Genomic DNA, 181,835 nt, shown 5'->3' with positions numbered 1-181,835 from the left:
CTTAGATGACCTGCTTCCATGGTCGAAAAAGTTGCCGGACGTTGTCAGAAAACTGAAAAAGCAATGAAGTAGCGCCGCGGAAGCGGCTTTTAGCTTATAGGGTACTTGGTATGGAGCGTTTACTATCATTCCGTATATGCTTGCTGGAAGAAATTCAAGAAACGAAGAAAAATGAAGGAAAATGCGTGATTTTTTTAATTTCCACTTGCATGTATACCTTGCCTGTGATATAGTATAAAGGCTGAAAATTCACGCCGGTCGGATTTGCGCAGGACGGTGCTCATTATGAGTCCCCGCGGAAAGCATGAGAAGACGGCGGAAGAAAAACCAAAATTGGAGGAAAGAAACATGAGCGTTATTTCAATGAAGCAGTTACTTGAAGCAGGTGTACATTTTGGACACCAGACCAGAAGATGGAACCCGAAAATGGCTCCGTACATCTACACCGAGAGAAATGGTATCCACATCATCGACCTTCAGAAATCTGTAGGTAAAGTAGATGAGGCTTACAAGGCAGTATCCGATATCGCAGCAGACGGCGGCACAATCCTGTTCGTTGGTACAAAGAAGCAGGCTCAGGACGCTATCAAGACCGAGGCTGAGAGATGTGGTATGTTCTATGTAAACGAGAGATGGTTAGGCGGTATGCTGACAAACTTCAAGACCATCCAGAGCCGTATCGCTAGATTAAAACAGATCGAGGCTATGTCTGAGGACGGAACTTTCGACGTTCTGCCGAAGAAAGAAGTTATCGAGCTGAAAAAAGAGTGGGAGAAGCTGGAGAAGAACCTGGGCGGTATCAAAGATATGAAGAAGATCCCGGATGCTATCTTCGTAGTAGATCCGAAGAAGGAAAGAATCTGCGTACAGGAGGCTCATACTCTGGGTATTCCGCTGATCGGTATCATCGATACCAACTGTGATCCGGAAGAGCTGGATTATGTAATCCCGGGTAACGATGATGCTATCCGTGCCGTAAAACTGATCGTTTCCAGAATGGCAGACGCTGTTATCGAAGCTAAGCAGGGCGAGGCTGAGGCAGCTGCAGCAGAGGGCGAAGCAGAGGCTACAGAGGCTTAATTAACCCCAAAATTAAAAACTGAAACCAAAAGACCAGGAGCACGCCGCGGTTTTCCGCATAAAAGCGTGCTCCGCGCGGGTATACGAACGTGTACCTGAATTTATATACACGGAGGGATTTAAGATGGCAGTTACAGCCGCAATGGTAAAAGAGTTACGTGAAATGACAGGCGCTGGTATGATGGACTGTAAGAAAGCTCTTGCAGCTACAGATGGCGACATGGACAAAGCTGTTGAGTTCCTGAGAGAAAAAGGACTTGCAGGCGCTACTAAGAAAGCTGGCCGTATTGCAGCAGAGGGTATCGTTATGACTAAGGTTACCGCTGATGAAAAGAAGGCAGTTGTAGTAGAAGTAAACGCAGAGACAGACTTCGTAGCTAAGAACGAGAAGTTCCAGAACTATGTATCTGATGTTGCTGAGCAGGCGCTGAACACAAGCGCAGCAGATATTGACGCATTCCTGGCTGAAAAATGGGCAAAGGATCCGTCCCTGACAGTTGCAGAGGCTCTGTCTTCCCAGATCTCCATCATCGGCGAGAACATGAAGATCCGTCGTTTTGCTCAGTTAGCTGAGGAGAACGGTTTCGTTGCTTCCTACATCCATGCAGGCGGCAAGATCGGCGTTCTGGTAGACGTTGAAACTGACGTTGTAAACGATGCAATCAAAGAGATGGCTAAGAACGTAGCTATGCAGGCTGCAGCTCTGAAACCGCTGTACACCAACGACAGCGAAGTAGATGCAGATTACATCGCAAAAGAGAAAGAGATCCTGACTGTAGCAGCTAAGAACGAGAAGCCGGACGCAAACGACAAGATCATCAGCGGCATGGTTATGGGTCGTATCAAGAAAGAGCTCAAAGAGATCTGTCTTCTGGATCAGGTATATGTTAAGGCTGAGGATGGCAAGCAGAGCGTAGCTCAGTATGTAGCTCAGGTTGCTAAAGAGAATGGCGCGAAGATCACTGTTAAGAAGTTCGTTCGTTTCGAGACTGGTGAAGGTATCGAAAAGAAGGAAGAGAACTTTGCAGAGGAAGTTGCAAAGCAGATGGCACAGTAAGCGAACTACTTGTTGTAACTTCATATAACTTATTAGAAAGTGCTGAAACCCAGTATTTATGTAGGGTTTCAGCACTTTTTTGTGTACTGTTTTTTGATACTTTTTTATATAACTTGTTGCAATTTATTATATCTTCTTATGCGAATTGTGTAAAAAAGTGTGTAGTGAGTTGTGTAGAGGTTTTGGGGGATTTGTGTAATAACACGAATGGAACGCCTCAGCTGATTGCAGACGCGCCTTTGCAGTCTGCTCAGCATTACATTTACCGGTCTCAGGATCCCATTAGCGATTCTTTTGGGTGGCATTATGGGACTCACCGGAATCTGGCGGGCGCTTACGCTGACCTTGATCGTGAAAGGATAGGGGATAAAAGTGTACCAGAAAGTCATACTTGAAAATTCCGCCAGATGCGCTATAATAAGTCTGGCGATGGTTCAGCAGGGAAACATTGCAAATTTGATAAAAACAGGGGAGCTCGTTGGCGGGCTGAGAGGAAGTAATCGAACTTCGACCCTTTAACCTGATGCGGATAATGCCGTCGTAGGAAGTCATGAGATGAATTTTTACAGGAGATATCCGCAGGGGTATCTCCTGTTTTTTCATATAACAGGAAAATCCGTTGAAATTTCCTGTTATATAAAAAGCCCTACCGGGCGGGATCGCACTGCGGCGGAAGGGAATCATGTCGCAAGCAACCGCGCTCGGCGCGGGAATGTGCCAGGGCACATTCTTTTAAAATTAAATTCTTTGAAAGGGGGAACGTATTCCGCATGTGTGCGGCGAGCTGAGGGGGAGCGCCCTGGGCTTTGTAGGCAGCGATGGGAAGCCGTGTTCCGGCGTGAGAGGATACCAGAGAGTATCGACCGAATTTCATGCAGAAAACGTAAATTGTTCGTAACTGTTCAAGAATATCAAAGAAACAGAACAGTTGCAAATTTTCAAAGAAGGAGAAGAAAAATGAATAAGACAAACACGAAAAAACTGGCGATTGCGGCTGTATTCTGTGCCGTTGCCGTCGTAGGAAGTTTATTTTCCGTTCCGGTGTTCGGAAGTAAGTGTTCCCCGGTACAGCATATGGTAAATATCCTGTGTGCCGTTCTTCTGGGACCGGGCTATGGACTGGGAGCGGCCTTTGCAGCGGCGCTGATCCGAAATCTGTTAGGACTTGGAAGTCTGATGGCATTTCCGGGCAGTATGTTTGGCGCCCTGATCTGCGGACTGGTTTACAAGAAAACGCAGAGTGTGTTTGCAACTTTGATCGGTGAGGTGCTTGGAACGTCCATTCTGGGCGGATTTGCGGCATATCCGGTGGCGGTTTTCCTGATGGGAAAGAGCGCGGCGGGACTGGCTGTCTATGCCTATGTGGTTCCGTTTTTGATCTCGACCGCGGGAGGCGCGATCATAAGCGCGGTTCTGATTTTAAGTTTAAAGAAAGCCAATATTTTAGCAGGAATGCAGGAAGCACTGAGAGAGGAGAAGCCAGCACATGTTTAAAGAAATATTTGATAATGTAAGAGAAAAATGTCCGTTAATCCATAACATCACGAACTACGTGACTGTCAATGACTGTGCCAACGTGGTACTCGCATGCGGCGCGTCCCCGATCATGGCGGATGATAAGGACGAAGTTTCGGATATCCAGACCATCTGCGGCGGACTGAATATCAATATCGGCACATTAAACAGCCGGACCATCGAATCCATGCTGCTTGCCGGAAAGCGGGCAAATGAGCTGGGTCATCCGGTAGTTTTAGACCCGGTAGGCGCCGGTGCGTCGAAACTCAGAACAGAGACCGCCAATCAGCTTTTAAAGGAAGTCAGGTTTACCGTGATCCGCGGGAACATTTCGGAGATCAAGACACTGGCACTTGGAAATGGAACGACGAAGGGTGTGGATGCCGATCTGGCAGACCGGGTGACGAAGGAAAACCTGGACGAGGCGGCAGCTTTTGCGAAGGCATTTGCTGGAAAGATGAACGCGGTCGTTGCGATTACCGGTGCGATCGACATTGTGGCGGATGCGGAGAAGGCATACTGCATTTACAACGGTCGTCCGGAGATGTCTTCCATCACGGGAACCGGCTGTCAGCTCTCGGCTCTGACGGCGGCCTTTGTGACAGCCAACCAGGAACAGCCGCTTGAGGCAGCTGCTGCGGCAGTCTGCGCGATGGGACTGGCCGGGGAGACGGCATACGCCCGTTTAAGTGAACTGGACGGCAATGCGACTTATCGGAATTATATCATTGATGCTATTTATCGCATGAACGGAGAAGCGCTGGAGGCTGGAGCAAAATTTGAAGTAAGATAATAGAGCTTTAGTGTCCGTTTTTATAAGAACAGCTGAGAGAAGGAGGAAATGCAGATGAACTGCAGACCGGAAGATATGCTGCTTTACGCGGTGACAGACCGCGCATGGCTGAAGGGGGAAACTCTGGAGAGTCAGGTTGAGAAAGCTTTGAAGGGCGGGGCGACGTTTGTCCAGCTGAGAGAAAAGGAGCTTGACGAGGCGGAGTTTCTGGAGGAGGCAAAGAAGCTTAAAATGCTTTGCAGAAAGTATCAGGTTCCGTTTGTGATCAATGACAACGTGGAGATTGCCCTGGCGGTGGATGCGGACGGCGTCCATGTGGGACAGAGCGATATGGAAGCGGGAAAGGTCCGGGAAAAGCTGGGACCAGATAAGATCATCGGCGTTTCCTGCAAAAATGTAGAACAGGCGCTTCTTGCGAAAAAGCATGGGGCGGATTATCTGGGAGTCGGAGCCATCTATCCGACGGGAACCAAAAAGGACGCCGATGCCGTGACGCCGGGGATGCTTGCCAAGATCTGTCAGGCAGTCGATATTCCGGTTGTTGCGATCGGCGGACTGAATAAAGAACATCTGGAACTGTTAAAAGGAACAGGTGTGGACGGCATTGCAGTGGTCAGCGCCTTGTTTGCGGCCGATGATATTGAAAAGGCAGCAGAGGAACTGAAGGAAGCTGTAAAAAAGGTTCTGTAAAGATGAAAACGTTGTCATTTTGTCAAAAAAATGGCATGAAAAAGTTTATGAGAAAAAGCTTGTGAAAAAAGCTTCATTAAAAAATGGTAAGAAACTTTGCAAAAAGTTTTTTATGGCGGCACATTGGGGGCACCACCTTGTGTCGCCTTATAAAAGTTATTGATGCCTGAAAGGAGTTAATTATGAAGACAGCATTAACAATCGCTGGAAGTGATTGCAGCGGAGGCGCCGGTATCCAGGCCGATTTAAAGACGATGATCGCCAATGGAGTATATGGAATGAGTGCGATCACGGCGCTGACGGCCCAGAACACAACCGGCGTCCAGGGGATTTTTGAGGTAACCCCGGAATTTCTGGAACAGCAGATTGACAGCGTATTTACGGATATTCGTCCGGATGCGGTAAAGATCGGTATGGTTTCTTCAACCGGACTGATCAAGTCGATTGCGAAGAAGCTTTGTGAGTACCAGGCAGAAAACATTGTTGTGGACCCGGTTATGGTGGCGACGAGCGGAGCAAAGTTAATCGGCGACGACGCTATCGACACCTTGAAAGAATCGCTTTTTCCATTAGCGGCGGTTCTGACACCGAACATTCCGGAGGCAGAGGTCTTATCGGGAATGAAAATTAAGTCTGCCGACGATATGATTGCGGCAGCAAAATGGATCAGTGAAACGTACCATTGTGAGGTTCTCTGCAAGGGCGGACATCAGTTAAATGATGCCAACGATCTTTTATACCGGGACGGCGGATACCGTTGGTTTAACGGAAAACGCATCCACAATTCCAACACCCATGGGACGGGCTGTACCCTGTCCAGCGCGATTGCATCCAATCTGGCGAAGGGCTATGATCTCGACACCGCGGTGGAGCGTGCCAAAGCATATATTTCCGGCGCACTGGGAGCGATGCTGGATCTCGGCAAAGGATCCGGTCCGATGGATCATGGATTTGATTTCCGGGGAAAAGGATTTGCGGAGGAACGCGTATGACAATGACAGAGAGGCTTTTGGAAGCCACAAAGGAGATCTGGGCTGGTTACAATGAAAAACCGTTCGTAAAAGGCATTGCGGACGGCAGTCTGGATCATGATAAATTCAAATATTATATGATACAGGATTATCTGTATCTGATTGATTACACAAAGGTGTTTTCCATCGGGGCGGCAAAATCAACGGATCTCGCATTTATGCGCCTGTTTGCCGGATATACCCACTCGATTCTGGATGGGGAGATGGATATTCACCGTGCTTACATGGAACGTTTGGGGATAACCAGAGAAGAGGCGGAACAGACGCCGGTCGCTCTGGATAACCTTTCTTATACTTCTTATATGCTTCGCATCGCTTATGAGGGGGGCGCGCCGGAGGCGGCAGCAGCGATATTGTCCTGCGCCCTCAGCTATGAATGGATTGCGAAGAAAATCGCAGCAGACAGACCGGATGCCGACAAACATCCATTTTATGGGGAGTGGATCCGGGGATACGCTTCCGAGTCTTACCACAAGGAAAATGAAGTCCTTGTAGAGTGGATGAACCATCTGGCAGAGGATCTGTCTGAGAAACAAAAGAAACATCTGGTGGATATTTTTGTGGCCTGCTCCCGCTATGAAGCGGCATTCTGGGATATGGCGTGGGAAATGAGGCGGTAAATATGCTTACATTTGACAACGTGCGTTTCCAATATGCGGTAGAGAATTTTTCGATCATTGACCATCTGTCGTTTGAAGTCCAGGATGGGGAGTTTGTGTCCATCATCGGCGCTTCCGGCTGTGGAAAAAGTACGATCTTCCGGCTGGTAAATAAGCTTCTTACCCCGGCTTCCGGTGTGATCCGGGTGGATGGGGAATCGATCGAAACGAAGAAAAATTACTGCGGATATATGCCGCAGCAGGATCTGCTGTTTCCATGGCGCACCGTGCGGGAGAATCTGATGCTTCCGATGGAGATTCAGGGCGGATATTCGAAGGAACAGATGCAGAAAAAAGCGGATGATGCGCTTCAATCGGTTGGACTTGCAGACTGGGGAGATAAGACTCCGAAAGAGCTTTCCGGCGGTATGCGCCAGAGAGCCGCCTTTGCGAGAACGGTTCTGACGGGTTCAGACCTTCTGCTTTTGGATGAGCCGTTTTCAGCCCTGGATTATCTGACAAGACTGTCTATGCGGGAGTGGCTTCTGGAACAGTGGGAGAAGGAGAAAAAGACGGTTCTTTTCATCACGCATGATGTGGAAGAAGCGGTGTTTCTGTCCAGCCGGATTCTCGTGGTGGAACAGTCACCGATCACACATCTGCGCTCCATCGAGGTCCCGGCGGGATATCCGCGATCCCGGGAAGAGCTTCGCAGACCGGAGATTCTGTCCTTAAAGGAAGAACTGATCGGAATGCTTAAGAAGGAGAAGGCGTGATGGAACAGAAAAAAATAAATAAAATGGGAAGCCGGATGAATGCGAATCTTCCAGCCCTGATTCTGGTGGCGGTGCTTCTGTTTACATGGCAGGCAGCGGCTATGGGGATTGATGCGGCCTATATTCTCCCGTCTCCGGTTCAGGTGGTTGTACGGCTGTGGGAACTTCGGGGTCCATTATTTACGGCACATCTGCCGGCGACGATGTCGGTAGTCGTGATTGGACTTTTGATCTCGATCGTGCTGGGCGTGGGACTGGCTGTGCTGATGGATGCCAGTGAGACGGCAAGAAAGGCGCTGTATCCGCTGATCATCGCCTCGCAGACAATCCCGACGACGGCGCTGGCACCGCTGTTTGTCCTCTGGTTTGGCTACACGATCTGGAGCAAGGTGCTGGTAACGGTACTAATTACGTTTTTCCCGATCACGATCACGGTATTTGACGGGTTCCGGTCGGTGAAGACGGAAATGGAAGAACTTTTGTTTACATTTGGAGCGGATAAACGTCAGATCTTTTTGAAATTAAAGATTCCGGCGACGCTTCCGTACTTTTTTTCAGCGATCAAGATGGCGGTACCGCTGTCGATCATCGGAGCGGCGATTGGAGAATGGCTGGGCGCTCAAAGCGGACTCGGATATTTCAGCCGGAGAATGATGACCCAGTTAGATGGAGCTGGTGTATTTGCACCGATTCTGCTCTTATCGGTAGTGGCGATGGCGGCAACGTGGGTTGTCTCGCTGCTTGAAAAGCGGATGATTTTCTGGAGGAATGAGTAGGAAATTGTGATATAGGATGAAATTTTGAAGTATGTGTGCGGATATTGAAAAGTCTGTATTTTTGAAATGTGTGCTGCAGACCGAAAAAAGTGTATTCACAAAAAAGCTACTCGTGAAGAAGTGCAGATCTTTGAGATTGGTATGTGAATCCAGCAAGTCATATGCAAAAAAAACTGGAAAACAGATAAGTGATAGGGAAATATAGACGGAAATTTGTAAAACTGAAAGGATATGAGATGAAAAAACGAATGAGAATGGCTGCCGCAGTGATGGCAGCAGTGATGGGAATGATGACACTTGGCGGATGTGGAACGGCCAGCGAAAAGAGTGAGACAGCTGCTCAGGCAGAGGGCACGGATGCGAAACAGACCTCGGAAGATGGAAAAAGTCAGGATCTTAAGGAGATCAATGTGGTTCTTGACTGGTATCCGAATGCGATCCATACTTTTATTTATACGGCGATCGAGCGCGGTTATTATGCGGAAGAAGGACTGGATGTGAAAGTGCGTTTTCCGGCCAATGCGAACGATGCGTTATCACTGGTAGCGGCTGGAAAGGCGGGGATCGGCATGTACTATCAGCAGGATGTGATCCAGGCGGTTGCCAATCAGGGAACGAAGATCAAATCCATCGGTGCGATCGTGCAGTCCCCGTTAAGTGTCGTTCTTTCTTTAAAGGATAAGAATATCACAGGACCGGAAAATCTGGTTGGAAAGACCGTTGGTTACGGCGGAACAGCACTCAGCGAGGCGGTTGTCAAGAGCATGATGGAATATGTGGGAGCGGATGCATCGGATGTAAACCTGATCGATGTCGGATTTGAACTGATGAGTTCTATGACGACCGGCAATGTGGATGCGACGATCGGATGCCTTGTCAACCATGAGGTTCCGCAGATGGAGGAAGAGGGCTTTGATGTCAACTACTTCATGGCAGATGGATATGGAATCCCGAATTATTATGAGGAAGTATTCCTTGCCAACAACGAAATGATCCAGCAGGAGCCGGAAGTTCTGGAAGGATTCTTACGCGCATCGAAGAAGGGCTTTGAAGACTTTAAGAACGATCCGAATGGCTGCCTGGCAATCCTGATGAATAATCAGAATGAGGAAAACTTCCCTCTGACCCAGAGCGTGGAGGAAAAGTCCTGTGAGACACTTCTGCCGCTCATGGAGAGCGATGAGGTTCCGTTTTTGACCCAGACCGAAGAGTGCTGGCAGGAAAACATCGACTGGATGAGCGAGAGCGGGCTGATCGATAAGAAAGTGGATGTTTCGGATGTGATGGTAAACCTGCAGGAGTAAGAGCCAGAAGCAGTCAGAGACTGGCTGTTTGTGCAGAGCAAGTAAATTTCCGGAACTGGAAATTCTGGTGTTTAACATATATATGCAAGACAAGAATGGTAACAGAGTTACTGTTCACGGGTAGGCACTTTTGGAACCGAAAGTGCCGTGAGAAAACGTGGTGGCAGCAGGAATTTGCCGTATTTAAATGCGAAGCCACGGCAAATTCCGTTACTGGGCACGTATGCGTGTACAGTAAACAACAGGGCGTTACTGGGGAAGATGGAGTCTCAGAATGTTGACAGTCTGCCAGCCAGGATATATAATATTTTCGTAACTGTTCAGTACCTTAACAGTCACGCGCAAAAATCCATTAAAGAAAAAACACCAGAATGGAAGGGGAAACAAATAGATGAAGAAAATTATTTTAACCGGCGATCGTCCTACCGGGCGCTTACATGTCGGACATTATGTTGGCTCTCTGAGCGAGAGAGTGAGACTTCAGAACTCCGGCAAGTTCGATGAGATCTATATTATGATTGCCGATGCACAGGCGCTGACAGATAACGCAGATCATCCGGAAAAGGTGCGTAAAAATATTCTGCAGGTTGCCCTGGACTATCTGGCTTGTGGAATTGACCCGGAGAAATCCACCATCTTTATCCAGTCGATGGTGCCGGAGCTGACAGAGCTTACTTTTTACTATATGAACCTGGTTACGGTATCCCGTGTACAGCGAAATCCTACCGTAAAAGCAGAGATTCAGATGCGTAATTTTGAGGCAAGCATCCCGGTTGGATTCTTTACTTATCCGATTAGCCAGGCGGCGGATATCACTGCATTCCGCGCGACGACCGTTCCGGTTGGAGAGGATCAGATGCCGATGTTAGAGCAGTGCAAGGAGATCGTCCATAAATTCAACAGCGTGTACGGCGAGACCCTGACGGAACCGGAGATCCTGCTTCCGTCCAACAAGGCGTGTCTGCGTCTGCCGGGTATCGATGGAAAGGCAAAGATGAGCAAATCGCTTGGAAACTGCATCTACCTCTCTGATTCGGAAGCAGATGTGAAGAAGAAGATCATGTCCATGTTTACAGATCCAAATCACCTGCGTGTCGAGGATCCGGGTAAAGTCGAGGGCAATCCGGTCTTCATCTATCTGGATGCATTCTGCCGTCCGGAGTATTTTGCAGAGTTCCTGCCGGATTACCAGAACCTGGACGAGCTGAAAGCACATTACCAGAGAGGCGGTCTGGGCGATGTGAAGGTGAAGAAATTCTTAAATAACGTTATGCAGGCTGAATTGTCTCCGATCCGTGCGAGACGCCAGGAATGGGAGAAGAGAATCCCGGATGTATTTGACATCCTGAAAGAGGGAAGCAAGGCAGCAGAGGCGAAGGCTGCTGAGACGCTTCGCGATGTGAAGGCTTCAATGCGGATCAATTACTTTGATGATGACAGTCTGATCGATACGATCGAGGACTAAGAGAAAAAGTGGAAATTCAGCGCGGCTTTCTGAAATGCCGGGAGTGTGCTGCCGGAAATGAATTGAATTAAGAAATAGAGAAAAGTCTGTCTTTTGGCATGGGAAAGGTGTCGGGGGACAGACTTTTTTGCGTGATTCCCACTTAAAAACGGTTTACATAGTCCCTAAAATTCGATATAATAATCTGTATTGCGTTATAACGCAAGGCTATATCAAATATGAAATGAAAGAATACTAAGAGGGCTACACATGAGTAAAAACAAACAATGGGCGAGTAAGCTGGGCTTTATTATGGCGACGGCTGGGGCGGCGATTGGATTGGGAAATCTGTGGAAATTTCCATATCTGATGGGAAAGAACGGTGGATTTCCATTTCTGGTTGCGTATCTGTTTTTTATCGTCGTTCTCGGACTTCCGGTTATGATCACGGAAATGTCCCTGGGACGGAAGACGCGGCATGATCCGGTGCAGGCGTATGCGGACATTCATCCGCACGCACGGATTGTCGGTATATTCGGCGTACTGGCGGCGTTTATTATTTTGAGTTATTACAGCGTCATCGGCGGCTGGATTTTAAAGTATATTGCCAGCTATGTGACGACGGCGGCAGCGCCGGATTTTAACGCCTTTATCGGCAGCAGCGAGCCGGTGATCTGGCATATTGTATTTATGGCAGCGACTATAGCTGTCTGCTATTTTGGCATCAATGGCATTGAGAAAGCGAGCAAATTGATGATGCCGATGCTTCTGGTTCTGTTATTTGTCATCATTTTCAGAAGCGTGACGCTTCCGGGAGCTTCGAAAGGACTGTTATTTATCTTCCAGCCGGATTTTTCGGCGTTCACGCTTTCTTCTGTCAGCGCGGCACTGGGACAGGTGTTTTATTCCCTGAGTCTCTGTATGGGTATCACGATCACCTACGGAAGCTATCTGAGTGGAAAGGAAAATATTCCAAAAAGCTGTATGATCGTCGGTGGTCTGGACACCGTGATTGCGGTTCTCGCGGGTATCGCGATCTTTCCGGCAGTATTTGCCTTCGGTCTGGAGCCGGGACAGGGACCGGGACTGATTTTCGGCACACTGCCGATGGTATTTGCGAATATTGCGGGGGGAACTTTCTTTGCAATCCTGTTTTTTGCGCTGGTTTTTTTCGCAGCCGTTACGAGTGCGATCGCACTTCTGGAAGTCTGTGCCTCTTTTGCGATTGATTCGCTGGGCTGGGAACGCAAGCATGCGGCGCTTGTGATTGGTACGGCGATCACGCTGCTTGGCATTCCGAGTGCGCTGTCCTTCGGCGTCCTGAGTGATGTCACAATCCTGAATCAGTCGGTCTTTGATTTCGCCGGACTGGTAACGGATAATATTCTGATGCCGCTCGGTGGACTCACGATGTGCTACTATGTAGGCTGGAAATGGAAACCGGAGTATCTACTTGCGGAGATCGAGGCGGACGGTACGAAATTCCGTCTGGGAAAACTCTGGGTGTTCTGCATCCGATTCCTGACGCCGATTATGGTGGGAATCGTCAGTGTAACTGGATTTTATAATTTGTACTTGGCGATTCGGTAGGAAGAGCGGTTTTGTTGACAAAAACAGGAAATTGCCGTATAATTTGTTAAAGTTCAGACAAGGTCATGGAAATAGGGATAGGATGTGCTTGACGGTGGATCAAGGGCGGAAAAAGACCATTTGTGTGATAATCTGAATGGACAGACAACTTGGGGAAACTTGAATATAAGACAATTAAATTATGGGGATACCGCAGAATGACAAGGATGTGATTAGGCGGTGTCCCTACTTCGACTGTCGGGAATGAATCGGATATGAGGCATTGCCGCAGGCGGAAAAGCTGCGCCGTGTGAGTGAGCACAGAATCACAAGCCGGAAGACGTTGCGGAGAAAGCAGAGAAGGAGGATGAGATATATGGTTCAGAGAAAGAAAACATTAGCCAAGACAGCGGCAAAGAAATCTGTTTCAACGGAAGAGAAAAAGGTTCCGTCTGTTGTGGAGAAAAAAGAGACAGCCGTAGCTGAAGTAGCGAAGAAAGAAACGGCAGTGGCAGCAGTCGCAAAGAAAGAGACAGCGGTAGCGGAAGTAGCAAAGAAGGAAACAGCTGTGGCAGCCGTGGAGAAAAAAGAGACGGCAGTAGCATCCGTTCCGAAAAAGGAAACTGCACTGGCACACGTAGAGAAGAAAGAGACAGCCGTAGCGCCGGTACAGAAGAAGGAGACCGCCCTCGCAGAGAAGAAAGAGATGGCAGCAGCCGCAGGGAAAAAGGAGACAGATGTGACCGTAAAGAAAACAACTGCAAAGAGAACTACAAAGACAACCACAAAGACAACCACTGCAGCAAAGAAGACAGCTGAGAAAAAGGAAGTAAAGACAGTTGCATACGTACAGTACGCAGGTGCTGAGATTTCTATCGAGAAGCTGGAGGCAGAAGCAAAGAAAGCATATGCAGCTCTGGGACATAAAGAGGACGAGATTGAGACTCTGACCCTGTATGTTAAACCGGAAGAGCGTGCCGTTTACTATGTGGTAAATGGAGAAGGTTCCAGCGAGTACAAGATTGTGTACTAAGGTGGGCGTTCGGTGAAGTTTCCGGCTCTGTATGACGGGAAGTTTACATACCATATCTGCTTAAAATGAGGGAGCAGGTATAAAAATCTAAGAATGGTAAAAAGCCAGTTTTTATATCTTTGGTGTATTAAGAGAGATATAGAACTGGCTTTTTTTGTTGATAGGGAGATGTTTTAAAAACGCTTTGCAAGAATTACAACAGGGAATGCGGATGATTCGATGCCAGGCGTAGTGAAGGAAAAAACAGCCAGAACAGTACTCCAGCGGTTAAGGTCAGGCAAATTTCCATGGCACTGTTGATGATTCCCGATAAAATCCAGCTGTCCAGACAGAAAACACAAGAAGTCCAGAGAAGCAGGAGGCAGAGGCGCCCACGGGCAGCAGGAGAATCCAGAGAGTGAGTCAATTTGCTGAAAAAGGCAGTATTGGAGGGTGTTTGGGAATAACGGGCAGGAGCTGGGGACGAAAGATAGAGCTGCAAGCTTAAATAAAACAGATTATAAAGAAATAACAGTGCAGCCGCCAGTGCCAGAAGCGTGTGAAGGATAGCACAGACTGGGAGGTGCTCCGGGGTATAGGGCAGCAGGGCAGCGGCAGTGAGGAGAAGCAGGCAGCATTTTGCCTGGCGGGGGCGGTACAGGGAGAGTTGGGAGTAGAAAAAGCCGCCGCAGAGCAGGCACCAGAGAAAAAATTCTCCGCGTCGGTGCAGTGCGATGCTGATACTGGAAAAATTGGAAGAAAACAGATTGCATCCGCGTGTGAGTGAGAAACTAAAAAATGGGAGGAGAACGAACGTAAATATCCATCGAATCATGAGGATAGTGTGGGAAAATGGGGCGGAAAAGATACTGGAAAGAAGAGGCAGAAATAGTTGACGGAATTGCTGTTTATGTAATAGTATTATTATTTAGGAAAGATGAATTATATGTTTGATTAAGAAGGATAATACAAAACCATGATAAATTTACCAGCAGCATTTACTGAACGAATGAAACAGATGCTCGGCAGGGAGTACGATGCGTTTATCGCCAGTTACGACAAGGAGCGCTCACAGGGACTGCGCGTGAACGGACTGAAAACGGATCCGGCGGAATTTGCTAAGACGGCTCCATTTTCTCTGAATCCGGTTGCGTGGGCGGCGGAGGGATTCGCTTATGGGGCGGAGGATCGTCCGGGGCGTCATCCGTACCACGATGCGGGCGTTTACTATATTCAGGAGCCGAGCGCGATGATTGCGGCTTCGCTTTTAAACCCGCAGCCGGGGGAAATGATTCTGGATCTGTGTGCGGCACCGGGAGGAAAATCGACGCAGGCGGCGGCGAGACTTAAAGGAGAAGGTCTTCTGGTGAGCAATGAGATCCATCCGGCGCGTGCAAAGATTCTCTCGCAGAATATCGAGCGCATGGGAATCCGGAATGCGGTTGTGACAAATGAAGATTCCGGGCGGCTGACGAAGTATTTTCCGGCATTTTTTGATGGGATCATCGTGGATGCACCGTGTTCCGGCGAGGGAATGTTCCGCAAGGATGAGACGGCGGTCACGGAATGGAGCCCGGAGAATGTGCGTCGCTGTGCTGGGCGGCAGCAGGAGATTCTTGAAAATGCGGCGATGATGCTGAAACCGGGCGGACGGCTGGTGTACTCCACCTGTACTTTTGCGCCGGAGGAGGACGAGCAGGCGATCGGACGTTTCTTAGAGGCACATCCAGAGTTTGCGCTAGAGGAAACGCCGGACTATCCGGGACTTTCGCACGGCGTTCCAGCCTGGGGGGCGGGTGTGACGGATGGAATCGAGAAAACGGTCCGTATCTGGCCGCACCGGACCGAGGGAGAAGGCCATTATGCGGCACTTCTTCGAAAAACGGGCGAGCCGGAGAGCGTGAAGCGTAAATATCCGGCTTCGATGAAGGACAAGAAGCTTCTGGCAGTCTATGAGGATTTCTGCAAAGAGATATTTATTGAGCTGAAGAAATGGACAGCGGACAGTACGATGACGATGTTTGGCGATCAGCTTTACCGGACGCCGGAGGAGATGGTCGATTTTAAGGGGCTGCGGGTGCTTCGCCCGGGGCTTCAGATGGGAGAATTTAAGAAAAATCGTTTTGAGCCGTCCCACGCGCTGGCACTTGCCCTGCATCCATCGGAGGTAAAACAGAACGTGAACCTGTCTGCCGACGCGCCAGAGACGGCGGCATACCTGCGCGGCGAGACGATCCAGCTTTCTGAGGAAGACGCCGGAAAAGGCTGGTGCCTTGTGAGTGTGGACGGGTATTCGCTCGGATGGGGCAAGAAGAGCGGCGGGACGCTGAAAAACCATTATCCGAAGGGACTGCGGAAGCAGTATTAATAGAAGAAGGAAAAATCCTCCGGCATCGGAGCCGTAAACTCCATTGCTTCCCCTGTGATCGGATGCCGGAATGCCACCGTATAGGAGTGAAGCGCCTGCCGTTCGATGAAGCGGTAATCCGGGTTGTATAGAAAATCCCCTAAAAGCGGGTGCCCGATGGCTTTCATGTGGACCCGGATCTGGTGGGTGCGCCCCGTTTCCAGGCGAAGCCGGACGAGGGAGCAGCCGAGATCGTCCCGGTAATCGAGACACCGGTAATGGGTGACGGCGTGTTCCCCATGATTCATATCGATGCAGCGTTCGATGGTGGAACTATCTTTTCGGGCGATCGGCAGATCGATGGTGCCGGATTTTTCTGGTTTACCGGCAACAATCGCGAGATATTCGCGGCGTATCTCTTTTTTTGCAGTCATGGCGGAGAGAAATGCGCCGCTTATTTTATGTTTGGCGATCAGCAGAAGACCGGTGGTGTCGCGGTCTAAGCGGTTCACGGCACGGAACACGAAATGTTCGCCCCGCGAGGCAAAACGGTACGCGAGGGCGTTTGCCAGCGTATTTTCATGGTGTCCCTGGGATGGGTGGACAGGCATTCCGGCGGCTTTGTTGAGTATTATGAGATCTTCGTCTTCATATACTATATCGATCGGAAGATTGACCGGAAGAATATCTGAGGAAACGGGTTCGTCCGGGAGAAAGAGTGTCAGGGTGTCTCCGATCTGAAGCGGTGTGTTCAGCCAGGATGGAGTCCCATTCAGGCAGATCTGCTCAGGGTTCTGTTTGAGCTCGATGAGGATGCGGCGGGAATATCCGGCATCGCGGAGGAAGGCGCCGATGGTGTCAGCTTTGTTTTTATTTGTAATAGTGTATGATAATGTCCGTTTCATTTAGGGAACCTCTTTGGGGTGAAAATGGGTTATTTGTTGTCATTCCAATAAGGATAACATAAAAGCAGGATGGGCTGCAATGTCAGAGTGAAATTTGTTCTTGATTACGGCTACATTATTTTGGAACAGGAAGCGCCACATGAGAACGTATGACGAAATTTTGAAGGATTCTCGAAACACTATTGACTTGCCATGAAAAACCTAGTATCATTACTAATAAGTAAGGCTGTTTTTATTCAAATTACTTATAAGTAGAACTAATAAATACAATGCAGAGAAAAGGAGAATGAACGATGGCAAAAGTAGGAATTGTAATGGGAAGCGATTCGGACATGCCGATCATGGCACAGGCAGCAGATTTTCTGGACAAGATGGGGATTGATTATGAAATGACAATCATTTCTGCACACCGTGAGCCAGACATCTTTTTTAACTATGCAAAATCCGCTGAGGAGAAAGGCTTTAAGGTTATCATTGCAGGTGCTGGTAAGGCAGCGCATCTGCCGGGTATGTGCGCGGCACTGTTTCCGATGCCGGTAATCGGTATTCCGATGAAAACCTCGGATTTAGGCGGAGTTGATTCTCTGTATTCGATCGTACAGATGCCGTCCGGTATTCCGGTTGCGACGGTAGCGATCAACGGCGGCAAGAATGCGGGTATTCTGGCAGCCAAGATTCTGGCAACTTCCGATCCGGAGCTTTTAGCAAAATTAAAAGCATACTCTGAGGAGATGAAGAACGAAGTGGCCGGTAAGGATGAGAAATTACAGAAACTGGGACATAAAGAGTATCTGGCACAGAAATAAATATTAAAAATATAAACAAGGACATACGGAGGAAAACCATGGATTACAAGAATTCCGGAGTAGATATTGAGGCTGGTTATAAGTCGGTAGAACTGATGAAAGAGCATGTAAAGAAAACGATGCGTGAGGAAGTGCTGGGAGGTCTGGGCGGCTTTGCCGGTGCATTCTCCCTGGCAAAGATTAAAGAGATGGAAGATCCGGTTCTCTTATCTGGTACGGACGGCTGTGGTACCAAGGTAAAACTGGCGATCATCATGGACAAGCATGACACGATCGGTATCGACGCGGTTGCGATGTGTGTCAACGACATTGCATGTGCAGGCGGCGAGCCGCTGTTTTTCCTGGACTATATTGCCTGCGGCAAGAACTATCCGGAAAAGATCGCGGATATCGTAAAAGGCGTTGCAGAAGGCTGCTTACAGTCGGAGGCAGCTCTGATCGGCGGCGAGACAGCTGAGCATCCGGGGCTGATGCCGGAGGAAGATTATGATCTGGCTGGTTTTGCTGTCGGCGTGGTTGATAAAAAAGACATGATTACCGGCGAAAACCTGAAACCGGGTGATGTACTGATCGGTATGGCATCCACCGGCGTTCACAGCAATGGTTTCTCCCTGGTCCGCAAGGTATTTGAGAAGGAACTCAACAAAGAGGGACTGGAGACCTACTATGAGGAGTTGGGAACCACGCTTGGCGAGGCACTTCTGGCACCGACCCGTATCTATGTAAAGGCGCTGAAAGCAGTGAAGAATGCAGGCGTGACTGTGAAAGCGTGCAGCCATATCACAGGCGGCGGCTTCTATGAGAATGTTCCGCGTATGCTGAAAGACGGTGTTCGCGCAGTCATCAAGAAAGACAGCTATCAGATTCCGCCGATCTTCGGTATGTTGGCGAAGAAAGGCGATATTGAGGAGCATATGATGTACAATACCTACAACATGGGTATCGGCATGGTTGTAGCAGTCGATGCGGCTGATGCAGAGCGAACGATGGAGGCAATGAAGTCCGCTGGCGATACACCGTACATCATCGGTTCCATTGAGGCAGGAGAAAAGGGAGTAACATTATGCTAAGAGTCGTTGTAATGGTGTCTGGCGGCGGTACAAATCTGCAGGCAATCCTGGATGCGGTTGATAACGGCAAGATCACGAACGCAGAAGTTGTGGCGGTTATCAGCAACAATGAGGGCGTTTATGCGATTGAGCGCGCGAAAAAACACGGTGTCCCGGCGTTTGTTGTGACTCCGAAGGCGTATGAGACGCGAGATGCATTCGATGAGGCGCTTTTAGAGACCGTCAAGGCGTGTAAGCCGGATCTCATCGTTCTGGCTGGATTTCTTGTGAAGATTCCGGCGGCGATGATCGAGGCATACAGAAATAAAATTATCAATATCCACCCGTCCCTGATTCCGTCCTTCTGTGGCGTCGGCTATTATGGACTGAAGGTGCATGAGGCGGCACTGGCGCGCGGCGTCAAGGTAACGGGCGCGACGGTTCACTATGTGGATGAGGGAACCGATACCGGTCCGATCCTCTTCCAGAAAGCCGTAGAGGTGCAGCCGGATGATACGCCGAAGACGCTGCAGCAGCGCGTGATGGAACAGGCAGAGTGGGTACTGCTTCCGCAGGCGATCGATGCGATTGCAAACGGAAGAATATAAGGAGAAGAACATGAAAGTTTTAATCGTTGGCAGCGGCGGACGTGAGCATGCGATCGCATGGAAAGTGGCTCAGAGTCCGAAGGTAGATAAAATTTATTGTGCACCGGGCAATGCAGGAATCGCAGAGTATGCAGAGTGTGTGCCGATCAGTGCAATGGAATTTGATAAGCTGGCGGCATTTGCGAAAGAGCATGAGGTTGATCTGACCGTGATTGGCATGGACGATCCGCTGGTCGGCGGTATCGTGGATGTGTTCGAGGCACAGGGACTGCGTGTATTTGGACCGAGAAAAAATGCGGCGATTCTGGAAGGATCGAAGGCATTTTCCAAGGATCTGATGAAGAAATACAACATTCCGACCGCAGCCTATGAGACTTTTACCGATCCGCACAAGGCGCTGGAATACTTACAGACCGCTAAGATGCCGATCGTTTTGAAAGCAGATGGTCTGGCACTTGGAAAAGGTGTTCTGATCTGCAATACTTTAGAGGAAGCAGAGGCAGGCGTCAAGGAGATCATGGAGGACAAGAAGTTTGGTTCTGCCGGCAATCAGATGGTCATCGAGGAGTTCATGACAGGACGCGAGGTTTCTGTCCTTTCCTTCGTCGATGGCGATACGATCCGCATTATGACCTCCTCCCAGGACCACAAGCGGGCGCTGGACGGCGATCAGGGCTTAAATACAGGCGGTATGGGAACCTTCTCACCAAGCCCGTTCTACACAAAAGAAGTAGATGAATTCTGCAAAAAGTACATCTATCAGCCGTCGGTTGACGCGATGAAGAAGGAAGGACGTATCTTCAAGGGAATCATTTTTTTCGGTCTGATGCTGACCGAAGATGGTCCGAAGGTGCTGGAATACAATGCTCGTTTCGGCGATCCGGAGACACAGGTTGTCCTGCCGCGCATGAAGAACGATATCGTGGAAGTCTTTGAGGCATGTATCGACGGAACCCTGGATCAGATCCAGCTGGAATTTGAGGACAATGCGGCAGTCTGTGTTGTTCTGGCGTCGGATGGTTATCCGGTGAAATATGAAAAAGGTTTCAAGATTCACGGTCTGGAGAAATTCAAAGACACGGACGGTTACTATGTATTCCACGCGGGCACGAAGTTTGATGAGGACGGCGACATCGTGACAAACGGCGGTCGAGTGCTGGGCGTTACTGCAAAGGGCAAAGACCTGAAAGAGGCGCGCGCCAATGCATACAAGGCGACCGAGTGGATCGATTTTGCTAACAAATATATGCGCCATGATATCGGGCATGCGATTGATGAGGCGTAGGGGAAGCGGTAGGTAGTAGATTCCTATTTAGAAAAGAAACGGGGATATCAGATTTGAACGTCTGATATCCCTGTTTTTGTCTGGATGTTGGAAAAAAATGCTTTTGAAAAACATATTAAAAACATTCAAGCGTGCTATAATAGAAAGAAAAGACGAACTGTTTTCATGCAATTAAAAGGAGGACAATGCAATGGCTAACAAATATGCAGGAACCCAGACGGAAAAGAACCTGAGGGAGGCTTTTTCTGGTGAATCACAGGCAAGAAATAAATATACCTATTTTGCATCCAAGGCAAAAAAAGAGGGATTTGAGCAGATTTCCGCCCTTTTTTTAAAGACCGCAGACAATGAGAAAGAACACGCAAAGATGTGGTTTAAGGAATTAGACGGTCTGGGAAATACCGCAGAGAATCTGGCATCTGCTGCAGACGGCGAGAACTATGAGTGGACAGATATGTATGATGGATTTGCCAAGACGGCTGAGGAAGAAGGATTCCCGGAACTGGCAGCGAAATTCCGTATGGTAGCGGAGATTGAAAAGCACCATGAAGAGCGCTACCGTGCCCTGCTTCACAATGTGGAAGCACAGGAAGTATTTAAGAAGAGCGAAGTGAAGGTATGGGAATGCCGCAACTGCGGTCATATCGTAGTAGGCGAGAAAGCACCGGAAGTCTGTCCGGTATGCGCACATCCGCAGGCTTATTTCGAGGTTCATGCGGAGAATTACTAAATCTGGGGACTCAATCGTGGAAGCAGATGCCTTTTGTGGGAATGTGAGACGCAAGAGGTAGTTCTGGATTTGGTATGTGATTGAGTATCAGTAATGTGAGTTAGAGTGGATATGCCATGGACGGCGAGGATCTGATGGATTTGCTGGTCAGTCAGCTGGGGGCACTTTCGGAAACGACGAGACGCCAGCTGGGGGGCTGCCGATTCCTTATTGTGTATAAAAAAGGAAGATGCATCATATAAAAGATACGAAAATTAAGCAGGCTGTTTTGGAACAGTTCATATGAGATCGTCTTTTTTATCATTCGCACCAGATGTTTCGAAGGAACAATGCCGGGTAGAACATTGGATTGACACAGGAAATGCGCCAGGAACAGTAAAAATGACGCCGGAAGAAATTGAAAATTTGAATGCACGGATTTTACGGACATCTGGAACGGAAATGCATGATTTGAAAAATGAAGCCTTTGCCAAAGAAGAGAGAGTTGTTTATGATAAATGGTGTGGAAATTTCTTATCATTTGGGATACAGGGGATAAATTGGACTGTGCGTGATGCTCAAAATTCCGTGGATAAAAATGTTCATATCAAATATGGAATCGCGATTTCACAGGGGTTGATCAAACAGTTTCCGATGGAGACTTTTTTAGCCGATGAGGAGGATCCATCCGATCCGGAGTGGGATGAGGCAGCACTTTGTCTCTGTATGGTCGGGGAACCGCTTTTGATTTTGGGTTCGGTGCAGGAGGAGAGTTATCTGTATGTCCGGAATGAATGCAGCGAGGGCTGGATATCGGCAGAGTCGGTGGCAGTCTGTCGGAACCGGGCGGAATGGCTGATGGCGGCATTTCCGATCCATCCGTTAGTAGTGACAGGGGACATGGTCTGGCTGGAAGCAAGTGCGGTCTATCCGGGAACCAGTGCATACCGGCTTCGGATGGGTACGGTGTTGGAATTGTGCGTGGAAGAAGGAATTCCAGAGATAAAAGAAACAATAGAAACAAACAGAATAAAAGGGACAGGAGCGCTAATAGAGACAACAGAAGCACAGGCAGAACAGAGGGTACAGAACAGACTGTCTTGGAATAATTACATCGTCTGGCTTCCATGCCGCGCCCCGGATGGCAGTTTCTTCCGGCAAAAAGGACTGATTCCGATGAGCCGGGATGTATCAGTGGGGTATTTGAATCTGACAACCGGTGGGATTCTTAAACAGGCATTCAAGTGCCTGGGAGATCGTTACGGCTGGGGCGGGATGCTGGAAAGCCGGGATTGTTCTTCCTATATCCGGGAAGTGTACCGCTGTTTTGGATGGATCCTGCCTCGCAATACGACCGGTCAGCTGCAGATGCCAGTTAGAAAAATAGAGCTGGCGGGGCGGTGCTGCTCAGAAAAAGAGCAGATTTTAAGAGCATTAGAACCGGGCACACTTCTATATTTTCCGGGACATGTGATGATGTATCTGGGATATGAGAATGACAATTTTTATGTCATAAACGATGTGAGCAGGCTGGTAAAAGAAGGAGAAACGATGCCAGTGCGTGTACGATCGGTGATTGTCAATACGCTGGCAGTCAGACGTCCCAATCTGCGGACTTGGATGGAGGAGCTGACGCTTGCTTTGATTCCTTGGGAAACATGAAGCGTACAGCAGACAGAAAAAGGGAGAAAAAGAGAGATGAAGATAATTGTATGTGTGGATAATCAGAACGGCATGATGTTCAATCACAGACGGCAGAGCCAGGACCGCGTGCTTAGAAAGCGTATTCTAGAGCTGACAGGTGGGAAAAAACTGTGGATGAATGCATACAGCCAGAAACAGTTTTTACAGGTGAATGGAAATATGTCAAAAGAACAGGAACAATCCGGGCAGATTCAGGCAGATGAAGCGTTTTTGGAAAAGGCGGGGCCGGGAGAGTACTGTTTTGTCGAGAACAAGGATGTTGTTCCGTATGAGAGCCGGATCGAAGAAGTGATTCTTTGTCATTGGAACCGGGATTATCCGGCAGATATGTATTTTAAGATGGATCTGGGCAGCTGGAAGCTGGCAGAAACGCAGGAATATGCGGGTTCCTCGCATGAGAAAATCACAGAAGAGCGGTATGTGCGCAGGTAAAAAATATACATAAAAAGTAAGTACAATATAAAAGAGTAAGAAAAACATAAAAAACAAGTCAAATATAAAAAAGAGCCGGTTCTGCACCTGAAAATCAGGCGCCAGAACGCGCAAATCTACATGGCTCTGAAAGGGATAGGCTTAAACGGAAAGGCAGAAATTCATATGAGAAAATTGAAAATGTGGCTTCTGGGGCTGGCTGCAGCGGCGATGCTGTCTGTTTCAGCGTGCGCGCAGGAGATTCCAGAGGAAAGTCTGAATGGAAACGGAAGTGTCAGCGCGGAGGAAAATCAGGCGGAAAGTGCGGACGGAGATTCGCAGGCGGTGTCATCGTCAGAAAATGGTGGAAACCGTGTATCTTCTGCTTCGGGAACGTCATTTAATCTGGCGGATGTACCGGCATATTCCGGTCAGCCGTATGTGGCGGTCAATGGAAATGTGCCGTATTTTACCGATGCGGACCTGACGGATGTATCATTTGAGAGTTACAGTGATCTGGACAGCCTGGGGCGCTGCGGCGTGGCATATGCTTCGGTCTCGCAGGACACGATGCCGACGGAGAAGCGCGGCTCGATCGGGGAAGTCAAGCCGACGGGCTGGCATACGGCGAAGTATGACAATGTGGATGGAAAGTATCTCTATAACCGCTGTCATCTGATCGGCTACCAGCTTACGGCGGAGAATGCCAATGTCGAAAACCTGATTACCGGAACCCGCTATCTGAACGTACAGGGAATGCTGCCATTTGAAAATCTGACAGCCGATTACGTGAAAGAAACCGGAAACCATGTCATGTACCGCGTGACACCGGTTTTTGAGGGCAATAATCTGGTTGTCTCCGGCGTCCTGATGGAGGCGGAATCCGTCGAGGATCAGGGCGAGGGAGTGCTGTTCTGCGTGTACGTCTATAATGTCCAGCCGGGTATTGCGATCGATTATGCGACAGGAGAAAGCTGGGCGGACGGTTCTGGAAGTGCGGGAAGCACAGCCGGACAGGGAACGGCTGGAAATGGCAGCAGCCAGAATCAATCGGCTGGATCGGGAGCAGCTGGTTCGTCGGGAGGCGGCGCTGGATCCTCTGGAAGCAGCGCGACGGTTCAGACCTACATTCTCAATACCAACTCGAAAAAATTTCATCTTCCAAGCTGCACATCTGTCACCCAGATGAAGGCGGCAAACCGGCAGGAATTTACCGGTACGCGCAATGAAGTGATTGCAGAGGGATATGAACCATGTAAGAACTGCAATCCCTGATAAAACAGGGATGCAAAGTGTCTCGTTTGTGCTGTGTATGGAAAGAATCGGATGAGAACACGGTTAAGGAAGTTTCAAGAAGAAGCAATTCCTTAAAGAAAAGTTATAAGAGAAATTTTCCGCTTACGATACGCCCCCGGTGTACATCCGGTCAGGCGTTTGAAACAGGAAGAATAGTAGCTTTGTGTTGTAAAGCCGGAGCTTTGGGCAATTTCCGCGATAGATAGGCGGGAGTTGTTCAAAAGCTCCTGGCTTTTTTTGATCCGGTATTCAAGGAGATACTGGAAAATCGTGATGCCAGTCATCCGTTTGAAAAAACGTTCACATTCTTCCGGACAGAGGCAGACTGCGTCAGAGATCTCGCGCAGGGTGATTTTCTGCGAGTAATGCGCCTGCAAGTAGTGAAAAATCTCTTTCAGGCGGCTGTTGGCGGCAGAAGTATCACCGCGTTTATTGAACGTGGATTCGTCTTGACGGAGAAAGCGCCAGGCGATGATCCAGAGGGAAAACAGGATACCATATACCTGAAACGAGCTTTCAGGTGTGTGATTCTCTGAAAGCTGTAAAATACGGCAGATGGAGTCCGCCAGCAGAGAGCCGTCGGGGGTGAGGGCGTCAAACTGGAAAAAAGACAAGGTTTCCTCATTCAAAAGGGGCAGAACCATCGCATCCGACAAAGCAGCCCCGCTGGCAGCAGTCAGAAGCGCCGGGGAAAAATTGATGCAGTAGTAGGAGGAATCCGTCGTCAATGGCAAAGCGCTGTGGACGAGCCGCCGGTTTAAAAAAATACCGCAGCCGGACGAAATCGGGAATCTGGAACCAGGCGTCTGAAAACAGACCTCGCCGCGCTCGACCAGGCAGAACTGGAAATCTTCATGCCAGTGCCAGCTCACAAGCTGATAAGACGGATCGGAAAAGTCGGTTCGGTACACCGAAACCGGAAAATCCGGGAAAATACGAATCAGGTTTTCCTCCCGGTCAGAATTTATGGAAAGATAGTTTGTAATCATAATAACCTCAATATAATGAAAAAATAAGCCGATATTTTTATATATAAATAAAGATAATACCGATATAATGATAAAGTCAATGAAAAAGAACGAAACTCATAAAAGAATAGTGGAGAAATGAAAGATGTTAAAAAGAAATAGAGATGGAAAGAATCAAATGAACATCAAGGAGTCGAATCATGCCACAGAAAAACAGGCATCAAATTCCACAGAAGTTCCTTCTTCGTCTGCCCGCCTCGGCGCTCTCTGCTGCATGATCGGTGCGACTAGCTGGGGATTTTCGGGAACATGCGGGGAGGCACTGTTTTCATCCTACCCGATCGATGCGGCGTGGGTGACGGCGCTTAGAATGCTGGGGGCGGGGACGATTCTTCTGCTTGCTGCCGCTGCGAAGGGAAAATTGCCGGTGCGGGCACTGGTTCAGGATAAGAAAGCGATGGCTCAGATGGTGCTGTTTTCGTTTCTGGGATTGGTGCTGTCCCAGTATGCGTACTTAAATGCAATCAAATGGACCAATTCGGGAACGGCGACGGTGCTGCAGAATTTATCGATTATCTTCGTGGCGGTCTTTGTATGCGCGGCAGAACGTACATTGCCCACGAAACGGACGTTTTTCTGTATCTGTCTGGCATTCTTTGGAGTCTGGCTGATCGCGACGGGAGGAAGACTGGACGGCATGGAACTGACGGCGAAGGGACTTTTCTGGGGAATCATGGGAGGTGTCGGCGCAGCTGCGTATTTCCTGCTTTCAAAAAATCCGGTGAAGCAGTGGGGAAGTATTCCTGCAACCGGGATGGGAATGTTTATCGGCGGCGTGTTTCTATCGGGAGCCGTCCGCATCTGGGAAGTTCCGGCGGGGCTGGACGGTCATGCCGCATTTTATCTGGGTGTGCTTGTGATACTGGGAAGTGCGGTTGCGTATACTCTTTTTTTAAAGGGAGTTTCTTTGACGGGACCGGTGCGCGCTTCGGTGCTTGCCTGCCTGGAACCGCTGACGGCGGCGTGCCTGTCAGCGGTCTGGCTGAATTCCGTTTTTACACCGGCAGAGTTGATTGGATTCGTCTGTATTCTGGCGACGGTTTTGATTATGAAATAGTATAAAAAAAGTTGTGAATGATGCCATTATTTCTCTTAATTGGGGAATTGGAAAAAGACTTAGTGTGGAGTTAACTGGAAATAATAAGCCTGAGTATGGAAAAAAGGTTGTTGCAGAAGTCAGTAAACGGCTGGAACAGGAGTATGGTTCGGGATTTGATAAAACATCAATTTCAAGAATGATTAAGTTTTATCAGGAATTTCCTGACTTCGAAAAAGTTGCGACATTGTCGCAACAATTGACCTGGTCGCATTTTGTAGAGATTCTGCCAATACAAGATGAGTTAAAAAGAGATTTTTATGCTGCAATGTGTATGCAGGAAAACTGGTCAGTGCGAACACTGCGTGAAAGAAAAAAATCCATGCTTTATGAACGAACTGCAATATCGAAGAAACCAGAAGAAACGATTAAAAATGAAATTGCGGAATTACGAGATGATGGAAAAATGAGTCTGGATCTTTTTTACAGAGATCCATATATGCTTGATTTTCTCGGTTTACGTGATACTTATAGTGAAAAAGATTTAGAAAATGCTATTCTTGCAGAATTAGAAAAATTTATTCTGGAAATGGGATCGGATTTTGCATTTTTAGCAAGACAGAAACATTTTGTACTGGATGGCAAGGACTACTATATGGATTTATTATTCTATCATAGAGGCTTGAGAAGGTTGGTTCTTGTTGAACTAAAGCTTGGGGAATTTGAACCGCAGGATAAAGGACAAGTCGAGCTGTATTTGCGATGGCTGGAAAAGAATGAAAGAGTGGAAGGTGAAGAAAGTCCGGTTGCACTTATATTATGTGCAGAAAAATCACAGGAAACTATAGAATTAATGCAATTGGATCATGGAAATATTCATGTGGGACAGTATATGACCAAAATGCCTCCAAAAGAACTTTTAGAACAGAAGCTATCCCTTGCTATTGCAAATGCGAGAGAATTGTTAGAACAAAGGAAAGAAGAATAGAAATTTTCAATTTAATAATGAAGTGCAGAGAAAGGCGTGAGTCATAGAAATGTGGCTTGCGTCTTTTTCTGTCTGGAAAGGAAGTGGGATAGAATGGCACAGATTTTTCGTGTAGAGAGAACTAAGAATTTTACGGTAATGAGTAATCACCATTTCAAGAATAAGAAGCCAGATTGAAAAAGGGGAAGTCATTGCATGGAGCAAAGATAAATATAACCTGTTCCATCAGCAGGTGAAAGACAGCTTAGTAGCGGATTGTGCAATGGCAGTGTTAAAAGCACTGGAAAATTGTATCAGCAAAGAAAAGTTTAAGGAAAAAATGAAACAGTTTGGATGGAATGTAAATTGGACAGAGAAACGGAAGCACATTATTTTTCAGAACCAGAATGGGAAGAAGGTGAGAGACAGCAATCTGTCAAAAACATTTCATCTGGATATCAGCAAGGAGGGACTAGAGAATGAATTTGATAGAAATAGGAAAAAATCCAGAGATATTGAAATCAGAGAAAGCAGAGCAGCCGAAGAACTTAGAAATTATTACAGAGAACTTGACACAGCCATCGCAGCTGCCGGAGGAATCACCGATCAAGCTCAAAGTAGAAAAAGATCTTCTAATGCAGAGTTTCGAGAGAGCGAAAGAGTTCATGCGGACACAGAAAAAGCAGATACAGATGCTGGAAGAAGAGAAACAGACGATCTTGTCCGACAGGCAGAGATTGCGAGAAGAAGTTCGGAAATCAACCGTAGGAATTCAGTGTCTGACAACCGAATTGTCCGAAACGCAGAAGCTGAATCAATCGCTTCAGCAGAGCAACGACGATCTGAGGAACAGAAAATCTGTCTGAATAGAACAGACTTGTAAAACTGCAGAAAGCATCTGCGGAGTGGAAACTGAATACACGAGGAAAATAAAAAATTGAAACACCAAGACTTGACAAATTCCTGTAAGGAGTTAAAATATAACAGTGTTATATAGCACTGTTATATTTTGAAAAGAAGTTTAGAGGATACGAAAAGAATGTCGACGAAAGCAGAAGATACACAGAAAAACATATTAGATACAGCCAGAAAACATTTTCTGAAAGATGGTTTGACAGGAGCATCTTTAAGAAATATTGTAAAAGATGCAGGACTTACTACTGGCGCATTTTACAAATATTATCCGACGAAAGAGGCACTTTTTGATGCACTGACGGATCCTTATATGGAACATATTTATCAGATTTATGACCAGATCGTTGAGGAGTTTGAAAAGCTTTCTGCCAGTGATCAGACAAGGAATATGTCGGATACATCCAGTGATGGGATGGAGCAGATGGTTGATTATATCTATGATCATTATGATAATTTCAGATTATTGTTGAAATGCGGAGACAGTGGAAAATTTGAATTATTCATACACAATATGGTAGAGCGGGAAATGAAGTCCAGCCTGAATTATATGGAAAAGATGAAAGAGAACGGTGTAAAAATACCGATTGTAGAGGAAAGCCTTATGCATATGATCTATACGGGATTTTTTTCATCAGTATTTCAGATCATTGAGCATGATATAGACAGGGAGACTGCAAAGAAAAATGTACATCAACTGAAAGAATTTAATACAGGTGGCTGGGAACGATTGTGGAATATTGAATTTCCAGTATAACTGATGCAGGAATTCTGAATAGGTTATGTGTGTTGCAGGTTCTGGATTTCTGAATAAAGTTCAGACAGGATAATAATATCAGGTGGTTGATGCCAGTAGACCACCTATTTTATTATATGTTGGTTAGCTCGAACTAACAGAAGGTAAAATAATAAAACGAAACAATAAAACGAACGTAAGGAGTGAAAAGATGTGAAAGAAAAAAAGAAGTCGGCAGTCAGCTGGATCCTGACGTGGGCCGGACAAAAAAGAATTGCCTATGTGTGGAGTGTGTTACTTGCAATAGGAAATGTGATTTTTAAGATTTTGCCGTATTTTATTATTGCAGATGTAGTAAAGCTGTTTTTAAATGGTGAAAAGGAGTTTGAAATATATCTTGCAAAAGCGGTTCTGATTGTATTATCGTTTATCATTGCAGAACTGCTTCATTCACTTTCGACAGCATTGTCACATAAAGCAACGTTTGCAGTACTTGCAAATATAAGAAAATCCTGCTGTGACAAGCTGGCGCGGGTACCTCTTGGCTATGTGAAAGACACACCTTCCGGTACATTTAAAAATATTATGGTGGAAAGAATCGACAGTATCGAGACAACACTGGCGCATATTGTCCCGGAATTCACGTCCAATCTGCTGGCACCGATTGTGATTTTGATTTATTTCTTCCTGACAGACTGGAGACTGGCACTCTGGTCATTGGTGCCGGTTATAGTGGGATTTCTTTCCTATTTTGGAATGATGCTGGATTATAAACCAAGCTTCGAGAGAACGGTTCAGACAACAAAAGATCTGAATGATGCGGCAGTGGAATATATTGACGGAATCGAAGTGATCAAGGCATTTGGAAAGACAGAAAGTTCTTATGCAAAATTTACAAAGGCGGCTATGGCTTATGCAGATTCCTTTATTTCCTGGATGAAACGGTGCTCGATCTTTCATGGACTGATGATGGTGGTCACACCTTATACGCTTCTTACGGTATTGCCGTTTGGGGCACATTATGTAGCTAATGGAACACTTGCGATTTCAGATTTTGTCATCTGCATTATTTTATCACTTGGAGTCGTTGGACCGTTGATCACAGTGGGTTCCTATACAGATGATCTTGGCAAGATCGGAGTGATTGTTGGTGAAGTGGCAGGAATTCTGGAACAGCCGGAGCTTGAACGTCCAGAGAAAAGTAAAAGTGTTCCAAAAGATAACTCCGTTACTCTTGAAGATGTCAGATTTGGTTATCACGACAAAGAAATCCTGCACGGAGTAACTATGGAGCTGAAAGCAGGAACGGTAAATGCAATCGTAGGACCTTCCGGAAGCGGCAAGTCGACCATCGCAAAGCTGATTGCGTCCCTGTGGGATGTGGATTCCGGAAGCATCAAAATCGGTGGAGTTGATGTCAAAGAACTGGCATTTGCAGATTTTAATCGGAAAATTGCATATGTTGCACAGGACAATTATCTGTTTAATGAAACAGTCCGTGAAAATATCAGACAGGGAAATCCGGATGCTGCAGATGAACAGATCATCGAGGTGACAAAGAAAAGTGGATGCTATGAATTTATCATGCAGTTGGAGAATGGATTTGATACGGTTGTAGGAGGTGCAGGAGGACATCTGTCAGGTGGTGAGAGGCAGCGTATCTCCATTGCAAGAGCAATGTTAAAGGATGCTCCGATCGTGATCCTTGATGAGGCAACTGCCTACACAGATCCGGAAAATGAGGCAATTCTGCAGAATTCTATCGCAAAACTGGTAGCAGGGAAGACCCTGATCGTAATAGCACACAGACTTTCTACTGTTAAGGACAGTGACCAGATCTTTGTTGTAAATGATGGAAATGTAACAGCACATGGCACACATGAGGAACTTCTGGTGTCATGCCCGCTTTATAAGGAAATGTGGAATGCCCATATTTCTGTAAAAGATACGGTGAAGGAGGGAGAATGATATGTTTGGGATTCTGGCAAAATTCTTTCGTTTTTCAGGCAGGGAAAATGGCAATAAATTTAAACTGTCGATAGTGATCGGACTCATAGAGGCTCTTGCCTCAGCAATGAAGATTCCGGCTATTATGTACATACTGATTGGTCTGCTGAGTGGGAAACCGACAGGAAAATATATTGGAGGCTCCGTTGCGATTATGGTTCTTGCAATTGTAGTCGACGTAATCTGCAAGAGATACTCTACAGTGCTTCAGACAGAGGGAGGATATAATGCAAGTGCTTTTATGAGAATCAAGATTGCAGAACATCTGCGATATCTGCCGATGGGGTATTTCAATTCCAATAGTATCGGGGAAATTTCTTCCATTACAACCAATACAATGGAAATACTTGGCGATGTGGCTGCGAGAGTGGTTATGCTGACAATGCAGGGAATTCTGGAAACATCAATGATCATTCTTATGCTGTTTATTTTTGACTGGAGAATTGGACTGATAGCTGCAGCAGGAGTACTTATTTTCTTTGGGGTCAATTCTGTGATGCAGAATGCGGGTAAAAAAGATTCAGAGCAAAAAGTGGTATGCGATATGGAGCTTGTAAACCAGATCATGGAGTATCTGCAGGGAATATCAGAAGTTAAATCATATAACTTGCTTGGGAAACAGGCGAAAAGATTAAATGATGCAAATGAAGCATGTGAAAAGATCAATACAAAGATGGAAATGGTGTTTGTGCCCTATCATTTTCTGCAAAGTGTGATAACCAAAATTACAGGTGCTGTGATCGTGGCTTGCAGTGCATATTTTTATATTAATGGAACTATGAGTGCGGTCTATGCGATCGGTATGACAATTTCAGCATTTATGCTTTATGCCAGTCTGGAATGTGCAGGAAATTATTCATCTCTTTTACATGTGGTAAGCGTATGTGTAGATAAAGCAAATGCAATATTGGAGCTGGATACCATGGATATCGACGGTAAAGAAATACAGCCGGAAAATTACGATATCAGACTTTCTAATGTTTCGTTTTCTTATGACAAACGGAAGATCATTGATGATATATCGCTCTCTATTCCGCAGAAAACGACGACAGCAATCGTTGGACCATCTGGTGGAGGAAAATCAACACTTTGCAATCTGATTGCCAGGTTCTGGGATGTGGATTCCGGGGAAGTGACACTTGGAGGTGTGAATGTAAAAGACTACAGCATGAACAGTCTGATGAGTAATTTCTCATTTGTGTTTCAGTCGGTGTATTTGTTTGCAGACACCATTGAGAATAATATTAAATTCGGACGCCAGGATGCAAGTCATGAGGAAGTGGTGGAAGCGGCGAAGAAAGCATGTTGTCATGATTTCATCAGCAAACTTCCGAATGGATATGACACAGTGATCGGAGAAGGAGGAGCCACACTTTCCGGTGGTGAGAAGCAGCGTATTTCGATAGCCAGAGCGATTATGAAGGATGCGCCAATCGTCATATTGGATGAAGCAACGGCAAATGTTGATCCGGAGAATGAAAAGGATCTGATGGATGCAGTAGATGCACTTACAAAGGAAAAAACGATTATTATGATTGCCCACAGATTAAAAACAGTCAGACATGCAGACCAGATTGTGGTTGTTGAAAAAGGAAGAATTGCACAGCAGGGAACACATGAGCAATTAATGAAACAGGAAGGTATTTATAAGAGATTTGTGGATGCAAGGCAGCAGGCGGTAAGTTGGAAACTGGTGCACTGAGAAATAATCCACAGTCGGTGAATATCCAAATTGAATTGTCTGAAAGAGATTTAATTTAAGTTTCGCTAAGTTTCACTTATATAGGCAGAATGAGGGATATTCAATAATGTAATATGAAAAAAGCACTGAAAACCGTTGGATTATGGGTTTTACAGTGCTTTTCCTTTTGCCAAAGAGGAAAAATGCAGTGAATTTAAGTTTTGCTACGTGTTGTGGATTTTAAGACATCTCACGTAAGGACGTTCTTTTCTGCATTGTCAGATGAAGGACTGGCACACAGTACGATCAAAGGTCTTTATGGCTTATTGAATCCCAGTTTTGAACTGGCAGTGGAAGATGGGATTATCCGCAAGAATCCAGTAACAGGAACACTTGGAGATTATGGGGCTCCGGCAAAGGAGAAAGAAGCATTGACACTGGAACAGCAGGAAAAACTTTTGAAGTTTGTTGAACAGAGTAATGTGTATAAGCCTCATCTTCCAATGATGCAGGTTATGTTTGGGGCTTGCCTGAGAGTGAGTGAAACCATCGGCTTAACCTGGTCAGATGTGGACATGAAGAACCGGGAGATCCATGTAGGTGGACGCAGTGGATTCATCTTTAATACAAAGCATGGACGTCCGATTATGCCAGCGGGAGTGAACAGCTTTCTGAAAAATATTGTTAATGCCTATAATAAAAAAGAAAGCAAATTGGCAGAAGAAGAGAAGCGAGAGCCGGAGTTGATGCCTCCTATTTCATCGCATACCCTTCGTCATACGGGATGTACCAGATTGGGTGAGAACAATGTCAATCCCAAAGTTATGCAGTATGTGATGGGCCATTCAGATGCACAGATCACAATGAATGTCTATAATCATATTTCAGATAAGTCTCATGTGGAGAATGAGATGTCTAAAATGAACCTGCCAGAAACCGTACCTGCTGTGGTATAAACCATAAGTTGTTGTCGTAAAATGTGGTAAGAAAATCAGACGAATATATTTTTCCAAGAATTTGTCGTAAAAATGTGGTCAAACCAAGAAAATTGAGTGCGAAAGTAAGTGAAAAATCCCTGTGAAGTAGTGGCATACGCCATGCACAGCTCGGGAAAGACTTCCCTCGCTGTAGGGCTGTCGCCCTATAGATTTCCATGAAAGAGCCATCTTTATCAAGCAAGCTTGAAAGATGGCTCTTTCACGTAAATGTGCATGGCTCGTAGCGTTCACAAATTCTTCACAAAAAAATTAGCACTCGCCTCTTGACAGTGCTAATAAGAAGTGCTATAACATAGCCAGAACGAAGGAAGAGGAAGAAAAGAAAAGTTCCCAGACCGTCCCGGTTCCGAAAATGTTGGTAAATAAACATAATGAAATGAAGTTAGAAAAGGAGAGATGACTTATGTTAATGCCGAGTATTTTTGGAGAAAATTTGTTTGATGATTTCTTTAATGATTTTCCGTTTTATGATGATAAAGCCGGACAGAAGATAGAGAAAAAGCTGTATGGACGCCATGGACAGAACCTGATGAAGACCGATATCAAGGAAATGGAAGATGGCTATGAGCTGGAGATGGATCTGCCGGGATTTAAGAAAGAAGAGATTTCGATTTCCCTGGAAGATGGTAATCTGACGATTCAGGCTGCGAAGGGACTGGATGAGGACGAGAAGGAGAAAAAGTCCGGTCGTTACATCCGCAGAGAGCGTTACGCAGGTTCCTGTGCGAGAAGCTTCTATGTCGGTGATGATATAACAGAGGAAGATATCAAGGCGGAATTTAAGCATGGTATTTTGAAAATTTTTGTTCCGAAGAAAGAAGCAAAACCGGAAGTCGAGCAGAAAAAATATATTGCGATTGAAGGATAATGTAGAAGAAGCAGTCAGCCGGATTGATGGATGCAGTTGTCTGGCTGTAACATAGAAAAGAGCGCTGCGGCACTCATGGAGCAGTTTTACCAGAAATGGAAAGCCGGTTTGTGAGTGTTGCGGCGCTCTTTTTCACTATTTTATCTCTGATTAGTAGTTAATAGCTGTGATACCGATAGATCCCTCTTTGTCCAGACCAAAGGTAACTGCCGGTTTACCGGATGGATCGCCTACGATGAAACCTGCATTGGTCAGTTCGGTGGAAGAAACATCGGCTGTCTTGACTGCCTCAATCAGCGCGTCGGTAAATACCTTGTCTGCGTCGAGAGCCATAAATTCAGTTCTGTTATTTACGACAATCCCGTCATCGATGCCGATGTAGGACGGATAGAAAAGCAGCTCGGCTAAATCGTTCATATTTTTATTGGCGATGATGCTTTGAAGGGATCTGGCAAAACCACGGTAAAGTTCTGTGATTTCTTTTTCGCTCAGAGTCTCGTCTTCTGCATGATCTGCATCCGTTGTCTGGGCGGTTTCTTTTTCTCCGGCAGTAGTTGTTTTGCTGGCATCGCTGCTTTCTGCTGATGTATCGTTTTCCTGTGTGGATTCAGCGGCAGTTGTTTCAGCCGTGGTTGTTTCAGACGGCTGGCTGGAGCAGGCGGTCATGCTGGCGGCTGCGATGAGAGTGGAAACCATCAAGGTATAAATTGATTTTCTCATATTTCCTCCATTTGTAATCAATGGACTCCCGGAAGCTTTCTGTGCTTAATTTTGTGAGATGATTTGCAGGAAAGAATCCGAGAGTACCTATCAATAAGGTATGGACAGTAGGTGTCCTCTGCCTGTATGTTTTGCTGATATGATTATCATATCATAAGGCGATGGGAATGTATATGAGGTTTAATGTAATGCGTTTAAATCCGCCTTTTTTAGCCTTTTATTTTTTATAGAAACAATTCCCACCAACCACCTGATAGCTGGAGTAGCTGTCGTAGTTTGCTGATTTGGTCGAGGTAAAATAAAGGTAGTCGCCTATCTGATTCTCCCCGGCGAGCGCTGCCTTTGCCGCCTTGGTGGCAGTAGAGGACGGTCCTCTATCGAGATATTTGTCAAGCAGGCCGGAGGTCGCGCCTGGGAACTGTCCGTCCGCGTAGATGACGCTGGAGATGGATTTGCCCCATTTGCCAGATTTGACGCGGTTGACGATCAGACTTCCGACTGCCAGATAGCTTTCATAGGATCCGCCGTTGGCTTCCATCGTGAGGCAGGCGGAGAGCAGATAAACGTCGCTCTCGGAGGCGGAGATCACGTAGGATGATTTAGCGGCTGGTGCAGCCGTGCTCTTTTTCGAAGAGCTTCCAGAATTTCCAGATTTTCCCGAAGTCTGGGAGGAACCTTTAGCCGCGTTTGCTTTTGCCTGCGATTTTGCGGCTGCAATCTGGGCCTCCTCGGCGGCTCTGGATGCCTGCTCAGCTTCTTCAGCAGCCTGCCGTGCCGCCTCCAGCGCTGCCATCTCAGCCTCAATGCTGATTGCGCGTCCTGGCTTAACGCTGATTGTGACATAATCAGAAGAAACGTAACCGGAGGTGTCAACAGAAAGCTGGATTTTGACCCATCCAGTTTCCTGACTCAGTACAGGATAGTAGTCCTCCGCGGCAGCCAGACCGACGATGGCAGAATCCGTGCTGGCTTCCTCACGTACATGGAGTGTCTGTGTGCTGACGGTAGCGATATAGAGACCGAGCTCTTTGGCGAGCGGCTTGATATCATCGCCAAATACAAGATAATCGTCCTTGAGCCATCCCTCCAGCCCACCGGAGCGGATTTTTGTCCAGCCATTTTTGCGTTTTAAAATGGTACCGCCGCCTCCGCGGAAGCAGGTGCCGAGTACTTTGGCATCTGTATCTGGTTTTTCTCTCAGGTTCAGCGCATCATCCACATTGGCGACCGCGAGATTTTCATACGGATCGACCGGCTTTTCTTCTTTGATTTTGGCTTTCGCCGTACTTTTAGCATCGGTGCCGGTCTGATGACTGTTTTTTAAGGTGCTGGAAGAAGCGATGGAAGGATCAGAGCCTGCTTTGTTCTTCTTATCAGAAGGTTTAGAGAGGCATAGAAATGCCAGCAGAGCCGCCCCGGCTACAATAAAAAGGATCAGGAAATAGATCGCCATCATTGTTTTATCCATTTTTTTGCGCCTGGAAGAAGCAGGTTTCAAAGGGGAATCGTTCATATCGTATATCCTTTCTGATATAAAAACATCTTGGAAATATTACAAAGATATTACAAAATTCTTCATTTACTATAGCAAATAGGAAAATCCTTGTCAACAAAGGGGGATTTTACGATTAGAAGAGGAGATGAAACTGAGTAAAAATGATGTTTTTGGAAACACTATTCCATCAGTGACAGCAATCGTTTCGCCGGAATTCACACGAAACAATCAATCAAAAACAATCATAAAAAATCAAAATTGTGCAATATAACCCAAAAAGAGGCAGCATGTTTGTGAATAAGTTTGATTGATTTTGAATGAAAATGATTTTATAATACAGTCAGAATCAATCAAGATAAGAAAGGAATGAAGGCTTATGATTTATACGGTAACCTTTAATCCATCGTTAGATTATATTGTGTCAGTGAGCGATTTTAAGCTCGGACTGACCAACCGGACGGATTCGGAGCTTTTGCTTCCGGGCGGAAAGGGAATCAATGTTTCGACGGTCCTTCAAAACCTTGGAATTGCCAATACGGCGCTTGGCTTTACTGCCGGGTTTGTCGGCGAGGAGGTTCGGAAGGAAGTGGAGCAGCTGGGCGTGAAAGCCGAGTTTATTTCCCTGGATGAGGGAGTCTCCCGCATCAACCTGAAGCTGAAATCCATCGACGGGACTGAGATCAACGGTCGGGGACCGAAGATTCCGCGGGAAGCGGTGGATGCGCTGATGACCCAGCTTGACCGGCTGGGGGCGGATGATACGTTGGTGCTGGCTGGAAGTATTCCAGCGTCGATGCCGGATGATATTTATCAGAAGATTATGGAGCGCCTGGATGGCAGGGACGTCCGGATTGTTGTGGACGCGACCAAGGATCTGCTGCTCAATGTGCTGGGACACCATCCATTTTTAATCAAACCGAACAATCATGAACTGGGAGACATTTTCGGCGTGAAGCTCTCGGAGCGGGAGGAAGTTGTTCCGTATGCGAAGAAGCTGCAGGAAAAAGGTGCGGTCAACGTGCTGGTTTCGATGGCAGGCAAGGGCGCGGTTCTTCTGGCGGAGGATGGAAGCGTCTATGCGGCGGAAGCACCGAAGGGAACCTTGAAAAATGGTGTCGGAGCCGGAGATTCGATGGTAGCCGGTTTCCTGGCCGGATACGGGGAGAGCGGAGATTATGAACACGCTTTCCGCATGGGACTGGCAGCTGGAAGCGCGAGCGCCTTTTCGGAGCAGCTGGCGACGAAGGATGAGATAAAGAAAGTGTATGAGAACTGTAGAATCACAAAAATCGGATGAGGTTGTATGCAGACATTTTTGAAGCTGGCAAAATGTACTGCCGGATATGCAATGCATACCTGACATTCGGGCATAAATAGGGAGGCAACAGATATGAAGATTACTGATTTACTGGATCCGAGAAGTATATCGCTGGATGCGGCACCCACCAGCAAATCGGAGACACTGGACAAGGCGGTAGAGCTGATGGCGGCGAGCGGAAAGCTGTCGGATGTCGAGGCATTCCGCAAGCAGGTTTATGCGAGAGAAGAAGAGAGCACGACCGGTATCGGCGAGGGGATTGCAATTCCTCATGGAAAATGTGATGCGGTCAAAAAGCCGGGGCTGGCGGCGATGGTCATCAAAAATGGCGTGGATTTCGACTCCCTGGACGGCGAACCGGTCACTCTGCTGTTCTTGATTGCAGCGCCAAATACAAAAGATAACGTACATCTGGATGTGTTAAGCAAGCTTTCCGTTCTCATGATGGACGAGAATTTCTCAGATTCCCTGCGAAATGCCTCTTCGGTGGAAGACTTTCTTTCCATTATTGATAAGGCAGATGCAGAACAGGCCGGCATCGATGAGAGACTGGCGGCTGATTCCGGCGAAGGAGCGGTAGATACAAATGGAGAGAATGCCGCACAAGCAGGTGGTCAGGAGATTCAGGCGCAAAAAGCGGGTGCAGAGACGGAAAAGACAGCCGGACCGAAGATCTTAGCGGTTACTTCCTGTCCGACCGGTATCGCGCACACCTACATGGCAGCCGAAGGCCTGGAAAAAGCGGCACGCGCGAAGGGCTGGAAGATCAAAGTTGAGACGCGCGGTTCAGCCGGAGCAAAAAATGTGCTGACGGCACAGGAGATCGAGGCGGCGGACTGCATCATCGTGGCAGCGGACGCACAGGTGCCGATGGATCGGTTTGACGGAAAACGAGTGATCGAATGTCAGGTTTCGGACGGTATCAGCAAGGCACCGGAGCTTTTGGAGCGCGCGGCGTCCGGGGAGGTACCGGTTTACCACGCAGCATCATCTGGAAGCAGCAGCCCGGCAAAGGCAGCCTCTGGCGGCAAATCGGGCAGTGTCGGACACCAGATTTACACGCAGCTGATGAATGGTGTCTCCCACATGCTTCCGTTTGTAGTCGGCGGCGGCATCCTGATTGCGATTGCGTTTCTGATTGATGGTTTTAGTGTGGATATGAATGCACTCCCGCTCGACCAGCGTGTAAACTTTGGTACGATTACCCCGCTGGCGGCATGGTTTAAAAATGTCGGCGGTGTGGCATTTGGCTTTATGCTCCCGATTCTGGCTGGTTTCATCGCGATGGCGATCGGAGACCGCCCGGCGCTGGCAGTCGGTTTTGTCGGCGGCATGATTGCTTCTCAGGGAAAATCAGGTTTCCTTGGTGCCCTGGCGGCAGGTTTTATTGCCGGATATCTGATTCTGGCGCTTCGGAAAGCGTGCGAGAATCTTCCAGAGGCACTGGAAAAGATTGCTCCGGTCCTGATTTACCCGGTTGTGGGCGTCCTGCTCATCGGACTGGTTATGAGCTTCGTCGTAGAGCCGGTCATGGGCGCGATCAATATGGCGTTAAACAATGGTCTGAGCAGCATGGGTGGTTCGAGTAAGCTGATTCTTGGTTTTGTGCTGGCGGCGATGATGGCGATCGACATGGGCGGTCCATTCAACAAGGCGGCATATGTATTTGGTACGGCGGCAATCGCCTCCGGCAACTACGATGTGATGGCAGCTGTTATGATTGGCGGTATGACACCGCCGTGTGCGATTGCGCTGGCAACAATGCTGTTTAAGAAGAAATTTACAAAGGAAGAGCGCGAGGCAGGACCGACCAACTTCATCATGGGTCTGGCATTCATCACGGAGGGCGCGATTCCATTTGCAGCGTCCGATCCGGTACACGTGCTTCCAGCCTGCATCGTCGGTTCGGGTGTTGCGGGAGCGATGAGCATGTTATTTAACTGTACGCTGATGGCGCCGCATGGCGGAATCTTCGTATTCCCAGTCATGGGAAATCCGCTGTTCTATCTGCTGGCACTGGTGGTTGGCATGGCGATCTCGACGGTACTCTTAGGAGTTCTCAAGAAGAATGTAGAAGAATAGATAAATAATTTTTTTTGACGGAATGTGAATCTTTATTAGAAATTTTTTGGTCAAATCAATCAAAATAGGTTATAATGAGAAGGAGAACATCATCATGAAAGAGTTTAAATATACCATTACAGACCCGGAAGGAATCCACGCACGCCCGGCAGGTGAACTGGTAAAGGCGGCAAAACAGTTTACGAGTACGATCAAGCTGGCGAAAGATGGAAAGAGCGGCGACTGCAAAAAGATTTTCGGTATCATGGGACTGGCGGTAAAGAACGGACAGGAAGTAACCCTGACCTTTGAGGGCGAGGACGAAGAAGCAGCTTATGAGGCAGTCAGCCAGTTTATGAAGGAAAATATGTAGTTTAACAAAGATGCCGCGATGTAAGGGATTATTACATGGCGGCATTTTTCGATAATGGATCAATGGAAAGGGGAATGGTCATGCAGACGTATCGTGGAAAAAGTGTATTTGGCGGTGTCGCAGTTGGAAAAATATGTGTGTATCAGAAAGGCGAGCAGACCGTAAAACGGACGAAAATAGAGAATGCAGAGCAGGAAAAAGCGCGGTTTAATGCGGCAGTTCAGGAGTCCATCCGCCAGCTCGGCGAGTTGTATGAAAAGGCGGTAAAAGAAGTTGGCGAGGCGAATGCGGCGATTTTTGAGATTCACCAGATCATGCTGGAGGACGAGGACTATCTGGACGCGGTTCAGAATATCATCGATACGCAGAAGGTCAATGCCGAGTATGCGGTTGCGGTGACCGGTGACAATTTCGCCCAGATGTTTGCGGCGATGGAGGACGAATATATGCGCGGGCGCGCGGCGGATGTCAAAGATATTTCGGAGCGGATTGTGCGCGTTCTGTCCGGAGGCGCAGGTCAGGGCATCCATACGGACGAGCCGGTGATTATTCTGGCAGATGATTTAGCACCGTCAGAGACGGTACAGCTTGAAAAGGACAAGGTGCTATCCTTTGTGACGGTACACGGTTCCGTCAATTCCCACACGGCGATCCTGGCGCGTACGATGAGCATTCCGGCGCTGATCGGAACGGACGTGGCGCTCGATGAGACGGTAGATGGGAAATTTGCGGTTGTGGATGGTACGAACGGAGTCCTGTATGTGGAACCGGATGAGGAGACATTGGAAACAATGCGCCGCCGGCAGCGGGAGGAACAGGAGAAGAAAGAACTGCTGCAAACACTGAAAGGGCGCGAAACAGTCACTCTGGATGGCAAGGAGATCCGCCTGTATGCGAACATTGGCAATAGCAAGGATCTGGCATCGGTCATTCAGAACGATGCGGCGGGCATCGGACTGTTCCGCAGCGAATTTTTGTATCTGGAAAAAGAAACATTTCCGACGGAGGAGGAGCAGTTCCAGGTATATAAACAGGTAGCGGAAACGATGGCGGGCAAACCGGTCATTATCCGTACGCTGGACATCGGCGCGGACAAGCAGTGCGATTATTTTGAACTGAAAAAAGAGGAAAATCCGGCGATGGGCTGCCGGGCGATCCGTATCTGCCTGACAAGACCGGAGATTTTCAAGACACAGCTTCGCGCGCTGTTTCGGGCAAGTGCCTATGGCAATCTCCAGATCATGTATCCGATGATCACAAGTGTCTGGGAGGTCGAGGCGATTGCGAAGATTGTCGAGGAGGTCAAGACGGAGCTGACCGCACAGAATCTCCAGTTTGGCGACCCGAAGCAGGGCATTATGATTGAAACCCCGGCGGCAGTCATGGTAAGCCGGGAACTGGCGAAAAAAGTGGACTTTTTCAGCATCGGAACGAACGACCTGACCCAGTATACGCTGGCAGTTGACCGTCAGAATCCGGAGCTGGATGCATTTTACGATCCGCACCATCCGGCGGTGCTGGCGATGATCCGCATGGTTGTTGAAAATGCGCACGCCGAGGGCATCTGGGCAGGTATTTGCGGCGAATTGGGCGCGGATCTGAGTTTGACAAAAGAATTCCTGAAAATGGGTGTGGATGAGCTTTCCGTATCGCCGGGGCGTGTGCTGCCGATTCGGAAGGTCATTGTCGAAAGCAGCTGCAGTTGATAAGAATATTAAGACAGAGAGAAGTGAAAAATTGAGCTAAAAAAAGTTCAACCACAGCAGAAGATGAAAGGAAAAGAGTCATGCTGACAGAAAAAAGATACGAACTGATTTTGGAACTTCTGGATAAAAAGAGGAGTGTGACAGTTCCTGAGATTAAAGAGGTGCTGGGAGTTTCGGAATCGACGATCCGGCGGGATCTGAATGCGCTTGACAAGGCGGGGCGCCTGACCAAGGTGTTTGGCGGCGCGGTGTCCTCGGACGGGACATTTACGGGAACCGAGCCGTCAGTGGCACAGAAGATGGAATTGCAGCAGGAGGAGAAAAGGAGAATCGCCCAGTTTGCGGCGGGACTTATCCAGCCGGATGATTTTGTCTATCTGGACGCGGGCACGACGACCGGGTATATCTTAGACTATCTTCCGGCGCGCAGCGCCACGTTTGTGACGAATGCGGTATCACATGCCAAACGGCTGGCAGCCGCCGGAAACCGCGTAATTCTGATTGGCGGTGAGTTAAAGGGCACGACGGAGGCGGTCATCGGAAGTCAGGCGATCCTGATGATCCAGAGCTATCATTTTACAAAGGGATTTTTTGGAACCAACGGCGTCAGCAAGCGCCACGGTTTCACGACGCCGGATCCGAATGAGGCATTAGTCAAGCAAGAGGCGATGCGCCAGACAGAGCGCTGCTATGTGCTGGCGGACAGCCAGAAATTCGGCATGGTAAGTTCGGTGACGTTCGGGGGGTTTGAAGAAGCGACGATCCTCACGGAGACAGAGCCGCCGGAAGGATTTAGCGGCAGCAAGAATATCCGGGTGGCAAAGTAGAATAGTGAGCAGTAACAATCGTGTTTTTCTAATGAAATCCTAACATATATACGATTTGACAAACTATTAGAATATTGCTATATTTATAGAAAATCAATAGGGCGGCAAACGGGCAGGATTATGTATGACGATCGGGAGGAACGATGGATCCGAACCGATCGCAGTCAGCATGGATCCTGAATCGTTATGCTGCCCTTGTTAGTGTTTACAGTTATGTAAAAGGAGAACTTTCTAAAAGGAGAATTTACCATGCAGCAATTTCACGGCAGTGACGAATACATCGCTTCGGATGAACTGATCCGCAGCGTTAACATTGCGGCGGCGCTCAAAAAGCCGCTCTTAATCAAGGGAGAACCGGGCACTGGAAAGACGATGCTCGCGGAGGCGATTGCCAGATCCCTCGATATGGAACTTTTGATCTGGAATATTAAATCGACGACCCGCGCACAAGACGGTCTTTACGTGTACGATACGGTACAGCGTCTTTACGACAGCCAGTTTGGTGCGGATGGCGTTGATGATATTGCCAGATATATCCGCCTCGGAAAGATGGGAGAGGCATTTGAGAAGGAAAAGCAGACGGTTCTTTTGATCGATGAGATCGATAAAGCGGATTTGGAATTCCCGAACGACCTGCTCTGGGAACTTGACAAGATGGAATTTTACATTCCGGAGACGGGAAAGACTGTCAAAGCGAAGCACCGTCCGATTGTGATTATTACCTCCAATGCGGAGAAGGAGCTGCCGGATGCGTTCCTGCGCCGCTGTATCTTCCATTATATTGCATTCCCGGAGCAGCCGATGATGGAGAAGATCATCAAGGCACATTACCCGGATCTCGACCAGAAGCTGATCGACGGCGTGCTGGACGCCTTCTACCGGGTGCGCGATCTGCGCGGCCTGCAGAAGAAGCCGAGTACCTCCGAGGTGTTGGACTGGATTCAGGCGCTTGTGATCGGCGGCGTGCCGGTGGGGAAGCTGGAAAAGGAGATCCCGTTTGCGGGGGTACTCTTAAAAAAGACAGAGGATTTAAAGCTGGTGGAGAATAACCGATATGTTTACTGATTTTCTGTATCTACTCCGTTCTTACGGGATGAAGACGAGCCTCAATGAGTGGAACAGCCTGATGGATGCGCTGGAAATGAACCTGAACGACGCGAGCCTGACGGAGTTTTACTATATGGCGAGGGCGGTTCTGGTCAAAAAAGAGTCCGAATATGACAAATTTGACCAGGCATTTCTGGCATATTTTAAAAATGTGCAGACGTTTGAGGAACTTCCGAAGGAGGTCTTAGACTGGCTTGCCAAGGCGCACGCGCAGACGCCGTATGATAAGGATGAGGTCGATGCGCGGTTTGCGGGACTTGATCTGGACGATATCCGTAAAATGATGGCGGAACGACTGAAAGAGCAGCATGAGCAGCACCACGGCGGCAATAAGTGGATTGGAACCGGCGGTACGTCGGCATTTGGACATTCCGGTTACAGCCCGAAGGGCATCCGCGTGGGCGGACCGGGCAAAAACCGGAGCGCGCTGCAGGTGGCGGAACAGCGGAATTACCGCGATTTCCGCGACGATGCGGTTATCCAGATCCGGCAGTTCCAGGTGGCGCTCAAAAAGCTGCGTCTTTTATCCTGCCGTGAGGATGGACCGAAAACGGAACTCAATGTGGAGAAAACGATCGAGAAGACCTGTGACGAAGGCGGACGTCTGGAGCTCGTCATGGAGCGCCCGAGAAAGAACCAGACGAAGCTCCTTCTTCTGATGGATAGCGGCGGGTCGATGTGGGCATATGCGGATCTGTGCAACCGGCTGTTCCAGGCGGTCAATCAATCGTCCCATTTTAAGGATTTGAAGATTTATTATTTCCACAACTGTTTCTACGATCAGCTGTTTACGACGCCGTCCTGCTCCTGGAGGGATAAGATCTCGACCGAGTGGGTCTTTCACAACCTGAAACCGGAATACAAGGTAATTCTGGTTGGGGATGCGTCGATGGCGCCGTCGGAACTTCTGTACCGCGGCGGCAGTCTCGACTATTTTCACAGCAACGAGCGGACGGGCATTTACTGGCTGCAGGAGATGCACCGGCGTTTTCCGTCAGCGATCTGGCTGAACCCGATGCGGGAAAATAACTGGGCATATGCCTACGGTGCGTACACGATCAGTCTGATCCGCGAGGAGATTCCGATGTTTCCGCTGACGGCGGCAGGACTTGAGGCTGGAATTAAGGAATTGAAAAAATAAATATGGAAAAAGGGGCGGTTCCCGATATTGACAATAAAGTAAATTTGTGCTATTATTCATCATAAACTCTTTGCACTGCATATCAAACTACAGTACAAACTGAGCAGACCGTGAATATCATGGGGTCGGGTCGCAGAAGCGACAGTGGAAGTTAGTTTCATCCACGGGACAGTAGTTACTCATACTGGTTCGTGGGTGTTTTTTTATACTTTTTTATGGATTTGCAGCACCCACCTATCGTTAGTGCCATGAGATATTTTTTGGAGGTAACGAATATGAAACAGAATGATTTTCAGAAGGTGGCAAATCAAGTGTCTTTTGTAACGATAGTAGTGAACATCCTTTTGGCGTTTATGAAGCTGTTAGCCGGCGTGTTCGCACATTCGAATGCGATGATCAGTGACAGTATCCATTCGGCGTCCGATGTGTTCAGCACGATGATCGTGGTGATTGGAATTAAGCTGTCGTCCAAACAGCCGGACAAGGAGCACCCGTATGGACATGAGCGGATGGAGTGTGTGGCTGCGATTGTCCTCTCGATGGTTCTTTTTATGACAGGTCTGGGGATTGGCGTGGAGGCGCTTACGGACGTGCTCAAGGGAGAATACAGTCACCTGCAGGTTCCGGGAATGCTGGCGCTGGCAGCGGCTGTTATATCTATTGTCAGTAAAGAAGCGATGTACTGGTACACCCGATATTATGCGAAAAAGATTGATTCCAGCGCACTGATGGCAGATGCATGGCATCACCGTTCGGATGCGTTTTCCTCGATCGGTGCGCTGGTCGGAATCGTGGGCGCGAGAATGGGATTTCCGGTCATGGATCCGATCGCGAGCCTGGTTATTTTCGTCTTTATCGTGAAAGCGGCGTATGAGATTTTTAAAGATGCGATGGATAAAATGGTCGATCATTCCTGTGATGAGAAGACCGAAGAACAGCTGCGCGCCTGCGTTCTTCAGAATCCAGATGTGGCGCGGATTGACCTGCTTCAGACGCGGATCTTTGGCAATAAAATTTATGCGGACATTGAGATTGAGGTAGATGGTTCCATGCCGCTGCGGGAGGCGCACAAGATTGCCGAGGTGGTGCATAACAGCATTGAAAAGACATTTCCGAAGGTAAAACACATTATGGTGCATGTCAATCCGGAAATTGACCGGAAATAGAAAGAAGGACTGCCGCAGACTGGCATATTTCCTTTTAAGCAGACCAAGATAACAATAAAAATCTTGTTTACTTAGAAGAGGGCATGCCAGATGCGGCGGTCCTTTTGGCGCTTTTGGGAACATGAAAATTTTAAACATTTTTAAGGACGTTCTGAAAGTTATACTTCCCATTTGCAATGAATACCATCATACTGCAAAATGGAAAAACTGCAATCATGAATATGGAAAAAATGAAAGAAAAAGGAAAGAAAAAAGGAACCGTTAAGAAATTCTTACGAATCGGATCTTTTGACGATCTTTTTTAGAATCGGTCTGGACTTTTTTTCCGACTCTGCTATAATAAGGATTCAGAATCCATATATACAGGCCGCAGCCATATGGCGCGGCAGAGAGGTTTGTGAAAAAATGAAAAATAAAAGTATGAGTATACTTAAAATGACTGGTGCAGCAGCTGCACTGGTGCTGATGTTTGCACAGCCAGTACTGGCAGATGGCAGTTTTGCAAATGGAACAAGTGTAAATGGCGTCGCAGTCGGCGGAATGAGCAATGAGGAAGCGAAGGCAAAGCTGGAGCAGAATTACGGTTCTTATAAATTAACGATCAAAGAACGCGGAGGCAAGACAGAAGAGATCACCGCAGCGGAGATCGGCTATAAAGTAGTGATTACAAATGAGCTGCAGGCAGCGATTGACCAGCAGGCAGCAGGGGTAGCTGGAGCAGGAGCGCTGACGATCGCGATGCCGCTTTCCTGCGATCAGACGATGCTTGCAAACCGCATTGCTTCCTTAAATTGTATGTCAGATAGTGTAGCACCGACGGTAGATGCCCATATATCCGCCTGGGAAGAAGGAAAAGATTTCACGATTGTTCCGGAAGTAAAGGGAGAATCTGTGGATAAGGCAAAGGTACAGACGGCGATCAATGCGGCGATCGCCTCCGGCATGACAGAGATCGATCTGGAAGCATTGGGATGTTACACACCGATCCAGGTGACTTCCGGCGATGCATCCTTAAAAGCACTCTGCGCCCAGATGAACCAGGCTAAAAATGCGACCATCACCTTCCATATCGGTGATGCGACCGAGACACTGTCCGGTACTGAATATGTCAGCTGGTATACAGGCGGCGAGAATGGTGTCATTACTGTAGACCGCGATAAGGCAGCTGCTTACATCAAGGCGCTGGCAGCGAAATACGACACAGCTGGAACTACCCGTACTTTCCATACCACTTCCGGAAAAGAGGTAGCCTTGACAGGCCCTTATGGATGGAAGATTGACCAGACTGCAGAGACAGACAACCTGGTTCTGATGGCGCAGACAGGTATCAATCAGGAACGTGAAGTCCAGTTCTCCCAGCAGGCAGCCAGCCATTCAGACGCAGACTGGGGCAATACCTACGCAGAAGTTGATTTCGGCGCCCAGCATGTATATATGTATGAAAACGGCGCCCTGACCTGGGATGCTCCGTGCGTAACCGGAAACGTATCCAAAAACTACACAACCCCGGAAGGTATTTACAGCCTGACCTACAAGCAGGCCGACCGCGTTCTGCGCGGCGCCAAACAGGCAGATGGCACCTATGAATATGAAAGTCATGTAGACTATTGGATGCCATTCAACGGCGGCATCGGTTTCCATGACGCAAGCTGGAGAAGTAAATTCGGCGGAACCATCTACCAGTATTCCGGCAGCCACGGTTGCATCAATCTGCCGGTTGATAAAGCAAAACTTCTCTACGAGAAAGTATACAAGGGAATGCCAGTTCTCTGCCATAACTAAACATTTCTTCTAAGCGCACATTCGGTATTTAGAAGAAAGACATGGGGGACTTTCTTGAATATAATTAGATAAGAAAGTAGATGGTGGACAAAGTAATTTATCATACGGAACGAAAAAAGATCCTACGCCGTCATCCAGCCGCATTCATGCGCTGGATGACACCAGGATCTTAAATTTTACCAAGTTATCATCCAATAAACAGGAGAAAAAGCCGCCCGGGCAAAAATGGAATTTTCGAGACTGTGGATTTACTTGGCAGATTCGGATTTGATGTTGAAAGAAACCGCAACAAACTTGCTTTGTGAGGATTTCTTTCTGTTTTTAATCAAACCGAAGATGCCTAGAAAATCCCAGTCTTCGAAACCTGATCATTTTTGCCCGGGCGGCTTTTTCTCCGTCCCTCTCACGAAAATCAAACTAATTATCTATTTTCCTTCCCCAATAATCAATTCTTCCCCATACGGCAAGGTCTTGATCCAGTCACAGAATGTATGCCACTCCGCCAGCTTATGATCCTTTCTGGCATAATAAATATTAATCAGTGTCTCATAATTAAACGAACAAGTCCGCATCTGATTATAACTGCTCGGCAGTAGCTGGATCATATCATACCAGTCATCCTTATTCTTTGTCTCCAGATAACGCAGGCGGATTTCCTCCAGCTTGGCGATAACTGTTTCCATAAATGCGCGTGTTCCGGCTGTCATGTGGTCGCAGCTGAAATCGTCCATCGAAAACGGTTTGCTGGCGATTTTGTGCATCGTGCTGGTTGAATTGGCGACGGTCGCTACTTTATAAGTATCATATTCTTTCCACCAGTAGAGAGGTGCGGTCACATCGACTGAGACAAATACCTGGCGCAGAAACTTGCGGTGGTCGCTGCCTGCTTTGCGGAGACGTTTCGCAAGGTCGAGATCGTTTGGTCCCAGTTTATATTCGCCATTCTCATCATAAAAGCTGTCCATCCGTCCCCAGCTGTTCATCGGATTGCGGGCACCGCGCATGGCATTTTCCAGATTCATGACGCTGGTACGTTCTAATTTAAGCATAATCAAACTCCTTTTTCATATAAGTGAATTATTTTCAGGATAAACTCACTTTTGTGAGTTGTTTCGGGCGGGATCAGTATACCACAAAAACCATGACCCGTAAACAAAGCATAAAAAAACATACAGAATTACAAGAATCGATAGTTACTGTTCCCGGGTGGGCACTTTTGGAAGCAAAAGTGCCGTAAGAAAACGTGGTGGCAGCAGGAATTTACCGTATTTAAATGCGAAGTCACGGCAAATTCCGTTACTGGGCACGTATGCGTGAACAGTAAGATCGATAAAAATTACAATCCAAAACAGAATACAGGAAAAAGCAAAGAGATTATGCGATATGCACAGAAAAATATAATGAAAACATGTATTTTTAAATATGAAATAGTATTGACATAAAATGAAAAACATGCTAATATTTAGCCATAAAAATTCATTGATATGAAAATTAAAAAGAAAAAGTTAGATTTTACGAAAATAAAGTGAGAAAAATTTTCATATCATAATCACAAATGAGACAAGATATAAAAAAGGAGAGATGAGCAATGAGCAATGGATATTTCAAAGTAGAGATGCCGAAAAATGAGCCGGTAAAAGCATATCTTCCGGGAAGCCCGGAGAGAGCCAGCTTAAAGAAAGAGCTGGAGCGCCAGTCCGCACAGGTTGTTCAGGTTCCGATGATCATCGGTGGTAAGGAAGTTTGGACAGGGAGAAAGACCAAAGCAGTTATGCCGCATGACCATGCTCATGTAATCGCAGAAGCAGCTTCCGGCGGTGAGAAAGAGTTAAAGGATGCAATTGCAGCAGCTCTGGCAGCCAGAAAAGCATGGACCGAGATGCCGATGGAACACCGCGTATCTATCTTCTTAAAAGCAGCTGATTTAATCGCTGGTCCGATGAGAGATAAAGTAAATGCAGCTACCATGTTAGGACAGAGCAAGACCGCATATCAGGCTGAGATTGATACCTGCGAGCTGATCGATTTCCTTCGTTTCAATGTATATTACTTACAGCAGATTTATGACAGACAGCCGAACAACACGCCAAATGTTTGGAACCGCATCGAGTACCGTCCACTGGAAGGTTTCGTAACCGCGATTTCTCCATTCAACTTCACATCCATCGGTGCTAACCTTCCGACCGCTCCGGCGATTGCAGGTAACGTAGTTCTCTGGAAACCGGCTACCACAGCAGTTCTTTCCAATTACTATGTAATGCAGGCCCTGATGGCAGCAGGACTTCCGGCAGGCGTTATCAACTTCGTACCGAGCCGTGGTTCTGACATGAGCAAGTACGTATTAAGCGATCCAAACCTGGCAGGATTCCATTTCACAGGTTCTACCGAAGTGTTCAGCGGTGTTTACTCCTTAGTAGGCGAGAACATCAAGAAATACAAAACATATCCGCGTCTGGTTGGCGAGACTGGTGGAAAGGACTTCATCTTTGCTCACAATTCCGCAGACGTACCGGGTCTGGTAGCAGCTCTGACAAGAGCATCCTACGAGTATCAGGGACAGAAGTGCTCCGCAGCTTCCCGTGCATTTGTTCCGGCAAGCATCTGGCCGCAGGTTAAAGAGGGTATGCTGGCAGAGATTGAGAAGATTAAAATTGGCGATATAACCGATTTCAGAAACCTGATGGGCGCTGTTATCGATGCATCCGCATTCAAGACCAACAAAGAGTACATCGACTATGCAAAAGCATCCGAGGATGCAGACGTTATCTGCGGCGGATACGATGATTCCAAGGGATATTTCATATATCCGACCCTGATTGAGGCTAAGAAGCCAGATTTCAAGACTATGGTAGAGGAAATTTTTGGACCGGTTATGACCGTATATGTATATCCGGATGACAAACTGGATGAGACTCTGGCAAGCTGCGATACCGCAACTTCCTATGGCCTGTCCGGAGCAATCTTTGCAGATGACCGCGAAGCTATCGTTAAGATGGAAGATGCACTCAAAGGAACAGCCGGAAACTTCTACATCAACGACAAGCCAACTGGTGCAGTTATCGGTCAGCAGCCGTTCGGTGGTGCAAGAGCATCCGGAACCAACGACAAAGCCGGCAGCGAGATCAACATGTATCGCTGGTTAAGCCCGAGAACCATCAAAGAACTCAGAGTCCCGTGCCTGGATGTAACATATCCGTACATGGTTGAGGCATAAGCAGTGCAAAGCAGGGCAGTAAGACAGGAACGTTGTGCTTGCACATAAGGAACTGTCTTGCTGGACTGATTTATAGGGCGCAGCCCGTCCAGCGAAGAAAAGCGCAGCTTTTTTTAGCTGGGGCACTGAGCACGCTGAAGCCACTGAGCATGCTGGGGTGCAGCTCTTCCCCATAATTTACTAAATTAAAACCAACCACCCAGAGGATCGGCGCTGATCCGGAATCTGTGTAACGAAACACACGATTTCATATCGGTGCCGATCCTTTTTATAATTTAGAAAATCTGTCCGAGTATCCCAGCCACACCCGCTCAGATATTGTTCCGTTTGTTTGGAATGAAATTGCGGCATTCTGTTATTAAAAATCCCATTATGTTACTGCTCACACATGTGTGCCCAGCAACGGGATTTTGCCGATGCTGCGCATTCCAAATCGGCAAAATCTGCTGCGAGAACTGTATCGTACAGAATTTTCAGTTCAGAAAATTCCTATTTGTGAACAGTTACCCTATTATTCCTTACATTCATCTGATTTGAACCAGTCCTTGTATTTCTCATAAAGATCCAGTAAAATAAAATCAAATACGAAATAGGGATTTGAGGATTTGTTTTTGTTCAAATTTTCTTAGTTCGATTTTAAATTCAAACAAAAAGGATGAGAAAGCAATGACGGTGATCGATGTATCTGGCTGCGGAAGCGGTGCGGTGTTTTTGATAAAGGGAAAAGCCAATCTTCTGTTCGAGGCGGGGATGGCGTATGCTGCCGACCAGATGGTGGAAAATATAAAAAGAGAACTGGGCGATGCAGAGTTAGACGCGGTTCTTTTATCCCATTCCCATTATGATCATGTAGCGGGGCTTCCGGCGGTGCGGAAAGCATGGCCAGGGGTGAAAACATATGCTTCCGAGCGCGCAAAAGAAATTTTAGTGAAACCGGGCGCTTTGAAGACGATCCGGCGTCTAAGCGGCGAGGCGGCAGAAGCGGCGGGGCTTCCATGGGATTCGGAATATGACGATGCAGATTTACAGATTAATGTATCGCTGGAGGACGGCGAGACGATCGAACTGGGCGACCATACGATCTACGCGTTTGCGACGATCGGCCACACGAAATGTTCCATGTCTTACCTGATTGACGATGAGTTGATGCTGTGCAGTGAGACGGTAGGCGTCATGGGGCATGATGGGAGTTATATGCCGTCGTTTCTGGTAGACTATAAGGCGGCAGAAGAATCGATCGAGTATTCATCGGAATTGGATGCAAAAGAGATTATTTTAAACCACTATGGCTTTGTCAGTGAAGCGGATAAGGCGACGATCTGGGATGTCCTGATGCAGAAGCTTCGTGACAGCCGTGATGCCATGATTGATATTATGAACCGGTTCCCGGAAGAAGAGACGGCGCTTCGGGAGATGGAGCGCGTGTTCCATTCTCATGTAGATAAGAAAGAACAGCCAGACGAGGCATTCTATATCAATGCGGCGAGCATGATGAAGACACTCAAAAGACAGTTTCCGGAACGGTTTCCGAGACATTTTCAGCTGATTGCAGCAGTGGATCGGAACTGGGGTATCGGCAATAAAGGGCAGATGCTGACGGTGATCCCGGCGGATCAGAAATTATTCCGGCAGGAAACGATGGGAAAAATCATCGTGATGGGCTATAAAACGTTTCTAACTTTCCCGGCTCAGCGACCGCTGGATGGCAGAATCAACCTGATTTTGACAAAAAAGAAGGCTCTGAGCGTAAAGGGGGCAGAGATCTGCCACAGTGTCGAGGAGGCGCTGGTGCGGATTGACGAGCTGAAGCAGGAAAAACATCTGACAGATGTAGATGTCGTCATCATCGGCGGCGAGTCGGTTTACCGGCAGTTCCTTCCGTTCTGCGACACAGCGCAGATCACCTGGATTGATTTTTCCTATGTGGCAGACACACACATGGTTGATCTGGAGAAAGAAGGCTGGGAACTGGTAAGACGAAGCGGCGAGCAGACATTTTTCAATTTGTGCTATGAATTCAGGGAATATCGGAAGCTGGAAAAGGAATCGCTCTAAGGTTGTCAAAAATAGGACAAAGTGGTAAAATAATCGAGAATTCTGAAAAGTCAAACAATAAAATGTTCATATAACAGTAAGGAGGAATAGAATGTACCCGATTTTAAAAGCTGAAAAACTGGCAGATAAGATTTATCTGATGGTTGTAGAAGCACCGCGTGTAGCGCGTGCATGTGAGCCGGGCGAATTTGTCATCGTCAAGATGGGCGAAGAGGGCGAGAGAATCCCACTGACTATCTGTGATTTTGACCGTCAGGCAGGAACGATCACGATCGTATTCCAGACCGTGGGAGCTTCTACCGAGAAGATGAGCACCCTCAAGGCTGGGGATGCATTCCATGATTTCGTAGGACCGCTTGGAAATCCGTCCGAGTTTATCCATGAGGATGTAGAAGAGCTGAAAAAGAAGAAATACCTCTTCGTAGCCGGCGGTGTCGGTGCGGCTCCGGTTTATCCGCAGGTAAAATGGATGCATGAGCACGGCATTGATGTAGATGTTATCGTAGGTTCTAAGACCAAAGATCTGCTGATCCTGACCGAGGAGATGGAGAAGGCAGCCGGAAACCTTTACATCACAACCGATGATGGCAGCTTTGGCATTAAAGGTATGGTTACAGGTGTCATCGAGGATTTAGTTGAAAAACAGGGACGCAAGTACGATGTCTGTGTTGCAATCGGACCGATGATCATGATGAAATTTGTCTGCCTGCTGACGAAAAAACTGGAGATTCCGACGATTGTCAGCCTGAACCCGATCATGGTAGATGGAACCGGTATGTGTGGTGCCTGTCGTGTCACCGTAGGCGACCAGGTCAAATTTGCCTGCGTAGACGGACCGGAGTTTGATGGACATCTTGTTAATTTTGACGAGGCGATGGAACGTCAGAGAATTTATAAGACTCAGGAAGGCAGAGCGATGCTGCGCCTGAAAGAGGGCGATACTCATCACGGCGGATGCGGACAGTGCGGAGGTGACAAATAATGGAAGCAAAGAGAGATATGATGAAAAAGGTGCCGGTCAGAGAGCAGGATCCGAAGGTACGTGCGACTAATTTTAAAGAGGTATGTCTCGGCTATAATATGGAAGAAGCAGTTGCGGAGTCTGAGAGATGTCTGAACTGTAAAAATGCAAAATGTATCGCTGGATGCCCGGTTTCCATCAATATTCCGGCGTTTATCCAGGAAGTAAAAGCGGGAAATATTGAGGAGGCAGCGAAAGTCATCGCACTTTCTTCGGCACTTCCGGCAGTCTGTGGACGTGTCTGCCCACAGGAATCCCAGTGTGAGGGACAGTGTGTGCGCGGTATCAAGGGCGAGGCGGTTTCCATTGGTAAACTTGAGCGCTTCGTGGCAGACTGGTCCCGTGAGCATGGTTTTGTACCGGCAGCGCCGGAGAAGACAAACGGAAAGAAAGTAGCAGTCATCGGTTCCGGTCCTGCAGGTCTGACCTGTGCAGGCGATCTGGCAAAACTGGGCTATGCAGTAACCATTTTCGAGGCACTTCATGAGCCGGGCGGAGTATTGACCTACGGCATTCCGGAGTTCCGTCTTCCGAAGAGCGGCGTTGTACAGCCGGAGATCGAGAATGTCCGCAAGCTGGGCGTTAAGATTGAGACAAACGTAGTTATCGGAAAATCTATCACAATCGACGAACTGATGGATGAAGAAGGTTTCCAGGCAGTCTTCATCGGTTCTGGTGCCGGACTTCCGAAGTTCATGGGTATTCCGGGTGAAAATGCCAACGGCGTATTTTCTGCAAATGAGTACCTGACCAGAAATAACCTGATGAAGGCATTCCGCGATGATTATGACACACCGATCATGGAATCGAAGAAGGTAGTTGTAGTCGGCGGCGGAAACGTAGCGATGGATGCGGCAAGAACGGCTCTGCGTCTCGGTGCAGAAGTTCATATTGTATATAGAAGAAGTGAGAAAGAGCTTCCGGCACGTGTGGAGGAAGTACATCACGCAAAAGAGGAGGGCATCCATTTTGACCTTCTGACCAACCCGGTTGAGATTCTCGAGGATGAGAACGGATGGGTCAAAGGCATCGTATGCCGCCGTATGGAGCTTGGCGAGCCGGATGAATCTGGAAGAAGACGTCCGGTTGAGGTGGTCGGTTCTGATTTCACGATCGATGCAGATACCGTTATCATGGCGCTGGGTACTTCCCCGAACCCGCTGATTTCCAATACGACCAAAGGTCTTGAGATCAACCGCTGGAGATGTATCGTGGCGGATGAGAGCAATGGAAAGACAACGAAAGAGGGCGTTTACGCCGGAGGCGACGCAGTGACTGGCGCGGCTACGGTTATTCTCGCGATGGAAGCCGGACGAGCAGGTGCAAGAGGCATCGATGAGTATCTTTCTGCAAAATAATGAAATCTCATCATGTAGATTTGCTGAATGAAGCAATCGCCCCGGCACTGACCCGGCTGGCGCTTCCGATCATGGCGACCTCTCTGGTTCAGATGCTTTACAATCTGACTGATATGGCGTGGATCGGACGCCTCGGGGCAGGCGCCGTCACGGCGGTGGGATCGGCAGGTATGTATACCTGGTTTTCACAGGGATTTGCGATTTTGGCGAGGACGGGCGGTCAGGTAAAGACCGCCCATTGTCTTGGTGCGGGAGAAAATGACAGTGCGGCGCAGTATGCGAGAGGTGCGCTGCAGTTGGGAATTTTGTTTGCCGTGCTGTATGGGCTGGTTTCGCTCTTTGGAGCCAGTCGGTTAATTGGATTTTTTAAATTAAACAGCCCGGAGGTGATTGCACAGGCAGAATGGTATGTGCGGATCGCCTGTGGGCTTGTGATCTTTTCTTATCTAAATGCGATCTTGACAGGACTTTTGACGGCGGCGGGAAATAGCCGGACACCGTTTATCGTCAATGTGGCGGGGCTTGTCTTCAATGTTGTGCTGGATCCGGTGCTGATCTTTGGAATCGGACCATTTCCGGAACTGGGAGTCAGCGGAGCAGCGGCTGCGACGGTCACGGCACAGGCGCTCGTAAGCCTCCTGTTTTTCAAGGCAGTCCTGCGGGAAAAGGTGCTGTTTCCGCATCTGCGTCTCTGGGTGCTGGTTCCGGTGAAGGTTTGGAGGGAGATCGTGCGGATCGGTGTGCCGTCGGCGGTGCAGAACCTGATTTACGCTGGAATTTCGATGATTCTGACCCGCCTTATCACCGGATGGGGTGATCTGGCAGTGGCGGCACAGCGTGTTGGCAGTCAGATTGAATCCGTTTCCTGGATGGTCGGAGATGGCTTTTCGGCGGCAGTCAATGCATTCCTCGGACAGAATTATGGGGCGAAGCGGTATGACCGTGTGCGCCGCGGCTATTTCTGTGCGATCGCGATGACGGCGGCGTGGGGACTCTGCACGACATTTTTGCTGATCGGAATGGCGCGTCCGCTGTTCTCGATCTTTTTGCAGGAAGAAGAGGTCATGGCGATCGGCGTCAATTACCTGCGGATCGTGGGACTGAGCCAGATGTTTATGATGGTGGAACAGACCTCGATCGGTGCGTTTTCCGGTCTGGGGCGAACGCTGTATCCGTCGATCGTCAGCGTGACCTTTACCTCCGCGCGCATCCCAGTGGCGGTGTTGTTGTCCTCTGTGATGGGACTTAGCGGTATCTGGTGGGCGTTAAGTATTTCCAGCATGGTAAAGGGATGCATTCTGTTCGTTAGTTTTGTCCTGTTTTTGTATGTTTTTTTGGAGAGAAAGAAAGATGAGAAAACCGTCTGAAAAGTTACAAAAAACATATGGACGAATTGAGAATTTCGTGAGATAATAGGGACAGGATTGATGTGATAAAATTAACAAAGTACAAAATCCAATCATTTCGAAAGGAGTCTTACAATGATTTATTCACAAGAAGTAGAAAATATGTGTCCAGTAGCCCAGGGCGTAAATCACGGCGCTGCTCCGATCCCGGAGGAAGCAAAGTGGGTTAAGTCCAAAGAAGTAAAGGATATTTCCGGTTTAACACACGGTGTTGGCTGGTGTGCGCCGCAGCAGGGGGCTTGTAAGCTGACCCTGAATGTTAAGGAAGGTATCATTCAGGAAGCTCTGGTAGAGACGATCGGATGTTCTGGTATGACCCATTCTGCAGCGATGGCAGCAGAGATTCTTCCGGGAAGAACCGTACTGGAAGCATTAAATACAGACCTTGTCTGTGATGCAATCAACACCGCCATGCGTGAGCTGTTCCTCCAGATCGCATATGGCAGAACGCAGAGTGCGTTTTCTGAAGAGGGGCTTCCGATTGGTGCCGGCCTTGAAGACCTTGGAAAAGGACTCCGCTCTCAGGTAGGTACGATGTACGGAACTCTGAAAAAAGGTCCGCGTTACCTTGAGATGGCAGAAGGCTATGTAACAGGAATTGCACTGGATGAAGAAGATCAGATCATTGGTTATCAGTTTGTAAACTTAGGTAAGATGACCGACTTCATCAAGAAGGGCGACGATCCGACCACTGCATATGAGAAGGCAAAAGGTCAGTACGGCCGTGTAGACGATGCAGTTAAGATTATCGATCCGAGACAGGAATAATTGTTATTGTACATAGATAGGAATTTTCTGAACTGAAAATTCCGTACGATACATTTCTGACATCGGAGTTTGCCGATTTGGAATGCGAAGCATCGGCAAAATTGCGTTGCTGGGCACGTATGCGTGAACAGTAACAAATAATCACAGGGTACATAGTTAAGGAGGAACATCACAATGGCATTATTTGAATCATACGAGAGACGAATTGACAAGATCAATTCCGTATTAAATAGCTATGGCATTGCTTCGATCGAGGAAGCTGAGAAGATCACGAAGGATGCCGGACTGGATGTATACGATCAGGTAAAGAAGATCCAGCCAATCTGTTTTGAAAATGCGTGCTGGGCTTACACGGTAGGCGCGGCAATCGCAATCAAGAAAGGCTGCCGCAGAGCTGCCGATGCGGCGGCAGCGATCGGCGAGGGACTGCAGGCATTCTGTATTCCGGGTTCCGTAGCAGATCAGCGTAAAGTAGGTCTGGGACATGGAAACTTAGGTAAGATGCTTCTGGAAGAAGAGACCGACTGCTTCTGCTTTCTGGCAGGTCATGAGTCCTTTGCAGCCGCAGAGGGTGCGATCGGTATCGCAGAGAAAGCAAACAAAGTTCGTAAAAAACCGCTTCGCGTTATCTTAAACGGTCTTGGCAAAGATGCGGCTCAGATCATTTCCCGTATCAACGGCTTTACATATGTAGAGACAGAGATGGATTATTACACAGGCGAAGTGAAAGAACTGTGGAGAAAATCTTACTCCAAGGGACTTCGTGCGAAAGTAAACTGTTATGGTGCAAATGACGTTACCGAGGGTGTAGCGATCATGTGGAAAGAGGGCGTAGACGTTTCCATCACCGGTAACTCCACCAACCCGACCCGTTTCCAGCATCCGGTAGCAGGTACATATAAGAAGGAATGCATCGAGAAAGGCAAGAAATACTTCTCCGTAGCATCTGGCGGCGGTACAGGACGTACCCTTCACCCGGATAACATGGCAGCAGGTCCGGCTTCCTACGGCATGACCGATACCATGGGACGTATGCACTCCGATGCACAGTTCGCAGGTTCTTCCTCTGTACCGGCTCATGTAGAGATGATGGGTCTGATCGGTATGGGTAATAACCCGATGGTCGGCGCTACTGTGGCGGTTGCGGTAGGCATCGAGGAAGCTGCGAAGGCTGGGAAATTCTAAAAAATATTGATTTTTCAAGATCAGTCCGCAGCCATTCGGCATCCGTAAAAATAATGTGAGAGCGTTTAGTTTCTTCTGTTCCTTTTACGATGTATTGTAATCCTACATATTTTATATGGTTCCGAGGAAGCGTAGCTTGTACCTTTCCTAAGAACATGGTATCATAAAACCAGTATATGGATGAAACTGCTTTTATCAAGGTAGTTCCGAAGAAAAGGGGAAACGATATAATGTATAAGGATGATACCATTCTGGTGGTCGGTCAGGCGAAACCGAGCAAGGAGGACGCGATTTACAGCCTGCACGGCGAGTTTTATGTGAGTTTTGTGGTAGAACGGACGACGGGAAAGATTCTTGATCTGGAGTGTAATACGATTTTGTCGGTGACGCGCAATTTTGTTGTGTCGATGCTGCTTGGAAAGAGCTTGAAAACAGATTTGGACGAGATGCAGCAGAGCATCCGGGAAAGGTATTTTGCACTGACTCAGAAGCCGCTCATTGCCTGTCTGAAGGACGCACATAACCGTTATATGATGGTGACAGGGCAGAAGTGATGTGGGTATTGGCGGTGTGCTTGTATATACCATAAAGGCACGGTGCTGATAAAACGATGTTACTGTACACGGGTAGGCACTTTTGGAACCGAAAGTGCCGTAAGAAAACGTGGTGGCAGCAGGAATTTGCCGTATTTAAATGCGAAGCCACGGCAAATTCCGTTACTGGGCACGTATGCGTGTACAGTAACAAAACGATTGGCAGAGAATTAACAGAATAAAGATGGCAGCTCATCAGCAGAAATTGATGGGCTGCCATTTTGGTTATCATAGAAACGTATTCTACAACATTATTCTTTTCCGTTCCAGCAATACGTACACAGCTTGCACGGTTCCAGACCAATCGATTCGATTAAATCGTCGAGGCGGTGGAATTGCAGGGAGGTAAAGTTTAAGCGTTTACGGATTTCTTCGACCATTTCCTTATAATTCTGGCTGTCTGGGTTTGCATAATCATCCAGAAGCTCCGGGGAAACATTGTCGCCCTCACGGTCGCGGATGATGCGGCGTGTGATGAGGTCCAGCTCGGAATTGGAGCGGGAGAAGTTCAGATATTTACATCCAAACAGCAGCGGCGGACAAGCCGGACGGATATGTACTGCTTTGGCACCGCTCTGATACAGGAATTCGGTTGTTTCGCCGAGCTGGGTGCCGCGGACGATGGAATCGTCGATTAAGAGCAGGCTCTTGTCGCGGATCAGGGCGTCTACCGGGATCAGCTTCATACGTGCGATCAGGTTTCTCTGGCTCTGGGTGGTCGGCATGAAGGAACGCGGCCAGGTTGGGGTATATTTAATGAATGGACGGGCAAATGGAATGCCGGATTCATTGGCGTAGCCGACTGCATGCGCGATACCGGAATCTGGGATGCCGGCTACCAGATCGGCGTCGGACTGATCGCGTTTGGCAAGCATACGACCGCAGTGGTACCGCATTTCCTCGACGTTGATTCCTTCGTAGCAGGAGGTCGGATAACCGTAGTAAACCCACAAGAAAGAACAGATTTTCATTTCCTTGCGAGCCGGGCTGAGTACCTCTACGCCATCGGCGTTCATGCGGACGATCTCGCCCGGCCCCAGTTCTTTGTAGTCCGTGTATCCAAGGTTGATGTATGCAAAGCTTTCAAAGGAAACACAGAACGCACCATCTTTGCGTCCGATGATCGCCGGGGTACGTCCGAGGCGGTCACGGGAGATATAGATGCCCTCCGGGGTCAGCAGGAGAATGGTCATGGAACCCTTGATTTTTTCCTGTGCCAGTTTCAGACCTTCAACAAGGGAATCTGCCTGACTGATGATGGCGCCGACCAGCTCGGTTGCATTGATCTTGCCGCCGCTCATTTCCATGAAATGAATATGCCCGTTCTTAAATGCTTCCTGAATCAGCTCTTTTTCATTATTGATCTTGCCGACTGTGGTGATGGCATAGCTTCCTAAGTGCGACTGAATTAACAGAGGCTGCGGTTCCATATCTGAGATACAGCCGATGCCCATGTTACCCTGCATTTCATCGACATCGTGCTCAAATTTTGTACGGAACGGGGAATTCTCGATATTGTGGATAGAACGGCTGAAACCGTTTTCTCCATAAACCGCCATACCACCGCGTCGTGTTCCCAGATGGGAATGATAGTCCGTACCAAAAAAAAGATCCAGTGTACAGTTTGTTTTTGATGTGACACCAAAAAATCCGCCCATTTGTTACTTCCTTTCAACTCTTTTGTCAATAAACTCCATGTGTTACGTTGCACGCGTTGTGATGCGTAACGACATCATTTTTATCATAGCATATATTAGGTGTATTACACAATATGAAATATTTATTAAAAATACTTATGAATATTCTTTGGAGCTGTTTACAGGCAGGCACATTTGGGATCGAAAGCGTCATAAGAGAACGTGGAGGCAGCAGGAATTTGCCGTATTTAAATGCGAAACCACGGCAAATTCCGTTACCGGGCACGTATGCGTGAACACTAACCTTGTCAGAAAAATGTAAGAAGTAAAATGGGGACGAAGTGTTCTTAATAAAGGACGAGTGTGATATAATAAAACCATTATACGTGAGCATTTAACATGGTCAGCTGTTCCAAATTGCATCGGAATGGCAGAAGAAAAAGAAAACAATTTGGAGGGTTTGGAGCGGTATGAGAAAAACATGGAAAATGAGAGCAGCAGCACTGTTACTTACGGCGGTCTGTACGGTAGGGGCGTCGTTTGCGGCGTATGCGGATGATGTGCCGTCCGGACCGGCATCGGATATGGAGCTGATTCAGAGGCGGGAGCAGGCGTCCGGTTCCCAGAATGAGGCGGGGGATGCACAGACGGCTGCTGGCAGCGAGAATCATGCTGGCGCAGCGGAAGGACAGCAGACAACAGAGAACCAGGAGACAGGAAATAACGGACAGACTGCTTCTGAGACACAGGGAACGGAGCAGGGGGACAGCCAGGTTCCGGATGGAATGGTAGCCAGCGGCGGTCGTTATATCGATCCGAATGCACCGATGGTGGCACTGACCTTTGATGATGGTCCGTATGCCCCGGTTGGAAACCGCATCATGGACTGCGCGGAGCAGTACGGCGGCCGTGTGACCTTTTATGTGGTCGGAAACCGTGTGAATTCCTATAAGAGTGAGATTCAGCGGATGTATGCCAATGGGCATGAGATTGGAAATCACACGCAGGATCACAAGTATCTCCAGAAGTTAGGCGCACAGGAGATTCGTCAGCAGGTGGAGGCCTGCAATCAGGCGGTTGCCGCGATCACAGGCGAGGCACCGAAAACAGTCCGTCTTCCGGGCGGTGGAAAAAACAGCACTGTGCTTGCCAATATCAGCCAGCCGATCGTACTCTGGAATGTGGATACGCTGGACTGGAAGACGCGCAATGCGGCTTCATCGGTGCAGACCGTGTTAAACCAGGTAAAAGATGGCTCGGTGGTTCTGATGCATGAGCTTTACAATGCTTCCGGTGACGCGGCAGTCACGATCATTCCGGCGCTTGTGGAGCGTGGCTATCAGCTGGTGACGGTCAGTGAGCTGGCGCAGTTCCGCGGTGGACTGGCAGGCGGAACCGTCTATTACAGCTTCCACAAATAAGAGGCTGCATTCACATACGGCGAAAGCCCCCATATTCTAACAGTAAGGGAAGAATATGGGGGCTTTTTCCTGTGAACCGGGCGAGAGAATGGATTCATTGCAATGAGGCGTACAGACGAGGACTGACAGGAAAAGGCGTCGGGGTGGCGATCCTGGACACAGGGGTATTTCTGCATCCGGATTTGGAAAATTGCGTTTACGGATTTCGGGATTTCCTTAAGAAAAAACAGCAGCCGTATGATGACAATGGGCATGGAACGCATGTGGCAGGGATGATTGCCGGCAGCGGCACGGCGTCGGCGGGACGCTATCAGGGTGTGGCGCCGGGGGCGCAGCTGGTCTGCCTGAAAGTGCTGGATCAGAGGGGAAATGGGTATGTATCGGATGTGCTGGCAGGGCTTCGCTGGGTGCGCCAGAATGGCAGCCAGTACGGGATCCGGATTATCAATATATCGGTTGGCTCCTTTACACCGAAGGGAATGAGCGAAGATTCGGCGCTGGTGCGCGGTGTCGATGCGGCGTGGGATGCCGGGTATGTGGTCGTGGTGGCAGCGGGAAATAATGGTCCAGCCGCGCACACGATCACAACGCCGGGGATTAGCCGGAAGGTCATCACGGTGGGATGTGCGGATGATGACCGGGAGGTAGAGGTGGCAGGCAGCCGGATGGTGGACTATTCGGGGCGGGGTCCGACGGACGCCTGTATCTGCAAGCCGGACATTGTGGCGCCTGGATCACGGATTGTGAGCTGTAACCTGCGGCGGAACGGGTACCGTTTTAAAAGCGGGACGTCCATGTCTACGCCGCTTGTCGCGGGGGCGGCGGCGCTTCTGCTGGAGCAGAACCCGGACATGACGAACCGGGATGTGAAGCTTCGCTTTAAAGAGCGGGCAGTGGATCTGGGGTTGCCGCGCAACCAACAGGGCTGGGGGGCGCTGGATATCGGGCGGCTGTTAGAGTAGAAGCGGGGCGGTGCCAGATGGCGTGTACAGGCAGGCATTTTTGCAACGGAAGGTTTTGTGTGAACAGTAATGGCGGCTAACTGTTCACAGGTAGGAATTTTCTGAACTGAAAATTCCGTACGATACAGTTCTGGCAGCAGCTTTTCTCGTCAAAATAATAGACAGAACCAGCCGGAAAATGATATAATTGTAGATACTTTGAATCGCAGAATCAGGTTATAGATCCGGCAGCATCCTGCAGTGCGTCCGGGGGAAAACCAAAAGAAAACAGTTGACATTTACAGCCGGATCCGCTATGATAGAGCTAAGTTTAGAACATTTGTTCGTGATTGGCCGCGGAGCGGCGCTTTGGAGGGAAAGATGAATAAAGAAGACAAGCTGAAAGCATTGGATGCTGCGTTGACACAGATTGAGAAAGCATACGGAAAAGGCTCAGTGATGAAGCTGGGTGATTCTGGTGCGAATATGAATATAGAGACGATTCCGACCGGCTCCTTGAGCCTGGATATTGCACTGGGACTGGGCGGTGTTCCGAAGGGACGAATCATCGAGGTATACGGACCTGAGTCCAGTGGTAAGACGACGGTTGCCCTGCATATGGTGGCAGAAGTACAGAAGAGAGGCGGTATCGCTGGATTTATCGATGCAGAGCACGCACTCGATCCGGCATATGCGAAGAAGATCGGTGTTGATATCGATAATCTGTATATCTCCCAGCCGGACAACGGCGAGCAGGCGCTTGAGATTACCGAGACGATGGTGCGCTCCGGTGCGATCGATATCGTGATTGTGGACTCGGTTGCCGCACTGGTTCCGAAGGCAGAGATTGACGGCGAGATGGGTGATTCCCACGTAGGTCTGCAGGCACGTCTGATGTCGCAGGCACTCAGAAAGCTGACCGCAGCAATCAGCCGTTCAAATTGTATCGTTATCTTTATCAACCAGTTGCGTGAGAAGGTTGGTATCATGTTCGGAAATCCGGAGGTTACGACCGGTGGACGGGCACTCAAGTTCTATTCTTCTGTCCGCATGGATGTCCGCCGAATTGAGTCTCTGAAGCAGGGCGGCGAAGTGATTGGAAACCGTGTCCGCATCAAGGTTGTGAAGAACAAGATTGCTCCGCCATTCCGTGAGGCAGAGTTTGATATCATGTTCGGAAAAGGTATTTCCCGTGAGGGCGATATCCTGGATCTGGCGGCGAAGGAGAACATCGTGGAGAAGAGCGGCGCCTGGTATGCTTATGAGGGCAGCAAGATCGGTCAGGGACGCGAGAACGCGAAGAATTTCCTGGCAGCAAATCCGGAAATCTGCCTTGAGATTGAGAACAAGGTACGTGTCAAATACGGACTTTCCGAAGACACGATGATGCCGGAGGCGTCCAAGGAAGCACCGACGGAGCTTCCGCCGGTAGGAGTGGACGCAGAGGACGAAAAATAGAGCAAAATCTTGTTACAGGGCACATATGTGTGAACAGTAACAGGAAAAGTTACAGCTGGCAGCGTGTGAACTGTAGCTATGAAAAGGGGCTGTATATGCGGATTGAACGCGTAGAATCCCTGGATAAGAGAAAGTGCAAAGTTTTCACGGATGAGGACTTTGCCTTTCTTTTATATAATGGGGAATTAGAAAAATACGGTGTCTGTGAGGGCGCGGTTTTGGAAAAAAGAACGGAGAGGGAGCTTTTGGATCTTTTAAGCCGCCGGGCACATGAGCGGGCGCTGAATCTTTTGAAGGTGCAGGACCGGACGGAAGGAGAAATGTGCCGCCGCCTTTTCCAGGACGGGTATCCGGATTCGATCGTGCAGGAGACGATTGGATTTTTGCAGGAATATCATTTTGTGGACGATGCCAGATATGCGGCGAATTACCTGCAGGTTCATGGAAAGCGGAAAAGCCAGGCGGAATTGAAGCTTTACCTGCAGCGAAAAGGCATATCGCGCGAGATCATCCGGGAGCAGCTGGAAGAGACAGAACATGATTCGGGCGAGGCAATCCGCGTCTTGCTTGAGAAGAAGCATTACAGGGCGGGAGAGACAGCGCCGGAGGAGAAAAAAAAGATCATTGCCTATCTGATGAGGCGGGGATTTTCATGGGAAGATATCCGGAGAGAGATGAAGGAGCAGGAGGATGCACTTGGTTGACTTTCAGGCGCAGAGTCATTTACCAAAGATAATTTTGAATGGATTCTGTTTCATGATTGTGAACGTGCAAATGTATTATAAAACAGAACAGAACGCTGTCTAAAGGTGTCCCAGGAAGCTGGTTAGGAAGCGCTTATTCTGCTTGACATACTGTATAAAACCGTTTAAAATTATAGTATTGTATTTTCGTACAATGAAAACTAAATAAGGAGGTGCTCCTGTGTCACAAGTAATAATTGCGGTTATCGTTACAGGTGTTATTGTAGCAGCTATTACTTGGGTCGTTGCGAACCAGCATCGCCAGAAGACATATGAGGCGAAGATTGGAAGCGCAGAAGAACGATCCAGGGAAATAATAGATGAAGCATTGAAAATTGCTGAGACAAAGAAGCGAGAAGCTCTCCTTGAAGCGAAGGAAGAGTCGTTAAAGACAAAGAATGAGCTTGAGAAAGAAACAAAGGAAAGAAGAGCTGAGCTTCAGCGCTATGAAAGACGTGTACTGAGCAAAGAAGAAAACCTGGACAAAAAAGCAGAAGCGATGGAAAAGCGTGAAGCGGGTATGAATGTCAAGGAGGAGGCACTCAAGAGAAAGACTGCGGAGGCAGAGGCTCTCTATGAGAAAGGTATGCTGGAACTGGAGAAGATCTCCGGTTTAACCTCTGAACAGGCAAAGGAATATCTGCTGCGTTCCGTGGAAGAAGATGTAAAGCATGATACGGCGAAGCTGATCAAAGATCTCGAGGCGAAAGCGAAAGAGGAAGCAGAGAAGAAAGCCAAGGATTATGTGGTGACAGCGATTCAGCGCTGTGCTGCGGATCATGTGGCTGAGACAACCGTATCAGTCGTACAGCTTCCGAATGATGAGATGAAGGGACGAATTATCGGACGTGAGGGAAGAAATATTCGTACACTGGAGACTCTGACGGGCGTGGAACTGATCATCGACGATACGCCGGAGGCAGTTGTCCTGTCTGGCTTCGATCCAATCCGGAGAGAGGTAGCGCGTATTGCACTGGAACGTCTGATTGTGGATGGACGGATTCATCCAGCCAGAATCGAAGAGATGGTAGAGAAGGCACAGAAAGAAGTGGAAAACATGATGCGCGAGGAGGGCGAAGCGGCTCTTCTGGAAGTTGGCATTCATGGTATCCATCCGGAACTTGTCAAGCTGCTTGGTAAGATGAAATTCCGGACAAGCTACGGTCAGAATGCATTGAAGCATTCGATTGAGGTTGCACAGTTAGCCGGACTTCTGGCGGCTGAGGTGGGCGTCGATGTACGGACCGCCAAACGTGCAGGTTTATTACATGATATTGGAAAGGCAGTCGATCACGAGCAGGAGGGAACCCACGTAGAACTGGGTGTGGCGCTCTGTAAGAAGTACAAAGAGTCCGCAACCGTTATCAATGCAGTGGAAGCCCATCACGGCGATGTAGAGCCACAGAGCTTGATTGCATGTCTGGTACAGGCAGCTGATACGATTTCAGCGGCACGTCCAGGTGCGAGACGAGAGACTCTGGAAACATATACCAACCGTCTGAAACAGCTGGAGGATATCACGAACTCCTATAAGGGTGTTGATAAATCCTACGCAATTCAGGCAGGTCGCGAGGTGCGTATCATGGTTGTACCGGAACAGGTCAGCGACGATGATATGGTTCTGATGGCGAGAGAGATTTCAAAGCGGATTCAGGAAGAGTTACAGTATCCGGGACAGATCAAGGTCAATGTAATCCGTGAATCGAGAGTTACCGAGTACGCCAAATAAAACCCGGCAGCAGGGCTGCATGGAGTAAACTTGAGCATGAAAATAAAAGTCTTATGGATGAAGATACATTACATTCATAAGACTTTTTTGTTTCATGGGAAATTGCGTCCTATGAAACAAAAAAACGCTCCGCGAGGATGCGCGCTCGCGCGAAGCAGAAACATGTCGCAAGCGACCGCGCGAGACGCCAGAATGTGCCAAGGCACATTCTTTACATCTTTTTTGAGAGAGAAAGAAATACAGAAAAATACAGGTTTTTTTCATGAAGCGGAAAACGGAAACTCTGTTTTTTGGACAGACTGAAAATTTGCATGAGCAGGGTAAAATAAAGGGTCGTGAGCGTGAAGGCAGGCGGAGAAATTTTGCTTGCAAACTGTCCAAAAGACGAGTATTATAGCATGATAGAGTTGAAAATAGTGATTATTTAGCAGCTTCATGCATTTATTGTGGCGTAATGGTAAGAAGATTGAACCGTTACCAAGATGCTGAATAGAAAGCCAGATGTGGCTGTTGGAAAGAGCAGCTGCAGTCAGACAACAAATGGAGGATCATCCGGCAGGGAAGTGCCGGATGGCAGATGGAGGGAGACAAAGATTATGGCGAAAATTGGTTTTATCGGAATGGGAAATATCGGCTATGCGATCATGCGAAGCCTGCTGAACAAATATAAAACGGAAGACATCACTTTTACGGATCTGAACCGCCGGAGAGTGGCACAGATAGAGAAAGAGACAGGTGTCAAGGCGGTTGACACAAACCAGGATTGTGCGGAAAATGCAAAATATATCGTATTAGCTATAAAACCGCAGTTTTATGACAATGTACTGGCAGATATCAAGGACCATGTAACGAAAGAAAATATTATTATTTCGATTGCACCGGGTATCACGATTGACAGTGTCAACGAGAAGCTGGGCGGTGACCGCCGTATCGTGCGTGCGATGCCGAACACGCCGGCGCTGATCGGCGAGGGTATGACAGGTGTCTGCTACGACAAGAAGCTGTTTGAAGAGACAGAAAAGCAGATGATCAGCAATTTCTTTGAATCTTTTGGTATGATGGAGATCGTTCCGGAATATATGATGAATGCGGTTGTATGTATCAGTTCCAGTGCACCGGCATACATCTATATGTTCATTGAGGCGCTGGCAGATGCGGGCGTTAAGTACGGCATGCCGCGAGATGTGGCTTACCGGATGGCGGCGCAGGGCGTTGTCGGCAGTGCGAAGATGGTACTCGAGACCGGCAAGCATCCGGGCGCACTCAAAGATGATGTCTGCTCGCCGGGCGGCACGACGATCTATGCGGTCAGCGTCCTGGAGGAGTATGGTTTGCGGAATGCGGTTATCAAGGCATGTGACGCATGCTATGAGAAGTGCATCGACCTGAAATAGTGAAAAAATGTTGAAAAAGAACCCAGAAGGAACCTGGATATAAGGGTGAGGAAATATGGAACAGAAAGTAGAAAATCAGGCATCGCTGGAGTCCGTGCCGGTCAAACGCCTGAAACGAGAGTTAAAATATCAGGGAACCATCTTGAAAATGTACGAAGATACCGTCGAGGTAAACGGACATCAGGCAAAATGGGATTTTATCCATCATGACGGCGCGGCAGCGGTGCTTCCGGTTACGGAGGATGGAAAGATTCTCATGGTGCGTCAGTATCGCAATGCGCTGGACCGCTATACACTGGAGATTCCGGCTGGTAAGCTGGATTCGCCGGATGAGGCGAAGATTGACTGCGCGTACCGCGAGCTGGAGGAGGAGACGGGCTACCGTTGTGACCATCTGGAATATCTGATGAGCGTCAACACAACGATCGCGTTCTGTGATGAGGCGCTGGATATTTTTCTGGCACGCGATCTCAAGAAAACCCATCAGCATCTTGACCCGGACGAGGAGATTGAGGTAGAGGCGTGGGAACTTTCCGACCTTTTGAAACGGATCTACGCAGGAGAACTGACGGATGGAAAGACTGTGTCCGCGATTCTGGCGTATGCCTGCAAAGCAGGACAGAAGTAAAAATAAGGATCAGCGAAGCACTGTAAGCATCTGTGATGAAATAAATATATGGATTAAACGCTGAAAGACGCATGAAGCTAACAGCATATAGAGGCAGATATAAAGGCATATTATAAAAAACACTGAATACAGATAAGGTAACAAAGGAATAGGCAGGGATTGCATGTGAAAAGGAGATTCCGGCTTCCGGCTTTAAGTACCTGGGATGTATCAGTGTTTTTTTGGATCCTTGGGATTGTATTGGGGACGATAGCAGCCGTTTGTTTTCAAATTTCGTCCGGGAGAGGACATGCCGGGCTGGAAAGTGTTCTGGCAGCGAGGCTTGGACAAGAAATTGGAGATCCATCGGGTGCCGGGTGGCATCTAAACGCCGGAATGAAGGCAGCCAGCCGGGGAACTTTGTTTTTTCAGGTCTGGCTGCAGCGGTCAGGGATGGCGCTGATGCTGTGGCTGGCAGGTATGACGCCGGTCGCATGCCTGGCTGCGTGGGGTGCTTGTCTCGTCTTAGGTCTGGAGCAGGCATGGCTGCTGGCAGGATTTACTGGCTGGGGCGGTTTTTGGGGACTGCCTGTATTTGTGGCGACGTTATTTCCACAGGTGGTGTTTTATATTCCTGTGTTCTGGCTGCTTCTTTCTTGGGCGCTTGCAAAGGAGAGGCGGATACGGACGGCTGGATTTTTAATCCTTTTATTGGTGCTGGGGATGGGAACTGCGCTGGAAGTGTGGCTGAATCCTGGTTTTGTATCATTACTGGTCTCACACTGCCCATTTTAATGGGGCTGTCCGAATAAAAATATAATTCAAAATTTACAACATATGGGGGTAAAAAAAGTGGACGCACCATATGTTGTATTTTTATGTAAATCAGTCGAAAAATGTAGGAAAAGTGGGGAAAATTATGTTTGATTTTATGGGAAAATGTAGATATAATGATACCTGCGGACGATAAAAGCCCTGTTTGTGGAGAAGAAGGTAAGTTGCAGATAGGGTGAGAAAACCTCAGGAGAATGGATGGTTTGGATGGAGAAATCGATAGGATTGTCGCGGAACGATATTTGCCCTGTAGGCTGGGGCTTTGGCAGAAAATGCCGTGAATAAAAGAATGGCGGAAATGGTTACGAGAATAGATTGGGGAAGTATGAGAGGGGAAGTAGACAGATTTGAACAGTACCTGCGGGAGGTAAAACAGGCATCGGAAAATACCGTACAGTCATATCGGAGAGATCTGATGCAGATGATTACTTATCTGGAGGAGAAAGAGATCCGGGAGGCGGCGAAGGTGACAAAGACCAGCCTGCATGGATATATTCTTCATATGGAAGAGCAGGGAAAGGCGGCTACCACCATTTCGCGGATGATGGCGGCGATGAAAGCGTTTTTTAATTATGAATGTATGCAGGCATGCATCCGGCGGAACCCGGCGGAAAGTCTGCATGCGCCGAAAGTGGAGAAAAAGGCGCCGGTGGTCCTGAGTGTCGATCAGGTATCAGCGCTTCTGGCACAGCCATCCGGGCAGACACCGAAGGAGATTCGGGACAAGGCGATGCTGGCTCTTTTATATGCGACCGGAATCCGGGTGTCAGAGCTTATAGGGATCCAGATGGAAGATATCAATATGAACATTGGATTTCTGGTCTGTCGCGACGGGGAGAGGGAGCGGACGATCCCATTTGGACGTTCGGCGAAAGCAGCGCTGGAGGAGTATTTGGAACATGCGAGAAACGAGCTGCTGCGTGGAAAGGGATCGGACTATTTCTTTGTCAACTGTACAGGCGGCGCGATGAGCCGGCAGGGATTCTGGAAGATTATCAAATATTACGGTGAGAAAGCCGGGATTGAGGAAGATATCACGCCGCACACGCTGCGCCATTCCTTTGCGGCGCACCTGATTGCGAGAGGTGCAGACATGCGGGCGGTTCAGACGATTCTTGGACATTCGGATATGGCGACGACGCAGATGTATGCGGCGTACCGGGAAGATTGAAAAATATCATATAAATTATAAAAATAAAGCACCTGTTTTGTGAAAGACTTGACAAAACAGGTGCTTTATTATGCGCTTTAGTGGTTTAAAGTGCAAACGTTTAACGCAGATGAGGAAATGTGAAGGAGAAAGACAATGGAGCAAGTACATTTAAAGTACGGAACGTCGGCGGTCGATTTTGAGGTTGACGGAGCGAAGAGTGTAAAATACCTGTATGAAAATAAGATGCGGGTCATTGAAGATATAAAAGCAGAATTTCTGCATTGTGTGACGGATGGTGTGATTGGCACGAAGCCGTTAAAGGAATTGATTGCACCGACCGATCCGGTTACGATCGTGATCAGTGATATGACGCGTTTCTGGATGCGTCAGGACGTGATCTGCGAGCTTCTGGTAAAATATCTGCACGATGAGATGGGCGTGGGATATGACCAGATTGCGGTTGTGGTTGCACTGGGAACACACCGCAAGAATACGGCGGAGGACCGCAGAAAACTTGCAAGCGAGTTTGTCTACGACCATGTAGCGAGCGTGACTGACCATGACTGTGATGCGTCGGATCTGGTATACATCGGTACGACGTCCTTCGGAACGCGTGTATCGGTCAATCCGCTGGCAGTCGGCAGAAAGGTCATCTGCATCGGCGGTACGGTGCACCATCTGATGGCAGGCTACGGCGGCGGAAGAAAGAGCATCGTTCCAGGTATTGCTTCCCGTGAGACGATCCGCATGAACCATGAGCGTGCGTTGGATCCGGAGAAACCGATGACGGATGTGCGTGTCGGCAGCGGTTTGGTGGAGAACAACCCGATCAATCTGGATATGCGCGAGGCAGGTGCCATGGTGCATGTTACGTTCGGTATCAATATCGTGGTAGATACGTCTTCCCGCCACAGCGGTTTATTCTGTGGTGAGTTTGACAAGGCATGGCAGGCAAGCTGCAGTTATGTACAGAAGGGATACGGACTGCCGATCGACTATCAGGCAGATGTCGTAATTGCAAGCTGCGGCGGTTTCCCGAAGGATCTGAATTTTTATCAGTCCACCAAGACGCTGTTTAACGCATCGAGAGCGGTCAAAGAGGGCGGTACACTCATTATGCTGGCGGAATGCCCGGAGGGAAGCGGTTCCAAGGATTTCTTCGACTGGATTAAGCCTTTCTCTAAGGGATGCCTGGATGAGGCACTGCGTGCGTCTTTCACCATCGGTGGCTATATTTTCTACGTAGCCTGCGAGTCCATCCGTCGTTCGAAGACGCTGCTTCTGTCTTCCATGGAGCCGGAGCTGGTTCGGGATATGGGCGTAAGATCGTTTAAAGATATGAAGGATCTGCTGGCAGAGGTAGACTTTAACGGAAAAGATGTATATGTAATTCCGTACGGCGGAAGCGTGCTCCCGCAGACAAAGGAAGCCTACGAGCGTATTTGCCGCGAGGCAGAGGAAAATGGAGGCGCGAAGTAATGAATATTCCGCTGCTAATTGTTATTTTATAGGTGCTTCTGCTGTTTGGCATCAGTATCTATGTGTCTTACAGCCAGAAAAAGGATTCAGAGAACTTCCTTTTATATAAAGGAAAAAATAATGCGTTTGTCGTGGCAGCTAGTATCGCGGGTCTGGCGATCGGCGGCGCTTCGACGATCGGTATCGCGGAGAACGCTTTTACCGTGGGGCTGTCGGCAGGCTGGTATGATACAGCATGGGCGATCGGCGCGGTTGTTTCTTCTATGCTGGCAGTCCGTTACCTGCGTAGAAGCCAGTACACGACCATCAGCGGTCTTGTAAGGGACCTCTATGGCACAAAGACGAAAATAGAAGAGCCAAAAATAGAAGAGTTTAAAGTAAAAAAGAACGTCAAACCCAAGCGAAAAACTTAGAATTTGACGTTCTTTTTGCATATTTATATTCGATTCGATGCTACTCAACCGTCCCGGCGTCTTTGATATAGGAAATGAAACTCTTCTTGATCGAGGTCACGATTTCTTTGCATTGTGTATATTCTTCGCTGTCGCTGGCATACTGCTCGTCGTAGTGCGGATCCAGAATGAAGATCTTGTTGCCGCAGAAGCCTAAGATGGTGCAGCCGTTTAAATCGCGGTAATGCGTGTCCTCAAATGCGAGAATGCGGAAGAGAAGTCCGCCTCCGTTGGCTTCATAGGCTGTTTTTTCATATACCTCGTAGGAATCCCCGCTCGGAACCATGATGAGTCTCGAAAATGCCTGGGATGGAAGTTTGAATGAAAAATCGTCGGTAATTACTTTGGAGCCGGTCAGCTCGATGGAGAGGTTGTCCGGGTCCTCCTGAGAAAAACTCACAACCTGTGCGGAATAATCAGCTGCATAAGACGGCGTCACGTAGAGAGCCGCAGCCAGAGCCGCGCAGAGGAATAATTTTGATTTCATCCTGAGATCTCCTTTTAGTCTGTCTTTTTGTTCCCCTATATAGAAGATAGGCTATGGAATCCATAGCCTATCTTAAACTCCATATAAATTTATTATAGCACAGACGTCTTTAAAAGTCAGCTGGAAATTTTATCCAAAATCATCCAATTCTCGAATCTTTTTTCCCTTCTGACAGGTTCTTCTGTGCGGTGGAAAGCATCAGTTTGATACGATTCAACTGATTGACTTCACTGGCACCCGGATCGTAGTCTACGGCGATGATATTCGCCTCTGGATGGCTGGCGCGCAGTTCCTTGATGACGCCTTTTCCGACGATGTGGTTCGGCAGGCAGCCGAACGGCTGGGTGCAGATGATGTTCGTCGTGCCGCTGTGAATCAGTTCCAGCATCTCGCCGGTCAGGAACCATCCCTCGCCGGTCTGATTGCCGAGGGAAACGTAATGCTTCGCCATCGACGCCAGATCCTGAATCCGTGCAGGCGGAAGGAAATGTGTGCTGCGTTCCAGTTCGCGGCGGCAGGTGCGGCGGAAATACTCCAGCAGGGAGATTCCCATGTTGCACAGGTGTGCGGTGGAACGTTTGCCGCCCAGATTGTCGGCTTTGAAGTTGCTGTTGTAGAAGCAGTAAAGCAGGAAATCAAGCAGATCCGGCATTACAGCCTCGGCACCCTCGGCTTCCAGAAGCTCTACCACGTGGTTGTTTGCTAACGGGGAGAATTTTACCAGGATCTCGCCGACAATGCCAACCCTCGGTTTTTGGACATTGCGTCTTGGAAGTTCGTCGAAGTCATGAACAATACCGCGGATGTTGCGGTTAAACTCTGCCATGGATAAAGAACGTTTCTGCAGTGATTTGATGCAGATTGCTTTCCATTTCTCATGCAGGGCGTTGGCGGAGCCGGCTTTTGCTTCGTATGGGCGGGTCGCATAGAGAACACGCATGAAGAGGTCGCCGTAGACAACCGCCTGCATTGCTTTGGTAAGAAGCGGCAGGGTGATTTTAAAGCCCGGATTCGTCTCCATGCCGTTGGCATTTAACGAGATAACCGGAATCTGCGGCATACCGGCGCGCTCTAAGGCACGGCGGATAAAGCCGATATAGTTGGAAGCACGGCAGCCGCCGCCGGTCTGGCTCATGATAACGGCTGTGTGCTCTAAGTCGTATTTGCCGGAGAGCAGCGCATCCATGATCTGACCAACCACGATCAGGGACGGGTAGCAGGCGTCGTTGTTGACGTACTTAAGTCCTGTGTCGACAGCGGTACGGTCGGAGTTCTGCAGTACCTCCAGGTTGTAACCACAGCTTCGGACTGCCGGTTCGATGAGGTCGAAATGGATCGGCGACATCTGCGGGCAGAGGATTGTGTAGTTTTTCTTCATTTCCTTCGTGAAATAAACACGGCTGTATGCGCTGGAAACGATCGGTTTATGGTAGTGGCGCATCTCGCGCACACGGATTGCGGCGATCAGGGAGCGCACACGGATACGTGCGGCGCCGAGGTTGTTGACCTCGTCGATCTTGAGCAGCGTATAAATTTTGCCGGAGCGGGTCAGAATATCATTGACCTGATCAGTAGTAACTGCGTCCAGACCGCATCCGAAGGAGTTGAGCTGGATCAGATCCAGGTTTGGCTGTGTCTTCACATAGGAAGCTGCCTCGTAGAGGCGGGAGTGGTACATCCACTGGTCGGTGACGATCAGCGGACGGTCAACGCGTCCTAAATGGGAGACGGAGTCCTCGGTCAGCACGGCAAAACCGTAGGAAGTGATGAGTTCCGGAATGCCATGGTTGATCTCCGGATCTACATGGTACGGTCTGCCTGCCAGCACGATGCCGTGGTGTCCGGTTTCTTTTAACCAGGCGATGACTTCCTCGCCCTTCTTTTCCATATCCTGACGGGAGGCGATGAGTTCCTGCCATGCCTTGTGAGCGGCGGCGCGGATCTCTTTCTCCGGGATCGACTGATCCCTGGTAAATTCTTCGACCAGACGTTTTGTCAGGATTTCCTCATTTGTAAATGCCATAAACGGATTCCGGAAATGTACCTTGTGATCCGTCAGGGATTCTACGTTGTTTTTGATGTTTTCCGCGTAGGATGTGACCATCGGGCAGTTGTAGTGATTTCCCGCTTCCGGGGTTTCGTTGCGCTCGTAAGGAACGCACGGATAGAAAATGTAGGTCAGTCCCTGGCGGATCAGCCATTCGATATGACCGTGCGCGAGTTTTGCCGGGTAGCACTCGGATTCGCTCGGGATTGATTCAATACCAAGTTCGTAGATCTGTCTTGTCGATTTCGGGGACAGAACGGTGCGGTACCCCAGTTCCCTGAAGAAGACTGCCCAGAACGGATAGTTTTCATACATATTCAGGACACGTGGGATGCCGACGGTACCGCGCGGCGCCAGATCGGCGGTCAGCGGTTCATAATCGAACATACGGTGGTATTTATAGTCGAATAAGTTCGGAATGTCTTTTTTCTGTTTGTTGCCGCCCAGTCCGCGCTCACAGCGGTTTCCGGTCACGAACTGACGTCCGCCATCGAAACGGTTGATCGTCAGGACGCAGTGGTTTGTACAACCCTGGCAGCGTGCCATCGTCGTCTTGTAGGTCAGGCTTAAGATCTTGTCGATCGGCAGCATCGTGGTCGTCTTGGAAGCATCGTAGCGCTCACGGGCAATCAGAGCCGCGCCGTAGGCACCCATGATACCGGCAATGTCCGGGCGGACTGCCTCACAGCCGGAGATCTTCTCAAAACTGCGGAGAACCGCATCGTTATAGAAGGTACCGCCCTGTACGACCACGTGTTTTCCGAGATCGGAGGCGTTGGTAATCTTGATAACCTTAAACAGGGCGTTTTTGATGACGGAGTAAGCCAGTCCGGCAGAAATATCTGCGACGGAAGCGCCCTCTTTCTGCGCCTGTTTGACGTTAGAGTTCATGAAAACAGTACAGCGGGTACCGAGGTCGGTCGGATTTTTGGCAAAGAGTGCCTCCTTGGCAAAATCCTGTACGCTGTAATTTAAGGATTTAGCAAATGTCTCGATAAAGGAGCCGCAGCCGGACGAACAAGCTTCGTTGAGCTGTACGCTGTCTACGGTGCCGTCCTTGATCTTGATGCATTTCATATCTTGACCGCCGATATCAAGGATGCAGTCTACATCCGGCTCAAATGCCGCCGCTGCGTAGTAGTGGGAGATCGTCTCGACCTCGCCCTCATCCAGCATCAGGGCAGATTTTAAGAGCGCTTCACCGTAACCGGTGGAGCAGGAATAAGCGATCTGTGCTTTCTCAGGAAGCTGGTCGTGGATCTCCTGCATCGCGCGGATCGCCGTCGCCAGCGGGCTGCCGTTGTTGTTGCTGTAGAAGCGGTATAGAAGAGAGCCGTCCTCGCCGACAAGCGCCACCTTGGTTGTGGTGGAACCGGCGTCAATGCCGAGGTAGCAGTTGCCTTCGTAGGTCGCTAAATCACCTTTTTTGACGTCATGACTTGCATGGCGGGTTCTGAATTTTTCATAGTCAGCTTCATCAGTAAAGAGGGGTTCCATCCGCTTTACCTCGAAATCCATCTTGATGCCGTGGGAAAGCCGTTCGATTAGATCGTGCAGGCTGGCAGTTGTCTTCGGATCAGAGTTCATCGCCGCGCCGATCGCCGCAAACAGATGCGAGTGATCCGGGGCAATGATCTGGTCCGCCCCCAGATTCAGGGTGCGGATAAATGCCGCGCGCAGCTCCGAGAGGAAATGAAGCGGTCCACCGAGAAACGCAACATTGCCGCGGATCGGCTTGCCGCATGCCAGACCGCTGATGGTCTGGTTGACAACCGCCTGGAAAATGGAGGCGGACAGATCCTCTTTGGTTGCGCCTTCGTTGATGAGAGGCTGGATATCCGTCTTGGCGAAAACGCCGCAGCGCGCCGCGATCGGATAGATTGCCTTGTAATTTTTCGCGTACTCATTAAGACCGGATGCGTCCGTCTGAAGCAGCGAAGCCATCTGATCAATAAAAGAGCCGGTGCCTCCGGCGCAGATTCCGTTCATACGCTGGTCGATGCCGCCGGTAAAATAAATAATTTTCGCATCCTCGCCGCCAAGCTCGATGGCAACGTCGGTCTGCGGGGCATAATCCTTCAGGGATGTGGCAACCGCCACAACCTCCTGGACAAATGGAATGCCCAGATGCTTAGAAAGTGTTAAACCGCCAGAACCAGTGATGACCGGCTCAACGGTCAGTGCGCCAAGTTTCTCTTCACCCTCACGGAGCAGGTCCGCGAGCGTCTCCTGTATGTTTGCAAAATGACGTTTATAATCGGCGAAAAGAAGCTTACCGCCGTCTTCAATAATAGATACTTTAACCGTTGTGGAACCGATGTCGATTCCTAATTTTTTACAGGAATTCATGTACAATCGGGGCAGTGCCCCTTCCCTCCTTTGTATTACACATGTATTCGGCTATACTTTAACATAGAATAAGGAAGAAAACAATCGGTAGGGTGCGTTAAAAAGATGCTAAAAATGTGCAAAATTTGTTAATATCGCGCATAATGGGAGGAGGGTGTTCCTGTACAAGGAAAGGCATTTTCTGCGTGGAAAATACCGCTTTTTCTGAGTTGGAATGCAGCCGTTACCGATCGCAGGCAGGCACTTTTGGAACCGAATGTGCCGTAAGATAACGTGGTGGAAGCGAGAATATAATTTGACAAAGAATCCGCCGCTCTCTATAATGAAAGGAAAACGGCAAAGGATGTGAATTATGAATTTTTTTAGAAAATTAGAGCGCAAATTCGGCCGGTTTGCGATCCCGAATCTGATGTACTATATCATCATGATGTATGCGGCTGGATTTGTGATGAGCCTGTTTAATCCGTATTTTTACGTGCAGTATCTGGCGCTTGATGCAGCGGCGATCCTGCGGGGACAGGTATGGAGAATCGTGACCTTTCTCGTATGCCCGCCTCAGTCGGGCGTCCTCTTTGCGCTGCTCGCGATGTATCTCTATTATTCGATTGGATCGACGCTGGAGCGCGTGTGGGGAACCTTCCGATTTAATATGTTTTTCTTTATGGGCGTGCTGGGACACATCATTGCGGCATTCCTGGTGTATGGTGTGACCGGCTTTTCGGTGCCGATGTCCCCGTATTACTTAAATGAATCGCTGTTTCTGGCGTTTGCCTGCACTTTCCCGGAGATGCAGTTCCTTCTGATTTTTATTCCGATCCGGGCGAAATACCTCGGAATGATGTATGGAGCGCTTCTGGTCTACAGTTTCTTAACGGGTGGCATTATCGCGAAAATTGAGATTGTTGTTTCGATGCTCAATTTTATCATTTTCTTCCTGATGACGCGTAACTACCGGAAGATCAGCCCGAAAGAGGCGGTCCGCAAGCAGAAGTTCAAAAACGAGATGCAGAAAGCGCAGATTCAGAAAATTTCGCTGACGCATCATAAATGTGCAGTCTGCGGACGCACCGAGAAGGATGATCCGAACCTGGAATTCCGCTATTGTTCGAAGTGTGCGGGAAATCTGGAATATTGCATGGATCATCTGTATACGCATAAACACGTGACCGAAGAAGAATTGAAAGATTCTAAATAGAACCAAGCGGTGGATTGTTTTTTTAGCAGGGGATTTAAATAGGTTGGATGAAGCATACAAAAGAGGTTATAAATGATTCACTGATGGGAAAAATCTCGATAAATGACAGAATATGAGGAGGAATAACGGCATGAAAAAGACAAAGATTGTCTGCACAATGGGACCAAACACCGATAACCGGGAGATTATGAAGGAGTTGGCGTTAAATGGCATGGATGTCGCACGTTTTAACTTTTCGCATGGCGATCATGCGGAGCATAGACATCGTTTGGAGATTCTGGAAAGTGTGCGCGAGGAGCTGGGGATTCCGATCGCATCGCTTCTGGATACCAAGGGACCGGAAATCCGTACCGGCAAATTAAAAGATGGAAAGAAAGTGACGCTGAAAGAGGGCGATCTGTATACTCTGACGACCGAGGAGATTGTGGGGGATGAGACACGCGGCTACATCAACTATGCGGGGCTGGCGGAGGATGTAAAGCCGGGCGACCGCATTTTGATCGATGATGGCCTGATTGAGCTGCACGTGCGGGAGGTCAATGGAACAGACATCGTCTGCCGGATTGAAAATGGCGGCGAGCTGGGCGAGAAGAAGGGTGTCAATGTACCGGGAGTACGGGTCAAGCTTCCGGCGCTGACCGATAAAGATAAGGAAGACATTCGTTTCGGCGTGGATGCAGGCTTTGATTTTGTGGCGGCTTCGTTCGTCCGCAATGCCGATGCGATCCGCGAGATCCGGGAGATTCTGGATGAAAAAGGTTCTGCTATGCAAATTATCGCGAAAATCGAGAATGAAGAAGGAATTGAAAATATTGATTCCATCATTGAGGCGAGCGACGGCATCATGGTAGCCCGGGGCGATATGGGCGTGGAGATACCGGCAGAGAAGGTTCCGCACATTCAGAAGATGATCATCCGCAAGTGTAACTTAGCGTGCAAGGTCGTTATCACGGCGACCCAGATGCTCGATTCAATGATCCGCAACCCGCGACCAACGCGTGCCGAGGTATCGGATGTGGCGAATGCAGTGTATGAGGGAACCGATGCGGTCATGCTGTCCGGCGAGACGGCGATGGGAAGTTACCCGATCGAGGCAGTCCGCATGATGAGCCAGATCGCCGAGGAGTCGGAGAAATATCTGGATTATATGTTCTACCAGAGAAGAAAGGTATCGGCGGAAAATCTTCGAAATATATCTAATACGGTATGTTATTCGTCCGTAGCGACCGCCTCCGATCTGGAAGCGCCGGTCATTGTGGCGCCGAGTGTCAGCGGATTTACGACGAGAATGCTTTCGAAATGGCGTCCGAAAGCATTGATTGCAGGACTTTCCCCGAGCATGACGGCTGTCCGCCAGATGCAGCTCTACTGGGGTGTTAAGCCATTCCATGCAAAACGCGCCGAATCGACGGATGCGCTCTTATTTGCATCGGTGGAATTGCTGAAAGAGAAAGGTATCGTCAAAGAGGGTGAGATTGTGGTTGCAACCGCGGGTGTGGTGACACGTGCCAACCGCCATGAACCGGTAGCTGATACGAATATTATGCGTGTAATGGTGGTAGAGTAGAAACTGGATTCTGCGCCTGAATCTGTGACCGGTTCATAGATGTATCTGGAAAATGATTCAATTTGTCCGGAGTTTGTGTCCTGGCGGAGAAAAGGAGAAAAATACCAGTTACTGTTCACAGGTAGGCACTTTTGGAACCGAAAGTGCCGTAAGAAAACGTGGTGGCAGCAGGAATTTGCCGTATTTAAATGCGAAGCCACGGCAAATTCCGTTACTGGGCACGTATGCGTGAACAGTAACAAATACCGCCCATTTGTGGGCGTTTTTCGGGAAATCAGTTGATAAAACACGGTTTTTGGTGTATAAATAGTAGCAGGACAAAGGAGTCTGGGCGTGCCGGGAGTAGTGTATGTTCCCGGTAGTCCAGACTTTTTAGTTTTATATGTAGATTTTAGTTCGGAGGATGTAAAAGTGGAGAAGAAACCATTTGTAACACGGGAGCAGCTGGAGGAGATCAAGAAAACATACCCGACACCGTTCCACCTGTATGATGAAAAGGGAATCCGCGAGAATGGCGAGCGCCTGATGCGTGCATTTTCCTGGAACAAGGGATTCAGAGAGTATTTTGCTGTAAAGGCAACACCGAACCCATTTGTAATTGATATTTTAAAGAAACTTGGATGCGGCGTGGACTGCTCTTCGCTGACAGAGCTTATGATGGCAAAGGCGATGAAGTACGATGGCGAGAAGATCATGTTCTCCTCCAACGATACACCGCCGGAGGAATTCAAGATGGCTGCCGAGCTGGGCGCGATCATCAACCTTGATGATTTTACGCACATTGATTTCCTGGAGAAGACGATCGGTTATATTCCGGAGACGATCAGCTGCCGTTACAATCCGGGCGGACTGTTCAAGATCAGCAATGATATCATGGACAACCCAGGCGATGCGAAATACGGTATGACAACCGAGCAGTTATTTGAGGCATTCAAGGTGTTGAAAGCAAAAGGTGCGAAACATTTCGGTATCCATGCTTTCCTTGCAAGCAATACGGTTACAAATGAGTATTATCCGATGCTTGCGAAGGTATTATTTGAGGTGGCGGTCAAGCTGAAAGAAGAGACCGGCGCAGATATTAAATTTATCAACCTGTCTGGTGGCGTTGGCATTCCTTACCGCCCGGATCAGGAGCCGAACGATATCTTTGCAATCGGCGAGGGCGTCCGCAAGGTTTATGAGGAAGTTCTGGTTCCGGCTGGCATGGGCGATGTAGCGCTTTATACAGAGATGGGACGTTTCATGCTGGCGCCGTATGGCTGCCTTGTGACAACGGCAATCCATGAGAAACACACCTACAAAGAGTATATCGGTGTGGACGCGTGTGCAGTCAACCTGATGCGCCCGGCGATGTACGGCGCATACCATCACATCACGGTCATGGGAAAAGAGAACGAGCCGTGCGACCACAAATACGATGTAACCGGTTCCCTGTGCGAGAACAATGATAAATTTGCGATTGACCGGATGCTTCCGAAGATTGATATGGGCGATATCCTTGTCATCCATGATACCGGCGCACATGGTTTTTCGATGGGCTACAACTACAACGGAAAGCTGCGTTCGGCTGAACTGCTCCTGAAAGAGGATGGTTCCGTGGAGATGATCCGCCGGGCAGAGACACCGAAGGATTATTTTGCGACCTTTGATTTCTGTGATCTGTTTAAGAATATTTAGTCCATAAAAAATTGAAAAAGAACGGATTCTGTACAAGATGTGACAGAGTCCGTTCTTTTTATGCCATATTTTATCGAAAGCATTGACTTTTTTGTTCTTTCCTCTATACTTATCATATAACGTAATGACATTATATAACATAATGCTGCAAAAAGGAGGAAGTAGTATATGATTAAGAACACGGTGATTAACGCAGAGCTTGGATATGCATTAGCCACGGCCCGCCATAAGGATGCAATTGTGATTTGTGATGCTAATATGCCGATTCCGGATGGCTGCAATGTAATTGATGTGTCACTGATAAGAGGAGTTCCAACCCTTGAACAGACGATGTGCGCAATCATGAACGACCTGGTGGCAGAGCGTTACGAAGTGTTTGAGTTAATGCCCCAGTATAATGATGCTATGTATCAAAAGATTCAGTCGCTGCTGCCGCAGCTGCCTGGCGGAACCATCAGCCAGGATCGCTTAACGGAAACGATGCAGAAGGCCAAAGTCGTAGTGCGTACCGGTGATTTTGGCAGCTGCTGTACGATGGTATTATATTCAGCCTCCGGAATGGATAAATATGTAAAACAATATGACTGTTCTTTTTCACTGGAGAAGTAAGATAGGAGGACCATATGGCAGAAAAAAAATATACCCGGATTGTGGTAGAAGAAAATAATGAGCATGGTTTTGATTCCTATCGCGTACCGGGAATCGTGACAGCCTCCAATGGGGATTTGCTCCTGACCTATGAAGGAAGAAAAGGTGGAGGAAACAGCCGAACTCTGTTTTTAAGAAGATATCGCATGATAGGTGAAACGATAGAGCCAATCGGCGAGCGGGTTACGATGGTTTCTCCCAAAGACGATGAGCTGATTCATAATCCCTTGTTAATAGCAGCAGCGGAGGGAAAGCTCTATTTTTTCTGGTGTCAGGATTATAAGAGATTATTTTTGAAAGAAAGCGATGATAATGGTGTTTCATTTGGAACGGAAAGGGAGTTGACATCCCTGATTGACGGATTCCGGAAAGAATGGCCGGTTACATTGTGGGCGATTGCACCTGGTCATGGAATAAGCAAAAAAGATGGGACACTGATACTTCCATTGTGGCTGAGCCGTGGGGAAAATGCCCATCTCCCAGCTTGTTTTGCATGTCTATCCAGTCAGGATCAAGGAAAAACATGGAGATGCAGCAGTGTAGTTCCGGCGGGAAACGGGGTTGGCGATCCCACAGAAAGCTCCGTGGCAGAACGGAGTGATGGAACACTGCTTGCAACCATGCGCCATGAAATTCCGGGAGTCAGAAGAAGAGCTTTTTGTGAAAGCAAAAAAGAGATAGATGGGGAAGATACTATACGCTGGGGAGAACCCTGGTTAAATCAAGAACTTCCGGATCCAATCTGTGGAGGCGCTCTTTTGTCACTGTCAGATGGGAAGATGGCTTTTGTTAATTGTGCCTATGGAGATGAACCGGCGCTGGAACGGCAGAAACAGGGAGAGTCTGTTCGCTGGAGTCTTGACGCTCGTCAGAAGCTCACGATTCGGCTTAGTAAAGATGATGGTGTTACATGGAACGATGGACTTATGATAGCAGAAGAAGGGGGAGCATCGGATCTTGCAGGAAAGGATGCGATTGCTTGCTTTTACGAGGAAGGCTGGCAGGATGGAAACTGTATTTTTAATCAGAGATTATCGCTGGCGGTTATTCCTTTGGTTTTGTTATGACTGGGGCGGGAAAAGATACATTAGTGAAAGGGAAAAGGAGCTGTACTGTTCTGTTTTTTTCGGCTTATTTTATTTATTATGCGGTCTATTGTGTCTTTTCGAGTTTCATCGTTTTGTTTTTAACAGAGCAGGGCTATAGCGCCACAGTCTGCGGAATTATTACCAGTTTGACATTTTTGGCCAATCTTTTGATGGAACCGGTGGGAGGCTATATAACAGATACATTTCTGCCCACCAGAAGATACCTTTTAGTTTGTATCGGTATCGTATCAATGGTGTGTGCTTTTTGCACAAAATTCATGAACCAGTCATGGCTGCTTCTGCCGGGGCTGGTTCTGGCAGCCGGATTGGCCTATCCCTTTAGTCAGCTGATGGATGCCTGGGTTAATTTAAGTAAGGAAAGTTATCCGGGATTGATATACAGCCGGATTCGTGCCGGTGGTTCCATTGGATTTGCAGTGATGTCAGTGATTGGAGGATTTTATTTCAAACACTGGGGATGGAATCGTTATTTTCAGATGCAGATTCTTTTATTTCTTATGATGATTCCATTTCTCATCCTGCTTCCGGATACCAGGCTTGGCAATCATCGAAAGAAAGGGGAGGCAGAGAAAAGTCTTTCGTTTGTTCAGGCGTTTCAGCAATTGGTAAAAAGCCGTCGTTTTTTGTTTTGTTTAACAATAAGCACTCTTTATTGGTTCAGTCATCGGCCAGTTGGCAGCTTCCTGTCATTGATTATTGCGGAGCGTGGAGGAGATGCGGAATTATTTGGAAATGTTTGTGGAATAGGAGCTGCAGTAGAGTTTTTGAGTCTGCTTTTGTTAGCCTATATTGGAAAAAAGAAAACCTATCCGGCCCTCTGGGGGATGGCAGCAGCTTTGGGCACAAACCTGCTTCGTCCGATTTGCTTTCAGCTTTTTTCGGGTGAGTGGTCTCTTTATCTGGGGCAGATTCTTCAGTCCGTCAGTTTTGCCCTTTATATGAGTGCCAGCGTAGAGTGTTTTGCGGAAACATCGGATGAACGTCTGAAAAGCTTTAGTATTTCCATTGGTCTAACCATCAGCAGTGTGATCGGAACCGTATGTGCAAACATGGCAGGGGGGAAGCTGTGCGATCTGTTTTATCCGGAATTCTTGATTCTCTTTAGCTTTTTGTTGGGAAGCATGAACCTCCTATTTTTTATTCTTGTTTTTTTAAAAGAGAGGCTTGACAATAAAAAGATGCAGTGTTAGAATGAGAGACATCAAAAGATTATATAATGTTATAAGATGAAAGTGGAACTGCTCTCCAACGAAGGAGAGAGTTCCACTTTTTGCGTATAATAACGCAAATGAATCAAAAGTTGGCAAAATTTACAAAAAAGAAAGGAGAAAACCTATGATAATATAAAAAGCGACGATGAAAAATAAATTTATACTTGCAAAATGAATCAAAGTATGGTAAAAATAACATAACGATATATGATGTCTTTGAAGGTATTATAATATAAGGGGATCTGGACGAGTATTTGAATGGATAGGTCGGCCAGAGCAGAGAAAACCAGGAACCCCTTATAGCACATGACATTATATGATAGAAATTAATTTTAAAGGAAGGAGAGTACGTATTCGCAGCAGCGAAGCGCGGCAATTAGAGTATGAAGAAAAGTATCTATTCAATTGGTAAGGCTATGGATAAAGCGAATAGTGTGGTGGAAGTATTTACCGGATACATGATATTCGCTTTTATGGCACTATTGTTCCTTCAGGTATTGATGCGTTTTATATTTAAGCACCCTATATACGGAATTGATGAATGTGTAACAGCGTTGATGATATGGTCCATGTGTCTTGGATGGTGTACCGTTTATTGGGACAATGGTCATGCAGTTCTGGAGTTTATCATGAACCGTATGCCAAAGGCATTTCGCAGAGGAATGTTTACATTTACGAACTTTTTGATTGTTGTGATAAGCTGGGTTTATATTCCGGCATCCTGGCAGCTGTTTCAGATGCAGAAGAAGATGCCTCCCGTTGGAGGACTTCCTATCAGCAAGGGTTATTACTATGCATTGCCGGTTCTGGTGATGGGAGTGATTATGCTGGTAATGTCTGCATATAAGGCAATCGCATTTGTAATTACCGGAGATGAATCCATCTGTGTACCGGTAGAAAAGGAAGGAGGCGGTCTTCTTGACTAATCTGGATCCCTATTTAGCCGTCTATTTTATCACCTTTGTGGTATTAATTCTTCTGGAAGTACCGATTGCATACGCAATGCTGGCTTCAGCGTTTGAATTCATTGTATTTAACCATCAATCATTTGTTATGTTTGCACAGAAAACAGCAAACTCCCTGGCTGATTTCAACATGCTGGCATTACCGGCATTCCTCTTTGTAGGATGCTTTATGAATGAAGTGGGACTAACGGACCGACTATTTGGAATGTTTGAAAAATGGATCGGTCATCTCCCGGGAGGACTTGCACATGCCAATGTATTATCTTCCATGGTATTTGCCGGAATGTCCGGTTCCGCTCTGGCAGATGCCGGAGGACTTGGAACCATTGAGGTAAGTGCGATGTCAAAAGCCGGATACGATCCAGACTTCTCAGTAGCAGTAACGGCAGCATCCGCAGGTATCGGACCGATTATTCCGCCGTCCATCAACTTCGTTGTCTGGGCATTCTTAAGCCAGACCTCCACACTGGCTATGTTCCAGGCTGGTATGGGACCGGGTGTCCTGATGGGCGTGGCCATGATGATCTGGATTCCGATTGCAGTGAAAACCCAGCACATTGCCTGCCCGCGGGCACCGAAGGCATCCTGGGGCGAGCGATTCCACTCTCTGTATACATCACTTCCGGCACTGGGTGGCCCGGCTATCCTGGTACTTGGCATTATGACCGGTATCTTTACTCCTACAGAGTGTTCCGTTGTAGCAGCTATGTATTGCGTCATCCTGGCTATCTGCTTAAAACGTTTCAGCTTTAAGATGCTGACAAAGGCATTAAAGGATACATTAGCCAGCGCGGGTATGTCCATGTGTCTGTGTGCAACCGGTCTTGTATTTAACTGGGTAATTGTAACCAGTGGTCTGATTGGTTTTATGACAACTCTTCTGATGTCCTTAGGAAATAAAATCATCATTCTTTTAGTATTAAATGCAATGTTATTATTCCTGGGCTGCTTTATTGGTTCCATGCAGATTTTGATTATGGTGGCACCGCTTCTTATGAATCTGGCAACGGCTCTTGGTATGAGCTATGTTCAGATGGGTGTTATGGCCGTACTGAATGTAACACTTGGATTAATCACTCCGCCGATGGCACCAGCGTTGTTTGTAACAGCGAAGGCGACCGGTAATAAATTTGAAACTGCACTGAAATATACGGTACAGTTTCTGATCCCGATGTTTATTACACTGATGATTACAACATTCTGGGAGCCGCTGACCATGTTCCTTCCGAGACTGTTAGGATCCATGTAAGAGTAAGAGATTAAGATAGTATAAAGTACACAATTTAAGGAGGAAAGTTTATGAAGAAAAAAATTGCACTTGTCCTGACGGCAGCCATGGCAGTAGGCACATTAGCAGGTTGTGGATCGTCCACTGCACAGACAACCACATCGGAGCAGGCCTCCGCACAGACCACCGATAAGACTGAAGGAGGAGCTGATACAGTAGAAACAAAACCGGCTCCGGCTGGAGCTAAGGTTGTCAAATTCGGTAACTCCGGAGCCATCGGAGAGCCGGCACCGCAGTCCTGTGAAGAGTTCTGTGATCTGGTAAATGATAAGATCGGTGACAGATATTACTTTGAGTTTTATCCCGCAGAGCAGCTTGGCAATGAGACCACGATGCTGGAGAACCTTCAGGTAGGACTGCAGGAGGGCATGATGTGTGCCTTAGATACCCTGGCAACTTATGAATCTGATTTAAACATTCTTTCCATGGCATTTGCATTTAACAATTACGATTCCATGATTAATTACTTAAAGAGTGATGTGGCAGATCCAATCTGGGAGAGCCTGGATAATCAGGGAATTCACGTAGTAAACTTCGAATTCCAGAAGAATCCGCGTATCTTCTTTGCAAACAAAGAGATCAAGAGCCCGAAAGATATGGTTGGCATGAAATATCGTATTCCGAACCTTCCGATCTTTGAGAAAAATGCGAGAGCGATGGGAGCAACACCGGTTGTAGTTGCCTGGTCCGAATATCCATTTGCTTTAATGCAGGGCGTAGTTGACGGTGGTGAGTGTTCGAAAGACTCCTATCGTTCTGCAGGCCTCTATGAGTCTGCAAAATATGTAGCAGATGTGGATTACGCATATCCGGTTGAGCAGATCTGCTTCTCCACTCAGTTCTGGAACAGCTTATCGGAAGAAGATCAGAAAGTAATTTCTGATGCAGCAGCACAGGTAGCTTCTCATCATTCTGAAAGAACTCTCGACAAGTGGGAGGAAGATAAAGAGTGGTTAATTAACGAAGGCGGCGTAACATTCTGTGACATTGATCGCCAGGCATTTATTGATGCAGCAGAACCGTTAGGAAAAGAGCTTCAGGATGAAGGCTTCTTTACAACCAAGGATCTTTATGATCAGACTCGTCAGTTTAATAAATAAGTAAAATTTAAATTAAGAATAATGCTGCCGCTTGGGACAGAACTGCCAGGGAATGGCGGCCTCTTCCAGGCGGCCGCTTTTCGTTTCAAAACAAATTCAATCGATAAAAATACAGGAGGAAACAGAAAATGCTGAAAGTATTAGGTCTTGGAGATAATGTGTGTGATGTATATCTGCATACCGGAACCATGTATCCGGGTGGTCAGGCAGTAAATTTTGCGGTATATGCAAGAATGCTGGGAGCAGAATCGGATTTTATGGGAGTATTTGGAAAGGATGCAGTAGCGGATCACGTGCAGGCATCTTTAGATGCACACGGAGTCGGACACAGTCATTGCCGCATCTATGAAGGAGAAAATGGCTTTGCCAGAGTAACCCTTGTAGATGGAGATCGTGTATTTAAAGGAAGCAATAAAGGTGGTGTTCTGCAGCAGCATCCAATTTATCTGGAAAAAGAGGATTTGGAATATGCGGATGGTTTTAATTTGATTCATACAACCAACAATGGGTTTACCGATGGGCTGCTTCCAGCCCTGCATGGACTTTCTCCCTTGGTAAGCTATGATTTTTCGTATCGCTGGAATGAGGAAGACAGGGTGGAACGTGTATGCCCATATATTGATTTTGCATTTCTATCCTGTAGTGATCTGAATGATGAGGAGACAGAAAAACTGTGCCGGAAGCTGTATGAAAAGGGATGCAGTGTGGTGACAGCTACCCGTGGAAGTAAGGGAGCAACGGTTTTTGATGGGGAGCGGTTTTATTGCCAGCTGCCGGATTATGTCACTCCGGTGGATACCATGGGAGCCGGAGACAGCTTTGCCACTGCTATGCTGATTACCATCTTGAAAAAGCTGGAAACACAACCGGAGGGAAGCTGGAAAAACAGTGAGATAAGGGCAGAGATACTTCCGGAGGCATTGAAAGCGGCAGCTGTATTTTCAGCAGGAACCTGCTTGAAGAATGGTGCCTTTGGAGACGGTGTGCCGGTACCGAAGTCTGAGCATGACCGGATTTACAGAGAATTATAAAAACAAAAATAAAAAAGGAAGTGAGGGTCATGGTGCAGATATCAAAGGAACGATTTGCACTGGGGAGCTATCAGTATCTGCGGTATCCGTTCGAGTACTTTCTGGATACGGCTGTTTTACTGGGAATGCAAAATGTGGAACTCTGGGCAGCAGGTCCGTCCTTCTGTCTGGATACGATGGACGAAGCGCAGCTGAAAGAAAAAGCTGCTCAGATTCGGAGCCGTGAGCTTTCAGTATGCTGTATCACGCCGGAGCAATGCCAGTATCCGGTCAATCTGGCAGCAGAAGATGAAAAAATACGTGAATATAGCATACGCAATTTTGAACGTGCATTTTATGCAGCAGAAATATTGAACTGCCCAAAGGTGTTGGTTTCAGCTGGATGCGGTTATTTCAACAAACCAGTGGAGGATGCGTGGAAGCGGAGCGAAGAGAGCCTGCATCGTTTGTCAGAAAAGGCTCAGAAAATGGGTATTTTACTTGTGCTGGAGACATTGACACCTCTGTCTTCGAACGTGCTGAACACGCCGGAGCAGCAGAAAGAGATGATTTCCCTTATGCCTTCAGGAAGCATGAAGCCTATGCTGGATATAGGACAAATGGTTTATATGGACCAGAAGATAGAACGTTACTTAGCCCATGGAGCAGAATTATCACATATTCATCTCCATGATTCCCACCCGGCGGTTCACATGGCCCTTGGGGATGGGGATCTTCCCATCTGTGAATATCTGGATATTCTTGAATCAGCTGGATATAAGGGAATGTATGCGCTGGAGCAGAATGATCCGAGGTATCGCTCTAATCCAAGGCAGGCAGATATACAGAGCATAAGGTGGCTCAAAAAGCATGGAATTTTTGATTGAAAAAGTATTGACAAATGACGGAAAGAAGAGTATGTTATCAGTAAAGGAGATATGACGTTATATAACAATATAAACTGTATGATGTCAATATCCTGAAAAGTCCGGATGGGTAAACGACCATACCCGGAAGGTGCAGCTTGAAAAATACACTACATAGGAGGAAATACTATGTCATATATGATTGGCGTAGACGTTGGAGGAACGTTTACAGATTTTTCTGTTTTTAATCAGGAAACAGGTGAGTTGTTCAATTACAAGGATAGTTCCACACCGGCGGATCCGTCCAGAGCAATTGTAAAGGGCGTGCAGGATGTATTAGAGATTAAGAAAGCAGCTCCGGAAGAAGTTAGTTATCTGGCACACGGTACAACCGTAGGAACGAACGCATTAATCGAGAAGAAAGGTTGCCGCCTTGGCCTTATTACTACCAAAGGATTTAAGGATCTGATGGAAATCGGAACCCAGAGACGTCCTTCTCTTTACAATCTTCAGGCACAGAAACCGTATCCACTGGTTCCGTCCGGTTTAAACTGTACGGTAACAGAGAGAATCCGTTACGACGGAAGTGTTGAGACTCCGCTGGATGAGAACGAAACAAGAGAGGTCGTTCGATACTTAAAAGCACAGGGTGTGACAGCAATTGCAGTTTGTACTTTGTTCTCATTCATTAATCCGGTTCATGAAGAAAGAATTGAAGAGATCATTCATGAAGAGTTCCCGGAAGCATACGTTACGATTTCCAGTAAACTGGCACCGGAGTTCCGTGAGTTCAGCCGTATGAGTACAACGGTTATGAATAGTTATCTGGGACCGGTTATGGAAAAATATGTAAATAATTTCCGTGATTCCATTGCGAAGCTTGGTATTCAGGTAGAGCCCTATGTAACCCAGTCCAATGGTTCCATCATTTCAATAAAAGAAACCATCGACTGCCCGATTAAGACAGCATTGTCCGGACCGAGTGCCGGTGTTATCGCAGCTGCATATATTGGCAAACAGTGCGAAGCAGACAAGATTATTACCTTTGATATGGGTGGTACCAGCGCAGATATTTCCTTAATTGAAAATTATACACCGCAGGTATCGAATGAGCGTTATGTAGAAGGATATCCGGCCAGAATCCCGATGATTAATATTATTACCATCGGTGCCGGCGGCGGTTCCATTGCAAAGATTGATGAAGGCGGTGCCTTAAAGGTAGGACCTAAGAGTGCGGGTGCAACACCTGGACCGGCCTGCTATATGCGCGGCGGTGAGAATCCTTGCGTAACAGATGCCAATATTGTTCTTGGCAAGCTGAATCAGAAGAAGATTCTTGGCGGCAGAATGTATGTAGATATTGAACTGGCTAAAAACGCTGTCAAGACAAAAATTTGTGATAAATCCAATCTGGATATGAAACGTGCAGCGAACGGTATTATCACAGTCGTAAATTCCAACATGGTTCGTGCAATCCGAAGCGTATCCGTAGAAAAGGGATATGATGTCCGCGAATTTAGCCTGATGGCATTCGGAGGCGCCGGCCCGCTTCATGCATGCGAGGTGGCAAAAGAACTGGGAATGAAGGAAGTATTGATTCCGCCGCATCCAGGTACTCTTTGTAGTCTCGGGCTTCTTCTGGCAGATACAAAATTCGACTTATCCAGAACTAAGATCATGAATGGTGAAGCCGGAAACTTAGATGACATCAATGAGCAGTTTGATAACATGGTAGAGCAGGGAACCGGTCTTCTGGATAAAGAAGGTGTTCCGGCAGACAGACGTTACTTTGAATTTGCCGTTGATATGCGTTATCAGCGTCAGAACTTTGAGATCAGCATTCCGGTTCCGGCAGGAAAGATGACGGAAGAGACTTTGAAGAAAGCACTGGCTGATTTCCATGCAGAGCATAAGAGAAGCTACGGCTATTGCAAAGAAGATGCGATTGTACAGTTTGTAAGTTATCGTGTATCCGCTATCGGCGTTATCGATAAACCGGACCTGAAAGCAGCAGAGCTTCATCCGGAGGCACCGATTCCAGAACCGATCGAAGTTCGTCAGGTTCTGTTCCAGAACAGTGATGAGTATGTTGAAACACCGGTCTATTTAAGAGATAAATTTGTTCCGGGTCAGTCGATTCCTGGTCCGTGCATCTGCGAACAGATGGATACTACGTTAGTGGTTCCGAAAGGATGGGTCATCCACGTAGATGGATATCACAACTTAAAGATTCATGATGAGGAGGCGAAGTAAGATGGCAAAACAGATTGATACCGTAACAGTTGAGGTTGTCCGCAATCTTCTGATGTCCATTGCTGAGGAGACTTATGGAATTATTGTCCGCAGTGCATATTCTACTAATATGAAGGAACGACGCGATGTGTGTACTGCAGTCATTGACCCGGATGGAAATAGTGTTGCCCAGGTGGAAAGTTTAGCAGCACTTTTAGGCTCGATGCTGAGTGTAGTTCCGAATATTTATGAAAAATTCGGAAAGGAAAATGTTCAGCCGGGTGATATGTATATTGCCAATGACCCGTATCATGGCGGCGGCAATCATCTGCCGGATATCGTAATCGCAGCACCGGCCTTCGTGGGAGATAAACTGGTTGGTTGGATTGCCAATATTGCGCATCATTCAGATATCGGCGGTAAGGTACCTGGTTCTACATCCGGAGATGCAGATAGCTTATTCCAGGAAGGTATCCGAATTCCGGTAATCCGTATCCGCCAGAATGGAAAACTGATTCCGAGTGTTATGGATCTTCTTCTTGATAATACCAGAGTTCCACAGGAAAGAGAGGGCGACCTGACCGCACAGATGTCAGCAAACCTGATCGGTGTACAGAGAATTCAGGAAGCTTATGCCCGTTATCAGGATGATTTGATTGAGTGCATGAAAGAGCTGGTAGGCTATTCGGAGCGCCGTGTCCGTGCAGTCGTTGCAGAACTTCCGGATGGAGAATACAGCTATACCGATTATGTGGATGGCTGCGGTGACAAATATCCGGATCCGCTTCCGATTAAAGTGAAAATCACCATTAAGGGTGATGACCTGACAATTGATTTTACAGGAACCGCTGAGCAGATTAAAGCACCGATCAATGTGCCGTACCCTTGTACGAAAGCAGCCGTATTCTTCTCCATTAAGGCATTAATGGGAGATGATATCCCAGCCAATGAGGGAATTAACCGTGCGATTAAGATCATTGCACCGAAGGGCTGTATCGTAAATCCGACAGAGCCAAGTCCGATTGGTGCACAGATTGACTGCCAGCAGCGAATCCCGGATGCAATTTTCGGAGCATTGGCACCAATCTTCCCGGATACCGTAGTAACCGCTGGTAATGGTGCTTGTACAACCACCATTTTAGCAGGCGAAGGCGCAATCGGAACAGACAGTGTGTTTATTTTCCACGAGGTTATTGCCGGAGGCGGCGGTGCTTCGAAGGGATTAGATGGTTTATCTGGTGTTCAGGTAAACATGACCAATACCTCTAATATGCCGATTGAGGCAACCGAGATGGAGTTCACAAAGATTCTTGCCAGAAAATATGAACTGAAGGAAGATACAGGCGGTGCCGGCCAGTTTAGAGGCGGTCTTGGTATCGAGCGTGAGTTAGAGATGATGCAGGATGATGTGGCATATACCGGATTAGGTGATCGTCATAAATTCCATCCATGGGGATTAGATGGCGGTAAAGAAGGCGCTGCCGGTGCATTCTACCGTGTAACTCCGGATGGAACTATCACAAAAATGGGACACAAGACAACCAGTTTTCCGTTAAAGAAGGGCGATATCATCCGGGTTGAAACTCCTGGTGCAGGCGGATATGGTGATCCGATGAAGCGTGAGCCGGAAAAGGTATTAAAGGATGTCATTGAGAAAAAGGTGTCTGTAGAGGCAGCGAAAAAAGATTATGGTGTGGTTGTTGTGTCAGATGGAGTTCATTATCAGGTAGACGAACAGGCAACCAAAGCCCTCAGAGGATAAGATACGGCAAAACGTAAGAAAGAGAGGATTAATTCTATGATTAAAGGTATGCAGGAAGTCATCGATGTGATGACAAAAGCCAAAGCAGATCTGGATAAAAATGGCGGATTAAAACAGGTTATTTTCGTGGCTTGCGGAGGATCCTTTGCATCCTCCTATCCGGCACGGTTTCTGTTAAATCAGGAGAGTTCTCTGCGTGTTCAGGGATATAACAGCAGTGAGTTCGTGAATGCAACTCCGAAGAATGTAGATAAGAATACACTTGTGATTGGAACCTCCACTAAGGCAACGGCAGAAACCGTGGAAGCATTAAAGGTGGCAAAAGAAAAAGGCGCCGTTACGGTTGGTTTATCCGGATATGCAGATTCTCTGACAGCGCAGACGGCTGATTATTATATTACCTACTATCATGCAGATGAGTGGTATAAGGATCCAACCTTGGTTCATTACAACAGCCAGGGCACGGCGTTAAAGATTGCGTTCTGGCTCTTAAAAGAATATGACAATTATGAGGCATATGACAAGGCTCTGGAAGGATTCGAGAAGCTGGAAACAATTTACGGAAAAGCATATACAGATGTACGTGCGGAGGCAGCTAAATTTGCCATGACCTACAAAGATGATACTGTATGGAATGTAATGTCAAGTGGTGCAGCCTGGGAGGTATCCTATTCAGATGCATTCTGCTTCTTTCAGGAGATGCAGACCGTACACTGTGTTCCGATTCATTCCGGTGAATATTTCCATGGTGCTTTTGAAACCTGTGACAAGGATCTTGCCATTCTCCTGTTCAAGAGCATTGGACGTACAAGACCGGTGGATGAGAGAGCAGAGCGCTTCTTAAATCAGTTTGGCGGCCATCATTGGGTTATCGATGCAGAGAAGCTTGGCTTAGGCGAACTGGATGAGAGAGTCGCAGAATACTTCAATTCACTTCTGTTCCATCCGATTTCCAAGCAGTTTATTTCAGCAATGGCAGATGTGAGAATGCATCCGATGACATATCGCCGTTATATGTGGAAATTTGATTATTAATAGTTGATGTAAAAACAAAAACATAATATGAAAGCAGGCCTGCAATCGTGTAGTTATTGTGGGTCTGCTTTTTTCTTTTTTTTATACCGAGTAAAAATAATGCAATTTCTTTGTTAAAATAACGAAAAAAGCTTGTAATGGAACAATACAAATAGTATGATAGTGTATATAACATTATATATCATTTTGACTATATAGATGTAGGGCTCAATTATTATAAAGAATGAAAAGGAGAAGGGTATGGAGATAAATACAAATCCAAACAGCATAGTTCCATTATATGCACAGATTGTGGAGAGTTTGAAACGAGATATTGAGAATGGGGTTTATAATGCAACGGAACGAATTCCGGCAGAGGCAGAGTTAGCAAAACAGTACAATGTGAGCCGGATCACAGTTCGGCGTGCAGTGGATGATCTGGTGAGCCAGGGCCTTGTGGAAAAGAAGCAGGGAAAAGGAACCTTCATCTGCCGACAGAAATTCGCGAAGGATATAAAAAATCTCCAGAGCTTTTCAGAAATGTGCCGTCATATGAATATGAAGCCTGGGGGACAGATGCTTGAAAATAAGCTGGTTCTGGCAGATGACAAGATTCAAAAACAGTTAAATCTGGAACCTGGATCCTATGTAGTTTATATTTCGCGTCTGCGTACAGCGGATGGGGAACCGGTAGCCATTGAGAAGAACTATTTCCCGGTAAAATATTCCTTCCTTCTGGAAAAGCAGTTTAATGATAATTCTCTGTTTGAGTGCCTGCAGGAAGAAGCCAAGGTAAGAGTTGCTTCTTCAGAGAAGCGGATTGAATTATGCCGGGCCACAGCTGAAGAAGCAAAACTGATGAAAGTTAAGAAGGGAACTCCGCTTCTTTATATTAAGAGTGTGACATATACATATGATAGAGAGCCTCTGTATGCAGGAGTACAGCTTTTTAATGGCGAAACCTGTTCTTTTTATGTATGTGAATCAATTGAACAATAAACCTAATATTCATTAATGCAGCAAATCGGATTTTTATTGCATCGAAATGGTGAATCTTAAGAATTTCTTCATAATTTATTTAAAGAGAATACAAACATTTTGGAGATAGGCATGATATACTATAACCATAATAAATGCATGATACAAAAGATTTAATCCTTTAACCTTTTTGAAATCCGAATTCCTAACGAAAAAAGTCCGGCGGAGCTTTTCCACCGGACTTTTTTTCTGCATATTTCTATATTTTACAATCCTTCAGCCATTTCATACAGCAGACGCTCGGAATCATCCCATCCCAGACACGGGTCGGTGATGGATTTTCCGTAGATGTGTTCGCCAACTTTCTGGTTGCCTGGTTCGATGTAGCTTTCGATCATGACGCCTTTGACGAAATTACGGATATCGTCGGAGTGACGACGGCTGTGGAGTACTTCCTTGACGATACGGATCTGCTCCATGTATTTTTTGTTGGAGTTGGAGTGGTTTGCATCGATGATGCAGGCCGGATTCTTCAGATCACGCTCGTTGTAGAGGTCTAAGAGCAGCTTCAGGTCTTCGTAGTGGTAGTTCGGCAGGCACTGGTCATGCTTGTTGACAGCACCACGCAGGATGGTGTGGGTCAGCGGGTTGCCCTGTGTCTTTACTTCCCAGCTGCGGTAGATGAACTCATGACCGTGCTGTGCTGCGTGTACGGCGTTCAGCATGACGGAGAGTGCGCCGCTGGTCGGATTCTTCATGCCGACCGGTACGTCGATGCCGCTGGCAACGAGGCGGTGCTGCTGGTTCTCAACGGAACGTGCGCCGACTGCAACATAGGACATAACGTCGGAAAGGTAGGTCAGGTTCTCCGGGTATAGCATCTCGTCTGCGGTCGAGAAGCCGGTTTCTTCGATCACACGCATGTGAAGTTTGCGAATCGCGATCAGACCCTGGTATAAGTTTGGCTTACCTTCCGGATTTGGCTGGTGTAAAAGTCCCTTATAGCCGTCACCGGTTGTTCTAGGTTTGTTGGTATAGATTCTAGGAACCAGAATCAGTTTGTCCTTCACTTTCTCCTGTACCTTGGCAAGACGGTTTACATAATCAATAACCGCATCTTCCCGGTCAGCAGAGCACGGACCAATGATGACAAGAAACTTGTCGCTGTCGCCTGTAAAGACGTCACGGATAGCAGCGTCCTTTCGAGCTTTTTCTGCGGCCAGCTCCGGTGCCAGTGGAAACTGTGCACGAATCTCGTCCGGGGTCGGCAGCTTGCTGACATATTCAAATCCCATGAGTTTTATCCTCCTGTATTGTCTAAAAGATTTTCGCACTTTAAAGCGTATGATGTTTATTATAGTATAGAAAAATCAAATCATCAATAGGTTGAGGGAAAAGAATTTTATTTCTTTTATGCTATTTTTATGTGGCTTTTATAAAATAGACCGTAGTCTATAAAAATGGTTGACGTATTTATTAAAAAAGTGTAGAATATATTCCATATCAGCAATATTTAATTTTAGTTTGATATAGTTCCATATGAAAACGGAACCGTTCATGCCTCGATTGACTGAGAGCAAGGGCGCGGCGGTCACTGTTTTTGTACGAATCCCGCACAAGCGGGAGCAGCGTTTGTTTGTTTGGTGCTGCATATGTTTGCGTGTTTTCCGAGAAAAACAGAACATTTAGCAGAAATCTGGCACTTCATTCGTCCCTATTATCTGGGGGCGTTTTTTTATGCCTTAGGAAATTGTGTCCTATGACACAAAAACGTTCAGATGAATGCGTACAGCCGACAGAAATGTGGAAAAATGAGATACTTATTTTAGGAGGAGAGCGCAGTATGAATGGATATAAAAAGCTGATGGATATTGTGGCGATGGTTGAGAAAACCGTGCTGGTAGTCACGATGCTCCTGATCCTTGTACTGACGGTGGGAAATGTATTTTCCCGTAAGGTGATTCACCAGTCCTGGTCCTTTACAGAGGAGCTGGTTGTTGCCATTTTCGTATTAATTACGCTGCTTGGCGCGGCGCTGTCTGCGCGTGAGGGCGGATTGGTAGGCTTAAATCTGGTAACAGAGCGTCTGCCGAAATCAGCAAAGAAGCCGGTTGTGATTCTGATTACGATCTTTTCGGTTCTCTTTATGGGAATCTTATTTTACTATGGCATGGACAAGGTACTGGCGCAGCTTGCGAACCAGAAACGTACCTTTGTGCTGAACTGGCCGGAGTGGATCTTCTGGTCCTTTGTACCGATCGGTTCGGCGTGCATGATTCTTCATTTTATCGAGTTCTGTCTCGATGAGTGTACGAAAAAGGAGGACAAATAAATGGTTAGCGCAGTTCTTTTTATTACCTTTTTCGTATTATTGGTGCTGAATGTGCCGATCTCCGTCTGTCTGGGACTTTCTTCCGCGGCGGCGATCCTGTATTCCGGTACTTCTTTAACGATTGTAGCGACGAATATTTACTCCGGCATCAGTAAATTCCTGCTGCTGGCGATTCCGTTTTTCGTATTATCCGGAAATATCATGGCGAAGGCGGGGATTTCCACGCGCCTGATCCGTTTCGTTGACACCTGTGTCGGTCACAGAAAAGGCGGCATTGCGAATGTGTGTATCATCGTAGCCTGCTTCTTCGGCGCGATCTCCGGTTCCGGTCCGGCGACGGTAGCGGCCCTGGGTGCGGTCCTGATTCCGGCGATGATAGAGCGGGGCGGTTTCTCCGCAGCCTTCTCGACGGCATTGATGGCAACTTCCAGTTCCATCGCGATCGTCATCCCGCCGAGTATCGCGTTTGTCGTATACGCGTCGATCACAGGTGTTTCCATCGGAGATATGTTTATGGCAGGCATCATTCCGGGTATCCTGATGGGTCTGGCTCTGGTAGTTGTCGTTATGCTGGAGGTACGCCGCAATCATGTCGTGCCGTCCAACGTAGAGAAAGCATCCGCAAAAGAGCGCTGGAACGCATTTAAGGATGCATTCTGGGGATTTTTGATGCCGGTCATTATTCTGGGCGGTATCTACGGAGGCATCTTTACACCGACCGAGGCGGCAGCCGTATCCGTTGTGTACGGTCTGTTTGTCGGTATGATTATTTATAAGGAAGTAAAATTTAAAGACCTGTGGGAAATTCTGATTGATTCGGCAAAGACCACCGGCGGCATCATGCTGATCGTAGCGTGTGCGTCGCTGTTCTCCTTTGTCTGCACCCGTTTCGGTATTTCGACGGCTGCTTCCGAACTGTTAGCAAGAGTGGCAGGCAACCAGTTTACTTTCTTGCTGATTTGTAACATTATTTTCCTGATCGCGGGCTGCTTTATTGATGCAAATTCTGCGATGTACATTTTCATCCCGATCATGTTGCCGGTCTGCAAGGCACTGGGCTACAACGTGATCGCATTTGGTATCATGGCAACGGTCAACCTGGCAATTGGTCAGGTAACACCTCCGGTCGGTGTCAACCTGTTTGTCGCGATCGGCATCAAATTAAGAGACGGTATCCGCGTAACGCTGCAGGAGATTTCCAGGGCAGTCGTTCCGATGGTAGCCGCTTCCATTGTTGTTTTACTGATAATTACTTATATTCCGCAGATTTCGACCTGTCTGCCGGCGGCACTGGGAAGTGCGGCAGCCATTGAAAATGGCGAGACAGCCGGAGGCGACAGCGGAACCACCCAGACAGACAATGACGATTTCAACACGATCGGCGATTACAGCGATCTGGATTGGGCGGATATGACCTGGAACTTTACGTGTTCCACAACCGAGACAAGCACCTGGGCACAGGCGGGACGCAAGTTTGGCGAGCTCATGGAGCAGGCGACCGGCGGCAAGGTCAAAGTAGATGTTTACGCAGCCGATCAGCTGACCGGTGGAAACCAGTCTGAGGGCATCCAGGCACTGATGAACGGCGATCCGGTGCAGATTTCGATGCACAGCAACCTGATTTATTCGGCATTTGACCCGCGGTTCAATGTTGTATCACTGCCGTATCTGTTTGATTCTGTTGAGACAGCGGATGCAGTCTTAGATGGTCCGGCGGGCGACAAGCTGGTTGAGCTCCTGGAAAGCTATGGCCTGCATTGTATGGGTATGGCGGAGAATGGTTTCCGTCAGCTGACCAACAGTGAACATCCGGTTCGTTCCGTGGAAGATTTGAAGAACCTGAAGCTGCGTGTGGCTGGTTCGAACCTTCTGATGAAGTGCTATGAGCTGTGGGGCGCAGATGCGACCAATATGAACTGGTCCGAGACGTATACGGCGCTGCAGCAGGGCACGGTAGACGGGCAGGAGAACCCGCTTCCGGCGATTGATGCGGCGAGTGTACAGGAAGTACAGAAATATGTTTCCCTGTGGAACGCAAACTATGACTGCCTGTTCTTCTGCATCAATCAGAAGCTGTATGACAGCCTGACACCGGAGCAGCAGGCGGTTGTTGATGAGGCAGGCCGTAAGGCAGTTGCTTACGAGCGTGAGATCAACCGTGCAGGCGATGAGGAGATTCTGGATCGCTGGCAGACTAAGAACGGTGTGGAGGTGCTGAAATATGAGGATCTCGACATCGAATCCTTTAAGAAAGCAGCTGAGCCGGTAACGGAATGGTTTATCGGAGAACTGAAAACCCAGGGCTTTGATGATGCAGAGGATCTGGTAAACACCTTTACTGAAAATGCGGCTAGTGCAGTTAAGACGGCGGGCATTGAAAATTCTTCGACCTATCAGGTGGAAGATCACAGTGACCTAAACTGGCCGGAAATGACCTGGAACTTTACGTGTTCCACGACAGAAACCAGTACCTGGGCACAGGCAGGACGCAAGTTTGGCGAGCTGATGGATCAGGCAACGGGAGGCAAGGTCAAAGTAGATGTTTACGCAGCGGATCAGCTGACCGGTGGAAACCAGTCCGAGGGCATCCAGGCGCTGATGAACGGAGATCCGGTGCAGATTTCGATGCACAGCAACCTGATTTATTCGGCATTTGACCCGCGTTTCAACGTGGTATCGCTGCCGTATCTGTTTGATTCAGTGGAGGACGCCGACGCGAAGCTGGACGGCGAGGCAGGTCAGAAGATGGATGAGATTCTTTCTTCCTATGACCTGCATTGTATGGGTATGGCGGAAAATGGTTTCCGTCAGCTCACGAACGGCGTGCGCCCGGTTCGTTCCGTGGAAGATATGAAGAACCTGAAAGTGCGTGTGGCTGGTTCAAACCTTCTGATGAAGTGCTACGAGCTGTGGGGCGCAGATGCGACCAACATGAACTGGTCCGAGACTTACACGGCATTGCAGCAGGGGACGGTAGACGGACAGGAGAACCCGCTTCCGGCGATTGATGCGGCAAGCGTACAGGAAGTACAGAAATACGTTTCCATGTGGAATGCAAACTATGACTGCCTGTTCTTCTGCATCAACCAGGATATTTACGACAGCCTGACACCGGAGCAGCAGGAGGTAGTCGATGAGTGCGGCAAACTTGCCGTTCAGTACGAGCGCGAGATCAACCGCGCAGGCGACGATGAGATCCTCTCCAGATGGCAGTCCAAGAATGGTGTCGAGGTCATCCCGTATGAGGATCTGGATATCGATTCCTTCAAGGCGATTGTAGAACCGGTAACCGAGTGGTATATCGGGGAATTGAAAAAACAAGGTTATAAGGATGCGGAAGAGCTGGTTGCTGCATTCAAATAGGAAAATTAGAAGTTTGAAGTTAGAAGTTTGGTAAAATTGAATCATTGAGTTTGGTTTTCTGGCGGTTCTGGTCCTTGGGATCAGACCGCCAGATTGCGTATATGGGGAAATTTACGTTACTGGGCACGTATGCGTGAACAGTAAGATGCCAAATATTTCAATGTAAATTTCAATCGGGCAAATATTGTGGTTGGCAGTTTGATATGATAAGATAGTTGGTATGAGTGCGATGAAAAGCGAGATAAATAAGGAAGAAAAGGAAAAATATATGGGATGTGTACATCTGTACTGCGGCGATGGAAAAGGAAAGACGACGGCGGCGATCGGTCTGGCGGTCCGGGCGGCAGGAACGGGAAAACAGGTAGTTGCTGCCCGCTTTTTAAAAACGGACCAGTCTGGGGAGGTGGAGATTTTAAAGCGGCTCCCGGAGGTGACGTTGATTCCCTGTGAAAAAACATTTGGATTCACGTGGAAAATGACCGATGAAGTGAAGCAGGAGGCAGCGGATTATTATAAAAGTATGTTTGAGACAGCGTGCCGTGAGGCAGTGAAGCGGTGTGGGAAAACGGAGGATTCAAGAAGCAGGAAAATACAGAATAATGAAACCTGCGATGTTCTGCTGGTGTTGGATGAGGTCTGCGCTTCTCTTTCTTCGGGACTTTTGGAGCTGGTGGATATAGTGGATTTTCTGGATCACAGACCAGCGGGGCTGGAGGTTGTGATGACGGGGCGGAAACCGCCGGAGGAGCTGCTTTTGCGGGCTGATTACGTGACAGAGATGGAAAAAATCAAGCATCCGTTTGACCGGAAAATCCTGGCGCGGCGGGGAATTGAATATTAGAGAGGGGACTCTGAATGGGATTTATAAAGAGAAAGCATCGTCCGGAGTACGCTGCAGTGCAGCGGGAATGGGCAATGTGGGTAAAACAGATGGAAAAAACACTTCCGGGTTACGGGGAGCAGAATGAGGCATTGCACTGGATGGTACGGATTCTGACGGGGGTGCGGGTTCTGTACTGCCTGTTTTATCTGATTATGACATTTGTCTATGGAATGGAGAAAACAAATGCGGTCATGACGCTTTTGGGACCGTTTATTTTTTATGGCTGGTATATGCTGATGCTGCGGGAGAGCCCGGTGCTTACGGTGTTGATGCTGATCGGGCGTGGGGCGAGTATCGTGTGGGGCGGCGTATCGCTGCTTCAGATGAGCTGGTGGCTGCCATTTCCGCTGGTTTTCATGCTGGTGACGGCGGCGGCAATCGAATTTATCGAGGCGGTATTCTGCATCTATATGCTGTTTAACCCGCTGGCACGGCACACAATCCGCTTAAACCGGGCATTTGCACGTGGAATGCGCGTACAGGTGCCGGATGAGGGGCTGGAATAGATGGCGGCGTATCGGAATGAAGCGGCGATACTGTACACGGGTAGGCACTTTTGGAACCGAAAGTGCCGTAAGAAAACGTGGCGGCAGCAGGAATTTTCTGTATTTAAATGCGAAGCCACGGCAAATTCCGTTACTGGGCACGTATGCGTGAACAGTAACGAGGCGGCAGATGAAGAGGACAATGAGGAAGTCAAGTCTTGATTTTTACAGAATACTCTGATACAGTGGAGTCAAGACAGGATTCCGCCAACGGATCTTGTGGGACGTAGAAAAGGCATAGAAAAGAAAGAGGTAAAATATGGCAGATAATAAGAATATGACGCAGGAAGAGATCGACAACGGCGAGGAGATGACCGTGACTCTGACATTGGATGACGGCAGAGAGATTGAGTGTGTTGTTCTGACGATTTTCCCGGCAGGCGGCAAGGATTATATTGCCCTTCTTCCGATGGATGACATCGAGGCAGAGGACGGAGAGGTATATCTGTACCGTTACAGCGAGGATGAGAACGGACAGCCGAACCTGGAAAACATCGAGGACGACGATGAGTATGAGATCGTGGCAGATGCGTTTGACGAGCTTCTGGACGAGCAGGAATATGATGAGCTGGTCGGCGAGGACGAGCTGGATCAGTAATTAGGCAGGCAAAAGACAGGACGCCCAGGTACTTCGCAGGCAGAAACGGCGAGGCATCTGGGCGTTTTACATCTTTTCAGGGGTGGTACGATGGAACTGAAACAGGAGTTAAAGCTCAAACAGACCTTGTCCCAGAAAATGATACAATCCGCAAATATTCTTCAGATGGGGCAGATAGAGCTGAAAGAGTACATAGAAGAGATGGCGCTGGAAAATCCAGTGGTGGATCTGGAAGAGCGGGAGCCGGAGAACGGACGGCTGGAAGAAAATGGAGAGCTGAACGAGAAAATCAGCAGACTTGAAGAACTTGCCAGCCTTGACCGCCAGAACCAGACCTATTATCAGGATGAGGAAGAAGAGGCGGGACGATTAGAGCCGGGACGGAGCCAGGAGGGGCTTTTGGAATCACTTCTGGAACAGGCGTGTATGCTGCATCTGACGAAAAGAGAAGAAAAAATATTCCGCTATATGATCAAAAATCTGGATGCAAGCGGATATCTCAGCGTGAATTTTGGAGAACTCTGCGCTGGGCTGGGAATTGAGGAGACAGAAGGGGAGCGTATCTGGAAAAATTTTGGCAGGCTGGAACCGCGCGGGATCGGGGCGCGGTCGCTGAAGGAGTGCCTGTTGATGCAGTTGTCTTGCTTGGAAGAGGACGGCAGCGCGGTGATTGATATTGTTCAGAATGAAACGATGCGAACCGAAATGCTGGCAGCACGCATCATTTCCAACCATCTGGATCTTCTTGGGAAAAACCAGATGAAGCAGCTTGCCCGTGCATGTTCCTGCAAACTGGAGGAAGTGCTTTTGGCAGCAGCGCGGATCCGGGAGCTGAATCCCAAACCAGGAAGCGGATATGGGGATGAGAACTATGATAAATATATCGTACCAGATATAATTATTACCCAGACGGAACACGGATTTGAAATGCAGCTTTCCGATGAGACACTGCCGCAGATTGCCATCAATCCGTATTATCTGTCATTGATGAAGCAGAAAGATACCGAGACGGAGGCAAAGGACTATATTGAGGGGAAAATCCAACAGGCTGAATGGGTCTGCCAGTGCATTGGGAAGCGCAATCAGACATTGTTGCGGCTGGCAGAAGAGATTTTGTGCGTACAGGGGGAGTTTTTTGCAAAAGGAAGTGGAAAACTGGCTCCGTGGACGCAGAAACAGGCGGCTAAATCGCTGGGGGTCAGCGAGCCGACGCTGAGCCGGACAGTGCGTGAAAAATATCTGCAATGCCGCTGGGGGATCTTTCCGCTGTCATATTTCTTTTCAAGACACATGGCTGCGGGGGGATTTGGGATGACGGATAAGGGAAGACTGGCAGATCGGGAAGAGGCGGCGAATCAGGAAGAAACGGCGGTTCAGGCAGAAGTGGTGAATCGGATAGAAACAGGCGGAGATCCGCGGGAGGCAATCCGCCATCTGATCAAAACGGAAAATCCGAGAAAGCCGTTCAGCGACCGCGTGTTGTCAGAAAAACTGGCGGAAGCGGGGATCACGCTGTCGCGGCGGACCGTGGCGAAATACCGGGAAGAAATGGGAATCCGGGATGCATCCGGGCGGAAATGCTTTGGTATCTGACAGAAAACATAGACAGAAAGACAGAGGGAAAACTATGTCATTGCAATTTATAATCGGTGGTTCCGGTTCGGGAAAGACACGGACATTGTATGAAAATCTGATCCGTCAGTCGATGGAAGAGCCGGACGGACGTTTTTTTGCTCTGGTGCCGGAACAGTTTACGATGCAGACGCAGAAAGAGATCGTGATGCTGCATCCGAACCATGGCGTGATGAATATCGATATTGTCAGTTTTGAGCGTCTGGCATACCGGGTGTTTGAGGAACTAGCGATTGAAAATCTGGCGGTGCTGGATGATATGGGAAAATCGATGGTTCTGCGGCGCGTCTCATCGGGCGTCCGGGGAAATCTGCACCTGTTTGGAGGGCATCTGGACAAGGCGGGCTTTATCAGTGAGATCAAATCGATGCTGTCTGAGTTTTTCCAGTACGGCATCACGGAGGAAAAGCTGGAGACGCTGATCGGGGAGACGAAAAGCCCGCTGCTGCGCCAGAAGCTTCTGGATATGCAGGTTTTATACCGGGCATTCCAGGCGTATACCGAGGAAAAAGTGATCGTAAAAGAAGAAATTTTAAGCCTTCTCTGCCGGGTGCTGCCGCAGTCACAGCTCATCCGCGACAGCGTTGTGACGCTGGATGGCTATACGGGCTTTACGCCGATCCAGTATGAGCTTCTGGAACTCTTATTCCGGTGCTGCCGGAAGGTGATTGTGACGGTCACGATGGATCCGGAGGACAACCCGTACCGCGAGAGCGTGCAGCAGAAGCTCTTTTACATGAGCCGTCATACCGTCTGCCGTCTGATTGACCGTGCTGCAGCTGCCGGATGCAGCCGGGATGAGGATATTTTGTTGAAAGAAAAACCAATGTGGAGATTTAAGGACAGTCCGGAACTGGGATTTATTGAAAATGAATTGTTCCGATATAGGGGAAAGGTGTATCATTCTGGGAGCGGAAACGAAAGCGGGGCTGCGGCTGAACACGGCCGGGAAAGCCTGCGTCTAATTGAAGCAGCAACCCCGCAGGCGGAAATCTCTTTCTTATGCGGAGAAATCCGGCGTCTGGTGGCATCGGAGGGCATCCGTTACCGGGAGATCGCGGTGATTACCGGCGACTTGGAGACATATTCGCCGGAGATTCTGAGGCAGTTTGAGAAGAATCAGATCCCGTGTTTTATTGATTATAAGAAAAATATTTTAAGTAACCCGATGGTGGAACTAATCCGGGCGGCGCTGGAGGTGCTGCAATCGGGCTTTTCCTATGAATCGGTGTTTCGATTCCTGAAAACAGGGCTGGTGATGCCGCTTGCGGGGCTTTCACCGGAAGTGATCTATCAGGCGGAAAATTATGTGATTGCGCTTGGAATCCGCGGGTTTAAGCGGTGGAACAGCACATGGGAGCGCGTGTACCGGGGGGCTGAGCTTATCAATCTGGATGAGTTAAATCAGTTCCGCGAGGCGGTTGTCACACCATTTCTGCCGCTTCGGGAGGTGTTTTCCAACCGCAAAGTAACGGTGCGCGAGCGGACGGAGGCGCTGGTCCATTTTCTCGAAGCATTTGAGATGGAGCAGAAGCTGGCGGCGATGGCGCAGCAGTTTGAAGAAGTAGGCGATATGAGTCTTGCCAAGGAGTATGGGCAGGTGTATGGGCTGGTGATGGATCTGTTTGACCGGATTGTGGCGCTTCTCGGCGAGGAGATCATGGGACAGCGGGAGTATGCAGAGATTCTGGACGCCGGTTTTGCGGAGATCAAGGTAGGACTGATCCCCGCGGTCGTGGACCGGATAGTGGTCGGCGATATCACGCGAACCCGTCTTTCCAATATAAAAGTGTTGTTTTTTGCCGGAGTCAATGACGGGATAGTGCCGTCTGTTTCGGGACGCGGCGGGATCCTTTCGGAGGCGGATCGCCGGGCGCTGCGGGAAATGCAGGTAGAATTGGCGCCGACCGCGCGGGAGGAAAGCTTTTTGCAGCGATTTTATCTCTATCTGGCGCTGACAAAGCCGTCGGACTATCTCTATCTGTCGTGTGCGGCGTCCTCTGCCGAGGGAAAAGCGATGCGTCCTTCGAGTCTGATGCTGCAGCTGCTTAAATTATTTCCGGAGAAACGTCTGGAACAGCCGGAGGAAGAGAAGGAAGCGCTCTGGTCGCCGGAGCTTGGCATGAGCTGGGTGCTTCGGGGACTGCAGGATGAAAAAAGCGGGGAAAATGACCAGTTTATATCGCTGTACCGATACTTTATTCAGGCAGAATCGTACCGGGATGAAATGCAGGCGCTCTCGGATGCTGCATTTTATACCTATCAGGATACGGGCATCGGGAAGGCGGCGGCGCGGGCGCTCTATAGCCCGATTCTGCGGGGCAGTGTGACGCGTATGGAGCTGTATGCGTCGTGTGCGTATGCACATTTTCTTTCGTATGGGCTGGAATTGTCGGAACGGCAGATGTACGAGATTGCCCCGTCGGATATCGGAAATCTGTTCCATGCGGCGATCGACATGTATTTCACGCGGATGAAAGAGGAAAATCGTCTGTTTTCCGGCATTTCGGAGGAAGACCGCCAGAAAATGGTGGCGGAGTGTGTGGCGTCGGTCACGGAGGAATACGGTAATGCGATTCTGGGAAGCTCGTACCGGAACCAGTATCTGGAACGGAAGGTATACCGGATCACGGATCGGACGATCTGGGCACTGACGGAACAGCTAAAAAAAGGTGATTTTGAGCCAGCCGGGTTTGAGGTCAGTTTTTCACCGATGGATCACCTGAAAGCGATGCGGATTCCGCTTTCAAGCGAGGAGGCGATCCATCTGCGCGGGCGGATTGACCGAATCGATCTCTGCGAGGATGGCGACCGGCTGTACCTTAAGATCATTGATTACAAGACGGGAAAAACGAAATTTGATCTGACGGATATTTATTATGGATTGCAGCTGCAGCTGGTTGTCTACATGGATGCGGCGATGGAGAAGATCGGGCGGGAATACCCGGATAAAACGGTGGTTCCAGCGGGACTTTTCTATTATCATATCGAGGATCCGATGGTGGAGCGCAAGCCGGTGGAGTCGGAGGAGGAAACGAATGCCGATATTTTGAAGGCACTGCGGATGAACGGGCTGGTAAACGGCGATCGGGAGGCACTGGCACATCTGGATAACCGGCTGGGCGAGGAGGCGACGGCGGATTCGGATGTTGTGCCGGTTTCGATTAAAAATGAGGCGATCGTTGAGCGGCGTTCGCAGGCGGCAGGGGAAGAAAAATTCCGTGTGCTGGGCGCGTATGTGAACCGGAAAATGAAGCATATGGGGCGGGAGATTCTGGATGGAAACATTGCGGCGTCGCCGTACAAAAACGGCCAGAAAACGGCGTGCGATTATTGCCCGTACCACAGTGTGTGCGGATTTGATTTGAAAACGGACGGCTACCAGTTCCGGCGTTTTGATAAGCTGAGCCCGGAGGAGATCTGGGGGAAGATGGAAGAAAAGGATAAGGAAACGGAACGGTAAGTTTGTGTTTGGCTGTGACTGTGGGAATGAAAGAATGAACCAGTCATGAAAAAGGAAAGGGCGAGAAATGGCAGTAAATTGGACCAGGGAACAGAAGCAGGTAATTGAGGGGCGGGAGAAAAGCCTCCTGGTGTCGGCAGCGGCCGGAAGCGGCAAGACCGCGGTGCTGGTTGAGCGGATCATCCAGATGATCACGGAGGGGGAGAACCCGAAGGACATAGACCGCCTGCTTGTCATGACTTTTACCCGGGCGGCAGCGGCGGAGATGCGGGAGCGGATCCAGGCGGCGATTGAGAAAAAACTGGAATCGGAGCCGGAAAATGAACATCTCCAGCAGCAGGCAGTTCTGGTTCAGTTTGCCCAGATCACGACGATCGACAGCTTCTGCCTGCATATCATGCGGGAACATTTTGACCGGCTGGACATCGATCCGGCATTCCGGGTTGGCGATGAGGGCGAAATGCTTCTGATGCGCGCTGATGTGATGGATGGGCTGCTGGAAGATTATTACCGCGACGGCGGGAAACGGTATGAGGAGTTTGTGGACGCGTATGCGACGGGCAAGGCGGACGATGGAATTGCCGAGTATGTGATGCAGGTCTACAATTTCTCCCAGAGTAACCCGTGGCCGGATGCGTGGTATGAAAAATGCCGTGAGGAGCTGCTCTTGACCGAACAGGGAGAGCTGGAGCAGACGGAGTGGATGCAGTTCCTTTTGCGTGATATTGCATTGCAGGCGCAGGAGTGGAAAATACAGCTTCGGGAGGCGTGGGAGATCTGCCAGGAGACGGGGGGACCGATGCCGTACCTGCCGATGATCGAGGAAGATCTGCGCCATGCGGAGGCAGTCTGCGGGGCAGCCGGTTCGTTTGAAACGATCTCGGAGGCATTGGAACAATTTACGTTTTCGCGTCTGGCGGCGATCCGCGGCAAAAACGGGGAGGTCGATCCGGAGAAAAAGGCGCTTGTTTCCGACTGCCGCAGCCGGGTCAAAAAAGCAGTTGAAAAGTTAAAAGGAGAGTATCTGTTTGCCTCCCCGGAGCAGATGCTTGCGGATATGGAAGCTGGAAAAGAGCGGATTTTGGAACTTTTGGAGCTGGCGCAGGAATTTGGACGGCGGTTTAGGGCGAAGAAGAAAGAGAAAAATGTGGTGGATTTTCATGATCTGGAACATTTTGCGCTGGAGATCCTGACAGAACCGGAAGCAGAATGTTCTGAGGCGGAGGAAACTTCAAGTGCAGAAGAAACCGATCAGATGCAAGGGAAAAATGCCTGGACAGTGCGCGTACCAGGCACAGTCGCGGATGAGCTCGCCGTGCAGTACGACGAAATTCTGGTGGACGAGTACCAGGACAGCAACCTGGTTCAGGAGACGCTGATCCAGTGCATCAGCGGTGAACGCTTTGACCGCCCGAATGTGTTTATGGTGGGCGATGTCAAGCAGAGTATCTATAAATTCCGCCTGGCGAGACCGGAATTATTTCTGGAAAAATACAGCACATACACGTCGGAGGAGAGCGCGCACCAGAAGATCGAGCTTCACCAGAACTTTCGAAGCCGGGATCACATACTGGAATCGATCAATGCGATTTTTTACCGTATCATGACGGAAAAGCTGGGAAATATATCCTATACGGAAGATGCGGCACTGCATCCGGGCGCAGCCTTTGAAGAGCGGGATGGCCTGGATGAGTTAAAGACGGAGCTTTTGCTGGTGGATTTGTCGGCGCAGCCGCAGAAAGAGACGGAATCCCCTGAGTTAGATGATGAGGCAGCCGATTACACCTCCAGAGAGCTGGAAGCGCGCATGATTGCCGGAAAGATCCGTGAGATGACGGATAAAGAACGGGGGATCACGATCTGGGATAAGGAGCTTGGCGCTTACCGTCGGGCGCAGTACGGGGATATTGTGATTCTGCTTCGAAGCGTCAGCGGATGGGCGGAAGAATTTATCGAGGTGCTGGCGACGCAGGGGATTCCGGCGGTCGCAGAGTCTCGGACGGGATATTTTAATACGCTGGAAGTCGAGACGGTGCTGAATCTTTTGGCAGTCATTGACAATCCGATGCAGGACATTCCCCTGGCGTCGGTGCTCAAATCGCCGTTTGGCGGCATTTCTGATGAGGAGATGGCGTGGATTGTGGCGGAACATAAGGCGGGCGTTGACCGGTCGCGGGATGCAGGGCTTTACCGGGCGGTTGTGGAGTATATGAACGAGGATGGACCGGTGAAGTCGAATGACGAAAGTGACGAGTCGTCGATCGCGGATGCGTTTCGTTTTCAAAAAAATAAATTAATTCAAAAGAATAACCTGCGCCGAAAACTCCAAAAACTCTTTACTCTCCTGGATACATTCCGCCAGGAAGCTGTTTACCTGCCGATGCACGAGCTCCTCTACCGGATTTACGACAAAACGGGCTATTACCGCTATGTGTCGGCGCTTCCGGGCGGGGCGGGACGGCGCGGCAACCTGGATATGCTGGTGGAGAAAGCGGCTGCTTACGAGGCGACGAGCTACCGGGGCGTGTTCCATTTTATCCGGTATATTGAAAAATTGAAAAAATATAACACAGATTTTGGCGAGGCGCCGGTGGCGGATTCCGAGGGAACGGTGGTGCGGATCATGAGCATCCACAAGAGCAAGGGGCTGGAATTTCCGATCGTGTTTGTGGCTGGAATGGGAAAAAATTTTAACAAGCAGGATACGCGGGGGAAACTTCTGATCGACGCGGATCTGGGAATCGGAACCGACTATCTGGACAGCGAGAAGCGCATCAAGGGACCGACGCTCAAGAAAAATGTGATGAAACGCCGGATGGAACTGGAGGCGCTGGGCGAGGAACTGCGTGTTCTTTACGTGGCGCTGACGCGTGCGAAGGAAAAACTGATTCTGACGGCGTCCTCCCGGAAATTGGAGGATCGGATTGCGAAGTGGAGCGCAGTGGCAGCCGAACACGGGGCGATTCCGTATACGATTCTGACGCTGGCTTCCTCTTATCTGGATTGGATTTTGATGAGTATTCCGGAAAAAAATCCGTGGATTTCATATCAGATGGAAACGCTTTCCGACCAGATCGACCGTGAGATCGGCACGCAGATACGCCAGACGTTATCGAGAGAGTGGCTGCGGTGGCTGGCGGGGGAGGACAGCCATTTGTCGAATGACGAGAATCATCCAAACACGCAAAATCGGCTCGAAAATATCAGGCAAATAGAATCGATCATCAGCAGCAACTACCATTTCCAGTACCCATACCTGGACGATCTGAGTCTCAACACCAAGATGTCCGTTTCTGAACTCAAGAAAAAGGGCATGGAGGAAGAAGAGGAGGAGATGGTATTTCTGCCGACGCTGCCAGTGTTTATGGAGAAGGAGCAGGAAGAAAAAGGCGGCGCGACGCGCGGTACAGCGTACCACCGTGTGTTGCAGTTTTTGCCGTTTGAGCAGGCAATGTCGAGACAGGAGTTAAATGCATTTCCGGCGAAGCTGGCGGCTGAGGGGCGGATGGATGCCGAGGCGGCGGCGTTGGTGCGCGGCTCAGATCTGGCAAAACTGACAGCCAGTTCATTGGGAAAACGCATGCAGAGAGCGGCAGCAGCCGGGAAACTGTACCGGGAAAAACAGTTCGTCATCGGTATTCCGGCGCGCGAAATGGGCGACTGGGATTCGGATGAGCGGATTCTGATACAGGGTATCATCGACGCCTTTTTTGAGGAGGACGGCAAGCTGGTTCTGGTGGATTATAAGACAGATTATGTGGAAAATTCAGACATTCTGATCCGCCGCTATGAGGCACAGGTGCGCTACTATACCCGCGCACTAGAACAGATGACAGGAAAAAGGGTGGCGGAGCGCTACCTGTATTCGTTCCGGTTTGGGGCGATTGAAGTGTAAGGCAGTGATTCTGGATACAGATAGGCACGTTCGGAGCCGATCGTATTTCCAGTCAATACGCCGGGATATGCGGCGCAGGAGGATCTGACGGAGTACCGGAGTTTTACGGATTATACGGATCAGGGCTTTGTTTATGTCCATGCGGGCTGCCGCGGCCGATAATTTTATAGAGTGGGTCAATGCGTGCTGCGCCCAGAGGAATTAAAATAATAAAATTAGAGAAATAAGTTTTGGTTAAAGGGTATCATCCGCCATCAGAACCGCTACCTGCGTCAGAAAATTCTCAGGATTTTTGTGCTGGGGCGGTCCCTCCAGATAGAGGTGGCGGGCGGTGCCCTTTAATGGAATCTGATATTTGTTTGCATACGCACAAAGATGCTTCACAATTACAGGAAGACCTTCATAGGCACCGTGATAAAAGATACAGAGCGCTTTCTGGCGAGGCAGGGTGACGAGATGTTCACCCCGGCTTTCCGGCGGGACGGCGATGCAGCAGGTAAAATCGCCCGGATTCGAAAGGTTGTATTCGGTGAAAAACATATGCTGGGTGGTGTCAGAACCATATTGGCGGATCGCCTTGATGAAGACGCCACGTAATTGCTCTTTCTTGTCTTCAAGTTCTGTCGAATGCAGATCCTGGCAGTAAACGGTCTGGGCGGGAAGTTCTATCTGTCGGATTTCAAAGTCATTGTGCCCTTTTGAATGTTCTTTTAATTTCTCAATATTCCGGCTGATCTCGTCACGCAGATCTTCCAGACGAGTGATCAGCGGCTCCAGATCCGTCGTGCCGTGATAATAGGCATAGATATCATCCAGCGACAGACCGAGATTCTGCAGAATGCGGATGCTCCGGATGCGCGAGACGGTGTCTGCTGTATAGTAACGGTTTCCATTGATACCGTCTCTCTGATCCGGCAGAATAAGACCCTTGTCTTCATAATTTAAAATCATGCGCCGGGTCACTTCCAACGCTTTGGCTGCCTCGCCGATCGAGAGCAGCCGTTTTTTATCGTGCGTCATAAAACCTCCTGTTAGATATCCATAAGATGTGCAATCATGTATATTTGTCATGTAGGATTCTGGTGCAATTTTTTACACTCATAGTTGTGTATAATTACATGAAAAATAAGTAAAAATTATATAAATTAGCTAAAAAGGGATTGTATCGTACATCAATGTACGGTATATAATCATTTTATTGAAAGCGGGATGCCGTGTCAAGTATTCCGCCGATGCAAAACACCACACAATTTGTCATACTATGTACGTTGAAAAGGAGTATCCGGGCAGGCAGGAGCGTCAGACATTGGGGAGAATGAGTATTTTATATACAGAAAGATTTGATGGCTCATCTGCAAACATCTGCCCGGAGAAACATTTCAACCAAAACGCCTTTATTGTATACCTATGATGCTGCGTTTTATCTGGAAAAATCAAGAAAGAATTGACATTTGAACGCCTTCCATATATGCTTGAACCAATATGATTTTCGATTTGACAGATGGGAAAATCAATGGAAAATCTAAGCAGATATGGGAGGCTTTTATGGATCAGGAAAATCAGACACCACACAAACGGCGTGTCAGATATAAAGGAAAATATCCAAAAAAATTTGAAGAAAAATATAAAGAGTTGCAGCCGGAGAAGTATCAGGACACGATCCAGCACGTGATTCAGAAGGGAAATACACCAGCGGGCATGCATATTTCCATTATGGTGCAGGAGATTCTGGACTTTTTGCAGATCCAGCCGGGGCAGGTCGGATTTGATGCGACGCTAGGATACGGCGGACATACGAAGGCGATGCTGGCCTGCCTGAAAGGGCAGGGACATATGTATGCGACCGATGTTGATCCGGAGGAATCTGCCAAGACGCGGAAACGCCTGGAAGAAGCGGGCTATGGCGAGGACATGCTTTCAATCCGTCTCCAGAACTTCTGTACAATCGATGAGATTGCCAAAGAAGCGGGTGGTTTTGATTTTATTTTAGCCGATCTGGGCGTGTCTTCGATGCAGATTGACAATCCGAAGCGAGGCTTTTCGTTCAAGGTAGATGGACCGCTGGACCTGCGCCTGAATCAGGAAAAAGGCATCAGCGCCGCCGAGCGCCTTGACACGATCGAGCGTGAGGAGCTGGCGGGCATGCTGTACGAAAATTCAGACGAACCGTACTGCGAGGAGCTGGCAAAAGCGATCACGGATGAGATCCGCCGTGGAAATCGGATCGATACGACCACGAAACTCCGTGAAATCATTGAAAAAACATTGGATTTCCTTCCGGAAAAGGAGAAAAAGGAGACAGTCAAGAAGACCTGTCAGCGTGTTTTCCAGGCGCTCCGGATCGATGTAAACCAGGAATTTGAAGTACTCTATGAGTTTATGGAGAAGCTTCCAAATGCGCTTCGACCGGGCGGACGGGCAGCGATCCTGACCTTCCATTCCGGAGAGGATAAACTGGTGAAAGCGGCGCTCAAAGAGGGATATCGCGCCGGTATCTATAAAGAATATTCCAAAGATGTGGTGCGCCCGTCCGCGCAGGAGTGCGTACAGAACCCGCGTGCCCGCTCGACGAAGATGCGCTGGGCGATCCGGGCGGACGAGTAAAATGAATATAAAAGAAAATATATGAAAAAACAGGGCAGCTGTTCCGAGCAATATGGGAGCGGCTGTCCTGTTTTTATTGTGAAGATCAAAGAGAGTCCATGTGAAAAATTTCGGGCGCAGTGATGTCTGGTTCTGCAAAAATCCGATTAAAAGAGCAAAAATGTTTTTTTTGCGAGATTTCTGTTTCCGGTGCGTATACTATAAGATTACTTTTCAGAAAATAGAAAAGTGGTCACAGTTGTGAAAGAAAAAACAGCTGCGAAAAAAACAAATACGCGAGAAAGTTTCGTGAGAAAGAGAGGAAACGCATTGAAACAGGAAACACAAAATGAATTGGAACGATTTAGGGATTATTTGAGAGAACAGGAAAAAAGCAGCCACACGATCGAAAAATACTGCAGGGACGTGAGAAAGTTTTTGATGTTTGCTGATGAAGACTGGGATAAAAATACAATTATATCTTTTAAGGAATATCTGCAAGCTCATTATAAAACGTCCAGCGCCAATTCGATGCTTGCGTCTCTGAACAGCTACTTTCATTTTATCGGAAGACAGGAATACTGTGTCCGCACGTTCCGGGTGCAGAAGCGGATTTTCTGTGATGAGAGACAGGAAATGACGCGCAGCGATTATCAAAAGTTAGTTAAGGCGGCGCGGGAGCGCGGCGATGAACGCCTCTGTGCGATATTGCAGACGATCGCGAGCACGGGCATACGAATCAGCGAGCTTTCATATATTACAGCGGAATCGCTGGCACAGGGGGAAGTAGTGATCGACTGTAAGGGAAAACAGCGGGTGATCCTGCTGCCGCAGTCGCTGATGCTGTATCTGACGCAGTACTGCCAGAAGCAGCGGATTGTGAGAGGCAGCATCTTTGTCACAAAAAACGGGCAGGCAGTCCGCAGACAGAATGTGTGGGCGGACATGAAATCCGTCTGCACCGAAGCGGGTGTTCTTCCGAGCAAGGTATATCCGCACAATCTGCGCCATCTGTTTGCCAAGATATTTTATGAGCGCGATCACGATCTGGTCCGTCTGGCAGACTATCTGGGTCACAGCAGCGTGGAAACGACAAGACGTTATACGATCATCAGCAGCCGTGAAGCGTGCCGCAGACAGCTGGAATTAGGTTTGTTGATTGATAGGGAAAATTGACGAAAAACATAATGGGAATTATGTCATGAAATGGAAAAAATCTGCATACATATCTAAATATATGATTCTATTATTAAGTTTATCACTTCTGAGAAAGAATTTCAACATACAAAGGCGTTAAAAACAGTACTTGAAATAACACAGATATTCTATCCAAAATCTGGAAAATTCGACAAAAGCTTTGCAAATAAAAGAAAAAATGAAACAGTCGGATATGACATAATTCCCATTATGTCATCCGGGGAGGTGGAGTATGTGAGAGAAGATCTGACGGGGCGCCGGTATGGACGTCTGACTGTCTGCCGGGAAATAAAACAGGCAGCAAAAAGCCGCCGCCATTACTGGCTGTGCCGGTGCGACTGCGGGAAAGAAAAGACCGTGGAGGAGTCCCATCTGAAAACAGGGCATACGAAAAGCTGCGGGTGCTATCGGAAGGAGCTTCCGTCCAGTCGGCGGATCGATCTGACAGGCCGTCAGTTCGGACGTTTGAAAGTGCTTGAAGAGGCGGATAATTCCAACCGGACAGGCGGATATTGGAAATGTGTCTGTAGCTGCGGACGCCTGATTGAGGCATCCAAAGAAAGCCTGTGCGCGGGAAAAACCAAGAGCTGTGGGTGCCTGCAGGCGGAGACACGAAAGAAAAACATGAAAAAAGCGATTCATTTTGTAGGCGGAACCTGCCTGGAACGAATCGCCAACCAGAAAAATACGGCAAACAATACAAGCGGCTACCGAGGCGTCTACCAGCGGGAAAATTCCCGGTGGCGGGCAGCGATCGGCTTTCAGGGAAAAGTGTACAACCTTGGAACCTTCGTAAACCTTGAGGATGCGGTGGCAGCGCGGAAAAAAGCAGAAGAGGAATTGTACGAGCCATTTTTGCGGGAACATGGCGTGAAAGCGGTGCAGAAGGGAGGTATTTAAATCTGCATAAGGGGACCTGCGTTGATGATAGATAAGACAGGAGGCAAAAAGAATGAAAAAAGCGAAGAAAAAGGGGAAAAGTTACAGTCAAGGATGGTTTGAACGTCAGTCAAGGCGTTTCATGTCAGTGCTTTTGTGCAGCAGTATGTTGAGCACAAGCGTGGCAAATACAGCCGCATTTGCAGCTGCCACATCCGAAGGAGGGGATGAAAGACAGGAATTTTCATTGGAAAAAGAAGTCCTCAGGCAGGCAATCCGGGATGCTGCTAAAAAAGGAAAGACAGTAAAAGAGGATGCATTTACGTTTTCCGGCGATGAGGCAGAAACCTACGAGGGACTGTTTGAAGAAGGAAATCTATATGAACTGCATCCAGATTTCGAGAAGAAAAACGACCGGCTTACTTTGAAAATGTATGCCCGCTTAGAGGATGAAGAGGACATGGATCAGTATACGATCAGCGGAAATGAAGAAATTATTTTCCTGATGACCAATTCTTCTTCAAAAGAGCGCACCGGACGGATTCTGGTGGATGGAAGAGCCAGCGCATGGATGACGGTTGCGCCATTTGGTGAAGTAAAAAAGCAGGTTGAGCTGGAGACAGAGGAAGCGGTTCCGACCGAGATAGAAAATGAGGTAAAAGAACCGGAAAGTGCAGTTCCGGCAGGAAGTGAAGATATCACAGAAGAGGATACGGCTCTGGAGGACGATGTAAAGGAGCAGGAAAATGCTTCAGATACAGGTAACAATCAAATAAAAGAAGAATCGGAAGCAGCGGATGACAAGAAAGATTTATCGGAACCGGATTCTGAGAACGAGAATGAAAAAGCAGACATGGATGCGTTCGAAACAGATACATCCGATGCAGATACATCGGATTCAGAAAATGACAGCGCCCAGGACGAAGGTTCAGTTCAGGTATCACGTTCGGCTCATTTTTCGATGTTTTTGACTTCAGCTGCAATGGCATCTCCGTCTGATGCAAAAGAAGAAGAGAACGAGAACGATGAAAACGAAAAAAATAAGGCGATTGTAGGCGACGAAGCAGAAGAAGACAATTTCGAACGCATTCTGGGGGATTCATATGAAACGGTAGGCATTAAGAATGCATCCGCAGCCGCATTTGTAACTTCCGCGATGGAGCTTGGTCTGACAGACGTAGCTGTTTTGTCGGCAGTGGAAGTGGAAGAAATTCCACACTGGCAGATTTCGAAGTCTAAAAAAGCTACCAATCTGGACGAAAATTTTGAATCCCAGGTAACACTTTCCCTTCCGTCAGCGGAGGAAAAACTGGAAAATGACATTGTGTTTGTGCTGGATAAATCTACCAGCGTGCAGCTGGAAAATGAGGCGTTAGAGATGCTTAAGGAGCTGCAGGCGCAGGCAAAGGAAAATGGCGCAAAAGTAAAGGTTGGAGTCGTTATTTTCAATAAAGAAGCGCACAAGTCTGACTTTATGGATTTGGGAACCCAGTATGATGCGATTGCGGCAGCGATCCGTGAGAATATTAGCAGCGGAACGAATCTTTCGGCTGGAATCCTTGCAGGCAAGAAAATGCTGGATGAGGATACGCAGGTGGCAGCAGGAAGAAAGAGTCTGGTGCTTTTAAGCGATGGCATTACCTATATTTTTGGGGAAAAACCGACGGCGGTTGCCTGGGGATTTGAGAATGATGGTTCAGAACATTCCTGGGCGGGACCGGATCACTGGATTCTTAAATATGGGAATAATAAAGCATTATCGGAGGATGAGTGGAACGAGCGCCTGGGTACAATCAAAGCGCAGATGGATGCACAGGGCGATGCATTTGACCATTCATATGAGCCAGGAGATTTAACGCCATGTACCCCACCTGATGAAGGAAAAAAATATGCCAATAGCGTTGATAAAGCGCTCTATCTTTCCTATGAGGCATATCTGGAAGCGGCGAAGGAACAGTATCACTGCTATGCGATGCCGATTGGTTCATCTGCTGGTGAAAGCTATCCATGGGGACCGAGCTTTGTGAAATATCTGGCAGACGGAAAAACGGTAAGTTTTGAAGATATCAAAAATGATATCCTTTATGCCGTCGATCGGGACTCGACTGTGGAAGATTATATGGGTTGGGTCAAGGATGACTACAATTTTGACTTAAAGAGCATCGACCGTCTGACTGTTGGCGGCAGGGAGCTTTCTAAATGGAAAGATGGAAATACCGTTTATTTTGGAAATGAAGACGTGAATGCAGCTCAATATCGTTTTAAGGTGGAATACGATCCGTCGGATAAGGAAGGAGGAGAACATTTCATCTGGACGATGAATGAGGCGGTAAAAAATAATGAACCGGTGCAGCTGACCTATACGGTAAAACTGGTAAATCCGAAGAACAATCCAGGAGAATCGTATGGACGGTACGATGAAGACGGAAGCGAAGAGTATGATGGACTTTATACGAACCAGAAAGCAGTGCTGCATCCGGTTGGAAGCGATCAGGAAAAAGGAAAAACGGAAGTATTTTCGAAACCGACTGTATCATATACGATTCCGGGAGGAGAACTTCCGACGATTCCAGAGGGAGGAACTTCTAAATCGAAGACAGCGGAACAGCTGGATGAAAATTTTAAGTCTCAAGTGGCTTTGTCCTTGCCGTCAGCGGAGGAGCAGCTGGTAAGTGATGTGGTGCTTGTCTTAGATAAATCAACCAGCACGGGACTGAAAGAGCAGGCATTGGAAATGCTTCAGAACCTCAAGAAAGAAGTGCAGGAAAAGGGAGCAAAGGTCAAAGTGGGAGTAGTGCTCTTTAACAAGGAAGCGCATACGGATGGATTTATGGATTTGGAGACCCAATATGAGGCGATTGAAGCAGCCATTTGTCAGGAAATTAAGAGTGGAACCAATCTTCACGCAGGTATTTTAGCGGGTAAATCAATGTTAGACCAGGATACAGGAGTGGAAGATGAACGCAAGACACTGGTAGTTGTCAGTGATGGTATTACCTATATGTTTAATGAGAATCCGACGGCGGTTGCCTGGGGATTTATAGCAGATTCTCCGAAACATTTTGCAGGACCGGATAACTGGAAATCCAAGTATGGAAATAATCAGGCACCGACGGACTGGAATGCATGGCTGACCGGCATAGGAGCCAGACTTTCAGAGCAGAAGGATACACACGACTATCCATATGGAACGGAACCGGATGCATCGCTTATTACACCGGTGGAGGAAGCAGGAAATTATGTGAATTCGATCGATAAGGCATTATATCTTTCATACGAGGCGTACGCACAGGCAGCTTCGGAAGGATATCACTGCTATGCGATGCCGATTACGCCGCCCGGAACGGCAAGTAACTATGAGTGGGGAATGAGTTTCATGCGGTACCTCGCGAATGGAAAGCAGGTTTCATTTGACAGTATAGAAAATGATATTTTGTATGCCGTTGATAAAGGTTCTGTTGTGAAAGATTATATGGGCTATGTGAAAGAGGATTATAACTTTGATTTCGATCACTTAGACCAGCTGACAGTAGGGGGAAAAGCGCTTTCTATGTATCAGGAGGGCAACACCTGGTATTTTGGAGACGGAGAACCGGGACCGCAGAATTATCGTTTTAAAGTGGTATATGACGCGGGAAATAAGGCAGAGACAGAGATGTTTACCTGGTATATAAATGAACCAGTTTCAAACTTTGCACCGGTGCAGCTGACCTATACCGTAAAACTGATAAACCCAAAGACGGCGGATGGAACCTATGGAAAATATGACCGGGACGGCAGCCAGCACTATGAAGGGCTCTATACCAATCAGGAGGCGGTCCTGTATCCGGTAGACAGCCGTGGAAATGAGTATCGGCCAGAAGAATTCCCGAAGCCGACCGTATCATATGTGGTAGAACATGGAAGCCAGGAACCGGGATCTGATCCTACCCCGACCCCGAATCCAGGCAATAACGGAGGCGGAAGCCACGGCGGTCACGGAGGCGGAAGTAGTTCTGGCAGTAAAAAGTCTTCGACCACAACCGCGTCGGGACCGGCAGCCCAGCCGACGGAACCGGTTACGCCGGTTGTACCAGAACCTCAGCCGGTTGTACCGGCAGAAGGACTTCCGAAGACCGGGGATACGGATCGGATGGATGTGCCGATGGCTCTGCTGGCAATTGGAATGATGGCAGCAGCTTATGTATTAATGACGGGCAGAAAAAAGACGGAAGAGTAAGACGAGACATAGAAAAATAAAAATTGCCCGGTTATAAGAGCAGGTTTTTAGGGCGGCGCCAGAAAAAATGGCGCTGTCCTAAAACTATGCTGTTATCTGTTTCGTTTTGTATGCAAATTAATACATCATTTATAAAAATATATAATTTGCTTAACAAATAAAGGCGCAGAACGTTTCACGGGCAAAGATGGAGGGATCGATGCAAAAGTGGACACGGAAAGCAGCGGCTGTGATAGCTGTCATCTGTCTGGCGTTCGGTACAGCGGGGGTGGCAATGCATAAATGGGATGAAATGCGTCAGGAGAAGGCGCAGGAAGAGCTGACCGCTCAGGTTGTGGGAATGTCGGAAGCAGGGACGACAGGAGAAACAATGCCGGAGAAAAAAGTGCCAGAAGTGGAAAATGAGATAGATGAGACGGATGCAATAAAGGAGACAGAATATGTGTCAGCAATTGATTTCGCAGTGCTGGATTCCCAGAATCCGGACGTCGTTGCCTGGATTCAGATTCCGGGAACTCAGATCAATTATCCGGTGGTTCAGGGGAAGGACAATGATTATTACCTGCACCGTGACCTGAACGGGCAGAAGAGCACGGCGGGCACGATTTTTCTGGACTATGCCGATCGGGCAGATTTTTCGTCCCTGCATAACGTGCTGTACGGCCATCACATGAAGAATGGAAGTATGTTTAAGGACATTTCCAGATACAAGGATCAGGGCTATTTCGATCAGCATTCAGAAATCATTCTTTATACGCCGGAGCGGGAGATTCATTTAAAAGCCCTGGCGGCTGTCTGCACATCGCCGGATGCGATCCGCCGGAAAACGGAGTTTGCATCGGGAGAAGAATTTGCGTCATATATTCAGCAGATGACAGCGGGCGCGAGCGCGTCCGCGCCGATCGAGGGGACGATCGTGCGTTTGTATTCATTTGTGACATGCAGCTATGAATTTAACAATGCCCGGACAATTCTATATGCGTATGAATCGGCAGAATAGTAACTGTTCCCGGGTAGGCACTTTTGGAACCGAAAGTGCCGTAAGAAAACGTGGTGGCAGCAGGAATTTGCCGTATTTAAATGCAAAGCCACGGCAAATTCCGTTATTGGGCACGTATGCGTGAACAGTAACGCAGAATAAGATGGGGAATGTTCCAGATGTGGAAAAACAAAATGCGTTACCATGATGCAGTAACTGGATAGACAGAAAGACATAACATGGAAACGGACCGGAAAGAAATGTTTATATGCTACTGCATCTGGAAATAGATCTATCAAGGGAGGTAAAGGGATGAAAGAGAGAAAAATCAGGGGAAGGAGCCGGAGACGGAAGTATAAAAATCAGATGCGCCGTCCGATAGCAGTATTGCTGGCGCTGATGCTGTCGTTTAGTTCCTTCGGTACGGCGACTGCTTATGCGGATGATGCGGCAGTTGTCAAAGAAAGTGTGGACACAGCGGGAACGCAGGAGAAAGTCGATCTGGATAAGTGGATGGAGAAAGAAGTATTTGATACTGGAAAACAGGCAGAGAATATTGCTGGGAAAGATACTGTTGGAGTGCAGGATGGTTCTACGGTAGCGGATGTTTCTGGAGATGAGGGCTCAGATGGAGCTGGTGAAGGAAATGAAGCCGGAACTGTGGGTTCTGTGAATGAAAATGGAAACAGCCAGACAGGGGAAGAAAACGGTCAGAATCCGTCGGGTGAACAGACGGATAATCCATACGATTCGATCGAACGCCCATCTCAGTCTGACACGGTAGAAATTATTCCGGGTGCGCCGTCCGACTCGAAAAAGAACGAATCGGATGCCAATTCCGGTACAGGCTCTGCAGGTTCGGCGTCGGGAGCAGCCGGAGATTCTAATTCTCAGAATGGACAGGAAAATGTGGATAATTCCGGAAACCAGACGGGCGGCAGCCAGGAGACAGAGGTAAAACCTGTTTTACCGGAAGAGAAGGATTATGAATATTTTTATGATAAAGAAACTGGAAAATTTAAGGTAACCTTTAATATCAAAGAAGATGCCAAGGGTGACCAGACGATTGAGCTGAGCAAGGTGATGGAAGAGATCAATGCGGCTGGAAAGAAGCAGTTTGAACAGTGGTTCCAGACTAAAGAAGGTGCGAACGAGCTGGAAAATGCACAGTATTACGGACAAAATACGATCCGTCAGGTTTTCAATGGAGTTGAATATAGCTATAATATAAAAAATGGAACAGTCTGTCCGTATGAGGAACCGGGATGTACAATGGTATTTGATGTTTATATTACCAACGGTTCCAAACATACATATGTGTATAAAAATAACAGCTTTATCGTATCGACACCGGACATGAGCAATCAGGATCAGACAGGAGTCGTTGGATTTGACGGACAGGAACTGCCGGATGATTATACGAAGGGATTTCTTTCTCCCAAGTATGATATAAAGAATTCCAGCACAACAGGAGTTATTGAAAATCTGATTGATGAGGCATTGAAAGACACGCAGTCTCAGCGCCAGTACGGAATTGATAAGGACGGAAATTTAACGACATCCTATATCAAATTAACGAAAGACGATATTAATGTTGGAGATCCGGTTTATAAGATTGGAAAAAAATATTATCTGTATTCAGAAAAATATGATTGCTATTATTGCGATTTTAATAGTGCACAGGTGGAAGAAAAACCAAAAGGTTCTGGAAAGTATGTTGTAAAATTAATTCCGTCCAGCGGAAAAAACAATTATGCGATCAAGGCGGATGGAAGTAAATATTATGCTCCGTGGGTGCGTGGCGGTGAGATTGATGCAATCCGGGCATCAAAATATAAAATTCAGGATGCCTTGAATCAATATCTTTCTAAAAATAACACGACACTAGAAAAAGAAGTTCTTAAATACTACAACGAGAAAGGAGGAACTTCCTACACGACGATCGAGGAACTGCTTTCTAAGAATGAAGCAGCGGAAAATGAACTAACGCGAGCGGGAGAGAGCGGAAATTCTTCCTTGGCTTCTCTAGATCCGATGCTGCTTCATTCCAGCAGCCAGTATGATAATTTTTATCAGAATATTTTCAGCTTCAATGTCGGCAGCCAGGAGGATATGAAAAAATTCCTGGAAAATGAAAATCTGGGTCACGATCATAGTCATGGAAATTGGGCGACGGATGGGTGTGAGATGACGATCGGCGATTATATGGCGGATAAGTTAAATGAAACGGATGGTGCATGGGATAAGGCAAATGCCTATTTTAACGCATTGCTAAAGTCCGGTTTGATGGCGGAAGAAGCTACCTGGGTTGCATTTACCATGGCAACCAATATCGATGGCGAACGTTCAGATAACAATTATCAGAATACCGCCTGGAACTGGTACAGTTCCATGGTTCTCAAACAGCAGGATGGCACTTTCAACCTGACCAAGGTAGATACGGATGGCAGCCAGCTCGGAGATGACGAGGGCGAGGGGCAGACTTCGTTCTATCTCTGGTATATAGACAGCAAGACGGAGACAGATGAACAGGGAAATCAGAAGACAACGGATGTGACAAAATACTGTGTTTATGTGGATCCGGTCTACGAAACGGTAGAAAATGAAGATGGGACGAAGAGCCAGAAACTGGTAAAAGATGGATATTATGGCTGGGTTGAGTACGATCCGGACAACAAAGAGTTAAATTATACCGTCTCGACGACCAACGGAACCCTGAATATTGATTATGCACTTTTAGAGGGAGTGGTCTATTACCTTCAGGAAAAGGCGGCGCCAGATGGATATAAGGTGGATTCCAATATTTATGTGATCTGCGATGAAGAATCGTATCAGCAGATGACAGCCGAAAAAGGGGTAAGCAGTGTGATTAACCCGGCCACCGGCGTGGAGAGCGCTGTGGTTTATATGGGCGCAATCAAAGGCGGCGAAACCCTGAAAGTAAACTTTGTCAACGGAAAGACAGCTCCGAAGCCAGATCCAACCCCGGATCATGGGGGTGGCGGAAGCCACGGCGGTCATGGAGGCGGCGGTTCCAGTTCTGGCGGAAAGAAGACAACCTCTGCGGGACCGGGGACAGTCACCGAAGAACCGGTGCTTCCGGAACAGCCGGCGGAAGTGCCGATTGAAAACATTCCTGCACAGGGACTTCCGAAGACAGGAGAGGACGGAGTAAACACATCGGCTCTGATGCTGACACTCGGACTGATCGCATCTGCTTATGTATGGATGAGCGGCAGACGGGAGGAAGAAGAAAAGAACCGTAAAAACTAAAAGAAAACGGTGATGATAAAGACGCAGAAACGTTGTAAATAGGTATAAATCAAACAGATATAAATCAAACGGCAGCTGCTAAACAGGTGGATACAGTAAGTATCTCTTCCTGTCTGGCAGCTGCCGTTTGTCAAAATATATTTTTTAAATAAAATACTCCGCCTCACTTCTGCGTGTATAGTTCTGCTCCAGCATCGCAACGTGGGACAGAAAAGCCTCGTTGTCGAAGTATTTGGCGCCAGCCGGGCAGATCTTGATGCACGCCTGGCACTTGATGCAGATACCGGTACAGGTGTCCGGTGCATCCGCCGGGATAGAACCCATCGGACAGACCGTTGCACAGATGCCGCATCCGGTACATTTTTCCAGATCAGTAACTGGTTTGGCTTTCAGGAAGACAGCCGGTTTTCCGTCGGTGCCGAGCGGTGTGTAATATGGTCCGACCGGATCATCGCCGCGCACGGCAATCGGAGCCGGGATTTCGGTCAGGGAAGTGATCTTTTCAGCTGCTTTGATGCCGAATGCATGGATCTGTGCGAGATCATCTGCATCTGGACGTCCGGTTGCCAGCTTGTCGCTGAATACGTGCTCGGTCGGGATACCGGCACCCGCAATGGTGTGGAAACCGTGCGCCTCTAATTCATTGCGAAGCTCGATGAGCCCATTGTCGAAGTTGCGGTTTCCGAAGACAGCCACCGGAATGGCGAGCGCGCCATTTCCCTCAAAATGGGTCTGTACAAATGGGAGCATCTTGTTCGGGATGCGTCCCGCGTAGACCGGGGTGCCGATGACGAGCAGATCTTCTGTCCCGTATGTATGGACTTTTTCGCGGCTTTCCGGCAGCGTGAAATCATAGGAATCCATCGGGACGCCGAGTGTGTCCGCGATGGCCTGCGCCAGCGTGATGATAACCTTTTTCGCGTTGCCGGTCGGGCTGAAATAGACTGCGTGTACGTGATTGATTTTCATGAAAATACCTTCTCTTCATATGTTTAAATTTAATTTGGCAAAAACCTTATTATAGTAGGTATTTTAATGGATTTATGGTGGACTGTCAATGAAACTGGAGTTTTTTGGTTACTGGGCACGTATGCGTGAATAGTAATATGTTTTTTGCAGAATCACCCAAAATATCATTACATATGTCTTGTCACATGAAATAATATGTGCTATACTGGTGCGGATGCACAAATGAAGTTTTGGATTGAAAGAGAACTCTGTTTGCGATAGGAGCATAGAGTGGCAGATAGTATTCTGCGATTTGAAGGCTGAACTATCTGCAGGATAAAAAGATAAGTGCAAACGTATGGTATAGAAAGGAAGGCAACAAAATGGTCCGGGAGGAAAATTATGATGTGGTCATCGTCGGGTGTGGCGTAGGCGGTCTGTACACCGCTTTAAATCTGCCGTCGGAAGACCGGATCTTAATGATTTGCAAGGAAGATATAGAGAGCTGTGATTCCATGCTGGCGCAGGGAGGTATCTGCGTGCTGCGGGATGAGACAGATTATGATGCGTATTTTGAGGACACGATGCGCGCGGGACACTACGAGAACCGCAAGGAGAGTGTGGATATCATGATCCGCTCCAGCCGGGATGTGATAAATAATCTGCTGAAATTAGGCGTAGGGTTTGACAAAAATCCAGATGGCAGTTTAAAATATACAAAGGAGGGCGCGCATTCGCAGCCGCGTATCTGTTTCCATGAGGACATCACGGGAAAAGAGATCACGACGACCCTGCAGACGCGTGTAAAAGAACTTCCGAATGTAGAAATCCGGGAATATACTGTTATGACGGATATTTTGGTAGAAAAGGGCATCTGCACCGGTATTCTGGCAAAGAATGCAGACGGCGATATTTTAAAGATTCATGCGAAAGACACGGTTCTGGCGACCGGCGGTATCGGTGGGCTTTACAAGCATTCGACGAACTTCCCGAGCCTGACAGGTGATGGGCTGGATGTGGCAAAGAAACACGGCGTGCGTCTGGAACATCTCGATTATGTCCAGATTCATCCGACCAGCCTGTACAGCAAGAAGCCGGGACGCAGCTTCCTGATTTCAGAATCGACCCGCGGCGAGGGAGCAGTTCTGTTAAATGGAAAGGGCGAGCGCTTTGTCGATGAGCTTCTGCCGCGTGATGTGGTGACGCAGGCGATCGAGAAGGAGATGGAAAAAGAGGGCAGCGATCATGTATGGCTGTCGTTTGAGGCAGTTCCGGAGGAGACGATCCGGGGGCATTTTCCGCACATTTATGAGGAGTGCTTAAAAGAGGGCTACGATATCACGAAGGAACCGGCTCCGGTCGTACCGGCGCAGCATTATTTCATGGGCGGTATCTATGTCGATCATTTCTCCGAGACGACGATGAATCACCTGTATGCGGTTGGTGAGACGAGCTGCAACGGCGTACACGGAAAAAACCGGCTTGCCAGCAACAGTCTGCTGGAAAGCCTTGTATTTGCAGAGAGAGCGGCAGGCAAGATTGCCGGACGGGAGGACGAAGAGTATGAATCCAATTACGATGCAGCTTGTTGCGGATGAGTATATCCGCATGGCATTAAAGGAAGATATTAACAGTGAGGACGTTTCGACGAACGCGGTCATGCCGGAATACCGCAGGGGCGAGGTACAGCTCTTAGCCAAGGCGGACGGTATTATCGCCGGTTTACAGGTGTTTGAGCGCGTGTTTAAACTTCTTGACGAGACGACCGAGACAAAATTTGAGGTAAAAGACGGGGATACCGTCACAAAAGGGCAGTTTTTAGGTGTGATTACCGGCGACATCCGGGTGCTTCTTTCTGGCGAGCGGACGGCGCTCAACTATTTACAGCGGATGAGCGGCATTGCGACCTATACGAACCAGGTGGCGAAGCTTTTAGAAGGAACGAAGACGACGCTTTTAGATACGCGCAAGACGACCCCGTGTATGCGTATATTTGAAAAATATGCGGTCAAGGTTGGCGGCGGCAGCAACCACCGTTACAACTTATCGGACGGCGTGATGCTCAAGGATAACCATATCGACGCAGCCGGCGGAGTTAAGGCGGCGGTTGAGGCGGCGAAGGAATATGCCCCATTTGTCCGCAAGATCGAGGTGGAGACGGAAAATCTCGATATGGTGCGCGAGGCAGTGGAAGCGGGCGCTGATATTATCATGCTGGACAATATGACCCCGGACGAGATGGCGGAGGCGATCCGCATCATCGACGGACGCGCCGAGACGGAGTGTTCCGGAAATATGACGAAGGAAAATATCGCAACGATCACGAAATTAGGCGTAGATTATGTGTCCAGCGGCGCGCTGACGCACTCGGCACCAATTCTGGATCTGAGCCTCAAACATCTGCGGGCATTATAAAAATTTAAAAACTAAGAAAGGACAGGGAAAACAGGATGGAAACAACGATGACAGGAGTACAGCGGAGAAAGAAAATACTGGAAATGCTGGGACAGTCATCCACACCGCTTTCCGGCGGGGCGCTGGGGCGGGCAGTCGGCGTGAGCCGTCAGGTGGTGGTGCAGGATATCGCGCTTCTGCGTACCGAGGGACACCCTGTCCTTGCGACTGCCCGCGGTTATGTGCTGGAGGTGCCGCACCAGACGGAACGCCTCTTTAAAATGTGCCATACGACCGAGCAGACGCGCGAAGAGCTGAATACGATTGTTGATCTGGGCGGCGAGGTGCTGGATGTCATGGTCAACCACCGCATCTATGGAAAGGTATCGGCGCCGTTAAATATCCGCAGCCGCCGCGATGTTGAGGCATTTGTGGAAAATATCCGGACTGGGCGTTCCACGCCGCTTTTAAACGTGACATCGGGCTATCATTTCCATCACGTGGCTGCCGATCAGGAGGAGATTCTCGACGAGATCGAGGCAGCGCTGCGGGAAAAGGGATTTCTGGCGGACTTCCTGTCATACGAGCAGGAAGAGGTGGAAAAATAGGGGGGAAGTCAAAAGAAATGAATTTTTGAAATTATTTTAAAAAATATGAAATTTCCTGTTGACATTCTTTTTCAAATGTTATATACTATCTTTGCTGTCGATGAGACAGATAAGCAGTTGGCTGAGAGGTCAGGTGCGGGAATGGTTACAGTGCCGGATAAAACGGTCAGAATCGCAAAATGAATATGAGTCTGTAGCTCAGCTGGATAGAGCAACGGCCTTCTAAGCCGTGGGTCGGGGGTTCGAATCCCTTCAGGCTCGTCGAATCTGTTTCGACAGATTCCTATGGTGGATATAGCGCAGTTGGTTAGCGCGCCAGATTGTGGCTCTGGAGGCCTAGGGTTCGAATCCCTATATCCACCTTCCTTTTAAAAGGATCTTTTGCTGATGGGCTATCGCCAAGCGGTAAGGCACAGGACTTTGACTCCTGCATTCGTTGGTCCGAATCCAACTAGCCCAGTTAAATATGGGGTATTAGCTCAGTCGGTAGAGCACTTGACTTTTAATCAAGTTGTCCGGGGTTCGAATCCCCGATGCCTCATTACGAAGACACATTGCAGACGCGATGTGTCTTTTTGTGTAATAGGTAATTCCTTGAAATTCTCTATCACACAAAAAGGCACTAACGTGCCAATGATGCGCGCTCGCGCGAAATTGTAATATGAGGAGGTTTTTAGTTATGGCCAAAAAGTCCATGCGCGTAATCGGGGAGTACACAATGATCACAGCGGCGACCTTTGTCGTGGCGGCAGCCGTCTATTTCTTTCTGATTCCGAGCGGTGTATCGGTGGGAAGTATTTCCGGTCTGGCGATGCTTTTGGGAAATGTGATACCGCTGCCGATTTCAGTGCTGACCTTTATTTTAAATGCGGCGCTTCTGGTGGTGGGCTTTCTTTTTATCGGACGCGAGTTCGGCGTCAAGACGGTGTATACGTCGCTGATTCTGCCGGTTTTTCTGTGGGTGTTTGAGCAGGTTTTCCCGGATTTTGTGTCGATCAACCAGGATGCGATGATGGATACGGTCTGCTATATCTTTGTTGTCAGCGTTGGTCTGGCTCTTTTGTTCCGGATGAATGCCTCGTCGGGCGGTCTGGACATCGTGGCAAAGCTCTTAAACAAATATTTCCATATGGAGCTGGGAAAAGCGATGGCGCTTCCAGGCATGTGTGTGGCGCTCTCATCCGTGTTTTTCAGCGATAAAAAACTGGTGGTGCTGGGCATTCTGGGTACATACTTAAACGGAATTGTGCTGGATCATTTTATTTTCGGTCTGAATCTGAAAAAGAGAGTTTGCATTATCTCGGAAAAAGAAGAAGAGATACGCCAGTTTATCCTGCATACGCTTCACAGCGGCGCGACGATCTATCAGGGATTCGGCGCGTTTGACAATGAGCCGAAGACGGAAATTATCACGATCGTAGATAAAAACGAATATGCACAGCTCATGCCGTATATATTAAAAACAGATCCGAAGGCATTTGTGACGGTGTATACGGTGAATGAGATTATTTATCGTCCCAAAAGATAGAAAATGATGTTACTGATAAAAAAACTCAGTAAGCAAAAATGAACAAAATTTGCTTGACGTGGTAAGTGATTCATGATATAGTCTCATTGAAGTTAGATAAGACTAACCCGTGAAAAGGAAAATAGAAGGCAGAAAAAGCCTTTTATTTTTTGAAAGATAGTTAGCCATATCTAACTAAAGGTAGATATGGCTAACTAAGAGAAGCAGTCAGGAGGCAGGAAGATGGAACGATTGTTTGAAGAAGTATTCGTAGAGGTGTGTGCGCCGACTCTTCGTGGCATCAAACCGTCGAACTTGTTCCGCTATCAGCCGCAGAACCGTGATAAACTCCTGGAAGCGCTTGATTTCTGGAACCGGGAACTGGAACCGTCGGGGCTTCAGGTGCGGGCGCTTAAAGAGTGCAGCCGGACGGGCGCGTTTCTGATTCTGGTGTACCGCGAGGAATGGCTTCGCTTTATTCTGGGTAAAATATCTGTACAGCACTTTTTAAAAAAGTCTGGTTACCAGATGCAGAAGACGGTCGATGGCTTTTTGAAGCAGCTTTCCAACCGGCTTTGTCTGGAACATGATTTTCCACATGAGATTGGCATTTTCCTGGGGTATCCGCTTGAGGATGTTGTTGGATTCATTGAAAATCAGGGAAAAAATTATACCTGCAGCGGTTACTGGAAGACGTATGGCGACCCGCAGGAAGCAAAACGGCGGTTTGATTCATACCGGGAATGCACGGAAGTGTGCCGGGAGAAATACCGTCAGGGGACACCGATTATTCAGCTTGTAAAAGCCGCATAATAAATCTAAGTAAGTAAATTATTCACAAGGAGGAAATAAAAATGAGCAAGGTAGCAATTGTATACTGGAGCGGAACGGGAAACACAGAGGCTATGGCAAATTACGTAGCAGAGGGCGTTAAGAAAGCGGGTGGCGAGGCTGATTTATTTACTTCCGCAGAGTTTGGCGCTGACAAAGCTGGCGAGTATGACAGAATCGCATTTGGCTGCCCGTCTATGGGGGCTGAACAGTTAGAGGAGTCTGAGTTCCAGCCGATGTTCGACGAGGTTAGCCTGGTTCTCTCTGGCAAAAAGATTGCATTATTCGGTTCTTACGGATGGGGCGACGGCGAGTGGATGCGTACCTGGGAGAGCGACTGCATGACTCTGGGCGTAACCATGGCTTGCGAGCCGGTAATCTGCAACGCAACGCCGGACGAGGCAGCAGGTGCTGAGTGCGAGGCACTGGGCGAGGCTCTTGCAAACGCATAAGTAAAATCGCATAAAAACACATATATAATAAGAAGAAGTACAATTACCTGCGAACGCAGGACATCTTAAATTGCCATAATAAAGATGCTTAAAAATTGAAAATCAGAAAAGGAAGTGTCCTCCCGCGGCGCTTCCTTTTTTGTGGGCAAATATCCCCTTTTCGAAAACTCCAAAATGTGATATGATAAAAAATAAAACTGTTTGATTTGACTCAAACAACAGTATCAATTTACGAAAAGAAACAACGGAGGGAATGTATATGGAAGAAAATAAAAAACCATTGGCAGAGGGAGAGGAGAAGGAAGAGGCTGTCTCCAAGAACTTTATCGAGCGCGAGATTGACAAAGATCTGGCAGAGGGCGTTTACGATCATGTCCAGACGAGATTTCCTCCGGAACCGAACGGATATCTTCATATTGGACACGCTAAATCGATTATTCTGAACTCTGGACTGGCAAAAGAATACAACGGAAAATTCAATCTCCGTTTTGATGACACCAACCCGACGAAGGAGAAGACGGAGTTTGTTGAGTCAATCATCGAGGATGTAAAATGGCTGGGCGCTGATTTTGAGGACCGCCTGTTTTTTGCATCCAACTATTTCCAGCAGATGTATGAGTGTGCAGTTCTTCTTATTAAAAAGGGAAAAGCATTCGTCTGCGATCTGACAGCTGATCAGATCCGCGAGTACCGCGGTGATTTTAACAATCCTGGTAAGGAAAGCCCATACCGCAACCGCAGCATCGAGGAGAACTTACAGCTCTTTGAGGAGATGAAAGAAGGCAAATATGCGGATGGCGAAAAGGTACTGCGTGCGAAAATTGATATGGCATCCCCGAACATCAATATGCGTGATCCGGTTATTTATCGTGTAGCCCATATGCATCATCACAACACCGGGGACAAATGGTGCATTTACCCGATGTACGATTTCGCTCATCCGATTGAGGATGCGATTGAGCACATCACGCATTCGATTTGTACGCTGGAATTTGAGGATCACAGACCGCTCTATGACTGGGTCGTAAGAGAGTGCGAGTTTGAGAACCCGCCGCGCCAGATTGAGTTTGCGAAGATGTATCTGACCAACGTCATTACCGGAAAACGTTATATCAAGAAACTGGTAGAAGATAAGATTGTAGATGGCTGGGATGACCCGCGTCTGGTAACCATCGCAGCGCTGCGCCGCAGAGGTTACACGCCGGAATCCATCCGCCGCTTTGTAGAGCTGGCAGGTGTCTCCAAAGCAGATAATTCCATCGACAGTGCAATGTTAGAGTACTGCCTGCGCGAGGATCTGAAATTAAAGAAGTCCCGTGTGATGGCAATTCTTGACCCGGTCAAGCTTGTTATCGACAACTATCCGGAAGGACAGATCGAGGAGCTGGATGCACCAAACAATATGGAGAACGAGGAACTTGGTTCCAGAAAGATTCCATTTGGCAGAGAACTTTACATCGAACGCGAGGACTTTATGGAAGAACCACCGAAGAAATACTTCCGTCTCTTCCCGGGCAATGAGGTCCGCCTGATGAACGCGTACTTTGTTACCTGCACCGGATTCGAGAAAGATGCAGACGGTAATGTAACGGTTGTTCACTGTACCTACGATCCAGAGACGAAGAGTGGTTCCGGCTTCAATGCAAGAAAGGTAAAAGGTACGATTCACTGGGTAGCAGCACAGACTGCACTGAAAGCAGAAGTACGTCTCTATGAGAACCTGGTAGACGAGGAAAAGGGCAAACTCAATGCAGATGGAACGCTGAACTTAAATCCGAATTCCCTGCGCGTTCTGAAAGAGTGTTACTTAGAGCCGGGTCTGAAAGAGGCAAAAGCATTTGAGAGCTTTCAGTTCGTCCGCAATGGATACTTCTGCGTGGACTGCCGCGACAGCGAGCCGGGCAAACCGGTTTTCAACCGGATTGTTTCGCTGAAGAGCTCTTTCAAGCTTCCGAAATAAATCGAGAACAACTCTTGAAAATGTATAAAAAAATACAGAAAAAAGCGGCTTTGTTCTGATGAAAAAAGGAGAGAACGGGACTTTCAGAATACATTTTAGAATATGAGCAAAATGCTTGAGAGGTCTTGGCGATTCTTCCGGGGGTTATTAAGAAAAATGTAGAAAAATGTAGTAATAACCTATAAAAAGCAGGTTGTTTTTGCTAATAAAACACCCTGCTTTTTGTGCATAATTTATGAAAGGCTTGGTTGACAATCAGGGGGGTTACTGTTATAATTTAAGTAAAGTGAGCTGATCATGTCAATCTGTGGCTTCACTTGTTACAGTTAAGGGGAAAAGCCCCTTATAAATTGCTTTCAAAAATGGAATGCATTCCACAATACGGAATCTTACTGGTGGAATTTTATAAGTATAATTTTTCACAAAGAAAGCAGAACCTAAAATAAATAAGGAGGTGCAATGCACAATGTGGACTGAACCAACTATGCCTTTCGGGCAGTCAGTTATCGTTTCTCTGCTGGGTCTTTCGGTAGTTTTCCTGGCTCTGATCTGTCTGGCTCTGGCAATTATGGTAATTTCCAAGATTCTCCGCTCCGTTGTTTCTGATGGTGCTAAGGCCCCGGCCGCAGCACAGAAAGCAGCACCGGCTGTGTCGGATGAAGCTGATAAGGAATTACTTGCCGTGCTGATGGCAACGATCGGGGATGACCTCGGATTGCCGACAGACAAGTTTAAGATCTTGAGCGTGACAGAAGTTAAGTAATGAGAAACAGGAATGAAAGGAAATCGAAAGGAAGGTTAGAGCAGTTATGAAGTATACGGCTACCCTCAATGGAAAACAGTACGAAGTAGAACTTGAAAGAATCGATGCATACGAGCCAATGCCGCGTTACGGCGAGGCTCCGGCAGCAGCACCGGCTCCAGTAGCAGCACCGGCAGCACCGTCAGCTCCAGCACCGGCGCCTGCACCAGCAGCACCGGCTCCTGCACCAGCAGCTCCGGCGGCAGCACCGGCAGCAGGTGCAACTACCGTAGAGGCTCCGATGCCAGGTAAAATCCTGAACATCAAAGTATCTGCAGGACAGGCAGTTAAGTTTGGTGAGACCGTCATCGTGATGGAAGCTATGAAGATGGAAACTGAAATCGTTGCTCCGGCAGACGGTACAGTAGCACAGATTCTTGTCAAAGCAGGCGACGCCGTTGACACAGGTGCAGCACTGGTTACCCTGAACTAATAGACGATACTATGATAAATAGCAACTGTTTACAAAAAGGAATTTTCGGAACTGAAAATTCTGTATGATACAGTTCAGGCAACAGATTTTGCCGATTTGGAATACAAAGCATCGGCAAAATCCCATTACTGGGCACACATGTGTGAACAGTAATGATAAACATTCGAAAGGACGTAAAGAATTATGAAATATGTTGCTACGATCAATGGAAAGAAATACGAAGTTGAAGTAGAAAAATTAGAAGCTTACAAATCTCTGGATCGTAATGGTGTAGCAGCTCCGGCAGCTCCGGTTCTTCCGGCATCCGCACCGGTACAGAGACCGGCAGCACCGGCTCCGGCTCCAGTTGCAGCAGCACCGGCTCCAGCTCCGGCACCGGCAGCAGCTCCGGCTCCGAAGGCAGCAGCTCCGGCGGGCGCAACTACCGTAGAAGCTCCAATGCCAGGTAAAATCCTGAACATCAAGGTATCTGAAGGACAGGCGGTTAAATTTGGCGAAGTAGTAGTTATTATGGAAGCCATGAAAATGGAGACTGAGATCGTTGCTCCGGCAGACGGTACAGTCAGCAAGATCCTTGTTAAGGCTGGCGATTCTGTTGATACAGGAGCTGCTCTGGTTGCTCTGAACTAGGAGGTTAGGTAATGAACTTTTTTGAAATATTAAAAGAGCTTCTTGCACAGTCGGGTTTCGCAGCATTGACCTGGAGAAGCTGTGTAATGATTCTCATTGCTTTTGTATTATTATACCTGGCAATTAAAAAGCAGTTCGAGCCGCTTCTTCTGCTTCCGATTGCATTTGGTATGTTCCTGGCAAACCTGCCGTTGGCTGACCTGATGAAGGAAAGCGAGCCGTGGTATACCGCAGGTGTTCTGCGTATCATCTACGGCGGTGTTAAGTCCAGTTTGTTCCCGTGTCTGATCTTCATGGCAGTAGGTGCCATGACAGACTTTGGTCCGCTGATTGCAAACCCGGTGAGCCTTCTGCTTGGTGCAGCTGCTCAGTTCGGTATCTACATTGCATTCATGCTGGCTAACGCAACTGGTCTGTTTACAGTAGGTGAGGCAGCTGCTATCGGTATCATCGGTGGTGCAGACGGTCCGACCGCTATCTATGTAGCTAACAACCTGGCACCGGATCTGGTTGCTCCGATCGCCGTTGCCGCTTACTCCTACATGGCGCTGATTCCGCTGATTCAGCCGCCGATCATGAAGCTTCTTACCACTAAGAAAGAGCGTTCCATCGTTATGAAGCAGCTCCGTAAGGTAAGCAAGGTTGAGAAGATCGTATTCCCGGTATTCGTAGTACTGTTCTGCTCCCTGCTTCTTCCGTCCGTAGCTCCGCTGCTTGGTATGCTGATGCTTGGTAACCTGCTTCGTGAATCTGGTGTTACAGAGCGTCTTTCTGATACAGCTCAGAACGCACTGTGCAACATCGTAACTATCATGCTTGGTACTACCGTAGGTGCGACCGCAAACGGCGAGATCTTCCTGCGTGTTCAGACCATCGCTATCGTTTGCATGGGTCTTCTTGCATTCGCATTCGCTACCATCGGAGGTGTTCTCCTTGGTAAGGTGCTGTGCGCTGTAACCGGCGGCAAGATCAACCCGTTAATCGGTTCCGCTGGTGTATCTGCTGTACCGATGGCTGCCCGCGTTTCTCAGACAGTTGGTGCAAAAGAGAATCCGACCAACTTCCTTCTGATGCACGCTATGGGACCAAACGTAGCAGGTGTTATCGGTTCTGCCGTAGCAGCAGGTTTCTTCATGCTGATTTTCGGTTAATCGAATATTGATTTTTGGCTGTTGCAGCCGGGATCTGGCTGCATCTGGCCTGCGAAAGACCGCAGCGCCGGAAGTACCGGATCCCGTTTTTACTTATTTATATAGGTAGTTATAGAAAATTTTTTTAAAGGAGGCTTTATTGTGGCTAATAAAGTAATGTCTTTACACGATGCCGTAGAAAAGTATGTATGTGACAACGATGTACTTTGTCTCGGCGGATTTACAACAAACCGTAAACCGTATGCAGCAGTTTACGAGATCCTTCGTCAGGGTAAAACTGGTTTTGTAGGCTGGTCTGGCCCGGCAGGTGGTGACTGGGATGCGTTAATCGGTGAGGGCCGTGTGAGAGCCTACATTAACTGCTATACTGCAAACTCTGGTTACACCAACGTAGCTCGTCGTTTCCGTGCAGCTATCGAGAAGGGTGAGCTTACATATGAGGATTATTCTCAGGACGTTCTGATGCTTCAGCTTCATGCTGCATCTCTGGGTCTTCCGTACCTGCCGGTACGTATGATGCAGGGCTCCGGACTTGTTAAGTTCTGGGGTATCAGCGAAGAGAAGAGAAGAACCATGGAAGGTGTTGACAACCTGAAATGCGTAGAGATCGAGAACCCGCTTGAGCCAGGCGAGAAGCTGCTGGCTGTTCCGGTTCCGAAGCTTGACTGCGCTATCATCCATGTTCAGCAGGCATCTCCGGATGGAACCTGTATCATCGATGGTGATGAGTTCCATGACGTAGATATCGCTGTAGCTGCAAAACGTTGTATCGTTACCTGCGAGGAGATCGTAAGTGATGAGTATATCCGTCGTGACCCAACCAAGACAAGAATCTTTGGTGAGTGTGTAGACGCCGTTGTTCGTGCACCGTACGGTGCTTGGCCGGCACAGTGCTACGGCTATTATGATGATGATGATAAGGGCTTGAAAGAGTACGACAAGGCTTCCAAGTACCTTGACGCTGAGGATGCTAAGGCACAGCTTCAGAAGGCTGCAGACAAAGCTGCTAAGGCTGCTGCTGCTAAGCCGGAAGATGAGAAGCTTGCAAAAGCTGCAGAAGTTGCTGCACAGGCTGCAAAAGATGCTGCTGACGGCACCAAGATTCCGGAGACCTTCAAGGATTACCTTCAGAAGTATGTATATGGATGCAAGGATCAGGATGATCTGCTCAACGTACTGGGCGGCGCTCGCCTCATGAACCTTAAGAATGAGCCGCATCTTGGCTATTCTACCAGACATTAATTGAGGGAGGGAAAATCTAAAATGGCTGATTATACAAAGTATACAAAGCAGGAAATGCAGGCTTACGCCATCGCAAAAAATATTAAAGAAAATCAGATCGTTATCGTTGGTACCGGTCTTCCGTTAATCGGTGCATCCCTGGCAAAACGTGTTGTTTGCCCGAGCTGCCATCCGATCGTAGAGAGTGGTCTTATGGATTGTTCTCCGATTGAGGTTCCGCGTTCTGTAGGTGACAACCGTTTCATGGCTCACTGTGCAGTACAGTGGCCAAACGTTCGTTTCGTAGGTTTCGAGGCTAATGAGTGGTTACATGATGCTGATCGTATGATCGCATTCATCGGTGGCGCTCAGATCGACCCGTACGGAAACGTTAACTCTACCTGTATCTTTGGTAAGGGTGATTATGTTAAACCTACCACACGTTTCACCGGTTCTGGCGGTGCAAACGGAATCGCTACCTTCTGCAACACCATCATCATGATGCAGCATCAGAAGAGAAGATTCATGGAGCATGTTGACTACATCACAAGCTGTGGCTGGATGGACGGCCCTGGCGGACGTGAGAGAGCAGGTCTTCCGGGCAACCGTGGACCGCAGATGGTAGTTACCGATCTTGGTATCATGAAATTCGACGAAGAGACCAAGAGAATGTACCTGGCTTACTACTATCCATTCTCCTCTCCGGAAATGGTTCAGGAGAACACTGGTTTCGAGATCGATACCTCCAGAGCTCAGCTGATGGAAGGTCCGGATCCGGAGATCATCCGCGTTATTCGTGAAGAGATCGACCCAGGTCAGGCATTCATCAAAGTTCCGAAGGAGACTAAGTAATTAGCCTTCCATAGGGAATCAAGACAGATATCATTTCTGTCGATTAATTAGTTACTGATTGCAGGCGGGACAGGAGACGAACTGTCCCGCAAGCAATTCATTTATAACCATTTTTATTTTTTATTTTATAAGGAGAAAAGAAGACATGAATATGTATTCAATGCCAGGATATTTCCAGAATATGCCTACCGTTGGTAAAGCTCTGGTTAATCCGAATCCGGAAAACGAGCAGGAACTGAAGGCTGTTGAGAACGACATCCATGAGTCCATTAAGCAGGCTCTTGATGCTGGTATCACAACCGAAGAGAAGTTAAACGCACGTGGACAGCTTTCTGCTACACAGCGTATCAACGCCCTGATCGATCCAGGTACATGGTGCCCGTTAAACAGCCTTTACAATCCGGAAGACAACCGTTTCCAGACAACTAACGTTCTGAATGGTCTTGGCCGTGTAAATGGCAAATGGGTTTACATCATCGCTTCTGATAACAAGAAGATGGCTGGTGCTTGGGTTCCGGGACAGGCAGATAACCTGCTCCGTGCTGCAGATACCGCTAAGATGCTGCATCTGCCGTTAGTATACCTGTTAAACTGCTCAGGCGTTGAGTTCCCGAATCAGGACAAAGTATACCCGAACCGTCGTGGTGGTGGTACACCGTTCTTCCGCAACGCTGAGTTAAACCAGCTTGGTGTTCCGGTTATCGTAGGTATCTACGGAACCAACCCGGCAGGTGGTGGTTACCACAGCATTTCCCCGACTATCCTGATCGCTCATAAAGATGCGAACATGGCAGTTGGTGGCGCTGGTATCCTTTCCGGTATGAACCCGAAGGGTTACATCGATGAGGAAGCAGCAGAGCAGATCGTTAACGCTCAGATCGAGAACAGCAAACATCACGTTCCGGCTCCGGGTTCCGTGCCGATCCACTATGATGAGACAGGATTCTTCCGTGAAGTTTACGAGGATGATTTAGGCGTTATCGAGGGAATCAAGAAGTACATCAACTACCTTCCGTGCTTCAACCTGGAGTTCTTCCGTGTTGACAGCCCGAAGGCTCCGCAGCTTCCGGCTGAGGATCTGTACAGCATCATCCCGATGAACCAGAAACGTCCGTACGACATCTACGATGTAATCGGCCGTCTGTTCGATAACAGTGAGTTCTTCGAGTACAAGAAAGGCTACGGTCCGGAGATCGTTGCTGGTCTTGCAAAAGTTAACGGCCTTCTGGTTGGTGTTATCGCTAACGTACAGGGCTTACTCATGAACTATCCGGAGTACAAACAGGGTTCTGTAGGTATCGGTGGTAAGCTGTACCGTCAGGGTCTGATTAAGATGAACGAGTTCGTTACTCTGTGTGCTCGTGATAAGACACCGGTTATCTGGCTGCAGGATACCACAGGTATCGATGTAGGCGATGACGCTGAGAAGGCAGAGCTGCTTGGTTTAGGTCAGTCCCTGATCTACTCTATCGAGAATGCTAAGCTTCCGTCTCTGGAGGTTACTCTTCGTAAGGCAAGTGCTGCTGCTCACTACGTTCTGGGTGGTCCGCAGGGCAACAACACCAACGTATTCTCTATCGGTACAGGTGCTTGCGAGTACTACGTAATGCCGGGTGAGACCGCTGCAAACGCTATGTACTCCAGAAAGCTTGTTAAAGCTAAAAAAGCTGGCGAGCCGCTTCAGCCGATCATCGACAAGATGAACGCTATGATCCAGATGTACACAGACAAATCTCGTCCGAAATATTGTACAAAACAGGGTATGGTTGATGAGATCGTAGATCTGACCGATCTTCGTCCGTACATCCAGGCATTTACCGAGGCTTATTATCAGAATGCTCAGGCTATCTGCCCGATGCATCAGATGCTGGCTCCGAGATCTACTCGTGAGTTCATCAACTACGGTAAATAATTATCAAATTAAAACGGCATTGTGATAGGTGCCGCTAAGATAACATTTTAAAAAGAGAAGGCGCGTAAGTACGCGGCTGACAGTGATAGTGTAAATAGTGATAAGTAACAAATTGATAGTGTGAATAGTGTGAGGCTCTGGCGAAGCGGCTTGTCTGTATGACTGTAAATGAACCGTTTTGCCGGATGCTTGCAGATAAATCGGGCAAAGGAACTGGAACCTTTGCTCGATTTATTGGTATACTCAGGCAGATAAGTAATAAGTAATAGTTTTGTTAAGAATTATTTTATAACATTTTCAAGATTTTACAGCGACTTTTAGTTGATTTTGTGGTATTATGATGGGTGGAGACGATGTGATAGCACGGATCTGCCAAAACATCGTTGAAACAAAAATCAGGCATAGAAAGTCAGTATTGAAAGGAAAAAGATACATCATGAGCGAAATTTTCACTTTAGGTATCGACGTAGGCTCTACAGCTTCCAAATGTATCATCCTGAAGGATGGCAAGGAGATCGTAGGTAAGTCTCTGATTGACGTTGGAGCAGGTACCAGCGGTCCAAGCCGTGCCATCGAGGCAGTTCTGGAAGATGCAGGCCTCAAGAAAGAAGATATGGCATTCACACTGGCTACCGGTTATGGACGTACATCTCTGATGGACGGAATTGCCGATAAGCAGATGAGTGAGCTGTCATGTCATGCAAAGGGCGCTTATTTCCTTTTCCCGAAGGTTCATACCGTAATTGACATCGGCGGTCAGGACGTGAAGGTTCTTCGCGTTGAGGACGGTGTCATGACAAACTTCCAGATGAACGATAAGTGTGCAGCCGGAACCGGAAGATTCCTGGATGTTATGGCTCGCGTTCTCGAAGTTGAGGTAAGTGATCTAGGCCGTCTTGGCGCTATGTCCAAGAAGCAGGTAGGAATCAGTTCCACCTGTACGGTTTTTGCAGAGAGTGAGGTTATAAGCCAGTTGTCGATGGGAACGGATAAATGTGATATCATTGCCGGTATTCATCGTTCAGTGGCTCATCGTGTCACGGGTCTTGCCCACCGAATCGGTGTAGTGCCGGATGTCGTTATGACAGGCGGTGTGGCTCAGAACCAGGGCGTAGTAGATGCGCTTGAGGCTGAGCTTGGCGTAAAGATTTGTACATCCCCGCTGACACAGTATAACGGCGCGCTTGGCGCAGCCCTGATGGCATATCAGGTAGCCAGCCGTCAGAAGTAACTAAGTTAATTTTTAAGAATGGAGGATAATTATTATGGCAAAACAAGTTAGTCCTGGTGTTCTTGCGCTTCGTAAAGTCGTAGATGACGTACACAAAGAGGCGCGTGAGGCCAAAGCAAGAGGCGAGTTAGTTGGATGGTCTTCTTCCAAATTCCCGTGTGAGCTTGCAGCAGCATTTGATTTACACGTTATGTATCCGGAGAACCAGGCAGCTGGTATCGCAGCTAACCGTTACGGTGAGCTGATGTGCCAGGCAGCTGAGGATCTTGGATATGACAACGATATCTGCGGTTACGCTCGTATCAGCCTTGCATATGCAGCTGGTGTACGTGTATCCCGTAAGTATGATCCGGAGACTGGTGAATACATCATCGATCCGAGCACAGGTAAACCATTAAAAGATGCTGACGGCAACGTAGTGATGGGTGAAGACGGAAAACCGAAGAAGGATCCGAAGACTCAGACTCCGTATCTGCAGCTGGACAACCTGCTTGAGATTGAAAAACTCCCGGATGGTCCGGAAAAAGAGAAACGTCTTGAGGCTATTTCTCCGATTCGTCAGATGCGTATTCCGCAGCCGGATTTCGTTCTTTGCTGCAACAACATCTGTAACTGTATGACAAAATGGTATGAGAACATCGCTCGTATGTGTAACATTCCGCTGATCATGATCGATATCCCGTACAACAATACAGTAGAAGTTCATGATGAGAATGTTAAATACGTTCGCGCTCAGTTCGACAAAGCGATCAAACAGCTGGAAGAGCTGACAGGCAAGAAGTTCGACGAGAAGAAGTTCGAGCAGGCTTGTGCAAACGCTAACCGTACCGCTAAGGCTTGGCTGAAAGTCTGTGATTTCCTGCAGTACAAACCGGCTCCATACAGTGGATTTGACCTGTTCAACCACATGGCAGACGTTGTAACTGCACGTGCTACTGTAGCTGCTGGTGATGCTTTTGAATTACTTGCAAAAGACCTGGAAGAGACAGTTAAGAAGGGTGAGACCACAACTCCGTTCCCGGAGAAATACCGTGTTATGTTCGAGGGTATTCCGTGCTGGCCGAAACTGCCGGCTCTGTTCAAACCGCTGAAGACCCACGGTGTAAACGTTACTGCCGTTGTATATGCTCCGGCATTTGGTTTCGTTTACAACAACATCGATGAGATGGCTCGTGCTTACTACAAAGCTCCGAACTCTGTCTGCATCGAGCAGGGTGTTGACTGGCGTGAAGGCATCTGCCGTGATAACAAGGTAGATGGCGTTCTGGTTCACTACAACAGAAGCTGTAAACCGTGGAGTGGTTACATGGCTGAGATGCAGCGTCGCTTTACTGCTGACCTGGGTATCCCGTGTGCTGGTTTCGACGGCGATCAGGCTGACCCGCGTAACTTCAATGCTGCTCAGTACGAGACTCGTGTAGAGGGTCTGGTTGAGGCAATGGAAGCAAATAAGCAGGCAAAGGAGGCTAAATAACCATGAGTGTTAACGCATTATTAGAAGAATTTAAGGTAAAAGCTGCAACTCCGAAGCAGCAGCTTGCTGAATATAAAGCTCAGGGCAAAAAAGTAGTTGGTGTTCTTCCTTACTACGCTCCGGAAGAGCTTGTATATGCCGCTGGTATCGTTCCGATGGGTATGTGGGGTTCCAACACTAAGACCATCAGCCGTGCAAAAGAGTACTGCGCTACTTTCTACTGCACCATCGCTCAGTTAGCTCTGGAGATGCTGCTGGATGGAACTATGGATCAGTTAGACGGTATTATCACACCTACTATCTGTGATACTCTTCGTCCGATGAGCCAGAACTTCCGTGTAGCTATGGGCGACAAGATGAAAGTTATCTTCTTAGCTCATCCGCAGAACCGTTTCGAAGAGTTTGGTCTTCAGTTCTGTATCGATCAGTACAACCATGTAAAAGCTGATCTGGAAGAAATCGCTGGAAGAAAGATTACTGATTCTGACATCCAGGATGCTATCGTTGTATACAACAAGAGCCGTGCAGCTCGCCGTGAGTTCGTAAAACTGGCTAACGAGCACTGTGATGTTATCACACCAACCAAACGTTCCGCAGTTCTGAAGGCATTCTACTTCATGGAGAAGCCGGAATACACTGCAAAGCTGAACGAGCTGAACGCAGAGCTGGCTAAACTTCCTGTCTGTGACTGGAAGGGAACCAAGGTTGTTACCTCCGGTATTATCTGTGATAATCCGAAGCTGCTTTCTATCTTCGAAGAGAACAACATCGCTATCGCTGCAGATGATGTAGCACATGAGACACGTTCCTTCCGTGTAGACGCTCCGGAAGACGAGCTGGATCCGGTTAGAGCACTGGCTAAACAGTTCGCTAACATCGATTACGAAGTACTTCTGTACGATCCGGAATCTGACAAGAACCGTCGTGGTGAGTTCGTAGCTAACATGGTTAAAGAGAGCGGCGCTCAGGGTCTGGTACTGTTTATGCAGCAGTTCTGTGATCCGGAGGAGATGGAGTATCCATACCTGAAGAAAGCTCTGAACGATGCAGGCGTTCCGCACATCAAACTGGGTATCGACCAGCAGATGAGAGACTTCGGTCAGGCAAGCACTGCTATTCAGGCATTCGCTGACGTTCTTGCACTTCAGAAATAATAGAAGATTCGTTTGGGAAACTGAATGATGAGATAGAAACGCCCCCGCAGGAGATTTTCTTGCGGGGGCGTTTGTTTGGTGCGCCTTGCGGCATACATTTATTTATTCCTTAGTGGAGTCAGAAGAACTATTATTTGCAATTTGCTCATCCGTCACAGACCCTTGGCGGTAGCCGCTGCCTGGTTCCTGTTTGGAGTTCTTCTTTGGAGCATCCGGCTTTTTGTCTCCGGAAGTAGAAGAGGTTTCTTTGGACGGACCGGAGCTTCCGGAATTGCTGTGGCTGCCGGAGCTTCCGTTGGAATTGCTGCTATCATCGCTGGAAGAATCTTCGGATGAGCCGGTGCTGGAGTCAGAGCTTCCGGAATCTGGCGTCCTGCTGGAGCTGGTGGCTGTTTTTTTCGTCTTTTTGGAGGAGCTGTTCTGGAAATCGTCCCAGCTTTCGTTATCGAATTCATTGGAAGCCGCGGTCTGGCGGCTCTGAGCGATGCCGTTTACCGTCCAGGCGCCGTCTGCGTTTACAGTGTAGCCGTCCGGTGTCGTGGTGGAGGTTAGAAGCCAGCCTTCGGCGTCGAAATAGTAGCATTCGCTGACGCCGTCCTGGTTGCCGTCGATCCAGCGCCAGCCATTTGCCGCCCAGGTGTTGTCACCGTTGTCGTACCACCAGCGGGCAGCATTGTCACCAGCTCCATTTTTCCAGCTTCCTGCCATCGCCGGGAAAGCGACGGAGAGGGAGAGAAGACCGGTTGTTAAGCCTGCTAAAAATAAGCGTTTATTAATCATAAAGTGAAATCTCCTTTATTTCTCCTGCTTAAATGTATGTCCCATATAATAGGATAATTCTGCCGCACTGTGGCGGACCTGATCCTGCAGGTGCAGAAGATGTGTGTCATCTTCAATACGGGAATACGGTGCGATGATTCCGACCGAAGCGGAAATGCGTCCGTCAATACCGTAAATGGGAGCACCGATCCCGACTGCATCCGGGACGTATTCGCCGTGGGAAACGGCAATGCCCTTCTCACGGATGGTGCGGAGTTCTTCTGCCAATTCTGCGGGATCCGCCTTTGGAAATGCCTCAGGACGGGTTAAGCGTGTGTCCAGATAGCGGCGGATGTATTCGTCGCTCTGGAAAGCCAGAAGCGCTTTGCGGATCGCACCGCAGTGCAGATCCATCTCATAGCCAAATTCTTCGACGACCTTGAGGTGGTTCGGACCGTCCGTTTTGTCAAGTACCAGTCCCTTGTCGCCAACCTGGATGATCAGATAGGAATCCTCACGGGTACAGTAGGAGAGGTTCTTGAGAATCGGAAGCGCCGCATCCTGAATCCGCACATTGTCAGCCGCCGCCCGACCGAGAGAGATGAGGGCGGGACCAAGCTGGTAGGTGTGCGCGTGTTCATCGCGGATCACGTATTTTTTTTCACAAAATGTCTGCAAAATCCGGTGGATTGTGCTGGGCGGAAGCCCGGTTGATTCGGAAAGTTCTGCGATGGAATATTTGTGGTTGGCTTCTTTTAAAAGTTCCAGAAGTTCCATCGCGCGGAGAAGACTTTGTATCATGCAAAGAATCCTCCTGTGTTATTCTGTGATTTCCTCAACCGTCACGGTTGTGCTGTCATCCGGGGCTGCGTCGGAATCTTCTTTCTCGGAAGAAGATTCGCCGTCCTCGGAAACCGGAGCATCTGCGCGGACGGTTTCTGTTTTGACTGGTTCTTCGGAAGAGACATCTGCATCAGCCGGAGCTTTTTCGCTTTCCTCAGAATGTTCAGAAGTTTCCTCTGGAGTCTCAGCCGGAGCTTCCTTTTTCTCCGGATTTAAGGAAACATAGCTGCGTTCGGAGGCAGCTGTATCAGAAGCCTTGGAAGCTTCTTTATCGCCGGCATCGTCAAAATCATCGAAATCATCTTCAAAGTCGTGGAAATCCTCATCCAGTTCCTTGTGGAATGATTTATACTGTAAGACGTAAGAAACACCAGCTGCTGCAGCGCCGACGATAGCTGCCAGTGTCAGTAATTTACCAAAATGTTTTTTTGCCATGGTTGATACTCCTCTCTATACGATTCGATATCCTTATTGTAATACGAAACGCCTAAAAAATAAAGGGAATCTTTTGTGAACAACGGGAAGTGTGTGAATCACGTGTTACGGGGTACGTATGCGTGAACAGTAACACAGGGGCGGTAATTATGTACAGGAAGCATGAGAAAAATGCTTGTTGTCATACCGGAAATCATGTAGAATAAAATTATATATTTGCTAGGTGGTGATAAAAATAAAATGATGAATTTGAATACAAAGATGACGGCGCAGGAATTGGAACAAATGATTGCACAGATGGAAAGGATATTTACGGTTGTACGTATTTTAGATAAAGATCTACTCCATAAGATGGACGTGAGGAACGGGGAACTCCGATCCGAGGACTGCAAATGCTATTCGTTCTGGGAAAAAGGAAAGAATTGTGAGAATTGTGCGGCACAGCGCGCGCTTGCGATGAAGGGACAGTGCATGAAGCTTGAATTTATCGGTCTGAAGATGTATCAGGTCATCGCGAAGTATCTGGAGGTGGATGGAGTTCCCTGTGTGGTGGAGATGATTTCCTGTCTGGATGATGAGACACTTCTTGACGCAGAGGGAAGAGAAGCACTCGTTAAGAAATTTGCACACTACAGGCGCGAGCTGTATGCGGATGCACTGACGAGGAGCTACAGCCGGAGATATTTTGAAGATCAGTTAAAAGAGCAGCGGATGGATGCCGGTATCGCGATGCTCGATCTGGATGATTTTAAGACCTACAATGATATATATGGGCATGTGGCGGGCGATAAAGTGCTGGTGACGGTGTCGGCGGCGATTATAAGCTGTATCCGTAAGACGGACCGCTTGGTGCGTTATGGCGGGGATGAATTCCTGCTTGTGATGCCGGGCATCAGTCTGGAGGCATTTGTTGAGAAGCTGCATCGGATACAGGATCTGATCTGCAACATGAGTGTTGAAGGATATCCGCAACTGAAATTGTCAGTCAGCATCGGCGGTACGCTGACGAACGGGGAGACAGTCGGGAAGGCGATGTGCCGGGCGGACGAATTTATGTATCAGGCGAAGGCCTCCAAGAACATGATTGTGACTGAGAAAGATGGACAGTGGACACCGGAGGAGATCGTGGTAGCCGGGCGGCGCAATGCGAGTCGTTACCGCATTTTGATCGTGGACGATTCGGAGATGAACCGTATGATTCTCTCAGAAATGCTGAAAGGCGAATTCGAGATTCTGGAGGCAGAAAATGGTTCAGCATGTCTCGACATGCTGAACCGTTATGAGACGAAGATTTCCCTGATTCTTCTCGATATCGTCATGCCGGGGATGAACGGCTTCGGGGTTCTGGAATACATGAACCGCAACAACCTGATCGGGGATATCCCGGTTATCATGATTTCGGGCGAAGATTCGGGCGAGGTCATCAAGCAGGCGTATGAGTGGGGAGTTTCTGATTATATCAAGCGCCCGTTCGATATGGAGGTTGTACACCGGCGTGTCTTAAATACGATCAAATTGTATGCGAAACAGCGCCGCCTGGTGGCAATGGTGACGAACCAGGTTTTTGAGAAAGAGAAGAATAGCCGGATGCTGATCAGTGTTCTGAGCGAGATCGTGGAATTTCGAAATGGCGAGAGCGGTATGCACGTACTCAATATTAATATATTGACGACGATGATTCTGGAACAGCTCGTCAAGAAGACGGACAAATATCCCTTGTCCTGGTCGAACCGGATGCTGATCAGCACGGCATCATCTCTGCATGACATCGGAAAGATCGGAATTGACGAGAAGATTTTGAATAAACCGGGTCGTCTGACGCCGGAGGAGCGTAAGATCATGGAAAAACATACAGTGATCGGTGCGGACATGCTTGCGAATCTTCAGATGTATGAGGATGAGCCGCTGATGAAAGTGGCGTACCAGATCTGCCGTTGGCACCATGAGCGCTATGATGGAAAAGGATATCCAGATGGTCTAAAAGGGGAGGAGATCCCGATCTCAGCGCAGGTGGTGGCGCTGGCGGATGTGTATGATGCGCTGACAAGTGAGCGCGTCTATAAAAAGGCTTATTCTCATGAGGAGGCGGTGCAGATGATCTGCAACGGAGAGTGTGGTACATTTAACCCGCTCCTGCTTGAGTGCCTGTGTGAGATTCAGGATCCTATTAAAAAGGAGCTGCAGGAGGCAGCATACCGGAGTGAGATGAGTGATCCGGAGCGAAAAAATAAGAAATTTGAACATTATGACAATTCACAGAAGAAGTTTTTCGGCGCGGTGACGCAGGCGATTGAAAAAGAGTATGGAACTGCGGGCGAGGAGCTGAGCCGTATGAAAACTGAGGAAGAGAAATAACAGGAGGCTGTCATGACAATTCAGGAATGCTACAAAGAAATGGGCGGGGATTTTGAAGGAGTTCAGAAACGCTTTGGAGGTGTGGCGCTGGTGGAAAAATTTGCCATCAAGTTTCTGAGCGATTCTAGCTTTCAGGATCTGGAGGATGGATTAAAAGAAAAGGATGCGGAGAAAGCATTCCGCGCGGCACATACCCTGAAAGGAATCTGTCTGAACCTGGGCTTTGATGCCTTCTATGAGGTAAGCGCAGCGCTGACCGAAAAACTGAGAGGCAGAGAACTGACCGGATACGAGGCAGATTTTGCAGCGGTAAAAGAGTGTTATGAGAAAACGGTTGCGGCGATTAAGGCATTTGAGGAGAGCAATTAATAGAACGGGGAGAAATGGAATATTTCAGTTCTCCCCGTAAAATTTACTAAAATTTTAGCACTCAACACTTGACGGTGCTAACAGAACGTGTTATAACATACTTCGTAAGAAGAAGATACATATCTGATTACGAAAGAAAAGCAATCAGATGGAATAAATTTGGATGGATAAGGAGGAGCCAATAATGAAGTTAACACCATTATTTGACAGAGTTGTATTAAAGCAGTTAGTTGCAGAGGAGACGACCAAATCAGGTATCGTTCTTCCGGGTCAGGCAAAAGAGAAACCGCAGCAGGCAGAGGTAATCGCGGTTGGTCCTGGCGGAGTGGTAGATGGAAAAGAAATCACGATGCAGGTAAAGGTTGGCGATAAAGTTATCTATTCGAAATACTCAGGCACAGAAGTTGAGCTGGACAATGAGAAATATGTCATTGTAAAACAGAATGATATTCTGGCTGTTATCGGTTAATCGATGGGCAGGATGTCTGGAAGACAGATGCTGATCGAAACGTTTATTCAAGAAAATTATGGAGGTTGATAACCATGGCAAAGGAAATTAAATATGGCGTAGAAGCCAGAAAAGCCCTGGAAGCGGGCGTAAATCAGTTAGCAGATACCGTAAGAGTTACATTAGGACCGAAAGGCAGAAACGTAGTTCTGGATAAATCCTTCGGCGCTCCGCTCATTACCAACGATGGTGTGACCATTGCGAAGGAGATCGAGCTGGCAGACCCGTTTGAGAACATGGGCGCACAGCTGGTGAAGGAAGTAGCAACCAAGACCAACGATGCAGCTGGTGATGGTACTACAACCGCAACCGTTCTGGCCCAGGCGATGATCAACGAAGGTATGAAGAACCTGGCAGCAGGTGCTAACCCGATCATTATGAGAAAGGGTATGAAGAAAGCCACAGATGCAGCCGTAGAGGCAATCAAAGGCATGAAGAAGGACGTTAAGAGCCAGGCAGATATCGCAAGAGTCGCTGCTATCTCTTCCGCTGATGAGGAAGTAGGCCAGATGGTAGCAGACGCGATGGAGAAGGTTTCCAAAGACGGCGTTATTACCATTGAAGAGTCCAAGACTATGAAGACTGAGCTTGATCTGGTAGAAGGCATGCAGTTTGACCGTGGCTATGTATCTGCATACATGGCAACTGATATGGAGAAGATGGAAGCCGTTCTGGACGATCCGTACATCTTAATTACCGATAAGAAGATCTCCAACATTCAGGAGATTCTGCCGCTGCTGGAACAGCTGGTACAGTCTGGTTCCAAGCTGCTCATCATCGCTGAGGACATTGAGGGCGAGGCGCTGACCACCCTGATTGTCAATAAGCTGAGAGGTACTTTCACCGTTGTTGGTGTGAAGGCTCCGGGTTACGGCGATAGAAGAAAAGAAATGTTAAAGGATATCGCAATCCTGACCGGCGGTACTGTTATTTCCGAGGAACTGGGACTTGAATTAAAGGATACCACCATGGATCAGCTTGGTCGTGCGAAATCCGTTAAGGTTCAGAAAGAGAACACCATCATCGTAGATGGCTGCGGCGATAAGAAAGCCATCGCAGACCGTGTGGCTCAGATTAAGGCTCAGATTGAGGAAACCACTTCTGATTTTGATCGTGAGAAACTGCAGGAGAGACTGGCTAAGATGGCTGGCGGCGTAGCTGTTATCCGTGTTGGTGCAGCGACCGAGGCTGAGATGAAGGAAGCTAAGATGCGTATGGAAGATGCCCTGTCCGCAGCAAAGGCAGCTGTTGAGGAAGGCATCATCGCAGGCGGCGGATCTGCATATGTTCACGCAGCAGCAGAAGTTCAGAAGGTAGTAGACGGACTGGAAGGCGACGAGAAGACCGGCGGCCGTATCGTCCTGAAAGCTCTGGAAGCTCCTCTGTTCCACATCGCAGCAAACGCAGGTCTGGAAGGCTCTGTTATCATCAACAAGGTAAAAGAGTCCCCGGTAGGCGTAGGTTACGATGCTTACAATGAGGAATACGTAGATATGGTAGAAGCAGGCATCCTGGATCCGGCAAAGGTAACCAGAAGTGCCCTGCAGAACGCAACCAGCGTTGCATCTACCCTGCTTACAACCGAGTCCGCAGTTGCCAACATCAAAGAAGATGCACCGGCAGGTCCGGCAGCAGGCGCTGGCATGGGCGGCATGATGTAAGTAAGAGAGCCGGAAAATGACGGAAGATGTTACATCAGAGATGCAGTATCGAATGTAGAAAATAAAAATGGTAATTTATAGAAAGAATCTCTGACAGGCAGCTGCCAGGGGAGAGAAGGACTGCTATGCGAAGGTGTGGCAGTCCTTCTTTTTGGGTGAAAAAATTGGCAGGGAAATGAGGCTAAGGATGACTGCATTATTAATACTTATCTGATTGACATTATTTATAAGACACACTAATTAAATAGCGTAAGTAAATTCTATCGTCAACCCCTTTATTCTCCGGTTGACATATTTCAAAAAACTTGCTAAAATCAATTATTAACATCAGACAGTTTTCAATGTCCGGTGTTTAAAATTTACGAAAGTGAGGGTAATATAATGGGTAAGATTATTGGCGATGGCATTACATTTGATGATGTCCTGCTTGTGCCGTCCTATTCTGAGGTTATTCCGAATCAGGTAAACCTGACGACACATCTGACCAAGAAGATTCAGCTGAACATCCCCCTGATGAGTGCCGGCATGGATACGGTTACAGAGCACCGCATGGCGATTGCAATGGCAAGACAGGGTGGAATTGGTATTATTCACAAGAACATGTCGATCGAGGCGCAGGCTGAGGAGGTCGATAAAGTAAAACGTTCTGAGAATGGTGTAATCACTGACCCGTTTTATTTATCCCCAGAGCATACATTAAAGGATGCGGATGAGCTGATGGGCAAGTTCCGGATTTCCGGTGTTCCGATCACAGAGGGAAGAAAACTGGTTGGTATTATCACAAACCGTGACCTCAAGTTCGAGGAAGATTTCTCCAAGAAGATTAAAGAGTGCATGACTTCTGAGCATCTGGTTACCGCTCCGGAGGGCATCACCCTGACGGAGGCAAAGAAGATTCTTGCCAAGGCACGTGTCGAGAAGCTTCCGATCGTGGACAAGGATTTTAACCTCAAGGGTCTTATTACTATCAAGGATATTGAGAAACAGATCAAGTATCCGTTCTCTGCAAAGGATGCACAGGGACGTCTGCTCTGCGGTGCGGCAGTAGGTATCACTGCAAACGTGCTGGATCGTGTGGAAGCCCTGGTGAAAGCAAAAGTAGACGTAGTTGTTCTCGACTCTGCACATGGACATTCTGAGAATGTTCTTCACTGTGTCAGAATGATCAAGGAAGCATATCCGGATCTGCAGGTAATAGCAGGTAACGTAGCGACCGGAGAGGCGACAAAAGCTCTCATCGAGGCAGGCGTTGACGCGGTCAAGGTTGGTATCGGACCGGGTTCCATCTGTACGACCCGTGTCGTAGCAGGTATCGGCGTTCCGCAGATCACCGCTGTTATGGACTGCTACGCAGTTGCCAAAGAGTACGGCATTCCGATCATCGCAGACGGCGGTATCAAGTATTCTGGCGATCTGACGAAGGCGATCGCAGCAGGCGGCAGCGTCTGCATGATGGGTTCCATGTTTGCAGGATGCGATGAGAGCCCGGGAACTTTTGAGCTGTACCAGGGAAGAAAATACAAAGTATACCGCGGCATGGGTTCCATCGCAGCGATGGAGAACGGCAGCAAGGATCGTTACTTCCAGAGCGATGCGAAGAAACTCGTTCCGGAGGGTGTAGAAGGACGTGTTGCATACAAGGGAATGGTAGAAGATACCGTATTCCAGATGCTCGGCGGTCTGCGTGCTGGTATGGGTTACTGCGGCGCATCGGATATTCCGACTCTTCAGGAGACCGGACGTTTCATCAAGATTTCCGCAGCATCCTTAAAAGAGAGCCATCCGCATGATATCCACATCACAAAAGAGGCTCCGAACTACAGCGTGGATGAATAAAAATTGGATAGCATAAGCAATCGATAAGATTGTAAACGATATAAAAGCGGCGTTTCTGCTTCAGCAGGGATGCCGCTTTTTTGGCGGGTTACTGTTCACGCATACGTGCCCAGTAACGGAATTTGCCGTGGCTTCGCATTTAAATACGGCAAATTCCTGGTGCCACCACGTTTTCTTACGGCACTTTCGGTTCCAAAAGTGCCTACCCGTGAACAGTAACTTTGGCGGATTCTTTTTCTCAAACTCTTGTGAAAAAACCGGGGATACGGTATAATGATACATTAGAATAGTAGAAATATAACAATTATGCAGGAAAGACTGTGGATATTCAGAAAACGATTGCAGCGGATTACGAAAGGGATATTTGCGATACCGAGGCAGCAAATCGGGCGTATCAGACGGATAGAAACAGGTAACAGGAGGATTAGTATGACCAGAAGAGAACTGAGAGAACATTGCTTTAAGCTGCTTTTCTGTGCGGATTTTTACCCGACGGATGAGATGAAGGAGCAGGTGGATGTATATTTTACAGAGCCGAAAGAGGAGGACGATGTTCCGAGCGGAATCGGCGATATCATCCATAATCCGATGTTAGACACCTTTGACGGCGGATACGTAAAGAGCAAGGTTGAGAAGATTCTGGATGTGCTTCCGGAGCTTGACAAGGCAATCGATGGGGTTGCACAGGGATGGACTACCCGCCGTATGGGCAAGGTGGAACTGACGATCCTGCGTCTGGCATTATACGAGATCAAGCACGATGACGATGTACCGGAGAAGGTAGCGATCAATGAGGCGGTCGAGCTGGCGAAGAAGTTCGGCGGCGATGATTCACCGGCATTTATCAACGGCATTTTAGCGAAGCTGGTATAAGCGATGGCTGGCGTATATTCGGTTTCGCAGGTTAATGCATACATTAAAAATATGTTCGCACAGGACTTTGCCCTGAACCGGATTTCGGTCAAGGGCGAGGTTTCTAACTGCAAATATCATACGTCCGGTCATATTTATTTTACCTTGAAAGACGGTCTGGGATCGATGCAGGCAGTTATGTTTGCCAGTAGGCGGAAGGGACTTACGTTCCGTCTGGAAGAAGGACAGCAGGTGGTCGTGAAGGGCAGCATCGAAGTGTATGAGCGGGATGGAAGATACCAGCTCTATGCCAGCGAGATCACGCTGGACGGCACGGGCGATTTATTCCGGCGCTTTGAAAAACTGAGAAATGAATTAGAAGAAATGGGGATGTTTTCCCCGGAATATAAAACGCCGATCCCAAAGTATGCAAAAACGGTCGGTATCGTGACGGCGAGCACCGGCGCAGCAATCCGGGATATTATCAATATCTCGGGACGGCGGAACCCTTACGTGCAGCTTGTCCTCTGCCCGGCACTGGTGCAGGGAGCAGGGGCAGCGCCGAGTATCGTGCGGGCGATCCAGACCCTGGATGCGATGCATCTGGATGTGCTGATCGTCGGGCGCGGAGGCGGTTCGATTGAGGATCTGTGGGCGTTCAATGAGGAGAGTGTGGCGCGGGCGATTTTTGCGTGCCGGACGCCGGTAATCTCGGCGGTCGGGCATGAGACAGACGTTACGATCGCGGACTATGTGGCGGATCTGCGTGCCCCGACTCCTTCGGCGGCGGCAGAACTGGCGGTTTTTGATTACCACCTGTTTGAGCAGCAGTGCATTGCGGCGGCACAGCAGATGACGAAGCGGATGGAGCAGAAGGCGGAGCAGTATGCCTATCGCCTGGAGCAGTTTCGTCTGCGCCTGCAGCTTCACAGTCCGCAGAGCCAGTTAAATGAGAGACGGCAGTATCTGGAAGATGCGAGAGTTAAGATGGCGCGCCAGATGGAGAAAAAGGTGTCCGATCTGCGCCATCGTCTGGAACTGGTGTGCAGCCGGATGGATGGTCTCTCCCCGTTAAAAAAGATAAGCGGCGGATATGGGTTCGTGACGGATGCAGATGGAAAACGTGTGGAGACAGTGACAGGATTGCAAGCTGGGGATACGCTGACCGTCCGTCTGCCAGATGGACGCGTGGAGGCAGAGATCCGGGAGGTTTATCAGGAAAACTTGCCTGGGTAAAAAAGTGGTTCATTGTGTTGCGTGTGAATCATAACAGAGAGATTTGAGAACACGTTTTCTTTCAGGAAAGATTCCGAGAGTATATTAGATAAAACAGGAGGCAGGATCGATGGCAGAAAATAAGGAAGAACTTTCGATCGAGGAAATGTTTGACCGTCTGGATGGCATTATGCGGACGCTGGAGGACAGCCGCAGCACGCTGGAAGAATCGTTTGCGTCGTATGAGGCGGGAATGCGTCTGGTCCGCGCCTGCAGTGAAAAGATAGATAAGGTTGAAAAACAGATTATGGTCGTAAACGGCGAGGAGACGGAGGCGTGACAGAGATGGAAAATGCAAAGGAACGGCTGGCACAGGCAGTCAAAGAAGCGGAAGAGATTGTATATTCTTATCTTCCGGCAGAGGAAGGGCATCAGAAAACGATCTTTGAAGCGATGAATTACAGCGTGAAGGCAGGCGGCAAACGCCTTCGTCCGATTCTGATGCGTGAGGTATACCGTCTGTTTGGCGGTCAGGGAAAAGAGATTGAGCCGCTGATGGCGGCGATCGAGATGATTCATACATCTTCCCTGATTCATGACGATCTTCCATGTATGGACAATGACGAGTACCGCCGTGGAAAAAAGACGACCTGGGTTGCATATGGGTATGATATGGCAGTTCTGGCGGGAGATGCCCTTCTGATCTACGCGATCGAGACGGCGGCAAAGGCATTTGCGATGACACCGGATGCGGCAAAGGTGGGACGCTGTATCCAGATTTTATCCGAAAAAACGGGTATTTACGGCATGATCGGCGGTCAGACGGTTGATGTGGAACTGACGAATCAGCCGATTCCGAAGGATAAGCTGGATTTTATCTACCGTTTAAAGACGGGAGCACTTTTGGAGGCTTCGATGGTGATCGGAGCCGTGATGGCGGGCGCGAGCGAAGCTGAGTGCGGGACAGTAGAGCGTATGGCGGCGGCGATCGGTCTGGCGTTCCAGATCCAGGATGATATTCTCGACGTTACCAGCAGCCAGGAGGTGCTTGGAAAACCGGTTCTGAGCGATGAGAAAAACAATAAAACCACTTATGTGACATTGGAGGGAATCGAGAAATCGAAGCATGATGTCAAACAGCTTTCGGAGACGGCGGTTGATATCCTCTATTCCCTGCCTGGAAAGAATGAATTCCTCGAAGAGCTGATCGAGATGCTGGTCAGCCGTGAAAAATAAAAAATCCAATCGAAGACCGGGGACGACAGCGGATGTGGAAAACGGTTTGGGGGATGAAAGAATGGTATTAGATACGATAAAAGGACCGGAGGATGTAAAACGGTTGAGCGAGGAAGAACGCAAGGAACTGGCGGCGGAAATCCGCGAGTTTCTGATCGAGACGACAAGCCGGACAGGCGGTCATTTGGCGTCCAATTTAGGCGTGGTGGAACTGACGATTGCAATGTTCTGCGCGCTGAATCTTCCGAAGGATAAGATTATCTGGGATGTAGGGCACCAGTCCTATACGCACAAGATTTTAAGCGGGCGGAAGGATAATTTTGATGGACTGCGCCAGTATGGGGGCTTGAGCGGTTTCCCGAAGCGGAAGGAAAGCCCGTTTGATGCGTTCGACACGGGACACAGCTCGACTTCGATTTCGGCGGGGCTTGGTATGGCACAGGGGCGAGATCTGCTGGGCGAGGATTATTCGATCGTTTCCGTCATCGGGGACGGCGCGCTGACCGGCGGCATGGCATATGAGGCGCTCAACAATGCGGGACGGCTCAAGACGAATTTTATTATTGTTTTAAATGATAATAATATGTCCATTTCGGAAAATGTCGGCGGTATGTCGCGGTATCTGAATAATCTTCGTGCAGATGAGGGCTACAATCTGTTGAAGAAGAATGTGGCGGGCACGTTATCGCGGATCCCGATGATCGGTTCGGATCTGGTCGGCACGCTGCTCCGGACAAAGAACAGCATCAAGCAGCTTCTGATTCCGGGCATGTGGTTTGAAAATATGGGAATCACGTATCTGGGACCGGTGGATGGACATGATATTAAGGGGTTGATCCGTATTTTCAGCGAGGCGAAAAAGATCAACCGCGCGGTGCTGATCCATGTGATTACGAAAAAGGGCAAGGGATACCGTCCGGCGGAGAAGAATCCGTCGGCATTTCACGGAGTTGAACCATTTGATATTGAAACGGGAAAACCGCTCCGGAAAAAGGAACATCCGGGCTATACAGATGTATTTTCCAGAGAAATCTGCCGTCTGGCAGCGGAAAATCCGAAGATCGTGGCGGTGACAGCGGCGATGCCGGATGGAACGGGGCTCAAACGGTTCTCGAAAGAATATCCGGACCGCTTTTTCGATGTGGGAATCGCGGAGGAACACGCGGTTACCTCGGCGGCGGGTATGGCGGCAGCCGGTCTGAAACCGGTGGTGGCGGTGTATTCGTCCTTTTTACAGAGGGCATATGATCAGGTCATTCACGATGTCTGTATCCAGAATCTTCCGGTTGTGTTCTGCGTGGATCGCGCGGGACTGGTCGGAAGCGATGGGGAGACACATCAGGGTATTTTTGATCTGACATTCCTCTCCTCTGTGCCGAATATGAGCGTGATGGCGCCGAAGAACCGCTGGGAACTGGAAAAGATGCTGCAGTTTGCTATCTCCTACGATGGACCGATTGCGATCCGTTATCCGAGGGGCGAGGCGTACCGGGGCTTGAAAGAATTTCTGGCACCGGTCGAGTATGGCGTCAGCGAGATGTTGTATGAGGAGAGAGGGACGGCGCTTCTGGCAGTCGGAAGCATGGTCAGCACGGCAGAGCATATCCGGGAGAAATTAAAGAGTGCCGGGCAGCCGTGTACGCTGGTCAACGGGCGGTTTGTGAAACCGATGGATACCGACGTGATCGACCATCTGGCTGGAACGCATCATACGATCGTGACACTGGAGGAAAATGTCCTGCGCGGCGGTTACGGCGAGCGGGTGACGGATTATGTACAGAAGCATTATCCGCAGATCAAGGTAGTTAATATAGCGTTGCCGGATGCCTACGTCGAACACGGAAATGTGTCGGTGCTCCGGAATGAGCTGGGAATTGACAGTGATTCGATTCTGGCGCAGCTGAAACGTGAAGGTGTGCTGCAGACTGACGCGGAAGCATGATGGGAAACAAAAGAGTGGCAGCAGCGGAAGGAAGAACATAGAATGAAAGAACGGTTAGATGTACTTCTCGTCAAGAGAGGTCTGGCAGAATCCCGTGAGAAGGCGAAAGCGATCATCATGTCCGGGATTGTATATGTAGAAGATCAGAAAGAAGACAAGGCGGGTACGACCTTCGATGAAAATGCGAAGATCGAGGTACGTGGATCTACCTTAAAATATGTGAGCCGCGGAGGTCTGAAACTGGAGAAGGCGATGACGCATTTCGGAGTGACGCTGGATCGAAAGGTCTGTATGGATGTCGGCGCGTCCACAGGTGGATTTACCGACTGTATGCTGCAGAATGGCGCGGTCAAGGTGTTTTCGGTCGATGTAGGACATGGACAGCTGGCGTGGAAACTTCGCAATGATCCGCGTGTGGTCTGCATGGAGAAGACAAACATCCGTTATGTGACACCGGAGGATATTGGCGAGCCGGTAGATTTCTCTTCGATCGACGTTTCCTTTATTTCCCTGACGAAGGTTTTAGGTCCGGTAAAGGAGATTTTAAGTCCGGGCGGTGAGGTGGTTGCACTGATCAAGCCGCAGTTCGAGGCGGGACGTGAGAAAGTCGGAAAGAAGGGCGTTGTCCGCGAGAAGAGCACGCATCTGGAGGTCATCCAGATGGTGATGGCGTATGCGGCGGAGATCGGTTTTGAGATCCGGAATCTGGAATTTTCCCCGATCAAGGGACCGGAGGGAAATATCGAGTACCTCCTGTATCTGCATAAACCGGAGCAGGCATCGGAGGAAACTGTGACTGGTGAGGAAGCACTTGCAAAAGCGGAAAAAGAGTGTCCGGTTTCATCGGAACAGGTTGTTGAGGAAGCTCACATGGAGTTAGACAAAACATGAGAAATTTCTATCTGATTGTAAACCGCGAAAAGCCGCGCGTAGAGGAGGCCGCCGATCTGATTTGCAGCTTTTTTGCAGAGCAGGGCTGCCGCTGCATTCGCCTGGACCGTCACGACGGGCTTCGACGGGATGTTGGGGTGATACCGGCGTATCGCTATACGGATCGTCGGACCGTGCCGGAGGACACAGACTGTGTGATCTGTCTGGGCGGTGATGGAACGTTGATTCAGGCGGCGCGTGATCTGGCGGGACGGAAGATTCCACTGTTTGGCATCAATATGGGGCATCTGGGGTATCTGACGCAGATTGGGCATGAGGAGGACATTCTGCCTGCCATGCGGGATCTGATGGAAGATCACTACCGTCTGGAAAGTCGGATGATGATCAAGGGGTGCGTGATTTCTGGCGGGAAGGTTGTTATGGAGGATATCGCCCTGAATGATATTGTCCTGAACCGTATGGGAATTGATGCGTTCCGGTTTGAGCTGGCTGTCAATGGACAGCTGTTTAACGAATATTCGGCGGACGGCATGGTGGTTGCGACCCCGACCGGTTCGACGGCATACAACCTGTCAGCGGGCGGTCCGATCGTGGCGCCGGAGGCGGAACTGCTGGTATTGACGCCTCTCTGCCCGCATTCACTCAATTCGCGCAGCATCGTTCTGCCGCCGGATAGCCATTTGAGTCTGCGGATTCAGACGACCGGGCGGACGAAGGTTTCGCTGAGCTTTGACGGCGATACGGTGGTTGATATTGAGCCGGGTGATACAATCGAGATAGCAAAATCAGAGATCGAGACGACATTGATACAGCTCAAACAGGTGCCATTTTTGGAAAATATACGGAACAAAATGAAACAGATATAAAAGGAGTCAGAGCCATGAAAATGGAACGTCACAGCAAGATTGTGGAATTGATTGGAAAATATGAGATTGAAACGCAGGAAGAGCTGGCGGAATATCTGAATAAAGAGGGATACAATGTCACGCAGGCAACGGTTTCCAGGGATATCCGGGAGTTAAAGCTGTCTAAGATCCAGACAGAAAACGGCGGACAGAAATATGCGGTTTTCCATCCTCAGACGGCGTTCAATGATAAATATACCCGTATTCTGCACGATAGCTTCGTTTCCATGGATATGGCGCAGAATATCCTTGTCATCAAGACGGTGTCAGGCATGGCGATGGCAGTCGCGGCAGCGCTCGACGCCATCCATTTTTCAGAGATTGTCGGCTGCATCGCCGGGGACGATACGGTCATGTGTGCAGTCCGTACGGTGGACGATACGATCGTTCTGATGGACAAGATCCGCAAGCTGATTGCGGGATGAGGTAAGGTGGGTTCACGCATTTTTTGCGGGAACCGCTGATAAGGAGGAACGGAAAGCGGATGCTTTATCATTTACGAGTGAAAAATCTGGCTCTGATCGATTCGGCGGAGGTGGAGTTCGGGGACGGACTCAACATTCTGACCGGTGAGACGGGAGCCGGAAAATCGATCATCATCGGTTCGGTCCAGATCGCGCTGGGCGGAAAAGCACCGAAAGAGATGATCCGCCGGGGTTGTGACAGCGCCTACATTGAACTGGTTTTCTCCATCGATGATGAGAGAAAGCGCGAGCAGCTGAAGGAACACGATGTTTACCCTGATGAAGAGGGAATTTTAATCATTTCTAAGAAAATCACACCGACCCGGAGCATCAGCCGCATCAACGACGAGACGGTAACGGCTGCAAGGCTGCGGGAGATCACGGGTCTTCTGATCGATCTGCACGGACAGCATGAACACCAGTCGCTGGTGAATGCGTCAAAACATCTGGAAATCCTCGATGCGTATGGCGGGGAGAAACTTCTCCCATTCAAACAGAATACGGAAGCTGCCTATCGCTTGTATATGCAGTTAAAACAGAAATGTGCCGCATTTGAATCCGATCAGGAGACGAGACTGCGGGAGATGGATTTCTGCCGGTTTGAGATCGAGGAGATTGAGAATGCCGCGTTAAAGGATGGCGAAGAGGAAAAGGTGGCAGCCGATTTTAAGCGGTTTTCCAATGCCAGACGGATCGCTGAGAGTCTTTCACAGGCATATGACGCGGTGTCCGGCGATGCGGTGTCGCGGGCGTTCCGTGAGATCGATGGTGCGATGGCATTTGACGAGGGATTGAAGGGGATCCGTGACGAGCTGTGCGATGTAGATTCCCTTCTTTCGGATCTTTCCAGGGAGATCGCCGGATATATGGACGATATGACCTTTGACGAAGCGGCATTTCGGGAGACACAGGAGCGGCTTGACCTGATCCGGAGCCTGGAAACCAAGTATGGGAAGACGATCCCGGAGGTACTTCAGGCGTTGGAAGAAAAGAAAGCGCGACTGCAGGAACTGGAGAATTACGATGAACTTCGAGAACAGGCGGAAAAAGAACTGGAACAGGCGGAAGCAGTACTGAAAGAACATTCCGAGGCATTGTCAGCAGCGCGTAAGCAGTTTGCCGGGGAGCTGGTGGAGAAGATCGCAGACGGGCTTCGGGAACTGAATTTCCTTGATGTGCAGTTTGAGATGGAGTTTAGGCGGCTGGATCATTTCACGGCGGGCGGTATCGACGAGCCGGAATTCCTGATTTCCACGAATCCGGGCGAACCGGTTCGGCCGCTCGGTATGGTGGCGTCCGGCGGTGAGCTGTCGCGTATCATGCTGGCAATCAAGACGGTGCTGGCGGAGACCGATCAGGTTCCAACGTTGATTTTTGATGAGATTGACACCGGTATCAGCGGGCGGACTGCACAGATGGTATCGGAGAAGCTGCGGATCCTCTCCAAATGCCGTCAGGTCATCTGCATCACGCACCTGCCGCAGATCGCGGCGATGGCGGACCAGCACTTCGAGATCCGCAAATCCGCGTCCGATGGACGGACGGCAACCTCCATCCGCGCCTTAGACCGCGAGGCGATGGTGGACGAGCTTGCGAGACTTCTGGGCGGCGCGGAGATCACCGAGACCGTGCGGCAGAATGCGGAGGAGATGAAGAGGCTGGCAAAGAAGCGGAAGCTGGAGGTGTGATTATAAATTAAATATAAGATTCGGATTCAGAAAAATGTCGCGTAAGGCGGCATTTTTTTGATCCCCAGATACCAATTAGGTCGAAGTTTGACCGTTTGCGTCGAAGTGGTTTTGCCGCAGCTGTACTTTTCTTCTTCTTTGGTGAGAAAGTAGATGCAGGGGAGGAGAGCAACGCATGATAAAATTTGAACCATTGACACCGGAGAAGTTGATTGGTCTGCAGCCGTATTTTTCGCTGCGCCCGACGGACTGTGCAGAATCCCATTTTGCCTATCATCTGCTCTGGAGACCTTATTATGAGACAAAATACTATGCGGACGAAAAGGGGCTTGTGTGGCTTCAGAAGATCGATTATGATGAGCAGGCGACGATGGTCCCGGTCTGCGGCCTGGGGCATATGCGGGAAAACTTTGACCGTCTGCAGGCATATTTCACAGCAATCGGTGTGAAAATGCATATGTATCTGGTGGATGAGGCGGCGCTTGGAGCGATTCGTCCGGATCCGGAGCGCTATGAGGTGCTGGAGGATCGGGACAGCTTTGACTATATTTATTCCGGGGAAGAAATGCGTGTTCTTCCCGGAAGAAAATATTCAAAAATGAAAAACCGGATTTCGCGATTCCGTCGGGATTACGGGGAAACGGCAGAGTTTGTGATCCTGAATCCGGAGGATGAGGGCGAGATACGGACGTTTCTGGAACGCTGGTCTAAGAATAAGGAGAGCGACGATGATCTGAACCGGCTGGACAGCGAAGAGCAGGGGATCTTTGAGACAATCCGTTTTGGACGCGAGGCGGGGATCACGATGGCGGGAGTCCGGATAGGAGGAACTCTGGAAGCATTTTCGATGGGAACGATGAATCAGGAGAGAAATATGACTGTTACCCATGTGGAAAAGGCGAATCTGGAGTTACGCGGGCTTTATAATTACCTGGAAAAAGAATTTTTAACGCACGTTTATCCGGAGGTGGAATTTGTAAACCGGGAAGACGATATGGGACTTGAAAATCTCAGGCGGACGAAAGAGAGTATGCATCCGGTTCGCCTGGAGAAGAAGTATACGATTTTAGAGCGATAATCATAAAGATTAGAGAATCAGGTAATTCAGTGTGGTAAATGTCAAAAAATTCGGTTCGGGTATTATTTTGATATATCATATAAGAAATTTGAATTAGAAGAAATTAGGGGATGTGAAAAAACTCGATTGAGTTTTTTCGCATCCCCTTTGATATAAATTTGTACCTTAAAAATTTAACACGATATATAAAAACATTGGATTTTCTGGTAAAATATAGGTAAGATTTTGTGAGGTGATCCATATGTCTTTTGTTAAAAATGATAATCAACAACTTACTCTTTTAAATAGCACTTTCAATCTTACAGAAGATAGAATTATAAGACTATGAAGCGAGGTAGTGGATATGGAAAAAGACCCGTTTAAGGAATATTTGAGGGAGTCTGAACCGGATAAAGCTTATAAGGGATATGCTTGGAGTACGGCAATTGGACTTCAGGCGGTGGACGGACTCAAACCATCTAAATATTTGATTGATACTGCCATTCAGAATATTGAAGGAAAAATCACGATGAAGGAAGCACAGAGTCTTATCGACAGTTACTATGAAGAAAGACCAGTGCATTTGTCCGATGATGAGCGTACCGAAGAAGCAGATAAGGTTTCGTCCCGTATCGCAGAAATTCTTTCTGAAACAGCGTTTTCATTTTCGCCAAACGAGTATGTATCTATCCACCGTAAACTCTTTCAGGGTATTTATAAACACGCCGGAAAGATTAGAGATTACAACATTACAAAGAAAGAATGGGTGCTTGATGGGGCAACTGTTATGTATGGCAGTGCTTCAGAACTGAGAGCCACACTTGAATATGATTTTTCGCAGGAGAAGGATTTTAGCTATAAAGGGCTTTCAATGGACGAGATTATCCATCATCTTGCGGTATTTGTTTCAAGGTTATGGCAAATCCATATCTTCGGGGAAGGCAATACGAGAACAACAGCAGTGTTCTTCATCAAATATTTAAGGACGCTTGGGTTCTCTGCAACCAATGATATTTTTGCAGAAAATGCCTGGTATTTCAGAAATGCACTTGTGCGTGCAAACTATACGAACCTGCAAAAAGGCATTCACGAAACAACAGAGTATTTGGAAGCGTTTCTCAGAAATTTGCTTTTGAACGAGAAAAATGAGCTTTATAATCGAAATCTTCATATAGGTGGACTTTTGAACGAAGAAAAAGTGGACATTGGGGACACAAAAGTGGATGTTGAGAGTGGAAAAGTGGACATTCGAGACAAAAAAGTGGATATTGAAAGTTTACTTTTCGAAAAAAGTAGTGATTTCTCGGCAAAAACGACGATTCATATCCATAGACTTTTTGAGAAGTTTGGCTTTGATGAGGTGTTTGGAAGAAGTGCAGTTATGGAGCTTCTTGAGCTGAAAGGTTCAGGTGCTTCAAAACTTCTTTCCAATTTGGTAAAGGCAGACATTATTGAATCAGTATCCGGTCATGGAAAAGGAAAATATAAATTCAAGAAGTAGTTTAGGTATTGTAGAATTTCCACTCATCGAGTGGAAATTTTGCTTAATATGATAGAGATATTTTCCAGAAATCCGGATTTCATTATATTGGAAGATGATACAGTTCTCACATCGCTTCTGATAGATGATGAAATATCTAGTTTGTCGGCAATCCTTTTAAATGAAGCGTATTATGAGTTGCTAAAAACCGGACAAAAGATGGTTGATGGCATTCCGGTATTAAGTCCGACTTGCCTGATACCATTTAAGGCGAAAGCGTGGCTGGATTTAAAAGAACGCAAGTTAAATGGAGATCAGGTTGACAGCAAAAATATAAAGAAACATAAAAACGATGTGTTCCGATTAGCACTGTTAATCACAGCCAATGGGCTGCACACTCAGCGCAAGAAGTATTGAGAATTTGCTGGCAGTCGGCTATAATGAGATCGAGAACATGTGCGTGCAGAGGGGCGATGAATAGTCATCGACTGTGTGCATAAATATGATTAATTTTGGGGGTTTTATGGGGGCTGAAAGCAAAACGAGGATGACAGAGGGAAGTATCTCTAAGAAGATTATTTTATTTGCCATACCATTGTTTCTGGGGAATCTGTTTCAGCAGCTGTATAATACAGCGGATTCCCTGATTGTAGGTAACTATCTTGGCAGCAATGCGCTGGCAGCAGTCAGTTCGTCAGGAAACCTGATTTTCCTGATGGTAGGTTTTATTAACGGTATTGCCATGGGAGCAGGTGTGGTAATTGCCAGGTATTATGGGGCGAAAAACAAGGATTATCTCCAGAGAGCGATTCATACAACCACAGCCTTCGGTCTGGTGGCCGGAATCACACTGACGGCTGCGGGAATGTATCTGGCACCGAAGATTCTGGTACTGATGGGAACACCGGCAGATGTACTTCCGGAATCGATTGTATATTTTCAAACCTATTTTGCAGGTTCTCTGGGTGTAGTCATGTACAATATTTTCGTGGGAATCCTGCAGTCGGTGGGGGACGGCCGCCATCCGCTGATCTATCTGATTATTTCCTCCTGTGTGAATGTGGTGCTGGATATCTTCTTTATCGCAGGACTTGGCATGGGAGTGGGATCGGCAGCCCTGGCAACGGCTATATCCCAGTTTGTCAGCGCGATTCTCTGTATGGTGCATCTGATGCGGGTGAAGGAAGATTACCGGCTGGAGCTTAGGAAGATTTGTTTTGACAGACATATGCTGAGGCAGATTATTCAGAATGGTGTACCTTCCGGTTTCCAGAACTCAGTCATTGCCATAGCCAACGTGTTTGTACAGTCCAACATCAATGCATTCGGTAAAATGGCCATGGCAGGCTGCGGAGCTTATTCTAAGGTAGAAGGTTTTGCCTTCCTGCCGGTGACCTGCTTTACTATGGCGATAACTACCTTTGTGGGACAGAATCTTGGGGCAAAGCAGTATGACAGAGCAAAGAAAGGTGCGAAGTTCGGTATCCTCTGCTCCATCTCCATTGCAGAACTGATTGGTATCACCATATATACGGCGGCACCGGTGCTGATTGCAGCATTCAACCGTGATCCGGATGTGATACATTATGGGGTGATGCAGGCCAGAACCATTGCGTTGTTTTATTGTTTATTGGCATTTACTCACTGTATCGCGGCTGTACTCCGGGGTTCCGGCAATGCTGCCGTGCCCATGATCGTTCTGCTCTGTGTATGGTGTCTGTTCCGTGTCAGCTACATCACACTGGCAGTGCGTCTGATTCCGGATATCCGGGTCATATTCTGGGCATACCCACTGACCTGGAGCATCAGCTCCGTGATTTTCCTGTTTTTGTTTTTAAGGGGAAATTGGGTGCATGGATTTGAGAAAAAAGTGACAGGGAGGTAACCAGATTAATGAATTATGCAGAATGTTTAGAACTGGCAAGAGGAAAAATGGGTAATTACTGCAAGGCCTGTCCGGAATGCAACGGAAGAGCCTGCAAAAATCAGATGCCGGGTCCGGGAGCCAAAGGAATCGGAGATACGGCGATTCGGAATTATGACAAATGGAAGGAAATCCGTGTCCAGATGGATACACTGGTGGAGAAACGTCCCATCGATACCTCTCTTTCGTTGTTTGGAAAGAATTTTCAGTATCCGTTTTTTGCAGGTCCGGTGGGAGCCGTGAATATGCATTACGGCGATTCACTGAATGATGTTTCTTACAATGATATATTAGTTTCTTCCTGCGCAGAGTTTGGAATTGCTGCTTTTACAGGAGACGGAATGGACAGCAATGTGATGGTGGCAGCCACGGAAGCCATCAAAAAGGTAGGGGGACTGGGAATTCCTACAGTGAAGCCATGGAATGTGGCGATGATTCGTGAAAAGATGGCGCTTGTCAAGGATGCAGGTGCTTTCGCGGCTGCCATGGATATTGATGCGGCAGGTCTTCCATTTTTGAAAAATTTCAATCCGCCGGCCGGAAGTAAATCAGTGGAGGAACTTCGTGAGATCGTGAAGGAAGCAGGAGTACCTTTTATTGTAAAAGGAATTATGACGGTAAAAGGTGCTTTGAAGGCTAAAGAGGCTGGTGCAGCAGCTATCGTGGTATCTAACCATGGAGGAAGAGTCCTGGATCAGTGCCCGGCAACTGCAGAAGTTCTGGAGGAAATAGCAACGGCAGTGGACGGTTCCATGAAAATCTTCGTGGATGGCGGAATCCGTTCCGGTACCGATGTATTTAAGGCATTGGCACTGGGGGCAGATGCGGTTATCATAGCCAGACCTTTCGTTACAGCTGTCTATGGAGGAGGCCGAGAAGGGGTCGAAGCTTATATCCAGAAGATTGGAAGTGAGCTTGCAGATACCATGGCTATGTGCGGCGTATCTTCCCTTTCTGAAATTACCCGCGACTGTGTGAGAGTGTAAAAAAGTAAACTATCAAATATAGCAAAAATTAGTAGAAAGGGTGAGTGATATGCGTTTTAAGCGAGTGTTTGTAATCGTACTGGATTCCCTTGGAATCGGTCCCATGGCGGATTCGGCCAGATTTGACGATGCCGGTGCGGATACGCTGGGGCACATCTCAGAAACAGTGGAACATCTGGATATTCCGAATCTGCAGAGATTGGGGCTTGCCAATCTCAAGCCCCTTAAGCAGGTAAAGCCGGCAGAACATCCGGAAGGATATTTTATGGCGATGAATGAGGCGAGCAATGGTAAGGATACCATGACCGGTCATTGGGAGATGATGGGCATCCGGACGGATAAGCCATTTATCACATTTACAGAGCATGGATTTCCCAAGGAACTGATTGACGAACTGGAAAAGCGCTGCGGCAGAAAGATAATCGGCAATAAGGCAGCCAGCGGAACGGAGATTCTGGAGGAGCTGGGTGAACAGGAAGTGAATGAAGGAAAGCTGATTGTCTATACATCAGCGGATTCTGTGCTTCAGATCTGTGGCAATGAGGAAACCATGGGACTTGAGACCTTGTATCATTACTGCGAGATTGCCAGAGAACTGACTATGCGGGATGAGTGGAGAGTTGGCCGTGTTATCGCAAGACCCTATGTGGGTAAAAAACGCGGCGAATTCAAACGGACAAGTAACCGCCATGATTATGCTTTGAAACCCACCGGACCGACGGCGCTGAATGCACTGAAGGATGCCGGATATGATGTGATTTCCGTTGGAAAGATTAACGATATCTTTGTGGGAGAAGGGATAACAGAAAGCAATCATTCCGACAGCAGTGTACATGGCATGCAGCAGACCATCGATATCGCAAAGCGGGATTTCAAGGGACTTTGCTTTACCAATCTGGTAGATTTTGATGCGTTATGGGGACATCGCAGAAATCCGGTGGGATACGGGGAAGAGATCGAAAAATTTGATAAAAAGCTGGGAGAGCTTCTGCCGCTGCTCCGTGAGGACGATCTGCTGATTCTGACGGCGGATCATGGAAATGATCCGACCTATAAGGGAACGGATCACACAAGAGAGCAGGTTCCGTTTATCGCATATTCACCATCGGATACGGAAAGTGGGAAGCTTGATACAAGTGACACCTTTGCCGTTATCGGCGCGACCATTGCGGATAATTTTGGTGTCAGAATGCCGGAGGGGACCATCGGAACTTCTATTCTGGATCAGATAAAATAAATGACATTGGACTTGAAGTTAAAAACAGAAAGGCGGCGATTATATGGTTGATTATACAGAAGGAACGGGAAAACAGTACCACACAGGAATCGGCCCGGAGGATATCGGCGGATATGTCATCATGCCGGGGGACCCCAAGCGATGCAAGAAGATAGCAGAACATTTTGAGAATCCGGTGTTAGTTGCGGATAATCGTGAATATACCACATATACGGGAACCATCGATGGGGTAAAAGTCAGTGTGACGTCAACCGGCATCGGTGGTCCGTCAGCGGCTATCGCTATCGAGGAGTTATCCAAGTGCGGAGCCCATACTTTTCTGCGTGTGGGCACCTGTGGAGGTATGCAGGAGGATGTACTGGGCGGAGATATCGTAGTTGCAAGCGGAGCTATCCGCATGGAAGGAACCAGCAGAGAGTACGCTCCCATTGAGTACCCGGCTGTTCCCCATGTGGATGTTATGAATGCCATGATCCGTGCAGCGAAGAAGCTGAAGTTCCGCTGTCATGCGGGCGTTGTACAGTCGAAGGATTCCTTCTTTGGACAGCATGAGCCGGAGGTGATGCCGGTCAGCTATGAGCTTGAAAATAAGTGGCAGGCATGGCTTCGGATGGGATGCCTGGCATCGGAGATGGAGTCAGCAGCATTGTTTATCGCAGGCAGCTTCCTTCGGGTGCGTGTAGGTGCCTGCTTCCTGGTTCTGGCTAATCAGGAGCGGGCGAAAAAAGGTCTGTCCAATGAACAGGCCCATGATACAGAGGCAGCAATCCGGACAGCGGTGGAAGCCATCCGTATCTTGATTCAGGAGGATGCGAAGAATGAATAATGAGAGGATAGAAACACTCATCGAGGAAGCATTCGCAGCACGGAAAATGGCCTATACACCCTATTCTCATTTTCAGGTGGGGGCGGCTCTGCTGACTGAAAAAGGCGGGATTTACCGTGGCTGCAATATTGAAAATGCGGCCTATACACCGACAAACTGCGCGGAACGCACTGCCTTTTTTAAGGCAGTCAGTGAGGGTGAACGCAGCTTCACAGCGATTGCAGTTGTGGGAGGCCCGGAAGGAGCTTCGGAATTTGACTGGTGTGCGCCCTGTGGCGTGTGTCGTCAGGTGATGAAGGAATTCTGCCATGAGGATGCGTTTCAGATCATTCTGGCACGTTCGGTGAAGGAATATAAGGTCTATACACTGGCGGAGCTTCTACCGATGGGATTCGGACCGGATAATTTGCAGTAGGAATGCCGATTGCCTCATAAAGCTGGTATGCAGGTGTCAAAGACCCGCGCACTGTAATCTTACAGTTTCATTAATATAACTTAATATATTGGAACACCTTTTGACATTGCAAAAAAAACAGGGTACACTGTATGACAGGCGGGGATGGATTCACCATTTCCGCCTGTATTCAGAAGAAAAAGCGGACGCAGGTCCGATGAAAAATAGAAAAAGTGTGGGGAGTTTGGACGGATGGCTCAGAAAGAGTGGAAACGGGAAGAAATGAAACAGAATCAGGGAAGAACAGAGCAGAACCAGAGAAAAAAGGTTCAGAAAAAGACAGGGTATAGGGCAGTGCTGGCGGCTTCGATGTTTTTGATTGCTGCTTCGGCAGCCCTGTCAGCGTGCAAAAAATCACCGGCGGCTGAGACAACAGCGCAGACACAGGCGGCAGAGGAAACGGAGGGCGCGGTCAGCACGGCGCTCGGAGCGGCGGATCGGGTGCTGGAGGAGAATGGCATGCTGTACCTCAAATACCGCACGGAGATCCGTTCCCTTTCGAAGGAGACAGGCGAGATGAAGACGCTCTGCCAGTTTGACACAGGAGATGAAAACAGCACCTTCTGGGTCTACGGAGGCGGGCTGTATTTTGATCGGATACAGGCGGAGAGTGGCAGCACACAGGGCACGGAGCTTTATGGGCTGTACCGGCTGGATTTGGAGAGCGGTGTGGAAGAGCATTTAGCGGATCTGACGGATCAGCCGTCGGTGCTCTATGCGTCAAAGAACCGCCTGTATGTCAAGGGTTACAACATGAATGTCATTTATATGCTCGATGAGAATGGCAAAACAGCGGGAGAGTTGTCACCGTCAGACACGATCTACGGGGAGATTCCGGCAGGCTGCAGCGAGCTGTTTAATGGGATTCTTCCATATTATATGGAACAGTTTGGGTATATGCCGGTGCAGAATGAAACCTGCCTGGTGATTGCGGATGTGGACGGCAGCCATCCGAGGGAGATTTCGGATATTACGAATACATCGTCGGTGCTGTTTGCGAAGGACGCATTCTTTGCCCTGCTTCGGGATGGCAATGGAAATACGCAGTGTTACCGCTATGAGGTCTCTGACCCGGAAAAACGGACGCTTTTATATGAGACGGCGGAAAATATCAGCCTGGTGCAGTATCAGGACGGATATTTGTACCTGATGGAAAATCAGGCGTCCCAGATCAGCACGGGAAAATTTTCGTTTAAGCGGATTGCGGCGGATGCTAAGGCAGATGCAGCGGCAAATGCCGCCGAGGCGCAGAATGCGCTTTTTACGGTCGAGGAAGAGCCGGGCATGACGAATGATTTTTCTATGTATGGTAATTTTTATGTGACGGGAAATCAGGCATACTGCCAGCAGTTTAAGGATTACGGCGTTTATCTGGGAGAAAAAACGCTGGATGATGCGGCAGGCGGGGAAGTGACATTGTTAGAGCCGGTTCTGTTCCAGTCTCCGATCCGGGAGCTGGGGCATGTCGAGGCGCAGTCGGAGACGTTAAAGAGTGCGGATGGAAGCCGGGAGCTGGGAAGTGTGTACGCAGAACGGCTGGTATTTGACGGAGAGGGCGATGCGGTCGAGGCGATGAACCAGACGATGCAGGAGCTGCAGGCGTCGGTTCTGTCGGCGGCGCGGACGGATTCCATGAATCTTGATACGGAGATGAGCATCGATACGGCGGAATCGGACGGATCGGAGGAAGAGACACTTCCGCAGGAGGCGGATGCAGCGCAGCCGGTCTATTCGATGGCGCTTACGATCGACGGAGATGACGCGATTACGTATCTGGATGATCATTATGTCTGTGTCCGTGCGGATGGATACGAATATACGGGCGGCGCACACGGAACGCCGTTCCGCCAGTATTTTGTCTTTGACCGGGAAACGGGGGCACGCCTGTCTTTGAGCGATGTGGTTGAGAATCCGGTGGAGGAGCTGCAGGCGAAGGTTGGTGCGGCATTCCGGGAGCTGGCGGAAAAGACAAATTTTGCCTTTGAATCACCGGAGGATCTGGAACATACGGTGGCAGACGGCATCAGCTACGAATCGCCGTTTTATCTGAGCGAGACGGGCGTGGTTTTCTATTATGCGCCGTATGAGATTGCATCGTATGCGGAAGGATTCCCGGAGGTAACAATTCCGTACAGCGAGTTAGAAATGCGGATTGAACTTAGCAAGTAGGAATTTTCTGAACTGCAACAAATGCGGATTGCCCTTAAGTAGAGAGCTTGAAGTTGAGGAAAAAATCGCTTATAATACTCCATAGAAAAACAGTGTCGAACGAATCTGAAAGAATGGCACAGGATGAGGAGGAAACAGCATGAAGACAGTTGTTAAGGAAAATGCGAACGGCGGTAAAGGACAGGTAGTTGTAAAATACATTCTGGATGACAATGAGTTAAATGCAAAATGTAAGATGTTTGCCGAGGTAACCATCGCACCGGGATGTTCCCTGGGCTATCATGAGCACCACGGCGAGAGCGAGACGTATTATATCATCAAGGGACAGGGCGAGTACGATGATAATGGAACGAAACGTCCGGTTACCGTCGGCGATAAGACCTTCACGCCGGATGGCTGTGGTCATGGCATTGCCAATACCGGAGATGAAGATCTGGTCTTTATGGCATTGATCCAGCTGGATTAAGAGTGAAGAACAAAACAGAAAAAGGTAACGGTTCACAGTAACCAAAAAAGGCGCTGGCACGGGAAGTGGTTCGATGTGTCGGCGCTTTTTGCCATATATGTCCGGAAAATGTCTATATGTTTAAGCGGAAAAAATTGGAAATCAAAAAAACAGTGGATCAAAGAAAGAAAAAGGAGGTGTGCCTGCGTGAAACTATTTCATCTTTCTGATCTGCATATCGGGAAAATGTTAAATGGCTATAGCCTGCGCGAGAGCCAGAAGAATGCGTTTTTGCAGATACTTAAATATGCGGAGGAAGAGAAGCCGGATGCGATTCTGATATGCGGGGATATTTATGATAAATCGGTCCCGGCGGGGGAAGCGTATACGCTTTTTGACTGGTTTCTGACCGAGCTATCCGGGCGCTGTCCGGGAACGGAGATCCTGATCATTGCGGGAAATCACGATTCACCGGAGCGGCTGGCGTATGGCGCATCGTTTCTGGCACGCCACCAGATCCATATCGCGGCGCTGCCGCCGGCAGATCGGACGGAGTATTTAAAGCAGGTCACACTTACAGATGAGTGGGGACCGGTTCATTTTTATCTGGTACCGTTTATCCGTCCGGGTCATGTGCGCCATTTGTTTGACACCAATGGTTATACCGATGCATTCCAGAAACTCCTGGCGCGGGAGACGATCCGGAAGCAGGAGCGCAATGTGGTTCTGGCGCACCAGTTTTTTGTCTGGAACGGTCAGAATCCGGAAACCTGCGATTCGGAGACGGCGGTGCTGACCTCCGGAGGATTGGATGCGATCGATGCGTCGGTGCTGGAACCGTTTGAATATGCGGCGTTAGGGCATATCCACGGGGCACAGAAGGTAGGGCAGGAGCGGTTTTGCTATTGTGGGACGCCGTACAAATATTCGATCAGTGAAGAACACCATCAGAAGGGGATCACGGTGGTGGAACTGGGAGAAAAAGGAAGTGAGCCTCAGATCCGCCGTCTGCCGATTCTCTGCCATCCCGATGTAAAGCGCGTGCGGGGGACACTGGAAGAACTCAAGCTGCTTTCAGATACGATGGAAAAGATGCCGGATGGAAGCGGACGCGCGGACGCGTATGTGAGCGTGGTCCTGACGGACGAAAAAGAAATGTACGATTTCCGGGAGCGCCTGGAGGAGTTATTTGCGCATATTTTGGAGATCCGGGTGGACAATGAGAGGACGCGGAAACGACTGGAGGAAGAACCGGAGGAAACAGGGGCGGTGACGCCGTTTCAGGCATTTGCCTCTTTTTATGAGGCGGTGCGCCACTGCCCGATGACAGAGGAACAGGAGACGATTCTGGCGCGCATGGTGGAAGAGGCAGAGGAGGAGGAACGCGTATGAAACCGAAGCTGCTTACAATGTCGGCGTTTGGCTCTTATGGGGGCGTGACGCAGATTGATTTCGAACGGGCGGGGACGGGATTGTTCCTGATCACGGGCGATACGGGGGCAGGCAAAACGACGATCTTTGACGCGATCTCGTTTGCGCTCTACGGGGCGGCGAGCGGCGTCGGGAGAGAGGGCGCGATGCTTCGCAGCCAGTATGCACCGGAGGACGCGGAGACCTGGGTGGAACTGACGTTTGAGGATAAGGGGCAGGATTATACGATCCGCCGCAGTCCGGCATACACGCGCCTCAGCAAGCGGAAAAATAAGGACGGCGCATACACGGCGACGAGTGTGGCGCCGAAAGCGTCTCTGCTTTTGCCGGATGGAAGTGAGATGTCCGGCCGGATCCGTGAGATCGATGAGAAGATCCGGGCGATCGTGGGCGTGGACCGCGATCAGTTTTCGCAGATCGCGATGATCGCGCAGGGCGAATACATCCGTCTGCTCCATGCATCCTCCAAAGAAAGAAAAGAGATATTTTCGCGCATTTTCCATACCGGGATCTACGGTAGAATCCAGCAGAAGCTGCGGGAGGCAGATCGGACGCTGTATGGAAGGCTGGAGGATAACAAGACCCGGTGCGAGGAAGTCATCCGGCAGGTGACGGTTCCCAGGACGGAGGAGGCGGTAGCTCCGGAGTGGGAAGAAAGATGGCAGTCTTTGAAAGAGCGGTACCGGACAAATGGAGCGGAACTGCTTGCATTTCTGCATCAGTTGTCGGAGGAAAGCCGGAGGATCGAGGAAGAGGCGGGGAGACTGGAAGAGAATGCAATCCAGAAGCTTGCCGCCGGACAGAACCATCTGGAGCTTGTGAAAAAGGAAAAACGGGTACTGGAAGAAAAGAGCCGTTTGGAAGCATTTGGACGGGAGATGGAGGCTAGGCGCCGGGAAGCTGCCGCAGCCTATGAGAGCCGGAAACCGGAGCTGGAGGATCAGATCTGGCGGATGCAGGATGCGCTTCCGCTCTATGCGGAGCAGGAGAAAAAACGGCAGGCATATGAAACTTTGGAACATCAGCGGACGGCTCTGACCCAAAACCTGAAAAAAATGCAGAATCAGCTGGAAACGTGCCGTACACAGGAAGAAATACTTCGAAACCAGGAGCGGGAGGCGGTAGAGGCGCGCGCTGCCCTGGCAGAATGCCGGGGACGGCGGGAGCAGATGGAACGGCGCCAGGCGGTTTTGCAGGAGTTAGGGAAATGCTGTGAAGCGGAGCGGACATGGAGGAAGTCACTGGAAAAACGCCAGGAAAAATTTCAGGCAGCCGCGCGGGCGTACCAGCAGTCAGATCAGTTGTATCAGGACGCGTCCTGCCGCTTTCTGGCGATGCAGGCGGGACTTCTGGCGGCAGAGCTGCAGGAAGGAAAACCGTGCCCGGTCTGCGGCTCGCTGGAACACCCGGCTCCCTGCCGTCTGGAGACAGAGCCGATCCGGGAGGAACAGGTAGAAGCGCTGCGTGCCGGGCGGGATGATGCCGATCAGAAGCAGAGGACAGCCGCTGAGGCGTGCCAGGAGGCGCAGATCTCGCTGGAACATGAGAGCAGACGGCGGATAGAGATCCAGGGAAAACTGTACGGTCAAAATCAGGACAGCCCGGCAGCCCAGCCGGATGTGGATGCTCTGGAGAAGGAGCTACGGCAGATGGCACAGGAAATCCGGCGATGCAGGCAGGCGGAAACCACTTATACTGACCGGATTGCCATGGAAGAAACGATCCGGCAGAAACGGGAGGCGAACGGAGCCGGACAGAAGAAGCTGGAAGCTGCGCTGGAGCTTAAAAGAAGTGAGGTGCAGCAGGTGGCGATCGAGAGCCAGACGAGACGTAATGAGCTGGAGGAACTCTCGAAGCGGCTGGAGTGGAAAGACAGCCGGACACTCCGGGTGGAGCTTGAGAAGCGCAGCCGGGAGCTGGAAACACTTGCAGAGGCGGTGACAGCGGCTGATAAGAAAGCACAGGAGTGCCGGGAAAAATGCCGGGAGCTGGAGGGAAGCTTATCTTCGCTCCGGGAACGTTTTGAAGCAGATTCAGAAACAGAACCGGAAGAAAAAATCCAGCAAAAGATCCGGCACTGGGAAGAGGAAAAAAACCGCTGGTCGCGGCTTCACCGGGAACATGTGTCGGTGCGGACGCGCAACGAGGATGCATATGCGGCACTTCGGGTGTATCTGCAGGAACGGGAGCAGCTTGACCGGGAAAAACAGCAGATCAGCGAACTTTACCAGACGGCGGACGGAAAACTGAGCGGCGCGGCGCGGATCGATTTCCAGACGTATGTACAGCGCCAGTATTTCCGCCAGATGATACAGGCAGCCAACCGCCGCCTGCGCCGGATGACGAAAGGAACCTTTGAACTTCAATGCCGCGGTCTGGCCGATCTGGGAAAACAGGGAGAAGTGGGACTTGACCTGGATGTCTACAGCTTTGTGACCGACCGGGTCCGGGACGTCAAAACATTGTCTGGTGGAGAATCCTTTCTGGCGGCGCTTGCGATGGCGCTCGGCATGGCGGATGTCATCCAGAATGCGGCAGGCAGCGTGAAGGTGGATGCGATGTTCATTGATGAGGGATTTGGTTCCTTGGATGAGGAATCACGGACGCGGGCGGTTCAGGTGCTGCAGGAGCTGTCCGGAGGAAGACGCCTGATCGGCATCATTTCCCACGTGACGGAGCTGAAAGAGGAGATGGGACACAAGCTGGTGGTAAAAAAAGGAAATGGTGGAAGCCAGGTGCATTGGGAGATAGAAGATTAGTAGGACGGCGCAGAGCCGTTGTGTGACGAAAGAAAAGAGGCTATTTACATATGACAATCGTAATTCCAGGGATGGTGACGATATCGCTCTTATCTCTGTTTTACTGCAGTATGCTGCCGGAGACGGGGCGGAAGGCGAGAATGCAGGCATTTGAGCGGCAATACATCGCCCACCGGGGATTTCATGACAACCGGAGCGAATGTCCGGAAAATTCGCTCCCGGCGTTTGAGCGCGCGATCCAGATGGGATATGGGATCGAGCTGGATGTACAGCTGACAAAAGACGGGGTTCCGGTCGTATTTCACGACTGGGATCTGAAGCGGGCGGCGGGCGTTGACCGGAAGATACGCGACTGTACCTTTGAAGAGCTGCAAAGCTATCGTTTGTTTGGTTCATCCCAGACGATACCGGCCTTTGAGGCAGTGCTTGAGCTGGCGGATGGGCGTACCCCGCTTATCATCGAACTGAAAGCAGAGATTGTCCACCGGGAGCTGTGTGAGAAATGCGCGGCGCTTTTAGATTGTTATCCGGGTGAGTACTGCATCGAATCGTTCAGTCCGCTGGCACTCGGCTGGTTTAAGTGCCATCGTCCGAATGTTTTGCGCGGACAGCTTGCGACCAATCACCGCGGCGAGGGATTGAAAACGCCGGTCATTGTGCGGGAGATGCTTACATACTGCATGCTGAACGGATTTTGCAGACCGGATTTCATTGCGTACAACTGCCAGTTCAGCAACACGCTTCCGGTGGAAATGCTGCGTTATTTCTACAAATGTAAGATGGCGGCGTGGACGATTAAAAACCAGGGCGAATTAAACCGGCACCGGAAACAGTTTGATGTTTTTATTTTTGACAGTTTCGAGCCGGATCAATTCGTAAATTTCAACAAAAAACATCCTAAAAGATAGTGAGAAAGTCCTAAATTATGCTGGAAAAGTTGATTTTCTATGAAAATCTGCTATAATGGCTAGGACAATTTAATAATGAGAGATTATTACGAATTCGAGAGGACAAAGATATGAAAAAGAAACAGCTTCTTTCAGGCGTAATGGCACTTTTGTTATCTGCTTCACTCTGTGCATGCGGAGGCAGCAAGACAGCAGAAGGCACCTCAGAAGCAGCTGGCGAGTCCAGCGAAGCAGAGACCAGTAATACTCTTTCAGAAGGAACACCAGTACCAGGCGGCAGCGTTGTGTATGGCATGACGCAGGACCTGGCTAGTCTTGACCCCCATGTAGATACGGACGCAGGAACTAGAGACGTGGTTTTCAATTTGTACGAAGGGCTTGTAAAGCCTACTTCCGATGGCGGATTTATTCCGGCTGTTGCCAGCGATTATACCATTTCCGATGATGCAAAGACTTATACTTTCACATTGAGAGATGGCGTCACATTCCATGACGGCACACCGGTTACCATCGAAGATGTCAAATATTCCATCGATCGTTATGCGGAGATTCAGGGTGAATCCTCCGCTTTTTCTTCGCTTGTAGATAGTGTAGAGGTGCAGGATGACAAGACACTGGTTGTAAACCTGAAAGAAAGTTATTCAGAGTTTCTTCCGATGATGACGATTGCCATCATTCCGAAGTCCAACGAGGACCCGGCAGGCAATCCGATCGGTACCGGTCCATTCAAATATGTTTCCTACACACCGGGACAGAACCTGGAGCTGGAAAAATATGACGGCTACTGGCAGGAGGGCGTTCCGAGCCTGGACAGCGTGGAATTTAAATTTATTGCCGATGTGGACACCGCATTTGTAGAGCTGCAGGCTGGCACCATCGACATTCTGAAATATTTAACCGCCGCACAGGCGGAGACGCTGGGCGATGAAGATTACAACATCGTACAGGGAAGCATGAACCTCGTCCATGCGATGTACTTAAACAGCGCTTACGAGCCGCTTTCCAAGACAGAGGTGCGTCAGGCACTCTGCTATGCGGTAGACCGCGATGCAATCAACAACTTTATTTTCGGCGGAAAGAGCCACATCATCGGCTCCCATATGATTCCGGCAATGTCGAAATACTATGAGCCGGAAGCAGAGACCGTATAC

The 181,835-nt window shown here is 48.5% G+C and carries 147 protein-coding genes, 4 tRNA genes and 2 riboswitches (1 of these 153 cut by a window edge); of the genes, 137 read left to right on the top strand and 14 right to left on the bottom strand.

The features are described from left to right. Window positions 1-348: 348 nt before the first annotated feature. The 15 genes from rpsB (at window position 349) to DWZ76_RS05590 (ending at window position 16,014) form a co-directional block, all read left to right on the top strand. Window positions 349-1,080: a 30S ribosomal protein S2 gene (rpsB, locus tag DWZ76_RS05660; RefSeq protein WP_022359217.1), complete on the top strand. Its 732-nt coding sequence runs from the start codon at window positions 349-351 to the stop codon at window positions 1,078-1,080. A gap of 124 nt (window positions 1,081-1,204) precedes the next feature. Beyond that, the gene (gene tsf / locus DWZ76_RS05655) at window positions 1,205-2,137 is read left to right on the top strand and encodes a translation elongation factor Ts (RefSeq protein ID WP_117796323.1); all 933 of its coding nucleotides are present in this window, start codon (window positions 1,205-1,207) and stop codon (window positions 2,135-2,137) included. 457 nt (window positions 2,138-2,594) lie between these two features. After that, a riboswitch (TPP riboswitch) is annotated at window positions 2,595-2,701 on the top strand. Window positions 2,702-3,094: 393 nt separating this feature from the next. Then, a complete protein-coding gene (gene thiW / locus DWZ76_RS05650; RefSeq protein WP_117796324.1) occupies window positions 3,095-3,631 on the top strand; it encodes an energy coupling factor transporter S component ThiW in 537 nt (178 codons plus the stop codon). Further along, window positions 3,624-4,445, top strand: coding sequence for a hydroxyethylthiazole kinase (gene thiM, locus DWZ76_RS05645; protein ID WP_117796325.1), 822 nt, complete (start codon window positions 3,624-3,626; stop codon window positions 4,443-4,445). Before thiW ends, thiM begins: the two co-directional genes overlap by 8 nt. Window positions 4,446-4,499: 54 nt before the next feature. After that, window positions 4,500-5,135, top strand: a complete 636-nt coding sequence (gene thiE, locus DWZ76_RS05640) for a thiamine phosphate synthase (protein ID WP_118472127.1) — start codon at window positions 4,500-4,502, stop codon at window positions 5,133-5,135. A gap of 182 nt (window positions 5,136-5,317) precedes the next feature. Further along, window positions 5,318-6,127, top strand: a complete 810-nt coding sequence (gene thiD, locus DWZ76_RS05635) for a bifunctional hydroxymethylpyrimidine kinase/phosphomethylpyrimidine kinase (RefSeq protein WP_118472126.1) — start codon at window positions 5,318-5,320, stop codon at window positions 6,125-6,127. Next, window positions 6,124-6,786 (top strand): thiaminase II, encoded by a 663-nt coding sequence (gene tenA / locus DWZ76_RS05630; RefSeq protein WP_118472125.1) that lies wholly within the window; start codon window positions 6,124-6,126, stop codon window positions 6,784-6,786. Before thiD ends, tenA begins: the two co-directional genes overlap by 4 nt. Before the next feature lie 2 nt (window positions 6,787-6,788). Next, entirely contained in the window at window positions 6,789-7,541 is a 753-nt protein-coding gene (locus DWZ76_RS05625; RefSeq protein WP_118472124.1) for an ABC transporter ATP-binding protein, read from the top strand. Between the two features lie 35 nt (window positions 7,542-7,576). Next, window positions 7,577-8,317, top strand: a complete 741-nt coding sequence (locus tag DWZ76_RS05620) for an ABC transporter permease (protein WP_118472138.1) — start codon at window positions 7,577-7,579, stop codon at window positions 8,315-8,317. A 236-nt stretch (window positions 8,318-8,553) separates the two neighbouring features. Next, window positions 8,554-9,621: an ABC transporter substrate-binding protein gene (locus DWZ76_RS05615; RefSeq protein ID WP_118472137.1), complete on the top strand. Its 1,068-nt coding sequence runs from the start codon at window positions 8,554-8,556 to the stop codon at window positions 9,619-9,621. Window positions 9,622-10,012: 391 nt separating this feature from the next. Then, on the top strand, window positions 10,013-11,086 hold the full coding sequence (gene trpS / locus DWZ76_RS05610) for a tryptophan--tRNA ligase (RefSeq protein ID WP_118472123.1): 1,074 nt from the start codon (window positions 10,013-10,015) through the stop codon (window positions 11,084-11,086). A gap of 249 nt (window positions 11,087-11,335) precedes the next feature. Further along, entirely contained in the window at window positions 11,336-12,655 is a 1,320-nt protein-coding gene (locus tag DWZ76_RS05605) for a sodium-dependent transporter (protein WP_117796330.1), read from the top strand. 355 nt (window positions 12,656-13,010) lie between these two features. Further along, a complete protein-coding gene (locus DWZ76_RS05600) occupies window positions 13,011-13,667 on the top strand; it encodes a DUF6465 family protein (RefSeq protein WP_118472122.1) in 657 nt (218 codons plus the stop codon). A gap of 538 nt (window positions 13,668-14,205) precedes the next feature. Continuing rightward, window positions 14,206-14,433 (top strand): hypothetical protein, encoded by a 228-nt coding sequence (locus tag DWZ76_RS05595; protein WP_118472121.1) that lies wholly within the window; start codon window positions 14,206-14,208, stop codon window positions 14,431-14,433. Window positions 14,434-14,622: 189 nt separating this feature from the next. Continuing rightward, window positions 14,623-16,014, top strand: a complete 1,392-nt coding sequence (locus tag DWZ76_RS05590) for an RsmF rRNA methyltransferase first C-terminal domain-containing protein (RefSeq protein WP_182431272.1) — start codon at window positions 14,623-14,625, stop codon at window positions 16,012-16,014. Here DWZ76_RS05590 and DWZ76_RS05585 read toward each other — a convergent pair. Then, window positions 16,011-16,898 carry an RluA family pseudouridine synthase gene (locus DWZ76_RS05585; protein ID WP_118472120.1) on the bottom strand — a complete coding sequence of 296 codons (888 nt, stop codon included), beginning with the start codon at window positions 16,896-16,898 and terminating at the stop codon, window positions 16,011-16,013. The genes DWZ76_RS05590 and DWZ76_RS05585 overlap by 4 nt on opposite strands. 293 nt (window positions 16,899-17,191) lie before the next feature. On the opposite strand from DWZ76_RS05585, the gene purE reads away from it, so the two are divergent. The 8 genes from purE (at window position 17,192) to DWZ76_RS05545 (ending at window position 24,745) form a co-directional block, all read left to right on the top strand. Further along, window positions 17,192-17,704: a 5-(carboxyamino)imidazole ribonucleotide mutase gene (gene purE, locus DWZ76_RS05580; RefSeq protein WP_107000367.1), complete on the top strand. Its 513-nt coding sequence runs from the start codon at window positions 17,192-17,194 to the stop codon at window positions 17,702-17,704. 38 nt (window positions 17,705-17,742) lie between these two features. Beyond that, window positions 17,743-18,774, top strand: coding sequence for a phosphoribosylformylglycinamidine cyclo-ligase (gene purM / locus DWZ76_RS05575; RefSeq protein ID WP_118472119.1), 1,032 nt, complete (start codon window positions 17,743-17,745; stop codon window positions 18,772-18,774). After that, the gene (gene purN, locus DWZ76_RS05570; RefSeq protein ID WP_118467813.1) at window positions 18,768-19,361 is read left to right on the top strand and encodes a phosphoribosylglycinamide formyltransferase; all 594 of its coding nucleotides are present in this window, start codon (window positions 18,768-18,770) and stop codon (window positions 19,359-19,361) included. The genes purM and purN overlap by 7 nt, the downstream gene beginning before the upstream one ends. Before the next feature lie 10 nt (window positions 19,362-19,371). Further along, window positions 19,372-20,646 (top strand): phosphoribosylamine--glycine ligase, encoded by a 1,275-nt coding sequence (gene purD, locus DWZ76_RS05565; RefSeq protein WP_118472118.1) that lies wholly within the window; start codon window positions 19,372-19,374, stop codon window positions 20,644-20,646. Between the two features lie 190 nt (window positions 20,647-20,836). Next, window positions 20,837-21,376, top strand: coding sequence for a rubrerythrin (gene rbr, locus DWZ76_RS05560; RefSeq protein WP_107000364.1), 540 nt, complete (start codon window positions 20,837-20,839; stop codon window positions 21,374-21,376). A 546-nt stretch (window positions 21,377-21,922) separates the two neighbouring features. Then, complete coding sequence (locus DWZ76_RS05555) at window positions 21,923-23,017, top strand: NlpC/P60 family protein (RefSeq protein WP_182431271.1); 1,095 nt, start codon at window positions 21,923-21,925, stop codon at window positions 23,015-23,017. A gap of 36 nt (window positions 23,018-23,053) precedes the next feature. Then, on the top strand, window positions 23,054-23,491 hold the full coding sequence (locus DWZ76_RS05550) for a ribonuclease Z (protein ID WP_118472116.1): 438 nt from the start codon (window positions 23,054-23,056) through the stop codon (window positions 23,489-23,491). Window positions 23,492-23,656: 165 nt separating this feature from the next. Continuing rightward, window positions 23,657-24,745, top strand: a complete 1,089-nt coding sequence (locus tag DWZ76_RS05545; RefSeq protein ID WP_118472135.1) for a DNA/RNA non-specific endonuclease — start codon at window positions 23,657-23,659, stop codon at window positions 24,743-24,745. A gap of 92 nt (window positions 24,746-24,837) precedes the next feature. Here the strand turns inward: DWZ76_RS05545 and DWZ76_RS05540 are convergent, their stop codons facing one another. Next, window positions 24,838-25,755: an AraC family transcriptional regulator gene (locus tag DWZ76_RS05540; protein ID WP_118472115.1), complete on the bottom strand. Its 918-nt coding sequence runs from the start codon at window positions 25,753-25,755 to the stop codon at window positions 24,838-24,840. A 124-nt stretch (window positions 25,756-25,879) separates the two neighbouring features. On the opposite strand from DWZ76_RS05540, the gene DWZ76_RS05535 reads away from it, so the two are divergent. From DWZ76_RS05535 to DWZ76_RS05495, 8 genes are all read left to right on the top strand, one after another. Continuing rightward, window positions 25,880-26,851, top strand: coding sequence for an EamA family transporter (locus DWZ76_RS05535; protein ID WP_107000360.1), 972 nt, complete (start codon window positions 25,880-25,882; stop codon window positions 26,849-26,851). Window positions 26,852-26,864: 13 nt separating this feature from the next. Further along, a complete protein-coding gene (locus tag DWZ76_RS05530; RefSeq protein WP_182431270.1) occupies window positions 26,865-27,818 on the top strand; it encodes a PDDEXK nuclease domain-containing protein in 954 nt (317 codons plus the stop codon). Window positions 27,819-28,080: 262 nt separating this feature from the next. Further along, window positions 28,081-28,680, top strand: a complete 600-nt coding sequence (locus tag DWZ76_RS05520) for a hypothetical protein (RefSeq protein WP_182431269.1) — start codon at window positions 28,081-28,083, stop codon at window positions 28,678-28,680. A 126-nt stretch (window positions 28,681-28,806) separates the two neighbouring features. After that, window positions 28,807-29,466: a TetR/AcrR family transcriptional regulator gene (locus DWZ76_RS05515; RefSeq protein WP_233430187.1), complete on the top strand. Its 660-nt coding sequence runs from the start codon at window positions 28,807-28,809 to the stop codon at window positions 29,464-29,466. A gap of 192 nt (window positions 29,467-29,658) precedes the next feature. After that, a complete protein-coding gene (locus tag DWZ76_RS05510) occupies window positions 29,659-31,413 on the top strand; it encodes an ABC transporter ATP-binding protein (RefSeq protein WP_118472113.1) in 1,755 nt (584 codons plus the stop codon). Window position 31,414: 1 nt separating this feature from the next. Further along, on the top strand, window positions 31,415-33,154 hold the full coding sequence (locus DWZ76_RS05505) for an ABC transporter ATP-binding protein (RefSeq protein WP_118472112.1): 1,740 nt from the start codon (window positions 31,415-31,417) through the stop codon (window positions 33,152-33,154). 254 nt (window positions 33,155-33,408) lie between these two features. Continuing rightward, window positions 33,409-34,089 carry a site-specific integrase gene (locus tag DWZ76_RS05500; RefSeq protein WP_243017781.1) on the top strand — a complete coding sequence of 227 codons (681 nt, stop codon included), beginning with the start codon at window positions 33,409-33,411 and terminating at the stop codon, window positions 34,087-34,089. Between the two features lie 445 nt (window positions 34,090-34,534). Beyond that, window positions 34,535-34,999 (top strand): Hsp20/alpha crystallin family protein, encoded by a 465-nt coding sequence (locus DWZ76_RS05495; protein ID WP_118472111.1) that lies wholly within the window; start codon window positions 34,535-34,537, stop codon window positions 34,997-34,999. Between the two features lie 150 nt (window positions 35,000-35,149). Here DWZ76_RS05495 and DWZ76_RS05490 read toward each other — a convergent pair whose 3' ends face one another. Together DWZ76_RS05490 and DWZ76_RS05485 are read right to left on the bottom strand one after the other, a co-directional pair. Then, window positions 35,150-35,719, bottom strand: coding sequence for a hypothetical protein (locus DWZ76_RS05490; RefSeq protein ID WP_118472110.1), 570 nt, complete (start codon window positions 35,717-35,719; stop codon window positions 35,150-35,152). A gap of 217 nt (window positions 35,720-35,936) precedes the next feature. Next, on the bottom strand, window positions 35,937-37,187 hold the full coding sequence (locus DWZ76_RS05485) for a cell wall hydrolase (protein WP_182431268.1): 1,251 nt from the start codon (window positions 37,185-37,187) through the stop codon (window positions 35,937-35,939). Window positions 37,188-37,590: 403 nt separating this feature from the next. Here DWZ76_RS05485 and pfkB point away from each other — a divergent pair, with 403 nt between their 5' ends. The 9 genes from pfkB to DWZ76_RS05440 all read left to right on the top strand — a co-directional run bounded on the left by pfkB (window position 37,591) and on the right by DWZ76_RS05440 (window position 48,695). Continuing rightward, window positions 37,591-38,511 carry a 1-phosphofructokinase gene (gene pfkB, locus DWZ76_RS05480; protein ID WP_118472109.1) on the top strand — a complete coding sequence of 307 codons (921 nt, stop codon included), beginning with the start codon at window positions 37,591-37,593 and terminating at the stop codon, window positions 38,509-38,511. Between the two features lie 93 nt (window positions 38,512-38,604). After that, complete coding sequence (locus tag DWZ76_RS05475) at window positions 38,605-40,614, top strand: fructose-specific PTS transporter subunit EIIC (protein WP_118472108.1); 2,010 nt, start codon at window positions 38,605-38,607, stop codon at window positions 40,612-40,614. A gap of 94 nt (window positions 40,615-40,708) precedes the next feature. Further along, window positions 40,709-40,966 (top strand): HPr family phosphocarrier protein, encoded by a 258-nt coding sequence (locus DWZ76_RS05470; RefSeq protein ID WP_022359198.1) that lies wholly within the window; start codon window positions 40,709-40,711, stop codon window positions 40,964-40,966. Between the two features lie 80 nt (window positions 40,967-41,046). Further along, on the top strand, window positions 41,047-42,672 hold the full coding sequence (ptsP, locus tag DWZ76_RS05465) for a phosphoenolpyruvate--protein phosphotransferase (RefSeq protein ID WP_117796472.1): 1,626 nt from the start codon (window positions 41,047-41,049) through the stop codon (window positions 42,670-42,672). 80 nt (window positions 42,673-42,752) lie between these two features. Continuing rightward, window positions 42,753-43,499: a DeoR/GlpR family DNA-binding transcription regulator gene (locus DWZ76_RS05460; RefSeq protein WP_117796346.1), complete on the top strand. Its 747-nt coding sequence runs from the start codon at window positions 42,753-42,755 to the stop codon at window positions 43,497-43,499. Between the two features lie 249 nt (window positions 43,500-43,748). Next, the gene (locus DWZ76_RS05455) at window positions 43,749-44,564 is read left to right on the top strand and encodes a MoxR family ATPase (RefSeq protein ID WP_118472107.1); all 816 of its coding nucleotides are present in this window, start codon (window positions 43,749-43,751) and stop codon (window positions 44,562-44,564) included. Continuing rightward, window positions 44,554-45,747 (top strand): VWA domain-containing protein, encoded by a 1,194-nt coding sequence (locus DWZ76_RS05450; protein ID WP_107000351.1) that lies wholly within the window; start codon window positions 44,554-44,556, stop codon window positions 45,745-45,747. Before DWZ76_RS05455 ends, DWZ76_RS05450 begins: the two co-directional genes overlap by 11 nt. A gap of 89 nt (window positions 45,748-45,836) precedes the next feature. Further along, window positions 45,837-45,921: riboswitch (NiCo riboswitch) on the top strand. Window positions 45,922-46,022: 101 nt separating this feature from the next. Further along, window positions 46,023-46,913, top strand: coding sequence for a cation diffusion facilitator family transporter (locus tag DWZ76_RS05445; protein ID WP_022359193.1), 891 nt, complete (start codon window positions 46,023-46,025; stop codon window positions 46,911-46,913). 420 nt (window positions 46,914-47,333) lie between these two features. Continuing rightward, a complete protein-coding gene (locus DWZ76_RS05440) occupies window positions 47,334-48,695 on the top strand; it encodes a L,D-transpeptidase family protein (RefSeq protein WP_243017780.1) in 1,362 nt (453 codons plus the stop codon). A 425-nt stretch (window positions 48,696-49,120) separates the two neighbouring features. Here DWZ76_RS05440 and DWZ76_RS05435 read toward each other — a convergent pair whose 3' ends face one another. After that, window positions 49,121-49,744, bottom strand: a complete 624-nt coding sequence (locus tag DWZ76_RS05435; protein WP_107000350.1) for a hypothetical protein — start codon at window positions 49,742-49,744, stop codon at window positions 49,121-49,123. A gap of 539 nt (window positions 49,745-50,283) precedes the next feature. Between DWZ76_RS05435 and pruA the strand changes: the two genes are divergently transcribed. The 8 genes from pruA to DWZ76_RS05395 all read left to right on the top strand — a co-directional run bounded on the left by pruA (window position 50,284) and on the right by DWZ76_RS05395 (window position 60,256). Then, window positions 50,284-51,909, top strand: coding sequence for an L-glutamate gamma-semialdehyde dehydrogenase (gene pruA, locus DWZ76_RS05430; protein WP_118472105.1), 1,626 nt, complete (start codon window positions 50,284-50,286; stop codon window positions 51,907-51,909). A gap of 666 nt (window positions 51,910-52,575) precedes the next feature. Next, complete coding sequence (locus DWZ76_RS15445) at window positions 52,576-53,964, top strand: dihydrofolate reductase (protein ID WP_333549082.1); 1,389 nt, start codon at window positions 52,576-52,578, stop codon at window positions 53,962-53,964. Window positions 53,965-54,055: 91 nt separating this feature from the next. Continuing rightward, window positions 54,056-54,946: a sulfide/dihydroorotate dehydrogenase-like FAD/NAD-binding protein gene (locus DWZ76_RS05420; protein ID WP_022359686.1), complete on the top strand. Its 891-nt coding sequence runs from the start codon at window positions 54,056-54,058 to the stop codon at window positions 54,944-54,946. After that, entirely contained in the window at window positions 54,946-56,343 is a 1,398-nt protein-coding gene (gene gltA, locus DWZ76_RS05415) for an NADPH-dependent glutamate synthase (RefSeq protein WP_118467845.1), read from the top strand. Before DWZ76_RS05420 ends, gltA begins: the two co-directional genes overlap by 1 nt. Before the next feature lie 20 nt (window positions 56,344-56,363). Continuing rightward, entirely contained in the window at window positions 56,364-57,710 is a 1,347-nt protein-coding gene (locus tag DWZ76_RS05410; RefSeq protein ID WP_333523621.1) for an MATE family efflux transporter, read from the top strand. A 114-nt stretch (window positions 57,711-57,824) separates the two neighbouring features. Next, window positions 57,825-58,517 (top strand): hypothetical protein, encoded by a 693-nt coding sequence (locus tag DWZ76_RS05405; RefSeq protein WP_022359683.1) that lies wholly within the window; start codon window positions 57,825-57,827, stop codon window positions 58,515-58,517. 174 nt (window positions 58,518-58,691) lie between these two features. Continuing rightward, complete coding sequence (locus DWZ76_RS05400; RefSeq protein ID WP_117796353.1) at window positions 58,692-59,702, top strand: GGGtGRT protein; 1,011 nt, start codon at window positions 58,692-58,694, stop codon at window positions 59,700-59,702. A gap of 230 nt (window positions 59,703-59,932) precedes the next feature. After that, complete coding sequence (locus tag DWZ76_RS05395; RefSeq protein ID WP_118472103.1) at window positions 59,933-60,256, top strand: DUF3870 domain-containing protein; 324 nt, start codon at window positions 59,933-59,935, stop codon at window positions 60,254-60,256. A gap of 290 nt (window positions 60,257-60,546) precedes the next feature. Here DWZ76_RS05395 and DWZ76_RS05390 read toward each other — a convergent pair whose 3' ends face one another. Then, complete coding sequence (locus DWZ76_RS05390) at window positions 60,547-61,953, bottom strand: amidophosphoribosyltransferase (protein WP_117796354.1); 1,407 nt, start codon at window positions 61,951-61,953, stop codon at window positions 60,547-60,549. Between the two features lie 449 nt (window positions 61,954-62,402). Here DWZ76_RS05390 and DWZ76_RS05385 point away from each other — a divergent pair, with 449 nt between their 5' ends. The 11 genes from DWZ76_RS05385 (at window position 62,403) to DWZ76_RS15265 (ending at window position 74,104) form a co-directional block, all read left to right on the top strand. Next, window positions 62,403-63,353, top strand: a complete 951-nt coding sequence (locus DWZ76_RS05385) for a polysaccharide deacetylase family protein (protein WP_107000344.1) — start codon at window positions 62,403-62,405, stop codon at window positions 63,351-63,353. 71 nt (window positions 63,354-63,424) lie between these two features. Continuing rightward, complete coding sequence (locus DWZ76_RS05380; RefSeq protein ID WP_022359678.1) at window positions 63,425-64,315, top strand: S8 family peptidase; 891 nt, start codon at window positions 63,425-63,427, stop codon at window positions 64,313-64,315. 360 nt (window positions 64,316-64,675) lie between these two features. Next, window positions 64,676-65,752, top strand: a complete 1,077-nt coding sequence (gene recA / locus DWZ76_RS05375) for a recombinase RecA (protein WP_022359677.1) — start codon at window positions 64,676-64,678, stop codon at window positions 65,750-65,752. A 95-nt stretch (window positions 65,753-65,847) separates the two neighbouring features. Then, window positions 65,848-66,456: a regulatory protein RecX gene (locus tag DWZ76_RS05370; RefSeq protein WP_118472102.1), complete on the top strand. Its 609-nt coding sequence runs from the start codon at window positions 65,848-65,850 to the stop codon at window positions 66,454-66,456. 220 nt (window positions 66,457-66,676) lie between these two features. Then, on the top strand, window positions 66,677-68,224 hold the full coding sequence (gene rny / locus DWZ76_RS05365) for a ribonuclease Y (RefSeq protein WP_107000340.1): 1,548 nt from the start codon (window positions 66,677-66,679) through the stop codon (window positions 68,222-68,224). Window positions 68,225-68,820: 596 nt separating this feature from the next. Continuing rightward, window positions 68,821-69,618: a pyrroline-5-carboxylate reductase gene (proC, locus tag DWZ76_RS05355; RefSeq protein ID WP_022359673.1), complete on the top strand. Its 798-nt coding sequence runs from the start codon at window positions 68,821-68,823 to the stop codon at window positions 69,616-69,618. 55 nt (window positions 69,619-69,673) lie between these two features. Next, on the top strand, window positions 69,674-70,246 hold the full coding sequence (locus tag DWZ76_RS05350; protein ID WP_118472100.1) for an NUDIX hydrolase: 573 nt from the start codon (window positions 69,674-69,676) through the stop codon (window positions 70,244-70,246). 213 nt (window positions 70,247-70,459) lie between these two features. After that, window positions 70,460-71,020: a hypothetical protein gene (locus DWZ76_RS05345; RefSeq protein ID WP_147354380.1), complete on the top strand. Its 561-nt coding sequence runs from the start codon at window positions 70,460-70,462 to the stop codon at window positions 71,018-71,020. A 337-nt stretch (window positions 71,021-71,357) separates the two neighbouring features. Further along, complete coding sequence (gene xerA, locus DWZ76_RS05340; protein WP_347561279.1) at window positions 71,358-72,230, top strand: site-specific tyrosine recombinase/integron integrase; 873 nt, start codon at window positions 71,358-71,360, stop codon at window positions 72,228-72,230. A 135-nt stretch (window positions 72,231-72,365) separates the two neighbouring features. Then, window positions 72,366-73,691 carry a nickel-dependent lactate racemase gene (larA, locus tag DWZ76_RS05335; protein WP_118472099.1) on the top strand — a complete coding sequence of 442 codons (1,326 nt, stop codon included), beginning with the start codon at window positions 72,366-72,368 and terminating at the stop codon, window positions 73,689-73,691. A gap of 131 nt (window positions 73,692-73,822) precedes the next feature. Continuing rightward, window positions 73,823-74,104: a hypothetical protein gene (locus tag DWZ76_RS15265; RefSeq protein WP_243017779.1), complete on the top strand. Its 282-nt coding sequence runs from the start codon at window positions 73,823-73,825 to the stop codon at window positions 74,102-74,104. A gap of 40 nt (window positions 74,105-74,144) precedes the next feature. Here DWZ76_RS15265 and DWZ76_RS05325 read toward each other — a convergent pair whose 3' ends face one another. Both DWZ76_RS05325 and DWZ76_RS05320 read right to left on the bottom strand, forming a co-directional pair. Further along, window positions 74,145-74,630, bottom strand: coding sequence for a hypothetical protein (locus DWZ76_RS05325; protein ID WP_107000334.1), 486 nt, complete (start codon window positions 74,628-74,630; stop codon window positions 74,145-74,147). A 139-nt stretch (window positions 74,631-74,769) separates the two neighbouring features. Next, on the bottom strand, window positions 74,770-79,026 hold the full coding sequence (locus DWZ76_RS05320) for a 2-hydroxyacyl-CoA dehydratase (protein ID WP_118467895.1): 4,257 nt from the start codon (window positions 79,024-79,026) through the stop codon (window positions 74,770-74,772). Between the two features lie 352 nt (window positions 79,027-79,378). Between DWZ76_RS05320 and DWZ76_RS05315 the strand changes: the two genes are divergently transcribed. The 15 genes from DWZ76_RS05315 to DWZ76_RS05245 all read left to right on the top strand — a co-directional run bounded on the left by DWZ76_RS05315 (window position 79,379) and on the right by DWZ76_RS05245 (window position 97,669). Next, window positions 79,379-80,221, top strand: a complete 843-nt coding sequence (locus DWZ76_RS05315) for a hypothetical protein (RefSeq protein ID WP_118467897.1) — start codon at window positions 79,379-79,381, stop codon at window positions 80,219-80,221. Between the two features lie 112 nt (window positions 80,222-80,333). Continuing rightward, the gene (pyk, locus tag DWZ76_RS05310) at window positions 80,334-81,788 is read left to right on the top strand and encodes a pyruvate kinase (RefSeq protein ID WP_265104138.1); all 1,455 of its coding nucleotides are present in this window, start codon (window positions 80,334-80,336) and stop codon (window positions 81,786-81,788) included. A 411-nt stretch (window positions 81,789-82,199) separates the two neighbouring features. Beyond that, a complete protein-coding gene (locus DWZ76_RS05305) occupies window positions 82,200-83,465 on the top strand; it encodes a diaminopimelate decarboxylase (RefSeq protein WP_118467901.1) in 1,266 nt (421 codons plus the stop codon). A gap of 168 nt (window positions 83,466-83,633) precedes the next feature. After that, window positions 83,634-84,074 carry an RbsD/FucU domain-containing protein gene (locus tag DWZ76_RS05300; RefSeq protein ID WP_118472097.1) on the top strand — a complete coding sequence of 147 codons (441 nt, stop codon included), beginning with the start codon at window positions 83,634-83,636 and terminating at the stop codon, window positions 84,072-84,074. Window positions 84,075-84,088: 14 nt separating this feature from the next. Then, on the top strand, window positions 84,089-85,180 hold the full coding sequence (locus DWZ76_RS05295) for a sialidase family protein (RefSeq protein WP_118472096.1): 1,092 nt from the start codon (window positions 84,089-84,091) through the stop codon (window positions 85,178-85,180). Window positions 85,181-85,203: 23 nt separating this feature from the next. Then, window positions 85,204-86,412, top strand: a complete 1,209-nt coding sequence (locus DWZ76_RS05290; protein WP_177273245.1) for an MFS transporter — start codon at window positions 85,204-85,206, stop codon at window positions 86,410-86,412. 404 nt (window positions 86,413-86,816) lie between these two features. Further along, a complete protein-coding gene (locus tag DWZ76_RS05285) occupies window positions 86,817-87,359 on the top strand; it encodes a TRAP transporter small permease subunit (RefSeq protein ID WP_118467909.1) in 543 nt (180 codons plus the stop codon). Next, window positions 87,352-88,647 (top strand): TRAP transporter large permease, encoded by a 1,296-nt coding sequence (locus DWZ76_RS05280; RefSeq protein ID WP_118467911.1) that lies wholly within the window; start codon window positions 87,352-87,354, stop codon window positions 88,645-88,647. The genes DWZ76_RS05285 and DWZ76_RS05280 overlap by 8 nt, the downstream gene beginning before the upstream one ends. Before the next feature lie 50 nt (window positions 88,648-88,697). Continuing rightward, complete coding sequence (gene dctP, locus DWZ76_RS05275; protein WP_118467912.1) at window positions 88,698-89,786, top strand: TRAP transporter substrate-binding protein DctP; 1,089 nt, start codon at window positions 88,698-88,700, stop codon at window positions 89,784-89,786. Between the two features lie 128 nt (window positions 89,787-89,914). Next, window positions 89,915-90,817: a fructoselysine 6-kinase gene (locus tag DWZ76_RS05270; RefSeq protein ID WP_118467914.1), complete on the top strand. Its 903-nt coding sequence runs from the start codon at window positions 89,915-89,917 to the stop codon at window positions 90,815-90,817. 29 nt (window positions 90,818-90,846) lie between these two features. Further along, window positions 90,847-91,683: a sugar phosphate isomerase/epimerase family protein gene (locus DWZ76_RS05265; RefSeq protein ID WP_118467916.1), complete on the top strand. Its 837-nt coding sequence runs from the start codon at window positions 90,847-90,849 to the stop codon at window positions 91,681-91,683. A gap of 168 nt (window positions 91,684-91,851) precedes the next feature. Continuing rightward, a complete protein-coding gene (locus DWZ76_RS05260; RefSeq protein ID WP_118467918.1) occupies window positions 91,852-93,915 on the top strand; it encodes a hydantoinase/oxoprolinase family protein in 2,064 nt (687 codons plus the stop codon). Window position 93,916: 1 nt separating this feature from the next. Next, a complete protein-coding gene (locus DWZ76_RS05255) occupies window positions 93,917-95,656 on the top strand; it encodes a hydantoinase B/oxoprolinase family protein (protein ID WP_118467920.1) in 1,740 nt (579 codons plus the stop codon). Between the two features lie 36 nt (window positions 95,657-95,692). Continuing rightward, entirely contained in the window at window positions 95,693-96,691 is a 999-nt protein-coding gene (locus tag DWZ76_RS05250; RefSeq protein ID WP_118472095.1) for an SIS domain-containing protein, read from the top strand. 240 nt (window positions 96,692-96,931) lie between these two features. Beyond that, window positions 96,932-97,669, top strand: a complete 738-nt coding sequence (locus DWZ76_RS05245) for a GntR family transcriptional regulator (RefSeq protein WP_118467923.1) — start codon at window positions 96,932-96,934, stop codon at window positions 97,667-97,669. A gap of 245 nt (window positions 97,670-97,914) precedes the next feature. On the opposite strand, the gene DWZ76_RS05240 is transcribed toward DWZ76_RS05245, so the two are convergent. After that, window positions 97,915-98,943, bottom strand: a complete 1,029-nt coding sequence (locus DWZ76_RS05240) for a 3-deoxy-7-phosphoheptulonate synthase (protein WP_118472094.1) — start codon at window positions 98,941-98,943, stop codon at window positions 97,915-97,917. 548 nt (window positions 98,944-99,491) lie between these two features. On the opposite strand from DWZ76_RS05240, the gene DWZ76_RS05235 reads away from it, so the two are divergent. The 8 genes from DWZ76_RS05235 to addA all read left to right on the top strand — a co-directional run bounded on the left by DWZ76_RS05235 (window position 99,492) and on the right by addA (window position 114,359). Then, window positions 99,492-99,980, top strand: coding sequence for a TRAP transporter small permease (locus tag DWZ76_RS05235; RefSeq protein ID WP_117796365.1), 489 nt, complete (start codon window positions 99,492-99,494; stop codon window positions 99,978-99,980). Beyond that, entirely contained in the window at window positions 99,981-103,343 is a 3,363-nt protein-coding gene (locus DWZ76_RS05230; RefSeq protein ID WP_118472093.1) for a TRAP transporter large permease subunit, read from the top strand. A gap of 220 nt (window positions 103,344-103,563) precedes the next feature. Further along, window positions 103,564-104,184, top strand: a complete 621-nt coding sequence (locus tag DWZ76_RS05225; protein ID WP_333489812.1) for a cob(I)yrinic acid a,c-diamide adenosyltransferase — start codon at window positions 103,564-103,566, stop codon at window positions 104,182-104,184. 14 nt (window positions 104,185-104,198) lie between these two features. Further along, window positions 104,199-104,732: a hypothetical protein gene (locus DWZ76_RS05220; RefSeq protein WP_118467928.1), complete on the top strand. Its 534-nt coding sequence runs from the start codon at window positions 104,199-104,201 to the stop codon at window positions 104,730-104,732. Between the two features lie 298 nt (window positions 104,733-105,030). Further along, window positions 105,031-105,369 carry a DUF1292 domain-containing protein gene (locus tag DWZ76_RS05210; protein ID WP_022358993.1) on the top strand — a complete coding sequence of 113 codons (339 nt, stop codon included), beginning with the start codon at window positions 105,031-105,033 and terminating at the stop codon, window positions 105,367-105,369. 90 nt (window positions 105,370-105,459) lie between these two features. Beyond that, on the top strand, window positions 105,460-106,962 hold the full coding sequence (rpoN, locus tag DWZ76_RS05205; protein WP_118472091.1) for an RNA polymerase factor sigma-54: 1,503 nt from the start codon (window positions 105,460-105,462) through the stop codon (window positions 106,960-106,962). A gap of 34 nt (window positions 106,963-106,996) precedes the next feature. Further along, entirely contained in the window at window positions 106,997-110,464 is a 3,468-nt protein-coding gene (addB, locus tag DWZ76_RS05200; protein ID WP_118472090.1) for a helicase-exonuclease AddAB subunit AddB, read from the top strand. A 67-nt stretch (window positions 110,465-110,531) separates the two neighbouring features. Beyond that, window positions 110,532-114,359 (top strand): helicase-exonuclease AddAB subunit AddA, encoded by a 3,828-nt coding sequence (gene addA / locus DWZ76_RS05195; protein WP_118472089.1) that lies wholly within the window; start codon window positions 110,532-110,534, stop codon window positions 114,357-114,359. Window positions 114,360-114,593: 234 nt separating this feature from the next. Here addA and DWZ76_RS05190 read toward each other — a convergent pair whose 3' ends face one another. Beyond that, window positions 114,594-115,379, bottom strand: coding sequence for a MerR family transcriptional regulator (locus DWZ76_RS05190; RefSeq protein ID WP_118683898.1), 786 nt, complete (start codon window positions 115,377-115,379; stop codon window positions 114,594-114,596). Window positions 115,380-115,904: 525 nt separating this feature from the next. Here DWZ76_RS05190 and rsmH point away from each other — a divergent pair. The 6 genes from rsmH (at window position 115,905) to DWZ76_RS05160 (ending at window position 127,489) form a co-directional block, all read left to right on the top strand. Further along, window positions 115,905-116,963, top strand: a complete 1,059-nt coding sequence (rsmH, locus tag DWZ76_RS05185) for a 16S rRNA (cytosine(1402)-N(4))-methyltransferase RsmH (protein ID WP_107000320.1) — start codon at window positions 115,905-115,907, stop codon at window positions 116,961-116,963. Between the two features lie 309 nt (window positions 116,964-117,272). Continuing rightward, window positions 117,273-118,118, top strand: coding sequence for a tyrosine-type recombinase/integrase (locus tag DWZ76_RS05180; RefSeq protein ID WP_118472132.1), 846 nt, complete (start codon window positions 117,273-117,275; stop codon window positions 118,116-118,118). Window positions 118,119-118,373: 255 nt separating this feature from the next. Next, window positions 118,374-119,039: a hypothetical protein gene (locus DWZ76_RS05175; protein ID WP_117796377.1), complete on the top strand. Its 666-nt coding sequence runs from the start codon at window positions 118,374-118,376 to the stop codon at window positions 119,037-119,039. Between the two features lie 52 nt (window positions 119,040-119,091). Then, window positions 119,092-123,237: a vWA domain-containing protein gene (locus DWZ76_RS05170; RefSeq protein WP_118472087.1), complete on the top strand. Its 4,146-nt coding sequence runs from the start codon at window positions 119,092-119,094 to the stop codon at window positions 123,235-123,237. A 199-nt stretch (window positions 123,238-123,436) separates the two neighbouring features. Continuing rightward, window positions 123,437-124,237 carry a class B sortase gene (gene srtB, locus DWZ76_RS05165; RefSeq protein WP_182431267.1) on the top strand — a complete coding sequence of 267 codons (801 nt, stop codon included), beginning with the start codon at window positions 123,437-123,439 and terminating at the stop codon, window positions 124,235-124,237. A gap of 291 nt (window positions 124,238-124,528) precedes the next feature. Next, entirely contained in the window at window positions 124,529-127,489 is a 2,961-nt protein-coding gene (locus DWZ76_RS05160; protein ID WP_118472085.1) for a hypothetical protein, read from the top strand. A gap of 144 nt (window positions 127,490-127,633) precedes the next feature. Here the strand turns inward: DWZ76_RS05160 and DWZ76_RS05155 are convergent, their stop codons facing one another. Further along, on the bottom strand, window positions 127,634-128,458 hold the full coding sequence (locus tag DWZ76_RS05155) for an EFR1 family ferrodoxin (RefSeq protein ID WP_118472084.1): 825 nt from the start codon (window positions 128,456-128,458) through the stop codon (window positions 127,634-127,636). A 362-nt stretch (window positions 128,459-128,820) separates the two neighbouring features. Between DWZ76_RS05155 and DWZ76_RS05150 the strand changes: the two genes are divergently transcribed. The 21 genes from DWZ76_RS05150 (at window position 128,821) to hgdB (ending at window position 147,049) form a co-directional block, all read left to right on the top strand. Then, the gene (locus DWZ76_RS05150; RefSeq protein WP_117796382.1) at window positions 128,821-130,035 is read left to right on the top strand and encodes an L-aspartate oxidase; all 1,215 of its coding nucleotides are present in this window, start codon (window positions 128,821-128,823) and stop codon (window positions 130,033-130,035) included. Beyond that, window positions 130,001-130,852: a carboxylating nicotinate-nucleotide diphosphorylase gene (nadC, locus tag DWZ76_RS05145; RefSeq protein ID WP_117796383.1), complete on the top strand. Its 852-nt coding sequence runs from the start codon at window positions 130,001-130,003 to the stop codon at window positions 130,850-130,852. The genes DWZ76_RS05150 and nadC overlap by 35 nt, the downstream gene beginning before the upstream one ends. 47 nt (window positions 130,853-130,899) lie before the next feature. Next, window positions 130,900-131,439 carry a transcription repressor NadR gene (locus DWZ76_RS05140; protein ID WP_333489813.1) on the top strand — a complete coding sequence of 180 codons (540 nt, stop codon included), beginning with the start codon at window positions 130,900-130,902 and terminating at the stop codon, window positions 131,437-131,439. Window positions 131,440-131,626: 187 nt separating this feature from the next. Continuing rightward, window positions 131,627-131,700: transfer RNA gene (locus tag DWZ76_RS05135), tRNA-Arg, on the top strand. A gap of 27 nt (window positions 131,701-131,727) precedes the next feature. Next, a tRNA-His gene (locus DWZ76_RS05130) sits at window positions 131,728-131,801 on the top strand. A 26-nt stretch (window positions 131,802-131,827) separates the two neighbouring features. After that, a tRNA-Gln gene (locus DWZ76_RS05125) sits at window positions 131,828-131,899 on the top strand. 8 nt (window positions 131,900-131,907) lie between these two features. Then, window positions 131,908-131,980 (top strand) — tRNA-Lys (locus DWZ76_RS05120). 138 nt (window positions 131,981-132,118) lie between these two features. Beyond that, entirely contained in the window at window positions 132,119-132,967 is an 849-nt protein-coding gene (locus tag DWZ76_RS05115; protein ID WP_118472083.1) for a YitT family protein, read from the top strand. A 222-nt stretch (window positions 132,968-133,189) separates the two neighbouring features. Beyond that, a complete protein-coding gene (locus DWZ76_RS05110) occupies window positions 133,190-133,759 on the top strand; it encodes a DUF3793 family protein (protein WP_107000310.1) in 570 nt (189 codons plus the stop codon). A 41-nt stretch (window positions 133,760-133,800) separates the two neighbouring features. Further along, window positions 133,801-134,229, top strand: coding sequence for a flavodoxin (locus DWZ76_RS05105; RefSeq protein WP_118472082.1), 429 nt, complete (start codon window positions 133,801-133,803; stop codon window positions 134,227-134,229). A 259-nt stretch (window positions 134,230-134,488) separates the two neighbouring features. Further along, the gene (locus tag DWZ76_RS05100) at window positions 134,489-136,189 is read left to right on the top strand and encodes a glutamine--tRNA ligase/YqeY domain fusion protein (RefSeq protein WP_118467955.1); all 1,701 of its coding nucleotides are present in this window, start codon (window positions 134,489-134,491) and stop codon (window positions 136,187-136,189) included. 466 nt (window positions 136,190-136,655) lie between these two features. Next, window positions 136,656-136,952, top strand: a complete 297-nt coding sequence (locus DWZ76_RS05095) for an OadG family protein (RefSeq protein ID WP_022359955.1) — start codon at window positions 136,656-136,658, stop codon at window positions 136,950-136,952. Between the two features lie 46 nt (window positions 136,953-136,998). Beyond that, on the top strand, window positions 136,999-137,424 hold the full coding sequence (locus tag DWZ76_RS05090; protein WP_118472081.1) for an acetyl-CoA carboxylase biotin carboxyl carrier protein subunit: 426 nt from the start codon (window positions 136,999-137,001) through the stop codon (window positions 137,422-137,424). Between the two features lie 183 nt (window positions 137,425-137,607). After that, window positions 137,608-138,054, top strand: a complete 447-nt coding sequence (locus DWZ76_RS05085; RefSeq protein ID WP_117796387.1) for a biotin/lipoyl-containing protein — start codon at window positions 137,608-137,610, stop codon at window positions 138,052-138,054. Window positions 138,055-138,065: 11 nt separating this feature from the next. Further along, the gene (locus DWZ76_RS05080) at window positions 138,066-139,205 is read left to right on the top strand and encodes a sodium ion-translocating decarboxylase subunit beta (protein ID WP_117796388.1); all 1,140 of its coding nucleotides are present in this window, start codon (window positions 138,066-138,068) and stop codon (window positions 139,203-139,205) included. Window positions 139,206-139,346: 141 nt separating this feature from the next. Continuing rightward, window positions 139,347-140,447 carry a CoA-transferase gene (locus tag DWZ76_RS05075; protein ID WP_022359951.1) on the top strand — a complete coding sequence of 367 codons (1,101 nt, stop codon included), beginning with the start codon at window positions 139,347-139,349 and terminating at the stop codon, window positions 140,445-140,447. 21 nt (window positions 140,448-140,468) lie between these two features. Next, window positions 140,469-141,278 carry a glutaconate CoA-transferase subunit B gene (gene gctB / locus DWZ76_RS05070; protein WP_107000305.1) on the top strand — a complete coding sequence of 270 codons (810 nt, stop codon included), beginning with the start codon at window positions 140,469-140,471 and terminating at the stop codon, window positions 141,276-141,278. 145 nt (window positions 141,279-141,423) lie between these two features. Continuing rightward, window positions 141,424-143,190, top strand: a complete 1,767-nt coding sequence (locus tag DWZ76_RS05065) for a carboxyl transferase domain-containing protein (RefSeq protein WP_107000304.1) — start codon at window positions 141,424-141,426, stop codon at window positions 143,188-143,190. Between the two features lie 436 nt (window positions 143,191-143,626). Then, on the top strand, window positions 143,627-144,421 hold the full coding sequence (gene hgdC / locus DWZ76_RS05060) for a (R)-2-hydroxyglutaryl-CoA dehydratase activase HgdC (protein ID WP_107000303.1): 795 nt from the start codon (window positions 143,627-143,629) through the stop codon (window positions 144,419-144,421). 34 nt (window positions 144,422-144,455) lie between these two features. Beyond that, window positions 144,456-145,895 carry a (R)-2-hydroxyglutaryl-CoA dehydratase subunit alpha gene (hgdA, locus tag DWZ76_RS05055; protein WP_107000302.1) on the top strand — a complete coding sequence of 480 codons (1,440 nt, stop codon included), beginning with the start codon at window positions 144,456-144,458 and terminating at the stop codon, window positions 145,893-145,895. Window positions 145,896-145,897: 2 nt separating this feature from the next. Next, window positions 145,898-147,049, top strand: a complete 1,152-nt coding sequence (hgdB, locus tag DWZ76_RS05050; RefSeq protein ID WP_107000301.1) for a (R)-2-hydroxyglutaryl-CoA dehydratase subunit beta — start codon at window positions 145,898-145,900, stop codon at window positions 147,047-147,049. 102 nt (window positions 147,050-147,151) lie between these two features. Here the strand turns inward: hgdB and DWZ76_RS05045 are convergent, their stop codons facing one another. From DWZ76_RS05045 to DWZ76_RS05035, 3 genes are read right to left on the bottom strand one after another with little or no spacing between them, the layout of a single operon-like run. Next, window positions 147,152-147,829, bottom strand: coding sequence for a choline-binding protein (locus DWZ76_RS05045; RefSeq protein WP_118467961.1), 678 nt, complete (start codon window positions 147,827-147,829; stop codon window positions 147,152-147,154). 15 nt (window positions 147,830-147,844) lie between these two features. Next, the gene (locus DWZ76_RS05040; RefSeq protein WP_107000299.1) at window positions 147,845-148,609 is read right to left on the bottom strand and encodes an IclR family transcriptional regulator; all 765 of its coding nucleotides are present in this window, start codon (window positions 148,607-148,609) and stop codon (window positions 147,845-147,847) included. 18 nt (window positions 148,610-148,627) lie between these two features. Next, the gene (locus DWZ76_RS05035) at window positions 148,628-149,086 is read right to left on the bottom strand and encodes a hypothetical protein (RefSeq protein ID WP_107000298.1); all 459 of its coding nucleotides are present in this window, start codon (window positions 149,084-149,086) and stop codon (window positions 148,628-148,630) included. Window positions 149,087-149,326: 240 nt separating this feature from the next. On the opposite strand from DWZ76_RS05035, the gene DWZ76_RS05030 reads away from it, so the two are divergent. The 28 genes from DWZ76_RS05030 to DWZ76_RS04890 all read left to right on the top strand — a co-directional run. Continuing rightward, window positions 149,327-151,441, top strand: coding sequence for a diguanylate cyclase (locus DWZ76_RS05030; protein ID WP_333549084.1), 2,115 nt, complete (start codon window positions 149,327-149,329; stop codon window positions 151,439-151,441). Window positions 151,442-151,453: 12 nt separating this feature from the next. Continuing rightward, on the top strand, window positions 151,454-151,810 hold the full coding sequence (locus tag DWZ76_RS05025) for an Hpt domain-containing protein (protein ID WP_118472080.1): 357 nt from the start codon (window positions 151,454-151,456) through the stop codon (window positions 151,808-151,810). A 184-nt stretch (window positions 151,811-151,994) separates the two neighbouring features. Next, the gene (locus DWZ76_RS05020; protein WP_022359940.1) at window positions 151,995-152,279 is read left to right on the top strand and encodes a co-chaperone GroES; all 285 of its coding nucleotides are present in this window, start codon (window positions 151,995-151,997) and stop codon (window positions 152,277-152,279) included. Window positions 152,280-152,353: 74 nt separating this feature from the next. Next, window positions 152,354-153,979, top strand: a complete 1,626-nt coding sequence (groL, locus tag DWZ76_RS05015) for a chaperonin GroEL (protein ID WP_022359939.1) — start codon at window positions 152,354-152,356, stop codon at window positions 153,977-153,979. 381 nt (window positions 153,980-154,360) lie between these two features. After that, window positions 154,361-155,815, top strand: a complete 1,455-nt coding sequence (guaB, locus tag DWZ76_RS05010) for an IMP dehydrogenase (protein ID WP_022359938.1) — start codon at window positions 154,361-154,363, stop codon at window positions 155,813-155,815. A gap of 429 nt (window positions 155,816-156,244) precedes the next feature. Next, the gene (gene nusB / locus DWZ76_RS05005) at window positions 156,245-156,688 is read left to right on the top strand and encodes a transcription antitermination factor NusB (RefSeq protein WP_118472079.1); all 444 of its coding nucleotides are present in this window, start codon (window positions 156,245-156,247) and stop codon (window positions 156,686-156,688) included. Between the two features lie 3 nt (window positions 156,689-156,691). After that, a complete protein-coding gene (gene xseA, locus DWZ76_RS05000; protein ID WP_118472078.1) occupies window positions 156,692-157,903 on the top strand; it encodes an exodeoxyribonuclease VII large subunit in 1,212 nt (403 codons plus the stop codon). Between the two features lie 109 nt (window positions 157,904-158,012). Continuing rightward, on the top strand, window positions 158,013-158,222 hold the full coding sequence (gene xseB / locus DWZ76_RS04995; protein WP_022359935.1) for an exodeoxyribonuclease VII small subunit: 210 nt from the start codon (window positions 158,013-158,015) through the stop codon (window positions 158,220-158,222). A 5-nt stretch (window positions 158,223-158,227) separates the two neighbouring features. Continuing rightward, on the top strand, window positions 158,228-159,118 hold the full coding sequence (locus DWZ76_RS04990) for a polyprenyl synthetase family protein (RefSeq protein WP_117796477.1): 891 nt from the start codon (window positions 158,228-158,230) through the stop codon (window positions 159,116-159,118). A 61-nt stretch (window positions 159,119-159,179) separates the two neighbouring features. Next, complete coding sequence (gene dxs / locus DWZ76_RS04985) at window positions 159,180-161,060, top strand: 1-deoxy-D-xylulose-5-phosphate synthase (RefSeq protein ID WP_118293819.1); 1,881 nt, start codon at window positions 159,180-159,182, stop codon at window positions 161,058-161,060. Window positions 161,061-161,102: 42 nt separating this feature from the next. Next, the gene (locus tag DWZ76_RS04980) at window positions 161,103-161,951 is read left to right on the top strand and encodes a TlyA family RNA methyltransferase (RefSeq protein WP_118472077.1); all 849 of its coding nucleotides are present in this window, start codon (window positions 161,103-161,105) and stop codon (window positions 161,949-161,951) included. Continuing rightward, the gene (locus DWZ76_RS04975; protein WP_117796395.1) at window positions 161,948-162,817 is read left to right on the top strand and encodes an NAD(+)/NADH kinase; all 870 of its coding nucleotides are present in this window, start codon (window positions 161,948-161,950) and stop codon (window positions 162,815-162,817) included. Before DWZ76_RS04980 ends, DWZ76_RS04975 begins: the two co-directional genes overlap by 4 nt. A 14-nt stretch (window positions 162,818-162,831) precedes the next feature. Next, a complete protein-coding gene (gene argR / locus DWZ76_RS04970; protein ID WP_022359930.1) occupies window positions 162,832-163,281 on the top strand; it encodes an arginine repressor in 450 nt (149 codons plus the stop codon). A gap of 59 nt (window positions 163,282-163,340) precedes the next feature. Beyond that, a complete protein-coding gene (gene recN / locus DWZ76_RS04965; protein WP_118472076.1) occupies window positions 163,341-165,008 on the top strand; it encodes a DNA repair protein RecN in 1,668 nt (555 codons plus the stop codon). A 175-nt stretch (window positions 165,009-165,183) separates the two neighbouring features. Beyond that, window positions 165,184-166,086: a phosphatidylglycerol lysyltransferase domain-containing protein gene (locus DWZ76_RS04960; RefSeq protein WP_118472075.1), complete on the top strand. Its 903-nt coding sequence runs from the start codon at window positions 165,184-165,186 to the stop codon at window positions 166,084-166,086. Between the two features lie 343 nt (window positions 166,087-166,429). Next, window positions 166,430-167,566, top strand: a complete 1,137-nt coding sequence (locus tag DWZ76_RS04950) for a Fic family protein (protein ID WP_118472074.1) — start codon at window positions 166,430-166,432, stop codon at window positions 167,564-167,566. A gap of 48 nt (window positions 167,567-167,614) precedes the next feature. Next, entirely contained in the window at window positions 167,615-167,962 is a 348-nt protein-coding gene (locus DWZ76_RS04945) for a hypothetical protein (protein ID WP_118472073.1), read from the top strand. A gap of 106 nt (window positions 167,963-168,068) precedes the next feature. After that, a complete protein-coding gene (locus tag DWZ76_RS04940; protein WP_118472072.1) occupies window positions 168,069-169,430 on the top strand; it encodes an MATE family efflux transporter in 1,362 nt (453 codons plus the stop codon). An 8-nt stretch (window positions 169,431-169,438) separates the two neighbouring features. Next, entirely contained in the window at window positions 169,439-170,455 is a 1,017-nt protein-coding gene (locus tag DWZ76_RS04935) for an alpha-hydroxy-acid oxidizing protein (RefSeq protein ID WP_118472071.1), read from the top strand. 49 nt (window positions 170,456-170,504) lie between these two features. Then, window positions 170,505-171,692, top strand: a complete 1,188-nt coding sequence (locus DWZ76_RS04930; protein ID WP_118472070.1) for a phosphopentomutase — start codon at window positions 170,505-170,507, stop codon at window positions 171,690-171,692. A gap of 43 nt (window positions 171,693-171,735) precedes the next feature. After that, a complete protein-coding gene (gene udp, locus DWZ76_RS04925; RefSeq protein ID WP_118472069.1) occupies window positions 171,736-172,518 on the top strand; it encodes a uridine phosphorylase in 783 nt (260 codons plus the stop codon). Next, window positions 172,511-172,933, top strand: coding sequence for a cytidine deaminase (gene cdd / locus DWZ76_RS04920; RefSeq protein WP_118293287.1), 423 nt, complete (start codon window positions 172,511-172,513; stop codon window positions 172,931-172,933). Before udp ends, cdd begins: the two co-directional genes overlap by 8 nt. Window positions 172,934-173,164: 231 nt before the next feature. Beyond that, window positions 173,165-175,141 carry an RsiV family protein gene (locus tag DWZ76_RS04915; RefSeq protein WP_118472068.1) on the top strand — a complete coding sequence of 659 codons (1,977 nt, stop codon included), beginning with the start codon at window positions 173,165-173,167 and terminating at the stop codon, window positions 175,139-175,141. Between the two features lie 139 nt (window positions 175,142-175,280). Continuing rightward, entirely contained in the window at window positions 175,281-175,607 is a 327-nt protein-coding gene (locus DWZ76_RS04910; RefSeq protein WP_107000176.1) for a cupin domain-containing protein, read from the top strand. Between the two features lie 186 nt (window positions 175,608-175,793). Next, the gene (locus tag DWZ76_RS04905; RefSeq protein WP_118472067.1) at window positions 175,794-176,978 is read left to right on the top strand and encodes an exonuclease SbcCD subunit D; all 1,185 of its coding nucleotides are present in this window, start codon (window positions 175,794-175,796) and stop codon (window positions 176,976-176,978) included. After that, window positions 176,975-179,776: an SMC family ATPase gene (locus DWZ76_RS04900; protein ID WP_118472066.1), complete on the top strand. Its 2,802-nt coding sequence runs from the start codon at window positions 176,975-176,977 to the stop codon at window positions 179,774-179,776. Before DWZ76_RS04905 ends, DWZ76_RS04900 begins: the two co-directional genes overlap by 4 nt. 50 nt (window positions 179,777-179,826) lie before the next feature. Beyond that, the gene (locus DWZ76_RS04895; RefSeq protein ID WP_118472065.1) at window positions 179,827-180,684 is read left to right on the top strand and encodes a glycerophosphodiester phosphodiesterase family protein; all 858 of its coding nucleotides are present in this window, start codon (window positions 179,827-179,829) and stop codon (window positions 180,682-180,684) included. 110 nt (window positions 180,685-180,794) lie between these two features. Beyond that, on the top strand, window positions 180,795-181,835 hold the 5' portion of the coding sequence (locus tag DWZ76_RS04890; RefSeq protein WP_118472064.1) for an ABC transporter substrate-binding protein. It continues 534 nt past the right edge of the window; the window shows 1,041 of its 1,575 coding nt (coding positions 1-1,041); it begins with the start codon at window positions 180,795-180,797; the stop codon falls past the right edge of the window.

It is taken from the genome of Clostridium sp. AF35-15, assembly GCF_003477745.1.
GTDB classification, from domain to species: domain Bacteria; phylum Bacillota; class Clostridia; order Lachnospirales; family Lachnospiraceae; genus Otoolea; species Otoolea fessa.
The sequence above is the reverse complement of the archived record's forward strand: the minus strand, read 5'-3'. Positions and strand labels throughout refer to the sequence as shown.

Excerpts from the sequence above, each read along its gene's own strand:
- purN (WP_118467813.1), top strand. The coding sequence starts at position 18,768 with ATGCTAAGAGTCGTTGTAATGGTGTCTGGCGGCGGTACAAATCTGCAG.
- DWZ76_RS05320 (WP_118467895.1), bottom strand. The coding sequence starts at position 79,026 with ATGAATTCCTGTAAAAAATTAGGAATCGACATCGGTTCCACAACGGTT.
- DWZ76_RS05030 (WP_333549084.1), top strand. The coding sequence starts at position 149,327 with ATGATGAATTTGAATACAAAGATGACGGCGCAGGAATTGGAACAAATG.
- DWZ76_RS05440 (WP_243017780.1), top strand. The coding sequence starts at position 47,334 with ATGAGTATACTTAAAATGACTGGTGCAGCAGCTGCACTGGTGCTGATG.
- DWZ76_RS04940 (WP_118472072.1), top strand. The coding sequence starts at position 168,069 with ATGGGGGCTGAAAGCAAAACGAGGATGACAGAGGGAAGTATCTCTAAG.
- pyk (WP_265104138.1), top strand. The coding sequence starts at position 80,334 with ATGAGGAGGAATAACGGCATGAAAAAGACAAAGATTGTCTGCACAATG.
- DWZ76_RS05265 (WP_118467916.1), top strand. The coding sequence starts at position 90,847 with ATGGTGCAGATATCAAAGGAACGATTTGCACTGGGGAGCTATCAGTAT.
- DWZ76_RS05295 (WP_118472096.1), top strand. The coding sequence starts at position 84,089 with ATGGCAGAAAAAAAATATACCCGGATTGTGGTAGAAGAAAATAATGAG.
- srtB (WP_182431267.1), top strand. The coding sequence starts at position 123,437 with ATGCAAAAGTGGACACGGAAAGCAGCGGCTGTGATAGCTGTCATCTGT.
- DWZ76_RS05370 (WP_118472102.1), top strand. The coding sequence starts at position 65,848 with ATGCGGATTGAACGCGTAGAATCCCTGGATAAGAGAAAGTGCAAAGTT.
- DWZ76_RS05600 (WP_118472122.1), top strand. The coding sequence starts at position 13,011 with ATGGTTCAGAGAAAGAAAACATTAGCCAAGACAGCGGCAAAGAAATCT.
- DWZ76_RS05035 (WP_107000298.1), bottom strand. The coding sequence starts at position 149,086 with ATGGCAAAAAAACATTTTGGTAAATTACTGACACTGGCAGCTATCGTC.
- gltA (WP_118467845.1), top strand. The coding sequence starts at position 54,946 with ATGGAAGCAAAGAGAGATATGATGAAAAAGGTGCCGGTCAGAGAGCAG.
- DWZ76_RS05520 (WP_182431269.1), top strand. The coding sequence starts at position 28,081 with ATGGCAGTGTTAAAAGCACTGGAAAATTGTATCAGCAAAGAAAAGTTT.
- DWZ76_RS05240 (WP_118472094.1), bottom strand. The coding sequence starts at position 98,943 with ATGGGATTTGAATATGTCAGCAAGCTGCCGACCCCGGACGAGATTCGT.
- udp (WP_118472069.1), top strand. The coding sequence starts at position 171,736 with ATGGTTGATTATACAGAAGGAACGGGAAAACAGTACCACACAGGAATC.
- larA (WP_118472099.1), top strand. The coding sequence starts at position 72,366 with ATGGAGCAAGTACATTTAAAGTACGGAACGTCGGCGGTCGATTTTGAG.
- DWZ76_RS05545 (WP_118472135.1), top strand. The coding sequence starts at position 23,657 with ATGAGAAAATTGAAAATGTGGCTTCTGGGGCTGGCTGCAGCGGCGATG.
- DWZ76_RS05405 (WP_022359683.1), top strand. The coding sequence starts at position 57,825 with ATGATTTATTCACAAGAAGTAGAAAATATGTGTCCAGTAGCCCAGGGC.
- DWZ76_RS05385 (WP_107000344.1), top strand. The coding sequence starts at position 62,403 with ATGAGAAAAACATGGAAAATGAGAGCAGCAGCACTGTTACTTACGGCG.
- DWZ76_RS05210 (WP_022358993.1), top strand. The coding sequence starts at position 105,031 with ATGGCAGATAATAAGAATATGACGCAGGAAGAGATCGACAACGGCGAG.
- DWZ76_RS05550 (WP_118472116.1), top strand. The coding sequence starts at position 23,054 with ATGAAGATAATTGTATGTGTGGATAATCAGAACGGCATGATGTTCAAT.
- argR (WP_022359930.1), top strand. The coding sequence starts at position 162,832 with ATGAAAATGGAACGTCACAGCAAGATTGTGGAATTGATTGGAAAATAT.
- DWZ76_RS05285 (WP_118467909.1), top strand. The coding sequence starts at position 86,817 with ATGAAGAAAAGTATCTATTCAATTGGTAAGGCTATGGATAAAGCGAAT.
- DWZ76_RS05115 (WP_118472083.1), top strand. The coding sequence starts at position 132,119 with ATGGCCAAAAAGTCCATGCGCGTAATCGGGGAGTACACAATGATCACA.
- DWZ76_RS05300 (WP_118472097.1), top strand. The coding sequence starts at position 83,634 with ATGATTAAGAACACGGTGATTAACGCAGAGCTTGGATATGCATTAGCC.
- DWZ76_RS05040 (WP_107000299.1), bottom strand. The coding sequence starts at position 148,609 with ATGATACAAAGTCTTCTCCGCGCGATGGAACTTCTGGAACTTTTAAAA.
- DWZ76_RS05400 (WP_117796353.1), top strand. The coding sequence starts at position 58,692 with ATGGCATTATTTGAATCATACGAGAGACGAATTGACAAGATCAATTCC.
- thiE (WP_118472127.1), top strand. The coding sequence starts at position 4,500 with ATGAACTGCAGACCGGAAGATATGCTGCTTTACGCGGTGACAGACCGC.
- DWZ76_RS04910 (WP_107000176.1), top strand. The coding sequence starts at position 175,281 with ATGAAGACAGTTGTTAAGGAAAATGCGAACGGCGGTAAAGGACAGGTA.
- DWZ76_RS05435 (WP_107000350.1), bottom strand. The coding sequence starts at position 49,744 with ATGCTTAAATTAGAACGTACCAGCGTCATGAATCTGGAAAATGCCATG.
- DWZ76_RS05605 (WP_117796330.1), top strand. The coding sequence starts at position 11,336 with ATGAGTAAAAACAAACAATGGGCGAGTAAGCTGGGCTTTATTATGGCG.
- DWZ76_RS04975 (WP_117796395.1), top strand. The coding sequence starts at position 161,948 with ATGAGAAATTTCTATCTGATTGTAAACCGCGAAAAGCCGCGCGTAGAG.
- DWZ76_RS05475 (WP_118472108.1), top strand. The coding sequence starts at position 38,605 with ATGAAGATTACTGATTTACTGGATCCGAGAAGTATATCGCTGGATGCG.
- DWZ76_RS05190 (WP_118683898.1), bottom strand. The coding sequence starts at position 115,379 with ATGACGCACGATAAAAAACGGCTGCTCTCGATCGGCGAGGCAGCCAAA.
- DWZ76_RS05540 (WP_118472115.1), bottom strand. The coding sequence starts at position 25,755 with ATGATTACAAACTATCTTTCCATAAATTCTGACCGGGAGGAAAACCTG.
- DWZ76_RS05270 (WP_118467914.1), top strand. The coding sequence starts at position 89,915 with ATGCTGAAAGTATTAGGTCTTGGAGATAATGTGTGTGATGTATATCTG.
- DWZ76_RS05485 (WP_182431268.1), bottom strand. The coding sequence starts at position 37,187 with ATGGATAAAACAATGATGGCGATCTATTTCCTGATCCTTTTTATTGTA.
- trpS (WP_118472123.1), top strand. The coding sequence starts at position 10,013 with ATGAAGAAAATTATTTTAACCGGCGATCGTCCTACCGGGCGCTTACAT.
- DWZ76_RS04950 (WP_118472074.1), top strand. The coding sequence starts at position 166,430 with ATGGAAAAAGACCCGTTTAAGGAATATTTGAGGGAGTCTGAACCGGAT.
- DWZ76_RS05095 (WP_022359955.1), top strand. The coding sequence starts at position 136,656 with ATGTGGACTGAACCAACTATGCCTTTCGGGCAGTCAGTTATCGTTTCT.
- DWZ76_RS05390 (WP_117796354.1), bottom strand. The coding sequence starts at position 61,953 with ATGGGCGGATTTTTTGGTGTCACATCAAAAACAAACTGTACACTGGAT.
- groL (WP_022359939.1), top strand. The coding sequence starts at position 152,354 with ATGGCAAAGGAAATTAAATATGGCGTAGAAGCCAGAAAAGCCCTGGAA.
- DWZ76_RS05250 (WP_118472095.1), top strand. The coding sequence starts at position 95,693 with ATGATTAAAGGTATGCAGGAAGTCATCGATGTGATGACAAAAGCCAAA.
- tsf (WP_117796323.1), top strand. The coding sequence starts at position 1,205 with ATGGCAGTTACAGCCGCAATGGTAAAAGAGTTACGTGAAATGACAGGC.
- DWZ76_RS05110 (WP_107000310.1), top strand. The coding sequence starts at position 133,190 with ATGGAACGATTGTTTGAAGAAGTATTCGTAGAGGTGTGTGCGCCGACT.
- DWZ76_RS05625 (WP_118472124.1), top strand. The coding sequence starts at position 6,789 with ATGCTTACATTTGACAACGTGCGTTTCCAATATGCGGTAGAGAATTTT.
- DWZ76_RS05065 (WP_107000304.1), top strand. The coding sequence starts at position 141,424 with ATGAATATGTATTCAATGCCAGGATATTTCCAGAATATGCCTACCGTT.
- DWZ76_RS05170 (WP_118472087.1), top strand. The coding sequence starts at position 119,092 with ATGAAAAAAGCGAAGAAAAAGGGGAAAAGTTACAGTCAAGGATGGTTT.
- DWZ76_RS05490 (WP_118472110.1), bottom strand. The coding sequence starts at position 35,719 with ATGAGAAAATCAATTTATACCTTGATGGTTTCCACTCTCATCGCAGCC.
- addB (WP_118472090.1), top strand. The coding sequence starts at position 106,997 with ATGTCATTGCAATTTATAATCGGTGGTTCCGGTTCGGGAAAGACACGG.
- DWZ76_RS04980 (WP_118472077.1), top strand. The coding sequence starts at position 161,103 with ATGAAAGAACGGTTAGATGTACTTCTCGTCAAGAGAGGTCTGGCAGAA.
- purD (WP_118472118.1), top strand. The coding sequence starts at position 19,372 with ATGAAAGTTTTAATCGTTGGCAGCGGCGGACGTGAGCATGCGATCGCA.
- addA (WP_118472089.1), top strand. The coding sequence starts at position 110,532 with ATGGCAGTAAATTGGACCAGGGAACAGAAGCAGGTAATTGAGGGGCGG.
- recA (WP_022359677.1), top strand. The coding sequence starts at position 64,676 with ATGAATAAAGAAGACAAGCTGAAAGCATTGGATGCTGCGTTGACACAG.
- DWZ76_RS05045 (WP_118467961.1), bottom strand. The coding sequence starts at position 147,829 with ATGATTAATAAACGCTTATTTTTAGCAGGCTTAACAACCGGTCTTCTC.
- rsmH (WP_107000320.1), top strand. The coding sequence starts at position 115,905 with ATGGATCAGGAAAATCAGACACCACACAAACGGCGTGTCAGATATAAA.
- DWZ76_RS04990 (WP_117796477.1), top strand. The coding sequence starts at position 158,228 with ATGGAAAATGCAAAGGAACGGCTGGCACAGGCAGTCAAAGAAGCGGAA.
- DWZ76_RS05020 (WP_022359940.1), top strand. The coding sequence starts at position 151,995 with ATGAAGTTAACACCATTATTTGACAGAGTTGTATTAAAGCAGTTAGTT.
- DWZ76_RS05100 (WP_118467955.1), top strand. The coding sequence starts at position 134,489 with ATGGAAGAAAATAAAAAACCATTGGCAGAGGGAGAGGAGAAGGAAGAG.
- rpsB (WP_022359217.1), top strand. The coding sequence starts at position 349 with ATGAGCGTTATTTCAATGAAGCAGTTACTTGAAGCAGGTGTACATTTT.
- DWZ76_RS05245 (WP_118467923.1), top strand. The coding sequence starts at position 96,932 with ATGGAGATAAATACAAATCCAAACAGCATAGTTCCATTATATGCACAG.
- DWZ76_RS05325 (WP_107000334.1), bottom strand. The coding sequence starts at position 74,630 with ATGAAATCAAAATTATTCCTCTGCGCGGCTCTGGCTGCGGCTCTCTAC.
- DWZ76_RS05260 (WP_118467918.1), top strand. The coding sequence starts at position 91,852 with ATGTCATATATGATTGGCGTAGACGTTGGAGGAACGTTTACAGATTTT.
- guaB (WP_022359938.1), top strand. The coding sequence starts at position 154,361 with ATGGGTAAGATTATTGGCGATGGCATTACATTTGATGATGTCCTGCTT.
- DWZ76_RS05535 (WP_107000360.1), top strand. The coding sequence starts at position 25,880 with ATGTTAAAAAGAAATAGAGATGGAAAGAATCAAATGAACATCAAGGAG.
- proC (WP_022359673.1), top strand. The coding sequence starts at position 68,821 with ATGGCGAAAATTGGTTTTATCGGAATGGGAAATATCGGCTATGCGATC.
- DWZ76_RS05420 (WP_022359686.1), top strand. The coding sequence starts at position 54,056 with ATGTACCCGATTTTAAAAGCTGAAAAACTGGCAGATAAGATTTATCTG.
- gctB (WP_107000305.1), top strand. The coding sequence starts at position 140,469 with ATGGCTGATTATACAAAGTATACAAAGCAGGAAATGCAGGCTTACGCC.
- DWZ76_RS05495 (WP_118472111.1), top strand. The coding sequence starts at position 34,535 with ATGTTAATGCCGAGTATTTTTGGAGAAAATTTGTTTGATGATTTCTTT.
- hgdA (WP_107000302.1), top strand. The coding sequence starts at position 144,456 with ATGGCAAAACAAGTTAGTCCTGGTGTTCTTGCGCTTCGTAAAGTCGTA.
- DWZ76_RS05255 (WP_118467920.1), top strand. The coding sequence starts at position 93,917 with ATGGCAAAACAGATTGATACCGTAACAGTTGAGGTTGTCCGCAATCTT.
- recN (WP_118472076.1), top strand. The coding sequence starts at position 163,341 with ATGCTTTATCATTTACGAGTGAAAAATCTGGCTCTGATCGATTCGGCG.
- rpoN (WP_118472091.1), top strand. The coding sequence starts at position 105,460 with ATGGAACTGAAACAGGAGTTAAAGCTCAAACAGACCTTGTCCCAGAAA.
- rbr (WP_107000364.1), top strand. The coding sequence starts at position 20,837 with ATGGCTAACAAATATGCAGGAACCCAGACGGAAAAGAACCTGAGGGAG.
- DWZ76_RS05315 (WP_118467897.1), top strand. The coding sequence starts at position 79,379 with ATGAATTTTTTTAGAAAATTAGAGCGCAAATTCGGCCGGTTTGCGATC.
- DWZ76_RS05225 (WP_333489812.1), top strand. The coding sequence starts at position 103,564 with ATGAGTGCGATGAAAAGCGAGATAAATAAGGAAGAAAAGGAAAAATAT.
- DWZ76_RS05230 (WP_118472093.1), top strand. The coding sequence starts at position 99,981 with ATGGTTAGCGCAGTTCTTTTTATTACCTTTTTCGTATTATTGGTGCTG.
- dctP (WP_118467912.1), top strand. The coding sequence starts at position 88,698 with ATGAAGAAAAAAATTGCACTTGTCCTGACGGCAGCCATGGCAGTAGGC.
- DWZ76_RS04945 (WP_118472073.1), top strand. The coding sequence starts at position 167,615 with ATGATAGAGATATTTTCCAGAAATCCGGATTTCATTATATTGGAAGAT.
- DWZ76_RS05620 (WP_118472138.1), top strand. The coding sequence starts at position 7,577 with ATGAATGCGAATCTTCCAGCCCTGATTCTGGTGGCGGTGCTTCTGTTT.
- nusB (WP_118472079.1), top strand. The coding sequence starts at position 156,245 with ATGACCAGAAGAGAACTGAGAGAACATTGCTTTAAGCTGCTTTTCTGT.
- cdd (WP_118293287.1), top strand. The coding sequence starts at position 172,511 with ATGAATAATGAGAGGATAGAAACACTCATCGAGGAAGCATTCGCAGCA.
- DWZ76_RS05460 (WP_117796346.1), top strand. The coding sequence starts at position 42,753 with ATGCTGACAGAAAAAAGATACGAACTGATTTTGGAACTTCTGGATAAA.
- DWZ76_RS05105 (WP_118472082.1), top strand. The coding sequence starts at position 133,801 with ATGAGCAAGGTAGCAATTGTATACTGGAGCGGAACGGGAAACACAGAG.
- DWZ76_RS05450 (WP_107000351.1), top strand. The coding sequence starts at position 44,554 with ATGTTTACTGATTTTCTGTATCTACTCCGTTCTTACGGGATGAAGACG.
- pruA (WP_118472105.1), top strand. The coding sequence starts at position 50,284 with ATGAGCAATGGATATTTCAAAGTAGAGATGCCGAAAAATGAGCCGGTA.
- DWZ76_RS05590 (WP_182431272.1), top strand. The coding sequence starts at position 14,623 with ATGATAAATTTACCAGCAGCATTTACTGAACGAATGAAACAGATGCTC.
- xseA (WP_118472078.1), top strand. The coding sequence starts at position 156,692 with ATGGCTGGCGTATATTCGGTTTCGCAGGTTAATGCATACATTAAAAAT.
- DWZ76_RS15445 (WP_333549082.1), top strand. The coding sequence starts at position 52,576 with ATGACGGTGATCGATGTATCTGGCTGCGGAAGCGGTGCGGTGTTTTTG.
- hgdC (WP_107000303.1), top strand. The coding sequence starts at position 143,627 with ATGAGCGAAATTTTCACTTTAGGTATCGACGTAGGCTCTACAGCTTCC.
- DWZ76_RS05080 (WP_117796388.1), top strand. The coding sequence starts at position 138,066 with ATGAACTTTTTTGAAATATTAAAAGAGCTTCTTGCACAGTCGGGTTTC.
- DWZ76_RS04900 (WP_118472066.1), top strand. The coding sequence starts at position 176,975 with ATGAAACCGAAGCTGCTTACAATGTCGGCGTTTGGCTCTTATGGGGGC.
- DWZ76_RS05025 (WP_118472080.1), top strand. The coding sequence starts at position 151,454 with ATGACAATTCAGGAATGCTACAAAGAAATGGGCGGGGATTTTGAAGGA.
- thiM (WP_117796325.1), top strand. The coding sequence starts at position 3,624 with ATGTTTAAAGAAATATTTGATAATGTAAGAGAAAAATGTCCGTTAATC.
- dxs (WP_118293819.1), top strand. The coding sequence starts at position 159,180 with ATGGTATTAGATACGATAAAAGGACCGGAGGATGTAAAACGGTTGAGC.
- DWZ76_RS05085 (WP_117796387.1), top strand. The coding sequence starts at position 137,608 with ATGAAATATGTTGCTACGATCAATGGAAAGAAATACGAAGTTGAAGTA.
- tenA (WP_118472125.1), top strand. The coding sequence starts at position 6,124 with ATGACAATGACAGAGAGGCTTTTGGAAGCCACAAAGGAGATCTGGGCT.
- pfkB (WP_118472109.1), top strand. The coding sequence starts at position 37,591 with ATGATTTATACGGTAACCTTTAATCCATCGTTAGATTATATTGTGTCA.
- DWZ76_RS05155 (WP_118472084.1), bottom strand. The coding sequence starts at position 128,458 with ATGAAAATCAATCACGTACACGCAGTCTATTTCAGCCCGACCGGCAAC.
- thiD (WP_118472126.1), top strand. The coding sequence starts at position 5,318 with ATGAAGACAGCATTAACAATCGCTGGAAGTGATTGCAGCGGAGGCGCC.
- DWZ76_RS04915 (WP_118472068.1), top strand. The coding sequence starts at position 173,165 with ATGGCTCAGAAAGAGTGGAAACGGGAAGAAATGAAACAGAATCAGGGA.
- DWZ76_RS05505 (WP_118472112.1), top strand. The coding sequence starts at position 31,415 with ATGTTTGGGATTCTGGCAAAATTCTTTCGTTTTTCAGGCAGGGAAAAT.
- DWZ76_RS05470 (WP_022359198.1), top strand. The coding sequence starts at position 40,709 with ATGAAAGAGTTTAAATATACCATTACAGACCCGGAAGGAATCCACGCA.
- DWZ76_RS04895 (WP_118472065.1), top strand. The coding sequence starts at position 179,827 with ATGACAATCGTAATTCCAGGGATGGTGACGATATCGCTCTTATCTCTG.
- DWZ76_RS05585 (WP_118472120.1), bottom strand. The coding sequence starts at position 16,898 with ATGAAACGGACATTATCATACACTATTACAAATAAAAACAAAGCTGAC.
- DWZ76_RS05445 (WP_022359193.1), top strand. The coding sequence starts at position 46,023 with ATGAAACAGAATGATTTTCAGAAGGTGGCAAATCAAGTGTCTTTTGTA.
- xseB (WP_022359935.1), top strand. The coding sequence starts at position 158,013 with ATGGCAGAAAATAAGGAAGAACTTTCGATCGAGGAAATGTTTGACCGT.
- DWZ76_RS05615 (WP_118472137.1), top strand. The coding sequence starts at position 8,554 with ATGAAAAAACGAATGAGAATGGCTGCCGCAGTGATGGCAGCAGTGATG.
- DWZ76_RS05395 (WP_118472103.1), top strand. The coding sequence starts at position 59,933 with ATGTATAAGGATGATACCATTCTGGTGGTCGGTCAGGCGAAACCGAGC.
- DWZ76_RS04935 (WP_118472071.1), top strand. The coding sequence starts at position 169,439 with ATGAATTATGCAGAATGTTTAGAACTGGCAAGAGGAAAAATGGGTAAT.
- DWZ76_RS05220 (WP_118467928.1), top strand. The coding sequence starts at position 104,199 with ATGGGATTTATAAAGAGAAAGCATCGTCCGGAGTACGCTGCAGTGCAG.
- hgdB (WP_107000301.1), top strand. The coding sequence starts at position 145,898 with ATGAGTGTTAACGCATTATTAGAAGAATTTAAGGTAAAAGCTGCAACT.
- purM (WP_118472119.1), top strand. The coding sequence starts at position 17,743 with ATGGATTACAAGAATTCCGGAGTAGATATTGAGGCTGGTTATAAGTCG.
- DWZ76_RS05140 (WP_333489813.1), top strand. The coding sequence starts at position 130,900 with ATGACAGGAGTACAGCGGAGAAAGAAAATACTGGAAATGCTGGGACAG.
- DWZ76_RS05455 (WP_118472107.1), top strand. The coding sequence starts at position 43,749 with ATGCAGCAATTTCACGGCAGTGACGAATACATCGCTTCGGATGAACTG.
- DWZ76_RS04930 (WP_118472070.1), top strand. The coding sequence starts at position 170,505 with ATGCGTTTTAAGCGAGTGTTTGTAATCGTACTGGATTCCCTTGGAATC.
- purE (WP_107000367.1), top strand. The coding sequence starts at position 17,192 with ATGGCAAAAGTAGGAATTGTAATGGGAAGCGATTCGGACATGCCGATC.
- thiW (WP_117796324.1), top strand. The coding sequence starts at position 3,095 with ATGAATAAGACAAACACGAAAAAACTGGCGATTGCGGCTGTATTCTGT.
- DWZ76_RS05090 (WP_118472081.1), top strand. The coding sequence starts at position 136,999 with ATGAAGTATACGGCTACCCTCAATGGAAAACAGTACGAAGTAGAACTT.
- nadC (WP_117796383.1), top strand. The coding sequence starts at position 130,001 with ATGAATCCAATTACGATGCAGCTTGTTGCGGATGAGTATATCCGCATG.
- DWZ76_RS05160 (WP_118472085.1), top strand. The coding sequence starts at position 124,529 with ATGAAAGAGAGAAAAATCAGGGGAAGGAGCCGGAGACGGAAGTATAAA.
- DWZ76_RS05350 (WP_118472100.1), top strand. The coding sequence starts at position 69,674 with ATGGAACAGAAAGTAGAAAATCAGGCATCGCTGGAGTCCGTGCCGGTC.
- DWZ76_RS05235 (WP_117796365.1), top strand. The coding sequence starts at position 99,492 with ATGAATGGATATAAAAAGCTGATGGATATTGTGGCGATGGTTGAGAAA.
- DWZ76_RS04960 (WP_118472075.1), top strand. The coding sequence starts at position 165,184 with ATGATAAAATTTGAACCATTGACACCGGAGAAGTTGATTGGTCTGCAG.
- xerA (WP_347561279.1), top strand. The coding sequence starts at position 71,358 with ATGGTTACGAGAATAGATTGGGGAAGTATGAGAGGGGAAGTAGACAGA.
- ptsP (WP_117796472.1), top strand. The coding sequence starts at position 41,047 with ATGCAGACGTATCGTGGAAAAAGTGTATTTGGCGGTGTCGCAGTTGGA.
- DWZ76_RS05150 (WP_117796382.1), top strand. The coding sequence starts at position 128,821 with ATGGTCCGGGAGGAAAATTATGATGTGGTCATCGTCGGGTGTGGCGTA.